Annotated in this window: 219 protein-coding genes, 1 tRNA gene and 1 pseudogene (1 of these 221 cut by a window edge); 115 read left to right on the top strand and 106 right to left on the bottom strand. The window is 45.3% G+C overall.

From position 1 onward, the window contains the following. A protein-coding gene (locus KXD93_RS05705) for a hypothetical protein (RefSeq protein ID WP_258135943.1) crosses the window boundary here: on the bottom strand, nt 1-62 show its 5' end (the start). 310 nt of this gene lie to the left of the window's left edge; 62 of the gene's 372 nt are visible here — the first part of the coding sequence; the start codon lies at nt 60-62; its stop codon lies off the left edge, out of view. 416 nt (nt 63-478) lie between these two features. Between KXD93_RS05705 and sucC the strand changes: the two are divergent. From sucC to KXD93_RS05675, 6 genes and pseudogenes are all read left to right on the top strand, one after another. After that, nucleotides 479-1,675, top strand: a pseudogene (gene sucC / locus KXD93_RS05700) (ADP-forming succinate--CoA ligase subunit beta); the annotation flags it as partial. Nucleotides 1,676-1,766: 91 nt separating this feature from the next. Continuing rightward, nucleotides 1,767-1,970 carry a fructose-6-phosphate aldolase gene (locus KXD93_RS05695; RefSeq protein WP_258135942.1) on the top strand — a complete coding sequence of 68 codons (204 nt, stop codon included), beginning with the start codon at nt 1,767-1,769 and terminating at the stop codon, nt 1,968-1,970. Between the two features lie 116 nt (nt 1,971-2,086). Further along, nucleotides 2,087-2,770, top strand: coding sequence for a cell division ATP-binding protein FtsE (locus KXD93_RS05690; protein WP_258135941.1), 684 nt, complete (start codon nt 2,087-2,089; stop codon nt 2,768-2,770). A gap of 204 nt (nt 2,771-2,974) precedes the next feature. Beyond that, on the top strand, nt 2,975-3,547 hold the full coding sequence (locus KXD93_RS05685) for a nucleotide exchange factor GrpE (RefSeq protein ID WP_258135940.1): 573 nt from the start codon (nt 2,975-2,977) through the stop codon (nt 3,545-3,547). Nucleotides 3,548-3,719: 172 nt separating this feature from the next. Next, nucleotides 3,720-4,886, top strand: coding sequence for a molecular chaperone DnaJ (gene dnaJ, locus KXD93_RS05680; protein ID WP_258135939.1), 1,167 nt, complete (start codon nt 3,720-3,722; stop codon nt 4,884-4,886). Nucleotides 4,887-4,977: 91 nt separating this feature from the next. Further along, complete coding sequence (locus KXD93_RS05675; protein WP_258135938.1) at nt 4,978-6,135, top strand: exo-alpha-sialidase; 1,158 nt, start codon at nt 4,978-4,980, stop codon at nt 6,133-6,135. Between the two features lie 3 nt (nt 6,136-6,138). Here KXD93_RS05675 and KXD93_RS05670 read toward each other — a convergent pair whose 3' ends face one another. Continuing rightward, nucleotides 6,139-6,444, bottom strand: a complete 306-nt coding sequence (locus tag KXD93_RS05670) for a PilN family protein (protein ID WP_258135937.1) — start codon at nt 6,442-6,444, stop codon at nt 6,139-6,141. 107 nt (nt 6,445-6,551) lie between these two features. On the opposite strand from KXD93_RS05670, the gene KXD93_RS05665 reads away from it, so the two are divergent. The 3 genes from KXD93_RS05665 (at nt 6,552) to KXD93_RS05655 (ending at nt 9,981) form a co-directional block, all read left to right on the top strand. Beyond that, complete coding sequence (locus tag KXD93_RS05665; protein WP_258135936.1) at nt 6,552-7,460, top strand: ABC transporter ATP-binding protein; 909 nt, start codon at nt 6,552-6,554, stop codon at nt 7,458-7,460. Between the two features lie 3 nt (nt 7,461-7,463). Continuing rightward, nucleotides 7,464-8,711, top strand: coding sequence for an ABC transporter permease (locus KXD93_RS05660; protein ID WP_258135935.1), 1,248 nt, complete (start codon nt 7,464-7,466; stop codon nt 8,709-8,711). A 343-nt stretch (nt 8,712-9,054) separates the two neighbouring features. After that, entirely contained in the window at nt 9,055-9,981 is a 927-nt protein-coding gene (locus KXD93_RS05655; RefSeq protein WP_258135933.1) for a Ppx/GppA phosphatase family protein, read from the top strand. Between the two features lie 257 nt (nt 9,982-10,238). Here KXD93_RS05655 and KXD93_RS05650 read toward each other — a convergent pair whose 3' ends face one another. From KXD93_RS05650 to KXD93_RS05630, 5 genes are all read right to left on the bottom strand, one after another. After that, nucleotides 10,239-10,535: a hypothetical protein gene (locus KXD93_RS05650; RefSeq protein ID WP_258135932.1), complete on the bottom strand. Its 297-nt coding sequence runs from the start codon at nt 10,533-10,535 to the stop codon at nt 10,239-10,241. Then, nucleotides 10,535-11,932, bottom strand: coding sequence for a radical SAM protein (locus KXD93_RS05645; RefSeq protein ID WP_258135931.1), 1,398 nt, complete (start codon nt 11,930-11,932; stop codon nt 10,535-10,537). Before KXD93_RS05645 ends, KXD93_RS05650 begins: the two co-directional genes overlap by 1 nt. Next, nucleotides 11,925-12,674, bottom strand: coding sequence for a prolipoprotein diacylglyceryl transferase (locus KXD93_RS05640; protein ID WP_258135929.1), 750 nt, complete (start codon nt 12,672-12,674; stop codon nt 11,925-11,927). The genes KXD93_RS05645 and KXD93_RS05640 overlap by 8 nt, the downstream gene beginning before the upstream one ends. Nucleotides 12,675-12,819: 145 nt before the next feature. After that, the gene (locus tag KXD93_RS05635; RefSeq protein ID WP_258135928.1) at nt 12,820-13,623 is read right to left on the bottom strand and encodes a carboxypeptidase-like regulatory domain-containing protein; all 804 of its coding nucleotides are present in this window, start codon (nt 13,621-13,623) and stop codon (nt 12,820-12,822) included. Next, the gene (locus KXD93_RS05630) at nt 13,620-14,369 is read right to left on the bottom strand and encodes a carboxypeptidase-like regulatory domain-containing protein (protein ID WP_258135927.1); all 750 of its coding nucleotides are present in this window, start codon (nt 14,367-14,369) and stop codon (nt 13,620-13,622) included. The genes KXD93_RS05635 and KXD93_RS05630 overlap by 4 nt, the downstream gene beginning before the upstream one ends. A gap of 139 nt (nt 14,370-14,508) precedes the next feature. Between KXD93_RS05630 and KXD93_RS05625 the strand changes: the two genes are divergently transcribed. Beyond that, on the top strand, nt 14,509-16,509 hold the full coding sequence (locus KXD93_RS05625; protein ID WP_258135926.1) for a M1 family metallopeptidase: 2,001 nt from the start codon (nt 14,509-14,511) through the stop codon (nt 16,507-16,509). A gap of 175 nt (nt 16,510-16,684) precedes the next feature. Here the strand turns inward: KXD93_RS05625 and KXD93_RS05620 are convergent, their stop codons facing one another. The 5 genes from KXD93_RS05620 to KXD93_RS05600 all read right to left on the bottom strand — a co-directional run bounded on the left by KXD93_RS05620 (nt 16,685) and on the right by KXD93_RS05600 (nt 19,446). Further along, the gene (locus tag KXD93_RS05620; protein WP_258135925.1) at nt 16,685-17,245 is read right to left on the bottom strand and encodes a Maf family nucleotide pyrophosphatase; all 561 of its coding nucleotides are present in this window, start codon (nt 17,243-17,245) and stop codon (nt 16,685-16,687) included. A 146-nt stretch (nt 17,246-17,391) separates the two neighbouring features. After that, complete coding sequence (locus KXD93_RS05615) at nt 17,392-17,913, bottom strand: KdsC family phosphatase (protein ID WP_258135924.1); 522 nt, start codon at nt 17,911-17,913, stop codon at nt 17,392-17,394. Nucleotides 17,914-17,994: 81 nt separating this feature from the next. Further along, nucleotides 17,995-18,237 carry a Fe-S cluster assembly protein IscX gene (iscX, locus tag KXD93_RS05610; RefSeq protein ID WP_258135923.1) on the bottom strand — a complete coding sequence of 81 codons (243 nt, stop codon included), beginning with the start codon at nt 18,235-18,237 and terminating at the stop codon, nt 17,995-17,997. 65 nt (nt 18,238-18,302) lie between these two features. Next, entirely contained in the window at nt 18,303-18,635 is a 333-nt protein-coding gene (locus KXD93_RS05605) for a 2Fe-2S iron-sulfur cluster-binding protein (protein WP_258135922.1), read from the bottom strand. Nucleotides 18,636-18,654: 19 nt separating this feature from the next. After that, the gene (locus KXD93_RS05600) at nt 18,655-19,446 is read right to left on the bottom strand and encodes a Rossmann-like and DUF2520 domain-containing protein (RefSeq protein WP_258135921.1); all 792 of its coding nucleotides are present in this window, start codon (nt 19,444-19,446) and stop codon (nt 18,655-18,657) included. A 67-nt stretch (nt 19,447-19,513) separates the two neighbouring features. On the opposite strand from KXD93_RS05600, the gene KXD93_RS05595 reads away from it, so the two are divergent. Continuing rightward, nucleotides 19,514-20,203 (top strand): hypothetical protein, encoded by a 690-nt coding sequence (locus tag KXD93_RS05595; RefSeq protein WP_258135920.1) that lies wholly within the window; start codon nt 19,514-19,516, stop codon nt 20,201-20,203. Between the two features lie 17 nt (nt 20,204-20,220). Here KXD93_RS05595 and KXD93_RS05590 read toward each other — a convergent pair whose 3' ends face one another. The 15 genes from KXD93_RS05590 to KXD93_RS05520 form a co-directional block, all read right to left on the bottom strand. Then, the gene (locus KXD93_RS05590; protein WP_258135919.1) at nt 20,221-20,937 is read right to left on the bottom strand and encodes a phytanoyl-CoA dioxygenase family protein; all 717 of its coding nucleotides are present in this window, start codon (nt 20,935-20,937) and stop codon (nt 20,221-20,223) included. Nucleotides 20,938-20,947: 10 nt separating this feature from the next. Continuing rightward, nucleotides 20,948-23,416 carry a cytochrome c biogenesis protein CcsA gene (gene ccsA / locus KXD93_RS05585; protein WP_258135918.1) on the bottom strand — a complete coding sequence of 823 codons (2,469 nt, stop codon included), beginning with the start codon at nt 23,414-23,416 and terminating at the stop codon, nt 20,948-20,950. Between the two features lie 9 nt (nt 23,417-23,425). Beyond that, nucleotides 23,426-23,836, bottom strand: coding sequence for a cytochrome c maturation protein CcmE domain-containing protein (locus tag KXD93_RS05580; RefSeq protein WP_258135917.1), 411 nt, complete (start codon nt 23,834-23,836; stop codon nt 23,426-23,428). Nucleotides 23,837-23,962: 126 nt separating this feature from the next. After that, nucleotides 23,963-24,304: a cytochrome c maturation protein CcmE domain-containing protein gene (locus KXD93_RS05575; protein ID WP_258135916.1), complete on the bottom strand. Its 342-nt coding sequence runs from the start codon at nt 24,302-24,304 to the stop codon at nt 23,963-23,965. An 82-nt stretch (nt 24,305-24,386) separates the two neighbouring features. Continuing rightward, a complete protein-coding gene (locus tag KXD93_RS05570) occupies nt 24,387-24,530 on the bottom strand; it encodes a hypothetical protein (RefSeq protein ID WP_258135915.1) in 144 nt (47 codons plus the stop codon). A 90-nt stretch (nt 24,531-24,620) separates the two neighbouring features. Continuing rightward, the gene (locus KXD93_RS05565; RefSeq protein ID WP_258135914.1) at nt 24,621-26,297 is read right to left on the bottom strand and encodes a T9SS type B sorting domain-containing protein; all 1,677 of its coding nucleotides are present in this window, start codon (nt 26,295-26,297) and stop codon (nt 24,621-24,623) included. Between the two features lie 142 nt (nt 26,298-26,439). Beyond that, the gene (locus KXD93_RS05560) at nt 26,440-27,876 is read right to left on the bottom strand and encodes a Glu/Leu/Phe/Val family dehydrogenase (RefSeq protein WP_258135913.1); all 1,437 of its coding nucleotides are present in this window, start codon (nt 27,874-27,876) and stop codon (nt 26,440-26,442) included. Nucleotides 27,877-28,027: 151 nt separating this feature from the next. Next, a complete protein-coding gene (locus KXD93_RS05555) occupies nt 28,028-28,237 on the bottom strand; it encodes a CcmD family protein (RefSeq protein ID WP_258135912.1) in 210 nt (69 codons plus the stop codon). Nucleotide 28,238: 1 nt separating this feature from the next. Beyond that, on the bottom strand, nt 28,239-28,913 hold the full coding sequence (locus KXD93_RS05550) for a cytochrome c biogenesis protein (protein ID WP_373417346.1): 675 nt from the start codon (nt 28,911-28,913) through the stop codon (nt 28,239-28,241). Between the two features lie 170 nt (nt 28,914-29,083). After that, a complete protein-coding gene (locus KXD93_RS05545) occupies nt 29,084-30,274 on the bottom strand; it encodes a carboxypeptidase-like regulatory domain-containing protein (RefSeq protein WP_258135911.1) in 1,191 nt (396 codons plus the stop codon). Nucleotides 30,275-30,456: 182 nt separating this feature from the next. Then, nucleotides 30,457-31,830: a di-heme oxidoreductase family protein gene (locus tag KXD93_RS05540; protein WP_258135910.1), complete on the bottom strand. Its 1,374-nt coding sequence runs from the start codon at nt 31,828-31,830 to the stop codon at nt 30,457-30,459. Between the two features lie 8 nt (nt 31,831-31,838). Beyond that, nucleotides 31,839-32,927, bottom strand: a complete 1,089-nt coding sequence (locus tag KXD93_RS05535) for an imelysin family protein (RefSeq protein ID WP_258135909.1) — start codon at nt 32,925-32,927, stop codon at nt 31,839-31,841. Nucleotides 32,928-32,933: 6 nt separating this feature from the next. Next, nucleotides 32,934-33,359 carry a QcrA and Rieske domain-containing protein gene (locus KXD93_RS05530; protein ID WP_258135908.1) on the bottom strand — a complete coding sequence of 142 codons (426 nt, stop codon included), beginning with the start codon at nt 33,357-33,359 and terminating at the stop codon, nt 32,934-32,936. A gap of 4 nt (nt 33,360-33,363) precedes the next feature. Next, entirely contained in the window at nt 33,364-34,587 is a 1,224-nt protein-coding gene (locus KXD93_RS05525) for a hypothetical protein (RefSeq protein ID WP_258135907.1), read from the bottom strand. A 183-nt stretch (nt 34,588-34,770) separates the two neighbouring features. Then, on the bottom strand, nt 34,771-35,454 hold the full coding sequence (locus KXD93_RS05520) for a heme exporter protein CcmB (protein WP_258135906.1): 684 nt from the start codon (nt 35,452-35,454) through the stop codon (nt 34,771-34,773). Nucleotides 35,455-35,665: 211 nt separating this feature from the next. On the opposite strand from KXD93_RS05520, the gene KXD93_RS05515 reads away from it, so the two are divergent. Beyond that, nucleotides 35,666-36,151, top strand: coding sequence for a methylated-DNA--[protein]-cysteine S-methyltransferase (locus KXD93_RS05515; RefSeq protein WP_258135904.1), 486 nt, complete (start codon nt 35,666-35,668; stop codon nt 36,149-36,151). Here KXD93_RS05515 and KXD93_RS05510 read toward each other — a convergent pair. The 8 genes from KXD93_RS05510 to KXD93_RS05475 all read right to left on the bottom strand — a co-directional run bounded on the left by KXD93_RS05510 (nt 36,135) and on the right by KXD93_RS05475 (nt 45,448). After that, the gene (locus tag KXD93_RS05510) at nt 36,135-38,081 is read right to left on the bottom strand and encodes a hybrid sensor histidine kinase/response regulator (RefSeq protein ID WP_258135903.1); all 1,947 of its coding nucleotides are present in this window, start codon (nt 38,079-38,081) and stop codon (nt 36,135-36,137) included. The genes KXD93_RS05515 and KXD93_RS05510 overlap by 17 nt on opposite strands. Nucleotides 38,082-38,099: 18 nt before the next feature. Beyond that, nucleotides 38,100-38,690: a chemotaxis protein CheB gene (locus tag KXD93_RS05505; protein ID WP_258135902.1), complete on the bottom strand. Its 591-nt coding sequence runs from the start codon at nt 38,688-38,690 to the stop codon at nt 38,100-38,102. Continuing rightward, nucleotides 38,680-39,510: a CheR family methyltransferase gene (locus KXD93_RS05500; RefSeq protein ID WP_258135901.1), complete on the bottom strand. Its 831-nt coding sequence runs from the start codon at nt 39,508-39,510 to the stop codon at nt 38,680-38,682. Before KXD93_RS05500 ends, KXD93_RS05505 begins: the two co-directional genes overlap by 11 nt. A 2-nt stretch (nt 39,511-39,512) precedes the next feature. After that, nucleotides 39,513-42,953, bottom strand: a complete 3,441-nt coding sequence (locus KXD93_RS05495; protein ID WP_258135900.1) for a response regulator — start codon at nt 42,951-42,953, stop codon at nt 39,513-39,515. Nucleotides 42,954-43,050: 97 nt separating this feature from the next. Beyond that, nucleotides 43,051-43,485 carry a hypothetical protein gene (locus tag KXD93_RS05490; protein WP_258135899.1) on the bottom strand — a complete coding sequence of 145 codons (435 nt, stop codon included), beginning with the start codon at nt 43,483-43,485 and terminating at the stop codon, nt 43,051-43,053. A 2-nt stretch (nt 43,486-43,487) separates the two neighbouring features. After that, nucleotides 43,488-43,820 carry a gliding motility protein GldC gene (gene gldC, locus KXD93_RS05485; RefSeq protein ID WP_258135898.1) on the bottom strand — a complete coding sequence of 111 codons (333 nt, stop codon included), beginning with the start codon at nt 43,818-43,820 and terminating at the stop codon, nt 43,488-43,490. 7 nt (nt 43,821-43,827) lie between these two features. After that, complete coding sequence (locus KXD93_RS05480) at nt 43,828-44,094, bottom strand: hypothetical protein (protein WP_258135897.1); 267 nt, start codon at nt 44,092-44,094, stop codon at nt 43,828-43,830. A 7-nt stretch (nt 44,095-44,101) separates the two neighbouring features. Further along, complete coding sequence (locus KXD93_RS05475) at nt 44,102-45,448, bottom strand: DEAD/DEAH box helicase (RefSeq protein ID WP_258135896.1); 1,347 nt, start codon at nt 45,446-45,448, stop codon at nt 44,102-44,104. Between the two features lie 254 nt (nt 45,449-45,702). On the opposite strand from KXD93_RS05475, the gene KXD93_RS05470 reads away from it, so the two are divergent. From KXD93_RS05470 to KXD93_RS05460, 3 genes are all read left to right on the top strand, one after another. Further along, entirely contained in the window at nt 45,703-46,344 is a 642-nt protein-coding gene (locus KXD93_RS05470) for an outer membrane beta-barrel protein (RefSeq protein WP_258135895.1), read from the top strand. Nucleotides 46,345-46,530: 186 nt separating this feature from the next. Then, nucleotides 46,531-47,865 carry a dihydroorotase gene (locus KXD93_RS05465; RefSeq protein ID WP_258135894.1) on the top strand — a complete coding sequence of 445 codons (1,335 nt, stop codon included), beginning with the start codon at nt 46,531-46,533 and terminating at the stop codon, nt 47,863-47,865. A 52-nt stretch (nt 47,866-47,917) separates the two neighbouring features. Next, nucleotides 47,918-48,211 carry a hypothetical protein gene (locus KXD93_RS05460; protein ID WP_258135892.1) on the top strand — a complete coding sequence of 98 codons (294 nt, stop codon included), beginning with the start codon at nt 47,918-47,920 and terminating at the stop codon, nt 48,209-48,211. 207 nt (nt 48,212-48,418) lie between these two features. On the opposite strand, the gene KXD93_RS05455 is transcribed toward KXD93_RS05460, so the two are convergent. The 5 genes from KXD93_RS05455 to KXD93_RS05435 all read right to left on the bottom strand — a co-directional run bounded on the left by KXD93_RS05455 (nt 48,419) and on the right by KXD93_RS05435 (nt 51,268). Continuing rightward, nucleotides 48,419-48,886, bottom strand: a complete 468-nt coding sequence (locus KXD93_RS05455; RefSeq protein WP_258135891.1) for a GyrI-like domain-containing protein — start codon at nt 48,884-48,886, stop codon at nt 48,419-48,421. A 77-nt stretch (nt 48,887-48,963) separates the two neighbouring features. Next, on the bottom strand, nt 48,964-49,389 hold the full coding sequence (locus tag KXD93_RS05450; RefSeq protein WP_258135889.1) for an SRPBCC family protein: 426 nt from the start codon (nt 49,387-49,389) through the stop codon (nt 48,964-48,966). Between the two features lie 103 nt (nt 49,390-49,492). Further along, on the bottom strand, nt 49,493-49,906 hold the full coding sequence (locus KXD93_RS05445; RefSeq protein ID WP_258135888.1) for an EVE domain-containing protein: 414 nt from the start codon (nt 49,904-49,906) through the stop codon (nt 49,493-49,495). 5 nt (nt 49,907-49,911) lie between these two features. Continuing rightward, the gene (locus KXD93_RS05440; RefSeq protein ID WP_258135887.1) at nt 49,912-50,256 is read right to left on the bottom strand and encodes a DoxX family protein; all 345 of its coding nucleotides are present in this window, start codon (nt 50,254-50,256) and stop codon (nt 49,912-49,914) included. Between the two features lie 49 nt (nt 50,257-50,305). Beyond that, a complete protein-coding gene (locus tag KXD93_RS05435) occupies nt 50,306-51,268 on the bottom strand; it encodes a helix-turn-helix transcriptional regulator (protein WP_258135886.1) in 963 nt (320 codons plus the stop codon). A gap of 57 nt (nt 51,269-51,325) precedes the next feature. Here KXD93_RS05435 and KXD93_RS05430 point away from each other — a divergent pair, with 57 nt between their 5' ends. The 7 genes from KXD93_RS05430 to KXD93_RS05400 all read left to right on the top strand — a co-directional run bounded on the left by KXD93_RS05430 (nt 51,326) and on the right by KXD93_RS05400 (nt 57,983). Further along, the gene (locus tag KXD93_RS05430; RefSeq protein ID WP_258135885.1) at nt 51,326-51,751 is read left to right on the top strand and encodes a putative signal transducing protein; all 426 of its coding nucleotides are present in this window, start codon (nt 51,326-51,328) and stop codon (nt 51,749-51,751) included. Nucleotides 51,752-51,772: 21 nt separating this feature from the next. Next, nucleotides 51,773-52,177: a response regulator transcription factor gene (locus KXD93_RS05425; protein ID WP_258135884.1), complete on the top strand. Its 405-nt coding sequence runs from the start codon at nt 51,773-51,775 to the stop codon at nt 52,175-52,177. Between the two features lie 175 nt (nt 52,178-52,352). After that, entirely contained in the window at nt 52,353-52,871 is a 519-nt protein-coding gene (locus KXD93_RS05420) for a DUF4199 domain-containing protein (RefSeq protein ID WP_258135882.1), read from the top strand. Nucleotides 52,872-52,935: 64 nt separating this feature from the next. Then, entirely contained in the window at nt 52,936-53,943 is a 1,008-nt protein-coding gene (locus tag KXD93_RS05415) for a glycosylasparaginase (protein ID WP_258135881.1), read from the top strand. Between the two features lie 167 nt (nt 53,944-54,110). Further along, nucleotides 54,111-54,887, top strand: a complete 777-nt coding sequence (locus tag KXD93_RS05410; RefSeq protein WP_258135880.1) for a copper homeostasis protein CutC — start codon at nt 54,111-54,113, stop codon at nt 54,885-54,887. A 619-nt stretch (nt 54,888-55,506) separates the two neighbouring features. Beyond that, the gene (locus KXD93_RS05405) at nt 55,507-56,904 is read left to right on the top strand and encodes an alpha-amylase (RefSeq protein ID WP_258135879.1); all 1,398 of its coding nucleotides are present in this window, start codon (nt 55,507-55,509) and stop codon (nt 56,902-56,904) included. An 83-nt stretch (nt 56,905-56,987) separates the two neighbouring features. Then, complete coding sequence (locus KXD93_RS05400) at nt 56,988-57,983, top strand: hypothetical protein (protein WP_258135878.1); 996 nt, start codon at nt 56,988-56,990, stop codon at nt 57,981-57,983. A 7-nt stretch (nt 57,984-57,990) separates the two neighbouring features. Here the strand turns inward: KXD93_RS05400 and KXD93_RS05395 are convergent, their stop codons facing one another. Next, nucleotides 57,991-58,785, bottom strand: a complete 795-nt coding sequence (locus tag KXD93_RS05395) for a class I SAM-dependent methyltransferase (protein WP_258135877.1) — start codon at nt 58,783-58,785, stop codon at nt 57,991-57,993. 40 nt (nt 58,786-58,825) lie between these two features. On the opposite strand from KXD93_RS05395, the gene KXD93_RS05390 reads away from it, so the two are divergent. Beyond that, on the top strand, nt 58,826-58,993 hold the full coding sequence (locus KXD93_RS05390; protein WP_258135876.1) for a hypothetical protein: 168 nt from the start codon (nt 58,826-58,828) through the stop codon (nt 58,991-58,993). Nucleotide 58,994: 1 nt separating this feature from the next. Here the strand turns inward: KXD93_RS05390 and KXD93_RS05385 are convergent, their stop codons facing one another. After that, nucleotides 58,995-59,381: a VOC family protein gene (locus KXD93_RS05385; protein WP_258135875.1), complete on the bottom strand. Its 387-nt coding sequence runs from the start codon at nt 59,379-59,381 to the stop codon at nt 58,995-58,997. Nucleotides 59,382-59,407: 26 nt separating this feature from the next. Beyond that, nucleotides 59,408-59,710 carry an RNA polymerase alpha subunit C-terminal domain-containing protein gene (locus KXD93_RS05380; protein WP_258135873.1) on the bottom strand — a complete coding sequence of 101 codons (303 nt, stop codon included), beginning with the start codon at nt 59,708-59,710 and terminating at the stop codon, nt 59,408-59,410. A 177-nt stretch (nt 59,711-59,887) separates the two neighbouring features. Here KXD93_RS05380 and KXD93_RS05375 point away from each other — a divergent pair, with 177 nt between their 5' ends. Beyond that, nucleotides 59,888-60,229, top strand: coding sequence for a hypothetical protein (locus KXD93_RS05375; protein ID WP_258135872.1), 342 nt, complete (start codon nt 59,888-59,890; stop codon nt 60,227-60,229). Nucleotides 60,230-60,280: 51 nt separating this feature from the next. Next, nucleotides 60,281-60,832 carry a ferritin gene (locus KXD93_RS05370; RefSeq protein WP_258135871.1) on the top strand — a complete coding sequence of 184 codons (552 nt, stop codon included), beginning with the start codon at nt 60,281-60,283 and terminating at the stop codon, nt 60,830-60,832. Nucleotides 60,833-60,835: 3 nt separating this feature from the next. Here the strand turns inward: KXD93_RS05370 and KXD93_RS05365 are convergent, their stop codons facing one another. The 7 genes from KXD93_RS05365 to KXD93_RS05335 all read right to left on the bottom strand — a co-directional run bounded on the left by KXD93_RS05365 (nt 60,836) and on the right by KXD93_RS05335 (nt 70,047). Then, the gene (locus tag KXD93_RS05365; RefSeq protein ID WP_258135870.1) at nt 60,836-62,743 is read right to left on the bottom strand and encodes a glycoside hydrolase; all 1,908 of its coding nucleotides are present in this window, start codon (nt 62,741-62,743) and stop codon (nt 60,836-60,838) included. A 186-nt stretch (nt 62,744-62,929) separates the two neighbouring features. Further along, nucleotides 62,930-64,726 carry a beta-N-acetylhexosaminidase gene (locus KXD93_RS05360; protein ID WP_258135869.1) on the bottom strand — a complete coding sequence of 599 codons (1,797 nt, stop codon included), beginning with the start codon at nt 64,724-64,726 and terminating at the stop codon, nt 62,930-62,932. A gap of 93 nt (nt 64,727-64,819) precedes the next feature. Then, on the bottom strand, nt 64,820-66,442 hold the full coding sequence (locus KXD93_RS05355) for an ArnT family glycosyltransferase (RefSeq protein ID WP_258135868.1): 1,623 nt from the start codon (nt 66,440-66,442) through the stop codon (nt 64,820-64,822). A gap of 91 nt (nt 66,443-66,533) precedes the next feature. Beyond that, a complete protein-coding gene (locus KXD93_RS05350; RefSeq protein WP_258135867.1) occupies nt 66,534-67,583 on the bottom strand; it encodes an acyltransferase in 1,050 nt (349 codons plus the stop codon). A gap of 119 nt (nt 67,584-67,702) precedes the next feature. Continuing rightward, on the bottom strand, nt 67,703-68,248 hold the full coding sequence (locus KXD93_RS05345) for a dual specificity protein phosphatase family protein (protein ID WP_258135866.1): 546 nt from the start codon (nt 68,246-68,248) through the stop codon (nt 67,703-67,705). 1 nt (nt 68,249) lies between these two features. Further along, nucleotides 68,250-69,044 (bottom strand): polysaccharide deacetylase family protein, encoded by a 795-nt coding sequence (locus tag KXD93_RS05340; protein ID WP_258135865.1) that lies wholly within the window; start codon nt 69,042-69,044, stop codon nt 68,250-68,252. 40 nt (nt 69,045-69,084) lie between these two features. Then, nucleotides 69,085-70,047 (bottom strand): hypothetical protein, encoded by a 963-nt coding sequence (locus tag KXD93_RS05335; protein ID WP_258135864.1) that lies wholly within the window; start codon nt 70,045-70,047, stop codon nt 69,085-69,087. Between the two features lie 237 nt (nt 70,048-70,284). Between KXD93_RS05335 and KXD93_RS05330 the strand changes: the two genes are divergently transcribed. Then, nucleotides 70,285-71,619 carry an ATP-binding protein gene (locus KXD93_RS05330; protein WP_258135863.1) on the top strand — a complete coding sequence of 445 codons (1,335 nt, stop codon included), beginning with the start codon at nt 70,285-70,287 and terminating at the stop codon, nt 71,617-71,619. Between the two features lie 28 nt (nt 71,620-71,647). Here KXD93_RS05330 and KXD93_RS05325 read toward each other — a convergent pair whose 3' ends face one another. The 7 genes from KXD93_RS05325 to KXD93_RS05295 form a co-directional block, all read right to left on the bottom strand. Beyond that, a complete protein-coding gene (locus KXD93_RS05325; protein ID WP_258135862.1) occupies nt 71,648-72,535 on the bottom strand; it encodes a helix-turn-helix domain-containing protein in 888 nt (295 codons plus the stop codon). Between the two features lie 100 nt (nt 72,536-72,635). Further along, nucleotides 72,636-73,247, bottom strand: coding sequence for a pyridoxamine 5'-phosphate oxidase family protein (locus KXD93_RS05320; RefSeq protein ID WP_258135861.1), 612 nt, complete (start codon nt 73,245-73,247; stop codon nt 72,636-72,638). A 10-nt stretch (nt 73,248-73,257) separates the two neighbouring features. Continuing rightward, complete coding sequence (locus KXD93_RS05315; RefSeq protein ID WP_258135860.1) at nt 73,258-73,674, bottom strand: nuclear transport factor 2 family protein; 417 nt, start codon at nt 73,672-73,674, stop codon at nt 73,258-73,260. 90 nt (nt 73,675-73,764) lie between these two features. After that, complete coding sequence (locus KXD93_RS05310; RefSeq protein WP_258135859.1) at nt 73,765-74,313, bottom strand: carboxymuconolactone decarboxylase family protein; 549 nt, start codon at nt 74,311-74,313, stop codon at nt 73,765-73,767. Nucleotides 74,314-74,413: 100 nt separating this feature from the next. Next, the gene (locus tag KXD93_RS05305) at nt 74,414-75,466 is read right to left on the bottom strand and encodes a winged helix DNA-binding domain-containing protein (protein WP_258135858.1); all 1,053 of its coding nucleotides are present in this window, start codon (nt 75,464-75,466) and stop codon (nt 74,414-74,416) included. Between the two features lie 103 nt (nt 75,467-75,569). Beyond that, nucleotides 75,570-76,604, bottom strand: a complete 1,035-nt coding sequence (locus KXD93_RS05300; protein WP_258135857.1) for an alpha/beta hydrolase family protein — start codon at nt 76,602-76,604, stop codon at nt 75,570-75,572. A gap of 168 nt (nt 76,605-76,772) precedes the next feature. Beyond that, nucleotides 76,773-77,357, bottom strand: a complete 585-nt coding sequence (locus tag KXD93_RS05295) for a Crp/Fnr family transcriptional regulator (protein WP_258135856.1) — start codon at nt 77,355-77,357, stop codon at nt 76,773-76,775. A 57-nt stretch (nt 77,358-77,414) separates the two neighbouring features. On the opposite strand from KXD93_RS05295, the gene KXD93_RS05290 reads away from it, so the two are divergent. The 3 genes from KXD93_RS05290 to KXD93_RS05280 are packed head-to-tail and all read left to right on the top strand — an operon-like array spanning nt 77,415 to nt 78,238. Continuing rightward, the gene (locus tag KXD93_RS05290; RefSeq protein ID WP_258135855.1) at nt 77,415-77,597 is read left to right on the top strand and encodes a hypothetical protein; all 183 of its coding nucleotides are present in this window, start codon (nt 77,415-77,417) and stop codon (nt 77,595-77,597) included. 51 nt (nt 77,598-77,648) lie between these two features. Beyond that, nucleotides 77,649-77,864: a hypothetical protein gene (locus KXD93_RS05285; RefSeq protein WP_258135854.1), complete on the top strand. Its 216-nt coding sequence runs from the start codon at nt 77,649-77,651 to the stop codon at nt 77,862-77,864. Continuing rightward, nucleotides 77,858-78,238 (top strand): type II toxin-antitoxin system VapC family toxin, encoded by a 381-nt coding sequence (locus KXD93_RS05280; protein ID WP_258135853.1) that lies wholly within the window; start codon nt 77,858-77,860, stop codon nt 78,236-78,238. Before KXD93_RS05285 ends, KXD93_RS05280 begins: the two co-directional genes overlap by 7 nt. 22 nt (nt 78,239-78,260) lie before the next feature. On the opposite strand, the gene KXD93_RS05275 is transcribed toward KXD93_RS05280, so the two are convergent. The 3 genes from KXD93_RS05275 to KXD93_RS05265 form a co-directional block, all read right to left on the bottom strand. Further along, nucleotides 78,261-79,583 carry a DUF3472 domain-containing protein gene (locus KXD93_RS05275; protein WP_258135852.1) on the bottom strand — a complete coding sequence of 441 codons (1,323 nt, stop codon included), beginning with the start codon at nt 79,581-79,583 and terminating at the stop codon, nt 78,261-78,263. Between the two features lie 107 nt (nt 79,584-79,690). Then, nucleotides 79,691-82,681 carry a glycoside hydrolase domain-containing protein gene (locus KXD93_RS05270; RefSeq protein ID WP_258135851.1) on the bottom strand — a complete coding sequence of 997 codons (2,991 nt, stop codon included), beginning with the start codon at nt 82,679-82,681 and terminating at the stop codon, nt 79,691-79,693. 177 nt (nt 82,682-82,858) lie between these two features. Continuing rightward, nucleotides 82,859-83,809, bottom strand: coding sequence for a Smr/MutS family protein (locus tag KXD93_RS05265; RefSeq protein ID WP_258135850.1), 951 nt, complete (start codon nt 83,807-83,809; stop codon nt 82,859-82,861). A gap of 348 nt (nt 83,810-84,157) precedes the next feature. On the opposite strand from KXD93_RS05265, the gene KXD93_RS05260 reads away from it, so the two are divergent. Further along, nucleotides 84,158-86,035, top strand: a complete 1,878-nt coding sequence (locus KXD93_RS05260) for a M1 family metallopeptidase (protein WP_258135849.1) — start codon at nt 84,158-84,160, stop codon at nt 86,033-86,035. Nucleotides 86,036-86,161: 126 nt separating this feature from the next. On the opposite strand, the gene KXD93_RS05255 is transcribed toward KXD93_RS05260, so the two are convergent. Together KXD93_RS05255 and KXD93_RS05250 are read right to left on the bottom strand one after the other, a co-directional pair. Then, nucleotides 86,162-86,548, bottom strand: a complete 387-nt coding sequence (locus KXD93_RS05255) for a YtxH domain-containing protein (protein WP_258135848.1) — start codon at nt 86,546-86,548, stop codon at nt 86,162-86,164. 167 nt (nt 86,549-86,715) lie between these two features. Further along, entirely contained in the window at nt 86,716-86,910 is a 195-nt protein-coding gene (locus KXD93_RS05250; protein WP_073404972.1) for a cold-shock protein, read from the bottom strand. Nucleotides 86,911-87,412: 502 nt separating this feature from the next. On the opposite strand from KXD93_RS05250, the gene KXD93_RS05245 reads away from it, so the two are divergent. Together KXD93_RS05245 and KXD93_RS05240 are read left to right on the top strand one after the other, a co-directional pair. Next, nucleotides 87,413-88,069, top strand: coding sequence for an HAD family hydrolase (locus KXD93_RS05245; protein ID WP_373417345.1), 657 nt, complete (start codon nt 87,413-87,415; stop codon nt 88,067-88,069). Nucleotides 88,070-88,124: 55 nt separating this feature from the next. Next, the gene (locus tag KXD93_RS05240; RefSeq protein ID WP_258135846.1) at nt 88,125-88,892 is read left to right on the top strand and encodes a hypothetical protein; all 768 of its coding nucleotides are present in this window, start codon (nt 88,125-88,127) and stop codon (nt 88,890-88,892) included. 75 nt (nt 88,893-88,967) lie between these two features. On the opposite strand, the gene KXD93_RS05235 is transcribed toward KXD93_RS05240, so the two are convergent. The 3 genes from KXD93_RS05235 to KXD93_RS05225 all read right to left on the bottom strand — a co-directional run bounded on the left by KXD93_RS05235 (nt 88,968) and on the right by KXD93_RS05225 (nt 92,320). Beyond that, on the bottom strand, nt 88,968-89,684 hold the full coding sequence (locus tag KXD93_RS05235) for an SDR family NAD(P)-dependent oxidoreductase (RefSeq protein WP_258135845.1): 717 nt from the start codon (nt 89,682-89,684) through the stop codon (nt 88,968-88,970). Between the two features lie 11 nt (nt 89,685-89,695). After that, complete coding sequence (gene lysA, locus KXD93_RS05230; protein ID WP_258135844.1) at nt 89,696-90,910, bottom strand: diaminopimelate decarboxylase; 1,215 nt, start codon at nt 90,908-90,910, stop codon at nt 89,696-89,698. A gap of 99 nt (nt 90,911-91,009) precedes the next feature. Next, nucleotides 91,010-92,320 carry an aspartate kinase gene (locus KXD93_RS05225; RefSeq protein WP_258135843.1) on the bottom strand — a complete coding sequence of 437 codons (1,311 nt, stop codon included), beginning with the start codon at nt 92,318-92,320 and terminating at the stop codon, nt 91,010-91,012. 241 nt (nt 92,321-92,561) lie between these two features. Here KXD93_RS05225 and KXD93_RS05220 point away from each other — a divergent pair, with 241 nt between their 5' ends. Together KXD93_RS05220 and KXD93_RS05215 are read left to right on the top strand one after the other, a co-directional pair. Then, on the top strand, nt 92,562-93,968 hold the full coding sequence (locus tag KXD93_RS05220; protein ID WP_258135842.1) for an alpha-L-fucosidase: 1,407 nt from the start codon (nt 92,562-92,564) through the stop codon (nt 93,966-93,968). 76 nt (nt 93,969-94,044) lie between these two features. Then, on the top strand, nt 94,045-94,779 hold the full coding sequence (locus KXD93_RS05215; protein ID WP_258135841.1) for a hypothetical protein: 735 nt from the start codon (nt 94,045-94,047) through the stop codon (nt 94,777-94,779). Nucleotides 94,780-95,390: 611 nt separating this feature from the next. Here KXD93_RS05215 and KXD93_RS05210 read toward each other — a convergent pair. From KXD93_RS05210 to KXD93_RS05175, 8 genes are all read right to left on the bottom strand, one after another. Beyond that, nucleotides 95,391-95,882 carry an isoprenylcysteine carboxyl methyltransferase family protein gene (locus KXD93_RS05210; protein ID WP_258135840.1) on the bottom strand — a complete coding sequence of 164 codons (492 nt, stop codon included), beginning with the start codon at nt 95,880-95,882 and terminating at the stop codon, nt 95,391-95,393. A 102-nt stretch (nt 95,883-95,984) separates the two neighbouring features. Then, the gene (locus KXD93_RS05205; protein ID WP_258135839.1) at nt 95,985-97,037 is read right to left on the bottom strand and encodes a type III polyketide synthase; all 1,053 of its coding nucleotides are present in this window, start codon (nt 97,035-97,037) and stop codon (nt 95,985-95,987) included. A 150-nt stretch (nt 97,038-97,187) separates the two neighbouring features. Continuing rightward, nucleotides 97,188-97,709: a hypothetical protein gene (locus KXD93_RS05200; RefSeq protein WP_258135837.1), complete on the bottom strand. Its 522-nt coding sequence runs from the start codon at nt 97,707-97,709 to the stop codon at nt 97,188-97,190. Between the two features lie 71 nt (nt 97,710-97,780). Further along, complete coding sequence (locus KXD93_RS05195; protein WP_258135835.1) at nt 97,781-100,837, bottom strand: glycosyltransferase family 117 protein; 3,057 nt, start codon at nt 100,835-100,837, stop codon at nt 97,781-97,783. A 346-nt stretch (nt 100,838-101,183) separates the two neighbouring features. Next, nucleotides 101,184-101,378: a hypothetical protein gene (locus KXD93_RS05190; protein WP_258135833.1), complete on the bottom strand. Its 195-nt coding sequence runs from the start codon at nt 101,376-101,378 to the stop codon at nt 101,184-101,186. Between the two features lie 190 nt (nt 101,379-101,568). Further along, complete coding sequence (locus KXD93_RS05185) at nt 101,569-102,438, bottom strand: Cif family virulence factor (RefSeq protein WP_258135831.1); 870 nt, start codon at nt 102,436-102,438, stop codon at nt 101,569-101,571. A 125-nt stretch (nt 102,439-102,563) separates the two neighbouring features. Further along, nucleotides 102,564-104,027, bottom strand: a complete 1,464-nt coding sequence (gene cysS / locus KXD93_RS05180) for a cysteine--tRNA ligase (RefSeq protein ID WP_258135830.1) — start codon at nt 104,025-104,027, stop codon at nt 102,564-102,566. Nucleotides 104,028-104,184: 157 nt separating this feature from the next. Then, complete coding sequence (locus tag KXD93_RS05175; RefSeq protein ID WP_258135828.1) at nt 104,185-105,141, bottom strand: isopenicillin N synthase family dioxygenase; 957 nt, start codon at nt 105,139-105,141, stop codon at nt 104,185-104,187. 190 nt (nt 105,142-105,331) lie between these two features. Here KXD93_RS05175 and KXD93_RS05170 point away from each other — a divergent pair, with 190 nt between their 5' ends. Further along, nucleotides 105,332-107,206 carry a DUF6600 domain-containing protein gene (locus KXD93_RS05170; protein ID WP_258135827.1) on the top strand — a complete coding sequence of 625 codons (1,875 nt, stop codon included), beginning with the start codon at nt 105,332-105,334 and terminating at the stop codon, nt 107,204-107,206. Between the two features lie 81 nt (nt 107,207-107,287). Further along, nucleotides 107,288-107,755, top strand: coding sequence for a thioredoxin family protein (locus tag KXD93_RS05165; RefSeq protein WP_258135826.1), 468 nt, complete (start codon nt 107,288-107,290; stop codon nt 107,753-107,755). A 62-nt stretch (nt 107,756-107,817) separates the two neighbouring features. On the opposite strand, the gene KXD93_RS05160 is transcribed toward KXD93_RS05165, so the two are convergent. Then, nucleotides 107,818-108,681: a ferritin-like domain-containing protein gene (locus tag KXD93_RS05160; RefSeq protein ID WP_258135824.1), complete on the bottom strand. Its 864-nt coding sequence runs from the start codon at nt 108,679-108,681 to the stop codon at nt 107,818-107,820. Nucleotides 108,682-108,692: 11 nt separating this feature from the next. Beyond that, complete coding sequence (locus tag KXD93_RS05155; protein WP_258135823.1) at nt 108,693-109,385, bottom strand: ferritin-like domain-containing protein; 693 nt, start codon at nt 109,383-109,385, stop codon at nt 108,693-108,695. 580 nt (nt 109,386-109,965) lie between these two features. On the opposite strand from KXD93_RS05155, the gene KXD93_RS05150 reads away from it, so the two are divergent. Further along, entirely contained in the window at nt 109,966-110,277 is a 312-nt protein-coding gene (locus tag KXD93_RS05150; protein WP_258135822.1) for a hypothetical protein, read from the top strand. 216 nt (nt 110,278-110,493) lie between these two features. Further along, nucleotides 110,494-110,568 (top strand) — tRNA-Val (locus tag KXD93_RS05145). On the opposite strand, the gene KXD93_RS05140 is transcribed toward KXD93_RS05145, so the two are convergent. The 3 genes from KXD93_RS05140 to KXD93_RS05130 form a co-directional block, all read right to left on the bottom strand. Continuing rightward, nucleotides 110,528-112,078, bottom strand: a complete 1,551-nt coding sequence (locus tag KXD93_RS05140) for a recombinase family protein (RefSeq protein ID WP_258136117.1) — start codon at nt 112,076-112,078, stop codon at nt 110,528-110,530. The two genes, KXD93_RS05145 and KXD93_RS05140, sit on opposite strands and share 41 nt — an antisense overlap. A 185-nt stretch (nt 112,079-112,263) precedes the next feature. Next, nucleotides 112,264-114,258, bottom strand: a complete 1,995-nt coding sequence (locus KXD93_RS05135) for a UvrD-helicase domain-containing protein (RefSeq protein WP_258135821.1) — start codon at nt 114,256-114,258, stop codon at nt 112,264-112,266. Then, nucleotides 114,242-116,137, bottom strand: coding sequence for an ATP-dependent nuclease (locus KXD93_RS05130; RefSeq protein WP_258135820.1), 1,896 nt, complete (start codon nt 116,135-116,137; stop codon nt 114,242-114,244). The genes KXD93_RS05135 and KXD93_RS05130 overlap by 17 nt, the downstream gene beginning before the upstream one ends. A 368-nt stretch (nt 116,138-116,505) precedes the next feature. On the opposite strand from KXD93_RS05130, the gene KXD93_RS05125 reads away from it, so the two are divergent. Next, nucleotides 116,506-116,748: a hypothetical protein gene (locus KXD93_RS05125; RefSeq protein WP_258135819.1), complete on the top strand. Its 243-nt coding sequence runs from the start codon at nt 116,506-116,508 to the stop codon at nt 116,746-116,748. A 324-nt stretch (nt 116,749-117,072) separates the two neighbouring features. Here the strand turns inward: KXD93_RS05125 and KXD93_RS05120 are convergent, their stop codons facing one another. Together KXD93_RS05120 and KXD93_RS05115 are read right to left on the bottom strand one after the other, a co-directional pair. Beyond that, nucleotides 117,073-118,533 (bottom strand): recombinase family protein, encoded by a 1,461-nt coding sequence (locus KXD93_RS05120; protein WP_258135818.1) that lies wholly within the window; start codon nt 118,531-118,533, stop codon nt 117,073-117,075. After that, nucleotides 118,530-118,691, bottom strand: a complete 162-nt coding sequence (locus KXD93_RS05115) for a hypothetical protein (protein ID WP_258135816.1) — start codon at nt 118,689-118,691, stop codon at nt 118,530-118,532. Before KXD93_RS05115 ends, KXD93_RS05120 begins: the two co-directional genes overlap by 4 nt. Nucleotides 118,692-118,813: 122 nt before the next feature. On the opposite strand from KXD93_RS05115, the gene KXD93_RS05110 reads away from it, so the two are divergent. The 11 genes from KXD93_RS05110 (at nt 118,814) to KXD93_RS05060 (ending at nt 126,658) form a co-directional block, all read left to right on the top strand. After that, a complete protein-coding gene (locus KXD93_RS05110) occupies nt 118,814-119,164 on the top strand; it encodes a hypothetical protein (protein ID WP_258135815.1) in 351 nt (116 codons plus the stop codon). Between the two features lie 32 nt (nt 119,165-119,196). Next, a complete protein-coding gene (locus tag KXD93_RS05105; RefSeq protein WP_258135813.1) occupies nt 119,197-119,661 on the top strand; it encodes a hypothetical protein in 465 nt (154 codons plus the stop codon). Between the two features lie 132 nt (nt 119,662-119,793). After that, nucleotides 119,794-120,168: a hypothetical protein gene (locus KXD93_RS05100; protein WP_258135812.1), complete on the top strand. Its 375-nt coding sequence runs from the start codon at nt 119,794-119,796 to the stop codon at nt 120,166-120,168. A gap of 157 nt (nt 120,169-120,325) precedes the next feature. After that, nucleotides 120,326-120,874, top strand: coding sequence for a BfmA/BtgA family mobilization protein (locus KXD93_RS05095; protein WP_258135811.1), 549 nt, complete (start codon nt 120,326-120,328; stop codon nt 120,872-120,874). A 4-nt stretch (nt 120,875-120,878) separates the two neighbouring features. Beyond that, on the top strand, nt 120,879-121,853 hold the full coding sequence (locus KXD93_RS05090) for a DUF5712 family protein (protein WP_258135809.1): 975 nt from the start codon (nt 120,879-120,881) through the stop codon (nt 121,851-121,853). A gap of 11 nt (nt 121,854-121,864) precedes the next feature. Beyond that, complete coding sequence (gene mobC / locus KXD93_RS05085; protein ID WP_258135807.1) at nt 121,865-123,892, top strand: conjugal transfer protein MobC; 2,028 nt, start codon at nt 121,865-121,867, stop codon at nt 123,890-123,892. Between the two features lie 68 nt (nt 123,893-123,960). Beyond that, nucleotides 123,961-124,191 (top strand): hypothetical protein, encoded by a 231-nt coding sequence (locus KXD93_RS05080; protein ID WP_258135806.1) that lies wholly within the window; start codon nt 123,961-123,963, stop codon nt 124,189-124,191. An 85-nt stretch (nt 124,192-124,276) separates the two neighbouring features. Continuing rightward, complete coding sequence (locus KXD93_RS05075; protein ID WP_258135805.1) at nt 124,277-124,717, top strand: hypothetical protein; 441 nt, start codon at nt 124,277-124,279, stop codon at nt 124,715-124,717. Further along, complete coding sequence (locus KXD93_RS05070) at nt 124,671-125,015, top strand: hypothetical protein (protein WP_258135803.1); 345 nt, start codon at nt 124,671-124,673, stop codon at nt 125,013-125,015. The genes KXD93_RS05075 and KXD93_RS05070 overlap by 47 nt, the downstream gene beginning before the upstream one ends. Continuing rightward, nucleotides 124,993-125,871 carry a DUF4238 domain-containing protein gene (locus tag KXD93_RS05065; RefSeq protein WP_258135802.1) on the top strand — a complete coding sequence of 293 codons (879 nt, stop codon included), beginning with the start codon at nt 124,993-124,995 and terminating at the stop codon, nt 125,869-125,871. Before KXD93_RS05070 ends, KXD93_RS05065 begins: the two co-directional genes overlap by 23 nt. A gap of 181 nt (nt 125,872-126,052) precedes the next feature. Next, nucleotides 126,053-126,658 carry a chemotaxis protein CheB gene (locus KXD93_RS05060; protein ID WP_258135801.1) on the top strand — a complete coding sequence of 202 codons (606 nt, stop codon included), beginning with the start codon at nt 126,053-126,055 and terminating at the stop codon, nt 126,656-126,658. 184 nt (nt 126,659-126,842) lie between these two features. Here the strand turns inward: KXD93_RS05060 and KXD93_RS05055 are convergent, their stop codons facing one another. From KXD93_RS05055 to KXD93_RS05045, 3 genes are all read right to left on the bottom strand, one after another. Then, complete coding sequence (locus KXD93_RS05055) at nt 126,843-127,277, bottom strand: Hsp20/alpha crystallin family protein (RefSeq protein ID WP_258135800.1); 435 nt, start codon at nt 127,275-127,277, stop codon at nt 126,843-126,845. A 135-nt stretch (nt 127,278-127,412) separates the two neighbouring features. Beyond that, complete coding sequence (locus KXD93_RS05050) at nt 127,413-127,751, bottom strand: zinc ribbon domain-containing protein YjdM (protein WP_258135798.1); 339 nt, start codon at nt 127,749-127,751, stop codon at nt 127,413-127,415. 85 nt (nt 127,752-127,836) lie between these two features. After that, on the bottom strand, nt 127,837-128,262 hold the full coding sequence (locus KXD93_RS05045; protein WP_258135797.1) for a hypothetical protein: 426 nt from the start codon (nt 128,260-128,262) through the stop codon (nt 127,837-127,839). 138 nt (nt 128,263-128,400) lie between these two features. Here KXD93_RS05045 and KXD93_RS05040 point away from each other — a divergent pair, with 138 nt between their 5' ends. From KXD93_RS05040 to KXD93_RS04960, 17 genes are all read left to right on the top strand, one after another. Beyond that, a complete protein-coding gene (locus KXD93_RS05040; RefSeq protein WP_258135796.1) occupies nt 128,401-128,991 on the top strand; it encodes an RNA polymerase sigma factor in 591 nt (196 codons plus the stop codon). Nucleotides 128,992-129,098: 107 nt separating this feature from the next. Continuing rightward, complete coding sequence (locus KXD93_RS05035; RefSeq protein WP_258135795.1) at nt 129,099-130,235, top strand: FecR family protein; 1,137 nt, start codon at nt 129,099-129,101, stop codon at nt 130,233-130,235. A gap of 192 nt (nt 130,236-130,427) precedes the next feature. Then, nucleotides 130,428-133,766 carry a SusC/RagA family TonB-linked outer membrane protein gene (locus tag KXD93_RS05030; RefSeq protein WP_258135794.1) on the top strand — a complete coding sequence of 1,113 codons (3,339 nt, stop codon included), beginning with the start codon at nt 130,428-130,430 and terminating at the stop codon, nt 133,764-133,766. A gap of 29 nt (nt 133,767-133,795) precedes the next feature. Continuing rightward, nucleotides 133,796-135,277 carry a RagB/SusD family nutrient uptake outer membrane protein gene (locus KXD93_RS05025; protein WP_258135793.1) on the top strand — a complete coding sequence of 494 codons (1,482 nt, stop codon included), beginning with the start codon at nt 133,796-133,798 and terminating at the stop codon, nt 135,275-135,277. An 80-nt stretch (nt 135,278-135,357) separates the two neighbouring features. Then, nucleotides 135,358-136,758, top strand: coding sequence for a thioredoxin family protein (locus tag KXD93_RS05020; protein WP_258135792.1), 1,401 nt, complete (start codon nt 135,358-135,360; stop codon nt 136,756-136,758). A 5-nt stretch (nt 136,759-136,763) separates the two neighbouring features. Further along, nucleotides 136,764-139,697, top strand: coding sequence for an alpha/beta hydrolase family protein (locus KXD93_RS05015; protein WP_258135791.1), 2,934 nt, complete (start codon nt 136,764-136,766; stop codon nt 139,695-139,697). An 11-nt stretch (nt 139,698-139,708) separates the two neighbouring features. Then, nucleotides 139,709-139,831, top strand: coding sequence for a hypothetical protein (locus KXD93_RS05010; protein ID WP_258135790.1), 123 nt, complete (start codon nt 139,709-139,711; stop codon nt 139,829-139,831). Between the two features lie 71 nt (nt 139,832-139,902). Next, nucleotides 139,903-141,879, top strand: a complete 1,977-nt coding sequence (locus KXD93_RS05005; protein WP_258135789.1) for an alpha-L-arabinofuranosidase family protein — start codon at nt 139,903-139,905, stop codon at nt 141,877-141,879. 44 nt (nt 141,880-141,923) lie between these two features. After that, entirely contained in the window at nt 141,924-142,391 is a 468-nt protein-coding gene (locus tag KXD93_RS05000; RefSeq protein ID WP_258135787.1) for a hypothetical protein, read from the top strand. Nucleotides 142,392-142,394: 3 nt separating this feature from the next. Then, on the top strand, nt 142,395-143,531 hold the full coding sequence (locus KXD93_RS04995; protein ID WP_258135786.1) for a glycoside hydrolase family 172 protein: 1,137 nt from the start codon (nt 142,395-142,397) through the stop codon (nt 143,529-143,531). Then, nucleotides 143,528-146,086 carry a GH116 family glycosyl hydrolase gene (locus tag KXD93_RS04990; RefSeq protein ID WP_258135784.1) on the top strand — a complete coding sequence of 853 codons (2,559 nt, stop codon included), beginning with the start codon at nt 143,528-143,530 and terminating at the stop codon, nt 146,084-146,086. The genes KXD93_RS04995 and KXD93_RS04990 overlap by 4 nt, the downstream gene beginning before the upstream one ends. Next, nucleotides 146,076-147,536: a DUF2961 domain-containing protein gene (locus tag KXD93_RS04985; RefSeq protein ID WP_258135782.1), complete on the top strand. Its 1,461-nt coding sequence runs from the start codon at nt 146,076-146,078 to the stop codon at nt 147,534-147,536. The genes KXD93_RS04990 and KXD93_RS04985 overlap by 11 nt, the downstream gene beginning before the upstream one ends. A gap of 8 nt (nt 147,537-147,544) precedes the next feature. Further along, nucleotides 147,545-148,747 (top strand): DUF6786 family protein, encoded by a 1,203-nt coding sequence (locus KXD93_RS04980; protein ID WP_258135781.1) that lies wholly within the window; start codon nt 147,545-147,547, stop codon nt 148,745-148,747. 1 nt (nt 148,748) lies between these two features. Next, the gene (locus KXD93_RS04975) at nt 148,749-150,497 is read left to right on the top strand and encodes an L-fucose isomerase (protein ID WP_258135780.1); all 1,749 of its coding nucleotides are present in this window, start codon (nt 148,749-148,751) and stop codon (nt 150,495-150,497) included. A gap of 2 nt (nt 150,498-150,499) precedes the next feature. Next, a complete protein-coding gene (fucP, locus tag KXD93_RS04970; RefSeq protein ID WP_258135779.1) occupies nt 150,500-151,843 on the top strand; it encodes an L-fucose:H+ symporter permease in 1,344 nt (447 codons plus the stop codon). Nucleotides 151,844-151,941: 98 nt separating this feature from the next. Beyond that, on the top strand, nt 151,942-152,403 hold the full coding sequence (locus KXD93_RS04965) for an Lrp/AsnC family transcriptional regulator (RefSeq protein ID WP_258135778.1): 462 nt from the start codon (nt 151,942-151,944) through the stop codon (nt 152,401-152,403). 48 nt (nt 152,404-152,451) lie between these two features. Beyond that, nucleotides 152,452-154,179 carry a hypothetical protein gene (locus KXD93_RS04960; protein ID WP_258135777.1) on the top strand — a complete coding sequence of 576 codons (1,728 nt, stop codon included), beginning with the start codon at nt 152,452-152,454 and terminating at the stop codon, nt 154,177-154,179. A 74-nt stretch (nt 154,180-154,253) separates the two neighbouring features. On the opposite strand, the gene KXD93_RS04955 is transcribed toward KXD93_RS04960, so the two are convergent. The 3 genes from KXD93_RS04955 to KXD93_RS04945 form a co-directional block, all read right to left on the bottom strand. Further along, nucleotides 154,254-155,426 carry a DUF5623 domain-containing protein gene (locus KXD93_RS04955; protein WP_258135776.1) on the bottom strand — a complete coding sequence of 391 codons (1,173 nt, stop codon included), beginning with the start codon at nt 155,424-155,426 and terminating at the stop codon, nt 154,254-154,256. A 183-nt stretch (nt 155,427-155,609) separates the two neighbouring features. Then, complete coding sequence (locus KXD93_RS04950; protein WP_258135775.1) at nt 155,610-156,452, bottom strand: hypothetical protein; 843 nt, start codon at nt 156,450-156,452, stop codon at nt 155,610-155,612. Next, complete coding sequence (locus KXD93_RS04945; RefSeq protein WP_258135773.1) at nt 156,449-160,252, bottom strand: ATP-binding protein; 3,804 nt, start codon at nt 160,250-160,252, stop codon at nt 156,449-156,451. Before KXD93_RS04945 ends, KXD93_RS04950 begins: the two co-directional genes overlap by 4 nt. 164 nt (nt 160,253-160,416) lie before the next feature. Here KXD93_RS04945 and KXD93_RS04940 point away from each other — a divergent pair, with 164 nt between their 5' ends. Further along, nucleotides 160,417-161,022 carry an RNA polymerase sigma-70 factor gene (locus tag KXD93_RS04940; RefSeq protein WP_258135771.1) on the top strand — a complete coding sequence of 202 codons (606 nt, stop codon included), beginning with the start codon at nt 160,417-160,419 and terminating at the stop codon, nt 161,020-161,022. A 39-nt stretch (nt 161,023-161,061) separates the two neighbouring features. On the opposite strand, the gene KXD93_RS04935 is transcribed toward KXD93_RS04940, so the two are convergent. The 7 genes from KXD93_RS04935 to KXD93_RS04905 all read right to left on the bottom strand — a co-directional run bounded on the left by KXD93_RS04935 (nt 161,062) and on the right by KXD93_RS04905 (nt 168,842). After that, on the bottom strand, nt 161,062-161,979 hold the full coding sequence (locus KXD93_RS04935) for a radical SAM family protein (protein WP_258135770.1): 918 nt from the start codon (nt 161,977-161,979) through the stop codon (nt 161,062-161,064). Further along, nucleotides 161,979-162,641: a hypothetical protein gene (locus KXD93_RS04930; RefSeq protein WP_258135769.1), complete on the bottom strand. Its 663-nt coding sequence runs from the start codon at nt 162,639-162,641 to the stop codon at nt 161,979-161,981. The genes KXD93_RS04935 and KXD93_RS04930 overlap by 1 nt, the downstream gene beginning before the upstream one ends. A gap of 271 nt (nt 162,642-162,912) precedes the next feature. Continuing rightward, nucleotides 162,913-165,303 (bottom strand): TonB-dependent receptor domain-containing protein, encoded by a 2,391-nt coding sequence (locus tag KXD93_RS04925; protein WP_258135768.1) that lies wholly within the window; start codon nt 165,301-165,303, stop codon nt 162,913-162,915. 37 nt (nt 165,304-165,340) lie between these two features. Beyond that, nucleotides 165,341-166,114: an ABC transporter permease gene (locus KXD93_RS04920; protein ID WP_258135767.1), complete on the bottom strand. Its 774-nt coding sequence runs from the start codon at nt 166,112-166,114 to the stop codon at nt 165,341-165,343. A gap of 4 nt (nt 166,115-166,118) precedes the next feature. Then, nucleotides 166,119-167,033: an ABC transporter ATP-binding protein gene (locus KXD93_RS04915; protein ID WP_258135766.1), complete on the bottom strand. Its 915-nt coding sequence runs from the start codon at nt 167,031-167,033 to the stop codon at nt 166,119-166,121. Between the two features lie 112 nt (nt 167,034-167,145). After that, complete coding sequence (locus KXD93_RS04910) at nt 167,146-167,829, bottom strand: LytR/AlgR family response regulator transcription factor (RefSeq protein ID WP_258135765.1); 684 nt, start codon at nt 167,827-167,829, stop codon at nt 167,146-167,148. Further along, a complete protein-coding gene (locus KXD93_RS04905; protein ID WP_258135764.1) occupies nt 167,826-168,842 on the bottom strand; it encodes a sensor histidine kinase in 1,017 nt (338 codons plus the stop codon). The genes KXD93_RS04910 and KXD93_RS04905 overlap by 4 nt, the downstream gene beginning before the upstream one ends. A gap of 315 nt (nt 168,843-169,157) precedes the next feature. Between KXD93_RS04905 and KXD93_RS04900 the strand changes: the two genes are divergently transcribed. The 39 genes from KXD93_RS04900 to KXD93_RS04710 all read left to right on the top strand — a co-directional run bounded on the left by KXD93_RS04900 (nt 169,158) and on the right by KXD93_RS04710 (nt 212,999). After that, on the top strand, nt 169,158-170,297 hold the full coding sequence (locus KXD93_RS04900) for a FecR family protein (RefSeq protein ID WP_258135763.1): 1,140 nt from the start codon (nt 169,158-169,160) through the stop codon (nt 170,295-170,297). Nucleotides 170,298-170,577: 280 nt separating this feature from the next. Beyond that, the gene (locus tag KXD93_RS04895) at nt 170,578-173,934 is read left to right on the top strand and encodes a TonB-dependent receptor (protein WP_258135762.1); all 3,357 of its coding nucleotides are present in this window, start codon (nt 170,578-170,580) and stop codon (nt 173,932-173,934) included. 11 nt (nt 173,935-173,945) lie between these two features. Beyond that, nucleotides 173,946-175,385, top strand: coding sequence for a RagB/SusD family nutrient uptake outer membrane protein (locus KXD93_RS04890; RefSeq protein WP_258135761.1), 1,440 nt, complete (start codon nt 173,946-173,948; stop codon nt 175,383-175,385). 19 nt (nt 175,386-175,404) lie between these two features. Continuing rightward, nucleotides 175,405-176,145 carry a DUF4397 domain-containing protein gene (locus KXD93_RS04885; RefSeq protein WP_258135760.1) on the top strand — a complete coding sequence of 247 codons (741 nt, stop codon included), beginning with the start codon at nt 175,405-175,407 and terminating at the stop codon, nt 176,143-176,145. 59 nt (nt 176,146-176,204) lie between these two features. Then, entirely contained in the window at nt 176,205-176,705 is a 501-nt protein-coding gene (locus KXD93_RS04880; protein WP_258135759.1) for a hypothetical protein, read from the top strand. Nucleotides 176,706-176,735: 30 nt separating this feature from the next. Continuing rightward, the gene (locus KXD93_RS04875; protein WP_258135758.1) at nt 176,736-178,091 is read left to right on the top strand and encodes an alkaline phosphatase family protein; all 1,356 of its coding nucleotides are present in this window, start codon (nt 176,736-176,738) and stop codon (nt 178,089-178,091) included. Nucleotides 178,092-178,212: 121 nt separating this feature from the next. Next, the gene (locus KXD93_RS04870; protein ID WP_258135757.1) at nt 178,213-179,697 is read left to right on the top strand and encodes a S8 family serine peptidase; all 1,485 of its coding nucleotides are present in this window, start codon (nt 178,213-178,215) and stop codon (nt 179,695-179,697) included. Further along, nucleotides 179,660-180,670, top strand: a complete 1,011-nt coding sequence (locus KXD93_RS04865) for an NAD-dependent epimerase/dehydratase family protein (protein ID WP_258135756.1) — start codon at nt 179,660-179,662, stop codon at nt 180,668-180,670. Before KXD93_RS04870 ends, KXD93_RS04865 begins: the two co-directional genes overlap by 38 nt. Further along, on the top strand, nt 180,663-181,694 hold the full coding sequence (locus KXD93_RS04860; RefSeq protein WP_258135755.1) for a PLP-dependent cysteine synthase family protein: 1,032 nt from the start codon (nt 180,663-180,665) through the stop codon (nt 181,692-181,694). The genes KXD93_RS04865 and KXD93_RS04860 overlap by 8 nt, the downstream gene beginning before the upstream one ends. Before the next feature lies 1 nt (nt 181,695). Next, entirely contained in the window at nt 181,696-181,929 is a 234-nt protein-coding gene (locus KXD93_RS04855) for a hypothetical protein (protein ID WP_258135754.1), read from the top strand. Nucleotides 181,930-181,933: 4 nt separating this feature from the next. Further along, a complete protein-coding gene (locus KXD93_RS04850; protein WP_258135753.1) occupies nt 181,934-182,197 on the top strand; it encodes a hypothetical protein in 264 nt (87 codons plus the stop codon). 478 nt (nt 182,198-182,675) lie between these two features. Continuing rightward, the gene (locus tag KXD93_RS04845; protein ID WP_258135752.1) at nt 182,676-183,500 is read left to right on the top strand and encodes an AraC family transcriptional regulator; all 825 of its coding nucleotides are present in this window, start codon (nt 182,676-182,678) and stop codon (nt 183,498-183,500) included. A 134-nt stretch (nt 183,501-183,634) separates the two neighbouring features. Beyond that, a complete protein-coding gene (locus KXD93_RS04840; protein WP_258135751.1) occupies nt 183,635-184,915 on the top strand; it encodes an aminotransferase class I/II-fold pyridoxal phosphate-dependent enzyme in 1,281 nt (426 codons plus the stop codon). Then, nucleotides 184,890-185,543 (top strand): TetR/AcrR family transcriptional regulator, encoded by a 654-nt coding sequence (locus KXD93_RS04835; RefSeq protein WP_258135750.1) that lies wholly within the window; start codon nt 184,890-184,892, stop codon nt 185,541-185,543. The genes KXD93_RS04840 and KXD93_RS04835 overlap by 26 nt, the downstream gene beginning before the upstream one ends. Before the next feature lie 275 nt (nt 185,544-185,818). Beyond that, the gene (locus tag KXD93_RS04830) at nt 185,819-186,163 is read left to right on the top strand and encodes a response regulator transcription factor (RefSeq protein ID WP_258135749.1); all 345 of its coding nucleotides are present in this window, start codon (nt 185,819-185,821) and stop codon (nt 186,161-186,163) included. 233 nt (nt 186,164-186,396) lie between these two features. Continuing rightward, on the top strand, nt 186,397-187,281 hold the full coding sequence (locus KXD93_RS04825; protein ID WP_258135748.1) for an RteC domain-containing protein: 885 nt from the start codon (nt 186,397-186,399) through the stop codon (nt 187,279-187,281). A 110-nt stretch (nt 187,282-187,391) separates the two neighbouring features. Beyond that, complete coding sequence (locus KXD93_RS04820) at nt 187,392-187,904, top strand: hypothetical protein (protein WP_258135747.1); 513 nt, start codon at nt 187,392-187,394, stop codon at nt 187,902-187,904. A gap of 22 nt (nt 187,905-187,926) precedes the next feature. Beyond that, complete coding sequence (locus KXD93_RS04815; protein WP_258135745.1) at nt 187,927-188,241, top strand: DUF4134 domain-containing protein; 315 nt, start codon at nt 187,927-187,929, stop codon at nt 188,239-188,241. Beyond that, nucleotides 188,238-188,555: a DUF4133 domain-containing protein gene (locus KXD93_RS04810; RefSeq protein ID WP_258135744.1), complete on the top strand. Its 318-nt coding sequence runs from the start codon at nt 188,238-188,240 to the stop codon at nt 188,553-188,555. Before KXD93_RS04815 ends, KXD93_RS04810 begins: the two co-directional genes overlap by 4 nt. 5 nt (nt 188,556-188,560) lie before the next feature. Further along, on the top strand, nt 188,561-191,020 hold the full coding sequence (locus KXD93_RS04805) for a TraG family conjugative transposon ATPase (protein ID WP_258135743.1): 2,460 nt from the start codon (nt 188,561-188,563) through the stop codon (nt 191,018-191,020). 3 nt (nt 191,021-191,023) lie between these two features. Next, the gene (locus KXD93_RS04800) at nt 191,024-191,398 is read left to right on the top strand and encodes a hypothetical protein (protein WP_258135742.1); all 375 of its coding nucleotides are present in this window, start codon (nt 191,024-191,026) and stop codon (nt 191,396-191,398) included. Between the two features lie 65 nt (nt 191,399-191,463). Beyond that, nucleotides 191,464-192,195: a conjugal transfer protein TraI gene (locus KXD93_RS04795; protein WP_258135741.1), complete on the top strand. Its 732-nt coding sequence runs from the start codon at nt 191,464-191,466 to the stop codon at nt 192,193-192,195. After that, nucleotides 192,182-192,862, top strand: coding sequence for a hypothetical protein (locus KXD93_RS04790; protein ID WP_258135740.1), 681 nt, complete (start codon nt 192,182-192,184; stop codon nt 192,860-192,862). Before KXD93_RS04795 ends, KXD93_RS04790 begins: the two co-directional genes overlap by 14 nt. After that, nucleotides 192,849-193,520 (top strand): TerB family tellurite resistance protein, encoded by a 672-nt coding sequence (locus tag KXD93_RS04785; protein WP_258135739.1) that lies wholly within the window; start codon nt 192,849-192,851, stop codon nt 193,518-193,520. The genes KXD93_RS04790 and KXD93_RS04785 overlap by 14 nt, the downstream gene beginning before the upstream one ends. Beyond that, nucleotides 193,517-194,737: a conjugative transposon protein TraJ gene (gene traJ, locus KXD93_RS04780; protein ID WP_258135738.1), complete on the top strand. Its 1,221-nt coding sequence runs from the start codon at nt 193,517-193,519 to the stop codon at nt 194,735-194,737. Before KXD93_RS04785 ends, traJ begins: the two co-directional genes overlap by 4 nt. 2 nt (nt 194,738-194,739) lie before the next feature. Then, nucleotides 194,740-195,357: a conjugative transposon protein TraK gene (gene traK / locus KXD93_RS04775; RefSeq protein WP_258135737.1), complete on the top strand. Its 618-nt coding sequence runs from the start codon at nt 194,740-194,742 to the stop codon at nt 195,355-195,357. Next, the gene (locus KXD93_RS04770; protein ID WP_258135736.1) at nt 195,354-195,584 is read left to right on the top strand and encodes a hypothetical protein; all 231 of its coding nucleotides are present in this window, start codon (nt 195,354-195,356) and stop codon (nt 195,582-195,584) included. Before traK ends, KXD93_RS04770 begins: the two co-directional genes overlap by 4 nt. Before the next feature lie 24 nt (nt 195,585-195,608). Further along, nucleotides 195,609-196,685 carry a conjugative transposon protein TraM gene (gene traM, locus KXD93_RS04765; RefSeq protein WP_258135735.1) on the top strand — a complete coding sequence of 359 codons (1,077 nt, stop codon included), beginning with the start codon at nt 195,609-195,611 and terminating at the stop codon, nt 196,683-196,685. Between the two features lies 1 nt (nt 196,686). Further along, nucleotides 196,687-197,946: a hypothetical protein gene (locus KXD93_RS04760; RefSeq protein ID WP_258135734.1), complete on the top strand. Its 1,260-nt coding sequence runs from the start codon at nt 196,687-196,689 to the stop codon at nt 197,944-197,946. A 72-nt stretch (nt 197,947-198,018) separates the two neighbouring features. Continuing rightward, nucleotides 198,019-198,198, top strand: coding sequence for a BF3379 family histone-like protein (locus KXD93_RS04755; RefSeq protein ID WP_258135733.1), 180 nt, complete (start codon nt 198,019-198,021; stop codon nt 198,196-198,198). Between the two features lie 84 nt (nt 198,199-198,282). Then, nucleotides 198,283-198,873, top strand: a complete 591-nt coding sequence (locus KXD93_RS04750) for an RNA polymerase sigma factor (RefSeq protein WP_258135732.1) — start codon at nt 198,283-198,285, stop codon at nt 198,871-198,873. A gap of 64 nt (nt 198,874-198,937) precedes the next feature. Then, nucleotides 198,938-200,053, top strand: a complete 1,116-nt coding sequence (locus tag KXD93_RS04745; protein WP_258135731.1) for a FecR family protein — start codon at nt 198,938-198,940, stop codon at nt 200,051-200,053. A gap of 195 nt (nt 200,054-200,248) precedes the next feature. Continuing rightward, nucleotides 200,249-203,548 (top strand): SusC/RagA family TonB-linked outer membrane protein, encoded by a 3,300-nt coding sequence (locus tag KXD93_RS04740; protein WP_258135730.1) that lies wholly within the window; start codon nt 200,249-200,251, stop codon nt 203,546-203,548. Nucleotides 203,549-203,572: 24 nt separating this feature from the next. Next, complete coding sequence (locus KXD93_RS04735) at nt 203,573-205,015, top strand: RagB/SusD family nutrient uptake outer membrane protein (protein ID WP_258135729.1); 1,443 nt, start codon at nt 203,573-203,575, stop codon at nt 205,013-205,015. A 77-nt stretch (nt 205,016-205,092) separates the two neighbouring features. Then, nucleotides 205,093-206,397 (top strand): thioredoxin family protein, encoded by a 1,305-nt coding sequence (locus KXD93_RS04730; protein WP_258135728.1) that lies wholly within the window; start codon nt 205,093-205,095, stop codon nt 206,395-206,397. A 4-nt stretch (nt 206,398-206,401) separates the two neighbouring features. Continuing rightward, nucleotides 206,402-209,104: an alpha/beta hydrolase family protein gene (locus KXD93_RS04725; protein ID WP_258135727.1), complete on the top strand. Its 2,703-nt coding sequence runs from the start codon at nt 206,402-206,404 to the stop codon at nt 209,102-209,104. A 7-nt stretch (nt 209,105-209,111) separates the two neighbouring features. Continuing rightward, nucleotides 209,112-209,552 (top strand): MauE/DoxX family redox-associated membrane protein, encoded by a 441-nt coding sequence (locus KXD93_RS04720; protein ID WP_258135725.1) that lies wholly within the window; start codon nt 209,112-209,114, stop codon nt 209,550-209,552. 381 nt (nt 209,553-209,933) lie between these two features. Beyond that, nucleotides 209,934-210,962, top strand: coding sequence for a hypothetical protein (locus KXD93_RS04715; RefSeq protein WP_258135724.1), 1,029 nt, complete (start codon nt 209,934-209,936; stop codon nt 210,960-210,962). Between the two features lie 39 nt (nt 210,963-211,001). After that, nucleotides 211,002-212,999: an alpha-L-arabinofuranosidase family protein gene (locus KXD93_RS04710; RefSeq protein ID WP_258135722.1), complete on the top strand. Its 1,998-nt coding sequence runs from the start codon at nt 211,002-211,004 to the stop codon at nt 212,997-212,999. Nucleotides 213,000-213,036: 37 nt separating this feature from the next. On the opposite strand, the gene KXD93_RS04705 is transcribed toward KXD93_RS04710, so the two are convergent. From KXD93_RS04705 to KXD93_RS04690, 4 genes are all read right to left on the bottom strand, one after another. After that, nucleotides 213,037-213,276 carry a hypothetical protein gene (locus tag KXD93_RS04705; RefSeq protein ID WP_258135721.1) on the bottom strand — a complete coding sequence of 80 codons (240 nt, stop codon included), beginning with the start codon at nt 213,274-213,276 and terminating at the stop codon, nt 213,037-213,039. A gap of 104 nt (nt 213,277-213,380) precedes the next feature. Further along, a complete protein-coding gene (locus KXD93_RS04700; protein WP_258135720.1) occupies nt 213,381-214,481 on the bottom strand; it encodes an IS110 family RNA-guided transposase in 1,101 nt (366 codons plus the stop codon). A gap of 159 nt (nt 214,482-214,640) precedes the next feature. Next, nucleotides 214,641-214,898 (bottom strand): helix-turn-helix domain-containing protein, encoded by a 258-nt coding sequence (locus KXD93_RS04695; RefSeq protein ID WP_258135718.1) that lies wholly within the window; start codon nt 214,896-214,898, stop codon nt 214,641-214,643. 97 nt (nt 214,899-214,995) lie between these two features. Further along, entirely contained in the window at nt 214,996-215,406 is a 411-nt protein-coding gene (locus KXD93_RS04690; RefSeq protein ID WP_258135717.1) for a DUF2116 family Zn-ribbon domain-containing protein, read from the bottom strand. 134 nt (nt 215,407-215,540) lie between these two features. Here KXD93_RS04690 and KXD93_RS04685 point away from each other — a divergent pair, with 134 nt between their 5' ends. The 6 genes from KXD93_RS04685 to KXD93_RS04660 all read left to right on the top strand — a co-directional run bounded on the left by KXD93_RS04685 (nt 215,541) and on the right by KXD93_RS04660 (nt 218,871). Then, nucleotides 215,541-216,125 carry a UPF0758 domain-containing protein gene (locus KXD93_RS04685; RefSeq protein WP_258135716.1) on the top strand — a complete coding sequence of 195 codons (585 nt, stop codon included), beginning with the start codon at nt 215,541-215,543 and terminating at the stop codon, nt 216,123-216,125. Between the two features lie 528 nt (nt 216,126-216,653). Further along, entirely contained in the window at nt 216,654-217,265 is a 612-nt protein-coding gene (locus KXD93_RS04680; RefSeq protein WP_258135715.1) for a hypothetical protein, read from the top strand. 80 nt (nt 217,266-217,345) lie between these two features. Further along, nucleotides 217,346-217,474: a hypothetical protein gene (locus KXD93_RS04675; protein WP_258135714.1), complete on the top strand. Its 129-nt coding sequence runs from the start codon at nt 217,346-217,348 to the stop codon at nt 217,472-217,474. Nucleotides 217,475-217,478: 4 nt separating this feature from the next. Further along, nucleotides 217,479-217,646 (top strand): hypothetical protein, encoded by a 168-nt coding sequence (locus tag KXD93_RS04670; protein ID WP_258135713.1) that lies wholly within the window; start codon nt 217,479-217,481, stop codon nt 217,644-217,646. Nucleotides 217,647-217,650: 4 nt separating this feature from the next. After that, the gene (locus KXD93_RS04665) at nt 217,651-218,685 is read left to right on the top strand and encodes a DUF932 domain-containing protein (RefSeq protein WP_258135712.1); all 1,035 of its coding nucleotides are present in this window, start codon (nt 217,651-217,653) and stop codon (nt 218,683-218,685) included. 39 nt (nt 218,686-218,724) lie between these two features. Further along, complete coding sequence (locus tag KXD93_RS04660; protein WP_258135711.1) at nt 218,725-218,871, top strand: hypothetical protein; 147 nt, start codon at nt 218,725-218,727, stop codon at nt 218,869-218,871. Between the two features lie 132 nt (nt 218,872-219,003). On the opposite strand, the gene KXD93_RS04655 is transcribed toward KXD93_RS04660, so the two are convergent. Both KXD93_RS04655 and KXD93_RS04650 read right to left on the bottom strand, forming a co-directional pair. Beyond that, nucleotides 219,004-220,053, bottom strand: coding sequence for a hypothetical protein (locus KXD93_RS04655; RefSeq protein ID WP_258135710.1), 1,050 nt, complete (start codon nt 220,051-220,053; stop codon nt 219,004-219,006). A 34-nt stretch (nt 220,054-220,087) separates the two neighbouring features. Continuing rightward, nucleotides 220,088-222,103, bottom strand: a complete 2,016-nt coding sequence (locus tag KXD93_RS04650) for a hypothetical protein (protein WP_258135709.1) — start codon at nt 222,101-222,103, stop codon at nt 220,088-220,090. A 220-nt stretch (nt 222,104-222,323) separates the two neighbouring features. Here KXD93_RS04650 and KXD93_RS04645 point away from each other — a divergent pair, with 220 nt between their 5' ends. Then, entirely contained in the window at nt 222,324-223,412 is a 1,089-nt protein-coding gene (locus KXD93_RS04645) for a DUF5700 domain-containing putative Zn-dependent protease (protein WP_258135708.1), read from the top strand. Between the two features lie 41 nt (nt 223,413-223,453). Here the strand turns inward: KXD93_RS04645 and KXD93_RS04640 are convergent, their stop codons facing one another. From KXD93_RS04640 to KXD93_RS04610, 7 genes are all read right to left on the bottom strand, one after another. Beyond that, nucleotides 223,454-224,266: a hypothetical protein gene (locus tag KXD93_RS04640; RefSeq protein WP_258135707.1), complete on the bottom strand. Its 813-nt coding sequence runs from the start codon at nt 224,264-224,266 to the stop codon at nt 223,454-223,456. 12 nt (nt 224,267-224,278) lie between these two features. Beyond that, nucleotides 224,279-224,605, bottom strand: coding sequence for a hypothetical protein (locus KXD93_RS04635; RefSeq protein ID WP_258135706.1), 327 nt, complete (start codon nt 224,603-224,605; stop codon nt 224,279-224,281). 57 nt (nt 224,606-224,662) lie between these two features. Next, nucleotides 224,663-224,935 (bottom strand): hypothetical protein, encoded by a 273-nt coding sequence (locus KXD93_RS04630; RefSeq protein WP_258135705.1) that lies wholly within the window; start codon nt 224,933-224,935, stop codon nt 224,663-224,665. 85 nt (nt 224,936-225,020) lie between these two features. Next, nucleotides 225,021-225,575 (bottom strand): hypothetical protein, encoded by a 555-nt coding sequence (locus tag KXD93_RS04625; protein WP_258135704.1) that lies wholly within the window; start codon nt 225,573-225,575, stop codon nt 225,021-225,023. Between the two features lie 63 nt (nt 225,576-225,638). Next, nucleotides 225,639-227,546, bottom strand: a complete 1,908-nt coding sequence (locus KXD93_RS04620; RefSeq protein ID WP_258135703.1) for an AAA family ATPase — start codon at nt 227,544-227,546, stop codon at nt 225,639-225,641. Nucleotides 227,547-227,673: 127 nt separating this feature from the next. Next, nucleotides 227,674-228,585 carry a hypothetical protein gene (locus KXD93_RS04615; RefSeq protein WP_258135702.1) on the bottom strand — a complete coding sequence of 304 codons (912 nt, stop codon included), beginning with the start codon at nt 228,583-228,585 and terminating at the stop codon, nt 227,674-227,676. A gap of 199 nt (nt 228,586-228,784) precedes the next feature. Further along, nucleotides 228,785-229,348, bottom strand: coding sequence for a hypothetical protein (locus tag KXD93_RS04610; protein ID WP_258135701.1), 564 nt, complete (start codon nt 229,346-229,348; stop codon nt 228,785-228,787). A gap of 445 nt (nt 229,349-229,793) precedes the next feature. Between KXD93_RS04610 and KXD93_RS04605 the strand changes: the two genes are divergently transcribed. Then, the coding region (locus KXD93_RS04605; protein WP_258135700.1) for a hypothetical protein at nt 229,794-230,686 on the top strand (893 nt) is incomplete at its 3' end.

Below are 230,686 nucleotides of genomic sequence, written 5' to 3'. Positions count from 1 at the left end.
CTTGATAATTCACCTACCACTTCATCATCCAATATTTCTGTCTTTTTGGGCCAGCTAAACATGAATTTTGAATTATATTTTGTATATTTACATGTATATCAACGCATTACAAAATAAACCGTTCCCTTTTTATCAGGGGTAAAATTGACCTTTGCCATGGTAATCCATTTTTTTATCAGGACCAAAACACCATTTTACCTTGGTAATCATTTTTTTTACCAGGGGCAAAACAACGTTTACCTTCGTAATTCATTTTTTTATCAGGAGCAAACGTACATTATCCCTCGTAATTGATTTTTTTATCAGGGGTAAAGTAACATTTTACTATGGTAATTTCAGCTTTTTGGATGGGTTGACGGGTTAACAGCTTTGTAAAGCAGCAATTCGGCCAGTTAATTTTAAAAATTGACACTCCAACTAAGCTCTGGTCTCTAATCTCTAAAAACTAAATAGTAGCTTTACCGCAAATTCTTCACAAAACATGAATATTCACGAATATCAAGGTAAGGCCATATTAAAAAGCTTTGGCGTTAGGGTTCAGGAAGGCATAGTTGCCGACAGCGTTGAACAGGCTGTTGAAGCTGCCAAAAAAATGAAAGAAGATTACGGCTCTGATTGGGTTGTAATAAAAGCACAGATCCATGCAGGCGGTCGCGGTAAAGGCGGCGGCGTTAAATTAGCTAAGAACTTAGACGAGGTAAAGGAACGCGCAACCAATATTTTAGGTATGCAGCTTATTACCCCGCAAACCGGCCCCGAAGGTAAACTGGTAAGCAAAGTATTGGTGGCACAGGATGTTTACTATCCCGGCGAAACTGAAACAAAGGAATTTTACATCAGCGTTTTGCTTGATCGCGCAAAGGGCCGCAACATCATCATGTACTCAACCGAAGGCGGTATGGACATCGAGGAAGTTGCACATTCAACCCCTGAGCGCATCCACAAAGAAGAAATTGATCCTAAAGTTGGTCTGCAGGGTTTCCAGGCGCGTAAAATCGCCTTTAACCTTGGCCTGTCAGGCGATGCCTTTAAGGATATGGTGAAATTTATCACCTCATTATATAAAGCATACGATGCTACCGATTCATCTCAGTTTGAGATCAACCCGGTTTTAAAAACATCTGACAACAAAATATTAGCCGTTGACGCCAAGGTAAACCTTGACGACAATGCATTGTTCCGTCACCCGGATTTTGCAGCTATGCGCGATGTTGCTGAAGAAGACCCGATGGAAGTTGAAGCCAGTAAATCGAACCTTAACTTTGTAAAGCTTGACGGTAACGTTGGCTGTATGGTTAACGGCGCAGGTTTGGCCATGGCTACCATGGACATCATCAAGATTGCCGGCGGCGAGCCTGCTAACTTCCTGGACGTTGGCGGAACGGCCAATGCTGAGACCGTAAAAGCGGCTTTCAACATTATCCTGAAGGACCCGAACGTAAAGGCTATCCTCATCAACATCTTTGGTGGGATCGTTCGTTGTGACCGTGTGGCACAGGGTGTTATTGATGCTTACCATGAAATCGGCAATATCCCGGTTCCAATTATCGTTCGCTTGCAGGGCACAAATGCCGTTGAAGCTAAAAAATTGATTGACGAATCAGGCTTAAAAGTATTCTCAGCCATATTGCTGAAAGAAGCAGCTGAAAGAGTTAAGGAAGTACTAGCGTTATAAGAGTTCATAGTTGATGGTTCATAGTTCATAGCCGAAGAAACGGTCGTGAGCGAAGCTACCATGAACTATGAACCATCAACCATGAACTAAAATGTATATAATTAAAGTTAAAGGCGTTGCCAAAATACCTGATTACGTACAGTTGAGGGATGATAAGTTTACGTTGCTTGCCTATTTTCGGGTCGACAGGCCTGATAAGTCATTGGATAAGGTGGGCTTGCAGGACAAGACAGAATACATAATGAATATTATTAAGGATCTGCCTTTCGGGCAGATCCTTAAATTAGAGATTTGAGTTAGTTGATTGGTTCAATGGTTCATTAGTTCATTGGTGGTTAGCGGAGAAACCGCTTGATAAACCAAAGGACAAGACCAATGAACCAGTGAACAAATGAACTAATTAACCAAGATATGATCGGAAATTCAATTATAAAGCTAAACAACGTTGATATTTTTCAGCAGGCGCACCTGGTGTTGTCGAACGTTAATTTGCATATTGATAAGGGTGATTTTGTTTGGCTGATCGGTCAAACCGGGTCAGGTAAAAGTAGCTTGCTGAAGGTTATTTACGGCGATCTGAACATCAACACCGGCGCAGGCCATGCATGCGGTTACGACCTGAATAACCTTAAACAAAATGACGTTCCGTTTCTGCGTCGTAAGCTTGGTATAGTTTTCCAGGATTTCCAGTTACTTACAGATCGTTCTGTTGAACAAAACCTGCAATTTGTGATGCGGGCAACCGGTTGGACAGATAAAAAATTGATTGAGGACCGTTCTCTTGATGTTCTGGAAAAAGTTGGTTTGCGTTCAAAACTTAAAAAAATGCCGCATGAGCTTTCAGGCGGCGAACAGCAAAGGGTAGTAATAGCCCGGGCCTTACTTAATGATCCTGAGATTATCCTGGCCGATGAGCCAACCGGGAACCTTGACCCCGATACTTCTGAAGAAATTGTATTACTGCTAAAGCAAATCAGTCAGTCGGGAACTGCGGTATTGATAGCCACGCACGATTATCATATCATCCGCACTTTCCCGTCGCGTATTATTAAATGCGAGAATGGTAAGGTTTTGGAAGATGTGAAGATTGCTTGATTTCGGATGTTCAATTTCGGATTTGTTTATTTGAAAAAACCGGATCAACGCGTTCATTTCCCAATGAACTAATGAACCAGTGAACTAATGAGCAATCTGCCAACTGCGCACTGCCAACTGCAAACAATTCCGCTTTATTTAAAAAACACTGCCACGATGTCGCCTTTATACCAATGGCAAGATACTTGATTGGCACTATTAGCTATGAATTTTAACGACATGTTGAAGAAAAAAAAGAAGGAAGATTCAGATAACACTGAAGATATAAACACTACTGTGAACGAATTTGAACAGGAAACAGATGAGCAGGCTGCTGAAAATGCACCGTCGCCTGTTGATACATTAAAGGAGGAACTTTCCCTCGCTAATGACAAATATCTGCGCTTGTATGCCGAATTTGATAATTTCAGAAGGCGTACAATAAAAGAACGTGAAGATGCCAGAAAAATGGAAGGCAAAGACCTAATCGTTTCTTTATTACCGGTACTTGACGATTTTGAACGTGCATTAAGGGCTATGGAAACTGCCACTGATGTTGCACCCGTTAAGGAAGGTGTTACGCTGATACAAAACAAGTTAAAAGGAGCGCTTAACAAAACCGGCTTAAAGGAAATGGAATCCATAGGTACCCCATTTGATCCTGAACTGCAGGAAGCCATCACCAACATCCCGGCCCCTACTGAAGACCTTAAAGGCAAAGTAGTTGACGAAATGGAAAAAGGTTATTTCCTTAACGATAAGGTAGTGCGTTTTGCTAAAGTAATAGTAGGCGCGTAAAGTAATCAGTGAATTACTGAGTTAGTGAATTAGTGATTGATTTTATCGCTTGTTTATTCAGTCATTCACTAATTCATTAATTAAATAAACGTATTGAAATAGAATTATTGAATCGAAATTTGAGTTTAATTCACTCAATCGCCAATTCACTAATTCAATAATTATTCCCCCCATGTCAAAAAGAGATTACTACGATATATTGGGCGTAGCCAAAGGTGCCGATGCTGATGAGATAAAAAAGGCTTATCGTAAAATGGCAATTAAGTATCACCCGGATAAAAACGAAGGTGATAAAGCTGCTGAAGATAAGTTTAAGGAAGCTGCGGAGGCGTACGAGGTTTTAAGTAATCCCGAAAAGCGCCAGCGATATGATCAGTTTGGTCATGCAGCTAACGCACATTCTGCCAATGGCGGCGGCTACGGTGGTGGCGGCATGAATATGGACGATATATTCAGCCAGTTTGGCGATATATTTGGCGGCGGCAGTCCGTTTGAAGGTTTCTTCGGCGGTGGTGGCGGCAGGCAGAGCAGCGGTGGCAGAAGGGTGCAGCGAGGCAGCAACCTGCGCATTAAAGTACGCCTAACACTTGAAGAAATAGCCAATGGCGCTGAAAAGAAGATAAAGGTTAACAAACAGATCCCCTGCAAAACCTGCGATGGTACCGGGGCTAAGGATAAAGCATCGTTCCAAACCTGTAAAACCTGCGGCGGCCAGGGAGCTGTGCGCCGGGTAACCAATACCATATTGGGCCAGATGCAAACTACCAGTACCTGCCCTACCTGTAACGGCGAAGGCACAACCATACTGTCAAAATGTACTGTTTGTCATGGTGACGGAGTTGTACGCGGCGAAGAAACTATCACTATCAATATTCCTGCCGGCGTAAGCGAAGGCATGCAATTGAGCATGAGCGGCAAAGGTAATTCTGCCCCTCGTGGCGGTGTACCGGGAGACTTGATCATCCTGATAGAGGAAATCCCACACGAAACCCTGAAACGCGATGGCAACAATGTGATATACGATCTGCACGTAAACTTTGTAGATGCCACCATCGGCACCAGCGTTGAAGTACCAACTATCGACGGCAAAGTTAAGATCAAGATCGACCCGGGAACACAGGGCGGCAAGATCCTGCGCTTAAAAAGCAAGGGCGTGCCGGAAGTGAACTCCTACCGCCGCGGCGACCAATTGGTTCATATCAACATTTGGACACCAAAAGCATTAAGCCGCGAAGAACGTGAGCTATTAGAGAAACTACAAAACTCACCCAACTTTAAACCTAATCCGGGTAAAAACGAGAAAAGCTTTTTCGAACGGATGAAGGAATATTTTGAGTAAGTTTTAAGTCCGGAAGATAAAAAGGGAGCCCAAAGTTTTAGGATTTTGGGCTTTTTTACGCGCTATCAGTTATATTGCGGTACAAAATGCCATGAATATAAAATTTACCCTTTGCATCGTTTTGTTTTTTATTGCTGGCGATGTTTTCGGCCAAACGCCCGCGGTTACCAACAATTATCAAACAGAAGCCGGTGTGCCGCACCTAAAAATTGAGCGGTCGATGATCTATACGCCGGGCAAGGACTGGCTGTATAATCACCATTCGTCTATCATTCATTTTAAGGACAAGTTTATAGCCATTTGGTCTGACGGATTGGTTGACGAAGACTCGCCGGGGCAAAGGGTAGTTTATGCAACTTCGGCAGATTTTTTTCATTGGTCTGCTCCTACGCCGCTTGCGTCACCAACAAAAACAAATGATACCTTAACCGTACTTACCGCAGCCGGCTTATATCAATATAAAGGAACGCTGGTGGCTTATTATGGTGAATACACACATAACCGCCAAAACACGCACCTTTGGGCAAAAACAAGTACGGATGGCAAGCACTGGAGCAATCCCATTGATATGCACGTTCCTCTGATCCCTAACCATGGCCCTGAAGCAACCAAAAGCGGAAGATTAATCATAAGCGGTAACTTCCTATTCCCTTATACCGATGATCCGTATGGTATTAAAGGCTGGAAACTAAGCAGCCCTTACCCCGACTCGCTTTATAAACAGGATAATTCCGCAGCATTTTATGCCCCGGCAGCAAAACTGGGCTTGCCGCCACTGTGCGAGGGCTCGTTTTTCCAGACTGATGATGATGTGTTGCATATGTTATTGCGGGTTACCGGGAAAGGCTGGAGGGGGCGATTATGGTTAACAGAAAGTAAAAACAACGGCAAATCATGGTCCAGGCCGGTTGAAACCAATTTTTCGGACAACGACAGTAAGTTTCATTTTGGACGCCTGCCCGACAAACGTTTTTATTACGTTGGCATACCAGATACCCTGCATCATTACGACCGTAATCCGCTGGTACTTTCCCTATCGTCTGATGGAAGACAGTTCAACAGAAACTATATTATAGCCGACGAACTTTACCATCTTAAAAAAGAAGGCCTATGGAAGGGCGGCCAATACGGTTATCCGCATACTATTGTTTATAAGGGCTACATGTACGTAATAATTTCCCGGCAGAAGGAGTCGATCGAGGTATTAAGATTAGGCCTGGATGAACTTAAAAAAAAGGTAAACCATTGAATTTTATTGCCTCGCCTCCACCTTAGCGATCTCTGCCTCTCGCCGTTTTATATTAGCTTCTATCTTGTCTATCTTTTTGCTGAGCGACTCGATCTTCGCTATCCTGTTTCGGGTTGATTGGCTCATGCGGGAGTGCGTTACAGGCTTTTTGCCGATCCTTTTATTGGAGGCGCTTACGGTTTTAACCGAATCCTTAATGACAGTAGTATCAGCACTATTAGAAGTTACATTGTGCCCGTTAACACCATGAGCAAATACACTTGTGGTACAGCAAAAGACACAAATTACAACTAACGTTCTGATTATCATACTTTCAATAATTAAATTTACAATAAAATCGGGCATTTGGTTTTATCGCTGTAACATTTTTAATATTTGCGTATCTTAAAACCAAAATCACCTATAATCACCTTTATATGTTAAGCATCCGCAACATTGTTAAGCAATACGCCGGTCACCGGGCGTTGAGCGATGTAAGCCTGGAGGTTAAAAGCGGGCAGGTATTCGGCTTGTTAGGACCGAATGGCGCCGGCAAAACCTCACTTATCCGCATCATCAACCAGATTACTGCGCCAGACAGCGGCGAGGTTTATTTCAACGGCGAAAAGCTCAACCAATCCCATATCGACCGCATCGGTTACCTGCCAGAAGAGCGCGGCCTTTATAAAAAAATGGAGATCGGCGAACAGATGATCTATTTGGCGCGGTTGAAGGGATTAAGCAGAGCAGAAGCCACACGCCGCTTAAAGATCTGGTTCGATAAGCTGGGTATGGAAACCTGGTGGAAGATGAAGATCGAGGAGCTTTCGAAAGGGATGCAGCAAAAGGCACAATTTGTAGCAACGGTATTGCATGAACCCGATCTGATCATATTGGATGAACCATTCAGCGGCTTCGACCCTGTTAATGCCGAAATTATAAAGGACGAAATCCTGGAGCTTAATAAAAAAGGTGCTACTATTTTATTTTCAACCCACAGGATGGAATCGGTTGAGGAATTGTGTGATTCTATCGCGCTGATCAATAAATCACAAAAGATCTTGGATGGTACAGTTAAAGGGATCCGTAACTCCTATCGCAACGCAACTTACTTAATAGAATATAATGGTGAGCAATTAAGCTTTAACGGTTCGCAACCATTCGAGGTAATTGAAGAAAAGGCCGGGGACGACATGGAACATACCATCAAAATAAAGCTTGCAGAGGGTAATACCTCTAACGATGTGCTGCAATACCTCATCCCAAAAACGAGGGTAAATATGCTGCAGGAAGTGATCCCGAGCATGAACGAAATTTTTATTGAACAAGTAAACCTAATCCGCTAAGCCATGAACAAAGTATTACTCATCATACAGCGAGAATATATCACCCGCGTAAGGAAAAAATCATTTATCATTATGATCTTCGTGCTGCCTTGTTTGATATTGGGTATGGGTGCAGCAATTACTTTTATCGCAAAGGACAGTGATAAATTAAGCGATCAACAAGTGGTTAAGGTTATTGACGAAAGCGGCTTGTTTGCAGGAAAATTTAAAAATCAGCCTAACCTGAAATTTGAAACTTCGACAAAGTCATTCAACGAGGTAAAAGCCGAAGCGATGAAAGACGAAAACCTTTCGGCCCTGCAGATCCCAGTCGATTACACCAAACCAGATGCGATAAAAATATCGTCAAAAAAGAAACCGGGCATCACTATAATTGAAAAAGTTGAACGGGAGATGAACGATATCGCGGTAAGTAACGGCATGATCAAAAATCATATCGATACTGCTTTATTGCATTCGATAAAAAGCAATATTTCACTCAGCCCTATGGAAATCACTGAAACCGGCGATAACAAAACCGATCTCGGCGCAAATATCGGTGTAGGTATTGCCTGCGCGATCTTGATCTATCTGGCGTTATTTATTTATGGGGCACAGGTTATGCGCGGCGTGATCGAAGAGAAAACCAGCCGGATCATAGAAGTGATCATATCATCTGTCAAACCTTTCCAGCTAATGCTTGGCAAGATCATTGGCGTTGGTTTGGTGGGATTGACACAGTTTAGCGCATGGATCATTCTATCTGTAGTATCGACCAAAATATTAGGTCATTCGTTTGCCTCTTCACCCGGAATAATGGGCGCTTTGGCAACCTTGCAGACTATTCATTTTGGAAAGGTATTGGCATGCTTCATTTTTTACTTTATTGCAGGCTACCTGCTTTATAGCGCGTTGTTTGCAGCAGTAGGTTCGGCGGTAGACAGCGAAACCGAGACACAGCAATTCATGATGCCGATTACACTTCCATTGTTATTTACCTATATCTTATCAGTTTCCATATTGTTCAGGGCGCCGGACAGTTCATTGGCCGTTTGGTTGTCTATTATTCCGTTTACATCGCCGGTAGCAATGGTGCTCAGAATGCCTTTTGGCGTGCCCGACTGGCAATTATATCTATCAATGGCATTACTGATCCTGGGCTTTTTGTTCACTACGTATGTCGCCGCCCGCATTTATCGCGTAGGTATTTTGATGTACGGCAAAAAGGCGAGCTTTAAGGAGTTGGCAAAATGGTTCTTTTATAAAGAGTAACCAACCTGTAAGCGCTTGCGATTTATTTCAAGGGCTTATACCCATAAATTAATGACAAGCTTTTGACTACCCCATCGGGGTCAAATATTGGTAGAAGGAAATATAAAATATTTTTTGTGCCGTAGGTACATAACACCGCCGCAAAGGAATCGCCATAAAATAGTCCAAAAGGTTTCGCACCTACGGAGCGCAAATTATTCGTTTATTTTTTCTACCTATATTTTGCTCCTAACGGAGCATTGTAAAAAGAAAGTAAAGCACAGTGATGCTACGCAAGTAAATAACTATTGGTAAATATTTAAAAAATTAAACTTTTACCGGGATTTTTCATTTATTAGTGGATATGAACAACCCTGTAGCAGTAATGGATCTTGGCACCAACACCTTTCACCTGCTGATAGCAGCGCAGAATGGCGATGGATATACCGAAATAGTTCACGAACAGGACCCGGTAAAGCTTGGCGAGGGCGGCATCAACAAGGGCTATATCCAACCTGCAGCGTTTGAAAGGGGAATAAAAAGCCTGCAGCAATACCACCAGCTTATCCTGGATAATAATGTGCAACAGGTTAGGGCGATAGCAACATCTGCCCTGCGCAGTGCGACCAATGGACAGGAGTTTATTGAAAAGGTTAAAGCGGAGACCGGGATAGCCATTGAAATTATTGATGGCAATGCGGAAGCAGCTTACATTTATAAAGGCGTCCGTGCCGGCGGTGGCCTATCTTCGCAAAACAGTTTGATAGTAGATATTGGCGGCGGTAGTGTTGAATTTATTGTTTGTGATGATCAGCAGGTAAAGTGGAAGCAAAGCTTCGAAATTGGTGCAGCGCGGTTGATGGATAATTTCCACAGGCACGATCCTATCCCTCCCGAATCAATCACCGCCCTGAATTTTTATTTACAGGATTGCTTGACCGACTTGTTTACCGCCACGGCAAACTACACCATTGAAAATATAATTGGCTCCTCCGGCGTATTTGAAAGCTACGCGGCGATCATTGAAACTGATAAGGGAAACCAATTCGACCTAAAAAAAACCAGACATTACGAGTTTAATAAAACCGAACTGTTAAAACTCATAGAACGCATTATCCTGTCATCTCATCAGCAACGGTTGGGGAACAGCAACATTATTCCTGTAAGGGTAGATATGATTGTGACAGCCTCCATATTAACCCGGTTTATTATTGACAGGCTTGGGATTGAAAAGGTGGCTATGTCCACTAACTCATTAAAGGAGGGAGTATTGGTTGAGATGCAGGGCTAGCTAAAAACAATCCAGCAACTTGAAAATCCTATTAACAAAATCACCAAAGCGCTCAATAAAAATTCCTTGCGGTAAACAATAATTGCTAGCAATAAACAAGTGATAAAGTGAATCCCAATTGCAATGGCTTCAAGTAAAATAGTGAGTGAATCTGTCGAGCTTGTTTTAAAGTACACTGTATAGGCGACAAGGATAGCCAGGTTTATTGCTACAACAATTATTTTTGTATTTGGAGAGTTTTCAGGCATTCAAATTTTCTATAAAGTTAAAAGATAGGCACAGGAAGAAACGCCTATTATCAAAACTATTAAAGCGCTTAGCACCCAAAACCAGTTTCTGGCGGCTATCGCAACAATAATGCATACCGAAACATGTATCACTAAAATTATTCCTTCGAAAAAAAGACCGGCCTCACCCATTAGCTTAAAAATGAGCGTATAAACAACGAACGCAAGTATATTATACCCAACAATCGTAATATCATTAGCAGGCTTTTTGCCTGGCTCTCCACCCTTTGCAAACGGGTTATCTCGGTTTAAATTGTCATTTTCCATTATACGGGTATTTCGTTTCTCAGCTGGTTCAGGTATTCAATTTTGTCATCCCGGTAAAAAATATTCATAGTTTCAAACGGGATGATTTGCATGTCCTTATTTACAATATGTACGCATGATTTTTTTATCGCCCGCACATCAAAATTCTGCGCATCAATAAACTGCATAATTATCACCCTGAATAAATTATCATAGCTCAGGTTAGGCGCATCAATTTCGGGCAGACAGCACATAATTGATTTCAGATGTTCCCCGGCCTTATCAACAGAATTCCCGGTACTGAACATATTAAGCAAGTGCATTTTCAATTTTTCATCCTGTTCATAAACAATGGTATTTTTTGAATTATCAAGCAGATCGTCTGGGTTAATCATCCGGGTTAAGGGAAAAACCTGGCCGCCCAACTTTAACGCGTAACCCATAACCAAAGCATCGGGGTTACACGGAACCGGGATCAGGTCGTTCTTATTGAAAATATCAGTCTGCTCCAATATGGCCGATCGCACTTCTGTTAAGGTGTAGCGATCAGTAGCCGGGTTGAAATTCTCCAATCGCCCAGCCTGCTGCGTTGGTTGAAACGTAACGCCCCGCACACATGGCTGCTGAAGCGCGTATTCAATTATTTTACCGATCTCATGTGTATTCAAACCCTTCTGCAAAGTGACCACCAGCGTAGTCGACAGGTTGTATTTATTAAGATTTTCTATCGCTTTGCGCCTTACCTCTCTTAAATCCTCGCCGCGAAGCTGTTCAAGCGCCTCCTTTTCAAAGGAATCAAATTGCAAGTAGATCTCAAAGTCGGGCATATAAGTTGCCAGTCGTTGTACAAATGCTTCATCTTTGGCAATCCTTATCCCATTGGTATTCAGCATCAGATGCTTGATGGGCTTTGTTTTGGCAATATCCAAAATCTCAAAAAACTGGGGATGTACTGTTGGCTCTCCTCCGCTGATCTGCACGACATCTGGCTGACCCTCATTCTCAACAATCACATCCAGCATTTGCTCAATTTCTACCAATGTACGGTGCCTGCCATACGTGGGCGACGACATGGCATAGCACGTTGGGCAGCTTAAATTACACCGGTCCGTAACTTCTAAAACGGTAAGGCATGAATGCTGCTCATGATCCTGGCACAGGCCACAATCATAAGGACAACCAAAGTGAGTTTTTGAATTAAACTTTAGTGGCATTTCGCTGCGCTTGGCATAATTGCGGCAGTTTTTGTAATACTCAATATCCGTAGCAATTAAAACCTTTTCGAAGCCATGCTGCCTGCAGTTTTTCAGCATATAAACCTTATCGTCCTCAAAAACAATCTTTGCATCCACCCGCCGCAAGCAGGTTGAACAAATACTTAAGGTAAAATCGTAGTATATATAAGGGCGTTCAGGCATGTTGGGTTATTAATTTTGTGGGATAGAGAAATACTTTATAATAATACAAAATCCCGGCAATACAAACTAATTGAATTACCGATAAGCCAAAACTAAAAAAGTAATCAGGCTTTATAAATTCAACCATAAAACGAAAAAGGAGGTACGACGAAAGAAAAATCTTAAATTTCGAGCCATCAGTAAACTGGTGTTTTTTCTCAACAACCTTCAAACTAACCCATAACAATAACCAAAATACGATCTCGTATAAGTTTGTGGGATGCCTGCGAACACCATCGCCAAAATCAATCGCCCATGGCAGGTTAGATGCAATGCCATAAGTACCATCTTCAAGCCCGGCGAGAAAACAACCGGTGCGGCCAATTATCATGGCCAGTATAAGCGGGTAAACCATCATATCGCCGGACGATACGGTTACGCCGATCAATTTTTTTGTTAGTTCAACTCCTATTAGTCCACCGAGCATTCCGCCGACGATGGTTTTGTTACCCATCAAATACATTAAATTAAAATGGGGCAGCAACAAGGGATTCTCAAATACACCTATTAAATGCGATCCAATTAACGCCCCCAATGCAGCGCCAATAAATATGAGTAAGCGATTTTCAGAACTAATGGCATCATGGCTGTGCCTTCTTAAATAAGCATAATACCGGTATCCTACGAAATATGCCAGCGTTTCACAAATGAAATGGACAGGGATGTAAGATTTGCCTAAAGGGATGTTTACAGGAAAATGCACCGCGATTTTTTTTGAAAGATACGGACCTTTTGGTAGAGATGAAATTACCGTTATTATCAAAAACCCTGGGTTGATGAAATTGGCATGTTGGCAAGCTCGCTAAAGGAGGAGGTATTGATGGAAATGATAGGGATATCTTAAAAAATTAATAAAATATATTATGGATTGGCGTCCTGATATATTTGTAATACATGCGCCACAACCAGCAGTGTTTTTTTGTTATCACCACAGATATGGCGCCCACCAATTCGGTACGGCGCTGGGCATAGTACCCCGGCACTACCACTACGCCGTTCATTGACAGGACTTGCGGCGTCAATTTCACTTCGTGAACACCATTTTGTATACTATCTATATCTATGGTTTCCGTTTCAAAACCGACAAAGCTTACAGTGAGTAGTTTGGCTGCAATTGGGGCATGAAACTTAAACCTGCCGTTCGTGTCGGATGGGAGAACTATATTAGTCCCCACAACCTTCACGGTTGCTCCACGCAACGGCATACAGGCATCGTCAACAATCCGGCCTGTGATTATCCTTTCAGAGCCTTTGTGAGCAACACCCTTTCCTATATTCACACTGGCAGGGTAACTCTCCGGTATGCTTTGTTCAGACTTTGGTGTACCGGGGGCGGTTTGCCCGTGTACTTTATAAAATACCGTTGATCCTAATAAAACCGTGGTTATTACCCACTTTTTCCAGCCGGTTTTGGGTTTTGCATCCTGCCCGTTCAATTGTAAATTAACCCGGCTCAGCTGTGGTCCGCTAAGCCTGCCGCAAACATTATTGTGGGAAACGAGGTATGAAATTAATTGAGCATCCGTCATTGCTGCAAAATCGACAACAGTTTTACAACATTGCTCACAATGGCGGCCATTGTCGGCAGTTGTCATTTGCGCCCACTGCTGATTACATCGCTCAGGAATCGTAATCTTTCTTATCCTGATCATGCTTCGCGAATAAATATTCCCCGAACTGAATTCGGTACATACCGGACATACAGCCGCTTGAGTAAAGTTGATCTGGTAACCCCTAATCCTCCAAGCATTATCGTATTTTCCTTCAATTTCACTTTTAAAACCTCACCAGCTTTTTTCAACTCTACAACCGTACTTTCAAAGCCTAAAAAACTAATGGTGAGCCTCTTAGTTGATAATGGCACCCGTAACCGGAAATTTCCGTCAACATTGGTTTGTGCGGCTGCGTTTCCATGATCTGTTTTTATTGTTGCACCAATGATAGGTTTGTTATTATTGTCAGTTACCCTTCCGGTGATGATTTGATATCTGGCTGAATCGGGGAAAGCTACTTTACCTACTAAACGAAAGCTTCCCCCTTGCGTATTACTGTTAGCGGTTTGTTCAATAGCATGGGTTGCGCTTTGTGCATTTGCACGGCTATAAGCAGTACTGGCAAATAACGCGGCTGCCATCATCCACTTAACCCAGCCGCCTTTATTTTGAGGTTGCCGGCTAACCAACTGCATATTGATACTGTTTACCTGCTGCTCTCCAATCCTGCCGCAAACATGCCTATTAGTTGAAAGATGGCTAATAATTTCATTATTGCTCATTTTTGTAAAATCGACAACCGTTTTACAGCATTGCTCACAGTGGCGGCCATTATCTGCTGGTGTCATTTGCTGCCATTGCTGATGGCAAGGCTCAGGAATGTGGATGTTTGTTATTGACGTCATAATAATGATTTTTATTAATGATGCACCACAACACGTTTTTCCATAAACCAATTAAAAAAAATAATTCCTGCTCATCTTTAATAAAGCAAATGGGAACTTATCGCCATCATTTGTATATTGCATCCATAACTGACATTCCATGAAACTGAAACTCATCGGCACCGCCGTTCTTTTGCTTTTAGTTATTTCATCGCAGGCCCAACGCCGTCGCCGGGGAAATAACACCAACGACACCATCACAACCAGCTATCAGCCTTCTGAATTATTCTCGCCGCTTTTTTATAGCGAAAAGGGCAATGAATTTCATTCTGCCAATGGCGAACCAGGCCCTAAATACTGGCAAAACCGGGTAAACTATACCATTGACGCAGCAATTGATACCACCGCCAAAACATTAACCGCTATCGAAAAAGTTAGCTATATAAACAATAGTCCCGATGCTTTGCAGTACTTATGGCTGCAACTGGATCAGAATACTTACAAAAAAGAGGCCCGTTCTAATTTTGCCACCGGCTTTGCTCCCGGCCCGAACCAGCATACTACTGGTTATGATATCGAATCGATTACTGTTACAAACGGAACGGTAAGCACTAAAGCAGATTTTGTGGTTACTGATACCCGGATGCAGATCCGTTTACCAAAAGCTATAACCGCTAATGGTGGCGTTTTAAACTTCATTATAAAATACAAATACACCATTCCAGGCAATTTTGGCGGTCGTACAGATTACGTGGATACCAAAAATGGCAAGATCTATGAAATTGCCCAATGGTTTCCACGCATGTGCGTTTATGACGACACCCGCGGCTGGGATACCCTGCCATTTTTGGGCAGCGGCGAATTTTATTTAGAGTATGGCGACATCGATTATAAAGTAACTGCACCTGCAGATATGATTTTAGCCGGATCAGGCGAATTGCTGAATCCAACAGAAGTGCTTACGGCGCAACAGGTAAGCAGGCTGAATACTGCCCGCAACAGCGATAAAACCATCATGATAAGGGACGTAAACGAAGTAACCAGCGCAGCTTCCCGTCCAACAGGCAAGGCTAACCTAACCTGGCACTTCAAAATGCTGAATACGCGCGACGTTGCCCTTGGCGCTTCAAAAGCTTACGTGTGGGATGCGGCAAGGGTTAACCTGCCGGGCGGCAAAAAATCGCTGGCTATGTCTGTTTACCCGGTTGAAAGTGCAGGTACCGGAAAGTGGGACCGTGCAACCGAATATTTAAAAAAATCTATTGAATACTTTTCTGAAAAATGGTTTGTTTACCCCTACCCTTGTGCTGTTAACGAGGCTGGTATAGCCGGAGGCATGGAATACCCGGGCATCATATTCGACGGCATTACCGATAAGGGCAGCGAACTGTTTTGGATAACTGCGCACGAGATTGGCCACAATTGGTTCCCAATGATAGTAGGCAGCGACGAACGCCGTTTTGGCTGGATGGATGAAGGATTTAATACCTTTATTGACGTTTATGCATCCGATGAAATTAATCATGGTGAATTTGCTCCCAAGCGTGACGGGGAGTATGCACCCGGCGGCGGTAATCCGGCGGACGAGATAGTCCCGATAATCCAGGACCCGGATGCCCCTATTATTATGACTGCGGCCGACGCGGTTCCTGAAAAATACAGGCACCCCCTGGTATATTTCAAACCAGCGTTTGGCATGATTTTGCTGCGCGAGCAGATCCTTGGGAAAAACCGGTTTGACTATGCATTTAAAAATTATATTGCCAAGTGGGCCTACAAGCATCCACAGCCTGATGACTTTTTCAGATCGATGGATAGTGGCGGTGGTGAGGACTTATCATGGTTTTGGAAAGGCTGGTTCTATAATAACTGGTCGCTTGATCTTGATCTGATAGATGCGAAATATGCTAACAAAGATCCTAAGAACGGCGTACAGATCACTGTTGCCAACAAACAGCAAATGGCCATGCCGTTTACTGTTGAAGTGAAGTTAAAGGACGGAACCAAACAACGCACCTATTTCCCAGTTGAAACCTGGCTGCAAAACAAAGCGATCACTTTTACCATCCCAACCACTACCGAAGTGGAAAGCGTAACGGTTGATCCAGATAATGCACTGCCCGATATTAACAGGAAGAATAATACTGTTACAATTAAATAAAAGATTTGCTGCCGCGAGTTTAGCTGCAGCGTAACTCGTGGTATAGCATTGGCTAAGCTTTCAGCTTAGCCAATGCTATTTTGTAACTAACAAAAATTGATCTGAAATTTAGGTAAGCTGAAAGCTTACCATATGCCGCACCACGGGTAACGCTTTGCTAAACCCGCGGTAGCGTTTATAGTTTTTCCAAAGCTCTGTAAAGCTTTTCAGTCGGCAGGCCAACCACGTTGGTATATGAGCCATTTATTCTTTCAATGCCAATCAGTCCGATTCTTTCCTGGATGCCATATGAACCGGCTTTGTCAAAAGGCTGGTATTTATTAACGTAGCTACTGATCTCTTCATCAGAAAGCTTCCCGAAGTATACTTCAGAAACATCGTAAAAGCTATGATACTGGTGTTTGTACAACAAGCAAACGCCGGTTATCACCCTATGCATTCTGCCCGAAAGCAGCCGCAGCATCTCTATAGCATGATCTGCATTTTCAGGTTTACCCAAAATCAGGTCGTCGATGCAAACAATAGTATCTGCTGTGAGTACGATCTCATCTGTAATTGCCTCGTCAAATGCTTCTGCTTTTTTCGTGGCGATGTAAACCGCCACCTCTTCCGGCGTTAAATTATCCGGGTATGATTCATCCACATCCTTCAGCACAATCCTGAATTCAAGATCCATCAGCCGCAACAATTCTTGCCGACGTGGTGATTTGGATGCTAATATGATTTTGTGGTTCATTATTAGTGGTTCATAGTTGATAGTTCATGGTTCATAGCCGGAAGAAAAATAGTCAGGATATATAGTAGAAAGTTCTTTTTGCTGATTAAAGTTCAAATCACTTCGCAGCTACCATTAACTATGAACCATCAACTATGAACTGCCCCCTACCAGCTATACGCCTCCTCGGTCATCCATTTATCCTGCACCTTCAGCACTTTTTCAATAACATCACGGGCGCAGCCCTTGCCTCCTGCGCAGTGGGAAACGTATTTACTTATGGCCTTTATTTCTTCAACGGCATCTGCAGGGCAAACAGGCAGGCCTACAAATTTCATTACTTCAAGATCGGGAATGTCATCACCCATGTACAGTACATTTTCGGGACTGATGCTTTTTTCCTCTAAATAAATCTTCAGCTTGGTTATCTTGGTATGAATACCCATGTAAACATCGCTCACCCCTAAACTGTTTAGGCGGTGCAGCTGGCTTTTTGAACGGCTACCCGAAACCGTGGCAACGTTATATCCGCATTTTACGGCCAGTTGTAAGGCGTATCCATCCTTTATATTAAAGGCCCGGCTTTGCAAACCCTCGTCTGTCACAAAAACAGAACCGTCAGTAAGCACACCATCTACGTCAAAAACAAACGTAGTTATTTCTTTAAGTTTGGATAAAAATGATTCCATATTTTATTATTGCGACGATTAGATTTATGATTTCACCGATTTAGGGATGATTGCTCAGATAACAGACTACTGCCAACTCTCTTACTGATTATCCCGCCATTCATAAACCCAGGCCGACTGAATCTGTTCCAGGTGGCCTTCGTTTGATTCTTCACGGGTACCGGCAAAGTTAGGGAGAGAAAGCACCCATTCCAAAAGATCGGTAAAACGGATGCGATATATTTTTGATTCGCCAAAGTCATCACCAAATTTTTCATAAAGCTCAATTGCGATATCTTCATGATCGTTCCAGTGAATAGGCAGGCTGAATTTGTCGTCGTTCATTTTTTGAATATTACTTATTCGTATAAAAATCAGTGTAATCACCTAAAATCGGTGTAATCCCGGTTCTAATGCCCCAGGAATTGATTTTGGTCGGGCAGAGTTATTTCTATATCGCCATCAATTATCACACACTGGCAGCCCAAACGCGAGTTTATGCGCGGATTAACGGCCCTGTCGATAAAATCCTCCTCCTTATCTGAAATTTCCTGGATGTTATCCATCCCCTTATTTACGTACACATGGCAGGTGCTGCATCCGCATACCCCGCCGCAGTTGTGCTGCAGTTCAATGCCATTTTCCAGGCAAACGTCTAATACAGATTCACCTTCGGCAATGGGCAATTCAACACTCTCCAAACCCTTTTCCTCAAAGCTTATCTTAACTTTAAAAATGTTCATTGGAGCAAAAGTAACAAAATTACCCGTGCCTGTGCCCCCCATTATTGTTTTTGATAATCTCCTGACTTAACAATGAATATATCTTCGCCAACTCGGGGTCATTACCAAGCATTTGCAGGTGTGCAGCCATTGTATTTTCGTCGTTACGCACTGCGGGACCGGTTTGTACATCAGCCGGAAAGTGTGCCTGTACTTTTTGAGCCGTTTCCAAAATCAGCGGGCGAAGCATTTCAAAACCCATGTTCTGTTCACCCAGCAATTGCTGCGCTACGCCGTATAAATAGTTGGGGAAGTTGCAGGCGAAAACAGCAGCAAGGTGCAGTGTTTTGCGTTGTAAAGAATTCACCCGGTAAACATTATTACTTACGGTTCGGGCAAGTTGCTCCAGGTTGCGGGTTATTTGCTCATCAGCTCCTTCAATACACAAGGGAACCGACCAAAAATCCACCTCCTTTGTTTTGCTAAAGGTTTGCAGCGGATAAAATACACCTGCATTATCGGTAATAGCCAATAGCGCCTCGATATGCGTTGCGCCCGAGGTGTGTGCTATCAGTTTTTTATACGGGGCCAATTTTTCCGCCAACTTAATTATAACGTCATCTCTTACGGCGATTATAAAAACATCCGTTTCAGGGTTTACCAGGGTTAAATCATCAATTGCTTCGGCCCCTACGTGATAAGCCAGCAAAGCAGCGTTGTGCGCATCTCGGCTATAAACCTGCACAATGCGATGCCCGGCATTTTTAAACGCCGCAGCGAGGTGCGTTGCTACATTTCCTGAACCTATTATGGTGATGCGCATAGGATGCAATTTTAAGAAGATTATTGCGCTTCCAGATCTTTATTTAGTAATTTTATAAGGTAACCTATTCATTCCGATGAAGCACATCTTGCTATTTTTTGTTTTGCCTACCTTACTTTATTATAGCAGCCACTTACATGCTGCAAATCGTTCGCTGATCGACACAGCCAAACATCGGCACAAAAAAACTATAACGCCGTTTCAAGAATACAAATTGCGCTGGGAGAAGCATCCGGCTTCATATGATGACTGCGTTTTTAATAACAGGTTTTCTTTAGCTCAGCGTTTGGCTAAATATCCATTTTCAAACGCAGCGAAAATTGTTGCTGTATCTTATAAATGGAGTGTACGCACTCCTGACGTATTGATCGGCGATACCACATCCAAACTCCCTGATACCGTTTTCAGGAGTGACTTACATGTAGAGCATGGCAAATTAAACTATTCATCGCTTAAAGAAATAAAAACGCTTACGTCGACTCAAGTTTCGAGTCTTACCCGGATAATCTACAATACGACATACAGGAGAAAAGGCTCACATATGGGTGACTCTGGCCACGCATGCTTTAGTCCGCGTAATGCACTACTTTTTTACGACAAGCACGGCATAATTTATGACTATTTGGAGATTTGCTTTGAGTGTGAGAAAACAAATTCGCTATCGGATAGAATAACTATAGGAACAGATTGTACGCAAAAACTTAATTTGTTTAAGCAATTCCTGGTTGATGTTGGGATAAGGTACGGTACCTTAAAAACTGATTAACCGTTCTGACAATTGATTCAATAACTCTCCCGTTCCGCCCAGTTTATTTCCACCGGCAATTCCTGCCTGCTAAACTCTATATGAATAACCCGTCTTTTTTTATTGGATGTTGTGCGGTTTGAAGCATGCATTAACAATGGAAGCATGATCATAACTCCTCCAGCCGGTACATTACAGCTTGTGTCGATGATCGTATCCTTATTTAAATTTTCTGGGCGGGCTATATTAAGGTGTGAGCCTTTAATAACCTTTAAAGCACCATTACCTTCATCCGTATCATCTAAATGAATGCGGATGGTAAAATTATCCAGAAGAATATCTACAGGTGGTTGAACAGCAAATTGATTTAATTTAGTTGTCCATGGGCCGTAACCGGGCAAGTCACCCTTTTTGTCAACCGAAATTGTAAGATCCTGGTGCCAGGCAACAAACCAGTTTGATTTTTCAGGTTTGTCGAAATAGATGGCTTTAACGATAAAGTATTCATCATTAAATAAATGCCCGATAAGCGCCTTCAACTTTTCGTTAAATATCAGCTGTTTAACTTCCGGTACTTCTTTTAAAAATTGGCGGATCGCGAAAAGATCATCGGTTTTACGAAATGTCAGGTTTGATTGGTCAGCGGCTTTGATGGCATCGATAATTGCAGCAATCTCTTCCGGCTTATAAACATCTTCCAAAATAGTAAACCCATTTTGGCTAATCTTCTCACGGTGTGCCGACCAACCTTCCATTTAACAATTGTTAAACAGTCTTCAATTCTTTGTTCCTGCGTGAAATTGAAAGTAAAAACCCGATGATCATGATAATAGTTCCTGCCCAAAGAAAGTTAATATAAGGGAAATCAAGCGCTCGCATTACTATCCATGGTTTCTTGTTGCGCGGCTGCTGGTAAACAACAATCTCTACTTTATTTTTATCCGGCAGGATCTTCGACAAACGCAGCTTTAGGCCTACATCGTCAACCTTACGGTAGAAATCAAGTACGCTTTTGTTCTTTATCATAAAAACAGGTTCGGCGGCGTATTTTTTATTGTGCGATACAATTTCCAGTTTTGCGCCAATGGCAACGTCGCTGCCTGTAAGCGGTATGTTTTGTACCTGTACTTCCTTATTTAACGACTTTAACACAATATAGCCATCCCTGAATGGAATAGTATCACCAACCGCAACTTCATGCGGGATAGGCTCCTCATAATTCTTGTCATCATCTTCCTCGCCATGCGCAGCTGCATCCTGCGAACCGGCAGGCTTGCCCGCGTTTGGCGGCAATGCCGTAATGTGGGTGTACAAGTCATGCAGCAGGTAATGTTTTGTATCCGGCGATGGCACCAAACCCATTTGCGGATTGATCTGTACATTGGGCTTCAACAAAAACTCCTCAACTAACTTGCCATTAGCGTCATAGCGTTTATAGTTTACCTTGTAATAATGGTTAGGCTCTGCTGTGGAGTCGCCCAGGTAGGTAACCGTATACCCTCCCATTTTAACAGGTTCATTCCGGTAGATCATTATGTTTTCCTTTGCATCACCCGCACCGGCATTTTTATCAAAGTTCGGAATGCCCAGATTACCGGTTTCATTTTTTGAAACCACACCACGGGTACCCGCAGCTATTAATGCTCCTATCAGCATCAGCGCAAAACCAATATGCGCCACTGCCGAGCCGGCAAGCTTAAACTTACCCTTTAACGAGTCAGAAAACACCTTTCCGTTGGCCAATACCGAGTAGATTGAACCGAACATTACCAGAGAGAACACAAAGTGCAGTTTATATAAACCGCTTGTATAAATTATCAATGCGGTAATTAAGGCCGCAAAAATGAGGTAAAGCAGGGTGGTTATAAAAAAACGGGTAACATCGGTTTTCTTGTATTTTAAAAACTGGGTAAAGCCGGTTAAAATAGCAATAACCATTGCGAACGAGGCCTGGATAACATTGTAATGCCCCACCAGGTCGATAGGCGGCGCTATCTTAGTGCCAAACATCGCATTCCATACGGGGATTGAGGTAACCAGGATTAAATGGAAGCAGGATAAACCCAGGAATATCGAACCAACAAACATCCAGAACTCACGCGAATAAGTATCCTCGTCCTTTTTGGTGATAGGCATTTCCTTAAACCGGGCTATCAAAAAGTAGATAGCTATTGCTAAGAACACCGCGATAAACGCGACTAACTGCCAGAACATCCCCAGATCGGTAAACGAGTGTACGGAAGTTTCACCCAGGATTCCGCTCCTCGCTAAAAACGACGAATAAGCGACCAGCACAAAGCTCATCAGCACTAAAAAGGTAGCTGTAAAATAAGAATGCCCTGTATTTTTATAAACTATTAAAACGTGCAATCCGCCAACAAGGGTAAGCCACGGAAATATGGATGCATTTTCAACCGGGTCCCAGGCCCAAAACCCGCCAAAATTAAGCGATTCATAAGCCCATAATGATCCCATAATTACACCTGTACCCAATATCATTGCAGCAAACAATCCGTATGAAATTGCCGGCGCAACCCATTCCTTGTAGCGACGTTGCCATAAGCCGGCAATGCCATAAGCAAATGGCACAATTACAGATGCCAAACCGAGGAACAAAGTTGGTGGGTGAATAACCATCCAATAGTTTTGCAGCAAAGGGTTCATACCCTGGCCATCCTTTATAAACGACATATAGTCGGGCCTTGAAAATATGGGGGCCTCAACTGCCTTTCTCAAAAGCAAAAATGGCGAACTGCCTATGCGGGCGCCAAAAACCTCAATGCCCAGTAACATGGATGCCAGGAAGATCTGTGAAAACGAGATAATCGTCATCACCGGTTTTTCCCATGATTTTGCGCGCCAGATGAGGATATTACCTAAAACCGCCTGCCAGAAAGTCCAAAGCAAAAAACCGCCCTCCTGCCCATTCCAGAAACCTGAAACGATGTAATATACCGGCAACGAGCGCGAAGTATATGCCCAGGCATAATGATATTCAAAATAATGATTGTAGATAATATAAAAGAGCATCACACCAACTCCTAAAATGGAAATGGAATTGGCCCAAAAGGCTATGCGCCCCATCTTTAGCCAGGAGTTGTCCAGCTTGTTGGTGTTAGTAGTAGCGAAGTAATAGCTTATGGCAGAAAGTAACGCCGCGCCGAAAGATAGAATGACAAATACCTTACCTATATTACCGGGCAGCAGGTGTTCGCCTTGAAAAGCTATATCCATTAAGTGATTTTATATTGAAGCCGTTTTGGCTTTGAACTCTGTAACTTCTATTTTGTCCTGGGTATACTTTGAAGGGCATTTCAACAGGATGGTTGATGCATGAAATTCATTGCCCGTCATGCGGCCGGTAAGCACGATTTGCTCCGATTTTTCAAAGTCCTGGGGTTTGGTGCCGGTATATATCACCTTACATTCTTCGCCTTTGTTATCCTTCACAAAGAATGAAAAGTAGTTGGCATCCTTGGAAGCATCATAGTAAAGTTCTTTTCCCTTATCCAAATGGCCAACTATGTGCAGTTCATCAGCAGTTTTCTTAGCATCACTGAATGATCCGTAAGTACTTGAACTTGAGTAAGTACTTATAATTGTTGCTATTGCTATGGCAATTACAATCAATCCAAATATGGCACTTTTTTTCATTACGGGTTTATCTACTTTGTTTCGGATTACAAAAATACAAAACGTTAATGTAATAATGTTTATTACAAGACATTAATCTTATTTATAATCATTCTTAATAAATAAAATACCTGTAGTGATGGTTTATCAGGGCTTCATCATCGCTGTTAATGACGATGCACGAAATACATTACCATCCATATGTCCCTTACCTATAATATAAGCTGATCGTTCCAGTGAATCGAGCTTAAAACCTGTAAATATCACTTTGCATTCCTGACCAACACTGTCCCTCATAAAAAAAGAGAAGTTATTATCTTCATTATGAATTTCTTTTTGCTTATCCAGGTGCCCTATAACCTGTACTTCATAGGTTGTGCTTTTCGCATCGGCAAAAGTACCGATATTGTTTTCTATTGAGTTTTTTCGGATCAGGACTGTTGCAGCAATGGCCACTGCTATTAAACCAAGTATTAAAATCTTTTTCATTGTGTATATTATATATTGCGTAAGGATGATTAGCTTTTAGAGTAATAACCTCGGTCTGCGTTACAGATTTATCCGTAAGTTTTTATTTTTCGCCTTTGTTGGCGTTGTCACCAACAAAACCGGGATGTTTGTGATTTGCAGTTCGTAACCTGGTAGCCAGGTTTGTGCATGCTATGGCCCCATCCAACTTGTTGCTGACAGAGAGTCCGAAAGTAAAAAATAGCATGGTTGCATACAAGCAAGTTTAAATCCGTCGGGCATTAAATTTCAGGCTTCGCCGGCTCCCGGACTTTCGGCCTTTCGGACTTCCCACCCCTCACCGCAAAAGCATAATAGATGCGGCCTTGCTTACCTTTGTTTGCCTATAATTATCCACCCCGTCAAATACCCAATAATAAACACCTACCGGGAGATTTTGTCGATTGTAGTTGCCATCCCAATAGTCGGCAGCCGATTTAGCAGTAAATACCAGTTTACCGTAACGATTAAATATTCTTACGCTTTTAAATGTAAGCTGCCCATCTATCGTTAAGGAGAAGTTGTCGTTAATACCATCGTTATTAGGTGTAAATGTATTTGGCGCAACAATGGTATATGGGGGCGGCGGCTGAATATCCACATCCACGCGCTGTATAGTGCTGCAACCGTAGTCGCTTTCAGCTTTTATATAAAACACGCCAGCATATCTTATAGCAGTATAATTACTAACGGGTTTGGTGGCTTCAGCGTCACTATAATAGCTGTAGGTTAGCCGGGGGAGATGAACAAAGGTTTTAGTCAGATCTACGGTCGTGGGAAAAACAACTGTAGGCGGATCGACAACTACCAACTGGGGTGTGGCAATTACGACATTCACGGGTAAAATATTCATACATCCCTCCGCATTCATTCCCTGGATGTAATATTTCCCAGATACGGTAATCCTATCTGGCTTGTACAAATAGCTGCTGCCTAAGGGGTCAGTGTAATAACTTAAAGTAGCACCTACGCTTGTGCCCGCCGTTACTTTGGGCTCGGTAAGATCCGCGCCAATGCCAGGACAACCAAACACCGTGTCTAAAACACTCAAGCGAAATCCCTCATCAATTTTGTTGACTGTTGTGTGTAAGATATCAATGCAACCCAAACCGTCGTATGGAAAAATCTGGAGCGTATAAGCCGTACCATCAGGCGGCGGCGGAGAAATGGTAAGGCTCTGGCCGGTACCAACTTTCTGCGTCATGTCTGCATTATACCATTGATAAGTTTGAAATCCGTTTGGCGCGTAAAGCGTCATGTATGTTTGCCCTGCACAATACGCGTTACCTGCTATAGAAACCCCGTTATTTTCATTGATGTCGAGATATGCATAACCAAAATGCTGGCCCTTTGTACAATCGTTAGTAGTGAATTCCAGCCGGATTACCTCACCAATATGATTGCTCAAATCAATCGATGCGGTTGACCAATCCTTATAATAGATACTCGAATTTCTTGCACCCGTATCTGCTGATAACTTAAAGCCAGGTAAACTTGACGAAGCCACAAAGTCAAACGACGGGCAATCAAGGTATTTTCCACTGGTTATGTCATAAACCTGGGCAACAAATTTGGGCTGCTGATAATCGGCATGCCTGAAATTATCTAAAACAACTGCGTAGTCAAATAAAATACTATAGGAAGGTTGATTTGGAACTGTAAAAGTATAAGTAACACGTTCCGCTTGCTTGCCGGTATCGGAGTTACCCAGCCTGATGGAGTATTTACTGCCATTTGGGCAAAGAATTGGAAATTTTCCGTATGGATCGAGCGTATTAGCCGACTCCTTGCCTATTAAAGTCTGCCTGTTGTAAACCGCAGGGGTTGGATTCACGTGTACGGTCCCGTCAGGGTCAACGCTTCCTATATAACATTTCCACCCACTAAAGGAACCATCCTCAAAACCGACATTAGGGACCTGAGAATAGGCATTAATACTGATGAATAAAAATATAATAACTAAATGTTTAAACATCCTTATCCAATTGGAGGATTAAATGTAAAAACTTTAAATGATATTATCAGAAAAATGAATATGTGGTACTTGTAACAATATAAACGAAAAAAGGCTGGATATCAGTTATATCCAGCCCTGTATCAAAAAAGACGAATAACATTTATGGCCAGATACCAAGATTTTGGTACGATACCGCAATTTTGTTAATAGCGCCAACCATTGCTGCGCTGCGAAGCGTATCAATTTTAGGATTATTCTTATAAGTTTCCCTTATCTCGTGGTATGAGCGGATCATAGTATCCTCCAAACCTGAATTTACTAATTCAAGCTCTGATGCTCCTTTTATAATGGTTGAACGCTGCATTGCAGTTAATGCAACACCGGTGATGCCTTCCACCATATTTACCAGGTTAAGGTTCGAATTTTCTTCAAAACGCCTGTTTATACGGCCAAACGCTACGTGCGACAGATTTTTAAGCCATTCGAAATAAGATACTGTAACACCGCCGGCATTGGCATACATATCAGGAATTATTAAACCACCGGCCGCGTAAAAAATAGCTTCCGCCTCGGGTGAGGTTGGGCCATTCGCCCCTTCCGCAATAATTTTTGCCTTGATATTTTTAACATTAGCGATTGTGATCTGGTTCTCCAAAGCAGCAGGGACCAAAATATCACAAGGCTGCTCGAGACCTTCCAGGGAATTTTTGAATTCCTGTTTTGCACCGGCATATCCTAAGATAGATCCGGTTACCTTGCGGTGCTGAAATACTGCGTCAACGTCCAAACCATCAGCATTATAAATAGCGCCTTCAAATTCGCACAAACCAACTACAAGCGCGCCGAATTCGGCTAAAAATTTGGCAGAGTGGTAACCCACGTTACCAAGGCCCTGTACAATTACTTTTTTACCAGAGATGCCGGGCAAAAGGCCAATTTTTTGCATATCCTCGCCAACACTTACGCATTCGCGGATAGCGATTGCAACACCACGTCCGGTTGCTTCCTTGCGGCCGGCAATGCCATGTAATGCGATTGGTTTACCTGTTACAGCTCCCATAGCATCCAGCTGACCCGGGTTCATGGTAGCATAAGTATCGGCTATCCAGCTCATTTCGCGCTCGCCTGATCCATAATCGGGGGCAGGTACGTCAATACTGGGGCCTATAAAGTTCTTCTTAATTAATTCAACCGTGTAACGACGGGTAATATTTTCAAGCTCCTGGATGGTGTAGTTTTTTGGGTTGATCTTGATCCCTCCCTTAGCGCCGCCAAATGGCACATTTACAATGGCGCATTTGTAGGTCATTAGGGCAGCAAGCGCCATTACTTCGTCCTCATTAACCATTTCGCTGTAGCGGATCCCGCCTTTTGTTGGCGACTGGTGTTGTGAGTGTTCAACACGCCATGCGTCTATCACTTCAAAGCCGTTTCCCCTGCGGATAGGGAATCTGAAACGATAAACACTGTTGCAAGATTTGATCTGATCGAGCAGACCAGAATCGTGTTTTGTAAATTGAGCCGCGTAATCAAAGTTCTTACATACGTCACCAAAAAAGTGGGTATCCTGATCAGCAGCCGGGTTATTGGTAGCCATAAAATTTTTGATAATTATTAAATCGTTAAAAAAGTATGCAAATTTGATGCTTTTTTTATCAATATCGCAAATATATTATCTACATAATCCGGCCAAAGTTTTAACATTACATTGAAATGTATGTTTAAACTGTTTAAACCTGATTTTTGAACTATTTTTCCTTTTCGAGTTTTTTTAATCGCCGGTCTATCGAGAACAAAAAAATGGCCAGGCCCACAAAAATCACCACAATTATTGCGATAACGACATATATCTTACCCGAAGCACGCAACGCATCGGCCATTTCCACATCCTGACCTGGCTGGGCAAATGCCCCAAAATACATTAGCAGCAAAGATGCTAAAACCAATATTTTCTTCATGTTAATTTAATTCGTTCCTTTTGTATTCAATTAAACGGATGCGGTAGCGAAGCGAAGCGATCCATATTGCCAAAAAGCTCCACGCTAAAAACGCAGGGTAAACCACAACGCGCATGCGACTGTCTAAATCGTATTTATTAAAACCCGGATTACCGCCGTTCCCTGGGTGTAAGGAATCTGTCATTCTTGGTAAAATAAATATCAATACGATCATTATCGGGAATGCGAAAATGTTATAGATAGCCGAGATCTTCGCCCGCTTTTGTTCTTCGTCTATCGAGTTGCGCAGCACCAAATACGCGCAATACAACAGGAAGGCAATAGCTGCGCTGTTCTGTTTAGGGTCGCCGCTCCAGTAAGCACCCCAGGCAAACTTAGCCCATATCATCCCCGTAACCAGGCCCAGTGCATAAAACAGCATCCCAGTGTTTACGCATTCAACTGCAATCAGGTCATATTCTTCCTTCCCTGTAGCTAAATACCTGATACTAAAGATAACCGAAATTACGAACACCGTAAGCATCGCCATCCACATGGGCACATGGAAATAAAGATTGCGGATAGTTTCGTGCAGTATTGCCAGCCGCGGCACGCCAAACATCAGGCCCGCAAACAGGGTGTATATAATGGTTACAACCACTAATACCTTCCACCAGGTTTTGTATATAAAACTCATATTATTTATGGGGCCAAAGGTAGGAATTTTAGTTGATTAAGTTAGATTGGGTTGATTAAGTGAGTGGTTGTTTTTCCAATAACTATATGTCAAATCATGCTAAAAAGCAATTATTACATTTCTCTAACTCAATCAACCATTCAACCTATTCAACTCAATCAACCAACACATCACTTCATATCCGGCACATAATCAACCGGCAACAGGTCAGAGACCTTTGCTCTTGCCCATGCACCTTCATATAGTGGTGAATTTTCTACAACAGTGCCATTGGTATCGAAAATGACATAAGGCGCAGATAAGGTGATTACAGTAACTTCATAGTTAGACATATCCAATGGGCGGTAAAGGTCCCTATCCTTTGTATCGTCTGTTTTTCTGGTGTAAACAACGTACAGGTAATTAGGAAAATGCATCGCATATAGACCGGCCTGCCCTGTTGATGATAAAATCTCCCACGTTGCGTACGGAAGTTTACTAACATGATCGCCTGCATATTTTGACTCATTAATTGCGATATCCTGCCAGTATTTAAAAGAATCAACTATTCGCCGCTGGTAAAAAAATTCCATTTTACGTTTGAGAATATCTTCTGGTGGCCGCTTCGGATTAGGATAACGGGTAAAGTTATAGGCAATAAAACCCTCGTCCTTTAATTTATCGGCGTACAGTGAGCGATAAAAATGCATAGCCGAACCATAATATGCTTCCTCGCGTTTTTTATGCCACTTCTTTTTCTGCGCCTCACTTCCCGGCAAATCCTCAAAAAGCTGCTGCCCCTCCCTCGAAACTATCCCGGAGACTTTATCAATCTTAAAATCATTGACCAGGTATTTTACGCGATAACCAAGCGCCTTGTTTTCAACAACTAAAAACTCATCGGCATCGGCATGTAATAACTGTTTAGTTGGGTTATATGTTATGTTAAGAATATGGGGGTTCAGTACAACACAACTTTTTGCATTTTCATCCGTGCCTATAAAGTCTCGCCTGAATGCTTCATAATTTTTTTTCCAGTCTGCACTCGATGATATAACAACCTCCCTAAGCATTAATGGCTTCGGACTCAATTTAATATCCAGCTTAATAGGTTCGTGCCCAACAAGCACCGTGTTTGAATACTCTTCATAACCTAATATTGTTACCACCAACCTGTACTGGCCTGGCCTTATGCCAAGCAGGGCGAACTTACCATCTTCAGCAGTTGCCGAACCTACTGATGAATTGCTCAAAAATACGCTTGCCCGGGGTAAGGGCCTGTTGGTTTCGGCGTTTGTTACCATCCCGGTAATTACTCCGTTTTGCGCAAATGAGAGAACCGGGAAAAGAATGAATAAAAGGATGTGCCAGGGGAATCGCATCGACTAAAATTACAATTTATTTTGAAGATGCGAAAAAACGAATTTATTATGAACTGTGGATGAAAAAGTTAGTCCGAAAGTCCGGAACTCCGAAAGTCTGCAAGATTTAGCTCAGTGTAATAATATCTTTACACAGCATTCTATCTTTCGGACTTGCAGACTTTTCCAACTTTCGGACTTTCCTACAACGACTTCAAAAACTTTAAAATTGCATCCCTGTCGCTTTTAGGCAGGTTTGAAAAATAAGCGGTTGATTGTGCTGCTTCGCCGCCGTGCCACATAATGGCTTCAGTTAATGTACGTGCCCGGCCATCATGTAAATAATATCCCGGGTTATTTACGGTTTCAAACAACCCTACGCCCCATAGGGCAGCGGTTCGCCACTCGCGGCCACCAGCCAGGTAGTCGGGACGATCGTCAGCTAAACCCGGCCCCATGTCATGCACCAGCATATCGGTATAAGGGTGAATCACCTGGTTGGATAGCGACGGCATTGCCACGTTGATGCTGGTGGTAAACGTTTGCCTGTGGCAGTTGATGCATTTAGCCAGTATAAACAGTTGCAGGCCCCGTTTAATGGTTGCATCGGTAGTGTTCCTTCGGGCAGGCACTGCAAGCGTTTGCGCATAAAATTTTACGGCGTTCAAAAGGCTGTCCGGTAATTCAGGATCATCCTTTAATCCGTCATATTGCGGCTGGCCAAAGCTATTTTCAACTGGCAACAAAGTGGTAGTAATGCCCATATCCTGGTTAAAGGCGGTGGCAACCTGTGTTTTTATCGATGCCGTATTTGCTTTCCAGCCAAAACGGCCAAGCTGTTTGCTGTTGGTAACTACATCCCACACATAGTTGGCTTTACCCTTAATTCCGTCACCGTTTACATCATTTGGATCAGCCTGTGCTACGATTTCGCTTTCAGGAACGGCCTCTAACAGCCCCAGGCCAAACATCGGCGGCGCTAGTCGAGGAGACAGTAAATAGCTGCCGGATATAGGCGCATAAAGATTTGTTAAAGTATAAGTTGGCTTTCTCAACTCATAAGTTTCCCCATCAGGAAACGAATAAGAAGTGGTGGCATATGAAATATTCACCTTGCCCTCGGGTACTTTACCAAAAACAGCCTTATCCTGTAGCTGCAGGCCATAGCCTGGCACAGGTACCGGGCCGCCATGCTCATCCGTGCCCGGTAAACTCACCCGCATCAGTAGCGACGACTGTAGATCGCCGGCTGTGGGCAAGCCAATGCCATCGTTGTGATGGCAATTGGTGCATGAAGTATTATTAAAAATAGTGCCTAAGCCACTATGAATGGGTGCCGGTGCGGTAACAAATGATTGGCTGAAAACCAGGTCGCCCAGTTCATGCACATGCACGTCGTACCCGCTTAGGCCGGGAAACATATTTCCAAAAGCCTGCGAGGTGGCGCTGAAAACAGTTTCATCGCCACCGGAAAGCTCATCATTGTATTGTTCTGCAGGAAACACTGCCGATTTCTGGCATTTTACCAGGATCAGCACCAATACTATTAGTACGCCAATTACCTTTAATTGTCTCAATTTATTTATTAGTCTTTAATATTTGCCTGGATAAAATCAGTTAGGTCGCCGTCAAGCGTTGCCTTTAGGGTATTGATGGTGTTTTGAATAGCAACCACCTGTGCCCTGTTTGAATAGATAGCCTTTTCGTAAGTAATGTTATTTTTTGATAATACATCGAATGAACTTACTGCGGCCTTGATCTGTGCTTGTATGGTAGCATCAAGCGATGACTTTTTTGACTTCACTAACTCACTTAAGCTATGCCCGCCTGTGCTATTGTAAGTACTTAAATACGCATTCCCGATTCCCTGGATATTGTTGGTAAAGTCCGTTACTGAATTGTGTGAGAATGAGGATTCATCTAAAGTCGAGTCTTTTGCAGCATAGGGCGTTTGCATTTTTTCGTTGGCGACTTCATTACAAATATCAGCCATTGAACCTACCAGCGCCTTAAAGAAATCAAGACGGGTTGTAAACCGGGTGCTGCCCTTGCCCGCATTAGTTACCTGTAAACTGAAGTTACCTGATTGAGATGGGTCCCAACTATTGCGAAGTTCCTTAGTGGTATTATAAAGGCTTTGAGCTAATGACGATAGGTAAACTTTTTCGCGTGCTGTGATCTGCGCCACCTTTTTTGTGCTGCCAACACCAAATATGACATACTCTATAGCATGGAAACCTTTTAATGTAGTGCCGAGCGTATCAATATCGGCAACAGCTAAAGGATTGCTGCTGGCCAATAGCACGTCAAGATCTGTTTTATTAACCGGCCAGTCGTCCATAGTTGGGTCATAGTTAAAATCTTCTACCGGGCCAAACAAGTAGCCTTCACATGATTCCCAGGCAGCACGGGTATTTTTCCAGGCAGTTTGAGCGGCCTTTAAATTACCATCGGTGGGCGTTGCAATCAGGGTAGCGATGGCATCGTTCATTATGCCCGCCTTGGTTTCAATGTCAAGGTAATTAGGGTTTGCCAGGTTGGTTGGAAAATCAGCCAGGATCTGTCCTTCCAGTGTACCGTCAGCAGTGGTTGGAGTAAGAGATGCCTTTGAGCATCTTGAAAAAGTCACAGCAATGGCTGCTATGCAAATCAGGGTAATTATTTTTGTTTTCATAGGTGTTTAACTTATATGGATTATTATTTGGCCGGATTCTATTTGGGTGGGATATTTTTGTAGCGGGCGCTCCGCAGGTCCATTAGTTACATGGCCCTCATTGTCAAATGCACTTCCATGCAGCGTACATTTAAAGCCATTACCTGTTGGAGTTAACTGGTTATCGGCATGTGTGCATCGCAGCAGCAAAGCCGTATAAGTGCCGTCCTTCTCCTTTTTAAGACCGACGTTATAGTACATTCCCTTAGGCTGGATAACTTGAAAATCACTATTGGCGAACAAGTTTTCGGGAACAGCTATCTTTTTATCAGCCACGGCAGTTTTATAAACCGGCAGCGCCGAACCGCATGAAGCCAGCGAGCTCACCAGCATTCCCGAGCCTGCCAACAGGCATAGCGTGCAGGTTTGCTTTACGAAATTTCTCCTATCCATACTATTAAAATGAGAACGCAAGGCCAAGGTTCACCAGGTTATTATCTTCCTGGTAAGGCAGGGCAACAGGGTTAGGGTTAACAATCAGGTTGGGGTTTTGAGCACCGGTGTGGATTATCCGCATATCAGCCTTAATGGCCACGTTACGCATAGGCAGATACGTGAACCCGGCGACTACATGGTTTTGATCAAGCGTACCGTCAGTTATTCCGTTTGAGGGGATACTGGCATTTATATCAAACTTTTCATCCCGGGCAAAAACAATAAACTGTTGTCCGTGTGCATTTTTTGAACGGTATAAAAGATCATAAGCTAACTCAAGGTATGCGCCGTACTCGGTTTTTGGCGTGTTGTTAGCATAAGCCGCATTAATTTGAGCTGCATCTGGTATGGATACTATAGCCCCCAGCGCCTTCAATGAAAAGCCGCTCCTTGAATATTGAATATCGCCTTCGCCAATAGCTACCGGTGTACCAAATATTCCTGAATTTAATCCAAGGCTATCGGCTTTGCGTTTGCTTACACCCGTTGTACCACCGTAATAGCCGGCAACCTGCGCCTTAAAATTACCCTGGTAATATTGTAATGATGCAGTAACAGCAAGGTTGTTCCCACTGGCGTTGCGGCCCTCAAATCTACCATCGCGAATACCTGTACCATGATCGAACGTTGCCGAGCTTAGGCCATTCACAAGGCCGACAGAATAGTTTAACGGCAAATTGTTTAAGCTGCCATAAAGGCCAATACCTAACTCGCGCCAGGTTGATGGCAGGATGAACGTTTCCACATAGTTACGCTCGTTACCGTTAAAGGTGTTCGGCAGGTGGTTTTCATTCAAGATACCTAATCTTGGGATAAATAAACCTGCTACTATATATTGGTTGGCATTTAAGTTAAATTTAAGGTAGGCTTGTTCGATAGCAACCTCGCCCCCGCTTTCGCCGCCGGTAACCTTAGCATCTTCAACTTCAAGTTCCGAAAAGACCGAGATCTTATCATTAAACTTATGACCGGTAAAAAGCACAAAGCGTTCCAGATCGAGCTTTGAGGTACCAAGATTATTATTACGCTGATAAAATGCATTACCATAGCCACCAATAGTGGTTGAGCTTTTCGAAATGCCGGTATTTAGTGAATCTTCTGAAGTTACGGGGTTTGTTTTCTGTGCGAATAGGGCTCCGGCAACTAAAAGAAAACCAATTGATAAAGTAAAAATCTTTGTTTGCATATGTGACGTTTGATCACAGGCAAAGAAACATTTTATTTAGACTTAATCCAAATAAAAGAAAAAATTATTTAAAACGATTCCAGATAAGATACAAACTATTGAAATTCAGAAAACTACAGAAAGACCACTTAGCCAAATCTGCTACATTGAATCAAAAAACCTGGAGGAAAATAACCGGCGGAATTAATCGCGCCACAAAAAGGGGAATAAAATGAGAGAGGTAGTGATAACAATTACGTTGATGGCAAAAAGCACTAAAATATTTTCATAGCTCAGGCTTCGCTGCAAGCCGTCCATGGCGTTTTTGCTGAGCTTAATAAGAATCAGGATAACCGGGATAATTACAGGGAAACTCAAAATAGCCATCAGGGTACCATTATTACCTGCCTTTGATGCGATAGCCGAAATCATGGTAAATACCGTTGAAAAACTAATGGCTCCCAACAATACCGTTAAAAAATAATACAAAGGATCGCCAAGCGTATTGTTAAAAAACAGCATATAGATAGGCAGCGCCAGCCCGCTCAATAAAGACATGAGGAGGATGTTGTAGATTGTTTTTGAAAGAATAATAGCCTGCGGGCTTGCAATAGAATAATAGTAAAGCAGCCGCGCCTTACTTTCCTGCATAAAGCTTTTGGCGATAGCATTAACAGACGCAAAAAGGATTATTATCCAGAACAAAATGTTCCAAACTATAGAATAACCTTTGGTTCCTGAGAACCCGGGGTTAAGATTAAACGAGATGTAGCAGATAAAAACCGTGGAAACAACATACAGCAATACCCCATTAAAGGCGTATTTTGAACGCCACTCCAACAAGATCTCCTTTTTTAAAAGAGTAAGAGTTTGGTTGTACAGCTGCATGGGGCAAAGATAGTTTATTAGTTGATTTGTTGATGGAGTTAGATTAGTTGATTGAGTTGTTGTAAAGGTTGTCCTGTTGATTATAATTATTGATATGCTTCATTTGTGTGCCGGTGGTGAACTTTACTTTTTTAGAGGAAAATTACGACCTTTATCCTACCAACTTTTCAATCGCTAATTCACTAATTCGCCAACTCACTAATTAACTCAAATGCCAACTGCCTACTGTAAAACACCTATCGGTATTATCAGCATAACAGAAGAAGACGGCTTTATCACCTCTATTTATGCACTCGACGAGGAGCACGAGGTAACCCCGCCGGAAACCCCTCTGTTACAATTGGCCATACAGCAACTGGATGAATATTTTGCGGGCGATAGAAAAGTCTTTGATCTGCCAATTAAGCAACAAGGCTCTGCCTTTCAGCAACAGGTTTGGGATCAATTGTGTAAAATAGGCTATGGTAAAACCATCAGTTATATGCAGCAATCAAAGTTTATGAACAATCCACTCGGCATTCGGGCTATTGCATCTGCTAACGGTAAAAATCATTTATTGATTGTTGTTCCCTGTCACCGCGTAATTGGCACTGATGGTAGTCTCACCGGTTTTGGCGCCGGCATATGGCGTAAAAAAATATTGCTGGAACATGAGGCCCGTGTAATGGGCGTTGGGCAAACTACACTTGACTTTTAACCGACTCTGCCTGTTTCAACAATTCGTTTATCTTACCATGAAGTTCATGCGGCTGAAACGGTTTTGACAACCAATCGTTCATCCCCGCCGAAATGGCTTCCTGTTGTTCATGGTCAAACGCCGCAGCTGATAAAGAAATGATCGGCACGTTTCTTTTGGGTGAATCAAAATCGCGGCGGATAGTTTTTGCAGTTTCATAGCCATTCAGCTCAGGCATGTGCGTGTCCATCAAAATCAGGTCGAAATCCTTAGCCTTTAGCCTGTCAAGCACCTTCCGCCCGTCATCAACCATTTCAAAGTAAACGTCCCAATCCTTTAGCATTTTGGCCAGCATAAACTGGTTAACCAGGTTATCTTCCGCTACCAAAATACTTACATTTTCAAATTGTCCCAGTAACCGTTCAGTTTTGACAACTACCTTTTCCTTTGGCTTATCAGCTACTGTATACCAGTTAGTAAAATTGAACGTACTCCCTTCACCCTCGCTGCTGCTTACTGTAAGTTCGCCGCCTTTTAGTTCCACCAACTTTTTCACAATAGCAAGGCCCAGGCCCGTACCGCCATATTTTGTAGCCGTGTCATCCTCAGCCTGCTCAAACGAATCAAAAATAGCGGCAAGCCTGTTTTCAGGAATTCCTATGCCGCTGTCCTCAACAGAAAATTTCAGGTTTATCAGGTTTTCCTCTCTTCCTACCACAGCAACTGTCAGCTTAACATATCCCCTTTTAGTGAATTTAATAGCATTGCTTAATAAATTCATCATTATCTGGTTTAAACGTAGTGAATCAACCATCAGGTTCAAGGGAATCTCCGGATCAATATCAAGCAGGAATTCTATATTGTTTTCGTCGGCCTTAAATTTAAGCAGCCCGTAAACGGCCCTGATCAGTTCATGCAGGTTATTTGCCTCGCGAACGATCTTAAACTTACCAGCCTCCATTTTCGATATATCGAGCACATCGTTAATTACACCTAATAAGGATTGTGACGATACATCCAGCAGATCAATCATGCTAACTTGCTGCTCGTTAAGCGGCGTTTTACGTAAAAGATCGCTCAAACCAATAATACCGTTAACAGGCGTGCGCAGCTCATGGCTCATATTGGCAAGGAAAGTCTCCTTAACCTTTTTGCCATATTCGGCGTTTTCTTTTGATTTGATCAGTTCGGCTTCAAAATTTTTCTGTGCAGAAATATCACTTATATTTAAAAACAGCATTTTATTTTGATAGGCCACCCTGCATTCGGCCCATATAATCCTGTTATCAAATGTTTCAAACTTAAATTCAGAAACAGATGAAGATTGTTTATCCTTTATGATCTCCTTTAGCTTTACTTCAAACGGCCCCTTCTCATCATCAATGGCAAAGTTTAAAATATTGGCACCAATAAGTTCGCGGGCATTAAAACCCATTATTTTTTCAACAGCCGGATTAATGTTTTGGATCAGCAGCGTTTGCGCGTCGACAGCACAGATAATATCAGCCGAGTTTTTTACAACAACGGCCATGTTTTGAAGTTCTTCGTTTTTTTGTTTTATTTCAGCCTGGTAGCGGGCAAGCTGAATAAAGGCATCAACCTTCGCCTGGGTAATAGCCGGATCAAGGGGTTTATATAGGTAATCTATCGCCCCGGCATCAAAACCCTTAACAGCGTATTTGGTCTCCTTTGATATAGCGGTTACAAAAATCACCAGGATATCTTTGGTACGTAGGTTTGATTTGAGCATTTCAACAAATTCAAACCCATCCATTCCAGGCATCTGCACATCGATCAATGCAATGGAGATCTGGTTTTCCCATGCAATTTTCAGGCCTTCATTAGGTGATGTTGTAGCAAACAGGCGTATATCGTCGCGTTCAAGCAAGGCGCTTAAGGCAATTATATTCTCTTCACGGTCATCAACTATCAGTATGTTAACAGGGGCCATCGCAATAAAAAAGGGGTATCAGTCAGTTTCTAAAAGTTCTAAAATTTCGCTCGTCCTTAATACGTAATCTGCAGCATTAAGGTTGAGCGCCTGGGTGGGCATTTCGGGCATTTCTGCATCATCCGGATGTTGAACTATGGTTAACGATCCCGCGTTCCGTAGTTTAAGCAATCCCTCCGCCCCATCCTGGTTAGCGCCAGACAATAATATAGCCATACACTTATCCCCGTAGGCTTCTGCAGCGCTTTCAAATGTTATGTCGATGGATGGTTTTGAATACCATACCGCGTCAGAAACATCCAAAGCAAAGTTTCCGCTAGCTTCAAATAAAACGTGGTAGTTTGCCGGCGCAATATAAATTGTACCCTGTTTTATTTTGTCCTTGTCATCAATTTCATGAAGGGACATACGGCTGTTTTGTGCAAACAGTTTTTCGACTTCGCTAACAAAGTTTCTTTTGCGGTGCATTACAATAATCACTGCTTTATTAAGGGTTGCCGGCAGCAATTTTACAATGTTGAACAATAATTTAAATGAGCCTGCAGATCCTCCAAACAGCAATATTTCACAGCTGTGCCAGCGATCAATTATGTTTTTATCAAGACCCAATTTTCTGGTATATGTTTTCTTTCAAATTTATGGCTTTAAACTTCTTTTTAAAAGTTTCTGAGCGGATAGTTTCCTTGCTGCCCAGGCACAAAAAGCCATGCGGGCATAAACTTTTATAAAAAAGGTCCAATATTTTGTCCTGTAGCTGAGTTTCGAAATATATAAACACATTCCGGCAGCTTATCAGCTGAAACTCATTAAACACGGTATCAGATATTAAGTTGTGCACCGAAAACAAGGTATTGGCCTTTAATTCGCTGTGAATGGTAGCAGCATCATACAGAGTTGTAAAATGATCGGTTAATGTTCCCTTCATACCGGCCATCTGGTAGTTCTCGGCGTAGCTTTTTATATTCCGGTAGCTGTAGATGCCCACCCGGGCTTCCTTTAAAACCACTGTATTTACATCGGTACCGTATATAAATGATTTATCCTTAAGCCCTGCCTGCTCCATTAAAATTGCCAATGAGTAAACCTCCTCGCCCGACGAGCATCCCGCAGACCACATTTTTATGTGCTGATAAGTTGAAAGATAAGGAACTACCTGCGTATTAAGAGCTTTGTAAAAGGACGGATCGCGGAACATCTCGGTAACGTTAACCGTTATCTCCTCTAAAAAGTCCTGGAAAAAATCGGGGCTGTTTAACAATGCATGCTTCAGATCATAAAAGGAAAGCTTTTTGACCATCATTATCCTGCTCAGCCTCCTTTTTAATGATGCCTTTGAATAATCAGAAAAATCAAAGCCATGAACCTTCTTTACGAGATCAATAAGCTCCGTAACCTGTTCTGTAGCTAAACTTTGCGAAAAACCACTCATACTCAGCTCCCCAGCCAAAGCTGCATTAGTGATACCAACCTGTCCATATCAACCGGTTTTGTAATATAATCGTTGGCGCCCGCGGCTATGCACTTCTCGCGGTCGTCCATCATTGCTTTTGCTGTTAAGGCTATTACAGGCAATTTGGCCCATTTGTTTTGAGTTCTTATATATTTTGTAGCTTCGTAGCCGTCCATTACCGGCATCATAATATCCATCAGCACCATATCTATATCAGTAGCTGCTTCCAGCTTATCTATAGCTTCCCGTCCGTCATTGGCGACTTCCACAACCATATCGTAGCCTTGCAGGGCGCTGCTTAACGCAAAAATATTGCGCATGTCATCGTCAACAATTAATACCTTTTTGCCTTTTATAACATCCTTGCCCAATGATACGGTCTTCGGTTTCTGTATAGCACTAACATCGGCTTGTTCACCAAGTTCCCTAACCTTATTTAAAAACAAATTCACCTCATCAATCAGTCTATCGGCAGATTTTGTGGTTTTCACAACCATGGCATTGGCATATTGCATCAGCCTGTTAACCGAGGTCTTATCCAACTCCATAGCCGTATTGATAATTACCGGCAGCGCCTTAAATCTTTCAATTACCTTTATCTTATCCAAAAAGTCTAGGCCTGAAATATCCGGCAGGTTAAGATCAAGGATCATGCACTGGTATTCCTTTTCATGAAGCATCCTGAATGCTGATTCACCGTCAAAGGCCTGGTCGACTGTTATACCCTGGCTTTGCAACATATCGTTCAGCGCCTGGCTTTGTGTTTTATTATCTTCAACCAGCAGGATCTGCGTAAACTTAGTGCCGCTTTGCTGCATTATGTCTGCAAAAAGCTTATCAAGCGTGTTGGTATCAATAGGCTTTTTAAGGAAACTGATAGCGCCCTCGCGGCGTACCCGATTTGCTGCAGCCTCACCTGCCGACATCATGTGCACCGGAATGTGCATAGTACGCTCATTTTGCTTTAACTCTTTCAAGATCTGCCAACCATCCTTGCCCGGCAGCATAATGTCAAGTATCACGGCATCAGGCTGTTGTTCGCTTATGGTTTCAACAGCGTTTGTGCCCTCATAAACCATAACTGATTTATAACCATGGTCGCGGGCGTAGTCATGCAGTATATCTGCAAAATTTTTATCGTCTTCAACAATCACGACGAGAGGTTCCCGGCCTGCTTCCTTTTTAACCTGAACTGCCGGCTTCAAAAATTGCTTTTCCGGCGCAAACGTTTCAACTGTAGGCGGGGTTTCCTCTTTCACTGTGACAACAGTTGCCGTTATTGGAATAGTTAATGTAAACTCGCTTCCTACGCCGGGCTCACTTGTTAAGGTGATGCTGCCGCCAAGCAGGGTAACCAATTCACGACTTATTGAAAGGCCCAGGCCCGTGCCACCAAACCTGCGGCTGGTTGAACCATCAGCTTGTTGAAATGCCTCGAATATGATCCTTTGCTTATCATGGGGGATCCCAATACCAGAATCCTTTATTTTGAAGCTTACAGTTTTCGCTTCTTCGCCCGGAACTACATTTAATTCAATTGTACCGTTTTCAGGTGTGAATTTAAATGCATTCGACAGCAGGTTCTTTAATACTTGTTCAACCCGTACTTTATCTGTGAAGATATTTTTTGGAAGTTCTTTGCTAGTCAATATGCTGTATTTTATCTTTTTGTTGGCAGCCACTTCTGCAAACAACATTTTCATGTCGTGTAAAATATCGGCAACTTTAATATTGTCATTCTGCATTTCCAGCTTACCTGATTCAATCTTCGACAGGTCGAGAATATCATTTATCAGGGTAAGCAGGTCATTACCAGCATTGAATATTACGCTGGCATATTTCACCTGGTCTTCCGAAAGGTTAAGCGGCTTATTATCCTTCAGGATACGGGCCAATACCAATATACTGTTTAAAGGCGTGCGCAACTCATGACTCATATTTGCCAAAAACTCCGATTTATATTTACCGGTGGTCTCCAACTCTTTTACTTTTACATTAATAGCATTACGCGCTTCCTCAATAGCCTGGTTCTTCTCTTCAAGCAGACTTGCCTTTTCTTCAAGTTCGGCATTTGTTGCGCGCAGTTCTTCTTGTTGTACACGCATCTCCTCTTCAGAAGCCTGCAACATTTCAGTTTTGCTGAGCAACTCCTCGTTGGTAACGCGCATTTCCTCCTGCTGTGCTTCCAGTTCTTCTGCTTGCTGTTGTACCTGCGATAACAACTCGTGCATTATGGTCCTGGCCTGGGCCGTATTGATGGCTATGCCGATATCGTCAGCTACAGCTAAAATATAATCGTTACTGTTATTATCGATTTCATTGTTGAAGGCAATTTCAATAACCCCTTTCAATGCTTTGTCAAAAAAGAAGGGCACTATTAAGCTTTCTATTATCTCCTGGTGAATTAAGGATGATCCCAGTTCCAGCTTGTCATTTAGCTTGCCTTTTACAATAGCGGCCTTTTCATCCTTTGCAACCTGGCCCAGCCAGCCCTCCGAGACCTTTACCGTTCGTTTTAAGGCATCAGGGTTATTAAAAGCGTAAGACGCATAGAGCTCAAGCGTTTGCTGATCTTCGTTAAACAAATAAAAGGTACCTGTTAATGCCCTGGTATAATTACAGATCTCTGTGAGGATGTTGCCCGCCAGTTCCCTTTCACTTTGCTGGCCCTGCATCCGGTCGTTAATTGAGCCGGTACCTGTCAGCAACCAATTTTGCACTTTGTTTTCACCGAGCACTTTTTCAAGCTCAATATTGGCAACGGTTATTTGAGCCTCAATTTTTCTTTGCCGCTCAAATGTTTGCTGGATATAAAAGAACAGCACAACGATGATTACCAGGAACACTACAGAGCCTACTACTATGGTATCAACAGCCTTTTTTGACGCAGCTTGCGAGCTTGCCTTACGGGCTGTCAACAGCCAGTTTTCTGTTTCGCGCATGTGGCTCACCAGCATCCTGATCTCGTCCATATTGCTCTTGCCATTGCTGAGCATGTTGTTGTTTACCATATAATCGAGCCCCTGAACAGGACGTACCTCGATATTGGTTTTCAAGATGTTTAATTGAGCATTGATAAGCGTCTGTAATGAATCTACTCTTCTAACCTGCAGCAGATTATCAGTCACCATATCCTTCAACGTCTCAATATCGCTCTTGATACTAGGCAGCGCTGCATTATACGGATCAAGGAATGAAGGCTTATTTGTAGCGATAAATCCGCGCATACCGGTTTCAGCATCAATCATTAATTGTAACAGGTCTGTTGAGGTTTTTATCACCTTTTGGGTATGCTCAACCATGTTCGAGTCACCCTCAAGCTGGTTAATACTTTTGTATGATAAGGTTCCAACTAATAACACCAAAATTACTGACACAGCAAAACCGGCAAATACCTGCTGGCGGAAAGAAAAGTTTAACATGCAGACTGTTTTTTAGAGATACAAATATGTTAAAATTTTATTTTTAATATACTTATTTGATTAGCAAGCAATTGTAAGACATTATTACAATAAGCTGCTAATTTTGTTTTGCGGCGGCCTCAATATTATTTGTGAATGCCGGTCGTCTGCTAAAAAGCACACCTGCAATGGCCAATAAAGGCCCGCCGAACAATAAATACCAGCCCCATTTGAATCTTATTTTCCCACTCAAATATTCAGCTACCGATCTGAACGGGATGAAATTAAAAGAGGTATGAACTTTTAACAAAGCAAGCAGGTAAAATACAACAACCAGGAACAGGGATGCCCAGGCTGCAAAGCGGGTAATTTTCACCTGGCTAAATACGGAACCGATAATACCAATCAAGGCTACAAGTAATATAGTGATGCCATATGGTTTGTTACCATCATAAACGTCCCAATTTCCAATAATTGGATGTAAAACCGGGCACCAGGTACCGGCAACCAGGATAATAAAACCGGTTAATGAGAATAAGGTATTGAGGCGCATTTCTATTTTTGACTAATTTCCATTTTTTCAGCAAAGTGGGCACAATAATCGCGCAGGTCCTCTACAATGTTGGTTTCGCCGGTTGCGCGTAAAAAGCTATCACCCATAGTTTGCAGGGTTTCGTAAAAGAACCGCTTCATTTCATCTACGGGCATATCCTTTGTCCAAAGGTCAATACGCAGTGTGTTTTTATAGTTTTGATCCCAAAGGGCCAGCATCATTGATTTAACGGGCAACGCCTCTTTATTTTGTGCATCTGTTGATTCCCACATAATATTTTCGGGAACATTGTCATCGTCAAGTTGTATCGTAAGCTTTATTTCAGCAGTCTTCATCTAATGGTTATTTAACAAGTAAAAATAATATAGCCGCCAAAGTTATAAAGCTTAACTCTACAATCCATATTTTTTTAGTTTCGGGGAAGAAATTACGGAACATTAAATCCATAAATGACACTACAACTGCAAACAGGATAAAGATCCAACCAACTGCCGTCGTCATGGTTTTAAAATGGGTGCCTGAAATTTGCACACCGTAAATCCAACTGTAAACGGCAGCAACTAAAAAGAATGCGCTGGCAAAATTCAGGGGGGTAATCCTAAGTTTCATGTTTGTATTAATGTTTCTTCCTGTATGATTTTGGCGATTTGGTTCTTTTCAGATTTGGCTTGCCGGTTGCTTTCGCTTTGGCAGCTTCAAATTTCTTATGCTGATTCAGGGTTTTCTTTTCGTGAAAGGCGCCTTTAAAGTCGGGATCGTCCTTCCGCTTCTGCATATCTATCTCCCTGGCCTGGTCCTGTTTCTCGTCGTAAGGTGTTTCTTCAATAAACACATCATCGGGAATAGATGAAACGGGGATGCTTTGTTTGATCAGCTTTTCAATCTTACGCAGGTAATATTCTTCAGCCGGACCGCAAAATGTAATGGCCTCGCCCGATTGATACGCTCTGCCGGTTCTTCCTATCCTGTGCACATAATCCTCAATCACAACCGGTACATCAAAATTTATTACGTGGCTAACATCGCTCACGTCAATACCCCGCGATGCCACATCTGTTGCCACAAGGATCTTTACTTCGTCAGCCTTAAAAGCGTTGATAGCATTGATACGGGTGTTTTGCCCCTTATTTGCATGTAATACCTTTACTTCCTTTTCGCCAAACTTGCGCAGTAAAAACTTATAAACGTCTTCGGCAGCTACACGGGTTTTGCAAAAGATAATGAGCTTTTTGATATCGTCCTCAACATCCAGCAGCTTTTTAAGCAGGTTTATCTTGGTTTTAACATTCGGCACATAGTACAAATGCTGGTTAACCGTTTGCGCCGGCGTTGCCTGTGGCGTAACTTCTATAATAGTCGGGAATTCCAGGAAATTATTCGAAAGCTCGTGAATCTTGTCAGACATGGTTGCCGAGAAAAGCAGGTTCTGCCGCTTTACCGGTACAACCTCCAAAATGCGGTTTATCTGCGGCATAAAGCCCATGTCCATCATTTTGTCGGCCTCATCCAATACCAATACCTGGAATGTTTTGGTAACGATATGGCCTGCCAGGTAAAGGTCCATAAAACGCCCCGGGGTAGCTACAATAATATCACATCCCTTATTTAGCTGTTCTATTTGCGTTTTGGGACCAAGGCCGCCATATAATACCACAACCCTTAAGTCGGTATTGGCAGCAAAGGCCTTTACATTTTCCTCAATCTGCATGGCCAGCTCCCGCGTTGGCGAAACAATTAGCGCACGGGCGTTCTCGCCCTGGGCATATTTAAGCTTCATCAATATAGGCAAGACGTAGGCCGCAGTTTTACCCGTTCCGGTTTGTGCAATGCCCATTACATCCTGCCCGTTTAAAATTGGCGGGATAGCTTTTTGCTGGATTGGCGTAGCCTCTGTATAACCGGCATCGGCAATGGCATTTAAAATTTGCCGGTTAAATTTAAAATCTTCAAAAGGTACTGCCATGGCGCAAAGATAGGGTTTTTTAGGAGTCCGGAAGCCGGAAAGACCGGAAGTCCGAAAGTTGTTGATTGAGTTGAATAAGTTAGATTGGGTTGATTAAGTTAGTTTTTAAAAAGTTCAGTACATTCGTCTTTACTGGCTTTCGGACTTTACTGACTTTCCCGACTAGAAGAATTTCATCGACACATTGTAGCTATTCGTCTATACATTGCGTATTAATTAAACTATCGGTTTATCTTGCACCAAATTTTAATCACATGAAACAAAAACTACTTGCTTTCTTTATTTTACTTATTTCAATTTCAACTGCAGCATCTGCACAAACTACCAAAGGCACATTTTACCTTGGCGGCAGCGTAAGCTATGATTACAGCAGCTTTGGCTCGTCGAGCGTTATTGATTATAGCGAGGGTTACACCAATTACGTAACCAGCAAAATTGGCAACCTGAGCATCCGCCCCGAAATCGGCTTTTTTATCAGCGATAAGTGGTCTATCGGCGTACAAGCGGTTTACTCGCGTAATTCAGGCACCGAAACATCAAATTATTTCTCCTATACCAATAGCGCAGATAATTATGTTTCAAGCGATAAATACCACACAGATGTAGCCGGCATTGGTGTTCACGCCCGCTACTATTGCATGATCAGCGACAAGTTTGGCTTTTTCCCTGAACTAGGCATCAGCACTTTAAACAATACCACTTACTTTAAATACGGTACGTTCAGCATCGGCACTACGCCAAACTTTGTATTTTTCCCCACCCAAAAACTTGGTGTTAACCTTGGTTTTGGCGGTCTGGCTTATAACCTTGATTACCAAACAAAAGACAGTACCTTTCACCTGGGCCTTAATGATAATATCTCCTTTGGGTTGAACTATTATTGGGGAAGAAAATAAGCCGGATGTGCGGATGTTTGATGTGCGGATATGCGAATTGAAGTCCGTCTGAGAATTTGACCGGAATTAACGGATTTTGACCAGGATTTAACAGATTTTAAAGATTAAGCGGATGGAAATCCCATAGTAATCCTTAAAATCTGTTAATCCCGGTCCGACTTTCGGACTAATCCCTATCTTTGCTGCATGTCTACAATCCTTATAAAAGCAGCCACTATAGTAAACGAAAATCAGCAATTTGTTGCTGACGTTTTTATAAATGACGGGTATATCGAGCAAATTGACAAGCAGATCAACAAGGCTGCTGACAAAGAAATAAACGCCGAAGGATTATATCTTTTCCCCGGCTGTATTGACGACCAGGTGCATTTCCGTGAACCCGGACTGACGCACAAAGCACATATTTATTCAGAATCAAGAGCTGCTGTTGCCGGTGGGATCACCTCATTTATGGAGATGCCAAACACCGTCCCAAACACGCTTACGCAGGAACTTTTACAGGACAAATATGATATTGGAGCACGTACTTCACTGGCCAACTATTCGTTTTTCATGGGTGCTTCTAATGACAATATCGAAGAGGTATTAAAGACCGACACTGCCAAAGTTTGCGGTATTAAAGTTTTTATGGGTTCTTCAACCGGGAATATGCTGGTGGACAACCCGACAACCTTAGAAAGGATCTTTTCCCAATCGCCGATGCTTGTTGCTACCCATTGCGAAGACGAGGCTACTATAAAGAGCAACCTTGAACATTACAAACAATTGCTTGGCGAAAACATCCCGGTAAGGCTGCATCCAAAGATTCGCAGCGCTGAGGCTTGTTATATCTCGTCGTCGATGGCGGTTGACCTGGCAAAAAAGCATAACACGCGATTGCATATTCTGCATATCTCAACCGAAAAAGAAACTTACCTGTTCGATAATTCCATCCCATTAAAAGATAAAAGAATTACCGCCGAAGCATGTATTCATCACCTTTGGTTTAGCGATGCAGACTACGAAACAAAAGGCAACCTTATAAAATGGAACCCAGCTGTAAAAAAAGCGTCCGACCGTGAAGGCATTTTGAAAGCTGTGTTAAACGGCCGCATTGATGTAATAGCGACTGACCACGCCCCACATACCTTAGAGGAAAAATCATTGCCCTACCTGCAGGCCCCATCCGGCGGACCATTGGTACAACACGCCCTGCCTGCCATGCTGGAACTTTATCACCAGGGAAAAATCACATTGGAACAGATCGCCGAAAAAATGGCGCATAATGTTGCCATTTGCTTTCAAATAGAAAAACGCGGTTTTATTCGTGAAGGCTATTGGGCCGATATTGCACTGGTAGATTTAAATTCGCCATGGAAGGTAAACAAGGACAACCTTTTATATCAATGTAAATGGAGCCCGTTTGAGGGCACAACCTTTCAATCAAAAATCACCTATACCATTGTATCGGGCAATGTTGTGTGGGCCAACGGAAGCCTGGTTGAAGGTGAAGCCGGTAAACGACTGAGTTTTACAAGATAATTCGTTTAAGTTAATTATAATTAAAGGCTGCAATTGCAGAATAAAAGCACAAATGAAGAAAGTTAAATTGTTCCAGTTGATAGATTTGATGGAAGAGATTAAAAAAACGGACGATTTAATTTCCGCCAGTAAGAAAGAAAAAACGTCACTGCTGTTGATCAATCAATATCAAACCAAAAAGAATCAACTGATCGGTTCGATCATCAATGAGCTATCAACACCGCCCCTGCAATCAACCCAAAGCTATTTGCTGGTGAAGATGATATTGGAAAAGTATTACCCTGCAAAAGCGGGAGATGTAGTAATTACTGATGGTGATCTAAGTAAGCTGGTAGCTGCTATATAACGCGACCTTTCCATAGCGACGGGTTTCGAAGAATCTCATATAAACGCCAATAACGCAGGCCTGCGACCTGCGCTAATATGTCGAGCCCTTTCAGGGCCAGTAATTAAGGTTTACCACGCGTTCAAAGCCCTGAAAGGGCTAAATACAACAGCGCAGGTCGCAGGCCTGCGCGAAACACGCGATAAATAATCCGTAGTCTGGTCGGCATTATCCCACCGCCAAATAAATCCTCGCTTCAGTCTCCGCAAAACTGTTGGCGCCTGCTTTATAAAAATCATAATCAGCCGTATATTTCCTGTCAATATTACTCGCCCATATCTCCTGCCAGGCCTCACCGACGTTAGCAGGGAACTCGCCTGATAGATGATACGCTATATATTCCCCGGCGGGAATAGTTAAGCCTGTAAATTCATCAGGTACATCACCAGGCGAACCAACTGCACATCCCAATATGGCCGTGTAAGGCGCGGTATAGTCGGATTCATAATCGGTGTAAACACAATAAATATCATCCGATAATCTGCCATGAATTTGCTGCAACAGGTTCTCATTCATGAAACGGGTCCACAACCCGCCAATATCATTAGCCGACTGCCCATCCTTATTGGTCGTCCTTACCGAAATGCCGGTCACGAAGAATTGATTTTGATCTGTTATTTCGGTTTTTGCAATCATTACGAAAAGTTATATCGATACATAGAAAACTTTTAATGAAATCTTTGTAAAGATTATTTAAATAAATACATTAATAATTATTTTTCAATTATTTTCTTCAATCCGTCAAAAACAGATTGCCAGTTTTGTTCAGAATGATCGGCGGCTTCCTGGTTTTTTACACCATCCTGGGTTATTACCAATGTAGTTTCCCCATCTGTTTCACTCAGGTCGTAGGTGATATTGTTATAGTTTTCAGGCTTATTTTCGGTGCCGCTCATGCTGCTCCAGTAGGTGTACTTTAACAGTTTTGGCTCTTCAATATCAAGGATGATCCCGCCGTCTTCGTACTTGTGTCCCTCCCATTCGCCACTGAAAGTGATCGGCCCGCCAACCTTCCAGTCGGATGCCAGGTGAGTCCCGAAAAAGTATTGTTCAACAATGGCGGGATCTGTCAATCCTTTCCATACCTCCGCAATCGGGGCATTGAATTCGAAGGTTGTTTTTAATGTTAGTGTGCTCATATTTTAGTTATTAAAAGTTGTAATTGTTGTAAAGGTTGTAAGTGTATTGGCTTTTGTTTTTTGTCTTTCGGACTTTACCGACTTTTCGGACTTTCGGACTACCTCAATCAACCACAGTTGAATGAATTAGTTTGAAATCCTCCTCCGGGATCTCGAAGAAACCGAATCGGAATTGATAGCCCCACGAGGTTTTGCTAGTGATAAAACTTAACTCGTTTATCAGCGGCGCAATGGGAGTTTCCTTCCCCTCATGGTATTTTATATTCCTTCGATAGGGAATAAAATCATCCGACATTTTATGCTGATAGATTTGATCATCGGCCACCTCGCCAATTGCGGTAAATGCCTGCAGTGGTTCTTTACCGGCAAACGTCTGTTTTGGCGAATAAAAGATCACCCAATCGCCGACAGCCATCCGCTTTAACGGGCCTTCCTTACCATGATTAGCCTGCATAAAGCCCCCCGCAACACCGCGTGCAATATGGTCTTTTGATACCACTACTATCCAGTATTTCATATCCGTTAAATCCAAAAGGTGAATAAAAATATAACCGCTAAAAGTGTGCCTACAATCACAGGCTTCATGGCTTCTTTTTTTGAATCGTACTTAAGGTGCGTGTAGGTAGCCCCGACGATTAGCATTGCGAATATGGCGATTGCATACATCCGGGTTGCGTTAAACCAGATCAGGATGCTGCAGGTTATTTCGGTAAAGCCTAAAAAACGCATAAACCAAAGCGGGTAGCCCCAGCGGTTAAAATGCCCGACAGATTCTTTGTGCCCGCTTAGCTTTTTAAAGCCGAAAATGAAGCCGGGTATTGCATAGGCCGCCAACAATACGTAAAATATGATGATCTTGATTTCCATGACTCATTTTGTTTACACAAATTAAGTCATGGCTAATGACAACCCTATGTCAGTAGGAATTTGTAAGCTGAAGATTTTTTTGAACTATTGCCGACGCGATGTCTGCAACGCGGTCTTTTAAGCTGTCAGGGCTGACGATTTCAGCCTGGTCGCCGAACATCAGGAACCAGCGCGCAAATCCTTCCAGGGAATAGGTAAGAAAGGTCATCTCAATTTGACTACCTGCGGTTTTTTCGGACACAAAGCCGCTGTAGTATTTCTGGTGCTCCAAAAAACCGTACATTGATTTATTAACCCTTATAACAACCAGGTCCAGCGCCTGATCCTTTGCGGTTTGGGCGATGTAGGCTTTTAAGGTTGGATGTTTACTATTGAAGGTCCTGCCGGTGTTTGCAATATTCTTTATCCTGTCCACCCTGAAATCACGATAGTCATCGCGCAGGTGGCAATGGGCAATCAGATGCCAAACACCGGCTTTATAAAAAATCCCTATCGGCTCAATTTCCCGTTTAGTGTTTTCCTGGCTGTGAATGGCAAAGTAATCAATGCACAAGATATTTTTATGGGCGATGCTGTTCAGCAGCGTCTGGATGTGATCCTTATTATCAACGCGCAGCTGGCTATGGCTCCTTAATACCTCAATTTTGCTGTCGATGTCTTCCAACAGATTTTTCTCGGCCGTTTTTAATATGGCCTTGATCTTGTACATCGCCGATTTGTGATGCTCTGCAGTGGAATCATCCGTCATCTTTTCGACAAATTTTTCAGCGGTCAAAAAGGCTGTAGCTTCCTCTTTGGTAAACATTACGGGTGGCAGGCGGTAACCATCTACAATGGAGTACCCAACACCGGCCTCCCCAATTATCGGGATGCCAGCCTCCTCCAATGTTTTCACATCGCGGTAAACGGTACGCAGGCTTATATTAAATCTTTCAGCAATATCGCTGGCTTTTACCACCCTGCGCGATTGCAGTTGAATTAATATAGCCGAAACTCTGTCGATGCGGTTCATGCCCCAAATTAAATAAAAACCCGGTATCTTTGTACAAATTTTATTATTTTGCATAACATGAGCGCCAACGACGATAAAATAATAACGTTTGAATCCTACTACGATCCGATGCTGGCCCACATCATCCGCAGCCGGCTGGAAGCTAACGGAATTTCCTGTTTTATTGCCGACGAGAACATCATCGGCGCAAATCCATTGTATAACAATGCTGTTGGCGGAGTAAAGCTTAAGGTTTTTGAGAAGGATGTTGAGCGCTGTCGCGAAATTTTAGCTGCGGAAGGTGATCTGCATGAAGACGACCATTTTGAAATTGACAATGAAAACAATACCTACGTGGTATGCCCGTTTTGCGCATCAACCAATGTGAGCAATATTGCGAAAGACCCCGACGGTGGCCTTTTAAACAAATTAATGACGTTGGTTAACCCGTTCCAGGGCGAAAAAAACTGGCACTGTAATAATTGTCAGCAGGATTTTGAGTAAGGCATAAATGTATCTTAATAAATGACCTACCCCACCCTTAAGATCAGCGTTAAAATTGGGATTGCGGTTGCGCTGGCAATAATCCTGTTCCAGGTTTCAAATATTTTGCTGGTATACAAGTATTTCAAGTTCGACTACTACTTAACGGCAGTAGCCGTCTTTTTCCTGTTGGTCGGATTTTTCATATCGAGACGAAAAAGTGCCGATAACAATAAAACAGATGCTTCCAAGAACCCGGCGCTGAGCTTAACGAACAAGGAAATTGCCATATTGCAACTGATTGCCGATGGAAAAAGCAATAAGGAAATTGCTTCAATAAATTTTGTGGAAGTAAGCACCATTAAAACCCACATCAATAATATTTATACAAAGCTGGGTGTCAGGAACAGGAAAGAAGCGGTTGTATATTATCGAAAGCAGGTGTAGTACTTATAATTGCTAATTTAGAGAAGATTCAGACTCGTTTTAACACTTACAACCATTAAAACACTTACAACAACTACAACCCAATAAAAAAATCCACCCTTTTTCCACCCCCTGTTTTTTGTTTAAAAGATAAACTTATACCAGTTTTGTCCCGATCAATCTAAACGATAATATCATGAAATCAACATTAAAAATTGGGTTATTAACGGGTCTAATCAGTTCTGTTTTTCTTTTCGGATTTTTCTCCCTGCTGGTTTGGCTAAACACAAAAAACGGCTGGGGAATGCAGGCAGAGAGCATTCGGGGCTTAGGCGGGTTGTTGTCAATCCCTATACAGGCCATCGGCATTTATATGGCCATGCAAAACAAAAAAAAAATAACCGGGATGCTTACTTATGGGCAGGCAATTAAAACCGGCTTGTTGGTAGCTGTAACGGTTGCCGTTGTTGTTGCAATTTTCAGCTTTCTTTATTGCCGGTATTTCAACCCGGGGTATGCTGAATTTATGATTAATGATGCACAAAAGGCTATGATAGCCAAAGGTGAATCCCAACAGCAAATAAACCAGGATTCAGCAGGCTTAGCGCGACAGTTTACAACAGGGGCACAGGTAATGATGGCGCTTGTTGGGCAATTTTTTACCGGGCTTATTATCTCCTTAATTGCCGGATTGTTTGCAAAAACCAAAAGTTAAATATTGATGTATCAATAAAGATACAATCCATCAATTTCCTCGCTGTAATTTCTATATTAGCGGTATGTATAACCGCCGTAAGTTTATCAAATTATCGGCTGCCGGCGCTTCGCTGGCGGCATTGTCTCCGTCTAAGTTTGTGCAGGCTGCTGCGACAGCGCCTGCAGCACAGTTGCCCATCGTTATCTCCACCTGGGACTTCGGAGTCTTCGCAAACAAAGAGGCCTGGAAAACACTCGAAAAAGGCGGCAGGGCGCTTGATGCCGTTGAAGCCGGCGTGCGGATTCCTGAGGCTGATATGAAAAACCATACTGTAGGCCGAGCCGGTTATCCTGATCGTGACGGGCACGTTTCGCTTGATGCCTGCATAATGGATGAATTTGGCAATTGCGGTTCAGTGGCGGCTATTGAGCACATTGCACACCCTATTTCGGTAGCTAGACTGGTAATGGAAAAAACCCCTCACGTAATGCTGGTTGGCGAAGGAGCTACCCAGTTTGCGGTTGAACAAGGTTTTAAATACGAAGAGTTGCTTACTCCTGAATCGGAAAAAGCATGGAAGGAATGGCTTAAAACAGCCAAATATTCACCTGTAATGAATATAGAAAACAAACAACATACACCCGGCAATAAATACAACCATGATACCATTGGCATGTTGGCGATAGATGCTAAAGGTAATATTTCAGGTGCCTGCACTACCAGTGGCATGGCTTTTAAATTGCATGGGCGTGTGGGCGACAGCCCTATTATTGGCGCTGGTTTATATGTTGACAATGAAGTTGGCGGCGCAACCTCTACAGGTGTTGGCGAAGAGGTGATCCGCAATGTGGGCAGCTTTTTAGTGGTAGAGCTGATGCGCCAGGGGCTTTCGCCAGAGGATGCCTGCAAGGAAGCTGTTAAGCGCATCATTAAAAAGAAACCCGATACCGCTAAAAATATCCAGGTCGGGTTTCTTGCCATCAATAAAAAAGGCGAATACGGCGCATTTGCCATTCAGCCCGGCTTCTCATTCGCAGTTTGTAATGCCGAAAAGCAGGACCTTTTAGTACCGGGGAAAAGTTTTTATTAATTAGGTGATAATTTATTAAACCTACCCTCAATTTATCCTTAAAAATGCCTTGAAATTGGCTTTCATGTAAAACATTTCAGCGTATTTTTCGTAAAAGGCTTAGCATCTCACTATCTTTTTATTTTATAAGAGTTTATAGCCGCCGCCTATAAGCTTTGAATTGTACTATGAACAACGAACAATCAACTCCCGGCTTAAATATATCACTTGAGGTTTGTGCCAATTCAGTAACATCGGCATTGGCAGCCCAGGCAGGCGGAGCCGTGCGGGTTGAACTCTGCGAAAATTTATACGAAGGTGGCACTACCCCCTCGCATGGAGAGATCCTGATGGCCCGTAAGCTGCTCCACATTAAATTATATGTACTGATCAGGCCGCGCGGAGGTGATTTTTTATACACCGACCTGGAGTTCAACATAATGATGGCCGATATCAGGTATTGTATTGAGGCCGGCTGCGACGGAATTGTCATAGGGATGCTTAATGAAGACGGCACCATAGACGTAGCCCGCTGCACCGAAATGGTTAAGCTTGCAAGACAATGGGGACTTGGCGTAACATTTCACCGGGCGTTTGATATGTGTGCCGATATGTTCAAAGCGATGGAAGAAATTATTGAAATGGGCTGCGAACGCATTTTAACATCAGGCGGCAAAAGCACAGCCATGGAGGGCGCCTACAATCTCGCCCGGCTGGTAAGTAAAGCCGCAAACCGGATAAAAATAATGCCGGGTAGCGGGGTAAGTGAAGCAAACGTTGCCGACCTGGTACGTTTTACCGGCGTAGCTGAAGTTCACTCATCAGCAAGAACCCGGGTGCCTAGCAATATGAAATATAAAAACGACCGTATTGTTATGGGCGATACCGTGGGCGACGAATATAGCGTTGATGTAACCAGTGTAGACAGGGTGCAACAAATCATACGGCTGGCGAACGAACTTTGAACCAACTAAGAACAATTTTCTGTAAACTTTCTACCTGAATCAGCAAAAACGGGAAGAAAATGACTCCCCCGTCCTCATCTCAAAACAGTTTATTGCAAGTTTTTCCGGTAACGTTCCCGGAATCTATTTAACTTTAAGTAAAAAATCAGTTAGTGTAACCCGTACAACATCGATAGTTGCAAATACCGTTTTAAATTAAACCAGTTGATAAAAACTAAATTGATCTTTGATTAACCCCTATTAAATAATAATTTCATATAAGTTAATATTTGGAGATAAAATTAATTTTAACATTTAGTTAGAATTTGATTTGGAAATATTATTCCTAAACGTATCTTAGTTGCAACGCATAACCAATGCCGATTACTAAACCAATTGCAGCAGTTTACCCTGTTTTGTTAAACTAAATATTGATTTTAATTAACTGTAACTTAAATAACATACTTTAGCCATCCGGGTTATTACGGAAATTGTTTTGAATAACGACGGCGCTGTTTAAAAGTAATCATTCGGGTTTCAGCTATCAAGAGGAATAAAAGTAAGCATCACCGGGAACGTTACCGGAATTATACACAAGCCAACTGTAAAACCAATTTTTATAACCATAAAACCAATAATTATGAAAAAACATTTCTATCGGTTAGGCCAGGTGCTCCTGCTGCCTACATTGCTGACATTCTCCCAATGTAAAAAAACAGAAGTAAAGGAAAATGCACCCGTCGTTAACATCAAGGCTAAAAATGCTTCTTCCAGTTTTGCTGCTCCCGGCCCCGGCGGCGGTGTGCTGATGCAGGCTTTTTATTGGAATACACCAACCGGCACATCATGGTGGGCGACCATAAACACTAAAATACCGGCCTGGGATGCTGCCGGGATCTCGGCCATATGGTTACCCCCGGCCACAAAGGGACAAAGCGGCGGGTCTAGCATGGGTTATGATCCTTTCGACTACTTTGACTTCGGCACATATAACCAAATGGGGTCGGTAACCACACGTTTTGGCAACCTTACCGATTTGAATACCTTAATTTCAAACGCCCACACCCACAACATACAAGTATATGCAGACATGGTGCTGAACCATTGCAGCGGCGGGGCATTAGAGGCTAACCCTTATACCGGCACAAATACCTATACCAAATTTGTACCCTTATCGGGGATGTTTCCAAGAACCTACAGCGATTTCCACCCAAACAATATACATGCTTCAGATGAGGGATCATTTGGTGGCTTTCCTGATCTGTGCCATGCCCAGGCCAATGTTTCCAACTGGATCTACAACGCAAGCTACAGCATGTCGCGTTATTACAAGAACACCATGCATTTTGATGGGTGGCGCTTTGACTACGTATTAGGCTACGGCGCATGGGTGGTTCAAAACTATGTGAACAGCGTGGGCGGCTTTGCCGTTGGCGAGGACTGGGACGGCAATGCTGCCAACCTGCAAAACTGGGTAAATGGTACCGGAGGCACATCATCGGCATTTGATTTTGCATGCTTTTATGCTATGCATTCTGCGTTTGACAGTCACGACCTTACCCACTTGAACGACGACATGCTATGGAAACGGAACGCTGCAAAGACGGTTACATTTGTGTCCAATCATGATACCGATATCATTGGTGATAAGTATTCGGCTTATGCCTATATCATGACACATGAGGGTTATCCCTGTGTATTTTATAATGATTATGAAACATGGCTTGATAAAAACAGGATGAACAACCTCATCTGGATCCACAGGACGCTGGCGGGCGGAACCACCACCAATCTTTATTCTGCCAGTGACCAGTATATTGACAGGAGAAATGGCTACGGCGCTGCGCCTGGCGTAATTGTATACTTTAATGGTACGGACTACTGGCAGCAGCAATGGGTAACCTCCAACTGGGCCAATAAACAAATAAAGGAATATACCGGCGCATCCGGCTGGGTGCAATCCGTAGCGGCTGATGGCCGGGTGCTGATTCAGGCTCCTCCGCATGCTTATTCTATCTGGTCTATCACCGGATATTGATAAGGCAATTGCTGAGATAAGGAAATACATCGTTGGATGTATTTCCTTATCATTTTTTTACTATAAACACGTCAATCCAAAAAATGAGGCTACCCTATTTAATTATCATATTCTGCGCACTATTTTACGGCTGTGGAAACAGCCATAAGGAACCACAATCAAAAACCGGCGATATAATTTACAACATCGTTGCTATAAATTCAGAAGGCTTAAAGGTTGATCCTACCATCTTCGGCGATATTAAACTCCAGGAACTAAACACCCAAATCAAGCTGTCAAACACAGGGGTTAGAGACCTTGAGATCCGGGAAATAACAATAGGAACACCAAAAGGGTCGCATTCGGGGCCAACTACCCCTTTTTCGCCTTTCACTTTAAAACAAGGCAATGATACTACGCTTCTATTAAAGTTCAGACCTTTTAATGATTATAAACTATACCAATTAACTGGTTTACAGGGTAGTTTTAGTAATGCATACAATCTAGGCATTGGCTATAAGGCCACAAAGGGAAACGATATTTCAAATCTGTCATTAAAAGCTATTGCTGATAAAATGGCTTTCCGGGCTTATGGTAAGAAATATAACGAGCCGGTAATAGCTTATTCTTTTAATACCAGCACTGATTTTGTTGAAAAAGAACGCGCGTACCTTGCAACCTTACCGGAGCTTCCGCAACCACCGTTTTTATTTTTAAGCGAACAGGAAATTGCTGTGTCTGGTCTTAACTTCCGCTTTAAAAATTATTACCGTCGGGATACGCTCCACGCCGACCTGTTTATCGTGAACCATTCGAACTTTTTAGTTAAAATAGACCCTGATGCTTTTGATATTACGACCACAGGCCATCCATCATCCAACGAAAAAAAGACTGTTAGCGTAGAGAAAGTCTCCGGGACACAGCAGATAATAACGATGATTGAAAAAGGCGACCGGGTAATCATCCATTTTAAAAAGAACATAAAAATAACTGATCCGGCAAGGGCGCACCTTCAGCTTCACCTCAGCGAGGTTTTTAAAGTTAAAGGTGAAAAATCACTTTTTAAAGAAAATATGGATTTGCTACCGAATAGTTTTTAAACGCCCATTAACCGCTTGTCAATTTTTCAGCTACAATAAATAAGTAATCACCTGAATCATTGTCATATTTTTCTTTTATATTAATAAAGCGGCCGCTTTCCAAATCAGCATGAAGCCCCAAAAGGCCATTTTTCACTTCTTCTGCATTTGCTAGTGCAGCAAATGATGAGATTCCTTTTCTTATTTCGATGTTTAAATAACGCTCCGGTCTGTTTTTACAGCTATATAAAAAATTGTCCTGCAAATCACCTTGTACAAAATATTTCTCTGTAACTACATTTTTAAATCCTGCTTTGATAAGTTCATCGTTAATTCGTTCGAACGACGGCATTTGATCTATAGAAGCGCGCAGCATTCCCGGGAAATAATGATTAAGCCAATACCCTTCCATTTGGTTTGGAGTAGCTGTAAAGAAAATCAGCCTGGCACCCGGCTTTGTTACCCTAAAAATTTCTTTTAATGATTGCGCGATATTAGTCCAATGATGAATAGTGAGCGTCGCAATAACGCCATCAAAGCTGCTGTGAACGGCGGGGATTTTTTCTGCACTCCCCTGCAACCAGGCTATGGCCTCATTACGTTTTCGTGCTTCTTTTAACATTTCGTCTGATGGTTCAACACCAACAAAATCCACACCTGTGTTTGCCAGGGCTATCGTATAATTCCCTGTTCCGCAACCAATGTCTATGTATAATTCACCTGGCTTTGGCTCTAAAAAATCTAAAAGCCGATTGACTATGTAAGGATCAGCTTTTCTTGTTGAATTGTAGCCTGCCCCAATAACGTCGTATACGGTTTTCATCGACTGTTTTTATATCTTTATATTCAACTAATGTAAGCAAATGGATATAAAGGAAATAACGGAGACCGACTACCAAAAAGCGATGCAAAGGCTCGAAATTATATTTGATGCCAAATTAGGCAGTGAAGAAGGAAATGAATTGGAGCAATGGGGCGCGTTAATAGATGAATATGAAAAAATTCATTTCCCAATAACTCCCCCTAACTAACTCAATCCTTTTTCAGCACGGATAATATATTCCCCGCAGGGTCCTTAAACCAGGCGATATCAGGTCCGTAACCGTTGCCGCGCATAATGCCTTTTTCGTCGGTTTTCATATCGCCAAAATCATATTGTTCAAAGGTGATCCCTGCTGCTATCAGCTCGTCTACAGTCTTATCAACATCACCAACCGTAAAATTGAGGATGGTAAACGTAGCCGGTTCATGATTGGGTTTGGGGTAAACAACAACATCCGCCCCTCCTGCTATCTTCAGCGTCATGATCCCCATGTTATTCTCCTCAACCTCAATGCCAAGTGTTCCGTGATAAAATTCCTTTGCCTTTTGCATGTCGTTTACTGAGAAACCACTGAATGCCTTTGTGTCTTTGAACATAATTAATTTGTTTATGCGGGGCAGATTTATTCCGCCCGATTTTTAAATGATAATCCTTTTTCCTTTAATACTTCCCTTAATTTAGGCAGCGACGCGGGCCCCATACCGTGCAGCTTTAAAATTTCGCGTTCGCTAAAACCTGAAAGCTGCTCAAGGTTCGTAATGCCGTTATTTTCCAATGCCCGCCTCGCAGGTGCTGAAAGCAAAGAAAGAAATCCGCTTTGTGGCTTGCGTTCCTGTTCACAAACGGGACAGGTTGGGCAGTCGCTGCTTTTGTAATACTGATGCCCATTGCTGCAAGTTCTTAAGTTTTTGTTAGATGGCGCCATTATCATGATGAATTTTGTTAAACAAATTTACCGGACATAAACCGCCTGCACAGGGTGTTAACGCGCCATATTAGTATACAAATCACGACAAGCTGTTGTTTCAATTACTTTGCCGAACGATTAATATTACCCGTTTTGCGAATTCCTGTATAAATAGTAATACCTTTATCGCCTTACATGGAAGAAAGAAAATACTTAACTACCTGGAAAAGGTACATCCCCGTTATCCGCCTGCATCTAAAAAGAAGCCTCAACGAAGAACAACAGTTTAAGCTAAACATCACTGATTTTGAATCAGCCGGTGATCGTGGTAAGTCGGGTTACACCTTTAACATTGCGTTAGAGAATGGCAAGGTGACCAATAACATCAGCGGATCTGCTGTTGCACGTGACTTGTTTGAGGCATTGAAGGAAGATGAAGCTATAAAAGCTATGCTGCAAAACAGGAGCATCAAGATTAGCGTAGGTAAATCTTTTATCCTAAGCATCAAAAATAACCATATCTCGGCTTTCAAATAAATTTTGTAAACCTTTTGCTTCGGATTTGGTTTAGTGATTAAATAAATCGCTATGAACACCAACAGACTTTCAGATACGCTTGCAAAAGCTCTTAACGATCAAATGACCAATGAAGCGCATAACGCCCAGATCTACCTGAGCTATGCTTCGTGGGCCAGCGATAAGGGTTATGACGGCATCGCCAATTTCCTGTTCCGCCACTCTAACGAAGAGCGCAACCACATGATGAAATTCTTGGAATACATCCTGAAAAGAGGTGGCAAAGTTGTGGTTACGGCAATTCCTGAACCAGGACCGGATCCCGCAAGTATAAACGATCTTTTTGAGAAAGTATTTAGCTCGGAAGTAGAAAACACTACAAGAATTTATAATATAGTTGACTTAAGTCACCAGGAAAAAGACTGGGCGACATTCAACTTTATGCAGTGGTTTGTAAAGGAACAAACTGAGGAAGAAACAATGGCGCTTGACCTGCTTGGCAAGATCAAAAAAGCCGGCGGTGCTGAAGCCAATGACGACGCTTTATACAACCTTGACAAAGACCTGGCAGGCACCCCTGACGATGCGGTATTAGCGCAGGACACCAGCGTTGAAAACCCGTAACGGCTATTTGCTGATCAATGTAACATAACTGGTGGCGGGCAATTTAAACTTGATCCCGCCATTTTCTACTTTTACACTTCCCCGTTTCATATTCACCTTTTTGCTGGTTGTATAAATATCCAGCTGTTTTACCCGCGCAGGCAAACCCGTTAAGGTAACTTCCCTGTCCGCGCCGTTGTTTACCGTGTGGATAGCGTATACCCCTTTTGTATTATCACCCAACGCGGCGCAGGAGATCTGTGAATTGCTGCTGGTTACCGGCATAGCAAATAAACCTTTAGGGGTGATGGATAATTGCTTCAGGTTCCAGAATCTCTGGCCGGGATGCAGGGGCTCGTCGTTACCAAAAATTCCTCCTCCAATTAAGGGCGAATAATCGGCTGTTAGCTGCCATTGTAAAATAGAGAGCGGTTGGCAAATGGCCAGCAGCCGTGTGTACAGGTTTATTTCCTGTAATGCATAGGTTGGCTCCTGGAAAATATCCGGGTAGCTATAAGCAGCAGCATCTATGCTCCCCTCGCCTACAATTAAGGGAACGTCCAACTTTTTCGTAGCATCTGCCCATTTTTGCAGGGTTGCATTATCCCAGCCACGCCACGAGTGGAAGGAAATTGCACCGATATATTGCTTTGCATCCGGGTCGTTTAACGCCGGATCAATAAAAGTATAAGTGGTGGCGTCTGAGTTATCGCCAAGCAGCATTTTGGTTTTTATACCATGTGCTGCAAAGTATGCCCCACATCCCTTTATAAAATCGTTGTGCTCCTGTGCCGTTACCCTCACATTTATCCCCAGGTCCGACTCGTTAAACGAAAACAGCTTAGCTTCTACCCCGTACTTATTTTTAAGGTAGATGATATAATCAGTGATGGATTTGTAAATGGCGTTCATATTGCTCTTGTTGAGCTTATTGCCCCAGATGCCGTTAACGGGCCTGAAGTTAAGATTGCCCTCTGCCGCCCAGTTAGGTGGAAACCATGCCGATAAGATAACAGGAATACCCATGCTATCCAATCGGTGTGCCATTTCCATTGCCTTTTTAACGGACAAGTTTAACCTGCCTGAATCAGCTGCTGCGATTGGATCAACATTTAACTCCGGTTGCCAGAAGCGCCATGGCATTTCAACGCGGCTCCAGGCCACGCGCAGGTTTTGCAGGCAATAATCAATCACCTGCGGATCTGCCTTTGGGTTTTGCAGCCGAAAATTTCCGCCAAGCCCATCAAATGCACGGCCTTGTTGTGAAGTATTCAAGGTGATAGTTGCCGGCGCTTCGTCAATATCTCCTGACACTTTTATATTAATTTCCTTTTCAACTACATCTCCATTTTTAACTTCACCAAGCTTTATCGGGATAAACAACCGCAACCTGCTCCCTCCCGGGATAGCCTCGGTCCTCACCATCATCAGGCTTTTATCAGCAGGCTTAATGCTTAACTTGCGTTTACCGACCTCAAATTCAAGCCCCTTTGCGTTATCGTCGAACTCCTTGCCGCCTGCTTTTACAAAATGATCGAATTCAGACTTATCCCCATCAGAATAACGGAGATTAGCGTTAATAAATTCAACAGGTAGTGCGACGCTAAAATAAACGCCCTGTATTGTCGTGTCTTTATGAGCGATCATACGGATGGATACCTTGATTTTTCCACCGCCGTCATCCTTTACGTTTTCAATAAAAAACAGGCTGTCGATGCTCGTTATAACTTCCTGCTCGTCTTCATTAATGCGTTTGTAGTGTGGTTTCTGTTTTTCCTTAAATGTTGATGTAATGTGTTTACGATCCGTACTTACCACTCGCAGGCTCGATTCAAAATCAAATAACTGCCCGTGGTTACGGATACCGGTGATATTCCCCCAGGGTTCAACTTCGGCCTGGCTATAGGCGTTCTTTGTAAACGCGGTTAACATCGATATTGCAGTTAATAAAATTAAAGGCCTCAACCCCTTAGAATTATTGCGAAAGCTTTTTGACACAGCACCTTTATACATGGTGCTAAAAATAGCGTTATTGTGTTTGAATATTTAATGATATTAATGAAAATGATAGGCTAAATTTCACCAATTAGAGACGCAATATATTGCGTCTCTACTGAACTAATGGTGCTTTTTCCTTTTGACTGATTTTGAATGATGGTCGCCGCTACCAGATTTTGCATGTGTCCCCTTTGAATGCTTACCACTTAATTTTGATTTTCTCCCATGTTTATGATGCTTGTCTCTTACAACGGGTTTAACAACAATTTTAGGGGCAAAATCAATTGGTTCAGGATGTGTTGATAAATCGAATGGATCAAAGTAATAAATGCCTGCCTTATCGTATAACAAAAAGTCCGACTTTAAACGCTCATTAAATGAGGCTTCGTCCTTTACTGCTGAATCGGTCCATGCGGCTTCAGACAATGCCGCCATGCGTGGAAACACCATAAAATCAAGCCTTTTTTCCGAAGCCACGAGTTCCGTCCAAAGATTTGCCTGGATGCCCAGGACCTGGCTGGACGCTAATTCATCCGCCGGAAACTCCTTGTATGGAAAGTTGTAAACGCTGCTTACGCTATTGAAGGACGCATTCCATTTACGACCCGAAACCTGGCTTTTATCCTGTATAAAGTCGAAATAAAAAGGCACCCTGGGGCAAAGCACCACCTGGTATTTTTTATTAAGCGCCAGCCTTAGCTGCGATGGCACATTTTGTCTCCACCAAAATACGATGGTTTTACCGGCGGGCAAATCGGTTTCGGTCGCCTCATCCCAACATAAAACCTTGTCGTTCATTTGCGTAACGCTGTCGGCCATGCGTTTAAAAAAGTAATGCTCCAGGTCAGCAAGATCAGAGAACCTGTTTTTTGCCATCACATCCATAATTGCCGGCCTTCCTGCCCAGGCCTGGATCCCCAGTTCAACCTCGTCGCCCCCTAAATGGATCATCCCGGCCGAAAATAAGGAATGGGTTTCCTTTAAAATATCGCCCAAAAACTGGTAGGTCTTTTCATTTGCAGGATCGAACGTGAAATTAGGATACCTCACTGTACTTCCACCACTATACTCCGGGTAAGCGCGATTTGCAGCTGTAGCATGGCCCGGCATATCTATCTCAGGAACAACCGTTATAAACCGGTCGGCAGCGTAGGCCACTATTTCCCGGATATCATCCTGTGTATAATATTTCGCAGGCGCCAGGGTATCAGTTTTGTTGCCAATCCCTCCCACCGACGTTAGTTTGGGATATTTTTTTATTTCGATACGCCAGCCATCCACATCGGTAAGATGCCAGTGAAATTTATTCAGCTTGTAAAAAGCCATCCAGTCCAGCAACTGTTTAACCTTTTCCTTACCAAAAAAATGGCGCGACTCATCCAGCATAAAGCCCCGCCACTGAAACCTGGGTGAATCATTTATTTCGGAAACCGGCAGGTTAACCACAGTACCAACAGGTTGGGTTCTGATCAGCTGAAGTAGGGATACGATCCCATAAAACACGCCATCGTTACCGGACGAGACAATTGTGATTTTATTTGGCTCGATCTTTAAAGTATAGGAACCTGCTAGTTCGTCTCTTTTTACAAGCTGGAGATCTATCAGTGCCTTTACTTCGTTCTGGTCAACCGGGATGGCAATCCCGTTGGCCTTTTGCAGTTCCGTTTGGAGGTAATTAGCCTGCGGCAGCAATGAACTGTTGTTCATGCCAATAATGGTATTACTGTTCAGCTGAAATTGCCCGGCGCTTTTTACAATCGATTTAGGCAGCGGGATTATGTTGATATTTTGTGCAGATAGAAACGAGGGAAGCAGAAAAAGAACAAGCACAAATTTCACGAATTGAAGCGAATTACACGAATTTTGTATGGCGGTCGGATCTGTATGTTTGCGTTTTCTTATCTTAAATAACTTCATTCGTGTAATCAGGGATCTTATCATTTATTCCTGGATTAGCAAGACCGTTCCCGTCCTGCTAATCCTTTATCAAATCGTATAAATCGTGTTGGTTTAGAATGGGGACAAGCCCAGCAACTGCCGATATAAAGGCATCTCCATTCTTTTTTGAGCCGGCACATGAAAATTCTTACCGTAAAAAACCTGCAGCTTGTATTCAACCCTGCCGCTGCGGACAATGTCGATATCAGGTAGCTGGGTCACGCTGTCAAAAAAAGGCTTGGCATCTGCGTTGACGTCCAGCTCTTCATGGTCGCTGATAATAATGCAATCCTTACCTACCAGCTTCTTCGGCTCTACCATAAAGGCAAGGTTCCTGGCATCGTTGTTAAATACGGCAATGTCCTTTTTACCTTTAAGCGCCCAGTCAACCTTGCCGGTTAGCCACCAGCGCGGAGTGCCTGTAAATATATTAGGGTTGTTTGTCCAGCCCTCTTTATCAAAACGTGTTTTTATATCAACATAATCGACACCTTGTATGGTCGGGTCATTATTATCTCCATGGAACTCATGTACAACCCACCTTGGCCCGTAGGATTGCCAAAAGCCGGTAACCATATGTGTTCCGAGTACGCCGATGGTGATAATGGTGAAATATACCGAGAAATTGATCCACCTGCGGGTAAGTACCGTGCCTTTACCAACCGTGCTCAAGCACCTGTCGACAGCAAAGCCGAGCGGGATAAATAACATCATATAACCCGGTGCCTGCCAATGAAAGTGAAACTGCAGGTTTGACCATAGCGTAACCACGGTGAAAAACACGATAGGTAATATGGCCATCCAGAATACAAAGCTGTAGGCTAACAATTGCTTACGTAGTTTGAATGAGATCCATAACTGCCTTACAATAGGGAACCAAATCCAGGGCAGCAGAAAAGCAGCCTGCCCGCCTATGCTCCGGAAAAACCAGTCGAAATGCAGCTTGAAGTGTTCCTCGTTTGCTCCGGCCCGTGAACCCTGGAAAACGAATGATACCCAGTTGTTATGTGCATTCCACCATATTATCGGGAATGCCATAATAATGGTGATCAAAACAGCGAGGTACGGACCAGAGTGACGGAGCCAATGGCGCTGACTTTTATTAGTTACCACAAACATAAACACCCCTGCAAACAGGAACAGCACATGGTATTTACTCAATGTAGCAAGCCCCATGCTAATGCCTACCGCTAACCACAATAGCCATGTTCTGCGGCTGTAACGGGTTGCTTCTGATTTTTCGGCGCCCGGACCAACCATTAGCTGAACGATGTAATAGGTAGCCAGCATCCAGAAAAACATCAGCGGCGCATCCGGTTGAAACCAGCAGGCAATAGCAACAGTGAATACCGCGCTTAAATTCATCACTGCTACGGCCCAAAAGCCTGCTTTTGCTGTGAATAGTTTTTGGGTTACCAAAAACATCAACCAACTGGTACCGGCAAACAACAGCACCGCCGGGAACCTGAGTCCGAAATTATTTAATCCGAATATTTTTACGCTGATGCCGCTGAGCCAAAAAAACAAAGGAGGCTGATCGAAATAACTCAGGTCAAAATTTAACGCGCCCCTGAAGTAATAGGATTCGCCGATTCCCAAGCCGGTGTAGCCGGCAATTAGGCAGCGGATAATAAAAGTTATGATGATTAGTATGGCTGCAGAACGGGCCGCATTACCTTCGGTAAGTTTCTTCATTAAAATAAAATGAGCAACAAGTACAAGGGCACAAATCTCTAAAAAAAATACGAAAACTCGCGGGGTTTTATTATGACGTTTCAACACGCGGCTATCCCGAAATCCATTTCCCTGCAAATGGAATCTTATTTACCAACCACACCAATAGCAATGTCACTACAAAACAGATCAATGCCGTTAAGGGAATCGCGACTATCGGCACGCAAAGCTTATAATAGATCCCTAACGGATCTTCCAGTAAGTATAACACCAATGCATGCGCAAGGTATATTCCGTAGTTGTACCCACCTGCAAAATCACGGATGCGGATAATAACAGGAGATAATTTTGGTGCGGAGAGTTTAAAGATCATAAACACGCTGGACGCGAGCAGTACAATTGCCGGGCTTACCGGCTCAAAAAACATGGTTGACGGCCATTGGCGACTATCTGCAATTTCCCTTGAACCTAAGCCTATCAGTAAGATACTTGCTATAAACAGCAACACCATCCATAACCGCAGGTGTTTAATATTGAACTCTTTAAAGGCAAGGTAATGCCCCAGCACAAGGTATCCCACAAAACCTGCAAAATAATGCATATCAACAGATAGGTTATAACGTACCAGGTATGGCTGTGTGATCAGCAACACGCCAAACCAAACTGCCAAAAAGTAAAGAATTTCCTTTTCACTAGCATGCCGAACAAATTTGCCGATAACCGGGATAAAAAAGTAAAGCCCGATGAGCATATAAACATACCACAAATGGTATGAGCTGCCAACTTTTAACAAATGCAATACAATCCTGGTATTTGCCCACACATCAGCAGTAAAGGTTATTTCCTCGTTGTATAATGAATAACCGATATATACCAGGCTCCAGAAAAGGAATGGCACCACTACCCTTAACAATCTTTTTTTTAGAAAACTCCCTATTTCATATTCCTTGCCGAGCGACAATGCCCCTGTTATCATCACAAAAACCGGTACTGCAAACCTGACGATGGCATTTAAAAAATCAGCTACCATCCAATCGCTCATGGATACCTTTCCATACTGCTGGAGTAACAGCGAAGTAGAATGTAGTATGATCACCGCGTAAAGTGCAACTATCCGCAGGTTATTTATCCAGTCGATGTTTTGGGTTTTAGTGGGTGGCATAGTTTCAAACTAAAAAACATTGTCATTGCGAACGAGGAACGAGTGAAGCAACCTCGTAGCTAACCCTTCGCCCGGCTTGCGATGAGATTGCCGCGCTGTCGCTCGCAATGACAAATCACTTAAATATCTTTTGTTAAATCCTTTTTATAATACGCTTCCAACTCCTTCAACCTTTCTACCTGCCCCGGTCTGGGGTTTATAAAGATTCTTACTCTTTTAATCATCGCATAGGCATCAGCAAAAGTTAAACCTGTTTTTATCAAATAAGCCATTGCCATGGTTGGCCCGCGACCAAGGCCCTGGCGGCAGTGCACGTAAACTATTCCACCGCTTTTTATTTCCTGATCTATAAAATCCGCACCCTTTAAAAGCACTTCCAGCGGCGGCGGCGTATTATCAACAGTCGGCAGGTGAAGGTATTTAATACCCTCGTGCTCAGCGTCGCTGTAATCGTTATGGGTACGCATGTTTACTATGGCGGTAACGCCAAGCGCCTTCAGCTTTCGTAACCCCAATAAATTATACTGGCTGCCTAAAAACAGGTGTGCCGTTATTTGCGACCGGTTTAAACGCGGAACACCGGCTATTATACGGTGGGCATTATCGTACATATAATCAAGCACTAAGCCGGTCCCCTTTAAATAGCTCTTCAGTTTGTTAAACACTTTATCCTTTTTTATTTTCCAGTGTAATATAGTCCATTGCCTGCTGAAAAGTGGCAACCCAGATATCCGTCTTATTTTTTGCAAGATATTCCAATAATTCTTTATGTGCCTGTGTTGATGTTTTAATAAAATCGCCGCCAATACCATGAAACATAAAGATGCCCATACCGCCGCTTTTCTCCACCTTTTTTACAAACTCAATCAGCTTATTTGCGGGCGTGCTGTCCTCCAGTCCGTAAGATGGCACCAGCATATTATCCAGGTGTTTAAAGTCTGTTATAACGGCATCATCATCCCCGCCTACCCGCGCATATTTTATCATGGTTGATTTACGAAGCGTATCTACATAGCTTTTTCCACCCACCTCGGTCTCCGTACAAGGATAAGCATAAGTGCGCCCGCTTTTACCGTCAATGGCATACAGGAAATTATTCATGGTGTAAATCTCACGCATGATCTGGAAAATAGAATAATGCTCAGCCGCATTCACTGGGTTATCCGGCATGGTTTCACTCAGGCATGGATGAAATAAGGTATGGTTGGCCAGTTCATGACCCTCTGCTCCCGCCTTGCGCCATTTGGGAATGCTGACGCTATTCAGTTCACTGGTTAAAAAGAACGTTCCTTTAAAATTTAGCTTATTTAATTGAGGGATCGCATTTTTCAATTGCGAGTCGAGTGCATCATCATAGGTAAGCACAATTACGGCCTTTTTATGATGCGGCCATTTGATTTTTTTTTGTTGTGCGGAGGCGATAACACTCAACAACAGGAAAAACAGTGTTAATTTCTTCATAATCGGGCCCTAGGTTTATCAAGGTAAAAAAACAAAACATTTACCATTTATTATCAAACTTAACCCAATAAATATCATCAAAACCGTTGCCGGGTTTGGTTAGCAGGTCTTTTAATTGTTGATACGTTTTTGCTTTATGGTCAGAAAATTGAGGATTTGCGCGGCTGCTGGTGAATATCAGGTATTTGCCATCACGGGTAACATATGGGCAGTAATCTAATCCGGTTGAATTTATAGGAGCGGGCAGGTGTTTTGCCGGCAGCCAGTTACCATTTTTATCCTTACGACTGATGTACAAATCGCCCCCGCCGATATCATCCTTACGCCCTTGTGATGAGAACATTATAAACTGCTCATCAGGATCGATAAAAGGATTAAACTCGTAGTTTGGTGAGTTAATTGCCTCCGGCAGGCTTACCGGTTTGCTATACCCATCCTTAACGGGTCTGCACATTACAATATCCTCCTTCCCTTTTCCATATGAGGCAGCGACAGTAAAATAAAGATGTCCATTTTTGGCAACGCTTGGATAATATTCATCCTTGTCCGAATTTACCGTAGTGTCCAAGTGCACCGGCGTGCCCCATCGGCCATTTGCCAAACGGCCAATCTTCCAAATATCAAAATTATCCTTAGGAATTGTTCCACTAACAGGCCTGTCCGATGAAAAAAAGATCCATTTACCGTCCGGAGAAAAGGAAGCTTCAAGGTCGCGGTATCTCCCGGAAAATGGCGCTACTTCCGGTCTTCCCCATTTACCATTAAGCTTTTTTATCCGTAATATGGTGCTGCTCAAAAACCTGGGCTGCTGCATGGTGAAAAATATCTCATCCCCATCAGGCGAGATGGTAAAATCACGGTTGCTCAAACCGTCTGATAAAAAACCTTTACCAAATAGTTTTGGATTGTCGGAAGGGGTAGAGTTATCAGGATAGACCACTTGTCCCATGCTTGTATTGGTAAACCATATAAAAGCAAGAACATACACAAGTCTCCTTAACATAAAATACTTTTCGTTCTATAAATATAAGGAATGTACGGTAGGTATTATATCAATCCGCCTAATTTCAATTATATAAAATAAACAACCTGCTGAAAAATCATTTAATATTTTGTAGGTTTAAATAGTCTCAAAACAACAACCATTAATCTTATTTTACGTATTAGCATCATTAAGCTCTGCAACAATATTTAACATAGCATTATTATACTTGTAAGTGCCCGACCAATAGTTATTTAAATGAAGCAATCCTTTTGGAAAAAACTGCTTGGGTATCCTCCCGATTTCTCCCTAGAGGCACGTATCTTTAATGCTATTTGTCTTGCCTCCGCTGTGGTTTTATTTCTAAATATTTTTTTAGATATCCTGCTTGGCATCCAGCAATTGGTTATTTTAATGGCGGTCATATTTGCCATCTCTGTTGTTTGTTATTATTACTCGCGGTTTAAAAAGAAGTGGAATACCTGTATCGTTATTTACATGATAGCATGTAATATTCTTCTTATTGTAAACTATAAGTATAATTCAGGCATTAACGGCCCCTCTCTTTTAATTTTTGTGCTTTCTTATTTCCTTACCATTTCCGTGGTTCCCAAAAAACAATATTGGTTTTGGATAGCATTAAATCTTGCTATTGTTATTACACTGCTTGCAATTGAATACATATATAAGGGCACAATAAAGAACACATATCCCGATAATGAGAGTCGTTTTATAGATGTAGGCTATACCTATCTTATTATTGTTTTTTTTATTTTTTTGGTTACTACCACTGTCAGGAAAAACTATCACACCGAGCGGAAATTAGTTGAACAAAAAGCAATTGAGCTGGAATCTGCAAATGCTACAATGAATAAGCTATTTTCTATCCTGGCGCACGATCTGCGATCGCCTTTGGCATCTATACAAAATTATTTGGAAGTACTTTCAGAGTTCAAACTTGATGAAGGTGAAAGGTTATCTATAAATAATGAGCTGTTGAATTCTACCCAAAACACACAGGAAATGCTTACAAATTTACTTTTATGGAGCAAATCACAAATGCAGGGCGCAACTGCGAACCTGGTTAAGCTAAACCTGAAAAAAACATTACAAAACACCTTGCAAATTCACCAGGCTGTTGCTGCTGAAAAAGGCATTCAGTTGACAGATCAATTAAAAGATTCAATTTTTATTACTGCTGACGCGGATATGCTGCAGCTAATTATAAGAAATTTAATAAACAATGCTCTTAAATTCACAAATCCCGGCGGACAAATCATAGTATCTGCAGATGCTATTGGTACCGATTGCCGGATAATGATAAAGGATAATGGCCTTGGGATTTCATATGAGCATCAAAATGATATCTTTTCGTTAAAAACCGAGTCGACTTTCGGAACAAAAAATGAAAAAGGCGTTGGTTTAGGGTTATTATTATGCAAGGAATTTACTGAACTTCAGAATGGAAAAATAACATTTGAAAGCACACCCGGAGCCGGAACAACTTTTTATGTAAGTTTTAAACTTTGCCAGGATGATTATAACCAAAATGGCATAAATGAAGGGCAACTGCAAAAAAAAAGACAGGTGTAATTATTGCCTGAATTTCTCTTTTATGTAACTAAGCTACTTCAGCTCTCCCGGCGCCTACCGTATCTCTGTAAAGCTGTGGTGAAACATCAGCGTTTATCTTAAAAAAGCGACTAAAATAGTATTCGTCCGTATAGCCTAAATTAAACGCAATTTCTTTTACCGGTTTGTTGGTTAGATACAGTTCCCGCTTGGCTTCGATGATGATCCGGTCGGCGATCATATCAGTTAATGTGCGGCTAAAATGTGCTTTGGCTATTTTGGCCAGCGCCTTTGGCGAGATGTTGAGCATATCGGCATAATCACTTGCGGAATGCTTTTCTTTAAAATGTGTTTCAATAGCATCCTTCAGGTTTTGGAGGATAAAAGGCTCCTTGCGATCCAACAGAACGGTATGCGCAGCCGGTTGTTGCTCCGTTTTTAACCTTACCGCCGTTATTAAAAAGATCTTCAGGTACGACATCAGCAATTCATACTGCGCAACCGCAGAGTTTTGCATCTCGGTTTTAATTTGCTCCAATACCATTTTAAAGATCGGGGCCGACTGCAAATCAACTTTTACAAAAGGCGGCTCGTAAATATTATTGAACAACACACCGTTACAGGAAACTTCCTTATCATGTTTGTGAATACAGAAAAAGTCTGGATGAAAATTAAGAGCGAAGCCTTCGAACTCATCATCTGCAATGATCTGAAACGGCTGATATATCGCGAAAGCAAACATAGAATCTGCCTCAAAATTATATTCCGAAAAATTCCAGCGCAGTTTACCCCTCCCCTTTGTTACCCAAACTATGGTATAATAGTTATGCCTTTGTAAATGAGCAAAGCCACTGCAATCATCAAAAGAAAACAGGCGAAAAGCCAGGCTTCCTGTTTGCGGATTCATTAGGGTAAATGCAGTTTGTGTATTGAGCATTATTGTTGATGATTAGTTAAATAGAGAACCGGAGACGTGGCCTAACGGATATCAACCAAAATAGGTTATTTATACACCCAGTCCCTTCCGGACTTTTGGACTACTCCCCCAACCTTTTTTTCAGGCCTGCAACTTCGGCTCTCAGCTTATTGATATACTCATGCTGCGCCATAAACTCGTCACGTATCTCCTCGAGCGTGTAGCGCTCAGTGATGTGCTGCGGGCAGTTCCAGTCGTAAGCCTTCACGTTCAAAACAATTATTCTTTCGGGTTTAAATTTATAGCCTTCGAGATTAAGTTTATCAAACAATTGTTCGTTCCCCTCTATCTCTAAAACTTCTGCTTCGGCGTAGATTTTCAGCCTGGCTTTAGCTGCCTGATCCAGTAGAAACAGCGATATTTTATTATTTGTAGCCAGATTACCGACCGAGATGTATTGCTTATTACCGCCAAAATCAATAAAGCCTAAAGTTTGTTCGTCCAGTACCTTCAAAAAACCTTTTGGCCCGCCTCTGAACTGGATATATGGGAAACCACTTTCCCCAATTGTGGCCATGTAAAAATTATCCTGGTGGCTGATAAAATCCACTTCACTTTCAGTTAAGCCGTCAGTAATTTTATACTGCTCCATCCTGGCATAACTCGCCCTGCTACCGTAACGTTCCTGGAACCGCTTGGAAGCATCCGAAAAGGCTATCTCTGAATAGTTCACAGGGTTCTATTTAAAATAATTTACGATCTGATTCTTTAATCTCCAGGTCATTGATGCTTGCGAACCTTTTTTGCATGTAGCCGTTCTCATCAAACTCCCAAAGCTCATTGCCGTAACTTCGGTACCACTGCCCGGCGGCATCATGCCACTCATACTCAAATCTTACCGCCATCCTGTTTTCCTTAAAGCCCCAGAGTTCCTTTTTTAGCTTGTAGTCAAGTTCCTTTTCCCATTTACGAGTAAGGAATTGCTTTACTTCCTCGCGGCCGTTAATAAAATCCGTTCGGTTGCGCCATTCGGTATCAATGGTGTAGGCCAGGCAAACTTTTTCAGGATCTTTGGTATTCCACGCATCTTCAGCGGCTTGTACCTTCTGCAATGCGGTTTCCATATTAAATGGCGGTAAGGGGAATCGTTGAGTTTCCATCTTCTTATTTTTTTATAAAATTAGTTATTACAGTAAAAGCTAAGGCAGATTCCCTAACTTTTACTGTATGATGAGATTTGAAGCAATAATTTAGGCTATTTGGCCAGCATGTACTTCAGGAAAATCAATAACCGGATTTGCAGTATTGTTAAAGTAATTGGTTAAAACATTCAGTGCAACATGTGCCACTATCTCGCCTATTTCGCCATCAGTTAAACCGGCAGCCTTTATGGCATCAACATCCGCATCATTCACCAATCCTCTTTTGTTTACCAATACATTGGCAAATTTCAATATGGCATCAGTTTTTGCGTCAGCAGCATTGCCGCCGCGGGCGTTTTGTAAGGTATTGGCATCGATATGTACCAGCTTTTCACCAATAAATGAATGGGCAGATAAACAGTAATCGCAGTTGTTACTTTCGGAAACCGCCAGGGCAATCAGCTCGCCGGTTTTGGCGCCCAACTTGCCATGACTTAAGCTCCCACTCAAATTAAGGTAGCCTTCCAGCACTGCTGGTGAATTGCCCATGGTGCGCATCATATTGGGAACCATGCCTAATTTGCCTTGTATTGCATCAAATAATTCTTTTGCCTTGCCTGTAGTTTCTTCGGGGTTTAATGCTTTTAAACGTGTCATTTTCTTAAGGTTTTGTTTGTCGTTATTGACAATACAAAGGTGCAGCGCCCCTAAATTTTATAACATGGATGATGTACGCAAGTGCATGGACAATTTTTCCTCAATACTTCATGAATTTTTGGAAGCGCTTCTGCGCCATATCAATTGCCTTTGTTTGAATTTTGTTCAGTTTCCCAAATGGGTTTAATACGATCTCTATTTCATTCTTTTTAACGATCCTCCTCCAGGCACCCACAACCTGGTTGTTCACGACAATGGACGGGTCGAATATTACATGCCTTGCCTGTGTGGTATATTTGGGGTTTACAGCGGCCGCGCGATCGCTGTAAGCAACGGCAAATTCATCATAGGCTGGCAACAGGTACGCGATTGGTGCCTTGCCTTGTGGTTCGGGCTTATCCTTAGCCATCCAGTATTCATGACCGCTAACCATCGTGCTGATAAATTCCGACTTTACAATTTCCAACCCGAGTCTTGCATCGCCTAAAGTAAGGCCGCTCCACCATGCAAAATCATGTAAGGTAGCCGGGCCGCGACTAACAATATATCGCCTCAACAATTCGGCTAATGCTTCTTCCTTATCTAACGGATGGCTTTGGGGTACCCTGTCATCAAATAACGCATACGTAAATTGCTTACCTTGCCGGCCACCGCTGCAAATCACACGTTCTAACTCGGCCTGCATCAGCAGGTGGATCAGGCGTTCGGTATCCGTTTTAACACCTGCATTATTCAATATCGTAGTAAGTTCAAACCGATCGAGCTGCTTGTTTCCTTCAAGCGCCCTTGCCAAAGCATCATTACTTTTTTTAAATATGGAATTATCCAGTTGAAGCTGCCGCGTTCTTGATGCGCCAAGCGACACGATGCGGTGCGCTGTAAGATCTAGCATCCAGCGCAGATCGTCAGGATCAACAAAGTGCCAGGTTGGCCGCAGCACGTGGGTACGGATAATGCTGCCGTCAGCTAAGGCCATATCAATAGCGGCATTGTTAATTTTCTTTAGCCTCATCCCTACCGCCCATTTTGCCCCGGCATAATCCTGCGCCTGCATTGCACCCATATATTTTACAATTTCAGCAGGCTTGCTAAATTGCTGGTGTGCAATATGCTGCGTGTACAGGCGATGATGCGCTATTTCCAGATTGGTCATTTTTCAGAGTCAAGAATAATGAAAGATAAAAAGAATTTTGAAACATCCTCTTTTTCTTGACTCTTGATTCTTGGTTCTTGACTCTCGGTTCCTGACTCTTAACCTACTTCAGGTTTGCCTTAAAAAAATCGGCTGCCATTTGTGAAACTTCCTCGTGTACTTGCCGACGGCTTACCGACGGATCATCATCAAAGAATTTGGGTTCTTCCTTTTTGAGCTGATCTACGGCCTCGTTTAAAAACACATAGTGGCCGACTTTGCCCTTAACTACATAGTATTTTGATTTGGCAATAAGCTGATGATATACAAAGGCGTTGGTGGCAGCAGGCGCTATACTGTCGGCTTGCGCGGTTACTATGTAAACCGGGTCGGTGATCTTTTTAACCTGGTCCCTATTCACAAAACCTTGTCCCGAGGCAGGGCTCATGGCAAAGAACGCTTTAAACCTGAGATCCTTTAGCGGCGGCGCGTTGTCGAATGATTGCCTGATCTCTGGTTTATCAATATAGTTAAGCAGGCCGGGAAACTCGGGTATATTTATTTCTCGATTACCTTTCGGGCTTTTATAGTAAGCTTTTAAAACATCAACATTTATTTCGGCGCCGGCAAGCGCCAGCGTGGTATAACCCCCTATCGAAAAACCGGACATACCTAAACGCTTCTCATCAATCACCTTACCAAATTCAGCATCCTTTAATAATGATGTTAATGCAAAGCTGATATCCTGTGGCCGCTCCCATGGCTCCAAAAAGCCCTCGGGAGTAGAATGATCAAATGTATTCCCGTAATGATCCACTGCCGCAACTATAAACCCGTTTTGCACCAGTTTATCGGCCAGCCATTCTAATGTTAAACGGTTGCCGCCTGCACCATGTGATATAAATACCAGCGGCAATTTACTATCCGGCAATTTGCCATTATGCACAGTTGTTATTTTAATAAAAGGCGAGAATCCGTTATCCTTTTGTGTTAATGTATCTGTTGTTGGATACCATACCTCGGTTACAACCGGGCGGTTCCGTTTTTCATCCTTATAATGAAAAGTCCGTTCTCCTATGTTCTGTGCCGATGCCTTTTGCTCAAAGGAAAATAAACTTAGAAAGGTAACTATTGCTGCTATTAAATTTGATCTGTTCATGCGATTAATATTTAATGCAAAACAAGTTGTATTTCACCTAACGAAAGTTGACAAAAGTCATTAAATAGGTTGATTAAGTTAGATTGAGTTGAATAAGTTGATTAGGTTTATAGATCAAACAATTCGCTTAACCTAATCAACTCAATCTAACCTAATCAACTCACTCAATTATTTCCTTCTCGCCTTCAACCTGCTCAGCGTTTCCTGCGAAATTCCTAGGTAATCAGCTACAAACTTGCCGGGCAGCCTTTGGATGATCTTTGGGTTCTTTTTCATCAGGATATCGTAGCGCTGCTTCGCGTCCATGGTTATTAAACTCTCAATCCGAATTATGGCATCGATATAGTCCTGCTGCAAACCGAGACGGGTCATACGTTCCCAGCCGGGCATAGTGTTTAAAAGCATTTGGTAATCAGCGTGGCTTATCATCAATAGCTCAGATGGTTCGATGCTTTGGATGGCTGCTGACGACTGCTGGCGCAGGGTAAAGCTTGGAAATGCTGTACCGAAACTGCCCTCAAATATTAAAAAACGGGTAGCCTCCTGCCCATCCTCATCAATTAAAAAAATCCGTAAACAGCCTTTTACAACAAAATACAGGTATTGGCTGATCTTGCCTTTTTCCAGCAAGATCTCATTTCGCTTTGTGGTTTTGGCCTTGCAGCAATTAAATACTATTGCCCATTCTTCTTCTGTTAAATTAATACCGGGCGATAATGTTTGTCTTAGTACTTCGTGCAGGTTCACCTTCATAAAAACAGGATAATAGCCTTATAAATATTTACCTTTGAAATCTAACTAAAAAACATAATGGCACAAAAAGTAATAACAGTAAATATTAATGTTTATGAGCAATCAGTAACCAATCGTCACTCTGCATACGAGGTGCCTTTTGTAAACAGGTACCTTGACGAGGGTTGGGTTATTAAAGAAACCATCCACAGCCCCACTACGGCAAACTGGACGAATATTACCTTTATACTGGAAAAATAACGAATTGACGCAGATATATGATTTGATTTATTAATATCGTAAATTTGTTATATGGAAACGTTGAGAATTGATGTACCCGATACTAAACTTACGTTAGTAACGCAATTACTAAAGGAATTGGGCGTGACTGTACACAAGGAAAATACAACCGATATATCCGCGCGAAAAAAAAGATTGGCTAATATTTCCGTTTGGACAGATGAAGATTTAAAAGTTTTTGAAGAAACTAAAAAAGGATTTGAAAACTGGAAGCCAGAGGAATGGTAGTAGATACAGGCATTTTGATTGAACACCTTCGTGCAAAAAATAAATTAGCCACCTCACTTTATTTAATCCCTGACGATTCTGAGCTATTTATTTCTACAATCTCATTGTATGAACTTTACATGGGTGCGACAACATCGGAAAAAGAGAAAGACGCCGAGGATTTGGCAGCAGACTTTTCCATATTACCATTTACCGCTGCTGCCGCCGTTAAAGCTGCAGAAATCTATCGTCAATTAAAGAAAACTAACAAACTGATTGAGTTCAGGGACATCTTCATTGCTGCAACCTGTATTGTAAACGACCTGCCTGTTGCTACGTTAAACAAAAAACATTTCGAAAGAATTGAAGGTTTGAACGTTGCTAATATTCAATAGACAATTCTATACTCGTTAAGCATTAAGGCAACTTATCTAACTCAACATCCGGCGCATTACCGGCGATTGGCCGCTCAAAAACGGTATTCCGAACAGTATAATTATTAAAGAACCCGCAATTTTTCAAATAGAAAGCGTTGCCGTCCACACCGCCGGCATAATCCATTCTGTAGCCTTTCATGGCTGTGGCGTCGTTGGTAAAGTGGGCACTGTTTATGGGTGTCCATTTTCCGTTTTCATCGGCTACCCATTGGTTGGTAAACAGCACCTTTCGGGTTATTGTACCCTGCTCAGGGTCGAAGTTCTCTAAAAAGGAATGCAATCCCTTTAAATAAGTTTGAGTTTGCGGGCGACTAAAACTTGCTATCAATTGCCACTTGTTTAGCTCTGGTGCGAAAAACCAGGTGGTAAACTCCGTATGATTGTTGGCTACAGGTTTGGCACGCACCAGGAATTTATAGGTATTGCCTGCCTTCCAGTTATACAACATATAGCTTTGCCCGCCCGAGCCTTCAGCTCCAAATTCGCCGGTATGCACATTGGGGCCCTTTTTTAACATGATGATCTTTTGGCTGTCTGGAATTGCCTTCGGGTCATCAGTTTTAAACGGGCTCCAAACGGAAAATAAGATATGCCTTTCTGTTGGTGAGTTTACCTGCATGCCAAAATAACCCACATTAAATCCATCAGCCATAAAGTATGATCCTAAAACATCGTTGCCAACCGGCACGGTAACTTCATTATAAAACCATTCCGCATTAGTTACCGGTACTTTGTAAGCCAGGTGAACAGACGGACCTCTTCGTCCCCAATAGAAATAGCTGCCTTCGTTGTTTTTCACATAGGCCGTTTTAGCATTTATAGCGGCACCCAATAATTTAATACTGCTAACATCTGCAAAGGTTTTCCCTGTTTTGCTGATAGCCTTAACCTGCACTTCAACGTATCCGGTATCTTTTGCGACCCACTCGCCCACGTAATACTCCTTAACCTCGTTGCCACTTACGGCAATTTCCTTCGTCGATTTTAAAGCAGAAACAGCGATCTTACTGGTACCATCAGCAACCTTCAGGTTGACCCAAAGCTTGAAATTACCCTTAGTAGCTACCCTGAAATAAACATTAAATTTTACCTCCTTGCTGGTCCAGTTCACAATACCATCATTTGTTACCGTACCGCCAACGGTATCTTTGGCAACACGCCAGGCATTGCCGCCTAAAGGTACAGTTATTGAGCTATCGGGTACAACGTTCCTATTTGAATGATTGGCATTTATAAAAGAAGTTATAGTAAGGCTGATTAGCGTTGTAAACAACAGGCAAAAAAATAATTTAGTTAGTTGCATCGTAGTAGTGGTATAAAATCGGATTATAAATGATGTAGAACTTATAAAGCGTAAATGCATAGTTCGCGATTGCCGCGCTATCGCTCGCAATGACATGTGTTTGTTTATTATTTAATAACCAGCAACCAGCCTTTACCCTTTTCTACCTTTATCTCGTCGCCATCTTTAAAGCTTGCTTTTGACTGGAAATTTTTGATTTCAGGCGCGGTTATAGTTGCCTTTGCCGGATCAATACCTAAAGCTTTCCAATCTATTTGCAACTTGACAGAACTATCGTCCTTTGCCCAACTTGCTATGGAGACCAACACTTTATGCTCTTTTTTATAAATGGTCGCCAGCACTTCCGGGTTACCGGTTTTTACCGGATTATTCTCCACCCAGTAACCAATCATCTTAGTGCCCTGCATGCCAAAATCGTCCCAAACTTTCCAGATCGGGCGCGGATCGGCGTTATCGCTCCATGGCATTCGGTTGGTCATGCCGTAGATCATCCCGCGCCACGGGTTACCACCGCCCTGCAGCATCTCGCCCATCAGGCCGAATGGAATCCCTGAAACTTCAGTTAAAAAGAAATCGGGCGAGTTTTTCTCATAATCAAAATACTCCCCAAACCAAAGGCGGTTTAAATACGGAAAATGCTCCAGGTACAGGTTGCAGCTGTTATTAAAGCCATCACTTTTGTTGTATTGATTAGCCGAATGCAGGTCGATAATGCCGGGGTGACCGTTTTGTGTTAATACTCTTTTTATCCGCTTCATGGTGATCCGGTCGAATGCTACGTCGTCCAGATAAATTCCGTCGATGCCCACGTTTTGTACCAGCCAGTTCATTCCCTCCACATAATAATTATGCCAGCGGCTCATCCCGCTGTTTATCAGCGCAGCATCCTTATATTCCGGCACATACCAAGCGGCGATGTAGTCATCAGCAACGTGTTCCTGCAACCAGGAATATCCTCCCCCCTTACCTGTCGAATAAATTTCATGACCAAGACTCCGCATCGGGAACGTTTCATAAGCACTGTTGGAAAGCTCACGAACGGTATTGTAGATCTTTACTTTTAAACCTAATTGATGTGCAGAGTCGATATAGCTCTTCATCTGGTGCCACCGGATGAATGGATAATTGATGTAAGGGTTTATTGGCGTACCATGGTGAATATTAACCACAGTTGCGCCTGTTGCTTTTATACTATCGAGATCGCTGTATTTATGGTAAAAGCGCGTTGCCCATTGAAAATCAGTATTTATTGGGTGGAACGGTGTGATCAGCAAAGTGAAATTATAATACAGCACATCGCCTTTTTTCATAGAGCGGGCACCGCTATAATTGTTTACCAAAACCCGGTTACTCTTCTCGCTGATATTAATGCCGCCCTTGTTATCATTCCCCCATGAGGTTGGCAGTAATAAAGGCTTTTGCAGATAGAAATTGGTATTCAGCGGCCGCACATAGTTTTCATCCCGCAAAGAGTATTGCAAGCCGGCATTTACGTCGCCTATCCATGCGCCATCCTGGTTTTTATGGACAACATCCCATTTCCACTCGTAGTTGTCCGGGCGTTTTTCACCTTTAAGGTTTAAACCCATCATGTATTTTGATGCCTCCTTATTAAAGGGAATTTCCATTCGGATGTCCTTCAGATCGGCATCCTGCAGGGCGGTGACCTTCACGGTGTATGACGTAAAGCCATCAAACTCTATTGAGCCAGAAACGTCCATCTGCAAATCCGCAGATGTATTCGTGGCTGTCCACTTAACGGTTCCCGGTTGGGTTAGCGTGAATTTCAAGCCTTTTGACTGCCATTTTTCGGGTCCGTTATTATTTTCGGCGATCAAGCTGATCGGTGCATCGATAACCTGTTTTGCCTTTGTTGAAAACGAGGTCATTTCAGGTGTAAAATAGGTTTCAATATTTTTCGGAAACCCCGTCTTATCCATGATCACTTTACGGCCAAGCAGTGCAATGCTATTATCCTTTACCACCAACGGCGTATAGGGTTTTATCACTTCGTTTTGCTGCGCGATAGTGGAGTTCAACCAGGTTAAGCGGGTTTCCGTCCATGGTTCGTTGATATTGCCTTTTATAGCGATAGCAGGATCAATTTTTATCCTGATACCGATCTTTGTATTCTCTGCATTCTTTGCACTAATGGTAACTGATCCTTCATAGGTTCCTGCAACAATCGTAGCAGGCAGGTTTACCAAACACCACATAGCCTGTACATCGCCTCTAATTATGTCGACTGTTTTGGTGAAGGCATTGCCCCTATAATCTGTACCGCCGTTATTAATGCACGACATTAACTTAGATGGGATCACTTGTCCGGACTTACTTTTCAAATCAGTAAAAGTAATTTTGACGCCGTTTAAATCCTTTGCGGTTGGATAGATCCCTAACTGGTAACTATAATTCTCCCCTCTTTTCGCCTCGCCGTTGAAAACACTTTTTGCCCCGGCAATGATCCACCTTTGCGGGATATCATGCTTCATTTTGATGATGTGCGTTCTGTCTTCCGGAAAAACTAAATAAGTTTTTCCTGCATTTAGTTGAACAATGTTATCTACTTCGGTTTTGGTGGCGATCACTTCCATAGGATAGAAGTTGTTCATCTCGTTGATGGACTCTATCGACTCAACCTTAGCACCTTCAATATTCGTGCTATTTTGGATAGATTGCAGCCAGTCGCTGGAAGCTGTTTGCGCCGCCTTTAAATACTTTATGTTAGGGTAGTTTGATTTCCGGTCGACTTTATAAGGCATATAGTACACGAAGTACTTTTTATCACCCGCCACTGGCTCAAAATAAAGTACGCCTGCTTCGCGGTTGATTGCCGTTACTGATACATTCTGAATCCTCTTATTGGTTGCAGCATCTACTACAAACAATTGCTTGTCTTCCGGATGCTGGTCGTTCCTGCGCCAGTTAATAACTGCTTTGGCAAGGCTGGTATTTGCATTTTGAAGGGTAAGCACAACCCTGTGATTGCCCAACGAATCGGCATCCCAGTCGTTATTTTTTACGGTGTATTTTATTTCCTGCGCAAAAGAAATATGGCAGATAAAGGTTAAAAGGGATAAGTGTAAAAGTTTTTTCATGAATCGATCTTATGGGAATGCTAATTTAAGCATACTTTAATAAGATGCGGTAATATAGGTGGTATAAACGGCACGCAAACGTTTGCACAAATCCATTCCCATTGGCTGTGTCCTCACGGCCAACTTTCTCCAACATACAAGTGTTGCCTGTGAGGACACAGGCAACGGCGATTGTTGTTATTTCAACAAAACCTTTGTAGCCCCATATCCAAATTTTTCCTTCCTTGCATCCATGAAAGTCTGGATCTTTTGGTGCTTGCCCAACAACTTGTGGATCTCGTGCCTTAAAGTCCCATTGCCCGCACCGTGAATAAATACGATCTCCGACTGCTGGTGTACAATGGCTGCATCGAGCGCTTTATGAAAAGTGTCTAATTGAACTTTCAGGATCTCGCCGCTGTTTAAAAACTGGTAATCGTTGCGCAGTTTTTCAATGTGCAGGTCAACTTCGCCGCCCGGCTTATCAACAACCACCTTTTCTTCGGGCGATTGGAAAAAACTTTCCTTCAGCTTTTCAGCATCAATTACCAACTCCGGTTCATCCAGCCTGATCAGCCACCCTTGTTGCTTTAGCACAGGGACTATTTTTTTAGCACCCGAAAAATCTTTGGCCTTAAATTTCTCGTTGATTACCAATGGGGCAGGCGGCTCCTGGTTTTGTTTGGTATGATAAACGATGTGGAAGATCAGTTTCGGCCAAAGCTGCAGATCAGCCAGTTGGGCAGAATATATTTTGGTTGCTGTATTTGGTGCAGCTATTCCACTGAACTCGCCCTTAAATGTATTTAGCTTTTCGGTAGTTAACGACGCCAGCAGCTGAAATGAAGTATCGTTCACCAAATAAAAATGAACTACTGAATTTGCCTTCGGGTCATTCACTACACCAATATAAACACCTTTAGCATTAAACTCGCCTGCGGGTGCTTGTTGCTCCTCTGTAAGTTCGTCTTTCTTGCTGCCCGCACCCACATATCCATGCACCGTGGTGACCTTACTGGCCAGTACCGGGATCTCAAAATCATCCTCACCCGTTACCCCTATCATCTGGTCGTCAATAATGCGGGTTACAAAACCCTCCATTTTTTCGTCCACAAAACGCACAAAATCGCCTAACTTATATTTTGACATGATTACATAGATTAAATGATGATTGCACCGATTATTTTTGATTACACAGATTTTTAAATAGAAATCGGTGTAATCAATCAACCATCGGTGCAATCCTTAAAAACAAAAAAACCACCCGCCCTAAGGCAGATGGTTAGAAATTAGTTATTTAATACCCCTATTAAAATAACTGCCTGCAAAGTAAAAAAATATTTATCGGTCTGCAAATAGTTATTTGTTAAATTTTTTAACATCAACGTAATTATTACATTTCTCCCGCGTCTAATCTGATATAAAAAGGCGTTAATTTCATCATTAGGGTGCCGTATTGGCTTAAATCCGTTTATTTGCTCACAAAATTTATATCAAATGTTCAAACCAATTATTATAGCTGCCTTTTGCAGTTTTTTATTTTTACAGTTACGGGCACAAAATTTGTACATGCCCCGCGACATCCAGGCCGCTTTCAATAAAGGAACCCGCTCATTAGACGGCAAGCCCGGCAAAAACTACTGGCAAAATCATGCCCGTTATAACATTTCGATAAACGCTTTACCGCCTGATAGAAATGTAAAGGGCGTTGAGCAAATAACCTATTTCAACAACAGCCCAGATACGTTGAAACATCTTAACATGAAGCTGATCCTGAATATTCACCGTCCCGGATCCGCCCGTTTTGGCGACGCGGGGGAAGATTACCTAACGCCCGGCATACAGGTTGACTCGATATTTGTAAACGGCGGTAAAACAGCATGGGATAATCAGAAAGCCGCCGGAACCAACCACATGATGAAGTTACCAGCAGCATTAGCGCCTCACGATTCGGTGAAGCTGAATATTACCTGGCATTTCCAGATCTCTAAACAAAGCGGACGCGAAGGAATGATAGATTCTACCACTTATTACCTGGCCTATTTTTATCCGCGCGTTTCAGTTTACGATGATTATGAAGGCTGGGATACCCTGCCATTTTTAGACGCGCAAGAATTTTATAACGATTTTAACGATTATACGCTGAACGTAACCGTACCAAAAAATTACATAGTTTGGGCAACAGGCACTTTACTGAACCCTAAAAAAGTTTTACAGCCGGAATATGCAAAACGACTGGAAAAATCATTCACCAGCGATTCAACAATTCATATTGCCACCAAAGAGGATCTTGCAAAGAAAAACATCACTGCACAAAATAATTTCAACACCTGGACATGGACCGCTACCAACATCAGCGACATGGCCGTTGGGGTAAGTGATCATTACGACTGGGACGCAGCCAGCACTATTGTTGATGATAAAACAAAACGCCGCGCCAGCATGCAATCGGCATTTTTGGATAGCTCTGAAGATTTCCATCATGCGGTACAGGCGGGCCGTCACTCTTTAAGCTGGCTTTCAAAAAACTGGCCGGGAGTACCCTACCCATTCCCTAAAATGACCTCATTCCAGGGTTTTGCAGATATGGAGTACCCAATGATGGTAAACGATAGCCATACTGATGATGTTGCCTTTTCGCAATTTGTACAGGATCATGAAATAGCACATACCTGGTTCCCTTTCTACATGGGTATAAATGAAAGCCGTTATGCATTTATGGATGAGGGCTGGGCAACGACCTTTGAACTGTTAATAGGAACCGATGAGGTTGGTAAAGAAAAGGCTGAAAAACTTTATAAAGGATTCCGGGTCGACGGCTGGATCAATGATCCTTCGACAGCCGAAGATCTGCCGATAATAACCCCTACCAGCGAGCAACGCGATGGCTACGGAAATAACTCATACGGTAAACCCTCATTGAGCTATTTCGCATTAAAAGACATGCTGGGTGATGAACTATTTAAGAAAGCGCTGCATACTTATATGGATAACTGGAACGGCAAGCACCCTATTCCGTGGGATTATTTTAATTCAATGAGCAGCGGAGCGGGAAGTAATCTAAACTGGTTCTTTAACAACTGGTTCTTCACCAATTACTATATAGATCTTAACCTGCAAAAAGTTGTAAAGTCGACCGACGGGTATAGCTTATCTATCCAAAACATCGGCGGCCTTGCTATCCCATTTGATGTTAAGGTAACATACAGCGATGGCACTATGGAAAGCTTTCATCAAACTCCTGCTGTTTGGCAGGCCAACGAAAAGCAGATCAGCATAAACATAAAAACAGGCAAAACCATAACCACAGCGGTGCTTGACGGCGGCATCTTTATGGATGCTGATGAGAGCAATAATAAGTGGTCGGCGAAATAATTCCCCGTAGAGACGCAATACTTTGCGTCTCTGAAATGAGCACGCCATTTTATAGGAGACACAAAGTAGTAAACAAAGAAACCCGGCCAACTGACCGGGTTTCTTTGTTTATAAAATTAAATATCGTTAAGAATTCTGTACAGAATGGTTTAAATCATTTGCACCGTTCTTGGCTTTTGATTTCGCTTCTTCAAATTTTGATTGCGCCTTGTCCTTCAGATCGCTGGCTTTTTCACGCGCTGTTTCAATAGCTGCGTCCTTATAATCAGACACTGTGTCTGCTACACCGCTAAACTTTGATTTTGCCTTGTCGTAAACATTGCTGCCATATTCCTTTATACCGCTGGTGGCTGTTTGTGCTTTATCTTTAGCTGCTTCAACCAAATCATTAATATAATCGGCGATATCGTCACGCGTTTTTTCGCCTTTTTCGGGTGCCAACAATAATCCTAATGCTGCACCAGCTGCTGCTCCTATTAATAGGGCTGCTATTACCCTTGTTTGATCCTTCATAGTTATTTTAATTTAGATGATTACACTTATACAATAACAATGCCACCGTTTTGTTTTTATTTTTTTTAAATTTTAAAACTTTTTTTTGCCTTTTACAGCAGGCCCCAGCAACAAAAAAGGCATCCATTTTTCAATGGATGCCTGTACGTTTAATGATTATATTATAATTAAATAACCTTTACATTTACCGCATTTAAGCCTTTTCTTCCGTTTTCTACTTCAAACTCCACTTTATCATTTTCACGGATTTCATCGATTAGACCTGTTGAATGAACAAATACGTCCTGGCCACCAGCGCTTGGTGTAATAAAACCAAAACCTTTTGTTTCATTGAAAAATTTTACTGTTCCTTCTTTTTGCATTATTTTATTTATTAAAAGCCGCAAGATATGGATAATAATCCGTAATGCAAGTTTATATTTAGTCCTGAAGTCGGGAAAGTCAGTAAAGTCCGAAAGATGAAAGAGCAAGAAGAATAGCCTAATAGCTAGAATAAGGCCATTATATAATACTTTAATAGTCTTAACTTTTGGACTTTACTGACTTTCGGTCTTCCGGACTTTACCCCCAACAAAAAAGCCCTTTAGCTTTCGCTAAACGGGCTTTGCTAAACACTAATTAATCGCACTTATCGCCCCATCGCGCAATCCTTAATTATTTAGCCACTTCTTGTGCATAAAGTCGTAACGACTATCTGTGTCACTTATATTAATACGGCGATAATACTTACTCTGCTACAGGCTTATATATTTAAATACGTTGAAAAATGTGTTTAAGTTTTCTCACCCCGAAACTTTATTTAATACTATTTTTGCCGAAAAAGTGATGACTGTATTTAAGCAGGAGATCAACTAATTTATATTGATGAAAGCTTTTATTTTCGACCTTAACGGCACCATGATAGACGACATGGCCTATCATACCAAAGCATGGCAAACCCTTTTAAATGATGAACTTGGCGGTAACTTTACATGGGAGGAGGTAAAACCGCAGATGTATGGCAAAAATCCGGAAGTATTGGTGAGGATGTTCGGGCCGGATCGTTTTACAATGGACGAAATGGTGCACCTTTCGCTTGAAAAGGAAAAGAAATACCAGGTTGAGTTTTTCCCGCATCTAAAGCTATTACCCGGATTAAATGAATTTTTAGAAGGCGCGTACCAGCATGGCATCCCAATGGCGATAGGCTCGGCAGCCATTCCGTTTAATATTGATTTTGTATTGGATAATCTTAACATCCGTCATTACTTCAAGATAATAGTAAGCGCTGATGATGTTGTTTTAAGCAAGCCACATCCCGAAACTTATTTAAAGGCAGCTGCACTGTTGAATGTTGAGCCTACCGATTGCACTGTATTTGAGGATGTACCCAAAGGCGCTGAAGCGGCAGCAAACGCGGGAATGCAGGCTGTAGTTATCACCACAACTCACGAACCGGCAGAATTTGATTACCTGCAAAACATTGTATGCTTTGCTACAGATTTTGAGAATGACACAGTTAAAGGATTGATCACTAAATAGGCAAAAAACTATTTCGGAAATAAAAACGTTGTATGTTGATCAATTCAGCCTGCTTATGAAACTTAAATACCTTTCAGTTTTATTTTTAAGCGCCCTGGTATTTGCATCATGTTCGCATGTTTATACACCGGCGCTTTACCACCAGGATATCGCTTATCAGCCAAAACCGACTTCGTTTGATACGGCAAAATCGTTAACGTACGTTTCTGCGGGGCTTGGCGGATATACCAACACCAATCTTAACGATGTGTTGATAAGCGGCCAGTTAAATTTAAGCCGCGGTCATGTTTTCAATAATTTCAATATTGCCTATGGTGGCTTTGCCGTTTTTGGCGATTACCAGAACGGATCGAACGATAAAACACAGCCCAACTATTTCAGCGACAAATTTTTTGGCGCCGTGGGCGGCCGGTTTTCGGCTAATGCCTTTGTAACCAACGGAAATGTAGATTTCCGGTTTATAGGTATGGAAATGGCTTACAGCCATGAGTTTGGCGGCTATGCAGATTTCCGGAAATCAATCGACAAACAGGGCGGCTATTATGTAGATCCGAGAACCGACCTCTTTTCCATCGGCCTTACCACGGAGGTGATCTTCCATAACCGCAACGATAATACATTCCAGCACGGCATCCGTGGATTTTTAGGAACAACAGTTGGCCACGACCAATTGGATGACACCTATCACAACGCCAACAATTCCAGCTCAAAATTCCTCCACCACATTTATCCAAAGGCAAGCTACTTTATAACATTCAAGGACTTCTTCGGCACATTTGAAGTGGGAAGCGCGGTATTTTTGAGGTTTGGATATAAGTTCTGAGTTAGAGACTATTGGTTAGAGACTAGAGATCAGAGGTTAGAGGTTAGTTGCTTGGGGTTGTTTAAGTTACTCTCACTACAACCTTTTATGAATTGCTTTCGGTAGAATCCAAAACAGGAAAGCAATAATCCGCCAGCGTTTGGTGATATAGGCTACATCGCGTTTGTTGTCAATAGCGCTAATGATCTGCCGAGCAGCTTTTTCGACCGGGGCTACCCAGAACAGGTTTTCGCCGGCTGCCATATCTGTATCTACAAAGCCGGGGCGCAGGTCGGTGATGTAAATCGGCAGTTTGGTTTGTTTGGCCTTTTGCCTTAATCCCTCCAAATAATTTATTTGAAAGGCCTTTGAAGCGAAATAAGCAGGTGCCTGCCTGCTGCCACGAATGCCGGCAATAGAGGTGATCGCTGCAAAATGCCCGAAGCCTTGTTTCTGAAAAAAGTTATAGCTCCAATTTGCCACCGCTGTAAATCCTGAAACATTTAAGGCATTTATACCCTGTTCAATTGAGGTATCAAGTGTTGGGTTGATCTTACCTGTGCCGGAACTAAGCACCAGCAGGTCTAAACCGCCAAGCTCATCAGTTAATTCCTTTAATTTCAGCGGTGCATCTGCAATATCAGTCACATCAAAAACAGAAACAACGAATTGCTCCGGGTTGGTTTTCTGAAGATTGAGCAACAATTGGTCGCGGCGACCGGTTATACCAACCTTATAGCCATTTGCAGCCAATAAAACAGCAAGCTGATAGCCAATGCCTGATGATGCGCCAACTACGATTGCCTTTTTCATGCCTGTTGTAATTAATCTTCGGAGTAAATACTACCTACCCTATCGCGTAGATTATAACCGGATGCCATTACCTCGCCGTAAGCCCCGGCAGTGCGGATAGCGATCAGGTCGCCGCGGAAAGACTCCGGCAGTTCCACATCTTTTTGAAAACAGTCAGTGCTTTCGCAAATGGGACCAACGACGTCATATTTTATGAAGTCCTGAGTATTGAGTTCTGAGTCTTGAGTCGCTTCTTTTTCGACTTCAGACTCTGGACTTATAACTCCAGACTGACTAACGTTCTCAATCAAATGATAAGCCTGGTAAAGCATCGGGCGGATCAACTCGGTCATGCCGGCATCTAATACAAGGAAATTCTTTTTCTGCCCGTTTTTAACGTAAAGCACCCTGGAGATTAACGAAGCACTTTGACCCACCAGGGCTCGGCCCAGTTCAAAATGAACTTCCTGCCCGGGTTTTACATTTAAAAACTGTTTGAATACTTTAAAATAACTTTCAAAATCAGCCACGGTATTGGTATCCGGGTTTTGGTAGTCGATCCCAAGGCCGCCGCCGGTGTTCAACACTTTTATGGTAAAGCCACGATCTTCGAACCAATCCTGGATTTCGTTGATACGGGTACAAAGATTTTTATAAACCTCCATGTCGGTTATCTGTGAGCCGATGTGAAAGTGAATCCCTAAAAACTCAAGGCTGGTACATTTACGCAAGGTTTCAGCTACATCACTCAACTGCCAGGTGTTGATGCCAAATTTATTTTCGTCGAGCCCGGTTGTTATGAAATGATGTGTATGGGCATCAACATTAGGATTTATGCGGATAGCCATTTTAGCGATCTTGTTTTTAGCTTTAGCCAGTTCATTGATCACTTCCAGTTCCTGTACCGATTCCGCATTAAAGCAAAAGATATCCGCATCAAGTGCGAGGTTTATTTCCTTGTCTGATTTGCCTACGCCTGCAAAAACTATATTTTCCTTGCCGAAGCCATGTTCAATGGCAGCTTTTACCTCGTTGCCGCTTACACAATCGGCACCAAATCCGTATTCCTTGATCAGGTCCAGCACCCGGGGATTAAAGTTCGCCTTCATGGCATAATGCACATGAAAGCCATATTTTGATGATGCTGTGCGACAAGCCTCCAGTGTTTGGCGCAGCACATCAAGGTGGTAGTAATAAAACGGGGTTTCTAAACTTTGGAAACGGGTTATGGTATTTGTATTGAACATTTTCTTATCTTTTTTGCCTCACCTAAATCCTCTCCCAAGGAGAGGACTTCAGCTTCGCTCTTTTTTAGAACCCTCTCCTTTGGAGAGGGTAGGGTGAGGCTAAAACAGCCTATTATGTAAACTTCTTAATATTTCTACTTTGTCGCCTGTTTTTATCAGCAGCGACATGTTATGGTCACTTCCGCCATACGAGATCATCCGGATGGGAATGTGCTTTACTGCCTCCAGCACACGGGCAGCGTAGCCGTGCTTCTCTGCGCCAAAATCGCCCACTACGCAAATGATGGTCTGGTTTTTATCGATATCTACCGAACCAAATGCCAGCAGTTCTTTAGTAATATCATCCAAATAAGTAGTGTCATCTATAGTTAATGATACCGCAACTTCAGATGTAGTGATCATATCTATCGACGTTTTGTATCGCTCAAAGACCTCGAAAACACGGCGTAAAAAACCATGTGCTAACAACATCCTGCTCGATTGAATTTTAATAGCAGTAATATCATCTTTGGCCGCTATAGATTTGATGCCGTCCTTTTGGCTGGCATCAGAGATCAGGGTGCCCTTAGCAGCCGGCTCCATGGTATTCAACAATCTCACCGGGATCTTATATTTTTGTGCCGGGAAAACGCTTTGCGGATGCAGGATCTTGGCGCCGAAATAAGCAAGCTCGGCAGCTTCATCAAATGAAAGTTCGGCAATTGGCTTTGTACCCTTTACAATCCGGGGATCGTTATTGTGCATGCCGTCAATATCGGTCCAAATCTGTACCTCTTCGCTGCGAATGCCCGCTCCTATTAGTGAAGCTGTATAATCGCTGCCGCCACGGCGCAGGTTATCTATTTCACCAAAAGTATTACGGCAAATATAACCCTGGGTAATGAACAATTTATTATCAGGGTGCTTATCCAACAAAGGCGTAAGGTGTGAAGTGATGTAATCAACTATCGGTTCGCTGTCTTCGTCGGTCTTCATAAAATCAAGCGCCGGCAATAATACCGATGGTACGCCTATCTCTTTCAAATAAACATGATATAAGGTGGTCGACAGTAATTCGCCCTGCGCCAGTATTATTTTTTGCTCGATGGAGGTAAAAAGATCATTAGCAAGTCCGCTAAGTAAAGCGAAATGATAATCTATCACTTCCTTTCCTTGCGCCAGGTATTCAGGTTTTGCAAATAGTTCCTTTATAAAAACTTCGTACTTATCCTTTAAAGCGCTGATAAGCCCCGCAGCTTTGCTCTTGTCATTTTCCAGGTAGGCCTGCCCTATCTCAACCAAACTATTTGTTGTGCCGGATACTGCCGACAACACCACGATCTGCCTCTCGGTCGGATTGATGATATCCAGCAGCTTCTTCATCCTTTCAGGACTCCCTACAGATGTTCCGCCAAATTTTAAAACCTTCATTTTTGTTCCTTTTTAACCACAAAATCGCTGCTTTTTACGCATCAAATTTGCGGCGCTAAAAATAGGGTTTTAAACTGCTTATAGCTAAAGATAAGCGAAATAAAATTCGGAAAGAGTTGATTGGTAAACCGTATCACCGAAGATTATCCTGCCGATTGCACAATTTGTAATTTTTCAGCGATTAAGGCCTCCATTTTGTTTTCCGGTTGAAATCCTTTCTTAAATTTTATAGATTTGAGACATGAACAAAAAACTGTACCTATATACCCTTCTTGTTGCCTTAATGTGCTCCTTTAATATCGTTAAAGCTCAAAATACCACTTCCAAACCCTTGCCACTAGCTCAGCTTCAACAGCAATTTGTTGACTTGCGTTTTGGGATGTTTATTCACTTTAACATTCCTACCTATATGGACCAGGATTGGCCCGACCCGGACGCATCGCCGGCTATATTTAACCCAACAAAGTTAAACTGTGATCAATGGGCTAAAGCTGCAAAATCAGCCAACATGAGCTACGGCTGTTTAACTACCAAACACCACAGTGGTTTTTGCATCTGGGATACCAAGACCACTGACTATAACGTGATGAATAGCCCGCTAAAAAAGGATGTCGTGAGGGAGTTTGTCGATGCGTTCCGCAAGAATGGCCTGAAGGTGATGTTGTATTATTCGATACTTGATACGCACCACCGCTTACGCCCAAATATGATCACCAAGAAGCATATTGAGATGGTTAAGGCACAGATAACCGAATTGCTGAGCAATTATGGCGAGATCTCTGCACTTATCATTGATGGTTGGGATGCGCCATGGTCGCGTATTACTTATGATGATATTCCTTTTGAAGATATTTATAAGCTGGTAAAGTCACTGCAGCCTAACTGCGTGATAATGGACCTTAACGGCGCCAAATACCCGGCAGAGGGCCTTTATTATACTGATATAAAAACTTATGAGATGGGTGCTGGTCAGCGGGTATCAAAGGACGGTAATCACATGCCTGCATTAGCTTGTTTACCTATTCAGAAGGCATGGTTCTGGAAAACTACATTCCCTAATGAGCCGGTAAAGGATGCCGCAAAAATGGTGAACGAAACTATCAACCCATTAAACAACGAGGACGTTAATTTCATCCTGAACGTTGCGCCAAACCGCGATGGCTTATTTGACGACAATGCTTTAGCCGGCTTAAAAGAGATCGGTAAATTATGGCACAATGAGGGCCCTGAGAAAAAGCTACCGGAATTGGATGCGCCTATAATTTCATCCAACATCGCCAAAAAACAACCAGCAAGCGCCAGCTGGAGCGACGATAGCAATATTATGGACCAGGCAAATGATGATGATTTTACCACCTCATGGATCTCCAACCCTACTGTTGCCAAACCATGGTACGAAATTGATTTCGACCGCGACAAAGCTTTTAACGCCATCAGCATCGCCGAAGAGAAGGCCAACATTACCAACTATCGCTTAGAGTATTATGAAAACAGTCAGTGGAAACCGTTATTCAATGGCGAGAACGGCAAACGTGTGAAGATCCACCGTTTTAATACGGTTTATGGAAGTAAAGTAAGGATTTGGATAGATAAGTCGGACCACCAGCCATCAATAGCGGAGTTCGGGGTATACGACGAGCAACGATGAGATTAAGTGGGCAGTAGCAGTTGGCAGTAAATAAAAATCACCAATTCACTAAATCAGCAATTCACTAATTAAACCAATGGAAGTTCACCATCATCCTAAGGTACCGCACGAAAAGAATAAACATCTTAAGGAATATTTCCTCGAGTTTTTGATGATATTTTTAGCGGTGACGATGGGTTTTATCGCGGAGAGTATCCGCGAGCATAGCACAGATAGCTCGAAGGAAAAAGAGTATATTGAAGGGATGATAAAGGATTTGAAGGTTGATACAGCAAACATAAAATTTATTATCTCCCAGGGAAATGAGCAGTTGAGGGGGCTGGATACCCTCAAGAATATTTCAAGGGAAAAGCTTTCCGACTTAAAGGTCCAGGACTCGTTGTATAAATACAGTACCCATTACCTTTTTGGCCTAAACCCTTTTAAAAGTGAAGACATCACCCTGATACAATTGCGAAACGCAGGCGGCTACAGGCTGATCAGGAAGGGCGGCGCGGTGGATAGCATTGCGCGGTATGAATCAAAACTGGACATAGTAAGTTTACAACAAACATTTTTGTCGCAGGGAATAACAAAGGCTGTTGACGCTGCTAACCTCATTTTTAATTTTAATGCCTACGCTAAAATGAGGTTACATCCCGGTGCCACGGAAGTGCTGGTTACCACCGACAAAGAAAAGATCAACAGCTTTTACAACCAGTGCTGGATGATGTCGGTAATGGTGACCAACTACAATAGTATTCTGAAAAACCATCTGGAATACAGCACCACGCTGATAGCCTATTTGAAGAAAACTTATAATATGGAGTAAAGGATTCCGGTAATATTTTATGGGAATAAATCAACAGTCAAATAGGTGGCGAATTAATACTGTCTACGTTATTTGCGGCTTGTTTTTCTTTGGTATAGTTTTCAGCCACCTTATAGATGTATACTCCGGGGGGATTAATTATATTCTTTCCTCGCTTTTCTTCATTATACTCTTCCTGGTAATAGCAATTTCAATTATCACCAGCACCATACGTGTCATAAAAAACAGAAGGCAGCTAACTTTAAAAATGTTCCTGCCTTCAATAATCTATAGCTTAACACTACTTTTAAGTTTTTTAATACCTGCTTCGAAACTGTTTGAAGGCAAAACCATTTTATCAGCTTATCGAAAGGGCACTCAAAGTCAAACTGTGCTTAATTTCAAGGCAGATAAAACCTTCGAATTTAACGCCTCGGGAGTTTTTGGGTATAACGAATGGGTAACTGGAAAATATTCACAAAAAGGCGATACGATCTTCCTTAAATATGACTCTTCGAAATTTAGGTTCGGACCTAAAGTACTAAATAAGGACGGCGAGCTATTAACTATTAACCCACCTAAAGATAGCGTCCAATACTTGGTTCCCTTTAAAATTTACAATAGCAAATAGGCTACTGCGCCCACACCTTATTCTCCACAGTTATCCTAACTGAAAGCATCACCGCATTTAAAATGGTAAAAATTATAGCGGTGTAATACAAGTGAAAAACCATCGGGATAAAGGCGATCTCGCACACTACCTCCATGTAATTGGGATGCCTTAAAAATTTGTAGGGTCCCCGCTTTACCGGGTACACACCGGGAATACGGTAGATCTTCGTATTCCAGTATTTGCCCAATGATGATAATGCCCAAAATTTAAAAAGTAACACAGCCAGAAATATTACGAGAAAGGCCCAGCTTATCGGCGTTCCGCCCCGCAACATGTATTCTGTTATTATAGAAACTATAAACAAGGTATGCATAGCTATCATGAACGGGTAGTGGCTTTGCCCGTATTGAACAGCTCCCTGCGAAAGCAGCCATTTTTCGTTCCGCTTCGCTATAAACAACTCAGAAAGCCGTTGAATGATCAGGAAGGATATAAATATGGTGAAGTACATTATTAGTTGATTAAGTTGGATTAAGTGAATGGTTGATTAAGTTAGTATCTTCTTCGGGTTGGATAAAAACCTAATCAACTTAATCCAACCTAATTAACTCAATCAACTTACCTTTAATAAAACCATCTCACTTGAAAAACCGGGGCCCATTGATAACATCAAACCATATCCCTCTTCAAATCCCTCCCGCATAAATTTCTCTAACACGTACAAAACCGTTGCACTCGACATGTTGCCGTAATTGTTCATCACATCGCGCGTGGTTTTCAGGAAATCTCCTTCAACACCCAATGCCTCCTGGTAAGCGTCGAGCACCTTTTTGCCGCCGGGATGAAAAATAAAGTTCTTGATATCACTCATTTGGAGACCGTGCTTTGCTAAAAACTCATCGATGTCGTTTTTGATATGCTCATTGATAAATGTTGGAATATCCTTAGAGAACAACACTTTGAACCCTGTATCCTGGAAATCCCAGCCCATCACCTCCAGCGAATCATAATACAATTTACTGGATGAAGCTACATAGTTGATATTATCATTATTGCTGTGATTATCGCCCTTAATGATAACGGCGGCAATACCATCAGAAAATAAGCTGGAACCAATGAAATTACTTTTGCTGTAGTCACTTTTTATGAGTGTCAATGAGCAAAGTTCAACTGCCACCAGTAATACAACTGCATCAGGATTGGCCTTCGCAACGGTATTGGCCTTTGCCATGCCTGATACGCCGCCGCCACAACCAAGCCCCCACAGCGGAGAACGGTTTACATGCGGATTAAGCCGCATTTTATTAATGATCATGCCGTCCAGGCTGGGTGTGGCGAGCCCTGTTGTTGATACAAAGAGGATATCGGTAATATCATTTTTGTCGATACCAGTTTTGGCGATGCATTCCTCCACTGCCTGCACTGAATAATCTAACGCAATTTGGATGTATTCGTTATTTCTCTCCTCGAAAGTATTCGGTTTGGAGTAATAAGTGAGCGGTTTGCAAAAGTTACGGAACTTAATTTCGGTATTGTCAAAAGCAAATATCAATCGGTTCGCTTCCGGGAAATTCTTCGAAAACATCTCAAGTGCCTGTTGTTTAACTTCGTTTTGATCGGTTTTATATGGGAGGTCTACTTTTGCTACTGCTGCTATAAAGGGCATAAATGTTTATTTTATATAAGTACGTATCCATTTACATGCCAGTTGCTTTATTTGCAAAAAAATAGTTTAATGTAAAAGAAAAGTTATTTATTAAAGATAGAAAAACAAGTCATATTAACTCGTAAAAGCCTGCTATTTATTCGCCGATAACTAGGCCACGGTAAATGCCGCATAGCTAAAGTTGGCAGCAATTGTGTTGTAGGTGGCAGCTATCCTGATATGGCCCGCTTCAAAGCCGGCCCTGCCGAAAAACCCAAGTTTTAGGGTGCCATACCCCGACACATAAAGCTGGTCATCATCGTAATTATTATCTTCAAATATGTAGTGTCGCGTATATAGGCCCCCGCCGGCACCTAAAAATGGCCGGAACCTTCCGTTGCCGAAATGGTATTCGCCGGTCGCGCAGGACGACCCAAAAAATGAAAATAGTTCGTCGTTATATTGTGCCTGGTAGCCAAGTAAAGCCCCCTCAAACCTAATCCCTATTGAAAAATTATTCGACAGGAAGTAGTGTGGTTCAGCAACAAAAGTAACGCCTGGTTTAACTCCAAAGCCCTCGGTGGGTACAGCATAGCCAGCGCCTATATCAGCATTAATTCTCCCCTCTCCGGTTTGAGCCGTCACTAAAAAAGCATAGTGAAAAAATACGCAAAACAGCAACAGCTTCTTCATGATGGGTTTATAAGTACATAAACTTACAAAGTTTTTGACGCTTTGTAAGTTTATTTTTATTGCGTATTTAATTACCTCATTAAAACGGCAAACTTATTTTCATAATCCATTTGCTGGGCCTTTAGCCGTTTACTTAGTTCCAATTGCTCATTAGTTTTAGCGGTGTCGGCCATGCCATTTAATAGTTGAACACCAAGCTGTACCGTGCGCTGATCAATGCCATCCTTATTATCCTGCAATAAATGGTAATTGTAATCAAGCTGATCAGTAATAAAATTATCCACGCTCTTAACGTAACGCGTACCCAACTCCTTGTCGCCAAGGCTGTAGGCGGTTTCCGCCAGGAAGAATTTGTGGGCGGCGGTATCAATATCCGGGTTAATATCAGGCATTTCCTTATCAAATTTATGAACGGTATTTAATGCCAGGTCGGTGCGGCCATCTCTTATAAGTCCCTGTGCCAGGTCGTTAAAGGTCAGTTCCATGGCAAGGTAGTACTGTTGCGACGATACATTATCAAGGTACTTCGCCTTTTTATAATTACCGAACTTAAACTTATTAACCACATTGTTATACATCACCAGGCTGTTGGTTTTTGAAACATGGTTTGCATCGGCTGCTGTATCGGTTTTAAAAGGGATAAGGTGATAAACAAAACCTTCCTTATATAACCACGGCTGTAAGCCAAACATATTCTCAGGCCCCATGGTTGAAGTGAAGCAAATTGGGCGCTTCCAATCGTTATGGGCCAGGATATCAAGCATAGCAAGGTTATCCTTTGTTATATAATTTGAGCTGTATTTCCATTCCATCTTATCGGCAACCCTGCCCTTTTGTTCGGGAGTTACTACGCCATTTTTTACAACCTCGTCCCGGTTAACGCTTAGCTTAAAGTTTTTGGTGGGCAGGTAGTTCATTACGTCGCCGTTTTGAAACTGTACCTTGGTGCGGCTATCGTCGGATGTTATAAAATCAAAGATCTCTTTAACATCAACCGAACCCGGGATTTTGGCATCGTTAAAATAAACCACATCGCGCGTACCGGTCTTATATTTATCATAAGTCATTGTTATAGGCAATGGCGCCGACTGGTTCATTTTCTTTTGCATCTGGTGGATATACCAGTCGCCGCTGAATAAACTCAAACAAACAATACGCACATCGGGCCTGATGCCTTCAACCTCCTGGTCGTACCAAAGGGAATAGGTATCATTATCGCCATAGGTAAACAAAATCGCATCTTTGGGGCACGAGATTAAAAAATTGTATGCCATATCATGCGGAGTCATTTTAGTTGACCGGTCATGCCCTCTCCATTCCTTAAACGCCAGCAATACCGGCACGGCAAGCATACATACCGCAAACGGCCCTATGGTTGCAATCCGCAAGCTTACCTTTTTCCTGGCAATCTCGGTTAGGGCAATTACACCCAAACCTATCCAGATAGCAAATGCATAAAACGACCCAACGTATGAATAATCCCTTTCCCGCGGCTGCACCGAATCTTGATTTACATAGAGCACAATGGCTATCCCGGTAAAAAAGAAAAGCAGGGCAATTATTAAGGCATCCCTTTTTTTGCGCTTAAAATGATAAACTGCACCCAGCAAACCCAATATAAACGGTAAGGCATAAAGCGGGGTGTAATTAGTGCCCTGGGTTATTGATTTGGGCAGATGTTTGCTACCATCCAGGATGCCGCTTGTCCAGTTGCCGTTAACATCCGCGGTGCTTTGCTGCCCATCAACTTCGTTATAACGGCCAACAAAATTCCATAAAAAATAACGTGCATACATCTGGTAGATCTGCCAGCTGAACATCCATTTCATATTATCTGCAAAGGTTGGCGCTTGTCCGTCGGCAATGCCCAGCCATTGCTTATAAAAACGGGCATTCTGTGCGTAATAAGGGTCCGATTCTGTACTCCACATCCTTGGTAAAAAGGTAGTATGGTCGTACACATAATCCAGTTTTTTACCCGCGTCTTCATACTTGGTTTTTCCTTTTTGATAAACGGTGCCGCCTTCCTTTTCGTCAACTACCTTCGCATCAAAATAAGGCCCGGTAAGCAATGGTGTCTCGCCGTACTGGATCCTGTTCAAATAACTATAAAGCGTAAATGCGTTATCCGGGTGCGAATTGTTCAGATCGGTATTGGCCGATGCACGGATAGGAATATAAACAAATGAGCTGTAGCCAAAATAAATAAAGGCGACACATAAAAGCGCCAGGTTGAGCATTGGCTTGCCTTTACGAACACTGTACCAGATCCCCGTGGCAATTGCGCCTATCAGCAGTAAAAAGAAAACTGCCGCTCCGCTTCCAAAACCCATTCCCAATGTGTTCACAAAAAAGAAATCGGCCTTGGCGGCGAAAAATATGGTGTAACCACGAATGCCAAACTGAACCAATCCTAGGATTACTATACTTATTAAAAATGCAATCACACCGCTTTTTATATTGATATTGTTATACCTGCGGAAGTAATAAACCATAGCAACTGCCGGGATGGTCAATAAATTCAGCAGGTGGATGCCTATCGAAAGACCTATCATATAAGCTATCAGCACTATCCATTTATCGGCACCCGCTTCATCCGCATGGGCATCCCATTTTAATATCGCCCAAAACACAATCGCAGTGCATAGCGACGACAGTGCAAATACAATGGTCTCTACTGCTGAAAACCAAAACGTATCGGTATAGGTGAATGCCAATGCACCTACCAAACCGGCCGCCATAATAAGGTTGAGGCGTTGTCCGTCTGTTTCCTCACCGGTTTTAAGCATTAGCTTTTTAGCCAGCGCCGTTATCGTCCAGAATAAAAACATAATAGTGGCGCCGCTGGCTATTGCCGACATCAGGTTGGTGAAATACGGAACCTTTGCGTTATTGCCGAACGATAACAGCGAAAATGCCTTCCCCAGCATGGCGAATAAGGGATAGCCCGGCTGATGCGATACTTGCAGGCGGTAGGCGCACGAAATAAATTCGCCGCAATCCCAAAAGCTTACAGATGGTTCAAGGGTTAGGATATAGGTGGTTGATGCTATCGCGAAGCAAAGCCAACCTAACAGGTTATTGATTTTTTTGTACTGCATGGGAGATGATGTGTAAAGTTTTGTCATTTATGTTGAGTTAGATAGGTTGATAGAGTTAGACTAAGTTGAATGAACTAAAAACTTGAGCCATTGAATAACTTTTCATGAACCGCAACACCAATTTCAGAGTATTTTATTACACCTTATTGAAATTTAACACCTGTTAACATACTTTAACAAAACGCGGCGGCCATTTAACATTTGATTGCCACATTTAAAATCACCTCCCCCCGGTTGAAGGTAAGTTATAGGCATCGACATACCAGGATTATAAAGATAACTGAATGAGTTTCGTCGAAATTGATGGTTTTGTATACTGTGAAAGTTATCGGAAGGATAAACTTGTTGGGAGTATGGCGCTTGATGCTATCAATTAAGCGCTTTTTCGCTCCTGCAGCATCTGTGAATTTTTAAACTCCTCCATTTTTTCATCAATTACACGAATTGATTGCTGGAGGGTCCTTACGTATTGGCTATTAACGTGATCGCTATTACCGGTGTTGATTAAATAATTAAGAATCTCGTTAATTCTTTCCTTTGATCGCTGAAATTTATTTAAATCGGCCATAACCAAATTATTTAATTAGCCCTTTTACGAACGGGGTTACCTAACAGTTGTAAAAGCTTTTCAACAAAAGGCATTTTATTAACATTGTTTCAGGAATGTTACAAAGAAAGACAACAAAGCGCAGAATCCGTTTAAACATAAAAGCCGGCTATAAGCCGGCTTTTATGTTTAAAATTTGCAGTATCTTAAATTATTCATTTTCTATTGCTGAAAAAGCCTCCAGCAAGACGTTCCATTTATGGTTCTTATCCAACTCCCAGATCCGTACATAGTTATAATTACTAACTATGCTGCCTTTTTGAATACGGGCCTTACCATAAGTGTAAGCAAGATCGTTACTGGTAGACCGGCCTCCGTTAACGGTTACAGCACTGATTGCGATTGCCTCGTTATCAATAAACTTCATTACCTTATCCTGTCCTGTCATCGGCTCAAAACCCGGGAAATAATAATGTCCCTCTAAACTCAAAAACTCCTTATAAGTACCCACGGTTGAGATTGTTAATGAGTGATTAAATAACTCGTCGGTTGCCAGGATGATCTTTTTACCGCCGAATGGGTCCTTACTTGGTGCTATCCTTTTTAAAGAATCGGGGCTTCTGAAATCTGTTAAGGCATCCTTATCCGGTTCAGGATGTTGAATGCCAAGGTCAACCAGCAACTTAAACTTACCTTCACCATCCACGCGCCATAACGATACATAATCACCAAATACCTTGTCGTCCTCAGTTTTACCGTTTTGGTAAATATAAGGTCCGGCGGTAAAGGCAAGATCGCCGTTAGCCGAGATCCTTGCAAAATCAGGTGTCCACTTCAGCGTACCAGACTGCTTGTCAATGTTATTGTAGAACTCAGTAATATTTACGGCATCCGGCTTAAACACAATTCCTTCAGGATCAGCTACAGCTAAAAAAGCGTTTTTGATACCTTTTCTTTCAACCAGCTTGTTAAAATCCTTTTCGGCGTCTATTACTTTGTTAACGTCGGCTGGACCCGTTTGTGCAAACGATATTTTACTTATACCGATTAATATAAATGCGGCTAACAATATTCTTTTCATTATTTTTTATAGATAATATGAGGGCAAATTAATAATAATTTATCAGGCATTACTATTAGGTCAAATCTAAAAAACGGTTTGATTATTTTTCACCGTCTGATGAACATGTAACGTAATATAGTTAATTAAATTTTACTCCAGCTAGTACCTTCCTTACTGTCATTTAACTGAAAGCCTATTTTCTGAAGGCCATTTCTTATTTTATCTGACGTCGCGTAGTCGTGATTTTCCTTAGCTTCGTTCCTTAACGCAACAACAAGGTTCAATATTTTCGGCAGGTCATCATTTGCAGCCTGTTCATTTTTTAAACCCAGAATGTCCAACACAAATGTGTTCATCATTGTTTTTAAAAGTTGCAGGTTAGCTTCATCAATTTTAAGTTTGCCGTCCTGCACTGAATTGATTATGCGAGATGCTTCAAATAGTTCAGCTATCAAAACAGGGCTATTAAAATCATCGTTCATTGCATCGTAGCAACGGTCAATCAACGGCTGTATTTCCACATCTGTTGTGCCTGATGCCTTTAATCCGTCAAGGAGGCCGAACGCATTCATCAGGCGCTTGAACCCTTTCTCAGACGCATCCATGGCATCGTTACCGAAATCGAGCGTGCTGCGATAATTGGCCTGCAGCATAAAAAACCGAACCGTCATCGGGCTATAGCCCTTTTTTAATATAGAGTTATCGCCTGAAAAAAGTTCATGTGGCAAAAAGCTATTTCCTAACGATTTCGACATTTTTTGCCCGTTTACCGTAAGCATGTTGGTATGGATCCAGTAATTAGCCGGATTTTTACCGCACGCTGCCACATTTTGCGCAATCTCGTTGGTATGATGGGTTGGTGCCAGGTCAATACCACCTCCGTGGATATCAAATTGCTCGCCCAAATATTTATTACTCATTGCCGAGCACTCTAAATGCCAGCCCGGAAAGCCAACTCCCCACGGCGACGGCCATTTCATCAGGTGCTCAGGTTTGGCCTTTATCCACAAAGCAAAATCGAGCTTGCCATGCTTTTCATCCTGACCACCAAGTGTACGGGTGTTATTTAACAGGTCTTCCAGGTTGCGGCCGTTTAAAATCCCATAATCCTGGGTGTTATTATATTTTTCAACGTCAAAGTATATTGTACCATCAACCTCATAGGCAAAACCTGCTTTTAAAATAGTTTTCACCAATTCTATCTGCTCACTAATATGGCCGGTTGCGGTTGGCTCAATGCTTGGCGGCAGAACGTTAAACTGCTGCATTACTTCGTGAAAGCCTACAGTGTACTTTTGTACAATTTCCATCGGCTCCAACTGCGCTAATTTTGCTTTTTTAGAAATCTTGTCTTCTCCTTCATCACCCGCATCGCCTTCCAGGTGACCGGCGTCGGTGATGTTGCGCACATAACGCACTTTATAACCCAAATGAATAAGGTAACGAAATATAAGGTCGAAGGAAATATAAGTACGGCTATTGCCCAAATGGGCGTCACTATAAACGGTAGGCCCGCAAACATACATCCCCACGTGCGGCGGATTCAGGGGTTCAAACTTCTCTTTTTTGCGTGTTAAAGTGTTGTAAACAAATAAATTTTGTTCCATGGGCGCAAATATAGTAATTGGAGACTAGTGATTAGAGGTTAGTTAAAAAATGACGATCAGTTAATTGTAGTTAGAGATTAATTAGTTAGAGGTTGGGATTCTCGTTTGTTAAACAAGACACTAATCTCTAATTAACTAATCTCTGATCTCTACAAACCTACTTTTTCAGCCCAATTTCCCGCAGCCTTTCGTCAAGGTATTCGCCGGCAGTGATATCTTCGTATTGTTTAGGGTGATCCTGGTCGATACACTGCGGCAGACTGGTTAGGTCCATACCTGCCTTTGGATGCAGGAAGAACGGAACAGAATAACGTGAGTTTTTCATCAGCTCGCGTGGCGGATTTACTACGCGGTGTGTAGTAGATTTTAATTTGTTATTGGTTAAGCGCTGCAGCATATCGCCCACGTTAACCACCAGGTCCTCGCCATATGCTTTCACCGGGAACCACTTGTTGTCGCGGGTAAGCAACTCAAGTCCATCGGCGCTGGCGCCTATTAAAAGTGTGATCAGGTTAATATCCTCATGGGCACCGGCACGCACCGCGTCATCAGGCAACGCATCCGGGTCTGTTATAGGGAAATAATGCAGCGTACGCAGGATAGAGTTACCATTGTGCACCTTGTCATCAAAATAATTTTCAGGCAGGTTTAAGTAAACCGAGATTGCCCGTAATAAATGCTGCCCTACCCATTCCAGTTTTTTGTATACCTCAAAGGTGGTATCGTTAAACGACGGCAATTCATCAACTATTAAATTATCAGGATATTCGGCCTTAAGGTCTGCGTCGTCGGTTACAGTTTGGCCTATCTGCCAAAACTCCTTTAAATCCGGCGCTGTAAAGCCCTTTGCTGTTTCCTTTTCCTTACCGGTGTATCCCCGCTGGCCGGCAAGTCCCGGTATTTCATATTTTGATTTTATGTCATCCGGTAAGGCAAAAAGCGCCTTAACATCATCATAAAGTTTATCGATCAATGCCTTATCCAACCCATGATTGGTTATCGTTACAAAGCCTGTTTGGTTAAATGCCTTGCCAATATCATCCGAAAACTGTTTACGCTGCCCACTATCTCCATTAATATATAAGTTCAAATCAAGCCTTGGAATATTTACCATCTTTTTGTGTTTAATTATTTTGTAAAACTATTTAATAAAAAAATAGTTGTAAAATAATGTGTAAAAATAGATTTAATAAAATCGAGATACACACATAACCTTTTGCGTTCCCCGCAGTCTGACCAATTATACATCTGCTCAAATATTATTTTGGGAAACGTTAAAAGAACTTGTTTTAAGATAAAAACTTATGAAAGCAATAAATAAAATATGGGGGACGGCGCTATTAGCTATTCTGCTGTTATCAGCAGCCCCAATTCACAGCAAGGCTCAGGAAGGCGAATATATTTCGGACCAGCAATTTTACGACGACCTGGAGCCTGATGGTACCTGGGTAAGCGACCCGCAATACGGTAACGTTTGGATTCCAAACGCCGAGGAAGGCTTCAGGCCTTATGCCACACGAGGGCACTGGGTGGTAACCGAATACGGAAATACATGGGTATCAGACTATCGTTGGGGATGGGCCACATTTCACTACGGCCGCTGGCGTTATGATGATTACTACGGTTGGGAATGGATCCCGGGACATGAATGGGCACCGGCATGGGTTAGCTGGCGCCATGGTGGTGGTTATTACGGATGGGCTCCGCTATTACCCGGCATAAGTATAAGTATTTCAATTGGCGGCGGATATCGTGTACCTGACAATTATTGGGTTTGCGCACCGCAGGCTTATATAAACAGGCCCAATATTTATAATTACTATGCTCCGCCTACCAGGGCTGTTACCATAATACGCAATACCACGGTTATTAATAATACCTATGTTTACAATAACACAACATATGTAACAGGCCCCCGCAGGGACGAGATTCAAAGGGTAACCCGTCGAAATGTACAGGTTTACAAAATAAATAACGACAGCAGACCGGGTACCACAAGAGTACAAAATAATACCGTGAATTTTTACAGGCCGGCTGTTAATAAGGCACCTGACGCACGCCCCGCCCGTGTAATTGATGGCAATGCCTATAGAAAACAAAACCCTAACCAGGCAATTGCGCGCAGAGGCACTGGCGGCTCACCTGCGTTTAACCATACCAATGCCCAAAAACTGGCGCAGGTTGCAAGAGCGCCTAAACCTGATAACAAGATTGTGCGCGTAAATCCTGTGGCAAACAGGCCTAACCCTGTACAACCAGGCAACCAACAGCAACAGCCCGTAAATAAAGTTAACCCGGGGCAACCGGCCAACAGGGCTGGAAGACCAGATAACAAGCAAGCACCTGGCCAGCCAGATAACAAAGCGCAACAACCTGGTCGTGTTAGTAAACAACTGCCAAATCAGCCGGGGCAACAACAGGTTCAGCAGAAAGAACAGCAGGCGCAGCAGCAATTAAAGCAAAATAAACAACAATTGCAGCAGCAAGCACAGCAGAAGCAACAACAGGGACAGCAGGACGTGCAAAAACGTCAGCAACAGGCGCAACAAAATAAACAACAATTGCAGCAGCAGGCACAGCAGAAGCAACAACAAACCCAACAACAAGGGCAGCTGGACGTTCAGAAACGCCAGCAACAGGCACAACAAAATAAACAAAAATTGCAGCAGCAAGCACAGCAGAAGCAACAACAGGGCCAGCAGGATGTTCAGAAACGCCAGCAACAGGCGGAACAAGATAAACAACAGTTGCAGCAGCAAGCACAGCAGAAACAACAGCAAGCTCAACAACAGCCGCAGCGTGACGTTCAACAGAAGCAACAACAATTACAACAACAAGCCCAGCAGAAGCAACAACAAGCTCAGCAGCAAGCCCAGCAGAAGCAACAACAAGCTCAGCAACGTCAGCAACAACAAGCTCAGCAGCAAGCTCAACAACGTCAGCAACAGCAGGCACAGCAGCAAGCTCAACAACAGCAGGCACAGCAGCAAGCTCAACAACGTCAGCAACAGCAGGCGCAGCAGCAAGCTCAACAACGTCAGCAACAACAGGCACAGCAGCAAGCTCAACAACGTCAGCAACAACAGGCGCAGCAGCAAGCTCAACAACGTCAGCAGCAGCAAAAACAACAGCAACAAAAAAAGCAGCCACCGCAGCAAGAGCCCCGCAAGGATCAGTAATTAATAAACTCCCATAAATTAAATAGCACTTATAACCATTTTTCGGTTTATAGGTGCTATTTTTATATTTTAACATTTCATATGAACCACGTCCTTACTTCCCGCTTTTACAAATATTTTGTGCAGGTATTACTATTCACCGGCTTAACCTTAACTGGTGTAAAACATTCCGCCACGCCAGTCGCGGTGAGTGCACCATCGCATATTGTTTTTATTGAAGACTCGTTTGACGAGGCATTGAAACAAGGCAGGTTGCAAAACAAATATATTTTTGTTGATGCCTATGCTACATGGTGCGGCCCCTGCAAAATGCTTAAAGCCCGAACATTTGCTGATAGCAAAGCGGCCGAATTTTACAATAAAACCTTCGTAAATGTTTCCATCGATATGGAAAAAGGCCAGGGGCCTCAGCTTGCCCGGCAATGGCAGTTAACTGCCTACCCCACCCTCATCATTTTCGACCCAAAGGGCAAACCTGTGTTAGGTTCGGTAGGTTATATCGGGGCTTCTGATTTGATAAAATTCGGCCAGCAGGCCCTGAAAAAATAAAAGACCTGCTGCACTAAAACAACAGGTCTTGAAAACCAAACAATATTTACAAAACTTCTAACTTATTTCTGAACAATAAAGCTCCCCAGCAATAGTTTATAAACCTGGTCCATGCTTAATGGCTCGTCAAATGCAGCCGTAGCCGTTGCAACGGACGTTGTGCTGCCACTTGCACTTTTAAGTTTGGTAACGTCCACTCCGCCCTGGATTACGTTTTGTTCCCCGTCGTAATTCCCGTTAACCTGCGGAATACCTGTATCGTTGCCTAAAGCGGTGGTACTGGTGATCCACGGGGTTAAACCACGGATTTGGCGAATAGCCGAAGCATGACGTGCCTCAACAGCATGAATTGACAACGCGGCTGTTAAAACCACCCTATTACTTTCACCTGTAAGGTACTGTGCCTGGCCCTTGTAAGCGCGAACTCCCGTATCTTCAAAAGCCTGGGCTACGGCTAAAAATGTCTGATAGTTTGTCAACACATCCTTAAACGGCCCGTTGCCTGATCCGTTACCGGCAGTTAAATCGAATGTCGGCACTGTGGCAGGAGTACCATTTAATGATTTGATAACCGTGGTTAAAAAAGCCACGTGGTTATTTTCGTCCTTAGTAACCTGGTTAAAATAATTGGTAGCGGCAGCGGCTGGTATTAGCGCAGTACCTTTAGCCGAACCCTGGTTGTAAAAATAAGATTCAAGGTACTCTAAAGTAAGCGCATAGTTTAAGATCTCAAGCACGGTAGGCTTTGCAGCAGTTTGTCCATATGCTTTTTGAAACATGCTACCTACTGCGAAGGGTAAAGCAGCAGCAGCTACCTTTGTACCAAAGCTGGTAATATTTTTGATCACGTTACGACGATCACTTAATCTGCCGTAAACTTCAGGATCTACTTTTTCTATTTCGTCAATAATGTTAAATAAATTCATGATGTTTTTAATTAAGCGATGTAACCGTAATTTGATGCACTAACTTTTGTTTTGAGGTAGGTATTTGCAATTGGCAAAACAGCCTTTATTTCTGTAGAATTATTTAAGCTGTTTGTTGTATCAACAACATCGCTGCCGGCAAAACTTCCGGGGCTTATCAGGTTACGGATTAACGCAGCATGCCTGGCTTCAACAGAAACAATTTTCCCGGCAATGGTTAGGTAATCCGGGTTTGAGATAAGGTAGCCGGCACCATCATAAGCCTGAACGCCCAGGTCTTCAAACGCCTTGGCAGCACCTAACACAGCTGTGCGGCTGCTAAAATCAATCTTGCTAAAATCAGGTGTTAAAGCCTTTATTGCATTAGTACCTAAGGCAGCTTTAAAAAATTCACGATGCAAAATTTCGTGGTCGCGAATTTCAGTCAACAATGTTTTTTCGCTGGTTGAAATCCCCGAGTACGGTGTTAAAATAACCTGGGTATAAAACGCCGCCTCTAATTGTTCCAGGGCATAGGCATAATTCAGAATCCCGTAGTCGCCTGATCCTATATCAACACCATTATTGAGTGTGATGGCGTGATCTTTATGACACGCTGCTGTGGCTAACAGGCCTACAGAGGCTGCGCCCATCCCTGCGTAACGTAAAAATGACCTCCTGGCCATGTTTACGCCGCCGGCAATTTCTTGTGTTTCTGTTTTCATAGATGTAAATGTTTAGCTATTTTATTATTGGTGTTTGTTGTAACTACGTAAGTTCAATTGATCCGGGTTTTTATTTTTAAATTAAAAAGAAAATAATTTAACAAAACCGAATTCAACTATAGAAATCCACAAATCGGAATATTTGTTTCCTTTTTGGAAAATAATAAACACAACCTAGAAGACTATTCCATGAAGTAGTAAGAGATGAAGTACCGGAGTTGGGGGCAAAATACTTGCTGCTGGCTGATGCAGACCGTAACGGGATGAATAAAAATAAAAAAGGCCGAAAAACTCTCGCAGTTTGTCGGCCCTACATCTACCTATGAAAAACAACCCTTTTGGAAGGGCATTAACCTTAACTCAAAAGCAATGCCAGTTTATTTATTTGCCTTTAACGTTCAATTTTTTTACGACCTTTCCTAAAAGGCAACAACCGGGGAATTATTTTCGCACCCCATATGAATATTTTTGCTCATTTAAAATACCGGTTATACTTTTAAACATGCATGCAAATTATTAACAACCTATAATCTAAAACTATTAATTGGAAACCATAACCAATTAATGTTGTTAAGTTTATATGGATTACAATGTATATTTATTAGCAACCGATCCGAATAATCCTTGCCGCGATGTTATTCATTCGCGGGATACCCGTTTAAAGATCAGGGTATTTTGTTTGAGTGAGGAATCGTTTAGTCCTGATAGTAACGAGATCCAGCTCTACGGATACGCTCAAAAAAAGCTGTATGCGTTTGAAACGATAAATATTGCGGCCGATGATGCCCTTGATGTGGTGAGCGCCATTCAGTGGTACGCCGAATATATTGACTACCCCGAGATGGAAATATTGCCCGAAGACCCACGGGCCGACCAAAATGTGGCAATGTGAAGGCTAAGTTTTAAGCGTTTAGACTGTAAAAGATCCGGCCATACCAGTGTCGTGGATTAAAATCGAAATTATAATTAGCAGTTTATAAGCCAGTTACCAACTTTTAATAAAAAAAGTAAATTATTTTTTGAAGAATAGCACAGAGATTCTATATTTGCAATCCCAAAACGAACGGAAGTTTTCGCTCCCAAACGTTACAAGGATCACAATAAAAAAGGGAGTTTAGCTCAGCTGGTTCAGAGCATCTGCCTTACAAGCAGAGGGTCACTGGTTCGAACCCAGTAACTCCCACCTTACTGGACAAGGACGAGAAATCGGCCTTAGTCCAGTTTTTTTTTGCCTTTAACTTTCTGTTAATCAGGGCAATATTCAACACAATTTCATTGACTCTGGCGGTTCGAACTTTCGAATCGTCAAAGGTCAATTTTTGAGGAAAAAAGGAACCAATTACCCCTCTTTGCCGCTTCAAATCATAGCTATCGTACTCATTATAAACGCTGTAGAGGTTCGATATCGCTCCAGTAACTATCTTTTCAATATTTCGGGTAGCCAAATTCATCTCCGGCAGCTGCGATTCCAGCACTGTAATCTCTTTTTCACTCGCCAGTTTTACCTGCCGGAAGTCGCGTGTGTCAAACTCACCCGACAAAGCCAGTTCCCTTGCGTGATTGATTTTATCATACAGTTCCTGTATCTGTGTCATGACGCGTCTGCGCCCGTCTAAATCACCGCTGGCGTTTAGCTTAAAGGCCTGTTTGATAATTTCCGCATAAAACTCTTCATAGCCCGGTTTAGGGCGGTATTCGTTCAATTCCGTAATAAACGCCTCGTTCACTTCTTTGGCTTTATGCCGGGTATTGCAGTTTTTAAAACAGTGATAGTAGTAATAGTAGCTTTTACGCCCCTTTGATGCACTACCCGTTAACATTTTACCGCATTTAGGACATTGCAGGAAACCCCTTAACGGCAGAAATTCTTCGGAAACTTTTTTCGCCCCGGTCTTTTTGCCGCGTTTTAACACCTCCTGTACCTCATAAAATAAGGCTTCACTGATCAAAGGCTCATGCAGGCCGTCGACAATGTATTCTTCTTCGTCCTGGTGTTTAGGCACTACGACCTTGCCGCAATAGACCGGGTTGCGGATAACCTGGTAAAAATTTTTGAGCTTGCAGCTGATACCCATAGCGGCGGTCTCCTTGAAAATATGTGTCAGGTTAAATTTTCTCCGGGCGATCTCTTCAAATGCCCAGCGCATGGCCGATGCATAGGGCTCTTTTAAGGCGATGTATTTATTACCACGTTCATCGGTAAGGTTGACGTAGCCAACCGGCGCAGCAGCCGGCCAGCGGCCTTCTTTTCTCGCCCTGCGCTGCCCGTAAAATACATTGAGGGAGCGCCTGTCGTTTTCCACTTCCGGGGCGGCCAAATAAAAGGCCAGCATCATCTTGTTTTCTGGTATCGTTAAATCCAACGGCTGTTCGATGGCCTGCGGCTCGATGCCAAATCGACGCAGTACGCTGATCATGTAATAGGCGTCACCGGTATTCCGGCTGAACCTGTCCCACTTTGTAAACAACACCAGGTCGGTTTGTCCTTTGTTTTTTCGCAGGTCGACCATGAGTTTGTTCCATAACGGGCGCTTGAATGTTTTTGCCGAATGGTCCTCAAAGTAGACCTTAAAAATCAAGATGCCTTTGATCTCGCAATACTTGCGGAGCATTTCTTCCTGGTGCCTTTGTGAAAATCCTTTTTCCGCTTGTTCGTCTGTACTTACCCGGATATATAAAGCCGCTGTTTTCATAACCTTTTATTAATGATGCAACTTAAATTTACATATTTACCAAGTGATTTTCAAGGTAATTTCTGATATATTTATATTCAATAACGACCCTTTCGAGTTGTTAAAAAGTGTGATTTCACCAATCGTGAAGAGAATTAATCGGGTGTAAAAAAGTAAAAGAAAAGGCTATGATTGGGGTGAGTTATTTAAATTTTTATGATTTTCCAGCCGGCTTTTTCCAGCGCGGATTCCTGATTTTGTAACCTGCTTTCTAATGCTGCGAAACAAAGGAGGTGTGTGGCTCTGGATAAACCGACATACATCATTTTTGCTGACTCCTGCTTTCTAACTTTGGTTTCGACAGAAGCACATTTCCCGATCAATTGGTTAAGAGACTTTTCACTCTCATGATCATAATAACAAGTTTCCAGGTAGAGGGTAGCTAAGTGCGTTTCCCCTTTTACGGAGTGAACCGGGCCAACTTTAAATTTTAAAGTATCATGGCATAAAATATTTAACGGCTCCGCAATTTTATCCATAGGTGTAACCATTAAGCTTTTATCGGATAAAAAACGGAGACTTTCCGAAGACAGTTTTATATCAAACACACTTTGGAACAGGCCGGGCAGATATACGTTTATCCGTTGGTGCACGCCGTCGGTTTCGCCTCTGATGATGTTGATGCAGCAATAATAGAGGAAGTCTTTAAAATCACTCATATGTTCGGGTTTGAATTGCCTCAGGTAGCTTAAAAAGGTTCTTTTTGTAAAATATCTCCCGTTATGCTCTAAACGTTCTATCCTAATTATCCTTAAGATGGCATTCAGGATATTTTTCCGAATCGCCTCCAACGTCATCTTCTCTTTATCATAGTGAACGAGATAAGATAGAAAGTTGGAATAGTCGATTTTTTGTTTGGCCGCTTCTTTTAGGTATGGTTTAAAATAATCACTTATTCTAAGTTTACCTACCTCCGGTTCCTTACCATTCCATCCTATAATTCTGATGGGCGGAGACAAAACATTCGGTAAAATGCCTTCAGCTTGGTATTTCAGCACCAGGTCACCAAATGTTGTGAGCACATTTTTAATTGACTCTTGCTTAAACAGAATAATATATGGGCTAAGATTGGGGCCTTTATTTAGGCCGATAATTGGAACACGTCGTTGAGCACCAAAATTTTGGACAATGCTGGCGATAGCGGGTGTTAAACGATGGCTGCCCGAAATCGTTAGGCTGTTCGCCCGCTCAACCCAAATACTTTCCAACGAGGATGAATTTTCAGTAAAAATGCACTGGTTGATATCTCCTACCCTTTGATAGCAGTTTCCGTTTTGGGTTGGATCATGGAAAATGTTTTCCAGCAAATCATGCTGATGTCTCTCCATGTCCTGCATCTCATCAACAAATACAAAAGGGAATCGCAGTCTTAAATATTTAACTAGATCAGGCTTTTTATGTAAATATAACTTTGCGAGATAATAAGCATCGTCATAATGCAGTGTTCCTCTCGTCAGGCATTGAGATTTTAGAGCAGTTAGATACTCCATGACCGCAACTTTTTCATCAGCGGTATAATCCACATAATTGGCAGGCTTTGTTTTGCCCAATGGCTTTTTTATGATCAGTTCCGGGCCATTGATATGACCGACCAAATGTGTTTTTGATTGGCTGTCGAGGTCAAACCGATAGTCAAAAATCACAGCAGGCTTTACATTATAGATGTATTTAACTTTGTTAAAAGTCTCAAATTTTTGATCTTTCACACATAGCGTCATTGCCCTCTCCAGTTCCTCATTATAAACCTCATTATCAATTCTGATAAGTCTTTTTTTAAAATAATTCTCGAAAAAAGGAATAGCCAGGAATTGGTTGACGAAACTCTGAATCGTTCCTACAAAGTTCGGATACGTAAACAACTTTGGACAGTAGCGACCAATCCTGTTCCTGATTTCGTCGACAGCTACATTCGTGTGTGAAATGATTAATATTCCAGCACCGTTTTCTAAGGGAAGCCTTTTTTCCAAGATCAGTAATTTGGCTAACAATACGGTTGTTTTACCACTGCCGGGTACCGCTTGCAAATCCACGCTTTTCAGACATTTGATAAAATCCAGCCGTTCCTGATCGAATTTTCCAGTGCTGCCGAACAATATTTTTTCAGCGTATTCGATTTCACTGTCATTAATTTCCTGAAGCATAATCGATCGCAGCTATTAAATACTTAATACTTTCGTCATCACGCAAGCCGTCAACGCTTGTTGTTTCTAAATTATCTGCGAAACGTTGTGCAACAATTGATTTAGAAATTTTATCCTGGGCCAACCCCAACTCGTTTTTACCAGTTAATATTTGATCATATATTTTATAGGCGATTTGTTCCCTGCTTTCACTCCAATTATTAAAATGCAATTCAACATTGGCGATTGCAGATCGATATGCGTCTAGTTTTTGTACACCCCCATCGTTTTTTTGTTCTAACAGTGCTTCCAGTACAGATTTATAAAATAGCTTTCTGAGCTTTTCAGAAGATGCCAAACAATATTCCAGTGTCCAGAATGGTGACACAAAGGTTTTTACGACTTGCCCGTCATACTTAGCGGCTTTAACAGTTTGCTGGTCTTTTATTTTTTCGGCTATTTCACCTTCAGTAAAGGCTACTTCCTCTGTTTCCCCCTGCTCATTTGTAATTTCTTTCTTTTCTCCTGCCTCCAGCGGTTTTACATCGACATCGGTTATCACAGCAACGGGCACATCCATACGATCCTTGCCATTTCTTTGAAAGATCTTTGCATAACGGAGAAAAGCAGTATTGGCGATATTGATCACAGAAATGCCCGACTTCGTCAGATTGATGCTGATATTTTTTGCAAGCGCCGGGAGAAAGAGTTCTTCGGCCCAGCCTTCAACCAATATTAAACCCCTCGAAAAGAATAGATTCGCCTTGGTTACGTCCAAGAAGCGCTCTAAGAATTTGTAATCTGGCTGATCAAGTTTCGTATGCAAATTACCCATCGGAAAAGCCTTGCCTCCCTGACAAATGATCAGGTTTTCCAATCTGATCTTTGAGCCAATGTTGGGGCTATGTGTGGTAAATATCAGCTGGATATTTTCTGCTTCCTTTTGCAGTGTTTCCATGACCTGCAATTGTATTTGCGGGTGGAGGTGGGCTTCAATTTCTTCTACCAGTCCCAGCTTCAGACCATCCCAGTTCGTTCTTTGCAAATGCAACAATTCGGAGGCGATAAACAGCAAGTTATGGCTCCCAAGTCCCAAATTCAATTCATCTAAAAACAAGAGGCTCAACCCTTCCAATATACTTTTCAGGTTACCGCCGCTCATTTCAAACCTGGAAAGCCGATTAGAAAATAGTCCTAAATATTTGTCAATTATCGTTTTAACTTCTTCGCCCCTTTTGTCCACGCCGGTTAAGGCCTGCCCCTCCTTGTCCAGCCCTTTAAAATATCCTTCAATTTGGTCATTCAATTCCTTGATCAGCGATACAAACCGGTGCGTTTTTTCCTGTCCTTTAAATGCATGATGACCGGATAATATTTGGGATAACCTTGAATTTCTTTTTGGAATTAATTCTGTTTTTGCGTCCCTGAGCGGTTTTAAATAGGTGACCTTTAAATATTCCCGAGCTTCAGCGGAAATTTGATGTCCTTCCGGATCAACGCCTGCACGAATGTCTGATGGCAGGATATACTCATCTTTTCTGCTGACATCCAGTATGACGCGCAAATAGGGTTCCGCCTTTTTACCGTCACCGGTCCACCCTAACCATTCAATAAAATTTTTGGCTTCAGAATCACTTAATTTGATAAATGTACATTCAATCCTGAAGCGATTGCTGTCCAAGTAAAAGTCTTCCAGTTCAATTTTAATCCAGTCATTGGAGTGTGTCTTTAGAACGAGCTTAATCGCGTCTATAATAGAAGATTTTCCACTATCATTCTCGCCAATCAATAGATTAAGCTGCGGATTGAAGGGTAGGTTTAGATCAGGATCGTTCAAATCCAATTCACCTGTAGAACCGAATTTCCGAAAATTCCAAAGCTTTAGATTTGAGAGGTGCATAATTGTTAAAAGACGAGGTCAGGAATGATTAGGTTAATGTCCAAACACCAAGATCGAATATTTTGGCCGCAGGGAAATAAATATCAAACCTACGCAATCAAAGTGATAATATTTGAAGTTGTAAGCAACTAATAACTAAGTGCTTATTGCTTTTGTAAAATATGATGATTAATTTTACAGCAGACCCATGAGCCAATCGTAGTCTAATCTTTGTGCTAAGACCCATACCGGTTTAATTCGTCTGCAGACGTGGCATGATAGGTTAAGTTATTTGCAAATGTAACATCTATAGAGGGCTTAGTTTATTATGCTTATGGGGTCTTAAGCAAAGGAGTTCTTTTGGTTCTTGGAGTTTAATACCATTCGAGATGAAAAAATGGATAAACCCCAACCTTAAAAACCAAGTCAGCCAATTTTCTTTAAAATCGGTTTCAGGTCTGCTGGGCGGATTCGCCACAGCAAAGTTATTGTCACCGCCGGCTTGGTTCCAAAACATTCTTTTCGCGATAATCATTATTTATATTGTTCTCGGGCTTTTGAAATGCGTTATTGACCTTTTAAAAAGTTACGATGATCGGAATGCGCTGAAGGAGAAATACGATCCTCAATGATCATGAAAGGATTAAGAATGATCTCCTCAGGCAAGCAATGCACAACGACCGATAAGCCCTATGTGCTTCGGTCACTTTGAAACAGGGGATACCAGATGAAGCCTAAGGAAACAGTAGTCCGGGTACCCAATCGACATCTGTAGTCATTGAGACTACGATCCGCCTTGATGAAGGCACCACAGCTTTGATCCGCACAGGGTGCCGAAAGTATTGAGTGGTCATTGAGACTACTATCCAGCAATGGAGAAATAATATTCAGCTCCCGGAAGGGAGCTTTTTATTTTCGGACAGTTCTGGTTATTTAGCAAATATCTAGGCTTGTTGTTAACCGCTTTGTTCAAATATAATGCTGACCACATCCGGTAATGCCTTGTTATTAAAAACATCCCCATCGTAACATGCATTTTCCGGAAATAGTCGCCCTACTAGCTTTCGCTTATCCTCCAATACGGCGCCATCGTATAACTCAGTCAAATTTAGGAACTGGTTACTGTGCCGGTTCAGCAATTGGGTAATCGCCTCTCCCATATCCGCCATCCTACTCAAATCCGTTTCCAGGGAGGCGATCCGCCCGTCACATTCTTTTTTGATTTGCTGGTAATCATCTGCGCTAATGGCTTCACTCATTAACAGTTCCAGGGCCTTTTTGAGCCTGATGTGCAGGGCTTCCAATTGGGACAGCATTTGCAGCCGTTGGTTTTGCCTGCCGGAGGTTTGCTGTTTAAAGATGTCACGGGCAATTTCTTTAAATAAAGAGCGATAGGCCTGTTTTGGGATGAGTTTTTTAAGCAGCATTGCGAATGCCGTATGGACGGCTTCCGCTTTAAAGCTGGTCCGGCAGCCTTTGGAACAATGATAATAATCATAATAAGCGCTCCTCCCTTTGGAGGAACTGCCAGTCAGTAGCCTGCCGCAGGTTGGGCAGACCAGGAAACCGCGCAGCGGCATTTTCGCCAGTGAGGAGGTTTTTGCCTCGCGTAGTGATTTTTTACCATCCAGGACATCCTGTACGCGGCAGAATAATTCCTCGGTGATGATCGGCTCGTGCTGCCCATCCACCACCTGCAAGGTTTCATCCCGGAATGGCTTCACCACGATCTTACCGCAATAGATGGGGTTGCGGATCAGGTTCCAGAAATTGTTCTTTCCGCAGCGCAGGCCATCTTTTCTCGCCTTTTTCCAGACCTGTTCCACGGAAATGCGGCCAGTAGCGATTTCGGCAAATGCCTGTTTCATGATGCCTGCCTGGGGTTCAGCAGGGCGGATAAACTTCCGCCCGTCTTCGGTGGATCGGTTGATATAGCCGGTCGGCGCAGTGGCGATCCAGCGGCCTTCTTTTTTTGCCCGGCGCATACCGTGAAAAACGTTCAGTGCGCGGCGGTCATTTTCCACCTCTGGCACGGCCAGGTAAAAGGCCAGCATCATTTTGTTCTCCGGAATGGACAGGTCGAGCGGCTGTTCAATGGCCTGGGGTTCGATACTCAGGCTCCGTAATAAACCGATCATCTGGTAAGCATCGGCGGTATTACGGCTGAACCGGTCCCACTTGGTAAACAGGACAAGGTTTACGCCGGATTTGCCCTTCGATCTTTTTAACCCGTTTAACATCTTTTGCCATTGTGGGCGGTTAAACGTTTTGGCCGAATGATCTTCGTAAAATACCTCCTGTACAAGGATAGATTTTAGGACGCAGTATTTATGCAATACTTCGTCCTGGTTGCGCTGTGAATAGCCCTTATCAGCCTGCTCGTCGGTGCTGACCCGGATATATAAGATGGCGCTCATAGTTCGGCAGTATGTTGTTTATAAAATAACACGGCTAGGAAATACAGGAAATCCAGCACGAGGATGGCGTCTTCGGCGCTGAGGGCAATCCCTTCTGCTTTTAGCATCGCCATTGCTTTGTCGGGGTTGATATTTCTTTTATCGGCTATTAAATCCATCTCACAGTTTTTTAGCAAAATTGAATTGAACACGAAAAAGCCTTTAACATTAAAATACCACAGTTTTATTCTTTTATCGGAAAACGATTAAGTTTGCCCTGTAACCAATCTATCTATGACTTATGTACCCTAATCCACTGATCATACAGCACGCGGGCATCTACACCAAAGAGATCCCTGAAGACACCGCCCACCTCGAAATCTTTGAATTAAGGCCGGATTTGTTGATTGCCTGGTCGATTATTGAGAGCACGAATGATGGTTTAAATACGCTGGACATGCGGGGTAATTGGGTTGTGAGTGAAGAAAAACTGAGTATGTTTTTGATCAATGACGATAAGGAAGAAATGTACCAGGAGCATTATTTATGGGATGGTAACAACTGGCATGCAGAATGCGATCCGGACATTATGTTGAATAAACGTAACGGCCCGGAGGATATTAAGGACAGGATGTATTTTGATTTTAGATAGCCTTCAATTACGAATAAATAGAAATTTTAGTGGTGATATTGAAACCTCGGGAAACTTCTGAGTACTATTTCGATATATACAAAAAAAACAATATGAAAAAGTACACATCAGAAGAACTGGCGGCTTACGCCAAAGCATTTGCCTTACAAAAGTTTAACAGTGCCGACGAGATTTATGACAAATTTAAGGGCGATCTCAACCACAGGATGAAACGCGTACAACTCACGTTACCAATGGAGGACGAACTGGAAAGACAATCACGAAGGCTGGCCGAGAAATCGCTCGAAATGCTTGGTTCGATCCGGGAGGAAGCAGTTGAGCGCAGGCTAAGTAATGGTCTTAAAAATGAAGCCTGGCATCCCGGCATCGACCTGGCCGAGCATGAGGTTTATTTCGACGACATGGCGATTAGCATGATGAAAGATGCTATCGCCGAAGCGCATAGACCGCTCGCAGAAGAGTTTAGTGCATGGAAAAAGAGACAGCGCAAACGTTAAGAAGCCAAACCGTAATGCCTGCCGGGCATTACGGTTTTTTCATTCATGGCAAAAACTTTTAACACAGTCCCGTCATCGTGTTAAACCACCCCGAAATTCACCCCCAACTTTGGCTTATCAAAACGATAAGCCATGACGACAAATACCAAAGAAGAACAACCCAACAACGTCCTCTCCTTTCAGACCGCCATTAGTTCGGGCTACCGGCCCCGTGATTATAGTTACGAGAAAGACGACATTCCTACCGGTGAATACCATGTGATTTTAGACTTTATGATCTGGGCGAAGCGGCTGCCCGCCATCGACCTGTATTGCACCCTCAAACAAACCGGGCAGAAGATCAGGCTCACAGTATTCCTGGATAAGGAACGGAGCTATAAGCTGCATCAGACGAATGTGGCGGAACTGTCCTTCTGCAGCACGCTGGTGGTCCAGGTCGAGCGCAACAGCAACGACAATCCCACGCTCAACAAGATCAGCCGCCCCAAGGCGGCACCTAAAACTTAAAGGTCAATGTCCTTTTTTTGAAGAAAAAAAAGGAGCAAGCCGGAGTTGGGCAAAGCCCTACTCTGCTTGCCGTTTGCCCAGCAAACGGGGTTAAGGATATACTCCTGGTATATCCTGCCGCTCTGAAACGACCACTAAGCCACAAAATGATATACCGATGGATATATCCCCCGATAAAAAGTCCCTAAAAAAGCGCCCGCCCGAAAAATCGATCCGCTTCCCGGTGGGTACGCACCAGAAGCTGGTCAAACTCTGTGAAAAGCTGGGCCGCAACCAGGTCGAACTATTCATCGCCATGGTCGATTATTTCTACCGTACCAAAAAAGACCCGGCAGACATCAACGACGAACTGCTGAAAAATGCGCTGGCCAAAAACCACCAGACCTATATCCGCTTTATCCGGTCGCAGGAAGATAACCTGCTCATCCCCGTCAAAGAAAACGTCGACCGGATGATCGTCAACCAGCGGGAGATCGTCCGGTATTTTAACGAGCAGGTGCTGAACGCCAACAAAACCATTCAGCAACAGCAGGAAGCCCAGGCCAGGCAGCTTGACGCGATAGGCCAGCAACTCGACAACAAGGAAAAGCTTAAGGTCAAATTCGGGTTTATCCTGACGAATTATACCAGGGCACTACAGAACACGCCGCCGAAAGAGCGGGACGCCCTGCTACAGGAAGCCAAACAACAGGTCAGTAAACTATAAGGCCATGCATATCAAGATCAGCGACAGCGAAACTGGAAACAACAAGGGCGGCAGCGGGGCGCTCGTGCATTACCTGGACAAGGAACAACGCCTGTTGGATAATTTGCAACCGGAACACTGGTTCAACGGTAGCCGTAACCAGGTATCTTCTACCGAAGTCAGGCGCAGCCTGGATAATAATATCGCCAAACTCAGCCGGGACGATGCCAAGTTCTTTTTGATCAATATCAGCCCCAGCCAGAAAGAGATCGTTTTTCTGAAGGAGCAATACGGCGATGATACCCAAGCCCAGTTCAAAGCCTACGCCGCCAAAGTCATGGATGAATATGCAAGGAACTTTAACCGTCCCGGTATTGAAAGCAATAAAGACCTGTTGTGGTTCGCCAAGCTGGAAAACCACCGCTATTATTCGCACAAGGATAAAGAGGTTAAAAACGGCGAGCGGAAACGCGGCGAACGAAAGCCGGGGGAACAAATGCACATCCAGGTCATCGTCAGCCGCAAGGACATCAGCAATAAGATCAAACTCAGCCCGATGAATAAATCGCGGGGCAGGAACGTGGAGCACTCCAAGAAACTGGGCCAGTTCGACCGGGCGGCCTTTATCAATTCCGGGGAACAACTGTTTGACCAAACTTTTGGTTTCGACCGCAAACTGGAAGAGACTTTTGCCTATGCCAAGACCCAAAAGAACGGCAACCTGAAAGAACGGATGGCTTTGCGGGAGGATAAAAGTAAGCAACAGCAACAAAAAGATAGCTCCAAGGGGAAAGCCCAAACTACCAACCTGAGCAGGGAAACGCAAATACAGCAAGACCACAGGGACGCGGGTAAAACCTACCTGCCGGAACAGCAACCGACCAATTACCTGGCCATCGCTTTGGGCAAGACCGGTCCGGAAGTAGCGCCGAGCGTAAGCCGCAAAAAGAAACGCCGGAGAACCAAAGACCAGGCACAAGACCAGGAAATTACTTTATAAAACAGTGAATCATGCAAACCGGGGAAGACATTAACAGCCTGCGCAAGATCATCGATTTTATCCGCATGATCAGCATTTTTATTTTAGCGCTGCATTTTTATATCAGCTGCTTTGCGGCATTCCAGCGATGGCACTGGACGGCAACGATCACGACACGCATCGTGACCAATATCGCGAAGACTGGTTTATTCAATAATATCACCAAACCCAAGCTGGGGGCGCTGCTCTGCCTGGTGATTTCGCTCATCGGCAGCAAGGGCCGGAAAGATGAGAAAATACAGCTGAAGCCTATTATCATTTATCTGGTAACAGGCCTGCTCATTTATTTTATTAGCGCCCTTTGTTTTTACCTTAACGCAACCAACGCAATTATTGCTATCGCCTATATGGGCATGACGACCATCGGCTACCTGCTCATCCTGACCGGCGGCGGTTTATTGTCCCGGCTGATCAAAAACAAGCTGAACAAGGATGTATTCAACACGGAAAATGAGACCTTCCCCCAGGAAGAAAGGCTGCTGGAAAACGACTATTCCTTTAATCTGCGCGCCAGATACCGGCTGAAAGGAAAAACAAGGGATTCCTGGGTAAACATTATCAACCCGCACCGGAGCCTGTTGCTGATCGGTTCGGCGGGCGCGGGTAAAACCTATTTTGTGATTCAGCCGATGATCGACCAGGCCATCCGGAAAGGCAGCAGCCTGTTTATCTATGATTTTAAATTCGATGACCTGACGAAGATTGCCTATAATAAATTGCTGCAATACCAAAACAACTACACAGTCAAACCCAAATTCTATGTGATTAATTTTGAGGACCCCTGCCGCAGCCACCGTTGCAACCCGCTGGAGCCGCTGGGCATGAGCGATATTACCGACGCCACCGAAGCCTCCCGGACGATCATGCTGGGGCTGAACCGGGACTGGGCAAAGAAGCAGGGTGATTTTTTCGTGGAAAGCGCCATTAACTTCCTGACGGCGATCATCTGGTATTTAAGAAAATACCGTGACGGCAAATTCTGCACGCTGCCGCATGTACTGGAGCTCATGCAACTGGATTATGACAGCCTGTTCGCCGTATTGCAGCAGGAAGAAGAGATCAAGATGCTGATCAATCCCTTTGTGTCCGCATTATTAAGAAAAGCGGCACCGCAACTGGAAGGGCAGATCGGCAGTACCAAGATCGCCCTGGCGCGTTTGTCCTCCCCGCAATTGTATTATGTACTGAGCGGTAACGATTTTACGCTGGACATTAATGACCCGGCAGCACCCAAGATCGTTTGTTTGGGCAATAACCCGCTGAAGATCCAGTCCTTTGGCCCGGTGGCCTCATTGTTCGCGACCCGTTCGCTGAAGGTCTGCAACCAAAAGAACAAACTAAAATCGGTCTTTTTGTTTGATGAATACCCCACCCTGGCGGTGGATACCATACCGGCGATCAGTACCGGCAGGAGTAATTTGATGAGCGTGGTTTTGGGTATCCAGTCGGTCGAGCAATTAAAGGATAATTACGGGACGGAAAAAGCCAATGTGATTACCAGTATCGGCGGTAATCTGATCTGCGGCCAGCAAACCGGGGATGCGGCGAAGAAATTATCAGAAACTTTTGGCAAGATCATGCAGCGACGGGAAAGTCAGAGCATCAACAGTTCGGATACTTCCATTACCCGGTCAACGCAGCTGGATTACGCGATACCGGCTTCGACCATTGCTTCCCTGTCATCCGGTGAATTTGTGGGTTTTGTGGCGGATAACCCCGACCAGCGTATCCCGCAAAAGATGTTTCATTGTGCTTTTCAGAATGACCACGGGGCGATAGCCAAAGAAACCGCGGCCTATAAGGAATTACCGCAGATCAGGCTGGTGACGGCGGAGGATGTACAGGAAAATTACCAGCAGATTAAGTCGGAGATTGCTGCACTGGTGCGGGATGAACTGGCCAAGCTGGAGGCGCGGAAGCCGAAAAAGGCGGAGGAAGCCGGGGACGCACAAGCGCCGGAGCCTGGTGATGATGATCCGGGGCAGCGGTTGTCGATCTGACCCTGCTCAACGGCAGTTTTCAAACGCATTTCGGTTTTTGCCGCTTGGTTTTTATCTTCACCGCTGCTATGCGACAAGTGCCGCGTATTACAGTAGGAAAGGCCGATTATACATTCCGCATTTTAAATCCTGACCCGCTGCGCGCCGGAACCGGCGAGATCGAGGTGGAATTGGACGGAAAGACGCTTCCGCTCGTCCGCCAGGGAAGAAGTTGGATTTGCGGCGAGCCGGCCTGCGAGGGATTAGAGGAAATTGCCGAGGCTATCGGTAAAGCGATCGTGCTGCGCTACCGGAATTAATCAATTAACATACCGCCTGCCATCTCCTTAAAGGTAAGCGGCCAGAAAAAAATCCCTAATTTTACGATAACCAACACGAATGCGTATGGGATTCCTGACTTTTATTGGCAAACTGCTCGGCCTGGGCCGGCGGTTTAGGGGTACGCCCGAGCAGTACCTGGCCATGGTGCAATACATGGCCAAAAAGAATAGCCCGGACTACAGTAAGGAAGAATTGCTGCAATGGGGCGAAGTGATGCAAAAGGTCATGAAGGTGAACCTGCAGCCTTACCGGGATTTTAAGGACCTCGCTGAAAACGGCATACCGGATGATTCCATGGTGGAAAAGGTCGACCAAAAGGTAAATGAAATCAACCAGCGCAAGGACCTGAAACAGGCTATTTATGGGCCCAATGCGGACCTCGGCGATGATGATGTGCTGAAAAGTGATGATCCAGGTTCCATATTCGCCCGCAAAATGGTAAAGGATTTATCCGAACATGTGCAGTTTTCGCAGGAGGAACAGCGAAAATTGGACGAACTGTAGTAAAATGGAGACGTTGACCGAATTCAAAACATCGTTAAACGATAACGAACCCGGCCCCGGCCTGTCGGTGCAGCTGAAAAGCCTGTGGTATGATGCGAAAGGCAACTGGGATCTGGCCCATGCGCAGGTCGATCACCTTAGCGACCGGGATTCAGCCTGGGTGCACGCTTACCTGCACCGTAAAGAGGGCGACACCGGCAATGCCGATTACTGGTACCGTAAAGCTGGCCGGCGTCGTCCGGAGGTTTCGATACAGGAAGAATGGACAGCACTCGTTGATCATTTTTTACGTGGCTAAGCATCATTACCTGCCGCAGTTTTACCTGAAGGGTTTTGCCAATGAACAGGGAAAATTTCTGATCTATGCTATAGCAAACGGCCGGTTCAAGGGCGGCGGCAAATGGTTTTCACCGGCAAGTCACTTCTTTTTAGAAAATGACAATATAGCTCAAACAGACGGTTGGGCGGATGATTACCTGGAAGCAATTTACAGCGCAAACGAGAGCCGGTATGCGCGGATCTTAGAGAAGATCAAAGTGGTTAACGAAGGATTCGGGCTGGATAACCAGGATGTGGTGTGGCTGAATTACTTTGCAGGAGAACTGTTTTGGCGGGTGCCTTCGCAGCGCGAAGTCATCAATTCGGCAACCAGCCTCGATCAACTGAACCAACTCGGTGTGGCCGTCATCGATAGAAGGACGATGAAACAGGTCGATCCAGATCAATTTGCAGCTTGGGTTCAAGCTGATCCTTCCTATTTTAAAAGGTTACGGAATGTACTGCCGGCTACGAATTACTGGAACCTGCTGGATTGTAACTGGCCTTGTACAGTTAAAACGTTCACTGATCCATTTCCCGCCATTTGCAGCGATAGCCCGGTAATCCTGCGGCACCCCGAAAAGGCGGACGCCTTCCTGGATGACCTGATCTTTCCGCTGACACCCAACAAAGTGTTTTTCCGCATCCGCCATATGCGCGGGATATTTGCGCCGAACATCAAGTTTTATATCGATATGCTGATGGTACTTCAGGCCAGGGAATATGTTTGCTGCGTGGATACAGAATACCTGTTACACCTGAAAGAGGCTTTCCGACAAAACTTTGGTTCGGAAGCGGAACTCCGGAAATTTATTTTTGATCATCTGACACTCTAAACCGGGATCAGTACCTGACCTTGTTTATCATCCTCGTATTAAAACTATCCCTTGTATCGCTTGTTGCTCAGGTATACTAAAAAAACAAAAGGCGCAAAATATTTAAATAAAAATACAGGAACAAATGCGCTGATTATTAATTCCTTACTAAGGAAACTACAATGACCCTTGACAAGAAAAGATGGAAAAACCTGGGCAGAAAGCACTTGGCAAGCCTGTGAAAAAGAAAACGCTGATCGCATTAGGTGCCTCCGCAGGGGGCACGCCTGCACTATACGATTTTTTTGATCATACGTTGCCTGATGCGGTAACCTATGTGATCACCACCCACCTGTACGCGCACCAGAAAAGTGTTCTAACTTCCATGATCCAAAAGCATGCCGCGATCGAGGTCTGTGAGGTAGAAGAAGAGACGGAGATCCAGCCAGATAAGGTCTATGTGATGCCCGAAAACAAAGTGATGACGATCCGGGACGAAAAGCTTATCCTCAAGCCAAGGGACCTGGATATTAAAGTCAACCGTGCCATCGATATTTTTTTCGCCTCATTGGCGGATAACCGCAGCTTTAACATCATTGCCGTCATTTTATCCGGCCTGGGTAAGGATGGAACCAAAGGCATTAAAGCGATTTCAGAAAACGGAGGGGTCATTGTTGTGCAGGATCTTTCATCCGCCAAAGAAGACAGTATGCCGGAAGGGGTCATTGACTCCGGCTACGCGGACTTTATCCTGAATCCCAAAAAGATGCCCAGGGAGATTATTCGTATCGTTAAGAAATTTAAATAGCGTTCAACAATATCATAGCCTATAAAATTTCAAATAAGGCAATAGCGGGATCACTAACTTGCGGAACTGATTAAAAATAATCCCGGTGCGTCTCTATTAACCCCATTCATTTCCATAACGGCCGAATTAAAATCGAAGAGCCCCTGCAAGCAGGAGCCCTCCGGAATTTAAAAACTGTTATCATTTATTTGATCTCGATCTGCCTGCGCACTGCTTTGGCTTCCTCGCGTTTGGCAATGTCGATCCGCAATACGCCATCGGTGTAGCTGGCGTCGATCTTGCTGTCATCGGCGCTTTCCGGCAGCGTAAACGAACGCACAAAAGAGCTGTAGCTGTATTCGCGTTTGCTGTAGTTCTTTTGGTTGTCCTGCTCTGAAGTTTGTTCCACCGAAATGGTCAGCTGATTGCGTTCCAGGTTCAGTTTGAAATCTTCTTTTTTCAAACCGGGCGCGGCCAGTTCCACATGATAGTTGTTTTCAGTTTCGCTGATGTTCACCGCAGGGACGCGGGTGACCATCCGGTCATTGAAGAAGGTGTCATTAAAAATAGATTCGAAAACGTCGTTAAAGCCTGGCAATAACGCGTTATTGGTTTTGTTGTTCCATTTAACTAAAGTCATGGCCTAATTCTCCTTTAAAATGTTTTAAGAATTACTCTTGTAAGCATTTTACAAGTACTATGCCAATAGCAACACGCTGAAAAAATTGCATGGGCAGGCTGAAAAAATTACAGTTCAGGTGTCAGTTTTTCACCGTCAGGCTTTTTTAACAAATTCCGATTTGAGGGCCATCGCGCCGAAACCCTCGATCTTACAGTCAATGTTGTGATCACTGTCCACCAGGCGGATGTTCCTGACCTTGGTGCCGGCTTTGATGCTTTGCGAAGTTCCTTTTACCGGCAGGTTTTTGATAGTGACTGCGGAGTCTCCGTTCGCCAGGATATGGCGGTTACTGTCTTTCACCACAAAGCCTTCCTCAACTGCCGGTTCTTCGGCAGCGCTCCATTCATTTCCGCATTCCGGGCATACCAATTTGCTGTCCAGTTCATAAGTATAAGGGGATTGGCAGATCGGGCAAGGTAAAAGTTCACTCATTGTTATTTGGTCTGTTGAGCCCCAAAGGTAGCATTACTTCCTGTTTCCATACAGGAATGATTACCGCCCCTTTTAAAGCTTAGGATTAGCCGGCCATGCTTTCCGCAAGCGCTCCGATCGTATAAGGTGCCGACACCGGCGGGTCCTCGAATACATTTCGGTCGGTGTAATCCCATTCTCCGTTGACCGCCCAGTCGGTATAGTGAACGCTTTCGTGCACCAGGGTATTGACGATAGAGGCGTTGGGCCGGTTCAGCTTGGCCGTATTGATATTGATCTCCGTTTCGGTCTTGGCGGTAGCGCCCGAGAGCGGGTTCCAATAGGTATCAACCTGGATAGGCTGTCCGATACCCTGCATTTCGGCAGCGACCTGCGCACCATTATACGTGGAATAGGCAAAAACCGGCAGGGCGCTAACCTGGTTAAAGAAAGCTGGGTCAGCCAGGATGCGGTTAGCCGCCTGTACTACGGTAACGAGTTTGGCATTATTGCCGTTATAAGCAAGCTCCATAAGTCAAGGGTTTAGTTAAAGCAAGTTAGGTATAAAAAATGTATCGCAGCGCTAAAAGCCTGGCTGCGACGGTTTTTCACATTTTTTTTTTATCATTGACCCGCTTTTCCGTAAATTAGGATTTGGAAAAGTGTCGTTATGGTCGTGAAACCCCTATTTGATGAACAGGAGCTGCTGCATAAAATTGCAGAAGGGGATGCCCTGGCCTTTAAACAGGTTTACCTGGCTTACAACGACAAGATCTTCAAATTTGCCTACCGGCTGCTCCAGTCCAGGGAGCCCGCCCGCGAGGTGGTGCAGGAAACCATGCTGCACCTTTGGCAACTGGGTTACCGCTTAAAGGAGGTCAAAAGTTTGGAAGGTTATTTGAAAACCATCGCCAAACGCCGGGCGATTGATCTGCTGCGGCAGCAGGTAAAGGCGGAAAAAGCGGAAAGGCAACTGGGCCTTACTTACCAGGATAGCCACCGGGAAACCGAGGAAAGCATCCTTCTCCATGAGTCGCGGCGGATACTGGAAGATGGTATCCGGTTGCTGCCCAAACAGCAACGGCTGGTTTACCGGCTCTGCCAGCAGCAGGGGCTGAAATACGAAGAAGCTGCGGCGCAGCTGAACCTCTCCCACGGGACGGTGCAAACGCACATGAAGCTGGCTTTAAAGTTCCTGCGGGAATATGTGCTGAAACACTCCGGTGTGGCGGCCATTTTGATCATTCTCCGGCTGCTGTAAAAAAAGTTAAAATAAAATTACCTCGAATTTTCCTGTCGTCCGACTTACTACTAAAAGGGTATTAAATTAGTGTCAACAAACCACTAAGTTTTAATAACTGTACCAGGATGGACAAAGACAGGACCAATTATTTATATGAACAATACCGGGCGGGCAAACTGACCGGCGGGGAATTGCTGGAATGGGAGGCTTTGCTGGCAGGGCCGACCGAGACTCTCCGCGAGCTGACCGAAGAACTCTGGAACCGGGCGGATGACACGCCGGGTATGGAACATGCCGGGGCGATGGAGGTCTATGAGCATATTGTTTCCCAGCCGCAGGTTCAGCGGTCAAAATGGCGCTTATGGCCGCGTATCGCCGTAGCCGCATCTGTGATCCTGGCCCTGAGTTCGGGTGTTTATTTCTTCCTGCGTAAGCCATCTGAACAGCAAAGCGTGTCTTTGGTGAAAAATGATATCCCTCCGGGTCATAATCAGGCGACACTCACCCTTGCCGGCGGCAAAAAGATCATCCTCACCAAAGGATTATCCGGCAAGCTGGCCCAACAGGGCCAAACGGTCATCAATGCCTCTGAAAATAATATCACCTATAACGCCAAAAATCAAAGCAGAGATCAGGTTAGTTACAATACGTTAAGCACAGCGAAGGGCGAGCAATCGCCCTACCCGCTGGTTTTGGCGGATGGCACGAAGGTTTGGCTGAATGCCGAATCGAGCATTACTTTCCCGACTGCATTCAACGGGAAAGAAAGAAAAGTGACACTCACCGGCGAAGCCTACTTCGAAGTGGCACATAACAGCAAACACCCCTTCAAAGTTGAAGCCAACGGCCAAACCATCGAAGATATCGGCACCAGCTTTGACGTTAACGCCTATGCCAACGAACCAACATTCAAAACCACGCTTGTTGAAGGCAGCATCAAAATCAACAACATCACACTTATACCCGGACAACAAGCCAGAAACACCAACGGAACCATTAAAGTCATCAGCGAAGTCAATACCAAAGTATACACCGCCTGGAAGGACGGCTATTTCCGCTATGAACTGGAAACCCTGCCCGAAATCATGCGTGAATTTGCCCGCTGGTACAAAGTCGATGTGGTCTTCGCTACACCGCCGACCGACCAGCAATTTAACATGAAGGTGTCGCGAAAGGCGACTTTAAACCGGGCCCTGCAAATCCTGGCTAACGGCGGTATCCGCTATAAACTGGAAGGCAATAAACTCACCATCACCCCATAAACATAAATTATTGATCACACACCCAAAAAAAGAAAGGAGCAAAACAGGAAAAGACATTTACACTAAAAACGGAAAAGGGTCCCCATAAAAGAAAGAAACCGGAAGTGCTGGAAACACTGCCGGTCAATTCGGGCGACCCTTTAAAAAATCACGCGAGTAATCTTTAATCATTCACCCAAACATTACAAAAGTATGCAATTAAACCACAGGTTTAAAATGCAGCCGCAGGCGCGTTTTATCCCCCGTAAACTTTTACTGGTTATGAAGTTAACCGTATTTCTGCTCACCATTACCTTCCTCCAGGTATCTGCGAACGTTTTTTCGCAAAAGATCAACCTGAAGGAAAAGAACGTGTCGATCGACAAAGTGCTGAGCCAGATCCAGGACCAGAGCGGCTATGAATTCTTTTACAACGCCAGCGCCCTCAAACAAGCCGGCACCGTCACCATCAACCTAAAAGACGCTACTGTTCAGGACGCGCTCGACGAGCTGTTCAGGAACAAGCCGTTTTCCTATAGCCTTGATAATAATACCATTACTATCAAGGAAAAACCCACCAATTTCCTCGATAAGATTAAAGACAAGGTTAAGGAATTCATGGCGGCCACCGATGTGACCGGCAGGGTAATGGATGAAAATAACCAGCCCTTGTCGGGAGCCACAGTTACCGTTAAAGGCACCAATAATGCGACCAATTCAGACCTGAACGGTTTCTTTACGCTTAAAAATGTGCAGGCCAACGATGTCATCGTTATCACCTTTATCGGTTATGACAAAAAAGAAGTACCTGCTGCTCCTAATCTTGGCGCGATTAAATTAAGCCAGGCTTCTTCTAAACTGGATGAGGTGCAGGTGATTGCTTATGGTACACAGAGCCAACGTTTAAGCGTTAATAATGTGGTCACCGTAGGAGCCAAAGAAATCTCTCAGCAAAATGTAAATAATCCACTACTCGCATTGCAGGGAAGGGTACCTGGGCTTAATATCAACCAGACAACTGGAATGGCCGGAGGAGGCGTCAAAGTGCAGTTGGGGGGACAAAATAGTATACGGCAATCAAACAGTCTTCTTTATGTTGTCGACGGCATACCCTATCCTTCTGATGTGCTCAGCAATACTTCAATTTCAGGCCCGTTGCATTTACAAAATAATTATGCAAGCAACCTGATGAGTTATATCAATCCAGATGACATTGAAAGTATCTCGATTTTAAAAGATGCAGATGCCACCTCTATTTATGGTTCAAGAGCTGCCAATGGCGCGATCATTATTACTACAAAAAAAGGTAAAGAAGGGGATATGAAAGTGAACCTGAGTGTTAATCAAGGATGGGGATCGGTAGCTCATTTTTTGCCATTGTTAAATACCCAGCAATATTTGCAAATGAGGCACGAAGCTTTTAAAAATGACGGGGCAACGCCACAGTCCTATGATGACGATGTTAATGGAGTTTGGGATACGACCCGGAATACCAACTGGCAAAAAACACTGATCGGCAAGACAGCTCAATATGCTGACTACAATGTGAATGTTTCGGGTGGAAACAGCTTGACGCAATATATCATAGGTTCTACTTTCCATCGGGAAACATCGGTATTCCCAGGCGATTTTTCTGATCAAAAAGGGAGCTTTCATTTCAACGTGGCAACTAGTTCAGCCAACCGGAAATTCAAAATAAATTTGACCGCGAATTACGTGTTCGACAATAATTTGTTACCCAATCAAGACCTAGCCGGCCAAGCGGTTAATCTCCCGCCTGATGCACCAGCTTTATATAATGGAGATGGTACTTTGAACTGGCAACCTGATGCCAACGGGCCTTATTCTTGGTCAAATCCCCTTCAATATTTATATGCCACTTATCAAAATAGATCTTATAACCTAATCACTAACATGGTATTAAGTTATAATATTCTACCGAAGTTAGTCTTCAAAACCAATTTGGGATATAACAATCTTCAGTATAATCAGTTGACCAAAACTTTAGCGGAATTTGTTGATCCGGTTGACCGTACCCCCTTTTCCAGGGGGATGTTTATGACAACTAATAGCAATACCTCCTGGATCGTGGAACCGCAACTCAACTACAATGCGAAAATTGCAGCAGGCACTCTTGATTTGATTGTTGGGGCAACAATTAACCAGGTTCATTCTGATGGTTTTTATATAGGAGGTACAGGTTTTAGTAGCGATGCTTTAGTGGGTAATCTTGCAGCTGCATCTTCAATCGGTAACCGGGCGACGGTCCAATCTCTTTATAAATATAATGCACTGTTCGGCAGGGCGAATTACAATCTGGCCAATCAATTTTTATTAAGTATATCAGTTAGAAGAGATGGCAGCAGCCGTTTTGGTGAAGCTAATAAGCTTCATGATTTTTGGTCGGCGGGAGCGGGATGGATTTTTACAGAACAAAAGTCGCTCAAAAATCATTTATCTTTTTTAAGCTTTGGAAAAATCAAAGCGAATTATGGCACCACAGGCAACGACGGCATTGGCGATTATCAATACTTAAATTTATACAACTCTCTGACTTTTCCTGTTAACTACCAAGGAGTTGCAGGACTAAGAACTACCTCCCTTCCAAACCCTTACCTGCAATGGGAATTAACCAAAAAATTATTAGTTGGCTTAGACCTAGGCTTTTTGAAGGACAGAATTACGCTTTCCGCCGACCTAGCTTATAACAGATCTTCTAATCAGTTGGTAGGTTATAACCTTCCCTATTTGACCGGTTTTGGCCTTGTTACAGAGAACTGGCCTGCAACGGTGCAGAATGTTTCCTGGGAGGGTGCGATTCACACGGATAACATAAAAAACAAAGACTTTAGCTGGACAACGAATATTAATTTCACAGTGCCCCACAATAAACTAGTGGCTTATCAAGGTACACTTCCTGTAAATTTATTTATTGGATATCCGCTAGGTACAATTAAAGGCTATCATTATCTTGGTGTTGACCCGGCTACGGGTATATATACCTTTGCTGATAGCCATGGGAACCCAACCGCAAACCCTAATTACACTACCGATGCAAACACATTGATAAGTCCTGCCTTTCCTAAATTCTATGGCGGCTTAGGGAACAACTTTACCTACAAACGGTTTTCACTGGATGTATTCCTGCAATTTGCGAAACAAGTTGCACCGACATACGCTTTTGGCACCTCTGACCCAGGCACCTATGGTCAGCAACCAACTTACGTCCTATCGAGGTGGCAAAGTCCTGGCAATATTTCAACTGTTCAAAAATTCAATTCCGATTATAGCCTTGCAAATAATTTAGGTCTTCTTGGATCGAGTGATGCGTATTATGCCGACGCCTCGTATGTTCGGGTAAAAAATGTGGCATTTTCCTACCAATTACCGGAGAACACCCTTCACCAAGTCCATATCCGCACCGCCCGGATATTCCTACAGGCACAAAATTTGGTTACCATTACCAAATTTAAAGGAATGGACCCGGAAACCGGAACAGGTGTACTTCCACCTTTAAAAGTGATCACGATTGGCTGCAATGTTGGATTCTGATCTTTATATGAACATTTAAAACTTCAGTTATGAAAAAGTATTTTATCAAAAATATATTGCCGGTCTTTATCCTTTTGGCTCTGACAGGCGGGGGGTGTAAAAAGCTGGCAGAGGTGAACCCACCTGTTACCAGCCTTTCGGGCGCCAATGTTTTTACAGATGATGCGTCTGCTGCATCGGTATTGACCGGTATTTATGGGCTTATGAGCAGTTCAAATACCAATGCCGTAGGAAACTTTACTTCGTTAACGTTGTATGGTGGTCTTTCCTCAGATGAACTGACCTATGCCAATGGCTTGACAAACACAACAGCAATTGCTTATTACAGAAATGCGTTGGGTTCTAAACCAGGCCTGAGTAATTATGGTGCCGAGTTCTGGCAAAATTTGTATTTGCCTATATTTAAATGTAATGACGCTATTATTCAGCTTAACGCATCTTCAAGTTTGACCCCGGCGATAAAGCAGCAATTATTGGGCGAAGCTAAGTTTATTAGGGCATTTTTTTATTTCTACCTAGTGAATTTATATGGCGACGTGCCGCTTGCGTTAACCAATGATTATAAGATCAATTCGGTTCTGGCACGGTCGCCCAAGGCGCAGGTATACCAGCAGATCATTGCTGATTTAAAAGATGCGCAAAGTTTGTTAAGCACCAATTATTTAGATGCTACGCTTATGCAATCCTATCCTGAAAGGGTAAGACCCACTAAATGGGCGGCAACCGCTTTACTCGCTAGAACTTATTTATACTACGGAAATCTGACAGGGGATGCTGCGAATTACAGTAATGCGGAAACGCAAGCCACGACGCTGATCAATAACAGCGGTCTATTCAGTTTAAGCGCGATCAATAATACGTTCCTGAAATATAGTTTGGGTAACCCCGAGGCAATTTGGCAATTGCAACCGGTTAATGCTAACATCAACAGCTACGACGCCTACGTTTTCATTATCACTTCGACTGGTTTGGGCAAGTCCTTCAACTTTGGGGCCTATGCCAGCAACTATCTTTTAAACAGCTTTGAAGCCGGGGACCAGCGAAAGAATAAGTGGTTATCCAATTTCACTATTTCGGGTACGACCTATTACTTTCCTTATAAATATAAGGTGGCTCCCAATATCAGCGCTGTCACAGAATTTCCAACATTATTGCGGCTGGGAGAGCAATACCTGATCCGTGCTGAGGCCAGGGCACAATTGGGGGAAGCTAATGCCGCTGACGACCTGAATGCCATTCGCAACCGCGCTGGCCTGTCTAATTATGCGGGTGCTACAGATAAAACCAGCTTACTTACAGTCATCCTCCATGAGAGAGAGGTCGAACTATTCGCTGAATTTGGTCATCGCTGGTTTGACCTGAAAAGGACCGGGAATGTAGATGCGGTTATGGGCGCAGGCGGGGTTTGCGCGGCCAAAGGCGGGACCTGGAGTATAAACTGGCAATGGTATCCTGTGTTGTACAGCGACATTCAAAACGATCCTAACCTCAAACAAAACCCCGGGTATTAGCAATCAACTTTTCAATTTATTAGGCAGAGCAAGGTCCGCTCTGCCTGATATCTATTTCTTAATTTATAAACAAATAAATCATGAGAAACATCAAAAGGTTCATAAATAGCCTTATTATTCTTTTCGGCTTCGCGCCAATTTTGGCATTCGCACAGAAAACGGACAAAGGTGTCCGTTTTGAGACGGGGATCAGTTGGGAACAAATCAAACAAGAAGCCAAAGCGGAAAATAAATTCATATTCGTAGACTGTTATGCAACCTGGTGTGGCCCATGCAAAAAAATGGATCAGGAAGTCTATCAAAAGATTACGGTAGGTGAATATATGAATCAACATTTTATTTCCGTCAAAATGCAAATGGATACTTCAAAAGCAGAAGATGATGCAACGAAAAGGACTTACGCCGATGCCCATGCGGTTATGGTGGGTTACAATGTTAAGTCTTTCCCGACCTTTCTGTTCTTTTCTCCAAATGCTAATTTGGTAACTAAAGGTAATGGCTATTTGGCAGATTCAAATTTTGTCGCACTTGCAAAAGATGCGGTAAGTCCGGACAAACAGTATTATTCGTTAATCGAAGAATATAAAGCAGGCCACAAAGATTATTCTAAGATGCCGTGGTTAATTAACGAAGCGAACCGTGTCGGGGAGTTTGCAAATGGTCGGCAAATGGTCGAAGATTATATAAAGAATTATTTGCCAAGTCTAAATGAAAAAGAGTTGTGTACCAAAGATAACCTATTGATAATTGGTAGTGGTTTATGGTTGATCGATTCGAAAAACCAAATTTTTCAATGGATAGCTCATCATGCTAAAGAAACAGACAGTATTGTGGGCTCAAAGACGCATACTTACGCAAAACAGCTTATTTCGGCTATCATAAACAGAGAGGACATTAGTCAAAGGCTTTGGCTGGATATTAAAAAGCGAACTCCCTTTACAACGACGCCCAACTGGCAGGAAATGAAGCAAAACATTCAAGCTAAATATGGCGGAAATTATGCGGATAGTTTAATTTCCCCTGCACAAATCAACTTTTACGAAACGTTGAAAGACTGGGATCAGTATGCTGATTACATTGAAAGCGCTATTAAAAAGTATCCACCAAAAATTAACGGACGAAAGTTTAGCCATGCAGTTGGAGGTGCGGCAATTGATTATCGTTCTCCCGCAAATGATGCGTGGGGCTTAAATCATATTGCTTGGACAATTTTCGAGGGAAGTAACGATAAAAGGCTATTGAAAAAGGCCGTCAACTGGAGCAACTTGTCAATCAAAAATGTAAATGGCACTTCGTTTTACTTAGCTCAATATTTTGACACAAAAGCTAATCTCCTTTATAGGTTGGGAAAAACGAATTCGGCAATCGCATGTGAAAAGGAAGCACTAGCCATTACGCCGAATGACAAGGATCTTACTGCAACGCTCATTAAGATGAAACAAGGTTTACCGACCTGGCCTAAAGATTCCAATAAAAACTAAATTATATGATAAAAAGCAATATAATAGTCGTAATAGCTCTTCTGGTCTTGAGCGGCAAACTTGCTGCACAAGATACTCGAAATAGCGGTAGCAAACCCCTTATTGATACCAATGCAATAAATCAGTGGCAGCCAAAAAATATTCAAATTTCAGTTATCAGTCCAAAAGGCCGATATGCGGCATATGTGGCTCAAAAACAGCTAACGGAAAAGTATTCACTTGTTATAATAGATAATAAGGGAAATGAAATAAAGGAATATCCGGGGGGCGGGCATCAATGTTTTTTTTCCAAGGATGACCGTGTTGTTGCCATACAAACAGAGAAAAGCCTTCACCTATTAAAACTTAGCAATGCTGAAGAAATCCGTTCCATTCCTGCTACGCGTTGTTATCCAAATACGAGCATGGAGAACAACGGAGAATGGGTGGCTTATACCGAAAGTACTGGGACGAAGCAAATGACACTTTTAAACCTTTTGACCGGAAAGGAACAGCCCATCGGACAGTACATCGATGCCACTTTCGACAAAAACGGCAAATCATTGTTTGTAAAAGATACGGTAGGTGGCATAGAAAAACTAAAGCGAATAGATTTGATAAATGACACCCGGGAAAATATTTGGTCGGCTGATAATGCCAAACAGAAAATGGGACTGATCAGATTCGATACCCGGGCGAATCAGATAGCATTTATCGTATCCGAAAACGGCGCTTCTGAAAAATCAAATTCGATTTGGTTTTGGAATGGCGCAGGTGCTGCCGCTTTAAAATTACGGGACGGCGATGCAAGAATTAGTGAGAATAAAATAATTAAAGGGGGCTTAACCTTTAGTAAAAATGGTAAGTGGCTCTTCTTCGAACTTGCCGGAAAGGAAATTGACGAAATCAAACAAAAGCCGTCAAAGGACGCTGTAATGCTAGATGTTTGGAGTTACAGAGACTCGATCATACAACCTACACAGACAATTAGGGGAAATGAGCCAAAAGTCAGCATCGGTATTTTAGCCACAGCCGAAAATTCTTTTTTTCAACTTGGCGGAAATGAAAGATTAATGAATTGTCCCCCCATGGTATCTTCTGATTTCATTGTTGTAAGTTCAAAATACTCATCTTCTTATTCAAATCAAATAAAAAAGCGGAATGTTCCACTTCGAAAAGATGACGTGTTTCCTTTCGAGCCTTCGCTTTATTACATATTATCACTAAAAAATGGGGCTAAAACCAAGTTGTTTGACTATCATGATGAGCCTAAAAGACGCATTCAAGAGGTCACAGAACCACGTTTTTTTTATTCACCTAATGGCCGTTGGTTGGTTTATCAGCGACCTGATAAGGACAGATGGTTTAGTTATGATCTGAAATTTGGTAAAGTAAACAAAATATCTCATATGAAACTACCGGTTAACAATAGAATCCCGGGTTCCTATATGGTAAAGAATATTCAGGAGAATGTAGCAGGTTGGGCAAATGAGGGGAATGATGTTTTAATGTATGGTAATTATGATATTCTCAATATCGATCTTGCTGGTAAACATCCATTAATTAATCTTACCGGAGGATATGGTAACCGAAACCATGTTCAGTTGCGTTTTTTCCAACAGGGGTTTGACTCGATTTATTCTTTTGGAGACACTTTGCGTCTGAGGGGCTTCAATATTGTGAATAAATACAATTGTTTTTATAGCCAGGTACTAGGTCGCCAAAAAGAACCCGGCGTTCTTTTTAGAGGGCCCTATCTTTTTGATTTTCGTTTTAATTTTGGTGAATATGTCAGGCATACTAATGCAGGCATGGAACCACTTAAGGCAAAAAATGCTAACGCGTGGATTGTCCAAAGGCAGTCTGCTACGGAATTTCCGAATTTTTTCTATACGACTGACTTTCATAGTTTTACGCGGTTAACCAACCTTGAACCACAACAAAAATATAATTGGTTGACAGCAGAGGTTATCAATTATAAAACGTTAGATGGAATAGCTTGTCAGGGAGTTTTATACAAACCGGGGAATTTTGACCCCAAAAAGAAATACCCGGTTATATTCAATTATTATGAGCTGATGTCGGATGGCGTATATTCATTTCCAAAACCTGCTTTGACCTTTGGTAACATTAACGTACCCTGGTTTGTTAGTAGGGGATATTTGGTCTTTAAACCTGATATTCCGTTAGATTTTGCAAGCGAGTCTGGTAAAACAGTTGGCGAACATACATTAAATTCAGTGGTCGCAGCTGCAAAGTTCCTGGCGAAACTTCCGTTTGTTGATGGTAAACATATCGGTATACAAGGACATAGTTTCGGCGGCTATGAAACCAACTATTTAGCCACACATACTGGGATGTTCGCTGCCGCATCCGAAATGAGTGGCGTGTCTGATGAGGTTAGTGTGTATTTAACTTTAAATGGGGACGAAATAGGTGCTACAAGTCAACATTATGCTGAAGCCGGTCAGGGACGCATCGGTACAACGCTATGGCAGAAACCGGAATGGTATATAAAAGCGTCACCGGTTTTGAAGGCCGATAAAGTATCAACGCCACTATTGATAGTGCAAAACAAAGGAGATGCTGTTGTCCCTTGGCGTCAAGGTGTAGAAATGTACATGGCTCTCCGCCGGCTTGAAAAACCTTCCTGGATGTTGCAATATGATGGCGAGAATCATGACCTTGATGGAAATAAAGCCTGTTTTGATTACACCATCCGCCTCACCCAATTCTTCGACCATTACCTCAAAGGCTACCCGCCCCCCGTCTGGATGACCAAAGGTGTTCCCGCGAGGTTAAAAGGCATCGAAACCGGCTACTCCTTAGACCCCGATGGCAGCTGCGGCCCAAATTGCCCGATCTGCAAAAAGAAAGATTACAGCAAATTTGATCCCAAACTTGCGATTATCAACGATCAATTTGTTCCACACCGAACGCCCGTCGCAGGAATAAATTAAGCCCACAGATCATGAAAAAATCACTGCTCCAAACGAGCTTTCCGGCGATAGCCATGACCCGATCAATACGGGGAAGTGATGCCAGTACGCGTCATGGCATTTATCGCCAAAACAGGATAGTCAAACAGCATTAAAAACCAAAATAAGATTAAGCCCCGGACTTGTGCCGGGGAAAATGAAGCTTAGCAGATTATAAACTAAAACAATGAACAAAATCCCGACACGTATTGGCTGTATGGCCCTTTTAGTCTTGCTTTTTAAATTGTCATTTGGACAAAATATTTATACTGTCAACACCAAACAAGTCAAAGCAAATGTCCCCTCTACGCTTTGGGGCCTTTTCTTCGAAGACATCAACCGCGCCGCAGACGGTGGCGTTTATGCCGAAATGGTCGAGAACCGCAGCTTTGATTTTCCCAAACCTATGACCGACTGGACTACCTGGCCAAAGCCAAATTTACGCGACGGCATTTTTATGGTCATCAACCAAAGCTCCGTTAACATCGCAAACCCTAAGTATATGTCGGTTAACCTCCAGGCTAAAGACACGGTCGGGCTGATGAACAGCGGATTTGACGAGGGCATGGCCTTTAAGAAAATACCTTATAATTTGACATTGCGTTACCGCCAAGTCGTTCCCGGCGTTCACGTCCGTGTTTTTTTATTCAACAGTAATAACCGGGTGATCGGCCACAGTGCCATGACACTTGAAAATGCGATGGACTGGCATAACCAGGAGATCAGCATTACCCCAACAGACACCGCCAAAACCGGAAAACTGTTGGTCATTCTCGAAGGTGCGGGTAAACTCGATGTGGACCGGATATCTTTATTCCCATCTGATACCTGGAAGGGAAGACCCGGCGGCTTACGGGTAGATCTAGTTCAAAAACTTGCTGATCTCCATCCCGGTTTTCTCCGTTTCCCCGGTGGCTGTATTGTGGAGGGTAACCAAATCGTTCATCGTTATCAGTGGAAGCATACCATCGGGCCGCTTGAAGACCGCGAAATGGTACAAAGTATCTGGGCAGACGATGTGGCCGAAAGGCAAACCCCTGACTATATGGAAAGCTTTGGTCTCGGCTTTTACGAATATTTTCAATTGTGCGAGGATATTGGTGCAGGGCCGCTGCCCATCATCAACGTGGGCATGTCCTGCCAGTTCGATGCGGCCGAGGTCGTACCGGTAAATGAGCTGGAGCCTTATATTACCGATGCGCTGGACTTGGTCGAATTCGCCAACGGTGATGTCAATACTTACTGGGGAAAGAAACGTGCCGAACTCGGTCATCCCGCACCCTTCAACATGAAGCTGCTTGGCGTCGGTAACGAGAACTGGGGACCGCAATATGCCGAGCACCTCAAGCTATTCACTGACCGTATCAAAGCCAAATACCCCGAAGTAAAACTCGTCAATGCCACTGGCTACAGCCGCAATATCCCTGTTTTTAACTATATGGACAGTGTTCTTCGGGCTCGCAAAGCCGACATCATCGATGAGCACTTTTATGATACACCCAAATGGTTTATGGATAACAGTAACCGCTATGACAGCTATGATAGGAGCGGGCCGAAGATTTTTGTCGGGGAATATGCTGCGCAAAGCGACCGCATCGGCTCAATGAAAAACAAAAATAATTTATTGACGGCTTTGAGCGAAGCGTGTTTTATGACCGGCATTGAGCGCAATGCGGATGTGGTATCAATGGCTTCTTATGCGCCATTGTTTGCACATGTTACCGGTTGGCAATGGACGCCGAACCTGATCTGGTTTGATAATACCAGCAGCTATAATACGCCGAATTATTATGTGCAGCAGCTGTTCTCGGTGAATAAAGGGACGAAGGTGGTGCCTTTATTAGCTTCCGGGAAGGCCGTTTGCGGACAGGATAGCTGCTGGGCTTCGGCGGTGATTGACCAGGGTACGCATGAACTGGTGATCAAGCTGGTGAACATGAGCCAAAAGCCGAAAGCGAAAAGCATCAAGTTAACTGATGCCTCGGCAGCCGGGATCGCAACAATTACTACACTGGCCAATTCCGATACCGGCATTGCAAACAGCATCAGCCAGCCGGACCAGATCAAACCGGAAACGATGACTTTGAACGAAAAGGGTAAAGCGATCTATTTTATCGCCAAACCTTATTCTTTGAATGTGATCCGCGTCAAATTAACCCAATAAATAAGTATAAACTTTAATCATTAAACATTAATAAAAAACCAACCATGAGGAAAATTATTTTAGCCATCTTGCTTTTTACCACCGTTAAGGCCTTTGCACAGAAAGCCGATTTCAACGGCACCTGGCAGGTCAATAAAGCCAAAATCGATTTCGGCAGGGCGCCGGAATGGATCATCCCCCGCTACATCAAAGTGGAGCAGCAGGCCGATAAGATCGCCATCATCCGTACCAGCCTGGACCAGGATCTGAAAGAATTGGCCCCGGTGACCGAAAACCTGACCTTTGACGGCAAGCCACTGGTCCGTACGCCTGTTGCGGGCACTACGGTGACGACTACGCTGAAATGGACCAATGACCAAAGCATTTTGCTCACCAGGACGGCCGGCCCCAATAATGGCGCAACGGAAAACTGGACGCTGGAAGATGGCGGCAAAACCCTCGTGATCGACCGGAACGTGGAACAGTCCAACGGGATGAAGTACACTATTAAATGCTATTATGCCAAGCAATAAACCATGAAGTTCAGACTCCTTTTGCTTTCCTTCTTGATAACGTCCCCTGCGCTTTTTGCCCAGGACCTTTACACCATGCCGCGAGGTGTGCACAGCTCGGTGAGCAGCCTGGAAAACCTGAACGGCAGGAAAGGACAGGGCGGGAAAAGCAATGCCGGAGCCAAAGGGGCGGCCTTCAGCTCGCTGAAAGCCGGTGAATGCAAATCCCTGCTTGACATACGCTCTGCGGGGATCATCCAGCGCATCTGGCTGACGATCAGCGACCGCAGCCCGGAAATGCTGCGCGGACTCCGTTTACGGATGTATTGGGAGGACAGCAAAATACCAGCGGTTGACGTACCTTTTGGTGATTTCTTTTGCGCCGCATTAAAGCCGGTCGCTTTCGAATCCGCATTATTCAGCAATCCCGAGGGCCGCAGTTTCAATTGTTATATCCCCATGGCCTTTAAAAAAGGCGCGCGGATAACATTGACCAATGAAAGCGGAAAAGACCTGGAGCTCCTGTTTTTTGACGTGGATTTTGTCAGGCTGATAGTCCCAACAGAAACCTTGTATTTCCATGCCGCCTGGCACCGGCAGCAAAGCAGTCCTATCGGACAGGACGTTGAACTGCTAAGGGAAGTTCAGGGCAAGGGCCGCTTTCTGGGCGTTTCCGTTGGTCTGGACGTTAATCCCGCCTACGGGCATACCTGGTGGGGCGAAGGCGAGGTGAAAATGTATATTGACGGGGATAAAGCCAATCCGACCATTAATGGAACCGGCGCGGAAGACTATATCGGCACCGGCTGGTTCGAGGGTACCTTCGCCCACCGGTACCAGGGTTGCCTGGTGGCGGATGACGCAAGTCGTCAATATGCCTTTTACCGTTTCCATATCCCGGATGCGATCTGGTTTTATAAAGCATTCCGGGCGACGCTCCAGCAGATCGGCGGCTGGTATGCGGACGACGTCAAAATGCTACAGGCGAAAGGCGTACCGCTGAAACTAGTCTCGCTTTTCGGTAATACCGGTTTCCGGGGATTGCTGGAAAAGAATACACCAGCGGATGCACTGGCAAAAGCTGATCCTAAAGACTGGATGAACTTTTATCGGTCGGATGATTACGCGGTTACCGCCTATTATTATGTAGACAAGCCATGAAGAAAATAGTCTATCTCCTGTTTCTTTTTAGCCTTACGGCCAATGCCCAAAGCATTGACCCCAGCCATCATGTGCCAGTCGATAAGGTACTGCTTGCATCCTTTGACCAATCCGTCTATGCGGATGGCCCTAAAACCTTTAAGGGCGCCCAGCTCCAAACCATCGGTATGCCTTGCGGTGGCATCGCCTCCGGCCAGCTCTACGTCAGGGGTGACGGTACCTTAGCCTGCTGGTGGATCGCCAACAATGCTTACAATACCGGGTACGGGCACCGATCAACGAATAATTTTATGACCGCGCTTGGCCCATGGCAGGACTGTTACCAGACTTTTACACCGCCATCTTATATCGAGGAAGGCTTTACAATAAACGGCAGGCCGCTTGACGCAGCCCATTTCGATGCTATCGAATTTACCGGTGAGTACCCGGTAGCGACTATTGACTACAAGGACAGCAAAGAATTTTTGCCTGTTGCGGTACGCCTGCAGGTCTTTTCTCCCTTTATCCCGCTGGACGCCAGGGAAAGCGCCACACCCGGCACTGTTTTACAATACACTTTAACAAACACCGCTAAAACCACCCAAACCGTTACCCTGACCGGGCGCCTGCAAAACCCGGTCGGGCTTGACGGTAAAGTAAGCTACACGGGCACCAATCGTAATATTGCTTTCCATCAAAACGGGTTAACCGGCATTACCATGGATTTAGTGAACACCACTTTGCCTGCCCAACATCCCTGGAATGGCGATATCTGTTTGAGTTTGCTCGGCGACGGTGTTACCAGTCCCGATGCGCAAAAGGCTTTAGGTGAAAAATTGGTCGGGGAAATTTCTAAAAAACTGGTTTTGAGACCGGGAGAAAGCAAAAAGGTCACTTTTCTGCTGAGCTGGTATTTTCCCAACCGTCCGCATTATATCGATACGGCCTGGACTAAACCTTTGCGTACCGACGGCCCGCTGGTTTATAACAATTACAAAAACTGTTTCAGTAGCTCCCGGAACGTGGCAGAATGGCTGGAAACGAATTTACCGCGCCTGCAACAGCAAACTTTTGCTTTTCATGACGCTTATTATAACCACAGCACCTTGCCATACTGGCTGAACAGACGCCTGATCTCGCCGTTATCGACGCTGGCCACCGAAACCTGCCAGTGGTGGGGCAATGGCAAGTTTTACGCCTGGGAAGGTGTCGGTTCCTGTATCGGTACCTGTACCCACGTCTGGAACTACGAGCAGGGCATAGCGCACCTTTTTCCCGAACTCGACCGTAACCTCCGTGAACAAACCGATTTTGCCAATTCCTTCCGGGCGGACGGCGGTATCTTTACCCGTGACGGCAACCATGACCGCTGGACCGGGCAGGATGTGTATATAGACGGACAGGCGGGAACGGTGTTGAAGGCGTACCGGGAGCATTTGTTGTCAGCAGATAATAGGTTTTTGATGCGCAACTGGCCAAAGATCAAAGCAACTACCCACTACCTGATCCGGGCGGATGGCAATGCCGATGGACTGATCGAGGGCATGCAGCCCAACACCTATGACGACCAGTTCTACGGTGCGAACACCTATGTGGGCAGCCTATACGTTGGCGCTTTAAAAGCTGCCGCCCTGATGGGCAAACTAATGCAGGACCCTTTCGCCGATAGTTGCGCGATGATTGCAGCCCGTGGCGCGGAAAACAGCAGCAAACGTTTATTTAACGGGGAATACTTTATCCAGGATGTTGACCTGAAAGAACACCCTAATGCGCAGTACGCGAAAGGCTGCCTTTCCGACCAGTTGTTCGGGCAAACCTGGTCCAGTTTGTACGGCCTCGGTGACCTCTATCCAACTAACGAAATCAAATCAGCGCTACAGAGCATCTGGAAATACAACTGGGCGCCGGACATTGCTGCCCAAACCAAAGATCATCCCGCTGAACGCGACTTTGCCAGTCCCGGCGAAGCCGGCCTGCTGGTCTGTACCTGGCCGCATGATCCGCATCCCGGTAACCATGGCGTACGCTACCGCGATGAGGTCTGGACGGGGATCGAGTACCAGGTGGCTACCTCGATGATCTATCATGGCATGGTGAACGAAGGGTTATCGATCGTCAAAGGTCTGGACGACCGTTACCAGCCCGAAAAACACAACCCCTGGAACGAAGTGGAATGCGGCGACCATTATGCCCGCGCGATGGCCAGCTGGGGGGTATTTTTAGCACTTTGTGATTTTCAGTATGACGGGCCAAAAGGCATACTGGGCTTTGCTCCAAAAATCCAGCCGGAACATTTCCAAAGTTTTTTCAGCGCAGCTGAAGGCTGGGGAAATATCGCGCAGGAAAGAAAAGGCCGTATACAAACCAATACTGTTTCGCTCGTATATGGGAAGCTGGGCCTTCAGCAATTAAGAGTATCTGTTATTACCAAAGTCAAGACAATCCAATTGAAAAGGAACGGACATGTCATCATTATGCAACCTGCTCAGCAAGATAATCAACTCACGATCCGGTTTGAACCATTAAATCTCAAATCCGGTGATCAAATAACGATAACCACCAATTATGAAAATTAAAATCTTAACAGCGTGTCTGTTATTTCCCTTTTGCGCTTTGGCGCAAAAGATCACGCTGAGCAGCGAACTGCGGCAGCTTTCCGATATCTCGCTGTTACCCGCCTACCGGACGAATACCGTGGAAAGCGAGGAAACGACCTATGACCGTAAAGGGCTTAACGATGACGGTTTTGGCGGAACCTATTCCTTTATCCGCAAGAACCCGGACGGCAGCCTTGTCATGCTCGACATCGACGGGCCGGGTGTTTTGAACCGGATCGCGACACCGACGCCCACCAAAGACACCCTCGATTTTTACCTGGATCATGAAAAAAAGCCAAGGCTGTCGATCTGCTATATGGACTTGTTTACCGGGAAAGTTAAGCCGTTTCAAAAGCCTTTATGTGACAGCGCCGTGGGCGGCTATTTCTGTTATTTTCCCATCCCTTTCCAAAAGCACCTGATGATCGTCAGCCGGGGGCATAACCTGCAGTTTCATCAACTGGGTTACCGTTTATTCCCCAAGGGGACAAAGGTGGATTCTTTTAACCCTACATTGAGTGCCGGGGAGCAAAATGAGCTGGATAATCTTGTAAGAAGCTGGAAAAAAACACCCATGAATTCAGGCGATACCAGTATCCATATTGATTTAAAACGCGGGGAATATAAAACGCTTTGGGAGATGAAAACGGGCGGCAGGATCAAGGGCATCGAAATAGACACGGCCGGAACAGAAAACCTGCGGATCTCCGTGAAATGGGACAAGGAAAGCCTGCCTGCTGTAGAATGTTCCTTAAGAGAGTTCTTCGGTTATGCCTTCGGCCAACCAACGATGAAAGGTTTGCTCAGCGGAACCAAAGCGGTCCATTATGCTTATTTCCCGATGCCTTTTGACCAATACGCCAGGATAGACTTATGGAATGCGGGTAGCACAACCGTGAATGTCAAGGCGAAGATAGCGGCTTCAGCTGAAAAACGCGACCCGCAAAAGGAAGGAAAGTTTTATGTCACCTATGTTCAGCATCAACTCGGCCGCAGCGATCCCTGGCATGTTTTCCTGGACATTCGCGGGAAGGGCCACTATGTCGGCACGATCCTGAAAGGAAGTAACTCTTTTAGAGGCTTGACCGGTTTTTTCGAAGGGGATGATTCCACAGCCACGGACGGCAAATTCCGGATGCACGGCACTGGCAGTGAAGATTACTTTAATGGTGGCTGGTACGACATGAAGGGCAAATGGGAGCATGCTGAAAGCCGGGCGCTTTCAGGCTGTTTGGCCTATGGTCATGAGCCTGTGGCCCATACCGGTGGCTTCCGCTTTTTTATTAACGACAAACTATCCTTTGAAAACAGCATCTGGCACGGTATTGAGCATGGCGCCAGTCCCGTGTACAACGAGCCCGTCAACTACACCTCGCTGAGTTTTTACTACTGCGACCGGGGGAAAATGGAACAACTGAAACCTGAATAAACCAATATATGAAAAACCAACTATTAATACTGCTGTTTATGACCCTCATCTGCCCGGCCTGCAAGCAGGCCATCAAAGAAGAACCGCCCCAACCCGGCACTTTCGGCTATGACAAGGAATTTATTTTAAAACACGACAGCAGCGCCGTAATCCTCGGTAAAAGCGACGCCCAGGTATTGGTTTCCGCCAAATACCAGGCCAAGGTCTTTACCTCCACCGCCACTGGCGATACCGGCCGCAGCTTCGGCTGGATCCATTACAAAGCCTTCTACGGCCCCATTGACCCCTATATGAACGCCTACGGTGGCGAGAACCGCTTCTGGCTCGGCCCTGAAGGGGGCCCGTTCTCTCTATTCTTTGAAAAAGGCAAGGACCAGAAATTCGACAATTGGCACACGCCACCCGCTTATGACAGCGAAGCCTGGGAACTCGTTTTCAAAGACAGCACCCATGCCGTACTTGCCAAGGATATGCAACTCAAGAATTTCGCCGGTTCGGAATTTAAGCTGCGTGTTACCCGCAAGATCAGTTTGCTGGATACACGGCAGATCGAGCGCTTCCTGCCGGTACAGGTGACCGGTTCCATCAAAGCGGTCGGTTACCGTACCGAAAACACAGTCACTAATACCGGCCCGACCGAATGGAACAAAACCACCGGCATGCCCTGCACCTGGATCCTGGATATGTTCCCGCCATCGGACCAGACTACCATCGTTATCCCTTTTAAATCAGGCGACGGCTCACCGGCTACCACCAATTATTTTGGCGAAATACCGGCCGACCGCCTGAAAGCAAAAGACAGCGTACTCTACTTCAAAGCCGACGGCAAACAGCGCGGTAAGCTGGGCGTGCACCCAGCGCGGGCCAAAAGCGTCGCCGGCAGTTATGACGCGGGCAACCACGTCCTGACTATTATCCTGTATGACGTAGCCCCGCTCAGCAAATACCTCAACCAGGAATGGCGCACTGACAAGGACCCCTTCTCCGGCGATGCCATGAACGCCTATAATGACGGCCCATTGGCTGATGGTAAACAGATGGGCCCGTTCTACGAACTCGAATCCGTATCCAGCCCACATTTCCTGCCACTGGGGCATTCCGCCACGCATTGGCACAGCGTTTTCCATTTTATAGGCAACGAAATGGACCTGGATTATATCAGCAAAAAAGTATTGGGCGTAAGCATCGAAGAAATTAAAAAGGCATTATAATATGAATTATCCTAAAATAGGCATCCGTCCCATTATCGACGGAAGATTGGGCGGCGTCCGCGAATCGCTGGAAAATGTGACCATGCAAATGGCTATCCATGTGAAGGCCCTGTATGAAAGCCAGCTCAAATACCCCGACGGCCGCCCGGTGCAGTGTATCGTAGCCGAAACCTGTATCGGCGGCGTGGCCGAATCCACCGCCTGCCAAACTCTATTCGAGCAGAGCCATGTCGGCCTGACTTTATCCGTCACCCCTTGCTGGGCCTACGGCTCGGAAACGATGGATATGCATCCCGCCTGGCCCAAAGCCATCTGGGGCTTTAACGGGACGGAAAGGCCCGGCGCAGTATATTTAGCCGCTACCTTAGCCGCGCATAATCAGTTTGGCCTCCCTGCCTTTGGCATCTACGGTAAAGACGTACAAGACCTGAATGACCAAACCATCCCTGATGATGTGAAGGAAAAATTATTGGGTTTTGCCCGTGCAGGTTTGGCCGTAGCGATCATGCGTAACAAAGCCTATTTAGCTATCGGTTCCGTATCGATGGGCATCGCAGGCTCTATTGTTGTGCCCGATCTGTTCAAAGATTATTTTGGGATGCGGAACGAATACGTGGATTCGGTCGAGGTACTGCGCCGGATCGAGAAAGGTATTTATGACCCTGAAGAATTTAAACACGCTTTGGCCTGGACCAGGGGACACTGTAAAGAAGGCGAAGATAAAAACCAAAAGGAAAAACAATTTTCACACGAGCAGAAAGATAAGGATTGGGAGACAGTCGTGAAAATGATGCTGATCATCCGCGACTTGATGATTGGTAACCCCAAACTAAAGGACATGGGGTTCGGCGAAGAAGCGCAGGGGCATAACGCCATCGTCTCCGGTTTCCAGGGGCAACGGCAATGGACCGACTTTTTGCCCAACGGGGATTTCGCGGAAGCCATCCTCAATTCCAGCTTTGACTGGAACGGAATCCGCGCGCCTTTTATGGTCGCTACCGAAAATGACAGCCTGAATGGCCTGTCTATGCTTTTAGGTTACTTATTAAAACAGACCGCCCAGGTATTCGCCGATGTGCGCACCTACTGGTCGCCAGAAGCGGTGGAAAGGGTCACCGGCTGGAAACCTGAAAGCGGCTTTATACACTTGATCAATTCAGGTTCCGCTGCCCTGGACGGTTCGGGGCAACAAGAAGTAAACGGTAAACCCGTGATGAAACCTTTCTGGGAAATCCGGGGCAAAGAGGTCGGCGACTGCCTGAAGGCGACCACCTGGTACCCCGCCAATAATGGTTATTTCCGCGGCGGGGGCTATTCCTCGCAATTCGTCACCAAAGGGGGGATGCCTGTTACCTTATGCCGCCTTAACCTGGTGAAGGGCATAGGGCCTGTCCTCCAGATCGCTGAAGGCTATACGATTGATCTGCCCGAGCCAGTGCATCATATCTTAAACGAACGTACCGACCCTACCTGGCCGACCACCTGGTTCGTGCCGAAACTAACCGATGTGGGAAATTTTACCGATGGGTATGCGGTGATGGCCGCTTGGGGCGCCAACCATGGCAGCTTCGGCTACGGGCATTATGGGCATGAACTGATCACCCTGGCCAGTATGCTGCGGATACCGGTTTCCATGCATAATGTGGAAGCAAGCCGGGTCTTCCGGCCCTCCGCCTGGAAGGCTTTCGGTTCGGATACAGAAGGAGCGGATTATCGCGCATGTCAAACTTACGGACCCTTATACGCTTAACCATGCACAATCACATCGAAAAATCGGCACCGGTTCGCCGCCTGAAGGTGCAACACCTGGGTTTACTAAGGGCACCTAACGGTAAAAGCTATTTTTACCCTTTTGCCCTGGTCACCAGCCTGTTCCTCTTATGGGGTTTCGCCCACGGATTGCTGGATGTGCTGGACAAGCATTTCCAGAATACCCTGCATATCTCGAAAGCCGAAAGCGGCTTCGTACAGTTCTCCCTGTATATCGGTTACCTGGTTATGGCCGGGCCTGCAGGCCTGTTTATGAAGAAATACGGCTATAAAAGTGGTATTATCTTAGGTCTGATGCTTTTCGCGGGGGGCGCATTTCTATTTTACCCTGCTGCGCACTTCGGTGCCTTTATTCCGTTTTTGGGCAGCCTGTTTATCATCGCCTGCGGCCTGTCTTGTTTAGAGACCGCCGCGAATCCTTATACGACTGTGCTCGGCCCACCCGAGGGCGCCGCCCGCCGCATCAATTTTGCGCAAAGTTTTAACGGCCTGGGCTGGATACTCGGCCCGCTGATCGGCGGTCTGTTTATCTTTGGCGCCGCTCAAAAGACCGGCCCGGAACAATTCGATTCTTTGACCAGGCCCTATATCTATATCGGCTGCATCGTAATTGTAGTAGCTGTCATATTCGCCTTCAGCAAACTGCCGGATGTCAAGGAAGAAAACAGCGAACACATCGACGCCAAAGCGCCGTTGTCTGAATTGCTGAAACATAAAGGCTTTGTGCTGGCCGTTATCGCGCAGTTTTTATATGTCGCCGCGCAAACCGGCGTGAATTCCTTTTTTATCAATGACGTCACCGAAACCATAGCTGGTTTAAAAGACGCGGTTGGTGGCATTATGCAGCATTTAGGCGGTTTCGGGCAGATCTTTATGCCGAAAAACCCTGAGCAGGCGGCTTCGCTGATCCTGGCGATTGGCGGTATGGGCAGCTTTTGGATTGGAAGATTGTTCGGCTCTTATATCCTGAAATTTGTTAAGCCTAATCGCTTGCTGATGCTTTACGCATTGATCAATACCCTGTTAATGGTCTTAGTGGTATTGCAGCTCGGCTGGCTCAGCGTCATCGCGCTGTTCTCTACCTACTTTTTTATGTCCGTGATGTTCCCCACCATTTTTGCCCTGGGCATCAAAGGGCTTGGCCCGCTGACCAAAAGGGCTTCGTCCTTTTTAGTGATGGCCGTTGCGGGCGGCGCGTTTTGCCCGCCGGTCATGGGGCTTATTGCCGATCATGCGGGTATGCCTGCGGCGTTTTTTGTGCCGCTGGGCTGTTTTGCCTTTATCGCTTATTATGCCTCCTCCCGCGGCCGGTCCCGGCCGCTTTAAATAGTTAAAATAGATCAGGTAAAATTGGCAGCAGGGTTCCGCGAGGGAACCCTGCCTGGTTAAAAGAAGAAATAAAAGAAAACGGAAGAAATAAACAGATGCATACCCTCGACCCTACCGATGTTAAATTGTTGCAGCATTTGCAGCAGGACGGGCGCATTTCCGAAAGGCAGTTGGCCGCCCTGGTGTTTAAGTCGCCGCCGGCGGTTCATGACCGGCTGGTCAGGCTACGGGAAAATGGTTATATCAAAGGGTACACCGTTTTGCTGGACCGGGAAAAGATCGGGCAGCCGGTGCTGGTGCTGACGCATGTGCGGCTGGAAAAGCAGACGACGGAACTGCTGAATGCTTTCGAGGAGGCGGTGAAGCTGCTGCCGGAGGTGCAGTATTTGCTGCACGTGTCGGGGGGCTGGAATTTTATTTTGCATGTGACGGCGCGGACGCCGCAGGCTTATTTTACGTTTATCATGGAGCATATCAATAGCCTGGGGAATATCGGCGGTATGGAGAGCTGTTTTGTGCTTCGGGAGTGTAAGAGCGGCGGGGCGTTTGTTTTGTGAGCCTGGCTGTGGTCCTGAATACCGCTGTATTTTCCTAATTTTGGTATCATGGATCAGCTGGAAATGATTGCACGCCGTTTAAAGGCCGAAGCCGGGAAATACCATCCCGACCTGTATGCGGCGCATATTGTTTCGCTGATCCATGGGGTGACCCATCCCTGGAACGCCGCGTTGCTGAAGCAACTGGCTTCTCCCCTCCGGCAATTGCTTTACCTGCTGAACCTGAACCTGACCTCGCCGGTGCAGGAACAGTATGAAGAAGAGTTTTCAGACCGGGAGGACTGGCCGAAACTGGTCGGCATGTTAAACGAAATGGACACGATCCACCGGCATGAATACGGCGAACTCAAGCCGCTGGTTTTTGAAGGCGAATTATCGCCCGACGAGCTGATCCGCCGGCGGATCGTCGGCATCGGCACCTATATCGCCTTTTTTCACCAGGGCCCGCTCCATTACGAAGAGCAGGGCATCGAAAAGGTCGAGGCGATCTTTCAGCAGTTCAACGCTGAATTAAAACAGGCGCTGGGCTGGGATGCTACGGACCTCATTGCCTTATATGACCACTTGGATGACCTGCGGCAAGCCAGGGAAGACCGGGCGATGATGAAACAAAACCTGCCTGAGCCTACGGAAGAAGAATTCCGCGACCGGGTCATGGAAACCCTGAAGAACGGCGGCTCCTTTGAGGAAGCCATGCGCAGCACGATGACCGGGCACATGGGGATGTTCCAATACGTCAGCAACCCCTCCAGCGTGCATACGTTTACCCCGGAAGACCTGGCGTGTTTTTCGCCCGTGGTGGCTGCCTTATTGCCGGAACATTTTGCGATGGAAAGGGCTGAACAAGCCGGTTTCCTGTACTTCAGCCAGCCTAACCAGTTGATCAAACGCCCCATCTTGAAATTGGGCAAGGGCTCCTACCTGATTACCGACTTCCGCTTGCTGCTCAGCGCCATGTTCTCTTTTTTGCAGGAGCAATGTACGGCGATCATCAAGACCAAAGACCGCGTCAGTAAAGCCAAGGACAAATTCCTGGAGCGGAAGGTCACCGAACTGTTCACGGACTTTTACCGTTCCGACCCAAAAGCACAAATTATCCCTTCCTATTACATCGACGGCAGCGAACGTGACCTGCTGGTCCTGTCCGGGAAAACGGCCCTGATCATTGAAGACAAAGCCGGCAAGTTCCGCGAACCGCTTTTTGACGCGGATAAGGCCTATGACAAAATATGGTCGGATTTTAAAAGCACCATTGATTATGGTTACGAGCAGGCGCATTCCGTCCGGCAGAAATTTCTGGATGGCAAACCGTTTGACCTGCTGAACGAAAAGAAAGAAATCATCGCCACGGTCGACCCTGCGGCCTACACGGAGGTTTATATGATCATTGTGACCTATTACAAACTGGGCCAGGCCGAAAACGACCTTTGGCTGATGCTGGACCTCTTTGACGATGACGTTTATCCTTACGCCACCTGTGTGGACGACCTGGAGAATTTTTTGCTGGCCATGCAAAAGCTCCGCTTTAAACCGGCGGACTTTCACCGTTTTCTGCGCATTCGCGGTGAACTGCACGGCGACCTCCGGACGAACGATGAGGGCCGGGTCACCGGGCAGTTTCTCCGCCATAAAAGACTGGTGATCAAGAACGGCAGGTATAGTTTTTCCGCCGATGACGACCTGATCTATGATGAGTTGTACAGTACCGGGCTGGGGTTTAAAAAAGAACGGCGCCTAGCCATCAAACAGGACCCGCGTATCCGTAAACTGGTCTGAAAAACAATCCCCCGCAGGATATGCCGGGGGATTGGATGCTTCTTGGTCGGATTTGCTGCTTTTTGTTTAGGTCGTCATGATATCCCCTTCGGGCTTAATAGGCCGACATCTCCGGCAGCCAGCGCGGCGGGCAGCAGGTCAAGCACCAGGTTGCGTTTTTCGGCGACGCCCCAGTCTTTGAGTATGCCGGTGCAGGTTTCGAATGTGGCTTCGTTGTGGATATAGTAGGGTGCGCTGCGGTCGTTGTAATAGTGTTCGGTCGTCTCGTAGCGGACATATACGTCGGGCTGTATGGCGGTCACGGTGCCGTCCGGGCTCCTTTGCCAGATCGGGCAATAATCGCGGTTGAATAACACCTCGCGGCCGTTGGCACAGGTCCATTTACCATAGGGAAGGCAAAGGCGCATGGGTTTAAAGTCTGCGATAAGCAATTGTTTCCGCAATACGCTCACTTCATCACGCCCGGCCAGAAAATGGCCGCCATCGGTGTATCCTTCTATAACCTGATGACCGGTATCATGATGAAAGACAACGCCGATCTGTTTGTTGTGGTCCACGCGAACGAAGGTCCCGGCCGGTACCCGGCCTCTGAAAGGGTTATGCCCTGGAACCTTGATGTGCTTCGGCCATTTCTCCAGTGCTTTTAAGGCCAGGTCGAACCGTTCGTGCAGTTTGTCCAATGGCTTGCAGTCATGATAAGAGCGGTCGATGACCGACCTGGCCGCCCGGAGCAGCCGTTTGAGTTCCGCCTGCCTTTTGGGTGTGGGTACCCCCCATTCTAAATTTGCGCTCCGGCCATAATAGACCGGGTTGAATTCGGCATTGGGCAGCTCTGCTTCGTTGTATTCGCAGCCGAGCCAGGTGTCCATCAGGCTGCGGATGTCCTGCAGGGCGCTTTTCGCCCGTTTGTGGTATTCGGTTTCCCCGATAAGTTCCTGCAATAAGGTCCCCACCCGCGTGTGGCGGCGTACGGACATTTTTTTGTTGGGATGCTGGCCGATGACGGCGCCGGTGCGGACATCATGGTAGTTGAGTACCGCTGGCTCCGGTACTTTGGGCCTGCGCGGGGTGGCCTCCGGGCGCGGTTCAGGTTTCCGCTTGTTCATAAAATTGTCCCAGTTTTCGTAGCCATGTTCTTTGGCGACCAGGTTCAAAGCCTGCGTGTGGGTGATGCCCTGCGCTTTGCTTAAATTTTTTGCTTTACGTTTGAGGTAAGCGGCGTTGTGGCCGTTGATTTTTCGATCCATCTTTTTCCAAACTCCTGAAAGAAAAACGTCACCCGCCTGCCGTCTTTCGAAACAGGAAATTGGTTTCGATAGTCGATTTGTTTGAAGGCGGTGCCGATACAGCTGCGCTAAGACGAGTGGCAAGCTTCCGCTTTAAGCTTTGACCAAATATAGGCAAAAGACCGGGAATATCCAAACGCAAATCTAAGCCGGCAGGGTCGCACCCGGATCAGCCACGGCGTCCTTTAAGGCGGCCAGCAGGTCGTTCAGAAAGGCTGTAGTCCCGTTCAGCAGTTCCGCAGTAAAGCTGCCCAGTTCCAGTTCCGGCGAACCGGGCAACAGCGGCCGGTCGCATTCGGTGAGGAGATATTTCTCCGGGCCGCCCGGTGCAGTCCGGGCCACGCTGAGCTTGGTTTCGTAACCGTGGATATAGCTGTTCCGCAGCGAGACGAGCGTCGGCAGGTATTTATCCAGGAAAAGGCTGTGCCGGTCATAGCAATGGTAGAGGGGGTCATGGCCGCGGTAGCCCAGTTCGGTCAGTGCCCGCAGGTGGTAGAGGTATTCTGGCAGCGGGATGCTTTGGGGTTTATTCTTTTTACCGTGCAGGACGACCTTTTTCAGCAGGATCTCGGACAGGCGCACGACGTTTTCAAAAAAGGAGGACAGCAGCAGCACGAATTGCTGGAACTGCATATGGACCGCCTCGCGGTAAAGAAAGGGGTCGGCATAGGTCAGGGTCACCTGCCGCCTGCTGGTGCCTTCGACGAATTCAACATCGGTGGTCAGCGGCAGGTCCCGCGGGTTAAAGCTGCCGGCCAGTATGCCGTGGTGCAGGCTGTCGAAATAGCTGTAATGGATGACCTCACAGCCCCGGAGCTTGGCTTCGATGGCATTGAGCAGCTGTTCGATGCTGTCCAGCTGCACGGCCAGGTCGTTGCTGAAACGTTTGTTCAGGTCCGAAAACCTGCGGCCGATGATCTTGGGCTCCACGATCCCCATCAGGTCGCGCCTGCCGCTGCCATAGTTATATAGGTTGACTGATCTCATGATTCGTCCCCGTCGTCAAAGCGTCTGCTCATTTTTTGTAAATAGTCCAGCGTATTCGCCAGCAGTTCATGTTCGGGCTCGTAAGGCTGCAGGGAGGCCAGGCGGCCGCGTAGCAGGCTTTCGAGCGCCAGGTCCTGGGCGAAGGGTTCACCGGCACGGCCGACCCGTACGCCAACAGTGGTCAGCGCCTGGTAACAGCCCCGTACCGCCAGCTGTAAAGCTGCCGCGTCGTCTCCGAACTTTTCGCGCGCCAGTACATAGCAGGCGATCACCAGGTCCAGGAGCAGTTCGTCCTTGTGGTGAAAAATACTGATGGCGTCCAGCAGCAGGCTGAGCCGGCCGGAAGTAATGTTCGGCAGGAGCTGCGCCTTAAACAAGTCATACAGTGCCGGGGTGATCAGCACGCCGGGCTGTAAATAGGTCAGCAGTTCTTTGGCAAAGAAGACCTCCAGCAGTTCCTCGTTCATGGTCAGGAACCAGTCCAGCGCCCGCCCGAACAGGGCGGTCCGTATTTCCGGGGGGCAGTCGTCAAACAAATGGGAATGCTCGCCGTCGGGCATAAAATCATAGGCGAAGAAATGTTCCTGCTCTTCGTGCGGGCCGATCTTGAGCTGGTAACGCGCCATAAAGTAGCCGAAGACGACGTCGCTCCCGGCGCTGAGGAGCACTTTATTGAGGCAGCGTTCGATCTCGTAGGTCAGCTGGAAGCGTACAGTAGCCTGGATGACCACATCGTTGATAAAGTCGGCGGGCGCGAGCTTGTTGTCGCTCAGCCAGATGAAGAACATCTCCGCCTCGCGCTGGTGGCAGCGGCCGAGGAAGTCCTTGCAGACTTCGGCGATGCCCGCATCCCCGGCGGCGATCAGGCATTGCAGGGCGCCGGCCAGGTCATGGTGGTTCTCGGGCTGGCGCTTGGCGTTGACCCGGTAGATCACGGCTTTGTCCCGGTCGGAAAAGGTGCGGCTGCCCTGGATGATCCGGGAATAGATCCGGAGCAGCGCGCTGTCGCTTTTAGGATCGTTGTCCTGCTCCAGCAGGGCGACCTGCGCCCAGTAATAGTCCGTTTCGCCCAGCTCGTAGTACAGCCCGTAGAGCAGGGAGGGCCCGAGGTAGTAATAGGTTTCCAGGCCGGAGCGGCGCAGGGTCTCGTATAAGATCCGCGCATGCTCGGGGAATTCGTGTTCGATCACGCGCTGAAAGGAATAGTAAAAATGCGGGGGCTGTTTTTCCTGTGCCAGCATTTCGGTCACCGCCCGGCTCAGCGGTTCCGGTCCGTTGGCGCTGATGATCTCCCGGCTCCTTTCGGCGATGTGCTGTTCCACGTTTTTGAAATCCAGGATCGAGGTCTCCGTTTTGGAGAACAGCAGCATCAGGGTGGCTGCCAGGTTTTTAGGTTTCAGCGCGTCCTGTATCCGGTCGAGCTGCGCGAGGAATGCTTCGCAGATGCCCCAGCGCCGGTACCAGTAGAGTTTATCCAGGACATCTTTTTGCTGTTTGAGGCTGAGGGTATGGGCCTGGGCCTCGATAAAATCCAGTACCTGCTGTTTTTCCGCGTCACCGTCATAAGGCCGCGAGTTTCTTTCAGTCGCGAAGATCGCCCTGGGGATATCGATGAGCATTTCCAGGGCCTGCTGCCGCGCAGCGGCTGGCGCCTGGGTATAAACGCCGCTCAAAAAAGCGATCAGTTGGCTGCGCAATTTGATGACGGCGGGGATGGCCGGCACCATATAGGTGGAAATGACGATCTGGTCGGCGTTCACGCTGTCTGGCTCGCTGCCGTGAAAGTCCAGCGCGAGGAACTGTTTCAGGGTATGCAGTGCGAAAAGCTGTTCATCGGTCTTCATCCGGCCCCAGGTCTTTTCGGTCCGGTCAAGGAAGAATTGCTGCCGGGAAAGCACAAAGTAATCTGTCACGTCCCGCCTGGCGAAATGGTAGACCTTTTCGGCCAGTTTCATTTCAGCCGTCAGGCTGTACAAACGGAAATAACGCCGGTAGACCGGCTCGTACTGCGCGGGCAGGTAAAGTGAGTTGAACAGGACCTGCTGTACCCGCTGGAAAGGGGTATTGCCGATCATGTGGTCGTATTTCCGCTGATCCAGGAAATCTTTGGCGAGTACGCTGCCGGGGACCGCCAGTTGGTCGAGGTAATGGTCCACCGCCCGCCCGGCAACCGCGGGATGCACCAGGCAGATGGAGACCATGGTCTCCAGGATCCGGCCCGCCACCTTGACGTCTTCGGTCAGCGTGATCAATCGGACGTAGGCGTCCAGCAGTTCATCGAGCAGGCTTTTCTCCCGCTTGACGATCTCGTCCACGCTGCTCAGGTTGACCACCACGTGGTGCAGCAGTTCGGTCAGCCCGCCGATAAAGTGTTCGGCATCGGCACGGTCGATATCGGAAAGCAGGATATCGCTGTAGATATCGGGTTTCATGCTTTGGGTGAAGCGGCCGCTCATCAGGCCGTTCTTTTTGAGCAGGCGCAGCGCTTCGCCGATACCGGCGGCGGGAAGCTCCAGCAGTTCGGCCAGCCGGTCGATCAGGGTCGCCGAAGCGAGGTCGACGGGTTCCACCAGGACGATGCATTGCAGCAGGCGCCTGGCCCCGGCCAGCGGGATATTGGTCTGCCGCTGTACCTCTTTATAATAGCTTTCAAAGTAGTCGGCCAGGTAGCGTTTGAGGAAGCCCTGTTCTTTGATCTTGCTGATGGGCATGTTTTCGGCGATAGCCGCCAGCAGGGCGATGATGACCACCGGCTTGCAGCCGGAGATATCGATCAGTTGCCCGATAAAATTCCGGTAATGGGAATTGTCTTGCAGCTGCTCCTCGAAGAAGGTGCGGGTATCGGCGCGGCTGAGTGTGCCCAGGCTGACGGTGTACACGTTTTCCCGGTCATAGGACGACAAAAAGGTTAGCGGGCCGGAAGCCTGGAGGTTGCGCGTGGTCAAGACGAGCTTAACTTGGCCGTCCACGCGGCAGAGCGCCCGCAGGTCGGCGATGGCCGAGGGGGTGTACTGGTGGGCGTCATCGACCAGGATGATGAATTTTTCTTTCGATAGCAGGGCTTTCCGCAAACGGTCGAAGGCGGCCTGGTAATTGACCAGCACGAGTGCGGCCCAGTCTGCCCGCTGCGCGACGACCTGCTGGAAGAATTCGATGACCAGCCGGGTTTTGCCGATACCGGCTTCGCCGCTGATGACGGCCATCGGTAACGGGCCGTCGAGGAATGCGGTCAGCCCGGCGATGTCGGTTTCGCGGGCGATAAATTGGTTATTGTAGGCGCCGGGGTGAAAGCCTTCCTGCTCCAGGCGGTCCCGGAAGAACTGGCGGTAGTCCTGGAGCTGGGCGGTTTGAAAGCCTTCATCGAGCCAGAGTTCCAGGATGGGGTATTTCAGGTAGAGGTTGAACAGGACGGCCCCATCCCAGATTTCAAAGGCGACCGGGCGGCGGGCGGCGGTTTTTTCCCGGAACGTTTGTTGCATGGCGGCTTGTTCCTGCGGGGATAGTTCGACGTTGGTAAGCAGGACGAAGACGTCGTCGTCCTGTAATTTGTCGATCTCGGCGGGCAGGCCGCTTCTGATCATGGCCGCGGCGTCGGCCCGGGCCTGTTTGGAGAATTTGTATTGGAAGCGCCAGTGTCCGGAATGACTGCCGTAGGCGCCATGGTAAAGGCCGTCTATCCCGCCGTCTTTGCCGGGACTGGAAAAGGGCTGGAAGCCGCGTCCAAGCTCGAAGGACAGCAGGGCATTGCAGAAGAGCTGAAATTGAGCGCCGTTATAATTGGGCCATTGGATCGCTTCCATGTATTGATCAGGTTTAACGCTGTAAATATAAACAGTCGCGCGTTACCCGGCAGGAAATAATTCCGGGGTGCCGTGGTATGTTTTTATTGGCTTAACCTCTTGTTTACAAACGCTTATTTAATTTGCTGCGGATTTTTCTGTAAATTCGTTTAAATATAAATCTGATGGCTTCCCTGGCTGATCTTACGGATAATGCACTTTTCGCCTTATTAAAGGAGGGGAACCAGCAGGCCTTTACCGAGATTTTCGGGCGGTACTGGGATAAGTTGCTGGCTGTTGCCGTCAACCGTTTGGGCGACGAGCAGGAAGCCGAGGAATGTGTCCAGGATATATTTGTCAGTTTCTGGCAGCGGCGCGAGGAACTGGTTTTAACGCATAACTTATCTACGTATCTCTGGGCGGCGACTAAATACCAGGTGCTCAACCGGCTGGATAAGCGGTATGCGAAACGCCGGATCAGGACCACCGAACTGGTGGATGATAATGTGCTGGGCCTGCATTCGCCGGAGGTTTACCTATTGGAAAAGGAACTGATGGCCCGCATTGAGGCGACGGTGCAGGAGCTGCCGGAAAAGTGCCGCATGGTTTACCGGATGAGCAGGCAGGATGGTAAAACGAACCCGGAGATCGCGGCCGAGCTGGAGATCGCCGAGAAAACCGTAGAGGGGCATTTGACCCGCGCCCTGCGGGATATCCGTACTAATCTGACCAGCGTGGCTCCGGCATTCCTGGTTACCCCAATCCTGGAAGAAATTTTTCGTAAGCTATAGGCTTAACTTTGAGAAAGTATCTCTTTTGACCTGAATATTTTATACTATGCCTTTATTACATAATGCTTGCTGACTTGGGGGGCACGTCACTAAACAGTTGTTTTCCGGGTTTTTAAAAAGTAAATTGTAATTCTGCTGTTTGGTGATAAAGCTGACCGCGCAGGAAGAATGCTTAAAAACAGGGACATCTAAACCGAGCTTCTGGTGAAGGGCCAGGATCCGGTTTTCAATAGCGTTATCGATTTTCTTTTGATCAAACTCATCGGGAAACTCATCCAGTTTTTCGCCCACTTTCTGTAGTTCAGCTCTGATTTCAGGCGACATCCGCAATCCGCCTATACAGATGGCATTACAATAGTCCTGGCCAACCTGCAACGCTTTTTTAATAATTTCATCACTATCATTCCAGTCTTTAACAATCGGACGAAAATAAAGAACCGCAGGGATATTTGCACTTTTTAACCGGGCCAGATTCTTAATTCTTATGGAAACCGGCATTGGCTCAATATGCTTGGGTAGCAGCGAAAAACTGGTAAAAAATATCGGCCTCAGCGCGTGTAAGTTTTCCAGTGCTGATAAGTCATTTTTTGTGAGCGCAAGTTTGCTGATGAGGATAAAAGGATTGGAATATCCCAATTCGTCCAACATATTAATGAACCTGAATGTGGATTTTCTTACTTGAGGCAATAGGGCGTCGGTTGAACTGTTATTGATCGATATTGGTGTAATGTTGGGAACGAATGCTTTATGTTTTAACAAGGCTTCGAGACATTCTTCTTCTGAATATAATTGAAAAGGTTTATCGGACTGGTACCAGTTAGCCCTAAAGCAATAGGCGCATTTAAGTGAACAGCCTTTATAGGGGTTCACACTCAGCCAGCTCGTCAGGTGTTCAATGACTTCGCCTTCGAACATCATGGAGTTCCGGTATAAACTTTCGTCTGAAAATGCGGCCATCAGGGTTTGTTCTTGAGCGGTTGAGGTTTTTTTAGGGTCTGCTTTTGCCGGTTAAGTGAATCCATCGTATGCTGAAGTATCGAAAGTTTATTCAAAATTTCCACCTGCTGGAATACGATAGCGGTATCATTTTTACTGAGGGTGTGCGCTTGTTTAGGGCTGGCAATGGGATACAATAGGACCTGTAAGGCCAGGGTAATCAAAATCAGGCCCATATAAAAGTTACGGAGTGAGGCATACCAAACAATTTTTCTAAACGAAGTGAAGGCAATAACTTCCGCAGATTCCCCATCATTGGCCATCATATTCATTACCGTTATTCCGTCGAGGTTTTTGCTTTCAAAGGAGGTTTCGAAGCTAGGACTGTTAATATGTTTGGTAATTAAATTGCTCCTGAAGATAAAGTGCCGTTGTCTTCGGCGTGAATTGGTATCCACCATCCAAAACAGGAATGGAATAATAATGGTAAAAAATATTAAACGCCGGAGATCATCCTCTTTGCTGCTTAAAACGAGGGAAATGCTGCCAGCCCACATGAGTATGGTCCAGTTTTTTATTTGTAAAGAAGCATCGTCTAATTTCCGGATGGATTCATTGATGGCGGTCAGTTCGGATTTTAAGAGTTCCAGTTTGTATTCAAATAAGGAAATATTTTTAGCCATGATAAAGGTTGATATAAGGCAGGCTTGATTGCTTACTCAAATATACGATTTTATAGGTGTTTGCCTTTCAGCCATAGCGTTTTAACTGGGCTTCTGTCAATTATTAGCTATTGATGCACCACTTTTTGTAGCTTTTAATGCACCACGTTATTGGTAGGCACCTGGACTCATTAACATCACTAATACTGAAAAACGAAAGCTGGGTGCAAAAAGTTGAAGATTAACGTTCATACCTTTGTTATACCTGCAGATTGAAATTAAAACCGGTCTGTCAATTCGTTCTCCTGCTCTCATCCTCGGCACCGGTTTGATGTCTTTTTGCCGGTTTGACCTTATTGCTGCCGAAGCGGTAATTGAAAGCTACGCGTAATAGCCGTGTTTCTCCGCCGCTGCTGGTTTGAAGCTGCTGCCCGGAAACCGTACTTGTAACCTGGTTCTTTTGGGCGTGGAAAATATCGGTCATGGCTATCCTTAGCGAGCCCTTGCCGGCAAACAAGCTTTTTTGTAGCCCTACGTCTACATCGCTGTTTGCTTTGCTTTTAAAGGTACCCTGCAAGATGGCCGGTGAATTGTATAGGGTGGTCAGCTCCGCCCGGTAGCCCTTACCCAGGTCAAAGTCTTGCTGTAAAAAGGCTTCCAGTGCATAAGTACTCAAATTGATGCCCGGCGACTGGTAGCGGCTGTAATAACTGTTCAGGTTAATCTGCGCGCTATACCATTTCAGTTCAATGGGGTAACTGGCGGTGAGGCTGGTGATATCCTGTTTCGCGAGGTTTTTATTGATAAGCACATACCTCGAATGCCCCACTGTATCGGCCTCGATAGCAAAAACGCCGGTTACATGACTGTAGTTTAAGCTGATGTTCAGTTTCTGCCCATAAAGGTAGGCTAGGCTCAGGCTGTTGGTATACTGTGGCTGCAATTGCGTGTTACCGGCTTTGGCGTTATAATCATCGATGCGGTAAACAAAAGGGTTTAAAAATGAATAAGAGGGCCTGTCCAGCCTGCGGCTAAAGTTCAGCGTCCATTGCTGCGCTTCGGTGGCTTTCCAGGTTAGTGCGCCCGAAGGGAACAAGCCGGTATAATCGCGGTTGAAAGCCGAATCGGGAGCACTGCTGTAAGGCATAGATAAGCCTTTGGCCGAAGTCCGTTCCGCCCGCAGGCCCAGCTGTACCGTCCAGTGCTTCCAGTCACGGTTGTAGTTCAGATAGACAGCCTGGATCTGTTCTTTGTATTCAAAATTATCGCTTAACGCATTGTTGAAAACATCGCCTGCGGCCAATATGTTGAACTGCTTCAGGTCATTTTTACTGTCGGTGGCGGAAACTTTGGCACCAAAACCCAGTTTGCCTTTCCAAAGGTTTTGTTCATAGTCCGCTTTGAGACTAAAAATGTCGATGGCCGTCGGTGAAAGGATATGGTAAGTATTACCGTAAAGAAAGGTATTGCCCGATCCATCGTAATAATTATTCGGTTGCAACTGGTCATTGCTGATCCGGAACAGGTCGTAGTCGGCATCGATACCAAGCGTATGCCCGTTTTGATCCGCATAGCGATAATTGGCGTTAAAACTGCCGCTGTTGCGCTGCCTTGCCGTATGGTTTCCCGCCAGCAGTAGCTTTTTCACTTGCCCGGTAGGAATAAAAGTGATCGGCGTTGTGCTGCTGCCGTCGGTGTTGTAACTGGTAAAGGAACCGCCGGCAATGAACCCTGCGCTGCTGGTTTTATTCAGTTGCTGGTCGAGTCCTGCCTGCAGGTTATGTGTGATCAGGTGGTTCAGCTGGTTATAACGCTGGTTAAATGCCGTATCACCCAACACCCTGTCGGTATTCAAATAACCGGCGCTTTTGCGGTCATTAAAATTATACGTGCCGTAAATATTGGTGTTCCCCCCGCGGTGGTTCAGGTTAAGGCCTGTACTGTAGCTGGAATGGGAGCCGATGCTGTAAGCAGCATTCACGCTGCCATTGGTGCCAAACGCGGTATTCTTTTTCAGCCGTATATTGATGATCCCGGCGCTACCACCAGCATCAAATTTGGCCGAGGGGTTGGCGATGATCTCGATGGCATCGATCTGCGACGCCTGTAGTGAATGCAGGAAAGCAGCGAGGTCATCTCCGCTCAGGGGACTGGGCTTCCCATTAATGTAGATCTGGACCCCATTTTTACCATTGAGCATCAGCCCGCCGTTCTGATCCACGGTAACCCCCGGCGCTTTACGCAGCAGCTCCAACCCGTCCTGCCCGATAGCGGTCAAACTGCTGCCCACATTGAGGATCAGTTTATCGGTATGCACTTCGATCAATGGCCTGGTGGCTATAATGGCTACCTCTTTGAGGTTTTTCACTGCTTTCAGTAAAACCAGGTCCGGCATCTGTGTTATACCGGTATCAGTTAAACTGACCGGGACGGGATCCTTTATTTCATAACCGACATGGCTGGCTGTTAAAAAGTAGTTACCTGACGGAGCTTGTAACCGGTAAAGCCCCGAGGCGTCTGTTACGGCCAGTTTGACTGTCGTTGAGTCCTTTGTTCTTTTCAGGATGAGGGACGCCCCTTTGAGCGGTTGGCCGTCCGGGCCTTTAACAAGGCCGCTGATTTGTTGTGCTTTGACAGAAAGCAGGGTCAATAGCGTAGCCACCGAAAGCAAAAATGTTTTCATTTGAGGTAAATTTGAAGTGTAAATAAATTGAGACTGCTTATCCTTTTTCCTTTTGGTTACGGATGTTCCAGGCACCGAACAGGAGCGCAATGACCAGGCATACCGATGAATTGATGATCAGTTGCGGCAGTTTTTCGGGATGTTTGCTGAAATCTGAAAAGAACATCAGGGGTGCGTACATGTAAGGGTAATAAATGATCTTGTCCCAATCCAGCAACACAATCCCGCTTATCCACAAAGCCATGCCGATGCCCAATGGCGTGGCGAAGTTTTTAAAGCGGAGACTGAGCCAGTATTGGATGGCCATTACAGGCAGGATACCTAAGTAGATCCTCGCCGCGGTTGCTATAATTTCAGTGAAAGGAATTGGATTAGCTGAAACGTGGTAGGCATTATTAGCCATTCCCACCGCTGTACCCGATAAAATGAAGAACAAACTGAATAAAAGAAAGAAGGATAAGACCAGCGTGCCAATCACGATCAGTTTGGAAAAGAAGATGTCCCCAAACCTGCGTGGCGATGCATAAACTTGCTTCCAGGTATTGTTCCGGTATTCGACCTGCACGATCAGGCTGGTGATGAGGATGGTATAAATGGGCACAATGATGGCTGCCGTGTTTTTCCATACGAACTGTAAATAAGGCAGCCAGAAACCTGGCTGCATCCGGTGCGTCATCACGTCAGGTCGTTCCAGGCAAATAATAAAATCTATAACAGGTACAAATAAGGCCGCGATCAGGGTGATCCCTGTCACGGATGTCCTTTTGGCTTTCAGGAACTCTGCGCGGGTATTTAAAAAGAAATTGTTCATGATCTTAGTTGTTGATGATTTGCATGAATAGGTCTTCCAGGTCGCTTTTTAATAAAGTTAGCTGGTAGATATTGATTTGGTTTTGCACCCATATCCGGGCGATCTCAGCTACCTGCTCTTTGTTTTGGATGCTGATGTGCAGCTGGCCGTTGGTTGGTATCACGGTAAAGCTGCCCGAAAGGAACGCGGTGGCCTTGATGGGGTCATCCACTTCGGCAGCCAAAGTAAGGGCCGCCGTTTTGAATTGCTGCAATTCGGAAAGGGTTCCCTGGAAGATCAATTGCCCGTGGTTGATAATGCCCAGATGCGTAATGATCTTTTCCACTTCGGGTAGCAAGTGACTGGAAACTAAAATGGTAGTCCCGTATTCCTGGTTCAGATTCCGTAACAGGTCCCTGATCTCGATAATGCCGTTGGGGTCGAGTCCGTTGGTGGGTTCGTCCAGGATCAGCACCTCGGGCTGGTGCAACAAGGCAATGGCGATAGCCAGCCTTTGCTTCATGCCTAAAGAATATTCTTTGGCTTTTTTGCCGGCTGCGTCAGAAAGGCCTGCAATGGCCAGTACTTCATCAATCCTGATCCGCTCACATCCATAAGAAAGCCGGAATACTTCGAGGTTTTCCCGGCCGGTCAAATGCCCATATAAGGAAGGCTGCTCGATCAATGAACCTATCCGTTTTAAAACCGTAATACGGTTTGGCCAAAAATCCTGCCCGAAGATTTGAATGGATGATTGCTCCTGTTTGATCAGTCCTAATAATAATCTAAGGGTGGTCGTCTTACCTGCCCCGTTTGGCCCTAAAAAACCGTAGATGCTTCCGGCAGGTACCTGGAGGTTAATATTTTTCAGGATGGGTATGCCCGGATGAAACGAGAAATCCAAATTCCGGGTTTCGATGATATTTGATCGTGCTTCCATTACTTTGTTTGTTTTACAGTAACAAAGGAAAGTTTTCGAAAAACCGGCAAAGAATTAAATCATCAAAGGGAGGATTTTAGCCGTCAACGGGCGTAAATTTGGCGTTAAATATTTAAGGGCTGATCCTCTTCATCAATTCATCTCTATATTGATCGCCGACGGGTATTTTAATCGCTCCAATTAAAATCGTGTTGCGTTCGATACTATTGATCTTATTCAAAGCAATAACGAAGGAACGGTGAACCCGGACAAAGCCGGCCAGCGGAAGCTTTTCCAAAAGAGCCGTGATACTGAGTAAGGTATTAATGGATTGTCCGGTGGTATGGATACAAACATAGTCCTTCATCCCTTCAATGTACAGGATCTCGTTTAAGGCAACCCGGAGCGTTTTATAGTCGGATTTAATAAATAAATGATCCGGCTGGATAGTCGTTTCGGATGGTTGCAACCTTTGCTGCGCCTTTTGCACCCCCTTTAAAAACCGGTCAAAGGGAATCGGCTTGATCAAATAGTCCACTGCATCTACTTCAAAGCCCTCGGCTGCGAATTGCGAATAGGCGGTAGTGAAAATGACCATCGGCGCTTTTTTCAGGGTCTTTAAGAAAGCAAGGCCATTGATGTCCGGCATTTCAATATCCAGGAACATCAGGTCGATTGGTTCGGCCGTCAATAAAGGTAAAGCTTCCAGGGCATTCGTAAAAGTTCCGGCCAATTCGAGAAATGGCAATCGTCCCACGTAGTTTTCGATCACCTCCAGGGCTAAAAACTCGTCATCTATGGCCACGCACCTGATCATTTTTTAATGGGGAGGTTTAAAATCAATGTAGCGGTAAAGGTATTGTCATTTTCCCGCAGTTCCAACCGGTGTGCATCCGCGTAAAGCAGGCTGAGCCGCCGTTTTAGATTGCTTAAACCTATCCCGCCTGGAGTAGCATTAGCCTCTTTCCTCATTTGATTACTTGTTGTCAGCTGAATGGAGACAGGACTAACCTGTAATACGATGGTAAACGGTAGGGTTCCGTGCTTAAAAACGTTTTCAACCAGGGGCAGTAACAATAAAGGTTCTATCTGTAAATTGCCCATATCCCCCGTAACCACTATTGAAGGATAACCCGCTGATTTGGATTTCAACTGCTGCAAAGAGATATACGTATTGATCATGTCCACCTCCTGCCTTAACGGTACCTGGCTGGCATCGGTTTCATATAGCATATAACGCATGATCCCTGATATTTTCAGTATTATTTCCGGGGTTTCAGGCGCTTGTTTTAAGGCCAGCGCATAAAGATTATTGAGGGAATTAAAGAAAAAATGGGGATTAACCTGCGCCTTCAGAAAATTTAATTCGGTTTTGAGCTGCTGGTTCTCTTTTTCTTTTTCCAATTGCTTTTGCCTGAACCAGTCGGTACTGAACCGGATTAATATGGCCAATACTAAGAACCAGGTAATATTCAGGCAGTTTATCCAAATGCTTTGCAAAAAAGAAAACTGGCCTGAAGCCGCTTGCAGGTACCGGACACCCGACAGCACCGCTGCGAACACCGCCACCAGTACGATGTTAAAGGAAATAAAACGTCTTATTCTCAAACTGGCCAGTGCCGCGGGGATCAGGTAAAGGTAATTGCTGTAAAAAATGATGGCCTGGAGAATAAATTTCGGGCCGTACCGTGTTAAAAGCTCGACGAAGCTGCGTCCTGCTGCATTTCCGTTATAGACCGCAAATACATAAGCGAGCCAACCCAGACCATGCAACAACAACGGCAGGTAACGGTCAATAACTCCCCGGTATTTGGATTGATGAAACAGCATACTATACGATGTTACACAATATTTTATTCGGATTGAAAAATTTCCTTTAACGTGCTTTTTTTATCTACAAACGGTTGAATTTTTGCCCTCAAACCGGTTGAGTAAAAATTCACCTTCTGGCAGTTTTTGAGATCACCTCAATCAAACCGTAAAGAGCAATCAAATTAATGTGATGAAAAAGTGTAGCACCAATAGCTATAAAAACTGGTGCATCATAAGGCTCTTCCTCACTGCTTCTGCATGAAAATATTTTTTTTTAAAAACGGGCAAGGGATAAATTGATTTTTCCTGACTAAGGGGGAAATCAACCGATCCATGGACAAAAGATTTACGGACAGCTATATTGAAGAGCTTGCGCACAAATTCAAAACGGGCACGCTGACGCCTGAAGAGCAAGCCGACTTCAAGGCCTGGTATCAAAACCATAAGGATACTGAATTTGCGCATTCGGGCGCTCATGACCCGGGACAGGTGAAAGAACGCATGCTGGCCGGTATTCTGTCCGAAACCCACCCCATGCAAACCAGGAAGTTCAGGCCGTTATGGCCGCGCATCGCGGTAGCGGCATCTATCCTACTTTGTTGCAGTGTCGGGTTATATGTCTATCAGCAGCATCAAAAACCGGCTGGCACTCAAATAGCGAAGCAGGATATTGCACCGGGTCATAACCAGGCGACCCTGACTTTGGCGAACGGGCAAAAGATCGTCTTAACTAAAGGTTTGAGCGGGCAGTTGGCTACCCAAGGCAATATGCAGATCAAGGTAAATGCCGGTAACGCCATTGCCTATATTCCCCAAAGCACCACCACGACAAACCAACCCGTATACAATACCCTGTCCACCGTTCGCGGCCAGGAATCTCCTTATCCGCTGGTGCTTTCAGACGGCACCAAGGTTTGGTTAAACGCGGAAAGTTCGATTACGTATCCTATTGCTTTTAACGGCAAAGTTCGTAGCGTGAAGATCACCGGCGAGGCTTACTTCGAGGTGGTGCATAATGCGGCCCAACCTTTCAAGGTGGAAGTTAAGGGACAAACCATCGAAGATATCGGTACGGCTTTTAATATCAATGCCTATAACGACGAGCCGGATATGAAGACGACGCTGATCAGCGGCAGTGTCAGGATCAACGGTAAAACCGTTTTGCACCCCGGCGAGCAAGCTGTCCAGTCGGGACCGGACATCAAAGTTAAGGAGGTGGATACCGAAGGTGCGATCGCCTGGAAGAACGGTTATTTCCTGTTCGATAAAGAAAACTTGGAAAGCACGATGCGGAGAGTATCGCGCTGGTACAATGTGGACGTGGAATACGAAGAGGGCACGAAGGGCTACAATGGTTTCCTGGGGAGCATGACACGTTACAGTAATGTATCGGACGTGCTAAGCGCGCTTGAAGCAGCAGGCAAGGTAAAATTTAAGATCGAGGGCCGGAAGATCATTGTCAGTAAGAAATAACCAAAGACCTAATAATGAAACTATTGTTGAACCAGCAAAGAATGCCTATGTAGAAATAAAAGGAAAAAATAACAGGCGAATCCTAAAAAAAGAAGCGGAAGCGTTTGCACCGCCCCGCTCCAATATCCGGTTCACCGTTCCCGACAAGTCGGGATAAAAAATTGTTTGACGACAACATTTCACTTTAAACCAGACATTCAAACTTAGGCAAAATTGCTTGCATAAGCAATTTTAACGGTCTCTTGTCGGCCGCTAAGTCAGAAGTCACAACATCGACAAAATGTATAAAAAATTTACCCGTTTTTTTTGTACGCCCTCGGGCTACATGCATAAATTCCTGCTGATCATGAAATTAACTACGCTTCTATTGATCGTCACCCTTGTCCAGGTAAGCGCAGCAGGCTTTGCCCAAAAGGTTACTTATACCCAAAAGAACGCTACGCTGGAACAGCTGATTAAGGAGATCCGTGTGCAGACCGGCTATAATGTCATTGTTTCTGCGGATAACAGTAGGAACATCCAGCCGATGGATGTGAACTTTAAAAACACCCCGCTGACTGATGTGCTGGACAGGATTTTGAAGGATCAGCCGCTGAGTTATGAGATCAAGGATAAGCTGGTGATTATTAAGGAAAAGGAAGCTTCTTTGCTGGATAAACTTAAAAATGCCTTAACCCCAAACGCGCCCCCCGCCGACGTCACCGGTCGCGTCACCAATAAAGCGGGTGAACCTTTGTCCGGGGCGACCGTCACCATTAAACGTACGAAAACGGGTGTGGTGACTGATGCCAATGGCCGCTTCAGTTTAAAGGGCTTAGACCAGAATGATATCCTGGTGTTCAGCTTTATTGGCTACAAAACGCTTGAAGTTAAGATAGGGACACAAACTGTATTTAATGAAACGCTGGAAGAAGCGACCAACGCCTTAGACCAGGTGGTAGTACAAGCCTACGGGGAAACTTCGCAACGCTTAAATACGGGCGATATTGGCGTAATAAGAGCTGCAACCATTGAAAAGCAACCGGTAATGAACCCTTTGCTCACATTGGAAGGGCAAGTACCGGGATTGGACATTGTTCAGCAAAGCGGCTATGCCAGCGCACCCGTAAAAGTGGAGATCAGGGGACGGGCTAATATTGGAAACTCTTTGTCGGATCCATTGTATGTGATCGATGGTGTTCCGTTAACCATAAACGATGTGAATGGAAGCGGCGCTGTTTCACGTGGATTTAATCAAACCAAAAACCCTGGCCCGGCTAATGGGCAGAGCCCGCTGTTCAGTATTAACCCAGCCGATATCGAAAGTATATCAGTTCTGAAGGATGCAGTCGCTACATCTATATATGGTTCGCGCGGCGCCCAAGGTGTGATCCTTATCACCACCAAAAAGGGCCAGGCAGGTAAAACCAAATTCGATGCCAGTGTAGAAGACGGAATTGAAGAAGTAAGTAAGTTTTATCCCTTGCTCAATACCCAGCAATATTTAGCGGTCCGTAGAGAAGCGTATAAAAACGACGGCCTTACACCGCAACCGGGTGATGCACCTGATCTGTTACTATGGGATCCTAATAAAAATACAAACTGGGAAAAAACATTATACGGTAAATACGCTTCCGATACGAAAGCACAATTAGCTTTAAGCGGTGGTGACGCACAGACAACTTTTAGAATAAGTGCAGGGTACGAGCACTCAAATTCGATCACTACGGTAAGCGGCGCCGACCAACGAGCATCTGCTTCTTTCGACCTGACCCACAAGTCGGTTAACCAACGTTTTTCGGTGGAGTTACAATCGCAATACACCTATTCGTTAAGCGATCTGGTTCAATTACCCGGTTCCATAACATTTCCACCCAATACCCCGCCAATTTATGATTCACAGGGACACCTGAATTATGCAGGGTGGGCGCCCGTCAGTTACCTTTATCCTTTTGGTACTTTATTACGCTCGTATTCCGCAACAACCAATTTTCTTAACGGTAAGCTTAGTTTGAATTTTCAGCCGTTTCATGGGTTTAACATCAAGGCTGATTTCGGATATAACTATGCACAGGCTAATCAAAAAAATTCAACTCCCATAGCCTCCCAGGACCCCTCCGCAAATCCCTTGGGGCAGTCTTTCTTCGGTTATAATAATGTTAAAAATTGGATTATTGAACCACAGATTACTTATGACGCTGCCATCGGTAAAGGAAAGCTAAGCGCTCTGGCAGGTGCCTCACTACAATCCTCGTTTACTGACGCCGTTTCGATGAACGGCTTGGGTTATACCAATGATGCTTTACTAAGTACAATTACCGATGCAGCTACAGTTGTTGCTTCTGATGATAATGTCCTATATAAATTTGCTGCAATTTTCGGGAGGATCAATTACAGTTGGGAAGACAAATATATAATCGATCTTTCAGCAAGGAGGGACGGCTCCAGCAAATTCGGGCCTGGTAACAGGTTCGGTAATTTTGCCGCTGTAGGAGCGGCCTGGATTTTTACAGAGGAAGCGTGGGTTAAAAATAACGTGTCCTTGCTTAGTTTTGGAAAATTGCGGGCCAGTTACGGATCAACGGGAGGGGATGGCAGTGTTAGTAATTACGAATATTTAAGCCGGTATTCAGCAAGCGGTTTCCCCCCTTACGGCGGCGTCGTACCGTTGCAACCGACGCAACTCGCCAATCCAAACTACCACTGGCAGGTAAACGATAAGCTGGAAATAGCACTAGAACTGGGATTTTTAAAGGACCGGATAACTTTGTCCGCCGATTATTACCGTGACAGAACCGACAATCAACTTGTTCAATACCCCTTGCCAAGTTCTGCAGGGTTTAATCAGGTGATCGCCAATTTGCCGGCGCTAGTTCAAAATTCGGGTTGGGAATTTAGCCTGCAGACTAAGGTTATTGACGCCGCGGACTTTAAGTGGTCGTTTAACTTTAATATAGGATTCAACCATAATAAGTTACTTGCATTCCCCAATCTGGCGCAATCGTCATACGCCGGTCAGTATTTCATTGGACAACCTTTAAACATTCTAAGGTTGTTACATTTTACCGGGGTTGACCCGCTTACCGGGCAGTATACTTACCAGGACAAAAACAATGACGGGACAATCACTAATTATTTGAATTACAAGGCTCCTAATGATGACAGGTATATTTATAACTTGACGCCTCCATTTTTTGGTGGTTTCGGTACCAACGCGAACTACAAAAACATTTCGATAAGTCTTTTCTTTAATTTCAAAAAACAGGTAGGCCCCAACCTGAATGCTCAAGGTTATGGTGCAGGTCAATTCTTTTCAAATCAGCCAATTTATGTAGTGGGTCGTGAATGGCAAAAACCAGGGGATGTCACCGATGTAGCCCGCTATACAACGGGTTCAGCTAACAGCGACAGCTATCTTCATAGTTCAGATGCCGGCTATACCGACGCATCATTTATCCGCTTAAAAAATCTACAGGTTTCTTATGACCTGCCTACGACGCTCGTAAAAAAATTAGGTATGCGGCGTTGCAGCGTATTTTTCCGCGGACAGAACCTGTTTGTCATCACGCCCTACAAAGGTGTGGACCCCGAAACCCAGGATTACAACGGCTTGCCACCCACAAAGGCCTTTACAGGCGGCCTATCTTTTAATTTTTAAAAAGCAAGAATATGAAACGAAGTACAAACTATTATATGCTGCTCACTTGCATCTTTTGGCTAGCGAGCGCAGGTTGCCAGAAGCTGGTGAATGTTCCCGAACCGACTAATACTTTGACCACTACTGAGACGTTCAGTACAGATGCGAATGCGACTTCAGCAATAGCAGCCATCTATAACGACTTGACGTCAGGGGGATCGAGCCATTACATTTATTATGGAAATGGGCTAACTACTTATCTTGCAGGCTTGTCTGCGGACGAATTTACTTATTCGGGTTCAGATCCCGAGATTCCTCAGTTTCAAAATAATCATTTATTATCAAGTAATAGCGAGTCAGGGGGCTACTTTTGGCTGTCCGCCTATTTCGACATCTACATGTGCAACGCCGCCATTGAAGCGCTAGATTCATCAAACACCCTTACCCCATCAACCAAAAACCAATTGCTGGGTGAAGCCAAGTTCCTTCGGGCGTATGTTTATTTCTACCTGGTTAATTTATTTGGAGATGTGCCCTTAACTACTACCAGTGCTTTTGCTACTAATGCGCTTTTAAAAAACACGCCTGCTGCGCAAACCTATAAGCAAATCATCAGCGACCTACAGGACGCACAACGTTTATTGGCAAGCGATTATTCCTATTCTGGCGGTGAGAGAATCCGGGCCAATAAATGGGCCGCTACTGCTTTATTGGCCAGGGTTTATCTGTATCAGGGAAGCCTGGGAAATTCTACTTATTATGCAAAAGCGGATAGCGCAGCTTCTGCCGTAATAGGTAATTCAGGTACCTATACCATAGCGAGCGACCTAAACGCGGTTTTCCTGGCCAATAGTCCCGAAGCGATTTGGCAATTGAAGCCAAATGCCAGCGACAACTATGCAACATGGGAGGGGTTTCAATTAATTTATGCCCTTGACGGTGGCTACCCACAGTACGACCTTACCAGTGGATTGTTAAATGCTTTTGAGCCTAACGACCAGCGGAAAGTTGCATGGACGTACAGTGTCGACTATTCCGGCGTTACTTATTATGGCCCTTATAAGTATAAAATATCACCCGCGGCTAATACTTCATCTTCAAATATACCGGAATATTATATGATGCTGCGGTTGTCCGAGCAATATTTAATTAGGGCCGAAGCTGGAGCTCAGGATGGCAAACTGCCTGATGCCATTGCTGATCTCAATGTTATCCGAAATCGAGCAGGCTTACCCAGTTTATCATCGTCGTTAAGTCAGGCACAAGTTTTAGCCGCAGTGATGCAGGAGCGAAGGATAGAATTGTTTGCAGAATGGGGTCATCGTTGGTTCGACCTCAAACGGACTGGTCAGGCTACCGCAGTGCTTTCACAAGAAAAGGGGCATACGTTGAGCAGCAATGCTTTGCTTTGGCCCGTTCCTATTGGAGAACTTACAACCGATCCGAATCTTAAACAAAACCCAGGCTATTGAAAGTTTAATTGAGAATAAAATGAAAACGAAATTATTATATTTAATGCTGATCAGCTCTATGATCTTGTGGGCACCTTCTTGCAAGAAAAACGATGTGCAACTCCCGTCCGGTGGAAGTTCGATTACGATTGTGAACGCATTAGTAGGCAGTTCGTCTCTTGTGGCAAATTTTAATTACAATGTACAATTGAAATATTACGCTACGGCGCAGCAGATCAGTTATGCCTCTGCTTTCGAGTTTGGCTATTATTCAGGAAATTTACCGCTGGCACTTTCCGACCTTACGGATACGACTCATGACGTATTCAAGCAAATTGTTCCCCTGCCAAAAAATACCATCGGCAGTTTGTACATAACCGGCACATTAGCCGCCCCGGAAAGTTTTCAATCAACCGACCACCCGCCATATCATGCACCCGCTGATAGCACCGTAGGAATACGTTTTGTAAACCTTTCACCCGGCAGCAGCCCTGTAAGCGTAAATATACAAGGCGCCGCAAATGGTTCTGAAGTTACTACACTTGCTTATAAGAACATCACTGCATTTAAGAACTATGCTGCAACCTACAACATCAGCAGTTATACGTTTGAATTCCGGGATGTGGCAACCGGAACTTTATTGACGACTTATACCCTTAGCGGTGTCAACAACGGGGATAACGGAGACCAAAACCAGAACAATGTCCGCTGGAAGAATATTACTATCGCGCTGAGTGGTTTACCTGGTTCACAGGGAACCTTTCAAATCAATAATTATTAGATCAACTTACCAAAGCTTGCCCTGGTTTTCAACCGGGCAGGCTTGTTATTCCCATATTTATGAAGAATTCATTGTATTCGTTGTTGTTAATTGGCGGTTTGTTTTTTACCGCCGCATTTAAAGTTAGACCAGAAAAAACCAATTTTTCTGGCACATGGGTATTAAATATCTCCAAGAGCGACTTCGGGGACTCCCCGACGTATGTCCTTCAAAAACAACTTGATATCACCGATAACAGTACTTCCATTAAAATAAAATACACCGCCACAACGGAAGCAGGTGCGGACTCGGTTTTTGTACTCACATATTCACAAGGAAAAGTTTTGGATAATCTGACAGCCGAGAAAAGAACTCAGCATTTTAAATTTATGAGACCTGAAAGCGACGATTTCACTTTAGAACACAGTTCAAGCTTTCCGCAAAAACCTGATTCAGAAGAATACCACACTTTTCAACAGTTCCATATTTCGGCGGATAGAAAGCAATTGACTTTGGATAAACAGGTGAAGGTGTATAACGGATATGCCTATACGGTAAAAGGCGTTTACGAAAAGAAATAATGGCGTATTACAGAATTAAAGATTTCGCAAATGAAAATACGCCTTTTTATACTTATTTGTTTCTCAATTGCTTTTTCAAGTGGCCAAGCCCAGATCAAGCATGTCATTTTAGTCAGCATTGACGGCTTCCATCCTGATATGTACCTCGATAAAGGTTGGCCGACACCAAATTTGCAGCAATTAATGAAAAAGGGGACTTATGCCAATTATATGTTGAGCGTGTTTCCGGCCTATACCCACCCGGCGCATGCTGCTATGGAAACGGGATCCTTTCCTGCACGGAGCGGGATTGCCTATAATCAGCCGGTCAACAGCCGGGGGGAATGGTTCTGGTATTATAAGTCCATTAAAGCGCCTACGATTTGGCAGGCACTGAAGGACAGGGGAATGACTACCGCCGCCATCATGTGGCCAAATGTGGTGGACGGGCCGATCACTTATAACCTGGGCGAGATATGGGATGAAGATCATCCCGACGACCGGGCAACGCCGGTCCGGAAGCATGCGATCCCTAAAGGTATCTATGAGGAAATCGAGCAGAATGCCACCGGTAAGCTGGACAGCACCAATATGAATGACAATTATTTCAGCCTGGATGAAAATGCGGGCAGGATGGCTGCTTATATCTTTAAAACAAAAAAACCTGCTTTTATGGCTTTGCATTTTGCGACAGTTGATGGGGAAGAGCATGAGTTTGGACGCGATGCGGATTCGGTAAGATTAGCGGTAGAGGCAAACGACCGGGCTATCGGTGATGTGATGGAAGCTATAAAGCAAAGCGGTTTGAAAGATAGCACCGCTGTTATTATTGTTGGGGATCATGGGTTTAGCACGATTCACCAGGTGATGCGTCCGAATATGCTAATCAGGAATGTGCCCGCTACGTTTATCGCCGCGGGCGGCAGTGCGTTTTTGTACCGCTTCGCCAATACGAAAAAAACCGATGAAGCAGGTATTGTTAGGGCCGTTACGGACAGCCTGAATAAACTACCGGCAGACAAACGTAAATTGTTTCGCATCATTAGCCGGAAAGAGCTGGACGAAATGGGTGCCGACAGTGCGGCGCTCCTGGCGTTAACGGCTGTCCCTGGAACCGTATTCAGCGGCGCAGTTGGGAAAGCCAAAGCGACTAACTATGGCCCCGGAACGCGCATTCAAAATGATCCGCTGGAGGGCGTTTTGATCCCGGCAACGGGCGGCCATCATGGCTATGACCCGAATATCGCGGATATGCATACCGGCTTTATCGCTTATGGTGCGGGTATTAATAAAGGCGGGCATATCAAGGAAATGCGGGTAGTGGATATTGCTCCGCTAATCGCCAAACTTTTAGGCATCGAATTTAACACGCCGGACGGGAAACTGGTGGAAGGAATAATTAAATAAAAACTTACAACATTAAGCTAAATTAAGTTTAAAGCTTACAAAATTCAGATCTGGGATGATGCGGAAAAACCACGAGTTAATCCGCCTAATTTTCATCTCCGAACATATAAAAAACCAATTGATGAATATAAATTATAGAACCCTGCTGGCGATAGGTGTGCTTACGGCAGGCTTGAGTGTTACCGTTCTTGCCCAGCGAATTCCTAACTGGCAAAACAAAGATTTGCAAAGGGACAGCCTTTTCGGCATCAGTACGGAAAAGGCCTATACTTTGCTTAAGGGCAAAAAAGCGGTGCCGGTTATTGTGGCGGTGATCGACGCGGGGGTCGATACCTTGCATGAAGATCTGAAAGAGGTGCTTTGGGTCAACCCCAGGAAGAAAAAAGGCGATGACGGTACTTTTGGCTGGAGTTACCTGGGCTCGGCTAAAGGCAATGTGCACTATGATAACCTCGAATTGACCCGCCAGGTGCGGCAGTTCATCCAAAAGGATACCGGCAGGCTCAATACGGGCGATCTGACGGCGTTCCACGAAGAAACGAAGGCGCTCGATCAAAAAAAACGCGATGCGGATAAGGGGTTGAAATATTATACGAATTACCTGCAGGCGCTTAACTTCTTTGCTGAACAGGTGCATAGCAGCGCACCAACTGTCAGCGATTTGGAAGCTTATCTGCCCAAAGCGGGAAGAAACGCGGACTACGTCCAATTTGTTATCAGCGGGATGAAGAAAAAAAACGATTATAACGACCTGAAGAAAGATGTCCAGGAAGGTATCGATCATTTTAAGGAACAAGAGAATTACCAGTTGAATACGGCCTATGATCCCCGCGTTATTGTTGGCGATGATTACTTCAACAGCAAACAGCGTAACTACGGCAGCCCCGATGTGATGGGCCCCGATCCTACCCATGGTACCCATGTGGCGGGCATTATTGCCGGGATACGCGGCAACGGCCTGGGTGCCGATGGCATTGCAGATCACGTGAAGATATTGGCCATTCGCACCGTGCCTGACGGCGATGAACGCGACAAGGATGTCGCCAACGCGATCCGCTATGCCGCTGACCACGGTGCGAAAGTCATCAATATGAGCTTTGGCAAAGCCTACAGCCAGGATAAAAAAGCAGTCGACGAAGCGGTCAAATATGCCTTAAAAAAAGACGTGCTCCTGGTACAGGCGGCGGGCAACAACAATGAGAACATCGATTCGGTGGCGAATTTCCCTAACCGGCAGTATTTGCACGGGGAGGATGCCGGGGCCTATATCGTCGTAGGCGCTTCAGGATTGCATCCTGACAGCACGTTAAAAGCCTCTTTTTCCAATTATGGTAAAACTGCGGTGGATGTGTTCGCGCCGGGGGTACAGATCTATAGTTCGATACCGGGCTCTAAGTATGCGTACTTTGATGGCACGAGCATGGCCTGCCCGGTGGTGGCGGGTTTGGCGGCTTTGATCCGGGAATATTACCCTAAGCTATCCGCCGTGCAGGTGAAGGAGATTATTTTGCGGAGCGTGGTGAAGAGTGATTTTTTAGCTAAGTATTGTTTGACCGGCGGGGTGGTGAATGTTTACAACGCTTTACAATTGGCAGCCGACTATTGAGATGAGAACGGAAAAGATATTAGTAACGGGTGCCTGCGGGCAAATTGGGACGGAACTGGTGCCGGCGCTGCGGGCCAAGTACGGGCGGGAAAACGTGATCGCGTCGGACCGTCATCCGGTAACGGAGGATTTGGTTAGGGATGGTTTGTATGTGAAGGCGGATGTGATGAACCCGGTGACGCTGGAACGGGTGATGAGCCATGGCGGGGTGACGCAGGTGTATCATTTGGCGGCGGTGTTGTCGGCTAAGGGGGAAAGTGACCCGCGGGGGGCCTGGGATTTGAATATGCAGAGTTTGCTGAATGTGCTGGAGGCGGCGCGTAAGCGGAAGGATTGCCGGGTGTTCTGGCCGAGCAGTATTGCGGTGTTTGGGCCTTCGTCACCGCGTGCGGCGTGTCCGCAGCAAGCGGTGATGGAACCGGCGACGGTTTACGGGATCAGCAAGCTGGCGGGGGAGCAATGGTGCCGTTATTATTTTGAGAAGTATGGGCTGGATGTGCGGAGTTTGCGGTATCCGGGTTTGATCAGTTATTCGGGTTTGCCTGGTGGCGGGACGACGGATTATGCGGTGGATATTTTTCACCGGGCTTTGGAGAAGGGGGATTATAATTGTTTCTTAAAGCCGGATACGTGTTTGCCGATGTTGTATATGCCGGATGCGGTGCGGGCGACGCTGGAATTGATGGATGCGGATTTTGATCGGTTGACGGTGCGGACGGCGTATAATTTATGGGGGATGAGTTTTTCGCCGAGGCAGATCGCGGAGGAGATCAGGAAGCATATCCCGGATTTTAAGATGGCTTATGCGCCGGATTTCCGGCAGGAGATCGCGGTAAGCTGGCCGACGAGTATTGATGACCGTTTTGCACGGCGGGACTGGGGCTGGCGGCAGGAGTTTGAATTGGGGGCTATGGTGAGTGATATGCTGCGGCAGTTAGCGGCGATGAAAGAAAAAAATACGCGTTATGCCTGAAACGTATAAAAATAATGTGAGCGCACAGATCGGTAATTTGTGGAAGCTGATCGGCAATACGCCTTTTATCGCGGTTTCCTATCGCTTTAAGGGCGGGCCGGAACAGCAGGTACTGGTGAAGTGCGAGCAATACAATATGACGGGGAGTATCAAGGACCGGATGGCTTTGTATATCCTGCAAAAGGCGAGTGAGCAGGGGAAGATCAGGCCGGGGGATATGATCGTGGAGGCGACTTCGGGGAATACGGGTATCGCTTTTGCCGCCATCGGGAAGGCTATCGGCAACCGGGTTCGCATCATCATGCCCGATTGGATGAGTCTGGAACGCAAGGCGATCATCAAAAGCTATGGTGCTGAAGTGAAGCTGGTAAGCAAAGAGGAAGGCGGATTTTTAGGCAGTATCGCGATGGCAGAGGCGATGAGCCATTATGACGGTGTGTTTTTACCGCGGCAGTTTGCCAACCGGTATAATGTGGAGGCACATGAGAAGACGACGGGGCGGGAGATCGGGCATTCGCTGCTGCTGGAGGAGATCAAACCAGCAGCCTTTGTGGCAGGGGTAGGTACCGGCGGAACGGTCATGGGGGTGGGTAATTTCCTGCGCAGCCTTTTCCCGGAGATGAAGGTGCATCCGCTGGAACCTGCAGAAAGCCCAACCCTTTCGGCCAAATACAAGGCAGGCAGCCACCGGATACAGGGGATCAGCGATGAATTTATCCCGGATATCCTGGACCTGAATAACCTGGATCAAGTGCTGCAGGTCAACGATGGGGAGGCAATCCTGATGGCGCAGAAGATCACCAAAGAGTTGGGCATGTCGGTAGGTATTTCCTCGGGGGCTAACCTGGCTGCTGCGATCAGGCTGCAACAACAACTGGGTACGAACAAGGCAGTGGTGACGATCTTCCCGGATAATAATAAGAAATACCTGAGTACAGACCTGTTTAAGGAAGAGCCATTCAGGGAGGGGTATCTTACAAAAGATGTACAGTTGATTGCGCACCGGGTGTTGAATAAAGTATAGGATGAAAAAATTGCAACAGACCAATAATATATTGCTGCATTTGCTGGATGAATTGCCGGAAACGGAAGGCGCTTCGCTGCGGGCTGAACTGCTGCTGCTTTATGGCACATTGGTCAGTCAATTGGAGGAAGCGGACGCGACAGGCAAGTCCTATGAAGCAGTTGCCGGCCAGATCCGCGCGAAGGCCTCGGTGCATAAGCGAAAGCTGGTTTCACGGATGAAGGAGGAGGCGTAAACGGATGGCAGGGGAACTCCTAACACCGGCGGAGCACGCGCGTATCCTGGAAAAACTGGATGGTCTGCCGTTCGGGGACCGGCACGCGGCGGTTTACCGGGCGAGCCTGGAAGAGTTGTTTAAGAAATTCAATGGACAGCTGGCGGGTCTTTTTGAGACGATCAAGGCCTACCGGGAGGTGGCGGACCTGATCAGTAAGCAGCAGCCGCTGGTGAATAAGAAAAAATATGTCCGTGTGCGTATGAGGAACGGAGGAAGACGCAAATGAAAAGGCGTTAACGAGCTTTGCTTTAACGGGCAGGGATAAATGATGATTAAAAAAGTGTAAGGGTCTGCCGCCGCTGGCGGCGGCCTTTATTGAAGGTATGGAAGAAACGCTGATCGGTTGCTTTATCCTGTTCAATGCCTGGTTTGTTATGGCATGGATCAGGGGAAAAGGCTGCCGCTGAGGTTTAAAATACTATGGGTCGATTTGACGATAGTTTTCATTAAAACGGGTGGTGGCAGCCCTTGACCCTGGGGCGCCATTACTTAAAAATTGGTTAGGGGGAGTCCTTTTGTTCTTTTCGTTTGTCCCGTACGATAATGGGATCAGTTAATAGGGAGATTGCCGGAACCGGGACGGCCGGCAATTTTTTAAATGGAGTTTTAGTTTGATTTAGTTAATATAAATGCGGCGTCTCCCCGGAGGGGGAGGCGTTTTTTTGTTCCTTATTGCTTTGAAACACCGGGTGCCCATACAAAAAATGTTGCTTGACCAGCCTTTGCAGGTGATCAGGCTGGCGGATTTTGACTATCCGTCAACGGATCAGGCGCACCGTCATGAGTTCCTGATGCTGTTGTGGGTCACCGGGGGCAGCAGCGTCCAGATGGTGGATTACCGCCGGTTCGCGCTGTCGCCGGGGGAGGTACTTTTTATCCGGGAAGGCCAGGTTCACCGCGTGGTACGCCCGGCGGCGGAGGGCTGGCTGGTCCTTTTCCACGCGTCACTTTACCGGGCTTTTACCAGGGCTTACCCGGCGCAGGAACTGCACGGTTTGTTTGATCCCCTGAACCGCCAGCCGGTCATCCGGCTGGATGAACAGGCGGAAGCCATTTATGGCGCTATCCTGCCCCTGCTCGAAGCGATTGTGCTGGAAAAGCCGGGAGAAACGGTGATCTCCGCTTATCTTTCGATCTTATTATATCATGCCAACCAGTTATTCCGGCCCCTCCATCCTTTCCTGGTCCACCCGGACCAGGCGGAGCAGGTCCGCCAGTTGAAGCTCCTGATCGGGCAGCATTTCCGTACGGAGCGGAATGCGCCTTTTTATAGCGCGAAGTTGGGTATGGTGACCCGTAAGCTGAATGCGCTGGCTTTGAAGCTGACCGGCCAGCGGGTGCATAAGCTGGTCAATGACCGCCTGCTTTCCGAAGCCGAGGCTTTGCTCGGTGGTTCCGGTTTAAGCATCAAAGAAATCACATTTGAACTGGGTTTTATCGACCATGCCCATTTTGCCGCTTTTTTTAAGAAAAGAAGAGGGATGACGGCGAGTGCTTTCCGGAAGCAGGCGACCAGTCCGTACACCTGATTTTGCATATTGGTTATGATTTTGCAGGGGCTTATGTACGAAATTTGAAAAAATGTTAAGTAAAGATTAATTTCTGCCCCGGAATTCACGGATGCGTTAAAACCGGGGCGGGATCATTAAAACAGTTTTTTATTATGGGAAAGATAGCATACGAACAAGCGAGTTTCAAGGATTTTGAGCACATGCCTGGCCTGAACATGTACGAGACGGCGCAGGAGTTTTGGAATTATGTGGATGACTGGGAAAGCCGGGGGCACTGGAACTACCGGCAGGAATGTGTTTCGGGCTGCAAGCCGGTGGTGGATGTGATCGCGAAGGGGAAATTATACAAAGATTGCGTGGCCCTGGTATTCAACGATTACTGGGGCCTGACGCAGCACCCAAAGGTAAAGGCAGCAGCGATTGCAGCGATTGAACAATATGGGGTGGGTGCCGCGGCTTCGCCGGCCATCGGCGGCCATATGACCTACCACCGGCTGCTCGAGGAAAGGATCGCTAAGTTCTTTTACCGGGACAGCGCGATGCTCTATACGACAGGGTATACGGCGAACAGCGCGACGATGCAGGCTTTGCTGAAAATGGATGCTTTCGCGATTGTGGATATGGGGGTCCATGCCAGTATGCATGAGGGGCTGCTGACGACGAATAAGAAGACCTTTCCTCATAATGATATGGAAGCGCTGGAACGGATCTTGCAGCAAACGCAGGGTAAGTATATCAACCGGATGGTCATCATCGACGGGGTGTATTCCCAGCAGGCGGATATCGCGCCTTTGGATCAGATCGTCAAATTGTGTAAGCAGTACGGCGCTTACCTGGCGATGGATGATGCGCATGGGATCGGGGTGATCGGTGAAACCGGACGCGGGGTACTGGAATTGTATAACCTGTACCAGGAGGTGGATATCATTACCGGGGTGTTCAGCAAGACTTTCGGGCATTTGGGCGGTTATGTGATCGCTTCGCCTGAACTGATCAGGTATTTACAGTTCCAGTCGCGGCAGCATATTTTTTCGGTGACGGCGACGCCGGCATCGGCCTGTATCTTAAAATCTATTGATTTGATCGATGAGGAGCCGTTCTGGAAGGACCGCTTATGGGAAAATATCAATTACCTGAAAAAGGGTTTGGATACGATGGGTTTTGATACGGGGAATACGCAATCTGCGATCATCCCGGTGATGACGGGCAGCCCGAATCTGAACGCGGAGATCTGCCGGCTTTTACTGGAGGCCGGGGTGTATGCCAACCAGATCGGTTACCCGGCGGTGCCGCGAAAAAATGCGCGTATCCGGATGAGTGTGATGGCCACGCATACCCGCGAGGATATGGATAATGTGCTGAGTGCCTGGGAATGGATCGAGTCGAAAATGAAGATTGCTAAAAAGTATGGTTACCAAACGCAAATCGATTAAGGTCAGGGACGGCGAACAGACCCAGAGGGAGTTCATCGATGCCGTCGGTGCGGTATTGTGTGAATCGGGTTTCCGGGCGCTGACCACGACCAATATCGCCCGCAAGGCGGGTAAGCACTGGGGGCTGGTGAAGTATTATTTTGAGGATATTGACGGGCTGAAAAAGGCGTATATCCTGGATAAGGATTACTGGCCGCCGTTTTTTGAACGTTTTAAATTGGGCGAGAACCCGGGTAAAGAGGAGTTGCAGGCGTTGTTTACGAATCTGATGCAGGAGAATTTCCGCTTCTTTTTAGCCAACCCTTCCATGCAGCAGATCATCCTCTGGCAGATCAGCGAAGCGAATGTCCTGCTTACGGGAATTTCTGAAGCGAGGGAAAAAGAAGGTGAAAAATTGCTTGCCTTGACAGATGTCTATTTTAAGGATTCGGGGATCAGTGTCCGGGCCTTGATGGCGATCCTGCTGGGTGGTATTTATTATGCCGTGCTGCATGCGAAAGCAAATAAAAGTACAGTGGCCGGGATCGATGTGAACCGGGTGAAGGACCAGCAGGTGGTATTGCAAACGATTGCGCAGGTGATCGCCTGGGCCTGGGGGGCTGCGGGAGAAAAAGAGCGGACAAAATAAACCATTTACCTATATTTACGGAGGATTTAAAATGAATTTACAACACAGAGATACGTACAACTAACATATAAAACAACATTCGCATTCACCGTCTTTGGCCTTTGAGAAACCGCTAATTTTTAAAAGGAGAGCCAAGAGCAAGTGCAATGCCCGCTTAAACGCGGGCGTGCTTGTTCATGGCTCTCCGGGTTACTTAGCGGTACCTTCAAAGGCCTGAACATTCATTGCCCGCGTTTATGTTTAAATCATATTTTTAACTTAAATGATTACTGGCTATGTTGTGGTTTTGGATGATACTGGGGTTGACTGTCGTTGCTATCGTATTGTTGATTCTCAACCTGAAGATTTTTAAAAAGACGATTTCTGAGAAAAAGAAATTGATCCTCGAAGCTTCCTCGGAGAAAGAGGAAATATTCACACGCAACTGTACCACTTTTGGTTTATCAGCCAGGGAAGTGGAGGTACTGCTGTTAATACTCGAAGGGCATACCTATAAATCTGCCGGTGAAGCGCTCTTTATATCAGAGAAAACGGTGGATGCCCACATGCGGAACGTCTACACAAAAGTCGGTGTGCGCAATAAAATCAGCCTCTTTAAAAAATTATATAACCAACCCTGATCTCCTCTCTAAGGAGATACCCTTAATCCCATTTTTAAGGCAAAACCCTATTGTTTCCAATTATTTCCGGCAATCATCTTTGGTGGAAACGGCGAAGCCTTCTCGAGCGCTGTTAAAAAAATTAACCTGCGAAAAAACGATTGCCTATGGTGAAAATCTACGCATCTCCTGTTGGGTGACAAGTTGTGGCCAGTGAACCGGCGGAACAGGATTTATTTAAAACCAATGAGAATATGCTACAAAAGTATGGTGAAGAACGCTGCGGATTACTCCGTGAAGAGCTGGCGGAGATCAGGGAAAATGAGGCGCGGGAACCGGATAAAACGGTGAAAGCTTTGGCGGCCATTAAGGCGGCTTTGGAAGAAGTAAGTGTCAAGGTCAAAACTATGGGCTTTACCGACCGGGCCGCGGAAGCGTTGTTTAACAAAACGATCTACCCTGATCTGTATGCGGAGTATATGTACGCCGCGGAACGGTTTAACCTGGATTCGGCGAAACCGCTGGGGCCGGTTAAGGCTATTAAGAATTTTTACCGCACCAAAATTGCGGCGCTGGGTCTATATACCTGGCAGCACCAGTTCCTGCATGAATATTGGCGCAAGGGGCTCGAGGAACTGGACGGGATGCTGTTTGTATCGGGTCAGACGGTGCAGCATTTGTTCCTGCCGGAAAGCCCGGAGTTTCATGCGGCGGGAGTGCCCGCGGCGACCTACCTGTTTGCCCGTTTTATCGCTTATGAAAGACTTTCTGCTGAACTGTTAAATAAGCTGGAGCCGGGTTCGGTGGAAAAGCCGAAGCACGGTTTGAAATGGACGGGGAATAAGGTGGGTATCGCGGAATTGGCGTACGGGCTGTATTATGCCGGGCAGTTTAATAACGGGAATGCGGATGTGACGGATATTTATGAGTGGCTGGAATCGAGTTTGGAACTGGATATGGCGAGCGTGCACCGGAAGTTTACGGATATCCGCAGGCGCAATACGGCCAGCCCGACGAAGCTGCTGGACCGGATGCGCGAGGCGATCCACCAAAGGATCGATGAGGATCTGGCCTACAAACCTAACCGGGGTGCGAAATTAAAAAAACCGCTCAGGGATGACCCGGAGGGCGATTCCTGAAAAAACTTTTAACACTGTCCTATGGTGGTGTTAATCCGGGTTTGGGGTTTGGGGCAATTTTGCTTTTGTTATTCCCGGCGCAATGGAGCGCCGGGGCAAAAGCAAAATATATGATCACGTTACCTCATTTCACCTGGCAGCAGTTCGGACTTGCGGCCATTGGGTTTTTGTTCATCTGGTACGCCGTCGTGCTGTTGTGGTTTGGCGGCAGGCGGCTGAAGGCTTTTTTTGCGCGGGGTAAACCTGCTGTCCGGGAACCCCTGCCCCATGTATGGGAAACCGAAGAGTTTATGGAAGATAATCTCGTAGGCGAAGCGACCGAACCGGAGGGGGTAACGACCCATGCCTGGAACAGTTTCGGTTTTACCGGGCGGGCCAAAAGGAACCCGGATGATGAGCTGTTGGGGCTGGTTCCTGATGCTTTGGAGGAAATCAAAACGGCGCTGCATACGGTGGAGGCTACCGGAGGTGATAAATCAGATTTTATCAGCCTGTTCAAGCTGGTATCTGCCAAATACGAACGCCTGAAGGACGGCCCGCACCTGGCAGCCATTAATGAATGGATACTGGAAAATGTGCCATTTGCCCTGAGCGAAGATGAGCTTGGACAATTGTGGGAATAATCAATTTTTAAATCAATATATCATGAAATTCAATAAAAAACTTTTCTATTTCTTCTTTTCGGCTTTGACCTTTTTGCTTTCGGCTTTAAGTTCACAAGCGCAGGACGGTTCATCGGGTATTAACCAGGCGACCACGATGGTCAAGGGCTATTTCGACGCGGGCTGTAATCTGATGTATGCCATCGGTGCGGTCTTGGGTATTGTCGGGGCAATCAAGGTGTACCGCAAGTGGAACGAGGGTGAGCCGGATACCAATAAGGTGGCGGCGGCCTGGTTCGGTTCCTGTATCTTTTTGGTGGTGGTGGCCACGGTCATCAAATCTTTCTTCGGGCTATGAGTTCGGTTTATTCCATCAACAAGGGCATTGGCCGGGCGATCACTTTTAAAGGGGTTAAGGCGCAGTATATCGGCTATTTAGCGGGCAGCCTGGTGGCTTTGCTGGTGTTGTTCGCAGTGCTGTATATCTGCGGGGTGAACACGTATGCCTGCCTGGTATTGGTGCTGGGGTCCGGGACGTACATGGTCCTGCGGATATTCCGGTTGAGCCACCGGTATGGTGAACATGGTTTGATGAAACGGAACGCCCGCCGCAGTTTGCCGGTTTACCTGAAGTTCCGGTCCAGGAAAATTTTTATCCATTTAAAGAAGTAGCGTTTATGGTCAGCATTGAGAATATATTGCCCATTTATAAAGTAGAGCACAATTGTATCCTGTCGAGGCAGGGTGATATTACCATTGGTTATGAGTTGAGTTTGCCGGAGTTGTTTACCCGCTCGGCGCAAGATTATGAAGCCGGGCACCAAGCTTTGGTGAAAGCGGTCAAGTTACTGTCGCCCCTTACGGTCGTTCACCAGCAGGATGTGTTTATGCAGCGGGATTATGCGGGTAGTTTGGGCGCGGCGCAAAGCTTTTTGTCGCTTTCAGGAGAACGATATTTCCAGGGCCGCCCCTATCTCGATCACCGCTGTTATCTGTATTTAACGAAGAAGCCGGACGGGCGGAAAGCAGCGAGCAGCGGGTATTCGACATTGATGCGCAAGTCGCCGGTTCCGGCGCAGAGCCTGGATGTGGCTTTATACCGGGAGTTTATGGAAAAAGCCGGGGCGTTTGAACGGATTATTTCGGATAGTGGGATTGGCCTTGTTAGGCTGACTGATGAGGATCTGGCAGGCACCAAACATAAGGCTGGGGTGATTGAATCCTATTGTTTTTTACAGGGACGGAACGAGCTGCCGGTGATCAAAGATGTGCATTTGAAAGATGGGGTCAGGATCGGTGATGCGGTCGGACAGCTGTTTACGCTGGCGGATGTGGAGGATTTACCGGCGCTATGCGGGAGCCGGGTGGATTATGAGCCGTATTGCACGGACAAGACCCGGTTCAGTACCGGTTTTGCTTCGCCCCTGGGTTTGCTGTTGGATTGTAACCATATCGTGAACCAGTATATTTTCGTGGAGGATGCGGGTAAGACGCTGAAGCTGCTGGAGAAGAAAAGGCTGCGTTTACAGTCGCTGTCGGGGTATTCGCGGGAGAATGCGATTGCCAGGGATGCGACCTCGGACTTTTTAAACGAGGCGATATCCGAACAGCGCTTGCCGGTAAAGGCGCATGTTAATGTGTTTGCCTGGACGAATGATCCGGACGGGGTGCAGGAGATCAAGAATAAGGTGAGCGCGGCGATGGCCCGGCTGGATGCGACGGCGAAGCTGGAAACGGACGGTGCGGCGCAGATCTGGTGGGCGGGTTTGCCGGGTAATGCGGGTGATTTCCCGGCCAATGATACGTTTGATACGTTTTTGGAGCAGGCGACCTGTTTTTTTAATCCCGACAGCAATTACCGTTCGGATGCAACCGGTATACGTTTCGGGGAACGGCTGTACGGCAGGCCGATAATGGTTGACCTGTTCGACCGCCCGATGAAGAACGGGACGATCACCAATAGGAACCTGTTTGTCTGCGGGGGCAGCGGCGGCGGTAAGTCGATGGCGATGAACCATATCCTGCGGACGCTGTATGACCAGGGTACGCATTGCGTGACCATCGATATCGGCGGCAGTTATAAGGGTTTGTGCAAGCTGGTGGGCGGCTATTATTTTGTCTATACGGAGGCTAACCCGATCCGCTTTAATCCTTTCTATTTGGGTAAGGGTGAGGTGCTGGATACGGAGAAAAAGGAAAGCCTGAAAACGTTGCTGATCGCCCTTTGGAAAAAGGAGGATGAAACGTATAGCCGTTCCGAGTATGTGGCGATCTCCAATGCGATCACGTTGTATTATGTGCATTTGGCGAAAAACCCGCTGATCTTTCCCGGTTTTAATTCCTTTTATGATTTCCTGATGCAGGAATACCTGGAAGTGCTGGAGAACGGCAAGGTGAAGGAACGGGACTTTGATATTGCAAATTTGCTGTATGTGCTGAACCCTTATTACATGGGCGGGGAGTTTGATTACCTGCTGAACGCGACGAAGAACCTGGATATGCTGAACGAGCGCTTTATTGTGTTTGAGCTGGATAATGTGAAAAACCACCCGATCCTGTTCCCGGTGGTCACGCTGGTGATCATGGAATTGTTCATCTCCAAGATGCGCAAGTTACCCGGTCAGCGCAAGATCCTGGCCATTGATGAAGCCTGGATCGCGATCACAAAGGCGGGAATGAGCTCTTTTATCAAGTACCTCTATAAGACCGTCCGCAAGTTTAACGGGATCGCCGCGCTGATCACGCAGGAGGTGGATGACCTGATCAGCTCCCCTATCCTGAAGGAAACGGTGATCAATAATGCGGATACCAAGGTCCTTTTGGACATGCGGAAGTTCATGAACAAGTTCGAGGCTTTGCAGGCGGTATTGGGTTTGTCGGATAAGGCGAAGGCGTTGCAATTGTCGGTCAATAAGGCCAATGAGCCTGGTCGAAATTACCGCGAGGTGTTCATCGACCAGGGCGGGCAGGTGATGCGGGTTTACCGGAATGAACTGTCGGTGGAGGAATATTTGGCCTATACGACGGAGGAAAGCGAAAAGCTGAAAGTGGAGGAATATGCGGAGCGCTATGGGAATATGGAAAAGGGTATCCGAGCATTGGCTGAAGAATTAAGAGCAAAAACCAATAAAAATTAGATTATGAGAAACTTAGCATTTTTAGCAATCGCGGTGACTAGCTTATTTACCGCCTGCAATTCCGGCAACGCCATTAAAGATTTTATACCGGGCACTTATATCAGCCAGGCGCAGAGCGAGTTCAGCGTGGCCAATGATACGCTGGTGATCGAAGCTGCCAAAAGCACGGATAACCTGTATTTGATCACGCGCAAAACGGGGTACCGCCGTATCACCAATGGCAAGGTGCAGACGGTGCAGCATAAGGTGAAACACTGGACGGGTGAATGGGATACGCAAAGGCAGGTTTTGGAGGTGGTTCAAACGGGCAATACGTTCGTTTTCCAGCCGGACCAGCATTGCCTGTTGAACGGCAACAGTGAATACCGGAAATTATAAACCAATCAACAAAAATTATTAACGATTAAAAATATCCCTCCCCTTTGGGGAGGTAAGGAGGGGTTATGAAAAATTCCGAAGGAATCCTTGATTCCGATAAAAAACAAATCAGCAACATCAAGAAATACATGGTCATTTTACCATTATCGGCGATCACCATTTTTGTCAGCTTACCGCAGCACGCGGATGCGCAGATCGTGGTGAGCCAGGTCTTGCAGGAAACGGTGGGCCGGGTGATCCGGGCCATCGACCTGGAAGTACAGCGTTTTCAAAACCAGACGATCTGGCTGCAGGATGCGCAGAAGACGCTGGAAAATACGCTGTCCAAACTCAAACTGTCGGAGATCGCTGACTGGACGCAGAAGCAAAAGGATCTATACAGTTCCTATTATAATGAACTGTGGCAGATCAAGTCGGTGATCGCGACCTATGAGCGCATATATGATATCACCGAAAAGCAAAAAGAACTGGTCAGCCGCTATAACCAGGCCTGGGGCCAGCTGCGGCAGGATAAGCATTTCAGCGCGGAGGAACTGGATTACATGGGCAAGGTGTATTCGGGCCTGTTGCAGGAAAGCATCAAGAACATGGACCAGCTGCTGATGGTGGTGGTGCCGTCCAAAACGCAGATGAGCGATGCGGAACGGTTGAAGCTGATCAATGAGGCGGCTGACGGTGTGGACCGCAATTACAGTGACCTGCAGCAGTTCAATAACAAAAATTATATGCTCAGTATCCAGCGGGCGAAGGACGAGAACGAGGTAGCCACTTTAAAGCAATATTATGGATTGGAATAAGGTGAAAGGTAAAAGGCAAAGGGTCAAAGGTCTTTTGATCGTTTGTCTTGGTTCTTGTCTCTTGCTTCTTGGTTCTGCTGAGCGCAGCGAGGCACAGACTTTCGCGGAGTGGTTCAGCCAGAAGAAAACGCTGATCAAGTACCTGACGCAGCAGATCGTGGCGCTGGAAAGCTTTGAAAGTGATGTCAAAAAGGGCTACCGGATCGCAACCGGCGGTTTGGGTACTATCGGGGGCATTACCGGGGCGGAATTTGGTTTGCACCAAAGTTATTTCGCGTCGCTGAAGACGGTGAACCCGGCGGTTAGGAACGACCCGGATTTGGCGGTGGTCAGTGAATACGCGCAAGCGATTGGTAGCGGTCTGAATACTTTAGGCCAGGTGGACGGCCTGGATAGCGACACGAAAACTTATATCCGGCAGGTTAGCGCTCAGGTGTTGCAGGATTGCAACGCCGACCTGGTTGAATTGAAGCCGGTGGTTTCCGACGGGCAGGTGCAGATGACCGACCAGGAGCGCATCGCGAAGCTACATGAGGTTTATGAGCGGATGAAGGACCGGTATGTCTTTACGCAGCATTTCCGCAATGCGGTGAGGGTCATGGCGCAGCAAAGGCTACAGGAGGATCGGCAATTACAAACTTTAAAAAATGTGTATGGAAGCAATTAAGGTAAAAGATAATAGGCGAAAGGTCAAGGGCTTGCTGATCGCTTTTCTGGGTGCTTGTTGCTTGCTGCTGGGTTCGGCCACCCCGGTGAAAGCCCAGGACCAGGATATGGAGCAACTGATCCTGGATATCCAGAAGCTGGACCAGTTCAAGAGTATCCTGACGGATATGGAAAAGGGTTATGCCGATCTGAGCGCGGGTTACGGGGTGGTCAAGGGGATCGCGCAGGGCAATTTCAATTTGCACGAGGTGTTCCTGGATGGGTTGTATTTGGTCAGCCCGGTGGTACGGCAGTATGTGCGGGTGGCGGATATTTTGACGGCGGAAGAACGGATCTTATCGGAGTATAAAACGGCTTACAGCCGCTTTGCAGCCAGCAACAAGTTCAACCCGCATGAGCTGGATTACCTACTATCGGTCTATAACCAGCTGACGAAGCTGGCTTTGCAGAATGTGACGAATTTACTGAATGTGATGACGGACAGTAAGCTGCGGATGAGCGATGCGGAACGACTGGCGGCAATCGACCGGATTTACCGGGATACGGGCGATAAGCTGACTTTTTTGGAAAGCTTTAACCGGAAGACGATGATGCTCCAAATGCAAAGAACCAAGGAACAGAACGAGAATCAAACTTTAAAAAATTTGTACGGGCAATGAAAAAGAAATTATTAATCATAACAGGTGTTCTGCTCGTGCTGCTGCAAGTGCCGCTGTTGAGCCGTGCCGACGGTTTAGCGGATGACTTAAAAGGGATGCAGCCGGTGCTGGATAATGTGTATAGCCAGATGCTGCCGCTTTGCGGCCAGCTCATCGGGGCGGCGCGGGGCATAGCGGGTTTCGCGGCTTTATGGTATATCGGCTCCCGGGTCTGGTCGCAGATTGCGCGGGCGGAGCCGCTGGACTTCTACCCGTTGTTGCGGCCCTTTGCGCTGGGTATGGCGGTGATGCTGTTCCCGGCGGTCATCGCGGTGATGAACGGGGTTTTGCAGCCGGTGGTTTCGGCGACCGGGGGCATGGTGCAGCAAAGTAATACGGCGGTGGCGCAGCTGCTGGCGCAAAAGGAGGCTGCGGTGAAAGCGTCGAGCGCTTACCAGATGTATGTGGGTACGGACGGCAATGGCGACCAGGATAAGTGGTATCGCTATTCGCACCCGGATGACCCGAACCATGATAACGAGGGGATGCTGGATGGTATCGGTAATGATGTGAAGTTCTGGATGGCGCAGCAGTCGTATAATTTCCGGAATAATATCAAGCAGTGGCTGTCGGAGGTGCTGGAGGTGGTTTATGCCGCGGCTTCGCTTTGTATCAATACGATTAGGACGTTTTTCCTGATCGTGCTGGCGATACTGGGGCCTTTGGTGTTCGGGCTGTCGGTCTTTGACGGGTTCCAGCACAGTCTGCACCAGTGGCTGGCGCGGTATATCAATATCTTTTTGTGGCTGCCGATCGCGAATATTTTCGGGAGTATCATTGGAAAGGTGCAGGAGAATATGCTGAAGCTGGACATCGCGCAGATCCAAAGCGCGGGAGATACTTTCTTCAGTTCGACGGATACCGCTTATGCGATCTTCCTGCTGATCGGTATCGTGGGTTATTTCTCTGTGCCGACGGTGGCGAATTTCGTGGTACATGCGCATGGCGGGAACGGGATGCTGCAAAGGATCAACAGTTTGACGATGGGTGGGGTGAATACGGTGACCAGTACGATGACCGGGGTGGCCACCACGGCCGGGCATACCGCGGAAGCGAGTGCCGGTCGTGCGGCCCAGGGTGGCTGGAATTTGTTGAACGCCCCGCGCAACTTCTGGGAGGGCTACCATAGTGCGGGTAATAAGAACTATCAACAAGATAAACTGAAAGGAGACAAATAGTAATGTTTAGCCAGTTAAAAAATATCGATACGGCTTTTAAGCATATCCGGCTGTTCAGCTATTTGCTGATCGCGGCTTGTGTGGGGATTTCCTGCTTCGCGGTCTGGAAAAGTTACCAGAGTTCGGATAATTACAAGAACCACATTTATATACTGGCCAATGGTAAGGCGCTGGATGCTTTTGCCGCAGACCGGAAGGATAATATCCCGGTGGAGATCCGGGACCATGTGCGGATGTTCCATCATTACTTTTTTACGCTGGACCCGGATGATAAACAGATACAGGCGGGTATTACCAGGGCCTTGTATATGGCGGATGAAAGCGCGAAGAAGGCTTACGATGACCTGAAGGAGGCGGGTTATTATAATAACCTGGTCAGCGGGAATATCAGCCAGACGATCAGCGTGGACAGTGTGCAGGTGGATGTTAACCAGTACCCGTTTTTCTTTAAGTGCTATGCGACGGAAAAGCTGGTGCGTTCGACCTCGACGGTCACGCGCAGCCTGGTGACGCAGGGCTTTTTGCGGAATGTGTCACGCAGCGATAATAACCCGCATGGCTTCCTGATCGAAAAATGGGAGACTTTGGAAAATAAGGATTTAAGCACCGTCAATAAATGAGCATGGGACTGTTTTGGAAAAGGACGAAAAGCAGGGTTTTGACTGACCGGCAGGAATTGTTAGCCGGCCGGGTAGCCGCGGCGATTGTCCGCAGGCAAACCCGGGTCGCAAATTACCTGAACCGGAAAACGCAGTATTGGAACAGGACTTCAAAGCTGGTTGCACTGGCGCTGTTCTGCCTGGTCTTTGGCGGGATCAGTTTGTATTTGCTGTTAAAAGCGATTTAATCAATTACTAACTCAATAAAAAATATGAAAGCAACAAAAGAAGTGACACCGGAACAGCGCGAAAAGCGGAAAAAGCTTTTGCTGTTCCTGCCGGTACCGGTCCTGCTGTTTGCGGCGCTGATCTTTCTGGCGCTGGGCAGCGGTAAAGGGAAGGCGCAGGACAATGCGCAGCAAAAAGGGATCAATACGGAGCTGCCCTCGGCGCAGTTCAAGGGTGAAAAACCGCAGGATAAGCTGAGCCTGTATGACCAGGCGGCTAAAGATTCGGCATCGGAGAAAGTTAGTGCGGGTAGTAATGGATTATTTCCTGTAAAGGAACATGCTGCCGGTTCGGTTACGACGACCGATAACAATGCGGCACAGATCAGCCAAAAGCTGGCGCAGATCAGGGAACAGATGGGTAAAGCGCCGGAGCCGCCGGTGCAGAAAGGATTGGTATCGCCGATGAATAACGCCCCGGCAGTCAATTCCGCGGATATTGACCGGCTGGAAAAGCTGGCGCAGGGGATGAAAAGCCAGCAGTCGGACGACCCGCAAATGAAGCAGCTGGCCGGGATGATGGATAAGATCTTCCAGATCCAGCACCCGGAGCTGGTGAACCAGCAATTGAAGCAGGAGGTCAAAGCGGCACCAGACAGTGCTTTTAAAGCGATCCCGGCGATGATCGACGGGAACCAGAAAGTGGCGCCGGGCGGGGTGGTGAGGTTACGTTTGTCGGACACGCTGCGTGCCGGCGGGCTGTGTGTTCCCAAAGGTCAGTTATTGTTCGGTGCCTGTACGGTGACCAATCAACGGCTGCTGCTGGATATCAGGAATATCCGGCTGGGTAGTTCCATCATCCCGGTCAGCCTGACGGTGTTTGCGCTGGACGGGTTACCGGGGATCAACGCGCCGGAAGCGGAACTGGGCGAGGCGGCCGGGAACGGAACGGCAGGGGCACTGGATAATATGCAGTTTCTAAGCATGGACAACAGTTTGTCGACCCAGGCGGCGACGGCGGGGATCAGCGCGGCTAAGGGGCTTTTGGGCAAAAAGGTGCGGAAGATCCGGGTCAAACTCAAAGGCGGGCAAACGGTGCTTTTGAGGGTCAATAAAAGCTGATATGCGGCTGGAAACCAAGTATGCGGAGGTGATCATCGGCCTGCTGGAAGATGCGCAGGACGTGGGTTTGCCCCATGTCGTACTGGAGCTGCGGCCGCAGGATATGGAGCTGCAGCCCCACCAACTGAGCCTGTTTGAAACGCTCGGCGAGGCGCTGGACTACCTGGATGGTGCCCATTACCTGTCGGGGGACGCGGAATTCCCGGTGTATTACCGGCATGCCGACCAGCTGCTGGAAGAAATAAAAAAATCAAATCCATTAACCATAAAAAAAGCTGATATGAACAGGAACAATTTGGAGAATTTGAAAGAAGAAATGAAGGCATTGGGCTTTAAGGATAAGCTCATTGCTGAAATGCAACAGAAAATGGAAGCGAATGTGCCGCAATTTATGCTGCATGACACCATTGCGGGGAACAAGGGCATCGTCAACCTGTCCGTTCCTTTGAAACAGTCCGGCCAGTCCGAACATTATTACCTGAATAAATACGAAGTGTCGCTGGATAAAGGCGGTAAAATGCTGGAGCCCGGCCAACAGTATATGGTGATCGCCAAGGGGGAGGAAAATAAGTTCCGCAACTTCCAGGACCCGCACCAGGCCATCGAGTATTTCAAGGAAAAGAAAGGCGACGCAGAGCTGGCGGTCGGCAAGGACCTTAAAAATAAAACCCTGCTGGCCACGATGGAAAACGATAAAGTGAATTACGTGGTCAAGGATTTCCAGCGGACGTTTAATAACCCGGCGGTCACCCAAACTTTTTATGTCGAAAGCGGCAAGGGCTTCACCGCCGAGCAGGCGGCCAACCTGATCCAGGGACGGGCGGTTTACCGCGATGACCTGGCCAATGCGGCGGGGATGTCGTATAAGGCCTGGGTGTTGCTTGATCTGAACAACCCCAAGGACCGCCACGGTAATTTTTTAAGCAAGCATTACCATGATCCGTCCTATGGCTTTGACCTGGGCAAGGTGCTGGATAACTTTAATATCAGGGAACTGAACGATCCGGCCAAGCGCGAAAAACTGGAAGAAAGCCTGCGCCAGGGCAACCGCCCGCTGGTGACGGTCAATAAGGACGGCGAGGAAATGAAGCTGCACCTGGAAACTTCGCCGCGTTACAGCCAGATCAATTTGTTCCAGGAGAATGGCAAACCCGAAAAACGGGAGCAATTCCTGAAACCGGAATTAAGCCAGGCTATGCTGGCGGGCAAGGGCAAGGAACAGGTGAAGGAGCAGCAACAAGAACAGGGCATCGCCGTATAAAGCAAATCCTTATTTTTGCCGCCTTTTAAAAACGAAAAAACAATTTATTTATTCATTTAACCATTTAATAACATGGAACAGATCGCAAAATTGAAAGAGCTCATTGCTTCAGCAGAAGCCGACGCCGACAAATTCTTCAGCAAAGGCAATAATGCCGCCGGCACCCGGCTGCGCAATACGATGCAAGCTTTAAAAGTGACCGCGCAGGAAGTGCGTACAACGGTGACCGATAAAAAGCATGCTTCAAAATAAAACCTGCTTTTTAGCCTGGCCGGAAACGGTCAGGCTAATTGGATTTACGGTAATTTAAGTTTAAATTCGCTTTAGATTAACCCTATGCCAGTTAAACCTCTATTCGATGAACGTGAGTTGCTGGCGAAAGTTGCGGCGGGGGATCAGCGTGCGTTTAAATTACTCTACGAGGTTTATAAAAAGAAAATTTATACTTATTCCGCAGGCTTGCTCCATAGCGACATCCTCGCCGAAGAGGTCATGCAGGAAGTGTTCCTGAAGATCTGGCGCATGGGTGAAGGGCTAACTGCCATCGACAATTTCCCGGCCTTTATCAAAACCATGGCCCGCAACCGGAGCCTGGACGCAATGCGCAAACTCGTGGCTTCGGCCAAAGCGGAACAGCTGCTGACCCAAAACTATGCCGAGGCGCATAATGAAACCGAGGAAACCATCCTGCTAAACGAAACCCGCAAGCTTTTGGAAGCTGCCATCAACCTTCTGCCCCGCCAGCAAAAAGAGGTTTACCTGCTCTGCCAGCAGGACGGCCTGCGGTACGAGGACGTCGCCGACAAGCTCGATATTTCTATTAACACGGTTAAAACGCATATGAAGCGCGCCTTGTCTTTCCTGCGTACGCATGTAGCCAGCAACAGCGATATTGCCGCTATTTTGATCATCCTGAAAATAATTTAATTTTCCTGTCACCCTGCCATAACAGCACTTACGTCTTATAAAAAACGGATGTTAAGTTAATGTGATGTTATCAGACAAAAACAGGATCGATCATTTTTACCAGCTGTACCTGGCCAAAGGCCTCAGCCCGGACGAACTCAAAGAGTTCAGGACGCTGCTGGCTGACCCGGACAACACGGGCTACTTCACCAGTTTGCTCGACCAAAGCTGGGAACAGGTCGGCGATGAAGGACTCCTGGAAGTACCGGCAGCCATCGACGAACGGATCATGGCGCAAATCACCGGATCCCGAACCCGCCACTTATGGCCGCGCATTGCAGCCGCAGCTTCCATTATTTTTATCTTGTCTTTTGGCGGCTATCTATTGGTGCACAGGCAACAGGCGACCCAAACGCTTGCCAAAATCGATATTAAGCCGGGTCATCAGCAAGCCACTTTAATGCTTGCTAACGGGCAGAAAATTGTACTAACCCAGGGGCTAAAGGGCCGGCTGGCCGTGCAGAACCAGACGGTGATCAATGCCACGCAAAATACCATCACCTACGATGCAAAATCCGCAGATCAGTTTAGTTATAATACGTTAACCACCGCGCGGGGCGAGCAATCGCCCTACCCGCTGGTTTTGGCCGACGGCACCAAAGTATGGCTCAATGCCGAATCCTCTATTACCTTCCCGACTGCCTTTAACGGCAGGGAACGCATCGTGAAACTCACCGGCGAAGCCTATTTTGAAGTGGCCCATAACGCCAAACAGCCATTTAAGGTTCAAACTGAAAAACAAACTATTGAAGATATTGGCACCAGCTTTAATGTGAATGCTTATGCCGATGAAGCCAGCACCCGTACCACGCTGGTGGAGGGCAGTGTAAAAGTCAATGGCAAGGTGCTAATACCCGGCCAGCAAAGCGACGGCATAACAATCAAACAAGTCAACCCGAATAATAGCATAGCCTGGAAAAACGGGGAGTTCCGTTTCGACGGCAATAATATCCAAACCGTCATGCGCCAGCTGGCCCGCTGGTACGACATCGATGTGAGTTACCAGGGCGAAATCACTAAAGAAGTATTTTACGCGAAACTATCCCGTCAGCGAAACATCAGCGCGGCACTAAGTGTGCTCGAAAGAACCAAAGGCATTCACTTTAAAATCGAAGGAAGGAGAATAACCGTTATCGAATAAACGCTACACAAAACGGCGAAGCCTTCTTGAGGATCGTTGAAAATCAAATTGCTTCCCGAAAAAAAAGAAAGTCACCCCTGCAAAGCCGGAATGACTTCATTCAGATTGCTTAAACAATATTCATCATTTAAGAACCGCGCCCGCCTCCCTGTCGTCGAAAACTAAAAGGCAAAACGCACAAACCGAACACAGCAAATGTACAAAACTTACATTAAACAATTCTTGCTGGTCATGAAATTAACCGCCTTCCTGATGCTGATCGCCCTTTTGCAGGTCAGCGCAAGCACGCTTGCGCAGAAGGTCACCTTGTCCGGCAAAAACACCCCGCTTAGTACTATATTTGACCAGATCAGCGCCCAAACCGGCTATGACTTCGCCTATACCGGCACCATCCTGGCCAAAGCCAGACCCGTCACTATCAACGTCAAAAACGAAGATCTTAAAGACGTGCTTGACCAAATCTTCCAGGGACAGCCCCTCGACTATACCATCGCCGACAAATCCGTTGTGGTGTCAATTAAAACAACCGCCCCACCCGTCAAAACGCAAGCCGAACAGGCTCCTATCGATGTCACCGGCCGCGTTCTCGACGAAAACAAAAAACCGCTCCCCGGCGCCACCATCATCGTCAAAGGCACCAACAACTCTACCATCACCGGCGCGGATGGTGTGTTTACACTGAAAAAGGTACAAGCCGGCACGACGATTGTTATCTCCTTCATCGGTTACGACAAAAAAGAAATCACCGCAGCGGAACAAGTGGGCGATATACAACTCAAGCCCGCCACTTCCCAACTCGATGCGGTGCAGGTCATCGCGTACGGACAGACCTCGCAGCGGTTAAGTACTGGTGATATTTCAGTGGTTTCGGCTAAGGAAATAGAAGAACAACCGGTGGCGAATCCTGTGCTGGCTCTGGAAGGCAGGGTGCCCGGTTTACTCGTAACGCAAGGTAGTGGGTTTGCAGGTGCGGGGGTCAGCATACAGATTCTGGGACAGAACAGTATAGGCAACGGCAATGCACCCTTATATGTCATCGACGGGGTTCCAAACTTCTCACAAGTACTGCCAGAATTAGGGAGTGTCCAGGGCTCACCCTCTGCCTTTGCTTTAATTGATCCTGCTGACATTGAAAGCATTTCTGTGCTAAAAGATGCGGATGCCACTTCTATATACGGTTCACGGGCAGCAAACGGCGCCATCCTGATCACCACAAAAAAAGGAAAAGCCGGCGATACACATGTGGATTTTAATCTTCAAAACGGTTTTGGGAAAGTCCTTGGCCATGTCGATCTCCTTAATACACAGCAATATCTGAAAATCCGGAATGAAGCGTTGAAAAATGACGGTATATCCGCTCCCGGGCCCACCGATTATGATCTTAACGGTACATGGAACCCGAATAGTTACACCGACTGGCAAAAAGCCCTCCTTGGTGGCATCGCGCGTTATACAAATATGCAAGCTTCGGTTTCCGGTGGAAACGCTAATACGCAATTTTTAATAGGCGTGGGCGATCACAGGGAAACTACCGTTTTACCCGACAATTTTGCGGACCAAAAAAGCTCGCTGCATCTTAATTTAAATCATGCTTCCAATAACCAGCGTTTCAAACTGCAATTCAATGTCAGCTACCTTTTTGATAACGATAATCTTCCAACGACCGATCCGACAGGAACCGCATTGACACTTCCGCCAAACGCACCTCCGCTACGTAATCCTGACGGTAGTGTGAGCTGGGCGCCTGATGCTAACGGCAATTCGACCTGGCCGAATGGGAATCCATCGCAGTATGCCCTTGGCACACAACAGACCAAAACGAACAACCTGACAAGCAGCGCCATCATTAGTTATACGCTCCTCCCGGGCCTGGATATTAAGAGTAGTTTTGGCTACACTTATATGCAAAGAGATGGAAACGCCCTTTTTCCAAGCACTTCTAATGCACCTTCGGCCGGCAGTCCACCCTCCACTTCGGCGTTCTATTCCAGTAATAATCTCAATTCCTGGCTGATAGAACCACAGCTCAGCTATCAAAAGGCGATTGGCAAAGGAAGGCTAGAAGCCGTTGCCGGGAGCACGATCAACCAGCAGAATTCGTTCGGTACAAATCTTCGCGCCAGCGGTTTTACATCTGACCAGCTATTGGCCGATATTGCTGCTGCCAGTACCGTATCAGTGTTGGGTGTCAACTCTGCGATCTACAAGTACAACGCAGTATTTGGTCGTATCAATTATAACTGGAACGATGAATATATAATTAACCTGGCCGGCAGAAGGGATGGCAGCAGCCGTTTCGGACCGGAAAACCGCTTCCACGATTTCTGGAGCGTTGGTGCCGCCTGGATATTTTCTGGCGAACAGGCGGTAAAGGATGATCTGCCCTTTATGAGTTTCGGTAAATTGAGCGGAAGCTATGGAACAACCGGAAATGACCAGATCGGGGACTATAAGTATCAAAACAATTATAATGCCGTGGGATATGCCTATCCCTACCTGAATACCTCCGCACTGGTCAATTCAGGCTTGCCCAATCCGTATCTTCAATGGGAAGAGACTACTAAACTGCGCGCAGGCCTGGACCTCGGTTTTTTTAATGACCGTTTATTGCTTAGCGCCAGTCATGTGGTCTCCCGATCCTCTAACCAATTATTGCCTTATATAGTGCCGGCGACAACAGGGGCTGGCTCGATCCTGGAAAACTTTCCGGCGACTGTGGAGAATAGGGTTTGGGAATTCAGCCTGAACTCGGTCAATATCAAAACAGGTCAATTCCGCTGGACAAGTAATTTCAATTTAACCATCCCCCAAAATAAACTGCTTGCCTTCCCGGGCCTGGCCACCTCACCTTACTCCGGGCAACTCGTCATCGGACAGCCGGTGACTGTAAGCCGGCTGCTTGACCTTGCCGGTGTTAACCCGCAGACCGGGGTATACCAGTTCAGAAATGCGGCGGGCCAGCTTACTTCGGCCCCCACTCTGCCTGAAGATGAATTGGAGAATGCAAATACCGACCCCAAATTTTATGGCGGGTTTGGTAACGGTTTTTCTTATGGCGGATTCCGCCTGGATGTCTTTTTCGAGTTCCGGAAAAGAACGGCATTGGATGGCGTTTCACAGTTGGGTTCATTCCCGGGAACAATCTCCAACCAGCCGGTCAGCGTGCTGCAGCGCTGGCAAAATCCGGGTGATATCACTTCGGTGCAAAGAGCCAACTCAGATTACTCCATCTTTTTACCCGCCTTATACGCTCGCGCCCTCAGCCAGGCGGCTGAAGTCAACGCCTCCTACATCCGGTTAAAGACCTTGTCGTTTTCCTGGCAGGTGCCCGAGAACTGGAGAAAGGCGCTCCATGCCACTCAACTCAAACTTTATGCACAAGCGGAAAACCTGCTGACCTTTACCCACTATAAAGGTCTTGATCCTGAAACACCTGGAAATTTCTCGTTGCCGCCCTTACGTGTGATCACTGTAGGCATCCAGGCAGGTTTTTAATTAAAAAAGTTAAATCAAAAAAGAATGAAAACAAACCAATCAATATATTTTCGGCTCCTTGGGTTTATGCTGCTGGTGCTGTTATCCGCCTGTAAGAAACTAGTGGAGATACCCCCTTCTTCTGCGGCGATCAATTCCGACAATGTTTACAACAATAATGCGACGGCGGCATCTGTATTAAACGGTATTTATGGGACGTTAAGCGCCCAGGACTATAATGCGTCAAGTGTTCCGGCAGCGTATGAATATCTTTCGTTATCTGCGGACGAACTGGTCTTATATGACCGCAATAATCCTACGCTGGGCCCGTTTTATCGCAACGCGCTAAGTCCGTCTTTAGGGATAGATGGACAGGACCCCTGGGTGAACTGTTACCCGGTCATTTTCCAGGCGAACGATGTAATACGTGGTGTTACCGCATCGGCAAACCTGTCGCTGGCATTAAAACAGCAACTCCTGGGAGAGGCTTATTTTGTCAGGGCCTACTGCTATTTTTACCTGGTTAACCTGTATGGAGATGTGCCGCTGGTAACCGGTACCGATTTTAAGATTAACTCGGTAGTAGCACGTGCACCAAAAGACATGGTCTGGCAGCAGATCGTCGCTGATCTGAAACTAGCAGCAACTGACCTGAGCGCCGATTTTCTTGGCGGGGATGCTTTATCTGCTTCAACTGAACGTACGCGCCCTACAAAATGGGCGGCAACGGCTTTATTGGCGCGGGCGTATTTATACAACAAAGACTACCCAAATGCCATCACCGTTTCATCGGCCTTAATCAGCAATACCGCCCAATTCAGCCTGGATTCCCTCCAGGATGTTTTCCTGAAAAATAGTTCGGAAACCATATGGGCGCTGCAACCGGTCTTTAATTATCCAGGATCCTCCACGGGAGAAGGCAGTTTATTCAACTTGCCCTTAACGGGCCCTAGTACGGGCGGGGACGTATACCCGGTCTACCTGAGCAATTTTGTGTTGAATGCCTTCGAGACCGGGGATCAAAGAAAAATAAATTGGGTGAACCAGGCGACTGTAGGCGGAGTTACCTACAATTACCCTTATAAATACAAAGCCGGCCGGTTTGCCCCAAGCCTGGTTGAATACGCCATCCAGTTCCGGCTGGCTGAACAATACCTCATCCGCGCAGAGGCCGAAGTGAGCAGTGATCCGGCAGCGGCAGTAAGGGACCTCAACGTTATCCGCTCCCGCGCCGGTCTTCCCGGTTACACAGGTGCAATGGATAACCCTTCACTATTAACCGCCATCCTGCATGAAAGGCAGGTCGAACTCTTTACGGAGAATGGGCACCGCTGGCTGGACCTGAAACGCACCACAACGGTAGATGCGGTGATGAGCCAAGTAAGCACGCAAAAAGGAGGGACCTGGAATACCAACCAGCAGCTTTATCCAATACCGTTATCACAGATACTGGCTGATCCTAACCTGAAACAAAACGTGGGCTATTAATAATTGAAGATTCACTCATTTTCCGCCTCCGGCTATCCTTTTGAATAGCCGGAGGCGGAAAGATATTGTCAAATCAAATGAAAAAATTAGCATTGTATCTTTTATTGCTCCTGCCGTTTTTCGTGAAAGCGCAAACCGAAATAGGCATGCGCTTCGACCACCAGTTGAGTTGGGCACAGATCAAAGAAAAAGCGAGATCCGAGAACAAATACATCTTCGTGGATGTATTTGCCACCTGGTGCGGGCCCTGTAAATTGATGGACCGGAAGGTCTACACGAACGATACCGTAGCCGCCCTGATGAATGACAAATTCATTTCCCTCAAACTACAATTGGATTCTGCCAAAGCGGATGATGATTACGTGAAAAGTTGGCGCAAAGATGCCGGTGACTTCCAGGCCCTTTATAAGTTTGCCGGCTACCCTAGTTTTGTTTTCTTTACACCGGATGGAAAAATGATCCTGCAGGATATCGGCTATAAAACGCCGGTTGAATTTACGGCAATGGCTAACCAGTCACTGGACCCTCAACGCTTGAAATATTTCGCCATGCTGGAAGCCTACAAAAATGGTCAGAAGAATTATACGTCTTTGGGCGGCCTGGCGCTCTTTACCAGGGATGTTGTGCAGGACAGGAAACTGGCAAAGGAAATGGGCCAGGATTACAAAACCAATTACCTGGATCACTTACAAGCGGCGGACGCCCTGGTCAAAAGCAAAGAATTTATCATCGAATATTCCTATTTGATAAGCATCAAAGACAGCCTGTTCGTGCTATGTTATAACGACCCTGCAAAGGCCGATCAGTTGGCAGATCAAAAAGGCTGGGCTGCCCGCCAGGTAGCGGGAGCCATCTGTCGCGAAGAGCTGGATCCCCAATTAATTAAAGATGGAAAAGCCTTGTACCAGGACCCTGATTTTAAACGATTGTTTGCTGCGGTCGAAACAAAATATCCGAAAGCCGACCTGAAGCGCTCGCTGCTGAATTATCAGGCAGCATATCACCGGAAACAGAACCAATGGCTGTCCTACGCCAAAACAAAAGATGAACAAATTAAAATGTACCCGCCGGCAGATGCTTTTGGTGTCTATGTCGAAATCAATGTTTATGGTGCCTGGGATTTGTTCCTGCATTGCAACGACCATACCGTACTACGCACTTACGGCCTCAAATGGATCGATATGGCATTGAAAACAGGTGCGAAGGAGAACGAGGCGGAATATTTGGATACAAAAGCCAATATCCTGTACAAACTGGGTGAAAAAAAAGTTGCCATCGCGTTGGAAAAGCAGGCCACGGACAAAACTCCCGGCGACAAAGACATTTATGCCAATTATCAAAAAATGTTGAGGAGCGAAAAAACCTGGACGAACGAAAATTAAATATATGAAAAACTTAAATTTAATTCTTCTGCTATTAGCAATACCTTTTATCACGTTCGCCCAAAAACCCGCTATCGACATCGGTATGCTTTCCCACTGGCCACAGGTCAGCGAAGGCGCCTTGAGCAGTGACGGAAAATTTGCCTGGTATACAGTCGAAAACGTTCCCAGAGACGGCAATACGACGGTATTTAAATCACTGCGCGGGTCCTGGCAACGGCAAATGACCGGTGTAACGGATGTTCGTTTCTCCAAAGATGGCCGTTTGGCCATCTGTCAAAAAGATAGCACGCTCCTGTTGATTCATCTAGGCAGTCCGGTAGAAGAACGCATAGAGCACACCATTAACTACAAACTGCTCCAGTTGCCACATTCGGAAATGCTGGTCCAGTATTCGGGGTATCCAGCCATACAAATGACCATCGTTAACCTGGAGACAGGCGGTCGGCAAACAGTCTCGGGGGTAACTACGTATTTTCCCGCAGTAAAGCAAAACATCCTTTACTATTTTAAATCAGCCGACAAAAGCGATCAAAAAATTCTCTGCCTTTATCATCTGAACACCGGCCAGACCCAACAGATCTGGCGAGGAAATGAAGCCGAAAGCGTACAGATCGATCCATATGCCGGCGCGGTAGCCTTTAAAGATTCCGCGAGTTACCTATATTTCAAGCCAGGAATGGATCAGGCTAAAGTCCTCCTAGACAGCCGGTCGGTACCTTCAGACCAGGGACTCGTACTGGGCGATCTGGAAGGTTTCCATGTCAGTGGTACACGGCTGCTATTTTATTTAAAATCCGTTTATACAGAGAAGCCAAAAGCGGGCCAGGTCAGCGTGGATGTCTGGAGTTATAATCAGCCGTGGCAATCCCAACAATTAGATGATCTCCGGGATGGCTTACCCCTTAATCTTGCCATGATCAGGCTTGATAAACCAGGCCAAATCACCAGGTTACAAAATGACGGCAAAATAAGAGGGCTGAGTGATAATTATGCCGTATTCGATAAACGGGCTGGCGAAATAAGGGAATTTAACTGGTCGAAAGCTTCCCAACCAACTTCGGATATCGTTTCATTGGCAACCGGGGAAAGAAGTACAATTAACTTAGATTACCGGTATGTTGTTTCTCCGGGTAAAAGATTTATGTTATTCATGGACAATAACCTGGATTATTATGCTTACGATACGTTAACGCGGCAGATCACCAACCTTAGCCAGCAGGTCCCCATACCGAGGGATACCTCGGATAATAGACACCGGAATCAAAATTTTAAGGGGCTCATTCCGACGGGACAGTGGATAGCCGGCGACAAAGGTATCCTGTTCTATGACCCCTATGATTTGTGGAAAATCGATCCGTTGGGAAAAAATGCACCTGTATGCCTGACCAATCATTACGGCAGGGCCCACCACCTATCATTCAATATTATCAGGGACGATGATCGTTCGGCGTTTAATGATAAGCAGACCCTGGTCATAGCTGCACATGATCTGCAAAGCAAGGAAAATGGTTTTTACAAGATAAATTTAAATGAACCGTTCAAGGATCCGAAAAGGCGATCTATGGGGCCATACGATTATGCCCAGGAATTCCCCCAAATTTTCGAGCAAAGTGTTTCAGTGAGATCCCCCGTGAGTGCCGGTCGCGTATTCCTTGTTTCCCGACAAAGCACCATAGAATCCCCCAATTTGTGGTGGACCACTGATCACAAGAACTTTCATCAGGTAAGCGACCTCTACCCGGAACGGGATTACAACTGGATGAAAGGTGAGGTACGTACATTCAATACCTTAGACGGTCGCCACGATCAGGGTGTCCTATATTTACCTGAAAACTTTGACCCCGGAAAAAAATACCCTGTCATTCTTCACTACTATCAACGCAAATCAGATGCGTTATTTAAATACCAAACTCCAGGAAGCCAGAACGGGGAGCTGGATGTTTCCTGGTTTGCCAGCCACGGTTATGTCGTTTTTACGCCTGACATTCATTATACGATCGGCGCCACGGGTCAAAGCGCCTTGAATGCGATTCTCGGCGCAGCGAATTACCTGGGTACGTTTCGTTGGGCCGACACCGCCCATATGGCACTCCAGGGACACAGCCTTGGCGGCTGGGAGACGAATTATGTGATCACGCATTCCCATAGGTTTGCGGCAGCAGTCAGTTCTTCCGGCATTTCGGACCTGGTGGCGATGTATAACCAAATCGGGGGCGTACAAAGCGATTATTGGGAGAATGATGACGGCCGTTTTTTTGCCTCCTTATGGGAACGACCTGATTTTTACCTCCGAAATTCACCAGTGTTATTTGCCAACCGAGTCACTACCCCGCTACTTCTAATTAGTAACCTCAAAGATGGTAATGTAGCTTTTACCCAGGGAGCGGAATTCTTCCTATCCCTGCGCCGGCTGGGAAAAAAAGCCTGGATGCTACAATACGATGGCCAGTCGCATGGTGTTCGTGATGAAGCTAGAATTGATTACATTTTGCGCTCCACCCAATTCTTCGACCACTATCTTAAAGGCGCGCCTGCCCCCAAATGGATGGTGGAAGGTATACCCGCTGCAAGGAAAGGTATTGATAACGGACTGGAATTCGAACCGGCGGGAGTCGAACCCGGGCCAAACCTCTTGACGCCTGAAGAACAAAAGAAGGTGGATAGTTTAAGTCACCATCCACCAGTCACCATCATTCTTAAATAAAAAAGAAATGATCATCGAATTTCAAAAACGAATCTTTATTGATGTGGTCACCGTTCTTTTTGTGATGCTATTCATCTACGCGGCTTCCAGTAAATTATGGGACTATCAAACATTCGTCATCCAACTGCAAAAATCACCGATATTGACCACTATAGCCACCTGGGTTGCCTGGTTGGTACCGACCATTGAGTTCGGTATTGCGGTCTTATTGATCAGCGAACGAACCCAGCTACGCGCGTTGTACGCGGCATTCACAATTATGGTCGCGTTCAGCGCCTATATCATCGCTGTTCTAAATTTCTCGGAGAACATTCCCTGTTCCTGTGGAGGTATATTGCAGAACATGAATTGGCAGCAACATCTGATCTTCAACCTGATATTCGTTACGCTGGGTGGTATCGCCATTCAACTTTATCCAAATAAACATCGAGACATTATTGCGCGATAATAGGTGGACGCTGAAAAACCTTTAAAGAGTAGGCAAACATTTAAGTTTAAGATTATGAATTTCAGAAAATTATCATTGGTAGCAAGCGTGATCGTGGCACTGATCGCATCCTTGGCATTCAAACCTGCAAACCACAGGCTGTTTGGAATTGGTTCCGCGTGGGATCCGATAACTTTTCACTCGTGTGATAGGGGATTTCCATTAAATCAACCCGGATGTACTGCAACGGGTTTTGGCGCGCGTTGTACAGTACACTTAAGTGCAACTTATCCGAGTCTGCCAGCATTCTCGAATGATGCCCCGTGGTGCACTACCCCATTATACTTACCTAACTGATTTTTATTCCTCAGCACCGGGTCTTACCGGTGCTGATCATTTATTATGAAAAAGAACCGCTTACTTCATTTAATGATTTGCACTTTAGGCGGCGTGAGTTGTATCGTTTTGCTCTGGGGGTTCTCGGTGTGGCGTACAAGACATCCGAACGGCTTTTTAAGAAAGCAACCCTCACATAAAATCTATGGCACCGGGTTTATAAAACTGCCTGATCAGCAACATTATATTGCTGGGATTGACAGTCAGTTCGTGTATCTGGGCAGCAAAACATTGAGAGCTCGCCTATTGTGCGTCAAACCCGGTACGAAGGACAGTTCGACCGTATTGATCAGGCCATCAGACACTTTGAGGTTCAACGAAGATGCCGCAGTCCGTATTTGCGGTAACGAATACTTTATTTTCGACGGTTCCCGCGGCCAGGTGATCACCGGTGATATTCATTCTGGTTTGCAATCTCGTGACCAGCGAGTTCCTTATTTTCTGGATGGCTTACCATTGACCAATAGTATCGTCATCGCAAAACTGCTGACCAAGGGGCGAAAAAGCGCCTTGGTGACCTTAAACGGTGGAGTCGTGTCGCACAGCTATTTACTACCGCAGCAAGGTGACGGTATCTTCATGCCCGATGGGGTCATAGTCAGCCCGCCGGACGGGAAACGATTGATCTACGTTTACTATTACTGCAACAGGTTCTTGTGTTTCGACCAGTGTTTGAAATTGACCTATAAGGCCAATACCATAGATACGGTCACCCATCCCCATATCAGGGTGGCGGAGAACAAATCCAATGGCGACATCTCCCTGGCCAGCCCTGCTGTTTTTGTCAATAAGCATTGTGCTACGAATGGCAGCTACCTATTCATTCATTCCACATTAAAAGCGGATAACGAAACTGATGTCACACATGGTCGGGCATCAGCGATTGATATTTACAGGGTCGATAACGGACGGTACATATATACTATTTACCTGCCGGACCTCGACGGTTACAAGCTGCGGGACCTGCGGGTGTGTGGCTCTACGATGGTCGCCTTGTTCGGTCCTTATGTATATTACTATCAACTCGATTTTTGAGCTGAAACAAAATTAAATTCAATAATATAAGAAACGAAGATGAAAAGAACATTGCTCATTTTGGGTTTTCTGACGATAGCCATGTCCGCATTCTCGCAGGACATCTATACCGTTAGCACCAAAACCGTTAAAGCCAAAGTCCCCGCGACCCTTTGGGGGCTTTTCTTCGAGGACATCAACCGGGCAGCCGACGGCGGCGTTTATGCCGAAATGGTAGAGAACCGCAGCTTTGACTTTCCGAAGCCAATGACCGCCTGGCAGACCTGGCCGCGGCCGCAATTGCGCGACGGCATTCTGATGGTCATCAACCAAAGTGCGGTAAACGCCGCCGACCCCAAATACATGCAGGTCAGCTTGAATGCAAAAGATACGGTCGGGCTGATGAACAGCGGCTTTGATGAAGGGATGTCCTTCAAAAAAGGGCTGGCCTATAACTTAACCTTGCGTTACCGCCAGGTGGCTCCGGGAATCCATGTACGGATCTTCCTGTTCAGCGCGAAAAATCAAGTCATTGGCAGAACCAGCCTGGTGCTGAAGGATAGTAAAGAATGGGTGAACCAGGAAGTTTCGGTTACGCCAACCGATAGCGCCCGAACCGGCAAACTGCTCGTGATTTTTGAAGGGGCGGGCAAACTGGATATGGATCGTATCAGCCTTTTTCCATCAGACACCTGGAAGAACCGCAAGGGCGGCCTGCGTGCTGACCTTGTACAAAAACTGGCTGATCTTAAACCCGGTTTCCTGCGCTTCCCCGGCGGTTGTATCGTTGAAGGCAACCAGATCGTCCACCGTTACCAGTGGAAGCATACCATCGGTAATTTAGAGGACCGCGAACCCGTACAATCGATCTGGGCTGATGATGTGCCCGAAAGACAAACACCTGATTATATGGAATCTTTTGGCCTCGGCTTTTACGAATATTTTCAAGCATGTGAAGACATCAAAGCCGAACCATTGCCCATCATCAACGTCGGCATGTCCTGCCAGTTTGACGCCGCAGAGGTCGTGCCCACCAATGAACTCGAACCCTATATCACCGACGCATTAGACCTGGTTGAATTCGCAAACGGCGATATTAACACCTACTGGGGTAAGAAACGCGCCGAACTCGGTCATCCTGCACCATTTAATATGAAACTATTGGGAGTCGGTAACGAAAACTGGGGCCCGCAATATGCCGAACACTTGAAACTGTTCACCGACCGGCTGAAAGCTAAATACCCGGAGGTTAAACTCATCAACGCCACGGGCTACAGCCGCAATATCCCGGTATTTACCTATATGGATAGTGTACTCAGGGCCAGAAAGGCCGATATCATCGACGAACATTTTTATGATACCCCGAAATGGTTCATGGATAACAGTAACCGTTATGATACTTATGACCGGAACGGGCCCAAGATATTCGTCGGCGAGTATGCGGCGCAAAGCGACCGCATCGGTTCCATGAAAAACAAAAACAATTTGCTGACAGCATTGAGCGAAGCCTGCTTTATGACCGGTATCGAGCGTAATGCCGATGTCGTATCCATGGCATCCTATGCGCCGCTTTTTGCGCATGTGACGGGCTGGCAATGGACGCCGAACCTGATCTGGTTTGACAACACCACGAGTTACAACACCCCCAATTACTATGTACAGCAACTCTTCTCCGTTAATAAAGGGACTGATGTCGTACCTTTATTGAAAGACGGGAAGGCAATTTGTGGTCAGGATAGTTGCTGGGCCAGCGCTGTAATTGACAGGAACGCAAATGCGTTAATTATTAAGCTGGTGAATATGAGCGGTTCCGTAAGATCCGAAAGTATCCGGCTGGACGCCGGTGTAACTGGCGAAGCCCAATGGACGAGCCTGGCGAATCCTAACGCTGGCGTCGTCAATACGATCGCCAGGCCTGACGCTATCCAACCGGAAACTAAAATCTTTACGGTTAAAGGTAAAGAGTTCAAATTCAGCGCGCCGCCTTTTTCGCTGAATATCCTGGTACTGAAGCTGAATGGTGTGGCACCTGAGGGCCCGGCAGGTTCGAAGCCCTGACGAACAGCTGGTTGGGATGGTGGCATGGGCTCCTTTTTCAACCGGCTGATTTATGGTAAAACGGCAGGCGGTTCCTACTGCTGGTTAGCCTGGAAACTAATACGGCAACTAACCCTTCCCGCCGTTCAATAGCTTTAGGATATGGTTTAAAAATGAACAGCAGGCGATCCATACTGCTGATTGGCCTGGAAACCAATACGGAAACTGATCCTTCCCGCTGTTCATTTTTTTGTCTATTAACAGCAGGCATCAATACATCCTCTAAGTCTTGCTTCATCAACAACTGATGCGTTTCCTGCTGTATGTCTTTGTTCAGCAGGCATCGATACATCTTTTAAGCCCAGCTTTATCGGGTTTCCAATGACGGCCTGCCGTAGGTTTTTAATCAGCTATCATTTCCGGCATGGGTTGTTCGTCCCTTAGCGGCCGCGCATAGTCCTTTTCATAAAGGCGGTTCTGGTTGACGCAGGCAAATATCCGTAGCACGATCTTGTTGCGTACCGCGTTGAGCACGGCCATTTTGGGTTTGCCTTCGGCAACTTTCCGGTCGTAGTAGGCTTTCAGGTCCTTTTCGGCGCGCAGGCTGGTCATGGCGCAGAGGTGGAGCAGGGCTTTGACTTTGCGGTTGGCTATCGGCGATACTTTAGCGCGGGCCTTTACACCGCCTGATTCACGCTTGAAAGGCGCGACGCCGGCGTAGCAGGCAAATTTCCTGGGGTCGCTGATGTTTTTGAACTCATTGGTGGACAGGATCAGCTGGATGGCGGTGATCCGCCCGACGCCCGGCACGGACATAATGAGTTTATTCAGCCGGCTGAGTTCATCGTCGCCTGACACCAATCGGTCGATCACGGTGTCGATGTTCCCGATGTCTTCTTTAATCGCGCCGATGCTGCTGGAGCAGGACCTGACGGTCTGTTCGTGCGTCCCTTTTTTGATAAAGGTGGCCTGCGCGGTAAGCGGCGTTTGCAGGGCCAGCTGCACGGTCAGCAGCCGGTTGCGGAGGGAAAACAGGTCGGCGACCTGTTGCAGCAGCGGCCTTTTGGGGTTGTAAAAAGTTAAGGTCTCCCGGTTGACATAGGCGTAGTTGGCGATCCGCTTCGCGTCTACTTTATCATCCTTGCCGCGCGCGATCCCGAACGAGTGCTTGATTTGCAGGGCATTGTCATTTACGATGTTGGCTTTGATCTTCCGGAGCGTGGTGATCAAATGCAGGTTGTAGATGCCGTTCTCTTCCATACAGAATACCGCCCGGCTGACCATAAAACCCGGCAGCAGTTTCAGCTCTTTAACAAAGTCAGCGACGTCCGCAGGGTTGTTTTTGCGTTCCCGGTGGAAAAGAAATTTACTGCCTTTCATAACCGCATAATCCAGCTCTCCAGCCGAGACGTCGATGCCGATAAAATAGGTGTACTTTTTGAGGCGTGGTTCCGGTATGTTTTTTTCATTTGTTATTGGTGTGTTGTCGGTTATATCAGTCATGGGGCGGCGAAGATAGCTTCCTGTTATCTTGCTCCATGGTTTTCGTCAATTTCCGGGTTTTATAAGGTTTGGCGCTCCTGACGCTTTATAAAGTTTGAATATTTTGCATAAAGGCGGACATGAGATCGCTGCACTGCCCGGAAAGCGTGGTTTTTTGTTTTAATCAAATCCCTCGCTGAAAAATTCTGTAATGGTAACGTTGAGCGCGGCGAGCACTTTGAGCAAACTTTTATAGGTGATGTTGCCGCCCATTTCATAATTGCGGTACTGGATACGGGCGATGCCGTTACCGAGAGCGAACTTTTCATAGTTCAGGTGGCCGGCCCGGAGGCGCAGCGCTTTGATCCGGTTGGCTAATTTGATGATTTCGTCTTTTTCCGGGTCGCCTGGTAGCTTATTGAGCTGGTTTAACTTCATTTTCCAAAGCACTAAAAAGTATCCCGCTTGCTCAACCGCTTATAAGAGGGTTCTTTTAAGTATAATCATTCAGGGAAGAAGGTAAAACAATGCCCGCTCATATTTTCGCCTGGCGTGGCCGGTAGACCATACTACAAGTACTGCTTACCTCCTCGTACCAGCCAAATTCAAAGCAACAATTGATCCTTTCACCATCCCGCTCAATCACCTGGCTGGTAAAGAACTTAAAATTGAAACCCTGTTCTTTAAGCCTCCAGGTATCGGTAAAAATCGCCTCGTCTTCATGCAAGCCTTTCAGGCTGTAACCTTGCAATATTTCGTAGTTCCTTTTAATGATCTTGAATATCTCCGGCAGGTTGTCATGGGCTTTTTGCTTTTCCCGCGCAGCCTTCTCCCGGTTGAACTGGTTACGGCAGCCGTCGTTACAGAACCGTTTGTCGGTTCGACCGAACAGTTCCTTGCCGCAGTTCTCGCAATGCTTTATCGCTTCAGATCTTAAAGTGGGCATAAATCGGCTATTTTTTAATAAGCTGACCAACTGTATCATAAACGGTATTACCGGGTAATTGTTCTTATTACCGGGTAATCGGTTGTCCCTTTCCAGTTTTGCTGCCGACAAAACGTAAGACCATGAAAGAAGACGTGATCGCAACAGAAAGTTTTACCCATTATGGTAAGACCTATTTTTTTGATTACCTGCGCGCAGCAAACGGGACGGATTATATCCGCATTACCCGGAGCGATAGACAGCCGGATGACCAGTTTGAAAAACAGTGCGTGGTCATCTTTGAAGAAAATTTTCCACTCTTGCTGGAAGCGATGTCCTCCTTATTCCGGACGGCGGGTTACCAGAAAGCGGCAGGTATCGAAACACAACGAGCAGCGGTTCATGAACGAACGACCGGTATCAAAAGCTGGGACCCGGAATGTCGTCCGCGTGAAAAGCTATTATTACAGGGACGGGACGCTATGGCCGACGCGGAACTGATCGCTATGCTGATTGGAGGAGGTTCGCCTAAACAAACAGCCGTTGACCTGGCCGCTCATATTTTACGGAGTGTGGAGTTCAGCTTGGCCAGGTTGTCAAAGCTAACCATCGAAGAACTTTGCCGGTTTAAAGGCATGGGGCATGCCAAATCATCGGCTATCATTTCGGCAATGGAGCTGGCGATACGTCTGGCTGAATCAGAACGATCCCGTTTTTATTTAAAAGCAGTCAGCCATTAAATCCATTCATGCCGGACGTGCTTCAGGTCAGCAGTTCCAGCCGCATCGCTTTTGCTCTGCCGCTTCACTGCATTGGAAAAGACCGGGCACAGCCGTCTGCCGCGCTGCGCTGCGGAGCCGCCCGCACCCGGACTTTTTGCGGCCACCAATAAGCCCTTTAAAACCGTTATTCAACCTTTCTCTCAATTCTCCATTGGCTTTTTCGCAGCAAAGTTCTGATAAGCCGGGACATCCCGTCAAGGCCGGGCCCTGCGGGTTTGCTGAAAAAAAATCTCCACCCTCGCTGCGCTCGGGTCGTATTTTTTTTCGCAAAGCCTTGCCCGTATGCCCGGCTTGTTCAGGTGCGGTTGCCTACAAAAAGCCACCGGAGGCTTCAGCCGAGGGTGAATAAAAACAAAGCACCATGAACACTGCAAACGGAAGAAGCCCACCACACAGTACGTCCCGGAAGCCGGGACGGCTGATACCTACACGCCCAAAGCGGGCAAAATCAATTGAAAGTAGTAAACATTTTAAAAAATAGAAATCATGAAAACGTTAGTAGTAGATAAAAATACCGATTTAAACAATGTGGCTCAAAAAGACGAAAAGGCAGCAGCCACCACAATTATCAACCCCGTAACCGAGGAAAATAAACACCCCAAGTTTGTGGCAGGTAACCCGGTGAATAAGGACAATAGCAAACCCGCCGAAGCGGTCAAGGAAACGCCAAAGGTGGAAGCGGCAAAACCAAAGGAAGAGCCGAAAGCCGAAGCGCCAAAACAGGAAGCACCTAAACAGGAAGCGCCCAAGGCCGAACCCGCAAAAACCGAAGAAGTGAAACCGGAGCCTAAAAAATTCGTGCTGAATTTGGAGGGTACATTGAAGTTCATCGAGGAAATGCACCGCAAGGCGAAACAACGCATCAAGCTGCAGGAAACCATCAAAAATTTGGATGATTTTGAAGTGGAGTTGCGGGATGAAGCGGACAGCGCCGACACCAATTATTATACCGGCTGTACGCTGACGATTACAGACGACCGCAACCGGAAGTTTGAAACCAAGAACCCGACCATTATCTGGACGGTTGCGCAGTTGGTGAATAATATGTGCGTGGACAAACTGGCGGAGATCGAAGCGGGTATAGTGATACCGTCTTAATTTTTTAAATGGAAACGCCCTGTGTAGCACTAATACACAGGGCGTCATTTAAGACATTTCTCATCTTAAATTCTAAGGCAATGATAGAAATTTTTGTAGAACTCACCAACCAAATTTTTTGGGAGGGTTACGCCGAACAGTTAGCGACAGACAACCCCGGAGCTTTTAACAGGGAGCTGGCGGATTTTATCAATTCCTATAATTCATAGACCGATGTACGATACCATTTTTTTACTGGTCAAAGCGACCATACAAACCACGCATAAGAATGTGCATGAGGCGATTGCCGAAATACAGCATAAGGCAACCTGCACCATCACCAGCACCAAAAAGGTGAAAATACACGACATCAAATTGATGGATTATAAACTCAAATCTTAAAATTATGGCACACGATATTAATTATAACGAGCAGACCGGGAAGCACAGTTTCTTTTCGGTCAAAGAAAAAGCCTGGCACGGCTTAGGACAAATTATCAGCGATTACCCCACCAGCGAAGAAGCGGTGATGCACGCCGGGCTGAATTACGAGGTAGTCAAACGCCCGAATATCCACCCGCTGCCGAGCGGGGTAAATATCATTTCCGATAACAGTTATTTTACTTTCCGCACGGACACCGAAGCCATTTTGGGCGATAAGGTCGGCAGCGACTATGAAGTGGTACAGAATACCGAGGTATTCAGTTTTTTCGACAGCATCGTGGACAATAACAACGGCATATTGTATGAAACCGCCGGGGCTTTGGGACAGGGGGAAACGATTTTTATTACCGCCAAGCTGCCCGATTTTATCAAGGTCGGGCGGGACGACTGCATAGAAAAATACCTTTTCCTGACTTCCTCGCATGACGGCACGGGCAGTATTAGCATAGCCTTTACGCCGATAAGAGTAGTTTGCCGCAATACACTTAATGCAGCATTGCGCAACCATGTGAACTGTATCAAGATACGCCACACCGCCAGCGCAACCGACAAACTCAAAGAAGCGCATAAAATGCTGGGTATCTGTAACCAGTTATCGGTCGAACTGGAAGCGATTTACAACCGCTGGTCAAGGGTGCGCATTAGCGACCCGGAATTGAAACGGCTGATACAATTGGCCATGTCGCCGAACAAGGAAACCTATGACAAGCTAAAAACGGGCAAGGAAGATGAATTATCCAGCCATTTTAACAACATCGTTTCCAGCGTATTTGATTACGCCATGACCAGCCCCACCCAACAGGAAGCCACCACCAAAGGGACGTTGTTCGGGGCATACAACAGCGTGACCGGGTATTTTCAGAACGTGCGCAATTTCAGGGACGAAGAAACCAAATTCAAATCCATCATGTACGGGGGCGGGCTGCAAAAAGGGCAAACCACCTTTGACTTGTGCGACAGCTTCGCAAGGCACGGCAGCAGCATTTTAAAAAACTAATTGTTTACCGGGGCAGCAATGCCCCTTAATTATTTTGTTATGTATATCGTCATTGAAACACACGGCGGACCCGAATTTGCCATTATTGTAACCGACGAAGACGGCAGTAATAAAGTTTTTGAAACCTATGAAGATGCCGAAGCCGAGGCGAACGATTGCCAGGACGGCATTATTGTAGCATTATAAGACATATTATGCCCGCTGTTATGGAGGCAGGCGGGCATTTTTGCGCCCGGCCCTAAGTGTCTTTATACCGTTCTGTAAGTCACTGATAAGTGATGAAACACTATCCTTCGGGAACTTGGGGATGGGGGCAGCTTAAAGGCTATCCAGTAACTGCATGACAACATCTGTTTTGCTCGCCACTGTGCAATTATACAGCTGATCGAGTTTTTGTTGTTCAATAATGGTATGTAACTCCCTTTCCGTAAAAAAATAATCGCAATAGGGCAAGGCGGCACAGGCATGCATCACATCAAGTGTATCATTGCCGTCTTTATACTGACGTTCTTTATTCCAGCGAAATGAGGCATACAAGGCGGCGCAAATACGAAAAAATGGCAAGTGGCTGCCTACCTTATTTTGCTTGAAACAATGATAGATCAATGACCGCCATTCCATTGTACCGGTCGTATTGATTTCTTCGATTGATGCTTCACGGCCGGTATCTTTGAAATACTTCTCGCGCATGGCCGCTTTTAATATTTCGTCCGCACCATCGAGCACTCCTCCCAACTCGGATAAAAATAGCTGCACCGCTGTTTTATTTTGATGCGCGTATGCCTTTTTATTGGCATTCATTTCATCAACATTGTCTTTGAACGTGAAAGGATACTGATGGAGGTTTTCTACAGCAGAAATATCAACCATTGGAATTTCACCCATAAAATCGAAAAAGGCATCCTGTATTTCATTCGTGCCCGTTGAATAATCGACCGCTGCCAATCCGGGATACGCGATAACCAGCGGAAGCTTAGACCAGACTAATTGGTCGGCGGTGTGGGTAACCGCATTTTGACCTGCGGCCATCCAATGCAGGAACTCGATCTTTATTCTTTTATGATCATCCATTAACGCAATGTTGCCGGATAGCTGTGAAACGATATTAAAGGTGTCCCGCCGTGATCGTTCGTCCTGCTGCTTTAATATTTCGTAGTAGACAATATCGCTTACCGGGAATATACACTTGCGTTCTGCAGCCAGGCTTAATGCTTTGTCCAGCATCGCTCTGTCTTCGCCCGGGGAGCCGGTACTTTGGTTTCTTAGCCTTATCCAATAGTTAACGTCGAGGTAAACTATTTTTAACCCGCGATTGGCTGCGCTTATTTCAAGGCTTTTATTGGCAAGGTAGCGATCTATGGGAAGCATATCTTAATCCTGATAATTGCGGGATAAGGCAAAATTAGTCAGCCTTTTCTTCATCGTTCAAAGAGAAATTATAATTTGCTGAATACGCAACGTAAGCCGGGTGAATGGAATCAAAAACCATTTTCAAAAACGTGCCGTGCGCTAACCACATGACATCTTTTGACTTTGGATGGATGATCTTGATACCTTTGTTGTTTTTAATAAACATACTACCCTTCATCTGTTCGCGCATTTGATGGCTTTCTTTCCTGGTTCCCCATTCTGCTTTTAAACCATAATCCGGATATAGTTCCATAAACTTGTCAATATCGATCATAAAGAGCATGAGCACACGGCCAAACATCAGGTCGAAGATAAACTCTTTATCGAAGGGTAAAAACAATAAGGGCTTATCCAATGACTCGATGACACTCAGGTAATTGATCATCAGGATATTCTTCGATTGCGTATCGCCAATGGTTTTAAGAATTCTTGAACCAATAAACCTGAAATGCCCCTTGTAAATACCCACATGAAGACAGTCATCAATAATATCGTAAGCCCACAGGTTTCTTTTATCCAATTGTTCCCTTAAGGCAATCAGGCGATCCGTATACAAATGGGTTGGTTCATTAGGGGTAATAATTTTGATTGGCCGGCCCGACGATAAATCAAATCCTTTATCCTCGTTCACGATACTGGCAAAATTGGCCATTGTTGCCATCTGTTTGGCCTGCCGTTTAAGTTGCTTGAAAGATTTATCATCAAGTTTAAACTTTTCTTGTACCTCACCGGCAGGGATATTAGTGGTCTGTACCTTTTCCAGTATCGCTAAAATCTCGTGGTTCCGGCTGCCCTCCTTGACCTCCGAAAGCACCAATTGTCCGCCGATGCTGCATAACAGATCGCCGGTTTGGATATAGCCGGTAAGGTCGGCGATCAGGGCAAAATCGGTTTCGTTCGCGTTGATTTGCTCGACGACAGCCTTAATCGATTCGAGATTGGATTGTTTCAGGATCTTTTCACCTTCCACCTCCTGGTATAGTTGCCTGGCTACATAGAGCTGCCCTTTAATCATTTGCCAGACAATGGTATCCATTAAGTGACGCAGGATATTTTGGCGATGCTCAATAAGTTTGATCTCATTTTCGGTTAATCCAATGTCCTTCTTTGAACGTGCCACGCGGGCGGCTTTAAGCTCCTGCTTTGCGATAAGCTTTCTATCTTCAAAGCCGACCATTAGTGTAAGCACTCTTTTTTGCGCTTCTTTGAAGCCTGTATGGCAATGGATGAAAAATTCCTTGCCTTTCTCCCGAATGATTTGAGCCATATCGATCTCCTCACCGGACTGGTCCTGAAGCGTTTTTCTCATACCATATTCGCCGATAAAATCGGCTATTTCTATCACCTGTTCTTCAAACTTTTTAGCCTCTGCCAGCCTGGCAAGATTGCCGGGCCTCAGTTTATCCAATTTGGCTATCGCTTCTTCAAGACTTTTTGTTTCCGTTTGCTTTAGAATTTCGGCTTCATATTGGGGGCTTAACTTCGTTTGGATGCCATTTTTTTTAGCCGCAAGCAAATAATGAATACCATCTTTTTTTCCCTCCCCGACTTTTTCAAGAATAGACCGGATGGCAAAATTTGCCAAAATATCAGGCTTATTCATAATGCCCGTGTTTTGGCCTATCGAGGTATAGAGCACCGTAGCAACAGCTTTGAAATTTTTCAATTCCAGAACGGTGACTTTGTTAGGGTTATGTTCTTTAGACGGCTTGTAGTTTTTAGTGGTATCTGTTGTCCTGGTTTCCCTTCTCCATAACATCGATTCAGCTTGTGACAGCGTCACGCGGTGATGATCTAATACCAATACGACTGCGTTTACCGGCGAGCCGTCCTGGCAGGGCACCAGGGTTGGCGCATTACTGCGGGTTTCGCTTAGCCGGGCAAATTCTACGTTAAACGGTGTTTGGCACGGTATGCGATCTATAATTAATTCTTCTAATTCCTTGCCCGGGTCGTCTATCAAAGAGCCGTATGCCAATATACCTATCGAATGATCAGTAGCGTTCATGGTGAAAGATAAGGTTTATTAAATATTGCAAAACTAATTTAATATTTTGCAATTGAAGAGGCGGGGCACGCTGTTCGTTTAGCGCTGCTTATCGTTAATTCTTATTTCTCATGGAGTTGAACAGGAAATGTGCAAATTACACCCTTTCTTGGATAAAATTGACTGAAAAGGAACCATTGCCAGGTTGTGGCAGCAATAGAAATAATTAGTTTTGCCCGCTATGAATCACAAATGCCGCTACCTCTTTCTCCTGTTTGTCTTACTGCTTTCTTCTCCTGTATTAGCACAAAAATTCAATACAGATGCCGTTACAAAATTCTGGCAGGTCGTTGACCTGTTAAAGGCTGACCAACCCTTAACGGATTCGTTATGGAATGACTACTATAATCTGTACGGAAATAAAACCTATATTGACAATAACCGCAGCCCTGAGCAGGCCATTGAACACCGCAAATACCTGGGATTTGTATTTCGTCCATCCATGCGGGATTCACTAAGTGCACTGGAAAAAGAAAAAAAGAGGGCCGACAATGATATTCTAAAAAACCTGCTATATATCCAGGCCAATGAAAAAGCTTTGCGGAATTATACCAGGGAAATCACCTCTCCGGCGTATGTGGCGGCCTGTGCGGTGCTGGCAAAAAAGTATTTGCCGCCAAAGGTCAACCCATTTCCAAAGGATCTGACGATCTATGTCAATGCCATGACCTTTGACGCTGCCGTACAATCGCCGGATATGTATTTTGGCCTGTCGATCATTTATGAATTCGACCGCTTCCAAAAGGGTGCCATTGCCGCCCATGAATTTCACCATCAACTCCGGGTAAACAAACACCTGGTGCGGCAAGTAAGTGCTGCCGACTCTACCAGTCTTTCGATCATCAACCAGGTCAACAGCGAGGGTATAGCCGACCTGATCGATAAAACCATCGCGGTAAACAACAGTAAAACACTTTATGATGCAGACGGGTTGCTGCACTGGTTATTTGACGATGCGGAAAAAGTGATCGGTAAATTGGATTCGGGTTTCCTGGTCAATGCTAAAAACGGCCCGGACCGCCTGAGCTACAGGGATTTCCGAAAGATTACTTTATATTCCAGCGGCCACATACCTGGTTTTTATATGGCAAATATCATTGTTCGAAACGGGGGCAAGGAGCAATTGATTGCACATTCTGATAACCCTTTTTACATCTTTTATTTGTATGACGAGGCGGCAAAAAAAGACAAAGCGCATCCTGTGACATTTAGTAAGGCGAGTATGACCTATTTAAAAGACCTTGAAAAAAGAGCATATGGCCATTATTAATACCTGATGAGCAGGACCAACGCGGTTATAGCTAATTTCTCTTATTTGCCATGAAGTTGAAAAGAACCGATCAATTCTTCAGCAAGATGATAATATTCTTTATACAGTTCCGGTGAGTTTTTGCTCAGTTTGGCAACAACTTCCTGTTGAACCGGTTCACTTAAACTATAGGCTTCAATGCCGTAGCGGTTGAGGATATTTTCACTGGGCTGTTTGCCCCAGGCATCTTCCCACTCCCCGTCAGGATGCACATTGACGCTATGGCAAAACCCGATTTTTCCCATTGCAAAAGGCGCATAACGGCTTACCGAAATCGCCGTGGCGGGCAATCCTTTGATGGCTTGATTAGCAGCAGCAAAAACAGCACATCTGCTGAAAGTAAAAGCAGCCGCCAGGTGGGCAGGCACGTGAGGATTGATGCGCTTCGGCATTTTATTCATAAAAGCCGGATAGTTACGCAAAGCCTCTTCGGCTCTGACGATACCAGCTTCAGACGGTTTAACCCGTAGTGGAAGTTTCCAAAGTTTCTCCTCACTATAAAAACGCGACAATATACCTGCCCCGGCATATTGTCTTTTTTGGGCAATAGGTGTGATTACGTATTGATTATAGGCCTGGAAAAGTTTCCGGCCATTGAAATCGTAAACAGCCTCACCGTCTGTGGCCACATACACCCTTAAGGATTTCATCTGCTCAACAGGATCATCCTGCGAACGTGCCGACCAGTCGACCTGGAGCAGCCAGCCGCTGGCGCGCGCTAAGGCAATGGCAAAATTTACGCCGTCTGAATTTTCCCACTCCCGCATAAGTTCATCCGGGAATTTATCCTTTTCCTTTTGTTTTTTACTGCCCATAAAGGCCAGCTCTTAATAATTGTGATGAAAATTATATTTAGGCCGGTCCCGTTGGATCAATTTTCGCTCCTTTATGATAGCTCTTGCCCTTGGTTTTGCATGGTCATAATCATATTCATCAAACTTAACACCACGCAACTCGTGCTCGTTTAACCGGGTTTCGATGCGATCGGCATAGCAAATACCGTGATACACTAATTTATTCCGGTACCAAAGTGTATAATTTACCGTGTCGTGTTCCTGGGTTAATTGACTTAAAGCATAAATACCCAATGCGATGGCACCAAGTTTTAGCAATGGGTTGGGTTCATTTTGATTTGAAAGGCTGAGATTATTCATAAAGTAAAGATAAGGTATTAGTCAGTTAAAATCAGCACTAACCAAATGACGCAAATCCTATTTTTCCCGTTGACTTTCCTGGATCACCTTTAAAATGGGCATGATCAACCTATCGTAGTCATTTTCCGTTTTTATAAAATCTCTGCCTATAAGAATAGGGTTACGGGTTAGCTCATTTAAATAAATAACCCAAAAACCATTTTGCGTACCATCCCACCACAACGCGACAGGATACGGCTTTTTATAAAAGCAATTTGCAGGCGCATCAGAATTGATATCATATTTAAGCCAGCCAAGATTTGTCAGGAATACGATGTCTATATTTTCCATGTTGAATTAAATTATTTATAATGATAAATCCAATGCTTAATTCGCCTTCCTTTTTCCGATGAATTAAGGCCTGTCAACGACCCAGTCAGAACAATTTTCTGTGTTTCATTGTCTGCGAGATAAATGTACAAACAAGTAATTCACATTGATGTTCGTCGTCGATGTCCATAGTAATTAATTTACAATTGGTCACCTTATTCAGCGCAGAGCCGGTGTCATAAGCAATCTTTTCAATATAATCCTCCCACCGTTTATCGCCGAGGGGTATCGGAAAAAGCACAAAAGCTACTATCCCTTGTGAGGAATTAATTTTTATACAGTCCTCCACTATGGAGCGTAGGTTTTTTGTCAACGGTTTGCCAACCTTTCTTATTCCGGGAATAAGCCAATTGGTGTTCGATGTTTTGAGTTCCACGCTATAAAAGTTGCTGTCACTATCAAAAAATGTAATATCCCGTCGGCCAAAGCCGTCGACCGTCGTTTCTACATCAACTTCTTTAAAACCTTGTTCGGACAAATAAAAGGCCAGCTCGAATTTTAACCAACCCTCAAACTTGGCTTTTTGCCGAATAGGAATCCGTAACAAATCACGGTTAGCCTCTATTATGGAACTGATCCCGTCTAAAATAACATTGTGCATGGTGGTAAAATTAGCGCTGTAATGTTAAATAAATTTGGCATCCGGGCCAGCCCGCTTTAGTATTCATGCGGTCCAGTCACCCTGGTTATAGGCAATAACGCTGGCCATCGTGGCGAGGCCGCCAAGGGTCTTAGGAATTTCCTCGGAATCCCCAAGGCGTATCCTGCCTGCGTAGTCGCCGGAACGATTTGCTAAAACATCGCTATTCCAAAATTCAACAATTTTTGTTTTTAGGGTCTCTACCCCAACATCCTGATTTTCATTCTTCGTTAGCTGAACAAAGTAGGCTTCGTTACTTGCATTTCGGAAGACAATATTTTCGGTGGTCGCTTTGAAGCCCAGTTTTCTAGCTAATTGAGCCCATTCCAGCGCGGACAATGGCACCGCAAACTGCTCCGGCTTTAACAATGGGTAAAGCTCCGCGATAATAATGTTGCCATCTTTTTTGATGGCTGTATAGCAATAGGATAGTATTTCAGCGATCTGATCCGGGGGAGTTTCGTGAAAGACATTGGCGATGACAATGAAGTCGAACTCTCCATCGGGCAAGGTATCGACCACCGAGACCATTTCGGGATAAGGAAATGTGGCCAAAACATGTGCGATCTTTTTCCTTGGTTCTTCGTTGGGTTCGTACAAACACCATGTCAACCGGTCGGTTTCATTGACTTTAAGGATTTTGTTGACATCTACCAGCAGCCTACCTTCTCCGGCGCCGATCTCCAGCACCTTAACAGGACGGGTAATTAACCTGTTCCTGAACAGGTCGTATAATTTCTGAGACTGCAGATCCGGCTTTTTCCCGCTGTCAGCACCAATCACCTCGTAATTAAAAAGAGAAGTAAATGTCGCCGTCAATAATTCATTCAGGTTAGCAATGTTCGCAGCGGATATCCTGAGCAGTTGGTTGTCATAAGCATCGAAAAGCTTATAAGAAGACAGCAATTTTGCATAGCTCTTTTCTAATAACTGACAGGTCCTTTTTGGTGGCGTGAACCGCGAATGTTTATCGTTCTGAATAATGTCGGGGAACTCGTCGTTTGATTTTTCGAGGTCAAGGTAATTGACCACATCGGCGTACACTGAAAATATAATATGCGGATGATGGGTAGTAATAATGGTTTGCGGAACACGCTTTTTTACGAAATCTAAAACCGCCGAGATGTATTCCGGGTGAAGATGGTTTTCGATTTCATCAAATAAAAGCAATGCAGGATTTTCGTAATGAACCAATAAGAGCAATGACATCAAAACCTTTTGCCCTTCACTCCAACTCGCATAGGGAATAATGATCTGCCCGGTGAAGATTAAGTGCATTTCAAATAAAGGAAGGCTTTTTTGGGGTTTACTAAAACCGAAATAGAGCCGCCCTTGCGTGAGCTTTTCGAACAGGACGACAATCGGGTTCGAACGGGGTGCTAAATATATTTCCTGGTTTAAAAGTCCGTTCAGAATGCCCAACCGATAATCCGTCTCTAAGGGGTCGCGCCACTTTTCGCTGTCAAAGCCCTTTTTTAACTTTCCGAACAGGTGTTCGATAAATTCAAAAGTGATATCTTCCAGGCACTTTTTGATCTCCGCCCGGATATACAGATCGGACATCCCTTTGTAGTGGCGGTTCACATTCTTGTGATTGGATTCCTGTGCAGTCGAGGTCCCTTTTGAGAGGTCGGTGATCAGTGAAATTTTGGTAATCAGCATAGCCGGCGCGATCTGCGCCTCCGCTTGGGAAAAATTGCAAAAAATATCGTCGGAATTTTCCCGGTCGATGGGTTGGTCCGTGCTACTCAGCAAGTCGTTTCTTTTGAGAACGATCCGGTGTACCCTTTTTAAAATATAACTTTTCCCGGAATGGTTCTTACCGCAGATTATCGTTATCGCCCCTTTGTCCTTTGCCGGTTGGGCAACAATGATCTTATTTTGCGAAGCAAATTTGGCATGTTTGGGGAATTGTATTTCAATTAGTGGCATGAACTGGCTTCTTGGTTTGAAAAGGTTTAATTAACCCCAAATTACAAATTAAAAGGATAACAAATATCCAAAAAAGTAAGCCATTTAATACGCAATATTACGCATAGCCTTCGAACACTGATTAAGCTTACGGAATAAAATGAATAATAAAGATATCCTTTGATTTATCAGGTTTATCGTCAGCTGACTTGATTTGACCGAGGCTTTTTTTATTAGTCCAGACAATAAGGGGCCAAAGCGTTTTGTCTCCGTAATATTTCAAACTTAAATCTCCGATTGTCTCGACGCCACCTGAATAGTTAGCCGGTGTTTCGACCATTTGCAGTTCTTTTGCTTTATATGCTTGTTCAAGCTCAAAAATATGCGCCAAAGGATCAAACTCCGGTTTTTGGATGGACATTTGCAGGAGATCCTGATAAGCCGCTTTTTTACTTATAGCGCTGACTTTAACAATTTCATCTGTAGTTTTACCATAGAAAATCGAGACCCGCCAAATCTCCAAAAGACTTTTATCAGGAACGGTCGAATTTTCCTGTACAGACGCCCAATCAAAATAGCCTTTCCCGATATTTGAAACAGCAATTAGCTTCCAGAATTTCGCGTCCCCATATTGTTTTTCAGCAATCTTTCCCAATGTTTCAGGAGGGTGAACTGTTAAATAACTCACTTTAAAATGGTCAGTTTGGGCAGTACCAATAACGGTATCTATTACCTTGGTGTAATATTTCCCATCCTTCACTTTGTAAGCATTGCTTAACCATTGATTTAAGACGGCAACGGAATCGACTTCCGAAGTCACCGTCTTTTTTTCAACGGTGAAATCTTTCATAGAAAACCACATCATTAAAGCTCCAAGTAAGGACAAGAAAACGCCTGGACTCGCATTCGCTAATTTCACCCCAAAACCAGGCCCTTTTAGAACAAAAGATATTTTTCCGGTCAGACCTTTAAAAATAAAAATCAACCCCCAAACCAACACGCCTATCCCGGCAACTTCCAGTACCAGTCGCTGAATGATTTTAATTGTTTGTGCATCCATCTAAGCTTCAAGGTTTAAGTAAAACTTAGCTATAAAAATAACGAGATTTTTTAAAAAAATATTCTTAAAAATATCACTGGGTGCCTGAAAAATTTGCCGCACTTAGCAGGTTTTACAATGGCAGTTTGGCTAATTCCCTTTGGCTTCAGAGTTTTCAAATAAAATAATAGAGCCTTCAGCTTAAATTTCTAAGGGCCTTCTATTTGATGTTTTGCATTTCCAATGACCCAATTTGCGCATGATACCATAGTTTATCTTTTGATATTTCCGGCACGTATTTGAGAAGTAAATCATATATCGCCTTTCTTGCATTTGGGATACAGGCATGCTCCTGTTCATTTGAAGGCTTTGATGTTAAATGCGCTACTGATTTATTTGCTATTTTGAATAGGATTGCTATATCAGCCTTGTGTTTAATCAAATCACTATCTTGTAAGGTGCAATAGGCGCGTTGTGGAAATAGCGACTTTAACGTTATGTCATCCGACCCTAATCTCAAAGGATCTAATTCTTTTAGTTGCTGATTTTTATGATCATACTTGATGCCTAAAAATTCCATAAGGGAGCGCCCAAATACCAAGGAAATTTCAAAGGCAGGTTCTAAAAATAGCGAGTCCTCATAAGGGCTTCTTGCTGATTGCGCCCACTGATCAATTTTGTTTTTTTGACGATATAAGATTATATCATGAGCCATTAAAGAATTTAATCTATAAGGCAGATGACTCTTTAAATATTCTATAATTTCATTATTTGTAAGACTCATAGGAATAATTTATTATGATTCAAAAATAGCTGTTGGCTAACAAACTTCATATGAACCAAAAATTTTATTGGTTCAAATCCGCTATTAGGCGCAAATCAGAAAGGAAATGGTTCGATATATGTACAGTAGGGACCACAAAAGCCTCACAGAAATGTGAGGCTTTTTTCGTTTTAAAGTCTTTCATAATATGTATTTCGTTTACTAAACTGGGTTCCTAATCAAATATAAAATAAGGTGTTTTTACGGTATTTTATATCCATTCAAAATACTTAGTTTTAACAACCAGATCATTAAACCTTATCATTATGGACATAACTATCCTGTTATTTACTCTTCCTTGCATTTTTGGACAAGCGCAAACCGAAATTAAAAACTTTGGACAGCGGCAGGGTCTAAAACTTCACTTTAAAGAACATTTATGTAATAACGTTAAAATCAAAAAATCATGGACAATTTAAAAAATCAAATAAATGGTAAAATGCCACGTGGAGCAAAGCCATCTCCACGACATGCGCTTGCAGCCGCTGTACCCCACCAAGTTTTAGGAATAACACCTACGAATATTTTATATCGTCCCGCTGCTTTGTCGTTTTGGGGCAACTATAACCATGGCGATTGCGTTACCGCCGAAGAGGCTTTTGCTAAGGCGTGTTATACCCCAGAAATTTTCATTCCAGAGGATGTGGCAATCAGCTGGGCTCAATCCAATGGATGGTTAGAGGGTGCGTACTTATCAGAAGTATTACAAAAAATGACCACAAACGGATTTCCAGCGGATGGTATTATTTATAATGATGGAGCATATAACTCAGTTGATTGGACGAATGAATCAGTATTACAAAATGCCATTTCAATTGGTCCTGTAAAAATTGGAGTTGGAGGAAACCAACTTGATACAGCTTGGCAGAGGGAATACTGGAACGCAGGTAAAACAAACGGTTGGTTTGCAACAGGGTTTGTTTCAGAATCAGATGAGGATCATTGTGTAAGCTTGTGTGGATATGGAACGCTTTCATGGCTGGCACAGCAATTTGGTGTACAATTGCCCAATGGTATAGATGGACAAGAGCCTGGCTATGCGTTATTCACTTGGGATTCCATCGCAATTATCAATCAAAAATCTATGTTAGCAATTACTCATGAAGCATGGCTGAGAAATCCGACGACAATAATACTAGGCTCTTATCAAAGGCGAATACTCGAACTGTCGACCACTTTTGGAAATGAGAACGACGGTACCTGGCTTTTGACACCAACTTTAGACTTGGCTTTTATCAAAACAAGCAATACCCCGAATGGCCATGTTGAAGTACATATAGCATCGAGGGCTTCCAATTA

Source organism: Mucilaginibacter phenanthrenivorans, assembly GCF_024721155.1.
Taxonomy (GTDB): Bacteria; Bacteroidota; Bacteroidia; order Sphingobacteriales; family Sphingobacteriaceae; genus Mucilaginibacter; species Mucilaginibacter phenanthrenivorans.
This window is presented reverse-complemented; position numbering and strand designations above follow the sequence as displayed.

Coding starts and splice junctions, on each gene's coding strand:
- KXD93_RS04745 (WP_258135731.1), top strand. CDS start 198,938: ATGTTATCAGACAAAAACAGGATCGATCATTTTTACCAGCTGTACCTG.
- KXD93_RS05475 (WP_258135896.1), bottom strand. CDS start 45,448: ATGGCAGTACCTTTTGAAGATTTTAAATTTAACCGGCAAATTTTAAAT.
- KXD93_RS05590 (WP_258135919.1), bottom strand. CDS start 20,937: ATGGAAGGTTGGTCGGCACACCGTGAGAAGATTAGCCAAAATGGGTTT.
- KXD93_RS05690 (WP_258135941.1), top strand. CDS start 2,087: ATGATCGGAAATTCAATTATAAAGCTAAACAACGTTGATATTTTTCAG.
- KXD93_RS05220 (WP_258135842.1), top strand. CDS start 92,562: ATGAACAAAAAACTGTACCTATATACCCTTCTTGTTGCCTTAATGTGC.
- KXD93_RS05190 (WP_258135833.1), bottom strand. CDS start 101,378: ATGGCCGATTTAAATAAATTTCAGCGATCAAAGGAAAGAATTAACGAG.
- KXD93_RS04870 (WP_258135757.1), top strand. CDS start 178,213: ATGAATATAAATTATAGAACCCTGCTGGCGATAGGTGTGCTTACGGCA.
- KXD93_RS05155 (WP_258135823.1), bottom strand. CDS start 109,385: ATGAAAACAGAAACACAAGAAATTGCCGGCGGCGTAAACATGGCCAGG.
- KXD93_RS05620 (WP_258135925.1), bottom strand. CDS start 17,245: ATGAACCACAAAATCATATTAGCATCCAAATCACCACGTCGGCAAGAA.
- KXD93_RS05240 (WP_258135846.1), top strand. CDS start 88,125: ATGAAACTTAAATACCTTTCAGTTTTATTTTTAAGCGCCCTGGTATTT.
- KXD93_RS04690 (WP_258135717.1), bottom strand. CDS start 215,406: ATGCCCACTTTAAGATCTGAAGCGATAAAGCATTGCGAGAACTGCGGC.
- KXD93_RS05185 (WP_258135831.1), bottom strand. CDS start 102,438: ATGAAAAGAATATTGTTAGCCGCATTTATATTAATCGGTATAAGTAAA.
- KXD93_RS04615 (WP_258135702.1), bottom strand. CDS start 228,585: ATGGATGCACAAACAATTAAAATCATTCAGCGACTGGTACTGGAAGTT.
- KXD93_RS05265 (WP_258135850.1), bottom strand. CDS start 83,809: ATGTCAAAATATAAGTTAGGCGATTTTGTGCGTTTTGTGGACGAAAAA.
- KXD93_RS04700 (WP_258135720.1), bottom strand. CDS start 214,481: ATGACTGATATAACCGACAACACACCAATAACAAATGAAAAAAACATA.
- KXD93_RS05370 (WP_258135871.1), top strand. CDS start 60,281: ATGAACACCAACAGACTTTCAGATACGCTTGCAAAAGCTCTTAACGAT.
- traM (WP_258135735.1), top strand. CDS start 195,609: ATGAAAGCAACAAAAGAAGTGACACCGGAACAGCGCGAAAAGCGGAAA.
- KXD93_RS04695 (WP_258135718.1), bottom strand. CDS start 214,898: ATGAAGTTAAACCAGCTCAATAAGCTACCAGGCGACCCGGAAAAAGAC.
- KXD93_RS05525 (WP_258135907.1), bottom strand. CDS start 34,587: ATGCAAACAAAGATTTTTACTTTATCAATTGGTTTTCTTTTAGTTGCC.
- KXD93_RS05570 (WP_258135915.1), bottom strand. CDS start 24,530: ATGCTATTTTTTACTTTCGGACTCTCTGTCAGCAACAAGTTGGATGGG.
- KXD93_RS04635 (WP_258135706.1), bottom strand. CDS start 224,605: ATGAATAATCTCAGCCTTTCAAATCAAAATGAACCCAACCCATTGCTA.
- KXD93_RS05660 (WP_258135935.1), top strand. CDS start 7,464: ATGAACAAAGTATTACTCATCATACAGCGAGAATATATCACCCGCGTA.
- KXD93_RS04915 (WP_258135766.1), bottom strand. CDS start 167,033: ATGGAAGCACGATCAAATATCATCGAAACCCGGAATTTGGATTTCTCG.
- dnaJ (WP_258135939.1), top strand. CDS start 3,720: ATGTCAAAAAGAGATTACTACGATATATTGGGCGTAGCCAAAGGTGCC.
- KXD93_RS05530 (WP_258135908.1), bottom strand. CDS start 33,359: ATGGATAGGAGAAATTTCGTAAAGCAAACCTGCACGCTATGCCTGTTG.
- KXD93_RS05250 (WP_073404972.1), bottom strand. CDS start 86,910: ATGCAAAAAGAAGGAACAGTAAAATTTTTCAATGAAACAAAAGGTTTT.
- KXD93_RS05430 (WP_258135885.1), top strand. CDS start 51,326: ATGAGCGCCAACGACGATAAAATAATAACGTTTGAATCCTACTACGAT.
- KXD93_RS04930 (WP_258135769.1), bottom strand. CDS start 162,641: ATGGCTAAAAATATTTCCTTATTTGAATACAAACTGGAACTCTTAAAA.
- KXD93_RS04815 (WP_258135745.1), top strand. CDS start 187,927: ATGAAATTCAATAAAAAACTTTTCTATTTCTTCTTTTCGGCTTTGACC.
- KXD93_RS05400 (WP_258135878.1), top strand. CDS start 56,988: ATGAGGCTACCCTATTTAATTATCATATTCTGCGCACTATTTTACGGC.
- KXD93_RS05415 (WP_258135881.1), top strand. CDS start 52,936: ATGTATAACCGCCGTAAGTTTATCAAATTATCGGCTGCCGGCGCTTCG.
- KXD93_RS04895 (WP_258135762.1), top strand. CDS start 170,578: ATGTATAAAAAATTTACCCGTTTTTTTTGTACGCCCTCGGGCTACATG.
- KXD93_RS05300 (WP_258135857.1), bottom strand. CDS start 76,604: ATGAACAGATCAAATTTAATAGCAGCAATAGTTACCTTTCTAAGTTTA.
- KXD93_RS05330 (WP_258135863.1), top strand. CDS start 70,285: ATGAAGCAATCCTTTTGGAAAAAACTGCTTGGGTATCCTCCCGATTTC.
- KXD93_RS04715 (WP_258135724.1), top strand. CDS start 209,934: ATGAAAAAGAACCGCTTACTTCATTTAATGATTTGCACTTTAGGCGGC.
- KXD93_RS04730 (WP_258135728.1), top strand. CDS start 205,093: ATGAAAAAATTAGCATTGTATCTTTTATTGCTCCTGCCGTTTTTCGTG.
- KXD93_RS04980 (WP_258135781.1), top strand. CDS start 147,545: ATGAAAAACCAACTATTAATACTGCTGTTTATGACCCTCATCTGCCCG.
- KXD93_RS04645 (WP_258135708.1), top strand. CDS start 222,324: ATGAATCACAAATGCCGCTACCTCTTTCTCCTGTTTGTCTTACTGCTT.
- KXD93_RS04955 (WP_258135776.1), bottom strand. CDS start 155,426: ATGGATCGAAAAATCAACGGCCACAACGCCGCTTACCTCAAACGTAAA.
- KXD93_RS05560 (WP_258135913.1), bottom strand. CDS start 27,876: ATGGCTACCAATAACCCGGCTGCTGATCAGGATACCCACTTTTTTGGT.
- mobC (WP_258135807.1), top strand. CDS start 121,865: ATGCAAACCGGGGAAGACATTAACAGCCTGCGCAAGATCATCGATTTT.
- iscX (WP_258135923.1), bottom strand. CDS start 18,237: ATGAACGACGACAAATTCAGCCTGCCTATTCACTGGAACGATCATGAA.
- KXD93_RS04710 (WP_258135722.1), top strand. CDS start 211,002: ATGAAAAGAACATTGCTCATTTTGGGTTTTCTGACGATAGCCATGTCC.
- KXD93_RS05565 (WP_258135914.1), bottom strand. CDS start 26,297: ATGTTTAAACATTTAGTTATTATATTTTTATTCATCAGTATTAATGCC.
- KXD93_RS05285 (WP_258135854.1), top strand. CDS start 77,649: ATGGAAACGTTGAGAATTGATGTACCCGATACTAAACTTACGTTAGTA.
- KXD93_RS05675 (WP_258135938.1), top strand. CDS start 4,978: ATGAATATAAAATTTACCCTTTGCATCGTTTTGTTTTTTATTGCTGGC.
- KXD93_RS04740 (WP_258135730.1), top strand. CDS start 200,249: ATGTACAAAACTTACATTAAACAATTCTTGCTGGTCATGAAATTAACC.
- KXD93_RS05695 (WP_258135942.1), top strand. CDS start 1,767: ATGTATATAATTAAAGTTAAAGGCGTTGCCAAAATACCTGATTACGTA.
- KXD93_RS04995 (WP_258135786.1), top strand. CDS start 142,395: ATGAAGTTCAGACTCCTTTTGCTTTCCTTCTTGATAACGTCCCCTGCG.
- KXD93_RS04620 (WP_258135703.1), bottom strand. CDS start 227,546: ATGCCACTAATTGAAATACAATTCCCCAAACATGCCAAATTTGCTTCG.
- lysA (WP_258135844.1), bottom strand. CDS start 90,910: ATGTTCAATACAAATACCATAACCCGTTTCCAAAGTTTAGAAACCCCG.
- KXD93_RS05025 (WP_258135793.1), top strand. CDS start 133,796: ATGAAAAAGTATTTTATCAAAAATATATTGCCGGTCTTTATCCTTTTG.
- KXD93_RS05295 (WP_258135856.1), bottom strand. CDS start 77,357: ATGAAGGTGAACCTGCACGAAGTACTAAGACAAACATTATCGCCCGGT.
- KXD93_RS04875 (WP_258135758.1), top strand. CDS start 176,736: ATGAAAATACGCCTTTTTATACTTATTTGTTTCTCAATTGCTTTTTCA.
- KXD93_RS05595 (WP_258135920.1), top strand. CDS start 19,514: ATGAAGCACATCTTGCTATTTTTTGTTTTGCCTACCTTACTTTATTAT.
- KXD93_RS05420 (WP_258135882.1), top strand. CDS start 52,353: ATGAAATCAACATTAAAAATTGGGTTATTAACGGGTCTAATCAGTTCT.
- KXD93_RS04640 (WP_258135707.1), bottom strand. CDS start 224,266: ATGGGCAGTAAAAAACAAAAGGAAAAGGATAAATTCCCGGATGAACTT.
- KXD93_RS04900 (WP_258135763.1), top strand. CDS start 169,158: ATGGACAAAAGATTTACGGACAGCTATATTGAAGAGCTTGCGCACAAA.
- traK (WP_258135737.1), top strand. CDS start 194,740: ATGTTTAGCCAGTTAAAAAATATCGATACGGCTTTTAAGCATATCCGG.
- KXD93_RS04800 (WP_258135742.1), top strand. CDS start 191,024: ATGAGAAACTTAGCATTTTTAGCAATCGCGGTGACTAGCTTATTTACC.
- KXD93_RS05685 (WP_258135940.1), top strand. CDS start 2,975: ATGAATTTTAACGACATGTTGAAGAAAAAAAAGAAGGAAGATTCAGAT.
- KXD93_RS05005 (WP_258135789.1), top strand. CDS start 139,903: ATGAACAAAATCCCGACACGTATTGGCTGTATGGCCCTTTTAGTCTTG.
- KXD93_RS05555 (WP_258135912.1), bottom strand. CDS start 28,237: ATGAAGAAAATATTGGTTTTAGCATCTTTGCTGCTAATGTATTTTGGG.
- KXD93_RS05210 (WP_258135840.1), bottom strand. CDS start 95,882: ATGTACTTCACCATATTTATATCCTTCCTGATCATTCAACGGCTTTCT.
- KXD93_RS05075 (WP_258135805.1), top strand. CDS start 124,277: ATGGGATTCCTGACTTTTATTGGCAAACTGCTCGGCCTGGGCCGGCGG.
- KXD93_RS05385 (WP_258135875.1), bottom strand. CDS start 59,381: ATGTTCAAAGACACAAAGGCATTCAGTGGTTTCTCAGTAAACGACATG.
- KXD93_RS05470 (WP_258135895.1), top strand. CDS start 45,703: ATGAAACAAAAACTACTTGCTTTCTTTATTTTACTTATTTCAATTTCA.
- KXD93_RS05645 (WP_258135931.1), bottom strand. CDS start 11,932: ATGCCTGAACGCCCTTATATATACTACGATTTTACCTTAAGTATTTGT.
- KXD93_RS04945 (WP_258135773.1), bottom strand. CDS start 160,252: ATGGAAGCGATCCAATGGCCCAATTATAACGGCGCTCAATTTCAGCTC.
- KXD93_RS05010 (WP_258135790.1), top strand. CDS start 139,709: ATGAAAAAATCACTGCTCCAAACGAGCTTTCCGGCGATAGCCATGACC.
- KXD93_RS04890 (WP_258135761.1), top strand. CDS start 173,946: ATGAAACGAAGTACAAACTATTATATGCTGCTCACTTGCATCTTTTGG.
- KXD93_RS05200 (WP_258135837.1), bottom strand. CDS start 97,709: ATGAAGAAGCTGTTGCTGTTTTGCGTATTTTTTCACTATGCTTTTTTA.
- KXD93_RS05100 (WP_258135812.1), top strand. CDS start 119,794: ATGACGACAAATACCAAAGAAGAACAACCCAACAACGTCCTCTCCTTT.
- KXD93_RS04935 (WP_258135770.1), bottom strand. CDS start 161,979: ATGGCCGCATTTTCAGACGAAAGTTTATACCGGAACTCCATGATGTTC.
- KXD93_RS05480 (WP_258135897.1), bottom strand. CDS start 44,094: ATGAAACTTAGGATTACCCCCCTGAATTTTGCCAGCGCATTCTTTTTA.
- KXD93_RS05275 (WP_258135852.1), bottom strand. CDS start 79,583: ATGCAACTAACTAAATTATTTTTTTGCCTGTTGTTTACAACGCTAATC.
- KXD93_RS05120 (WP_258135818.1), bottom strand. CDS start 118,533: ATGAGCGCCATCTTATATATCCGGGTCAGCACCGACGAGCAGGCTGAT.
- KXD93_RS05055 (WP_258135800.1), bottom strand. CDS start 127,277: ATGACTTTAGTTAAATGGAACAACAAAACCAATAACGCGTTATTGCCA.
- KXD93_RS04880 (WP_258135759.1), top strand. CDS start 176,205: ATGAAGAATTCATTGTATTCGTTGTTGTTAATTGGCGGTTTGTTTTTT.
- KXD93_RS04625 (WP_258135704.1), bottom strand. CDS start 225,575: ATGCACAATGTTATTTTAGACGGGATCAGTTCCATAATAGAGGCTAAC.
- KXD93_RS04760 (WP_258135734.1), top strand. CDS start 196,687: ATGCGGCTGGAAACCAAGTATGCGGAGGTGATCATCGGCCTGCTGGAA.
- KXD93_RS04925 (WP_258135768.1), bottom strand. CDS start 165,303: ATGAAAACATTTTTGCTTTCGGTGGCTACGCTATTGACCCTGCTTTCT.
- KXD93_RS05615 (WP_258135924.1), bottom strand. CDS start 17,913: ATGGAATCATTTTTATCCAAACTTAAAGAAATAACTACGTTTGTTTTT.
- KXD93_RS05495 (WP_258135900.1), bottom strand. CDS start 42,953: ATGTTAAACTTTTCTTTCCGCCAGCAGGTATTTGCCGGTTTTGCTGTG.
- KXD93_RS05255 (WP_258135848.1), bottom strand. CDS start 86,548: ATGAAGGATCAAACAAGGGTAATAGCAGCCCTATTAATAGGAGCAGCA.
- KXD93_RS04840 (WP_258135751.1), top strand. CDS start 183,635: ATGGGAAAGATAGCATACGAACAAGCGAGTTTCAAGGATTTTGAGCAC.
- KXD93_RS04795 (WP_258135741.1), top strand. CDS start 191,464: ATGAAAAATTCCGAAGGAATCCTTGATTCCGATAAAAAACAAATCAGC.
- KXD93_RS05635 (WP_258135928.1), bottom strand. CDS start 13,623: ATGATCAGGATAAGAAAGATTACGATTCCTGAGCGATGTAATCAGCAG.
- KXD93_RS05520 (WP_258135906.1), bottom strand. CDS start 35,454: ATGCAGCTGTACAACCAAACTCTTACTCTTTTAAAAAAGGAGATCTTG.
- KXD93_RS04825 (WP_258135748.1), top strand. CDS start 186,397: ATGCTACAAAAGTATGGTGAAGAACGCTGCGGATTACTCCGTGAAGAG.
- KXD93_RS05245 (WP_373417345.1), top strand. CDS start 87,413: ATGAAAGCTTTTATTTTCGACCTTAACGGCACCATGATAGACGACATG.
- KXD93_RS05360 (WP_258135869.1), bottom strand. CDS start 64,726: ATGAAGTTATTTAAGATAAGAAAACGCAAACATACAGATCCGACCGCC.
- KXD93_RS05235 (WP_258135845.1), bottom strand. CDS start 89,684: ATGAAAAAGGCAATCGTAGTTGGCGCATCATCAGGCATTGGCTATCAG.
- KXD93_RS05115 (WP_258135816.1), bottom strand. CDS start 118,691: ATGGATTTAATAGCCGATAAAAGAAATATCAACCCCGACAAAGCAATG.
- KXD93_RS04920 (WP_258135767.1), bottom strand. CDS start 166,114: ATGAACAATTTCTTTTTAAATACCCGCGCAGAGTTCCTGAAAGCCAAA.
- KXD93_RS05015 (WP_258135791.1), top strand. CDS start 136,764: ATGATAAAAAGCAATATAATAGTCGTAATAGCTCTTCTGGTCTTGAGC.
- KXD93_RS05445 (WP_258135888.1), bottom strand. CDS start 49,906: ATGAAATACTGGATAGTAGTGGTATCAAAAGACCATATTGCACGCGGT.
- KXD93_RS04610 (WP_258135701.1), bottom strand. CDS start 229,348: ATGAGTCTTACAAATAATGAAATTATAGAATATTTAAAGAGTCATCTG.
- KXD93_RS05260 (WP_258135849.1), top strand. CDS start 84,158: ATGTTCAAACCAATTATTATAGCTGCCTTTTGCAGTTTTTTATTTTTA.
- KXD93_RS05170 (WP_258135827.1), top strand. CDS start 105,332: ATGAAAGCAATAAATAAAATATGGGGGACGGCGCTATTAGCTATTCTG.
- KXD93_RS05580 (WP_258135917.1), bottom strand. CDS start 23,836: ATGAAAAAAAGTGCCATATTTGGATTGATTGTAATTGCCATAGCAATA.
- KXD93_RS04820 (WP_258135747.1), top strand. CDS start 187,392: ATGATCACGTTACCTCATTTCACCTGGCAGCAGTTCGGACTTGCGGCC.
- traJ (WP_258135738.1), top strand. CDS start 193,517: ATGAAAAAGAAATTATTAATCATAACAGGTGTTCTGCTCGTGCTGCTG.
- KXD93_RS04675 (WP_258135714.1), top strand. CDS start 217,346: ATGATAGAAATTTTTGTAGAACTCACCAACCAAATTTTTTGGGAGGGT.
- KXD93_RS04680 (WP_258135715.1), top strand. CDS start 216,654: ATGAAAACGTTAGTAGTAGATAAAAATACCGATTTAAACAATGTGGCT.
- KXD93_RS04860 (WP_258135755.1), top strand. CDS start 180,663: ATGCCTGAAACGTATAAAAATAATGTGAGCGCACAGATCGGTAATTTG.
- KXD93_RS05455 (WP_258135891.1), bottom strand. CDS start 48,886: ATGATTGCAAAAACCGAAATAACAGATCAAAATCAATTCTTCGTGACC.
- KXD93_RS05050 (WP_258135798.1), bottom strand. CDS start 127,751: ATGAGTGAACTTTTACCTTGCCCGATCTGCCAATCCCCTTATACTTAT.
- KXD93_RS05110 (WP_258135815.1), top strand. CDS start 118,814: ATGTACCCTAATCCACTGATCATACAGCACGCGGGCATCTACACCAAA.
- KXD93_RS05030 (WP_258135794.1), top strand. CDS start 130,428: ATGCAATTAAACCACAGGTTTAAAATGCAGCCGCAGGCGCGTTTTATC.
- KXD93_RS04845 (WP_258135752.1), top strand. CDS start 182,676: ATGTTGCTTGACCAGCCTTTGCAGGTGATCAGGCTGGCGGATTTTGAC.
- KXD93_RS05020 (WP_258135792.1), top strand. CDS start 135,358: ATGAGAAACATCAAAAGGTTCATAAATAGCCTTATTATTCTTTTCGGC.
- KXD93_RS05665 (WP_258135936.1), top strand. CDS start 6,552: ATGTTAAGCATCCGCAACATTGTTAAGCAATACGCCGGTCACCGGGCG.
- fucP (WP_258135779.1), top strand. CDS start 150,500: ATGCACAATCACATCGAAAAATCGGCACCGGTTCGCCGCCTGAAGGTG.
- KXD93_RS05490 (WP_258135899.1), bottom strand. CDS start 43,485: ATGCGCCTCAATACCTTATTCTCATTAACCGGTTTTATTATCCTGGTT.
- KXD93_RS05175 (WP_258135828.1), bottom strand. CDS start 105,141: ATGGTAAATATTCCAAGGCTTGATTTGAACTTATATATTAATGGAGAT.
- KXD93_RS04660 (WP_258135711.1), top strand. CDS start 218,725: ATGTATATCGTCATTGAAACACACGGCGGACCCGAATTTGCCATTATT.
- KXD93_RS04790 (WP_258135740.1), top strand. CDS start 192,182: ATGGATTGGAATAAGGTGAAAGGTAAAAGGCAAAGGGTCAAAGGTCTT.
- KXD93_RS05045 (WP_258135797.1), bottom strand. CDS start 128,262: ATGGAGCTTGCTTATAACGGCAATAATGCCAAACTCGTTACCGTAGTA.
- KXD93_RS05340 (WP_258135865.1), bottom strand. CDS start 69,044: ATGAAGAAATTAACACTGTTTTTCCTGTTGTTGAGTGTTATCGCCTCC.
- KXD93_RS05365 (WP_258135870.1), bottom strand. CDS start 62,743: ATGTTAACCGCGTTTACAAAGAACGCCTATAGCCAGGCCGAAGTTGAA.
- KXD93_RS05070 (WP_258135803.1), top strand. CDS start 124,671: ATGTGCAGTTTTCGCAGGAGGAACAGCGAAAATTGGACGAACTGTAGT.
- KXD93_RS04785 (WP_258135739.1), top strand. CDS start 192,849: ATGGAAGCAATTAAGGTAAAAGATAATAGGCGAAAGGTCAAGGGCTTG.
- KXD93_RS04950 (WP_258135775.1), bottom strand. CDS start 156,452: ATGAGATCAGTCAACCTATATAACTATGGCAGCGGCAGGCGCGACCTG.
- KXD93_RS04665 (WP_258135712.1), top strand. CDS start 217,651: ATGGCACACGATATTAATTATAACGAGCAGACCGGGAAGCACAGTTTC.
- KXD93_RS04830 (WP_258135749.1), top strand. CDS start 185,819: ATGTTGTGGTTTTGGATGATACTGGGGTTGACTGTCGTTGCTATCGTA.
- KXD93_RS05095 (WP_258135811.1), top strand. CDS start 120,326: ATGGATATATCCCCCGATAAAAAGTCCCTAAAAAAGCGCCCGCCCGAA.
- KXD93_RS05135 (WP_258135821.1), bottom strand. CDS start 114,258: ATGCTTCAGGAAATTAATGACAGTGAAATCGAATACGCTGAAAAAATA.
- KXD93_RS04720 (WP_258135725.1), top strand. CDS start 209,112: ATGATCATCGAATTTCAAAAACGAATCTTTATTGATGTGGTCACCGTT.
- KXD93_RS05465 (WP_258135894.1), top strand. CDS start 46,531: ATGTCTACAATCCTTATAAAAGCAGCCACTATAGTAAACGAAAATCAG.
- KXD93_RS05325 (WP_258135862.1), bottom strand. CDS start 72,535: ATGCTCAATACACAAACTGCATTTACCCTAATGAATCCGCAAACAGGA.
- KXD93_RS05460 (WP_258135892.1), top strand. CDS start 47,918: ATGAAGAAAGTTAAATTGTTCCAGTTGATAGATTTGATGGAAGAGATT.
- KXD93_RS05225 (WP_258135843.1), bottom strand. CDS start 92,320: ATGAAGGTTTTAAAATTTGGCGGAACATCTGTAGGGAGTCCTGAAAGG.
- KXD93_RS04835 (WP_258135750.1), top strand. CDS start 184,890: ATGGTTACCAAACGCAAATCGATTAAGGTCAGGGACGGCGAACAGACC.
- KXD93_RS05290 (WP_258135855.1), top strand. CDS start 77,415: ATGGCACAAAAAGTAATAACAGTAAATATTAATGTTTATGAGCAATCA.
- KXD93_RS04630 (WP_258135705.1), bottom strand. CDS start 224,935: ATGGAAAATATAGACATCGTATTCCTGACAAATCTTGGCTGGCTTAAA.
- KXD93_RS04965 (WP_258135778.1), top strand. CDS start 151,942: ATGCATACCCTCGACCCTACCGATGTTAAATTGTTGCAGCATTTGCAG.
- KXD93_RS05395 (WP_258135877.1), bottom strand. CDS start 58,785: ATGAAAACCGTATACGACGTTATTGGGGCAGGCTACAATTCAACAAGA.
- KXD93_RS05335 (WP_258135864.1), bottom strand. CDS start 70,047: ATGTTAAGGAGACTTGTGTATGTTCTTGCTTTTATATGGTTTACCAAT.
- KXD93_RS04735 (WP_258135729.1), top strand. CDS start 203,573: ATGAAAACAAACCAATCAATATATTTTCGGCTCCTTGGGTTTATGCTG.
- KXD93_RS04910 (WP_258135765.1), bottom strand. CDS start 167,829: ATGATCAGGTGCGTGGCCATAGATGACGAGTTTTTAGCCCTGGAGGTG.
- KXD93_RS05510 (WP_258135903.1), bottom strand. CDS start 38,081: ATGGCCCCTGTTAACATACTGATAGTTGATGACCGTGAAGAGAATATA.
- KXD93_RS05500 (WP_258135901.1), bottom strand. CDS start 39,510: ATGAGTGGTTTTTCGCAAAGTTTAGCTACAGAACAGGTTACGGAGCTT.
- KXD93_RS04755 (WP_258135733.1), top strand. CDS start 198,019: ATGGAACAGATCGCAAAATTGAAAGAGCTCATTGCTTCAGCAGAAGCC.
- KXD93_RS05630 (WP_258135927.1), bottom strand. CDS start 14,369: ATGACGTCAATAACAAACATCCACATTCCTGAGCCTTGCCATCAGCAA.
- KXD93_RS05215 (WP_258135841.1), top strand. CDS start 94,045: ATGGAAGTTCACCATCATCCTAAGGTACCGCACGAAAAGAATAAACAT.
- KXD93_RS04975 (WP_258135780.1), top strand. CDS start 148,749: ATGAATTATCCTAAAATAGGCATCCGTCCCATTATCGACGGAAGATTG.
- KXD93_RS05375 (WP_258135872.1), top strand. CDS start 59,888: ATGGAAGAAAGAAAATACTTAACTACCTGGAAAAGGTACATCCCCGTT.
- KXD93_RS05040 (WP_258135796.1), top strand. CDS start 128,401: ATGGTCGTGAAACCCCTATTTGATGAACAGGAGCTGCTGCATAAAATT.
- KXD93_RS05310 (WP_258135859.1), bottom strand. CDS start 74,313: ATGACACGTTTAAAAGCATTAAACCCCGAAGAAACTACAGGCAAGGCA.
- KXD93_RS05450 (WP_258135889.1), bottom strand. CDS start 49,389: ATGAGCACACTAACATTAAAAACAACCTTCGAATTCAATGCCCCGATT.
- KXD93_RS04885 (WP_258135760.1), top strand. CDS start 175,405: ATGAAAACGAAATTATTATATTTAATGCTGATCAGCTCTATGATCTTG.
- KXD93_RS05390 (WP_258135876.1), top strand. CDS start 58,826: ATGGATATAAAGGAAATAACGGAGACCGACTACCAAAAAGCGATGCAA.
- KXD93_RS05650 (WP_258135932.1), bottom strand. CDS start 10,535: ATGGAAAATGACAATTTAAACCGAGATAACCCGTTTGCAAAGGGTGGA.
- KXD93_RS05305 (WP_258135858.1), bottom strand. CDS start 75,466: ATGACCAATCTGGAAATAGCGCATCATCGCCTGTACACGCAGCATATT.
- KXD93_RS05150 (WP_258135822.1), top strand. CDS start 109,966: ATGGATTACAATGTATATTTATTAGCAACCGATCCGAATAATCCTTGC.
- KXD93_RS05545 (WP_258135911.1), bottom strand. CDS start 30,274: ATGCGATTCCCCTGGCACATCCTTTTATTCATTCTTTTCCCGGTTCTC.
- KXD93_RS05440 (WP_258135887.1), bottom strand. CDS start 50,256: ATGGAAATCAAGATCATCATATTTTACGTATTGTTGGCGGCCTATGCA.
- KXD93_RS05270 (WP_258135851.1), bottom strand. CDS start 82,681: ATGAAAAAACTTTTACACTTATCCCTTTTAACCTTTATCTGCCATATT.
- KXD93_RS05550 (WP_373417346.1), bottom strand. CDS start 28,913: ATGAGTTTTATATACAAAACCTGGTGGAAGGTATTAGTGGTTGTAACC.
- KXD93_RS05125 (WP_258135819.1), top strand. CDS start 116,506: ATGAAAAAATGGATAAACCCCAACCTTAAAAACCAAGTCAGCCAATTT.
- KXD93_RS05350 (WP_258135867.1), bottom strand. CDS start 67,583: ATGCCACCCACTAAAACCCAAAACATCGACTGGATAAATAACCTGCGG.
- ccsA (WP_258135918.1), bottom strand. CDS start 23,416: ATGGATATAGCTTTTCAAGGCGAACACCTGCTGCCCGGTAATATAGGT.
- KXD93_RS05425 (WP_258135884.1), top strand. CDS start 51,773: ATGACCTACCCCACCCTTAAGATCAGCGTTAAAATTGGGATTGCGGTT.
- KXD93_RS05380 (WP_258135873.1), bottom strand. CDS start 59,710: ATGGCGCCATCTAACAAAAACTTAAGAACTTGCAGCAATGGGCATCAG.
- KXD93_RS05205 (WP_258135839.1), bottom strand. CDS start 97,037: ATGCCCTTTATAGCAGCAGTAGCAAAAGTAGACCTCCCATATAAAACC.
- KXD93_RS05535 (WP_258135909.1), bottom strand. CDS start 32,927: ATGAAAACAAAAATAATTACCCTGATTTGCATAGCAGCCATTGCTGTG.
- gldC (WP_258135898.1), bottom strand. CDS start 43,820: ATGAAGACTGCTGAAATAAAGCTTACGATACAACTTGACGATGACAAT.
- KXD93_RS05405 (WP_258135879.1), top strand. CDS start 55,507: ATGAAAAAACATTTCTATCGGTTAGGCCAGGTGCTCCTGCTGCCTACA.
- KXD93_RS05315 (WP_258135860.1), bottom strand. CDS start 73,674: ATGGAAACTCAACGATTCCCCTTACCGCCATTTAATATGGAAACCGCA.
- KXD93_RS05165 (WP_258135826.1), top strand. CDS start 107,288: ATGAACCACGTCCTTACTTCCCGCTTTTACAAATATTTTGTGCAGGTA.
- KXD93_RS05655 (WP_258135933.1), top strand. CDS start 9,055: ATGAACAACCCTGTAGCAGTAATGGATCTTGGCACCAACACCTTTCAC.
- KXD93_RS04655 (WP_258135710.1), bottom strand. CDS start 220,053: ATGCTTCCCATAGATCGCTACCTTGCCAATAAAAGCCTTGAAATAAGC.
- KXD93_RS05035 (WP_258135795.1), top strand. CDS start 129,099: ATGGACAAAGACAGGACCAATTATTTATATGAACAATACCGGGCGGGC.
- KXD93_RS04905 (WP_258135764.1), bottom strand. CDS start 168,842: ATGCTGTTTCATCAATCCAAATACCGGGGAGTTATTGACCGTTACCTG.
- KXD93_RS04750 (WP_258135732.1), top strand. CDS start 198,283: ATGCCAGTTAAACCTCTATTCGATGAACGTGAGTTGCTGGCGAAAGTT.
- KXD93_RS05160 (WP_258135824.1), bottom strand. CDS start 108,681: ATGAATTTATTTAACATTATTGACGAAATAGAAAAAGTAGATCCTGAA.
- KXD93_RS05515 (WP_258135904.1), top strand. CDS start 35,666: ATGCCAACTGCCTACTGTAAAACACCTATCGGTATTATCAGCATAACA.
- KXD93_RS04990 (WP_258135784.1), top strand. CDS start 143,528: ATGAAGAAAATAGTCTATCTCCTGTTTCTTTTTAGCCTTACGGCCAAT.
- KXD93_RS05130 (WP_258135820.1), bottom strand. CDS start 116,137: ATGCACCTCTCAAATCTAAAGCTTTGGAATTTTCGGAAATTCGGTTCT.
- KXD93_RS05000 (WP_258135787.1), top strand. CDS start 141,924: ATGAGGAAAATTATTTTAGCCATCTTGCTTTTTACCACCGTTAAGGCC.
- KXD93_RS05625 (WP_258135926.1), top strand. CDS start 14,509: ATGAAACTGAAACTCATCGGCACCGCCGTTCTTTTGCTTTTAGTTATT.
- KXD93_RS05605 (WP_258135922.1), bottom strand. CDS start 18,635: ATGAACATTTTTAAAGTTAAGATAAGCTTTGAGGAAAAGGGTTTGGAG.
- KXD93_RS04705 (WP_258135721.1), bottom strand. CDS start 213,276: ATGAAGCAAGACTTAGAGGATGTATTGATGCCTGCTGTTAATAGACAA.
- KXD93_RS05410 (WP_258135880.1), top strand. CDS start 54,111: ATGAACAACGAACAATCAACTCCCGGCTTAAATATATCACTTGAGGTT.
- KXD93_RS05575 (WP_258135916.1), bottom strand. CDS start 24,304: ATGAAAAAGATTTTAATACTTGGTTTAATAGCAGTGGCCATTGCTGCA.
- KXD93_RS04960 (WP_258135777.1), top strand. CDS start 152,452: ATGGATCAGCTGGAAATGATTGCACGCCGTTTAAAGGCCGAAGCCGGG.
- KXD93_RS04865 (WP_258135756.1), top strand. CDS start 179,660: ATGTTTACAACGCTTTACAATTGGCAGCCGACTATTGAGATGAGAACG.
- KXD93_RS04940 (WP_258135771.1), top strand. CDS start 160,417: ATGGCTTCCCTGGCTGATCTTACGGATAATGCACTTTTCGCCTTATTA.
- KXD93_RS05140 (WP_258136117.1), bottom strand. CDS start 112,078: ATGAAAACAGCGGCTTTATATATCCGGGTAAGTACAGACGAACAAGCG.
- KXD93_RS04770 (WP_258135736.1), top strand. CDS start 195,354: ATGAGCATGGGACTGTTTTGGAAAAGGACGAAAAGCAGGGTTTTGACT.
- KXD93_RS05060 (WP_258135801.1), top strand. CDS start 126,053: ATGGAAAAACCTGGGCAGAAAGCACTTGGCAAGCCTGTGAAAAAGAAA.
- KXD93_RS05080 (WP_258135806.1), top strand. CDS start 123,961: ATGCGACAAGTGCCGCGTATTACAGTAGGAAAGGCCGATTATACATTC.
- KXD93_RS04850 (WP_258135753.1), top strand. CDS start 181,934: ATGGCAGGGGAACTCCTAACACCGGCGGAGCACGCGCGTATCCTGGAA.
- KXD93_RS04650 (WP_258135709.1), bottom strand. CDS start 222,103: ATGAACGCTACTGATCATTCGATAGGTATATTGGCATACGGCTCTTTG.
- KXD93_RS04810 (WP_258135744.1), top strand. CDS start 188,238: ATGAGTTCGGTTTATTCCATCAACAAGGGCATTGGCCGGGCGATCACT.
- KXD93_RS04670 (WP_258135713.1), top strand. CDS start 217,479: ATGTACGATACCATTTTTTTACTGGTCAAAGCGACCATACAAACCACG.
- KXD93_RS05280 (WP_258135853.1), top strand. CDS start 77,858: ATGGTAGTAGATACAGGCATTTTGATTGAACACCTTCGTGCAAAAAAT.
- KXD93_RS05195 (WP_258135835.1), bottom strand. CDS start 100,837: ATGACAAAACTTTACACATCATCTCCCATGCAGTACAAAAAAATCAAT.
- KXD93_RS04725 (WP_258135727.1), top strand. CDS start 206,402: ATGAAAAACTTAAATTTAATTCTTCTGCTATTAGCAATACCTTTTATC.
- cysS (WP_258135830.1), bottom strand. CDS start 104,027: ATGGAACAAAATTTATTTGTTTACAACACTTTAACACGCAAAAAAGAG.
- KXD93_RS04805 (WP_258135743.1), top strand. CDS start 188,561: ATGGTCAGCATTGAGAATATATTGCCCATTTATAAAGTAGAGCACAAT.
- KXD93_RS05670 (WP_258135937.1), bottom strand. CDS start 6,444: ATGATAATCAGAACGTTAGTTGTAATTTGTGTCTTTTGCTGTACCACA.
- KXD93_RS04985 (WP_258135782.1), top strand. CDS start 146,076: ATGAAAATTAAAATCTTAACAGCGTGTCTGTTATTTCCCTTTTGCGCT.
- KXD93_RS05435 (WP_258135886.1), bottom strand. CDS start 51,268: ATGAACCGCATCGACAGAGTTTCGGCTATATTAATTCAACTGCAATCG.
- KXD93_RS04855 (WP_258135754.1), top strand. CDS start 181,696: ATGAAAAAATTGCAACAGACCAATAATATATTGCTGCATTTGCTGGAT.
- KXD93_RS05355 (WP_258135868.1), bottom strand. CDS start 66,442: ATGAAGAAACTTACCGAAGGTAATGCGGCCCGTTCTGCAGCCATACTA.
- KXD93_RS05090 (WP_258135809.1), top strand. CDS start 120,879: ATGCATATCAAGATCAGCGACAGCGAAACTGGAAACAACAAGGGCGGC.